The organism is Dermacoccus sp. PAMC28757, assembly GCF_014302635.1.
In the GTDB taxonomy this organism is placed as follows: domain Bacteria; phylum Actinomycetota; class Actinomycetes; order Actinomycetales; family Dermatophilaceae; genus Dermacoccus; species Dermacoccus abyssi.
Map to the genome: position 1 here is coordinate 2334627 of NZ_CP060292.1, position 228271 is coordinate 2562897.

The 228271-nt window shown below is 67.8% G+C and carries 211 protein-coding genes, 8 tRNA genes, 2 pseudogenes and 2 riboswitches (2 of these 223 only partly in view); of the genes and pseudogenes, 72 read left to right on the plus strand and 149 right to left on the minus strand.

Annotated features, from left to right (window positions below; translation table 11 throughout):
* Positions 1–1306, plus strand: the 3' end of a protein-coding gene (locus H7F30_RS11135; RefSeq protein ID WP_187035140.1) for an AAA family ATPase. Its footprint begins 1970 nt before the window's first position; only the last 1306 of its 3276 coding nucleotides appear in the window; its start codon lies beyond the left edge, outside the window; the stop codon is at positions 1304–1306.
* Between the two features lie 26 nt (positions 1307–1332).
* A complete protein-coding gene (locus H7F30_RS11140; RefSeq protein ID WP_047311611.1) occupies positions 1333–2550 on the plus strand; it encodes a pyridoxal phosphate-dependent aminotransferase in 1218 nt (405 codons plus the stop codon).
* Between the two features lie 100 nt (positions 2551–2650).
* Here H7F30_RS11140 and gcvP read toward each other — a convergent pair whose 3' ends face one another.
* The 10 genes from gcvP to H7F30_RS11190 all read right to left on the minus strand — a co-directional run bounded on the left by gcvP (position 2651) and on the right by H7F30_RS11190 (position 11576).
* Positions 2651–5518, minus strand: a complete 2868-nt coding sequence (gcvP, locus tag H7F30_RS11145; RefSeq protein ID WP_187035142.1) for an aminomethyl-transferring glycine dehydrogenase — start codon at positions 5516–5518, stop codon at positions 2651–2653.
* Between the two features lie 90 nt (positions 5519–5608).
* Positions 5609–5703, minus strand: a riboswitch (glycine riboswitch).
* 67 nt (positions 5704–5770) lie between these two features.
* Positions 5771–6352: a MerR family transcriptional regulator gene (locus H7F30_RS11150; protein ID WP_369798771.1), complete on the minus strand. Its 582-nt coding sequence runs from the start codon at positions 6350–6352 to the stop codon at positions 5771–5773.
* A 212-nt stretch (positions 6353–6564) separates the two neighbouring features.
* Positions 6565–7038 (minus strand): bifunctional nuclease family protein, encoded by a 474-nt coding sequence (locus H7F30_RS11155; protein WP_047311609.1) that lies wholly within the window; start codon positions 7036–7038, stop codon positions 6565–6567.
* A gap of 81 nt (positions 7039–7119) precedes the next feature.
* On the minus strand, positions 7120–7800 hold the full coding sequence (locus tag H7F30_RS11160) for a MerR family transcriptional regulator (RefSeq protein ID WP_047311608.1): 681 nt from the start codon (positions 7798–7800) through the stop codon (positions 7120–7122).
* Between the two features lie 14 nt (positions 7801–7814).
* Positions 7815–8288 carry an FHA domain-containing protein gene (locus tag H7F30_RS11165; protein ID WP_225910758.1) on the minus strand — a complete coding sequence of 158 codons (474 nt, stop codon included), beginning with the start codon at positions 8286–8288 and terminating at the stop codon, positions 7815–7817.
* A 132-nt stretch (positions 8289–8420) separates the two neighbouring features.
* Complete coding sequence (gene gcvH / locus H7F30_RS11170; RefSeq protein ID WP_047311607.1) at positions 8421–8810, minus strand: glycine cleavage system protein GcvH; 390 nt, start codon at positions 8808–8810, stop codon at positions 8421–8423.
* Positions 8811–8846: 36 nt separating this feature from the next.
* A complete protein-coding gene (locus H7F30_RS11175; protein WP_187035144.1) occupies positions 8847–9731 on the minus strand; it encodes a DUF881 domain-containing protein in 885 nt (294 codons plus the stop codon).
* On the minus strand, positions 9728–10060 hold the full coding sequence (locus H7F30_RS11180) for a small basic family protein (protein WP_047311606.1): 333 nt from the start codon (positions 10058–10060) through the stop codon (positions 9728–9730). The genes H7F30_RS11175 and H7F30_RS11180 overlap by 4 nt, the downstream gene beginning before the upstream one ends.
* Positions 10061–10089: 29 nt before the next feature.
* Positions 10090–10986 (minus strand): DUF881 domain-containing protein, encoded by an 897-nt coding sequence (locus H7F30_RS11185; RefSeq protein WP_187035146.1) that lies wholly within the window; start codon positions 10984–10986, stop codon positions 10090–10092.
* Positions 10986–11576 (minus strand): CDP-alcohol phosphatidyltransferase family protein, encoded by a 591-nt coding sequence (locus H7F30_RS11190; protein WP_118913174.1) that lies wholly within the window; start codon positions 11574–11576, stop codon positions 10986–10988. The genes H7F30_RS11185 and H7F30_RS11190 overlap by 1 nt, the downstream gene beginning before the upstream one ends.
* A 96-nt stretch (positions 11577–11672) precedes the next feature.
* Between H7F30_RS11190 and H7F30_RS11195 the strand changes: the two genes are divergently transcribed.
* The gene (locus H7F30_RS11195) at positions 11673–12494 is read left to right on the plus strand and encodes a G1 family glutamic endopeptidase (protein WP_222617800.1); all 822 of its coding nucleotides are present in this window, start codon (positions 11673–11675) and stop codon (positions 12492–12494) included.
* Positions 12495–12504: 10 nt separating this feature from the next.
* On the opposite strand, the gene H7F30_RS11200 is transcribed toward H7F30_RS11195, so the two are convergent.
* Positions 12505–13959 carry a sialate:H+ symport family MFS transporter gene (locus H7F30_RS11200; RefSeq protein WP_187035150.1) on the minus strand — a complete coding sequence of 485 codons (1455 nt, stop codon included), beginning with the start codon at positions 13957–13959 and terminating at the stop codon, positions 12505–12507.
* 117 nt (positions 13960–14076) lie between these two features.
* On the opposite strand from H7F30_RS11200, the gene H7F30_RS11205 reads away from it, so the two are divergent.
* Positions 14077–14586 (plus strand): DinB family protein, encoded by a 510-nt coding sequence (locus H7F30_RS11205; RefSeq protein ID WP_187035152.1) that lies wholly within the window; start codon positions 14077–14079, stop codon positions 14584–14586.
* Positions 14587–14846: 260 nt separating this feature from the next.
* A complete protein-coding gene (locus H7F30_RS14940) occupies positions 14847–15083 on the plus strand; it encodes a hypothetical protein (RefSeq protein ID WP_227484656.1) in 237 nt (78 codons plus the stop codon).
* Between the two features lie 302 nt (positions 15084–15385).
* Here H7F30_RS14940 and H7F30_RS11215 read toward each other — a convergent pair whose 3' ends face one another.
* From H7F30_RS11215 to H7F30_RS11230, 4 genes are read right to left on the minus strand one after another with little or no spacing between them, the layout of a single operon-like run.
* On the minus strand, positions 15386–15655 hold the full coding sequence (locus H7F30_RS11215; protein WP_187035154.1) for a hypothetical protein: 270 nt from the start codon (positions 15653–15655) through the stop codon (positions 15386–15388).
* A 27-nt stretch (positions 15656–15682) separates the two neighbouring features.
* A complete protein-coding gene (locus tag H7F30_RS11220; protein ID WP_187035156.1) occupies positions 15683–18169 on the minus strand; it encodes an AAA family ATPase in 2487 nt (828 codons plus the stop codon).
* Between the two features lie 40 nt (positions 18170–18209).
* Positions 18210–21512 (minus strand): DEAD/DEAH box helicase, encoded by a 3303-nt coding sequence (locus H7F30_RS11225; RefSeq protein WP_187035158.1) that lies wholly within the window; start codon positions 21510–21512, stop codon positions 18210–18212.
* Positions 21509–22288, minus strand: coding sequence for a hypothetical protein (locus H7F30_RS11230; RefSeq protein ID WP_187035160.1), 780 nt, complete (start codon positions 22286–22288; stop codon positions 21509–21511). The genes H7F30_RS11225 and H7F30_RS11230 overlap by 4 nt, the downstream gene beginning before the upstream one ends.
* Positions 22289–22830: 542 nt before the next feature.
* On the opposite strand from H7F30_RS11230, the gene H7F30_RS11235 reads away from it, so the two are divergent.
* Together H7F30_RS11235 and H7F30_RS14945 are read left to right on the plus strand one after the other, a co-directional pair.
* The gene (locus H7F30_RS11235; RefSeq protein ID WP_255464789.1) at positions 22831–23553 is read left to right on the plus strand and encodes a DNA-processing protein DprA; all 723 of its coding nucleotides are present in this window, start codon (positions 22831–22833) and stop codon (positions 23551–23553) included.
* A complete protein-coding gene (locus H7F30_RS14945; protein ID WP_255464790.1) occupies positions 23501–23863 on the plus strand; it encodes a DNA-processing protein DprA in 363 nt (120 codons plus the stop codon). The genes H7F30_RS11235 and H7F30_RS14945 overlap by 53 nt, the downstream gene beginning before the upstream one ends.
* On the opposite strand, the pseudogene H7F30_RS11240 reads toward H7F30_RS14945, so the two are convergent.
* Positions 23842–24621 (minus strand): annotated as a pseudogene (locus tag H7F30_RS11240) (conjugal transfer protein); the annotation flags it as partial. The gene H7F30_RS14945 and the pseudogene H7F30_RS11240 overlap by 22 nt on opposite strands.
* Before the next feature lie 55 nt (positions 24622–24676).
* On the opposite strand from H7F30_RS11240, the gene H7F30_RS15155 reads away from it, so the two are divergent.
* Both H7F30_RS15155 and H7F30_RS14955 read left to right on the plus strand, forming a co-directional pair.
* On the plus strand, positions 24677–25147 hold the full coding sequence (locus tag H7F30_RS15155) for a hypothetical protein (RefSeq protein ID WP_370562477.1): 471 nt from the start codon (positions 24677–24679) through the stop codon (positions 25145–25147).
* The gene (locus H7F30_RS14955) at positions 25144–25419 is read left to right on the plus strand and encodes a tyrosine-type recombinase/integrase (protein WP_255464791.1); all 276 of its coding nucleotides are present in this window, start codon (positions 25144–25146) and stop codon (positions 25417–25419) included. Before H7F30_RS15155 ends, H7F30_RS14955 begins: the two co-directional genes overlap by 4 nt.
* Before the next feature lie 208 nt (positions 25420–25627).
* On the opposite strand, the gene H7F30_RS11250 is transcribed toward H7F30_RS14955, so the two are convergent.
* From H7F30_RS11250 to H7F30_RS11320, 15 genes are all read right to left on the minus strand, one after another.
* A tRNA-Pro gene (locus tag H7F30_RS11250) sits at positions 25628–25701 on the minus strand.
* Between the two features lie 20 nt (positions 25702–25721).
* Positions 25722–25792, minus strand: a tRNA-Pro gene (locus H7F30_RS11255).
* Between the two features lie 107 nt (positions 25793–25899).
* A complete protein-coding gene (locus tag H7F30_RS11260) occupies positions 25900–26829 on the minus strand; it encodes a DUF2207 domain-containing protein (protein ID WP_187035162.1) in 930 nt (309 codons plus the stop codon).
* 285 nt (positions 26830–27114) lie between these two features.
* Positions 27115–27747 (minus strand): DUF2207 domain-containing protein, encoded by a 633-nt coding sequence (locus H7F30_RS11265; RefSeq protein ID WP_187035164.1) that lies wholly within the window; start codon positions 27745–27747, stop codon positions 27115–27117.
* Positions 27748–27836: 89 nt separating this feature from the next.
* The gene (gene der / locus H7F30_RS11270; protein ID WP_047311586.1) at positions 27837–29300 is read right to left on the minus strand and encodes a ribosome biogenesis GTPase Der; all 1464 of its coding nucleotides are present in this window, start codon (positions 29298–29300) and stop codon (positions 27837–27839) included.
* A gap of 127 nt (positions 29301–29427) precedes the next feature.
* Complete coding sequence (locus tag H7F30_RS11275) at positions 29428–29979, minus strand: 1-acyl-sn-glycerol-3-phosphate acyltransferase (protein ID WP_255464792.1); 552 nt, start codon at positions 29977–29979, stop codon at positions 29428–29430.
* A 136-nt stretch (positions 29980–30115) separates the two neighbouring features.
* Positions 30116–30811 (minus strand): (d)CMP kinase, encoded by a 696-nt coding sequence (gene cmk / locus H7F30_RS11280; protein WP_047311585.1) that lies wholly within the window; start codon positions 30809–30811, stop codon positions 30116–30118.
* A 9-nt stretch (positions 30812–30820) separates the two neighbouring features.
* Positions 30821–31948, minus strand: a complete 1128-nt coding sequence (locus H7F30_RS11285; protein WP_187035166.1) for a prephenate dehydrogenase — start codon at positions 31946–31948, stop codon at positions 30821–30823.
* A complete protein-coding gene (locus H7F30_RS11290; RefSeq protein ID WP_047311583.1) occupies positions 31945–32859 on the minus strand; it encodes a pseudouridine synthase in 915 nt (304 codons plus the stop codon). The genes H7F30_RS11285 and H7F30_RS11290 overlap by 4 nt, the downstream gene beginning before the upstream one ends.
* Complete coding sequence (gene scpB, locus H7F30_RS11295) at positions 32856–33476, minus strand: SMC-Scp complex subunit ScpB (protein ID WP_129663869.1); 621 nt, start codon at positions 33474–33476, stop codon at positions 32856–32858. Before scpB ends, H7F30_RS11290 begins: the two co-directional genes overlap by 4 nt.
* Position 33477: 1 nt before the next feature.
* Positions 33478–34389 carry a ScpA family protein gene (locus tag H7F30_RS11300; RefSeq protein ID WP_187035168.1) on the minus strand — a complete coding sequence of 304 codons (912 nt, stop codon included), beginning with the start codon at positions 34387–34389 and terminating at the stop codon, positions 33478–33480.
* An 11-nt stretch (positions 34390–34400) separates the two neighbouring features.
* Positions 34401–35264, minus strand: a complete 864-nt coding sequence (locus H7F30_RS11305; protein WP_222617801.1) for a ParA family protein — start codon at positions 35262–35264, stop codon at positions 34401–34403.
* A gap of 148 nt (positions 35265–35412) precedes the next feature.
* A complete protein-coding gene (gene xerD / locus H7F30_RS11310) occupies positions 35413–36342 on the minus strand; it encodes a site-specific tyrosine recombinase XerD (protein ID WP_129663667.1) in 930 nt (309 codons plus the stop codon).
* A gap of 17 nt (positions 36343–36359) precedes the next feature.
* Positions 36360–37706, minus strand: a complete 1347-nt coding sequence (hisS, locus tag H7F30_RS11315; protein ID WP_187035170.1) for a histidine--tRNA ligase — start codon at positions 37704–37706, stop codon at positions 36360–36362.
* Complete coding sequence (locus H7F30_RS11320; protein ID WP_187035172.1) at positions 37703–38410, minus strand: MBL fold metallo-hydrolase; 708 nt, start codon at positions 38408–38410, stop codon at positions 37703–37705. Before H7F30_RS11320 ends, hisS begins: the two co-directional genes overlap by 4 nt.
* A 164-nt stretch (positions 38411–38574) precedes the next feature.
* Between H7F30_RS11320 and H7F30_RS11325 the strand changes: the two genes are divergently transcribed.
* The 3 genes from H7F30_RS11325 to H7F30_RS11335 all read left to right on the plus strand — a co-directional run bounded on the left by H7F30_RS11325 (position 38575) and on the right by H7F30_RS11335 (position 41984).
* On the plus strand, positions 38575–39987 hold the full coding sequence (locus H7F30_RS11325; protein ID WP_255464794.1) for a DUF349 domain-containing protein: 1413 nt from the start codon (positions 38575–38577) through the stop codon (positions 39985–39987).
* A gap of 13 nt (positions 39988–40000) precedes the next feature.
* A complete protein-coding gene (locus H7F30_RS11330; protein WP_187035174.1) occupies positions 40001–41338 on the plus strand; it encodes a M18 family aminopeptidase in 1338 nt (445 codons plus the stop codon).
* Positions 41339–41702: 364 nt separating this feature from the next.
* Positions 41703–41984 (plus strand): GNAT family N-acetyltransferase, encoded by a 282-nt coding sequence (locus tag H7F30_RS11335; RefSeq protein ID WP_255464795.1) that lies wholly within the window; start codon positions 41703–41705, stop codon positions 41982–41984.
* 32 nt (positions 41985–42016) lie between these two features.
* Here the strand turns inward: H7F30_RS11335 and H7F30_RS11340 are convergent, their stop codons facing one another.
* The 9 genes from H7F30_RS11340 to H7F30_RS11380 all read right to left on the minus strand — a co-directional run bounded on the left by H7F30_RS11340 (position 42017) and on the right by H7F30_RS11380 (position 51620).
* Positions 42017–44365, minus strand: coding sequence for a bifunctional (p)ppGpp synthetase/guanosine-3',5'-bis(diphosphate) 3'-pyrophosphohydrolase (locus H7F30_RS11340; protein ID WP_187035177.1), 2349 nt, complete (start codon positions 44363–44365; stop codon positions 42017–42019).
* 26 nt (positions 44366–44391) lie between these two features.
* Positions 44392–44931 (minus strand): adenine phosphoribosyltransferase, encoded by a 540-nt coding sequence (locus tag H7F30_RS11345; RefSeq protein ID WP_187035179.1) that lies wholly within the window; start codon positions 44929–44931, stop codon positions 44392–44394.
* Positions 44931–46067 (minus strand): protein translocase subunit SecF, encoded by a 1137-nt coding sequence (gene secF / locus H7F30_RS11350; RefSeq protein ID WP_187035181.1) that lies wholly within the window; start codon positions 46065–46067, stop codon positions 44931–44933. The genes H7F30_RS11345 and secF overlap by 1 nt, the downstream gene beginning before the upstream one ends.
* Complete coding sequence (secD, locus tag H7F30_RS11355) at positions 46067–47896, minus strand: protein translocase subunit SecD (RefSeq protein ID WP_187035183.1); 1830 nt, start codon at positions 47894–47896, stop codon at positions 46067–46069. Before secD ends, secF begins: the two co-directional genes overlap by 1 nt.
* A complete protein-coding gene (gene yajC, locus H7F30_RS11360) occupies positions 47893–48249 on the minus strand; it encodes a preprotein translocase subunit YajC (protein ID WP_047311570.1) in 357 nt (118 codons plus the stop codon). The genes secD and yajC overlap by 4 nt, the downstream gene beginning before the upstream one ends.
* A gap of 75 nt (positions 48250–48324) precedes the next feature.
* The gene (gene ruvB / locus H7F30_RS11365) at positions 48325–49419 is read right to left on the minus strand and encodes a Holliday junction branch migration DNA helicase RuvB (RefSeq protein ID WP_225910755.1); all 1095 of its coding nucleotides are present in this window, start codon (positions 49417–49419) and stop codon (positions 48325–48327) included.
* Positions 49416–50021, minus strand: coding sequence for a Holliday junction branch migration protein RuvA (gene ruvA / locus H7F30_RS11370; protein ID WP_187035185.1), 606 nt, complete (start codon positions 50019–50021; stop codon positions 49416–49418). The genes ruvB and ruvA overlap by 4 nt, the downstream gene beginning before the upstream one ends.
* On the minus strand, positions 50018–50665 hold the full coding sequence (ruvC, locus tag H7F30_RS11375; protein WP_187035187.1) for a crossover junction endodeoxyribonuclease RuvC: 648 nt from the start codon (positions 50663–50665) through the stop codon (positions 50018–50020). The genes ruvA and ruvC overlap by 4 nt, the downstream gene beginning before the upstream one ends.
* 181 nt (positions 50666–50846) lie before the next feature.
* Positions 50847–51620: a YebC/PmpR family DNA-binding transcriptional regulator gene (locus H7F30_RS11380; protein WP_187035189.1), complete on the minus strand. Its 774-nt coding sequence runs from the start codon at positions 51618–51620 to the stop codon at positions 50847–50849.
* Positions 51621–51827: 207 nt separating this feature from the next.
* Here H7F30_RS11380 and H7F30_RS11385 point away from each other — a divergent pair, with 207 nt between their 5' ends.
* Positions 51828–53765 (plus strand): potassium transporter Kup, encoded by a 1938-nt coding sequence (locus H7F30_RS11385; protein WP_255464798.1) that lies wholly within the window; start codon positions 51828–51830, stop codon positions 53763–53765.
* Positions 53766–53982: 217 nt separating this feature from the next.
* Here H7F30_RS11385 and H7F30_RS11390 read toward each other — a convergent pair whose 3' ends face one another.
* From H7F30_RS11390 to H7F30_RS11420, 7 genes are all read right to left on the minus strand, one after another.
* On the minus strand, positions 53983–54561 hold the full coding sequence (locus H7F30_RS11390; protein WP_187035191.1) for a hypothetical protein: 579 nt from the start codon (positions 54559–54561) through the stop codon (positions 53983–53985).
* A 2-nt stretch (positions 54562–54563) separates the two neighbouring features.
* Complete coding sequence (locus tag H7F30_RS11395) at positions 54564–55715, minus strand: glycosyltransferase family 4 protein (protein ID WP_187035193.1); 1152 nt, start codon at positions 55713–55715, stop codon at positions 54564–54566.
* 4 nt (positions 55716–55719) lie between these two features.
* Positions 55720–56676, minus strand: a complete 957-nt coding sequence (locus H7F30_RS11400; protein WP_187035195.1) for a phosphatidylinositol mannoside acyltransferase — start codon at positions 56674–56676, stop codon at positions 55720–55722.
* A complete protein-coding gene (gene pgsA, locus H7F30_RS11405; RefSeq protein WP_187035197.1) occupies positions 56676–57299 on the minus strand; it encodes a phosphatidylinositol phosphate synthase in 624 nt (207 codons plus the stop codon). The genes H7F30_RS11400 and pgsA overlap by 1 nt, the downstream gene beginning before the upstream one ends.
* A 110-nt stretch (positions 57300–57409) precedes the next feature.
* Positions 57410–57979, minus strand: a complete 570-nt coding sequence (locus H7F30_RS11410) for an HIT domain-containing protein (RefSeq protein WP_047311560.1) — start codon at positions 57977–57979, stop codon at positions 57410–57412.
* 32 nt (positions 57980–58011) lie between these two features.
* A complete protein-coding gene (locus tag H7F30_RS11415; RefSeq protein WP_047311559.1) occupies positions 58012–58398 on the minus strand; it encodes a hypothetical protein in 387 nt (128 codons plus the stop codon).
* Complete coding sequence (locus tag H7F30_RS11420; RefSeq protein WP_187035199.1) at positions 58395–58874, minus strand: GNAT family N-acetyltransferase; 480 nt, start codon at positions 58872–58874, stop codon at positions 58395–58397. The genes H7F30_RS11415 and H7F30_RS11420 overlap by 4 nt, the downstream gene beginning before the upstream one ends.
* Before the next feature lie 113 nt (positions 58875–58987).
* Positions 58988–59103: riboswitch (SAM riboswitch) on the plus strand.
* A gap of 65 nt (positions 59104–59168) precedes the next feature.
* Between H7F30_RS11420 and H7F30_RS11425 the strand changes: the two genes are divergently transcribed.
* The gene (locus tag H7F30_RS11425) at positions 59169–60494 is read left to right on the plus strand and encodes a bifunctional o-acetylhomoserine/o-acetylserine sulfhydrylase (protein WP_187035201.1); all 1326 of its coding nucleotides are present in this window, start codon (positions 59169–59171) and stop codon (positions 60492–60494) included.
* Between the two features lie 70 nt (positions 60495–60564).
* On the opposite strand, the gene thrS is transcribed toward H7F30_RS11425, so the two are convergent.
* From thrS to argG, 3 genes are all read right to left on the minus strand, one after another.
* The gene (gene thrS, locus H7F30_RS11430) at positions 60565–62580 is read right to left on the minus strand and encodes a threonine--tRNA ligase (RefSeq protein ID WP_187035203.1); all 2016 of its coding nucleotides are present in this window, start codon (positions 62578–62580) and stop codon (positions 60565–60567) included.
* Between the two features lie 100 nt (positions 62581–62680).
* Positions 62681–63706: a serine/threonine-protein kinase gene (locus H7F30_RS11435; RefSeq protein WP_187035205.1), complete on the minus strand. Its 1026-nt coding sequence runs from the start codon at positions 63704–63706 to the stop codon at positions 62681–62683.
* A gap of 133 nt (positions 63707–63839) precedes the next feature.
* Positions 63840–65258 (minus strand): argininosuccinate synthase, encoded by a 1419-nt coding sequence (gene argG / locus H7F30_RS11440; RefSeq protein WP_187035207.1) that lies wholly within the window; start codon positions 65256–65258, stop codon positions 63840–63842.
* A 122-nt stretch (positions 65259–65380) separates the two neighbouring features.
* On the opposite strand from argG, the gene H7F30_RS11445 reads away from it, so the two are divergent.
* Entirely contained in the window at positions 65381–66001 is a 621-nt protein-coding gene (locus H7F30_RS11445) for a molybdenum cofactor guanylyltransferase (RefSeq protein ID WP_187035209.1), read from the plus strand.
* Positions 66002–66128: 127 nt separating this feature from the next.
* Positions 66129–66383 carry a DUF6457 domain-containing protein gene (locus tag H7F30_RS11450; RefSeq protein WP_118913272.1) on the plus strand — a complete coding sequence of 85 codons (255 nt, stop codon included), beginning with the start codon at positions 66129–66131 and terminating at the stop codon, positions 66381–66383.
* An 18-nt stretch (positions 66384–66401) separates the two neighbouring features.
* Here H7F30_RS11450 and moaA read toward each other — a convergent pair whose 3' ends face one another.
* Both moaA and H7F30_RS11460 read right to left on the minus strand, forming a co-directional pair.
* Complete coding sequence (gene moaA, locus H7F30_RS11455) at positions 66402–67400, minus strand: GTP 3',8-cyclase MoaA (protein ID WP_187035211.1); 999 nt, start codon at positions 67398–67400, stop codon at positions 66402–66404.
* Complete coding sequence (locus tag H7F30_RS11460; RefSeq protein ID WP_187035213.1) at positions 67397–67831, minus strand: molybdenum cofactor biosynthesis protein MoaE; 435 nt, start codon at positions 67829–67831, stop codon at positions 67397–67399. Before H7F30_RS11460 ends, moaA begins: the two co-directional genes overlap by 4 nt.
* A gap of 339 nt (positions 67832–68170) precedes the next feature.
* On the opposite strand from H7F30_RS11460, the gene H7F30_RS11465 reads away from it, so the two are divergent.
* From H7F30_RS11465 to H7F30_RS14805, 3 genes are read left to right on the plus strand one after another with little or no spacing between them, the layout of a single operon-like run.
* The gene (locus H7F30_RS11465) at positions 68171–68803 is read left to right on the plus strand and encodes a hypothetical protein (RefSeq protein WP_187035215.1); all 633 of its coding nucleotides are present in this window, start codon (positions 68171–68173) and stop codon (positions 68801–68803) included.
* Positions 68796–69401, plus strand: a complete 606-nt coding sequence (locus tag H7F30_RS11470) for a tyrosine-type recombinase/integrase (RefSeq protein WP_255464801.1) — start codon at positions 68796–68798, stop codon at positions 69399–69401. The genes H7F30_RS11465 and H7F30_RS11470 overlap by 8 nt, the downstream gene beginning before the upstream one ends.
* 2 nt (positions 69402–69403) lie before the next feature.
* Complete coding sequence (locus tag H7F30_RS14805) at positions 69404–69895, plus strand: DUF732 domain-containing protein (RefSeq protein WP_222617802.1); 492 nt, start codon at positions 69404–69406, stop codon at positions 69893–69895.
* 30 nt (positions 69896–69925) lie between these two features.
* Here H7F30_RS14805 and H7F30_RS11480 read toward each other — a convergent pair whose 3' ends face one another.
* The 14 genes from H7F30_RS11480 to H7F30_RS11545 form a co-directional block, all read right to left on the minus strand.
* On the minus strand, positions 69926–70339 hold the full coding sequence (locus H7F30_RS11480; protein WP_187035220.1) for a hypothetical protein: 414 nt from the start codon (positions 70337–70339) through the stop codon (positions 69926–69928).
* A 192-nt stretch (positions 70340–70531) separates the two neighbouring features.
* A complete protein-coding gene (locus H7F30_RS11485) occupies positions 70532–71383 on the minus strand; it encodes a trypsin-like peptidase domain-containing protein (RefSeq protein ID WP_187035222.1) in 852 nt (283 codons plus the stop codon).
* 58 nt (positions 71384–71441) lie between these two features.
* Positions 71442–71912, minus strand: a complete 471-nt coding sequence (locus H7F30_RS11490; protein WP_187035224.1) for a hypothetical protein — start codon at positions 71910–71912, stop codon at positions 71442–71444.
* Between the two features lie 120 nt (positions 71913–72032).
* Positions 72033–72106, minus strand: a tRNA-Val gene (locus tag H7F30_RS11495).
* Between the two features lie 61 nt (positions 72107–72167).
* Entirely contained in the window at positions 72168–72614 is a 447-nt protein-coding gene (locus H7F30_RS11500; RefSeq protein WP_052946974.1) for a TIGR02611 family protein, read from the minus strand.
* Positions 72615–72671: 57 nt separating this feature from the next.
* Entirely contained in the window at positions 72672–73514 is an 843-nt protein-coding gene (locus H7F30_RS11505) for an aminotransferase class IV (RefSeq protein WP_187035226.1), read from the minus strand.
* The gene (locus tag H7F30_RS11510; protein ID WP_187038026.1) at positions 73511–74641 is read right to left on the minus strand and encodes a chorismate-binding protein; all 1131 of its coding nucleotides are present in this window, start codon (positions 74639–74641) and stop codon (positions 73511–73513) included. The genes H7F30_RS11505 and H7F30_RS11510 overlap by 4 nt, the downstream gene beginning before the upstream one ends.
* Before the next feature lie 61 nt (positions 74642–74702).
* Positions 74703–74777, minus strand: a tRNA-Val gene (locus H7F30_RS11515).
* 11 nt (positions 74778–74788) lie between these two features.
* Positions 74789–74864 (minus strand) — tRNA-Gly (locus H7F30_RS11520).
* 101 nt (positions 74865–74965) lie between these two features.
* Positions 74966–75352: a DUF5709 domain-containing protein gene (locus H7F30_RS11525; protein ID WP_047311550.1), complete on the minus strand. Its 387-nt coding sequence runs from the start codon at positions 75350–75352 to the stop codon at positions 74966–74968.
* A gap of 100 nt (positions 75353–75452) precedes the next feature.
* Positions 75453–75527: transfer RNA gene (locus H7F30_RS11530), tRNA-Val, on the minus strand.
* Position 75528: 1 nt separating this feature from the next.
* Positions 75529–75599: transfer RNA gene (locus H7F30_RS11535), tRNA-Cys, on the minus strand.
* 38 nt (positions 75600–75637) lie between these two features.
* Positions 75638–75710, minus strand: a tRNA-Gly gene (locus H7F30_RS11540).
* A 155-nt stretch (positions 75711–75865) separates the two neighbouring features.
* Positions 75866–77020 (minus strand): YihY/virulence factor BrkB family protein, encoded by a 1155-nt coding sequence (locus tag H7F30_RS11545; RefSeq protein ID WP_118913221.1) that lies wholly within the window; start codon positions 77018–77020, stop codon positions 75866–75868.
* A 108-nt stretch (positions 77021–77128) separates the two neighbouring features.
* Between H7F30_RS11545 and glgX the strand changes: the two genes are divergently transcribed.
* Positions 77129–79246, plus strand: a complete 2118-nt coding sequence (gene glgX / locus H7F30_RS11550) for a glycogen debranching protein GlgX (RefSeq protein ID WP_187035228.1) — start codon at positions 77129–77131, stop codon at positions 79244–79246.
* A gap of 95 nt (positions 79247–79341) precedes the next feature.
* On the opposite strand, the gene H7F30_RS11555 is transcribed toward glgX, so the two are convergent.
* On the minus strand, positions 79342–80475 hold the full coding sequence (locus H7F30_RS11555) for a PPK2 family polyphosphate kinase (protein WP_187035230.1): 1134 nt from the start codon (positions 80473–80475) through the stop codon (positions 79342–79344).
* Positions 80476–80615: 140 nt separating this feature from the next.
* On the minus strand, positions 80616–81788 hold the full coding sequence (locus H7F30_RS11560) for an alpha/beta hydrolase (RefSeq protein ID WP_187035232.1): 1173 nt from the start codon (positions 81786–81788) through the stop codon (positions 80616–80618).
* Between the two features lie 37 nt (positions 81789–81825).
* On the opposite strand from H7F30_RS11560, the gene H7F30_RS11565 reads away from it, so the two are divergent.
* Positions 81826–82878: an ATP-dependent DNA ligase gene (locus tag H7F30_RS11565; RefSeq protein WP_047311733.1), complete on the plus strand. Its 1053-nt coding sequence runs from the start codon at positions 81826–81828 to the stop codon at positions 82876–82878.
* A gap of 12 nt (positions 82879–82890) precedes the next feature.
* On the opposite strand, the gene H7F30_RS11570 is transcribed toward H7F30_RS11565, so the two are convergent.
* Both H7F30_RS11570 and ligD read right to left on the minus strand, forming a co-directional pair.
* Positions 82891–83211 carry a hypothetical protein gene (locus H7F30_RS11570; RefSeq protein WP_047311547.1) on the minus strand — a complete coding sequence of 107 codons (321 nt, stop codon included), beginning with the start codon at positions 83209–83211 and terminating at the stop codon, positions 82891–82893.
* 184 nt (positions 83212–83395) lie between these two features.
* A complete protein-coding gene (gene ligD / locus H7F30_RS11575; RefSeq protein WP_187035234.1) occupies positions 83396–84448 on the minus strand; it encodes a non-homologous end-joining DNA ligase in 1053 nt (350 codons plus the stop codon).
* Positions 84449–84573: 125 nt separating this feature from the next.
* On the opposite strand from ligD, the gene msrB reads away from it, so the two are divergent.
* Positions 84574–84996, plus strand: coding sequence for a peptide-methionine (R)-S-oxide reductase MsrB (gene msrB / locus H7F30_RS11580; protein WP_222617803.1), 423 nt, complete (start codon positions 84574–84576; stop codon positions 84994–84996).
* Positions 84997–85067: 71 nt separating this feature from the next.
* Here msrB and H7F30_RS11585 read toward each other — a convergent pair whose 3' ends face one another.
* The 3 genes from H7F30_RS11585 to H7F30_RS11595 all read right to left on the minus strand — a co-directional run bounded on the left by H7F30_RS11585 (position 85068) and on the right by H7F30_RS11595 (position 88959).
* A complete protein-coding gene (locus H7F30_RS11585; protein WP_255464803.1) occupies positions 85068–86693 on the minus strand; it encodes an AMP-binding protein in 1626 nt (541 codons plus the stop codon).
* Positions 86694–86704: 11 nt separating this feature from the next.
* Complete coding sequence (locus H7F30_RS11590; protein ID WP_255464804.1) at positions 86705–88279, minus strand: acyl-CoA carboxylase subunit beta; 1575 nt, start codon at positions 88277–88279, stop codon at positions 86705–86707.
* 113 nt (positions 88280–88392) lie between these two features.
* Positions 88393–88959, minus strand: a complete 567-nt coding sequence (locus H7F30_RS11595) for a TetR/AcrR family transcriptional regulator (protein WP_187035236.1) — start codon at positions 88957–88959, stop codon at positions 88393–88395.
* A 74-nt stretch (positions 88960–89033) separates the two neighbouring features.
* Here H7F30_RS11595 and H7F30_RS11600 point away from each other — a divergent pair, with 74 nt between their 5' ends.
* The 3 genes from H7F30_RS11600 to betT all read left to right on the plus strand — a co-directional run bounded on the left by H7F30_RS11600 (position 89034) and on the right by betT (position 94459).
* The gene (locus H7F30_RS11600) at positions 89034–90527 is read left to right on the plus strand and encodes an aldehyde dehydrogenase family protein (protein WP_187035238.1); all 1494 of its coding nucleotides are present in this window, start codon (positions 89034–89036) and stop codon (positions 90525–90527) included.
* Positions 90528–90683: 156 nt separating this feature from the next.
* Positions 90684–92426, plus strand: coding sequence for a choline dehydrogenase (betA, locus tag H7F30_RS11605; RefSeq protein WP_187035240.1), 1743 nt, complete (start codon positions 90684–90686; stop codon positions 92424–92426).
* Positions 92423–94459 (plus strand): choline BCCT transporter BetT, encoded by a 2037-nt coding sequence (gene betT, locus H7F30_RS11610; RefSeq protein WP_187035242.1) that lies wholly within the window; start codon positions 92423–92425, stop codon positions 94457–94459. The genes betA and betT overlap by 4 nt, the downstream gene beginning before the upstream one ends.
* 83 nt (positions 94460–94542) lie before the next feature.
* Here the strand turns inward: betT and hemQ are convergent, their stop codons facing one another.
* The 4 genes from hemQ to H7F30_RS11630 all read right to left on the minus strand — a co-directional run bounded on the left by hemQ (position 94543) and on the right by H7F30_RS11630 (position 98910).
* Complete coding sequence (gene hemQ / locus H7F30_RS11615) at positions 94543–95184, minus strand: hydrogen peroxide-dependent heme synthase (protein ID WP_082128793.1); 642 nt, start codon at positions 95182–95184, stop codon at positions 94543–94545.
* Between the two features lie 155 nt (positions 95185–95339).
* Complete coding sequence (gene hemG / locus H7F30_RS11620) at positions 95340–96785, minus strand: protoporphyrinogen oxidase (protein ID WP_187035244.1); 1446 nt, start codon at positions 96783–96785, stop codon at positions 95340–95342.
* A gap of 118 nt (positions 96786–96903) precedes the next feature.
* Positions 96904–97437 carry a DinB family protein gene (locus H7F30_RS11625; protein ID WP_187035246.1) on the minus strand — a complete coding sequence of 178 codons (534 nt, stop codon included), beginning with the start codon at positions 97435–97437 and terminating at the stop codon, positions 96904–96906.
* Positions 97438–97491: 54 nt separating this feature from the next.
* Positions 97492–98910 (minus strand): PLP-dependent aminotransferase family protein, encoded by a 1419-nt coding sequence (locus H7F30_RS11630; protein WP_187035248.1) that lies wholly within the window; start codon positions 98908–98910, stop codon positions 97492–97494.
* 61 nt (positions 98911–98971) lie between these two features.
* Between H7F30_RS11630 and H7F30_RS11635 the strand changes: the two genes are divergently transcribed.
* Positions 98972–99733 carry a YitT family protein gene (locus H7F30_RS11635; RefSeq protein ID WP_370562503.1) on the plus strand — a complete coding sequence of 254 codons (762 nt, stop codon included), beginning with the start codon at positions 98972–98974 and terminating at the stop codon, positions 99731–99733.
* 25 nt (positions 99734–99758) lie between these two features.
* Here H7F30_RS11635 and mptB read toward each other — a convergent pair whose 3' ends face one another.
* Both mptB and hemE read right to left on the minus strand, forming a co-directional pair.
* The gene (gene mptB, locus H7F30_RS11640; protein WP_187035250.1) at positions 99759–101192 is read right to left on the minus strand and encodes a polyprenol phosphomannose-dependent alpha 1,6 mannosyltransferase MptB; all 1434 of its coding nucleotides are present in this window, start codon (positions 101190–101192) and stop codon (positions 99759–99761) included.
* 11 nt (positions 101193–101203) lie between these two features.
* Complete coding sequence (gene hemE / locus H7F30_RS11645; protein WP_370562505.1) at positions 101204–102334, minus strand: uroporphyrinogen decarboxylase; 1131 nt, start codon at positions 102332–102334, stop codon at positions 101204–101206.
* Here hemE and H7F30_RS11650 point away from each other — a divergent pair.
* A complete protein-coding gene (locus H7F30_RS11650) occupies positions 102333–102881 on the plus strand; it encodes a GNAT family N-acetyltransferase (RefSeq protein WP_047311537.1) in 549 nt (182 codons plus the stop codon). The genes hemE and H7F30_RS11650 overlap by 2 nt on opposite strands.
* A gap of 4 nt (positions 102882–102885) precedes the next feature.
* Here the strand turns inward: H7F30_RS11650 and H7F30_RS11655 are convergent, their stop codons facing one another.
* Positions 102886–103737 (minus strand): DMT family transporter, encoded by an 852-nt coding sequence (locus H7F30_RS11655; RefSeq protein WP_047311536.1) that lies wholly within the window; start codon positions 103735–103737, stop codon positions 102886–102888.
* A gap of 67 nt (positions 103738–103804) precedes the next feature.
* Between H7F30_RS11655 and H7F30_RS11660 the strand changes: the two genes are divergently transcribed.
* The 5 genes from H7F30_RS11660 (at position 103805) to H7F30_RS11680 (ending at position 110862) form a co-directional block, all read left to right on the plus strand.
* Positions 103805–104386 (plus strand): DUF3000 domain-containing protein, encoded by a 582-nt coding sequence (locus H7F30_RS11660; protein WP_047311535.1) that lies wholly within the window; start codon positions 103805–103807, stop codon positions 104384–104386.
* Positions 104386–105705, plus strand: a complete 1320-nt coding sequence (locus H7F30_RS11665) for a ribonuclease D (RefSeq protein WP_187035252.1) — start codon at positions 104386–104388, stop codon at positions 105703–105705. The genes H7F30_RS11660 and H7F30_RS11665 overlap by 1 nt, the downstream gene beginning before the upstream one ends.
* A 74-nt stretch (positions 105706–105779) precedes the next feature.
* Positions 105780–106997: a thiolase family protein gene (locus H7F30_RS11670; protein WP_047311533.1), complete on the plus strand. Its 1218-nt coding sequence runs from the start codon at positions 105780–105782 to the stop codon at positions 106995–106997.
* A complete protein-coding gene (locus H7F30_RS11675) occupies positions 106997–109111 on the plus strand; it encodes a 3-hydroxyacyl-CoA dehydrogenase NAD-binding domain-containing protein (protein WP_187035254.1) in 2115 nt (704 codons plus the stop codon). Before H7F30_RS11670 ends, H7F30_RS11675 begins: the two co-directional genes overlap by 1 nt.
* A 206-nt stretch (positions 109112–109317) precedes the next feature.
* Positions 109318–110862, plus strand: coding sequence for a UDP-N-acetylglucosamine 1-carboxyvinyltransferase (locus H7F30_RS11680; protein WP_187035257.1), 1545 nt, complete (start codon positions 109318–109320; stop codon positions 110860–110862).
* Positions 110863–110949: 87 nt separating this feature from the next.
* Here H7F30_RS11680 and H7F30_RS11685 read toward each other — a convergent pair whose 3' ends face one another.
* Complete coding sequence (locus H7F30_RS11685) at positions 110950–112482, minus strand: M1 family metallopeptidase (RefSeq protein WP_187035259.1); 1533 nt, start codon at positions 112480–112482, stop codon at positions 110950–110952.
* A 170-nt stretch (positions 112483–112652) separates the two neighbouring features.
* On the opposite strand from H7F30_RS11685, the gene H7F30_RS11690 reads away from it, so the two are divergent.
* Both H7F30_RS11690 and H7F30_RS11695 read left to right on the plus strand, forming a co-directional pair.
* Positions 112653–113447, plus strand: coding sequence for a glycerophosphodiester phosphodiesterase family protein (locus tag H7F30_RS11690; protein WP_187035261.1), 795 nt, complete (start codon positions 112653–112655; stop codon positions 113445–113447).
* 54 nt (positions 113448–113501) lie between these two features.
* Positions 113502–113891: a VOC family protein gene (locus tag H7F30_RS11695; protein ID WP_187035263.1), complete on the plus strand. Its 390-nt coding sequence runs from the start codon at positions 113502–113504 to the stop codon at positions 113889–113891.
* A 163-nt stretch (positions 113892–114054) separates the two neighbouring features.
* Here the strand turns inward: H7F30_RS11695 and H7F30_RS11700 are convergent, their stop codons facing one another.
* The 4 genes from H7F30_RS11700 to H7F30_RS11715 all read right to left on the minus strand — a co-directional run bounded on the left by H7F30_RS11700 (position 114055) and on the right by H7F30_RS11715 (position 118663).
* On the minus strand, positions 114055–115065 hold the full coding sequence (locus H7F30_RS11700) for an aminoglycoside phosphotransferase family protein (RefSeq protein WP_187035265.1): 1011 nt from the start codon (positions 115063–115065) through the stop codon (positions 114055–114057).
* The gene (gene dxs / locus H7F30_RS11705) at positions 115066–116949 is read right to left on the minus strand and encodes a 1-deoxy-D-xylulose-5-phosphate synthase (protein ID WP_187035267.1); all 1884 of its coding nucleotides are present in this window, start codon (positions 116947–116949) and stop codon (positions 115066–115068) included.
* A gap of 117 nt (positions 116950–117066) precedes the next feature.
* The gene (locus H7F30_RS11710) at positions 117067–117444 is read right to left on the minus strand and encodes a hypothetical protein (RefSeq protein WP_255464817.1); all 378 of its coding nucleotides are present in this window, start codon (positions 117442–117444) and stop codon (positions 117067–117069) included.
* Between the two features lie 34 nt (positions 117445–117478).
* Positions 117479–118663, minus strand: coding sequence for a benzoate/H(+) symporter BenE family transporter (locus H7F30_RS11715; RefSeq protein WP_187035269.1), 1185 nt, complete (start codon positions 118661–118663; stop codon positions 117479–117481).
* A gap of 155 nt (positions 118664–118818) precedes the next feature.
* On the opposite strand from H7F30_RS11715, the gene H7F30_RS11720 reads away from it, so the two are divergent.
* From H7F30_RS11720 to H7F30_RS11735, 4 genes are all read left to right on the plus strand, one after another.
* Positions 118819–119457, plus strand: a complete 639-nt coding sequence (locus H7F30_RS11720; protein ID WP_187035271.1) for a hypothetical protein — start codon at positions 118819–118821, stop codon at positions 119455–119457.
* Positions 119458–119555: 98 nt separating this feature from the next.
* Positions 119556–120263, plus strand: coding sequence for a B3/4 domain-containing protein (locus H7F30_RS11725; RefSeq protein ID WP_187035273.1), 708 nt, complete (start codon positions 119556–119558; stop codon positions 120261–120263).
* Between the two features lie 121 nt (positions 120264–120384).
* Positions 120385–121887: a long-chain fatty acid--CoA ligase gene (locus H7F30_RS11730; RefSeq protein ID WP_187035275.1), complete on the plus strand. Its 1503-nt coding sequence runs from the start codon at positions 120385–120387 to the stop codon at positions 121885–121887.
* Complete coding sequence (locus H7F30_RS11735; protein WP_129663770.1) at positions 121880–122836, plus strand: phosphotriesterase; 957 nt, start codon at positions 121880–121882, stop codon at positions 122834–122836. The genes H7F30_RS11730 and H7F30_RS11735 overlap by 8 nt, the downstream gene beginning before the upstream one ends.
* 26 nt (positions 122837–122862) lie before the next feature.
* Here the strand turns inward: H7F30_RS11735 and H7F30_RS11740 are convergent, their stop codons facing one another.
* From H7F30_RS11740 to H7F30_RS11765, 6 genes are all read right to left on the minus strand, one after another.
* Entirely contained in the window at positions 122863–123126 is a 264-nt protein-coding gene (locus H7F30_RS11740) for a hypothetical protein (RefSeq protein WP_187035277.1), read from the minus strand.
* 80 nt (positions 123127–123206) lie between these two features.
* Positions 123207–124733 carry a molybdopterin-dependent oxidoreductase gene (locus H7F30_RS11745; protein WP_187035279.1) on the minus strand — a complete coding sequence of 509 codons (1527 nt, stop codon included), beginning with the start codon at positions 124731–124733 and terminating at the stop codon, positions 123207–123209.
* Entirely contained in the window at positions 124730–125458 is a 729-nt protein-coding gene (locus H7F30_RS11750; protein ID WP_187035280.1) for an anti-sigma factor domain-containing protein, read from the minus strand. Before H7F30_RS11750 ends, H7F30_RS11745 begins: the two co-directional genes overlap by 4 nt.
* Positions 125455–126072, minus strand: a complete 618-nt coding sequence (gene sigK, locus H7F30_RS11755) for an ECF RNA polymerase sigma factor SigK (RefSeq protein ID WP_370562515.1) — start codon at positions 126070–126072, stop codon at positions 125455–125457. Before sigK ends, H7F30_RS11750 begins: the two co-directional genes overlap by 4 nt.
* Positions 126073–126268: 196 nt before the next feature.
* Entirely contained in the window at positions 126269–129079 is a 2811-nt protein-coding gene (gene acnA, locus H7F30_RS11760) for an aconitate hydratase AcnA (RefSeq protein ID WP_187035282.1), read from the minus strand.
* A gap of 220 nt (positions 129080–129299) precedes the next feature.
* Positions 129300–130583: a class I SAM-dependent RNA methyltransferase gene (locus H7F30_RS11765; RefSeq protein WP_187035284.1), complete on the minus strand. Its 1284-nt coding sequence runs from the start codon at positions 130581–130583 to the stop codon at positions 129300–129302.
* 71 nt (positions 130584–130654) lie between these two features.
* On the opposite strand from H7F30_RS11765, the gene H7F30_RS11770 reads away from it, so the two are divergent.
* Positions 130655–131344: a TrkA family potassium uptake protein gene (locus H7F30_RS11770; RefSeq protein ID WP_187035286.1), complete on the plus strand. Its 690-nt coding sequence runs from the start codon at positions 130655–130657 to the stop codon at positions 131342–131344.
* A gap of 10 nt (positions 131345–131354) precedes the next feature.
* The gene (locus H7F30_RS11775; RefSeq protein ID WP_047311519.1) at positions 131355–132056 is read left to right on the plus strand and encodes a TrkA family potassium uptake protein; all 702 of its coding nucleotides are present in this window, start codon (positions 131355–131357) and stop codon (positions 132054–132056) included.
* 28 nt (positions 132057–132084) lie between these two features.
* On the opposite strand, the gene H7F30_RS11780 is transcribed toward H7F30_RS11775, so the two are convergent.
* The 8 genes from H7F30_RS11780 to H7F30_RS11815 form a co-directional block, all read right to left on the minus strand.
* Entirely contained in the window at positions 132085–132810 is a 726-nt protein-coding gene (locus H7F30_RS11780) for a DUF3159 domain-containing protein (RefSeq protein ID WP_187035289.1), read from the minus strand.
* A complete protein-coding gene (locus H7F30_RS11785; protein ID WP_047311517.1) occupies positions 132807–133187 on the minus strand; it encodes a hypothetical protein in 381 nt (126 codons plus the stop codon). The genes H7F30_RS11780 and H7F30_RS11785 overlap by 4 nt, the downstream gene beginning before the upstream one ends.
* Complete coding sequence (locus tag H7F30_RS11790; RefSeq protein WP_047311516.1) at positions 133187–133999, minus strand: DUF3710 domain-containing protein; 813 nt, start codon at positions 133997–133999, stop codon at positions 133187–133189. The genes H7F30_RS11785 and H7F30_RS11790 overlap by 1 nt, the downstream gene beginning before the upstream one ends.
* Before the next feature lie 2 nt (positions 134000–134001).
* A complete protein-coding gene (dut, locus tag H7F30_RS11795; RefSeq protein ID WP_047311515.1) occupies positions 134002–134508 on the minus strand; it encodes a dUTP diphosphatase in 507 nt (168 codons plus the stop codon).
* A 3-nt stretch (positions 134509–134511) separates the two neighbouring features.
* A complete protein-coding gene (locus tag H7F30_RS11800; protein WP_047311514.1) occupies positions 134512–134808 on the minus strand; it encodes a DUF4193 domain-containing protein in 297 nt (98 codons plus the stop codon).
* 98 nt (positions 134809–134906) lie between these two features.
* Positions 134907–135776 (minus strand): inositol monophosphatase family protein, encoded by an 870-nt coding sequence (locus tag H7F30_RS11805; RefSeq protein ID WP_187035291.1) that lies wholly within the window; start codon positions 135774–135776, stop codon positions 134907–134909.
* A 40-nt stretch (positions 135777–135816) separates the two neighbouring features.
* The gene (locus H7F30_RS11810) at positions 135817–136926 is read right to left on the minus strand and encodes a ferrochelatase (protein ID WP_187035293.1); all 1110 of its coding nucleotides are present in this window, start codon (positions 136924–136926) and stop codon (positions 135817–135819) included.
* Positions 136923–137561 carry a trimeric intracellular cation channel family protein gene (locus H7F30_RS11815; RefSeq protein ID WP_047311511.1) on the minus strand — a complete coding sequence of 213 codons (639 nt, stop codon included), beginning with the start codon at positions 137559–137561 and terminating at the stop codon, positions 136923–136925. Before H7F30_RS11815 ends, H7F30_RS11810 begins: the two co-directional genes overlap by 4 nt.
* 100 nt (positions 137562–137661) lie before the next feature.
* Here H7F30_RS11815 and sepH point away from each other — a divergent pair, with 100 nt between their 5' ends.
* Positions 137662–139284 carry a septation protein SepH gene (gene sepH, locus H7F30_RS11820; RefSeq protein ID WP_187035295.1) on the plus strand — a complete coding sequence of 541 codons (1623 nt, stop codon included), beginning with the start codon at positions 137662–137664 and terminating at the stop codon, positions 139282–139284.
* Between the two features lie 150 nt (positions 139285–139434).
* On the opposite strand, the gene H7F30_RS11825 is transcribed toward sepH, so the two are convergent.
* The 10 genes and pseudogenes from H7F30_RS11825 to H7F30_RS11870 form a co-directional block, all read right to left on the minus strand.
* Positions 139435–141246: an MFS transporter gene (locus H7F30_RS11825; RefSeq protein WP_187035297.1), complete on the minus strand. Its 1812-nt coding sequence runs from the start codon at positions 141244–141246 to the stop codon at positions 139435–139437.
* A gap of 10 nt (positions 141247–141256) precedes the next feature.
* Complete coding sequence (locus tag H7F30_RS11830) at positions 141257–141961, minus strand: thymidine kinase (protein ID WP_118913259.1); 705 nt, start codon at positions 141959–141961, stop codon at positions 141257–141259.
* 11 nt (positions 141962–141972) lie between these two features.
* Entirely contained in the window at positions 141973–143091 is a 1119-nt protein-coding gene (locus tag H7F30_RS11835) for an alkaline phosphatase family protein (RefSeq protein ID WP_187035299.1), read from the minus strand.
* A 13-nt stretch (positions 143092–143104) separates the two neighbouring features.
* Positions 143105–143701 (minus strand): DUF5998 family protein, encoded by a 597-nt coding sequence (locus tag H7F30_RS11840; RefSeq protein ID WP_187035301.1) that lies wholly within the window; start codon positions 143699–143701, stop codon positions 143105–143107.
* A 44-nt stretch (positions 143702–143745) separates the two neighbouring features.
* Entirely contained in the window at positions 143746–146421 is a 2676-nt protein-coding gene (locus tag H7F30_RS11845; RefSeq protein ID WP_187035303.1) for a GNAT family N-acetyltransferase, read from the minus strand.
* 8 nt (positions 146422–146429) lie between these two features.
* Entirely contained in the window at positions 146430–147800 is a 1371-nt protein-coding gene (locus tag H7F30_RS11850) for a hypothetical protein (protein WP_187035305.1), read from the minus strand.
* A gap of 47 nt (positions 147801–147847) precedes the next feature.
* Positions 147848–148972: a glycerate kinase gene (locus H7F30_RS11855; protein WP_187035307.1), complete on the minus strand. Its 1125-nt coding sequence runs from the start codon at positions 148970–148972 to the stop codon at positions 147848–147850.
* Positions 148973–148988: 16 nt separating this feature from the next.
* Positions 148989–149837: a universal stress protein gene (locus H7F30_RS11860; RefSeq protein WP_187035309.1), complete on the minus strand. Its 849-nt coding sequence runs from the start codon at positions 149835–149837 to the stop codon at positions 148989–148991.
* Positions 149834–151522, minus strand: a complete 1689-nt coding sequence (locus H7F30_RS11865; protein ID WP_187035311.1) for an APC family permease — start codon at positions 151520–151522, stop codon at positions 149834–149836. Before H7F30_RS11865 ends, H7F30_RS11860 begins: the two co-directional genes overlap by 4 nt.
* A gap of 1 nt (position 151523) precedes the next feature.
* Positions 151524–152773: pseudogene (locus H7F30_RS11870) on the minus strand (saccharopine dehydrogenase family protein).
* Between the two features lie 370 nt (positions 152774–153143).
* Here H7F30_RS11870 and H7F30_RS11875 point away from each other — a divergent pair.
* Entirely contained in the window at positions 153144–156227 is a 3084-nt protein-coding gene (locus tag H7F30_RS11875) for a DUF3427 domain-containing protein (RefSeq protein ID WP_187035313.1), read from the plus strand.
* A 477-nt stretch (positions 156228–156704) separates the two neighbouring features.
* On the opposite strand, the gene H7F30_RS11880 is transcribed toward H7F30_RS11875, so the two are convergent.
* Positions 156705–156920, minus strand: coding sequence for a hypothetical protein (locus H7F30_RS11880; RefSeq protein WP_187035315.1), 216 nt, complete (start codon positions 156918–156920; stop codon positions 156705–156707).
* A 25-nt stretch (positions 156921–156945) separates the two neighbouring features.
* Between H7F30_RS11880 and H7F30_RS11885 the strand changes: the two genes are divergently transcribed.
* Positions 156946–157464 carry a hypothetical protein gene (locus H7F30_RS11885; protein ID WP_187035317.1) on the plus strand — a complete coding sequence of 173 codons (519 nt, stop codon included), beginning with the start codon at positions 156946–156948 and terminating at the stop codon, positions 157462–157464.
* A 78-nt stretch (positions 157465–157542) separates the two neighbouring features.
* On the opposite strand, the gene H7F30_RS11890 is transcribed toward H7F30_RS11885, so the two are convergent.
* On the minus strand, positions 157543–158127 hold the full coding sequence (locus H7F30_RS11890) for a hypothetical protein (RefSeq protein ID WP_187035319.1): 585 nt from the start codon (positions 158125–158127) through the stop codon (positions 157543–157545).
* 304 nt (positions 158128–158431) lie between these two features.
* Between H7F30_RS11890 and H7F30_RS11895 the strand changes: the two genes are divergently transcribed.
* Both H7F30_RS11895 and H7F30_RS11900 read left to right on the plus strand, forming a co-directional pair.
* Positions 158432–160987, plus strand: coding sequence for a DNA topoisomerase (ATP-hydrolyzing) subunit A (locus tag H7F30_RS11895; RefSeq protein ID WP_187035320.1), 2556 nt, complete (start codon positions 158432–158434; stop codon positions 160985–160987).
* Between the two features lie 213 nt (positions 160988–161200).
* Positions 161201–162070: a sucrase ferredoxin gene (locus tag H7F30_RS11900; RefSeq protein ID WP_187035322.1), complete on the plus strand. Its 870-nt coding sequence runs from the start codon at positions 161201–161203 to the stop codon at positions 162068–162070.
* 107 nt (positions 162071–162177) lie between these two features.
* Here the strand turns inward: H7F30_RS11900 and H7F30_RS11905 are convergent, their stop codons facing one another.
* Positions 162178–163422: an AI-2E family transporter gene (locus tag H7F30_RS11905; RefSeq protein WP_187035324.1), complete on the minus strand. Its 1245-nt coding sequence runs from the start codon at positions 163420–163422 to the stop codon at positions 162178–162180.
* Between the two features lie 69 nt (positions 163423–163491).
* On the opposite strand from H7F30_RS11905, the gene H7F30_RS11910 reads away from it, so the two are divergent.
* Positions 163492–164070, plus strand: a complete 579-nt coding sequence (locus tag H7F30_RS11910) for an HhH-GPD-type base excision DNA repair protein (protein WP_187035326.1) — start codon at positions 163492–163494, stop codon at positions 164068–164070.
* A 114-nt stretch (positions 164071–164184) separates the two neighbouring features.
* On the opposite strand, the gene H7F30_RS11915 is transcribed toward H7F30_RS11910, so the two are convergent.
* From H7F30_RS11915 to H7F30_RS11935, 5 genes are all read right to left on the minus strand, one after another.
* A complete protein-coding gene (locus H7F30_RS11915; protein ID WP_187035328.1) occupies positions 164185–164715 on the minus strand; it encodes a hypothetical protein in 531 nt (176 codons plus the stop codon).
* Positions 164716–164853: 138 nt separating this feature from the next.
* Positions 164854–165291, minus strand: a complete 438-nt coding sequence (locus tag H7F30_RS11920; protein ID WP_255464819.1) for a hypothetical protein — start codon at positions 165289–165291, stop codon at positions 164854–164856.
* Between the two features lie 40 nt (positions 165292–165331).
* Positions 165332–165961 carry a SatD family protein gene (locus tag H7F30_RS11925; RefSeq protein WP_222617804.1) on the minus strand — a complete coding sequence of 210 codons (630 nt, stop codon included), beginning with the start codon at positions 165959–165961 and terminating at the stop codon, positions 165332–165334.
* A 32-nt stretch (positions 165962–165993) separates the two neighbouring features.
* On the minus strand, positions 165994–167289 hold the full coding sequence (locus tag H7F30_RS11930) for an MFS transporter (RefSeq protein WP_187035330.1): 1296 nt from the start codon (positions 167287–167289) through the stop codon (positions 165994–165996).
* Positions 167286–169397, minus strand: a complete 2112-nt coding sequence (locus tag H7F30_RS11935; RefSeq protein ID WP_187035332.1) for a type IIA DNA topoisomerase subunit B — start codon at positions 169395–169397, stop codon at positions 167286–167288. Before H7F30_RS11935 ends, H7F30_RS11930 begins: the two co-directional genes overlap by 4 nt.
* Before the next feature lie 285 nt (positions 169398–169682).
* Here H7F30_RS11935 and H7F30_RS11940 point away from each other — a divergent pair, with 285 nt between their 5' ends.
* Entirely contained in the window at positions 169683–169883 is a 201-nt protein-coding gene (locus tag H7F30_RS11940; protein ID WP_082128775.1) for a hypothetical protein, read from the plus strand.
* A 129-nt stretch (positions 169884–170012) separates the two neighbouring features.
* Positions 170013–170501 (plus strand): DUF456 domain-containing protein, encoded by a 489-nt coding sequence (locus H7F30_RS11945; protein WP_187035334.1) that lies wholly within the window; start codon positions 170013–170015, stop codon positions 170499–170501.
* Between the two features lie 38 nt (positions 170502–170539).
* Here the strand turns inward: H7F30_RS11945 and H7F30_RS11950 are convergent, their stop codons facing one another.
* The 5 genes from H7F30_RS11950 to H7F30_RS11970 form a co-directional block, all read right to left on the minus strand.
* On the minus strand, positions 170540–171016 hold the full coding sequence (locus H7F30_RS11950; protein ID WP_187035336.1) for a DUF3040 domain-containing protein: 477 nt from the start codon (positions 171014–171016) through the stop codon (positions 170540–170542).
* A gap of 128 nt (positions 171017–171144) precedes the next feature.
* Positions 171145–172293 (minus strand): DNA polymerase IV, encoded by a 1149-nt coding sequence (dinB, locus tag H7F30_RS11955; protein WP_187035338.1) that lies wholly within the window; start codon positions 172291–172293, stop codon positions 171145–171147.
* Positions 172290–176156 carry a DNA polymerase III subunit alpha gene (locus H7F30_RS11960; RefSeq protein WP_187035340.1) on the minus strand — a complete coding sequence of 1289 codons (3867 nt, stop codon included), beginning with the start codon at positions 176154–176156 and terminating at the stop codon, positions 172290–172292. Before H7F30_RS11960 ends, dinB begins: the two co-directional genes overlap by 4 nt.
* 5 nt (positions 176157–176161) lie before the next feature.
* A complete protein-coding gene (locus tag H7F30_RS11965) occupies positions 176162–176611 on the minus strand; it encodes an SAV_6107 family HEPN domain-containing protein (RefSeq protein ID WP_052946958.1) in 450 nt (149 codons plus the stop codon).
* A 40-nt stretch (positions 176612–176651) separates the two neighbouring features.
* Positions 176652–176939 (minus strand): DUF6504 family protein, encoded by a 288-nt coding sequence (locus H7F30_RS11970; RefSeq protein WP_187035342.1) that lies wholly within the window; start codon positions 176937–176939, stop codon positions 176652–176654.
* A 239-nt stretch (positions 176940–177178) separates the two neighbouring features.
* Here H7F30_RS11970 and H7F30_RS11975 point away from each other — a divergent pair, with 239 nt between their 5' ends.
* Entirely contained in the window at positions 177179–178267 is a 1089-nt protein-coding gene (locus tag H7F30_RS11975) for a polyprenyl synthetase family protein (RefSeq protein WP_255464820.1), read from the plus strand.
* Positions 178268–178293: 26 nt separating this feature from the next.
* On the opposite strand, the gene H7F30_RS11980 is transcribed toward H7F30_RS11975, so the two are convergent.
* Positions 178294–178668 carry an Rv2175c family DNA-binding protein gene (locus tag H7F30_RS11980; protein ID WP_047311482.1) on the minus strand — a complete coding sequence of 125 codons (375 nt, stop codon included), beginning with the start codon at positions 178666–178668 and terminating at the stop codon, positions 178294–178296.
* A gap of 119 nt (positions 178669–178787) precedes the next feature.
* Between H7F30_RS11980 and H7F30_RS11985 the strand changes: the two genes are divergently transcribed.
* Together H7F30_RS11985 and pknB are read left to right on the plus strand one after the other, a co-directional pair.
* Complete coding sequence (locus H7F30_RS11985; protein ID WP_187035346.1) at positions 178788–179981, plus strand: LysM peptidoglycan-binding domain-containing protein; 1194 nt, start codon at positions 178788–178790, stop codon at positions 179979–179981.
* A 90-nt stretch (positions 179982–180071) separates the two neighbouring features.
* Positions 180072–182039, plus strand: a complete 1968-nt coding sequence (pknB, locus tag H7F30_RS11990; protein ID WP_187035347.1) for a Stk1 family PASTA domain-containing Ser/Thr kinase — start codon at positions 180072–180074, stop codon at positions 182037–182039.
* 77 nt (positions 182040–182116) lie between these two features.
* On the opposite strand, the gene H7F30_RS11995 is transcribed toward pknB, so the two are convergent.
* A complete protein-coding gene (locus H7F30_RS11995) occupies positions 182117–183490 on the minus strand; it encodes a class II 3-deoxy-7-phosphoheptulonate synthase (protein ID WP_255464821.1) in 1374 nt (457 codons plus the stop codon).
* A gap of 61 nt (positions 183491–183551) precedes the next feature.
* Positions 183552–184469: a 1-acyl-sn-glycerol-3-phosphate acyltransferase gene (locus tag H7F30_RS12000; RefSeq protein ID WP_187035349.1), complete on the minus strand. Its 918-nt coding sequence runs from the start codon at positions 184467–184469 to the stop codon at positions 183552–183554.
* 167 nt (positions 184470–184636) lie between these two features.
* On the opposite strand from H7F30_RS12000, the gene H7F30_RS12005 reads away from it, so the two are divergent.
* Entirely contained in the window at positions 184637–185200 is a 564-nt protein-coding gene (locus H7F30_RS12005; RefSeq protein WP_187035351.1) for a hypothetical protein, read from the plus strand.
* Between the two features lie 6 nt (positions 185201–185206).
* On the opposite strand, the gene H7F30_RS12010 is transcribed toward H7F30_RS12005, so the two are convergent.
* From H7F30_RS12010 to H7F30_RS12025, 4 genes are all read right to left on the minus strand, one after another.
* Positions 185207–185881 (minus strand): endonuclease/exonuclease/phosphatase family protein, encoded by a 675-nt coding sequence (locus tag H7F30_RS12010; RefSeq protein WP_052946954.1) that lies wholly within the window; start codon positions 185879–185881, stop codon positions 185207–185209.
* The gene (locus H7F30_RS12015) at positions 185878–186864 is read right to left on the minus strand and encodes an ROK family glucokinase (RefSeq protein WP_047311480.1); all 987 of its coding nucleotides are present in this window, start codon (positions 186862–186864) and stop codon (positions 185878–185880) included. The genes H7F30_RS12010 and H7F30_RS12015 overlap by 4 nt, the downstream gene beginning before the upstream one ends.
* On the minus strand, positions 186861–187826 hold the full coding sequence (locus H7F30_RS12020) for an ROK family glucokinase (protein WP_187035353.1): 966 nt from the start codon (positions 187824–187826) through the stop codon (positions 186861–186863). Before H7F30_RS12020 ends, H7F30_RS12015 begins: the two co-directional genes overlap by 4 nt.
* 91 nt (positions 187827–187917) lie before the next feature.
* A complete protein-coding gene (locus tag H7F30_RS12025; RefSeq protein WP_187035354.1) occupies positions 187918–188385 on the minus strand; it encodes an SRPBCC family protein in 468 nt (155 codons plus the stop codon).
* A 111-nt stretch (positions 188386–188496) separates the two neighbouring features.
* On the opposite strand from H7F30_RS12025, the gene H7F30_RS12030 reads away from it, so the two are divergent.
* Positions 188497–190287: a long-chain fatty acid--CoA ligase gene (locus H7F30_RS12030; RefSeq protein WP_187035356.1), complete on the plus strand. Its 1791-nt coding sequence runs from the start codon at positions 188497–188499 to the stop codon at positions 190285–190287.
* Between the two features lie 24 nt (positions 190288–190311).
* Here H7F30_RS12030 and H7F30_RS12035 read toward each other — a convergent pair whose 3' ends face one another.
* Complete coding sequence (locus tag H7F30_RS12035; protein ID WP_187035358.1) at positions 190312–191121, minus strand: hypothetical protein; 810 nt, start codon at positions 191119–191121, stop codon at positions 190312–190314.
* Between the two features lie 23 nt (positions 191122–191144).
* On the minus strand, positions 191145–191315 hold the full coding sequence (locus H7F30_RS12040) for a hypothetical protein (protein WP_165357813.1): 171 nt from the start codon (positions 191313–191315) through the stop codon (positions 191145–191147).
* 227 nt (positions 191316–191542) lie between these two features.
* Here H7F30_RS12040 and H7F30_RS12045 point away from each other — a divergent pair, with 227 nt between their 5' ends.
* Positions 191543–193270, plus strand: a complete 1728-nt coding sequence (locus tag H7F30_RS12045) for a DEDD exonuclease domain-containing protein (RefSeq protein ID WP_187035360.1) — start codon at positions 191543–191545, stop codon at positions 193268–193270.
* Positions 193271–193277: 7 nt separating this feature from the next.
* Here H7F30_RS12045 and H7F30_RS12050 read toward each other — a convergent pair whose 3' ends face one another.
* On the minus strand, positions 193278–193559 hold the full coding sequence (locus H7F30_RS12050) for an Lrp/AsnC family transcriptional regulator (protein WP_047311477.1): 282 nt from the start codon (positions 193557–193559) through the stop codon (positions 193278–193280).
* A 19-nt stretch (positions 193560–193578) separates the two neighbouring features.
* The gene (gene trpD, locus H7F30_RS12055) at positions 193579–194634 is read right to left on the minus strand and encodes an anthranilate phosphoribosyltransferase (RefSeq protein WP_187035362.1); all 1056 of its coding nucleotides are present in this window, start codon (positions 194632–194634) and stop codon (positions 193579–193581) included.
* 216 nt (positions 194635–194850) lie between these two features.
* Here trpD and H7F30_RS12060 point away from each other — a divergent pair, with 216 nt between their 5' ends.
* The 4 genes from H7F30_RS12060 to H7F30_RS12075 are packed head-to-tail and all read left to right on the plus strand — an operon-like array spanning position 194851 to position 199223.
* Entirely contained in the window at positions 194851–195504 is a 654-nt protein-coding gene (locus H7F30_RS12060; RefSeq protein WP_187035364.1) for a heme-copper oxidase subunit III, read from the plus strand.
* 52 nt (positions 195505–195556) lie between these two features.
* The gene (locus H7F30_RS12065; RefSeq protein ID WP_047311474.1) at positions 195557–196336 is read left to right on the plus strand and encodes a c-type cytochrome; all 780 of its coding nucleotides are present in this window, start codon (positions 195557–195559) and stop codon (positions 196334–196336) included.
* A gap of 50 nt (positions 196337–196386) precedes the next feature.
* A complete protein-coding gene (locus tag H7F30_RS12070) occupies positions 196387–197496 on the plus strand; it encodes a ubiquinol-cytochrome c reductase iron-sulfur subunit (RefSeq protein ID WP_187035366.1) in 1110 nt (369 codons plus the stop codon).
* Positions 197493–199223 (plus strand): cytochrome bc complex cytochrome b subunit, encoded by a 1731-nt coding sequence (locus H7F30_RS12075; protein WP_187035368.1) that lies wholly within the window; start codon positions 197493–197495, stop codon positions 199221–199223. Before H7F30_RS12070 ends, H7F30_RS12075 begins: the two co-directional genes overlap by 4 nt.
* 76 nt (positions 199224–199299) lie before the next feature.
* Here H7F30_RS12075 and H7F30_RS12080 read toward each other — a convergent pair whose 3' ends face one another.
* The 10 genes from H7F30_RS12080 to H7F30_RS12125 form a co-directional block, all read right to left on the minus strand.
* Positions 199300–199866, minus strand: a complete 567-nt coding sequence (locus H7F30_RS12080; protein WP_187035370.1) for a hypothetical protein — start codon at positions 199864–199866, stop codon at positions 199300–199302.
* A gap of 379 nt (positions 199867–200245) precedes the next feature.
* Positions 200246–200776 (minus strand): DUF6318 family protein, encoded by a 531-nt coding sequence (locus H7F30_RS12085; protein ID WP_187035371.1) that lies wholly within the window; start codon positions 200774–200776, stop codon positions 200246–200248.
* Between the two features lie 550 nt (positions 200777–201326).
* Positions 201327–201728 carry a cytochrome c oxidase subunit 4 gene (locus H7F30_RS12090; RefSeq protein WP_118913147.1) on the minus strand — a complete coding sequence of 134 codons (402 nt, stop codon included), beginning with the start codon at positions 201726–201728 and terminating at the stop codon, positions 201327–201329.
* The gene (gene ctaD, locus H7F30_RS12095) at positions 201725–203449 is read right to left on the minus strand and encodes a cytochrome c oxidase subunit I (RefSeq protein WP_187035373.1); all 1725 of its coding nucleotides are present in this window, start codon (positions 203447–203449) and stop codon (positions 201725–201727) included. Before ctaD ends, H7F30_RS12090 begins: the two co-directional genes overlap by 4 nt.
* The gene (coxB, locus tag H7F30_RS12100) at positions 203449–204378 is read right to left on the minus strand and encodes a cytochrome c oxidase subunit II (RefSeq protein WP_187035375.1); all 930 of its coding nucleotides are present in this window, start codon (positions 204376–204378) and stop codon (positions 203449–203451) included. Before coxB ends, ctaD begins: the two co-directional genes overlap by 1 nt.
* Before the next feature lie 76 nt (positions 204379–204454).
* Positions 204455–205147 carry a leucyl/phenylalanyl-tRNA--protein transferase gene (gene aat, locus H7F30_RS12105; protein WP_255464822.1) on the minus strand — a complete coding sequence of 231 codons (693 nt, stop codon included), beginning with the start codon at positions 205145–205147 and terminating at the stop codon, positions 204455–204457.
* Positions 205144–206130 carry a carbohydrate kinase family protein gene (locus tag H7F30_RS12110; RefSeq protein ID WP_241510897.1) on the minus strand — a complete coding sequence of 329 codons (987 nt, stop codon included), beginning with the start codon at positions 206128–206130 and terminating at the stop codon, positions 205144–205146. Before H7F30_RS12110 ends, aat begins: the two co-directional genes overlap by 4 nt.
* A gap of 329 nt (positions 206131–206459) precedes the next feature.
* Complete coding sequence (erpA, locus tag H7F30_RS12115; RefSeq protein ID WP_047311464.1) at positions 206460–206822, minus strand: iron-sulfur cluster insertion protein ErpA; 363 nt, start codon at positions 206820–206822, stop codon at positions 206460–206462.
* Between the two features lie 115 nt (positions 206823–206937).
* Positions 206938–207633: a M50 family metallopeptidase gene (locus tag H7F30_RS12120; protein WP_187035380.1), complete on the minus strand. Its 696-nt coding sequence runs from the start codon at positions 207631–207633 to the stop codon at positions 206938–206940.
* A gap of 14 nt (positions 207634–207647) precedes the next feature.
* Positions 207648–209015 carry a dipeptidase gene (locus tag H7F30_RS12125; protein WP_255464823.1) on the minus strand — a complete coding sequence of 456 codons (1368 nt, stop codon included), beginning with the start codon at positions 209013–209015 and terminating at the stop codon, positions 207648–207650.
* A 72-nt stretch (positions 209016–209087) separates the two neighbouring features.
* On the opposite strand from H7F30_RS12125, the gene H7F30_RS12130 reads away from it, so the two are divergent.
* Complete coding sequence (locus H7F30_RS12130; protein ID WP_187035384.1) at positions 209088–209693, plus strand: DUF3043 domain-containing protein; 606 nt, start codon at positions 209088–209090, stop codon at positions 209691–209693.
* A 48-nt stretch (positions 209694–209741) separates the two neighbouring features.
* Here the strand turns inward: H7F30_RS12130 and H7F30_RS14960 are convergent, their stop codons facing one another.
* Positions 209742–209876 (minus strand): hypothetical protein, encoded by a 135-nt coding sequence (locus H7F30_RS14960; RefSeq protein ID WP_255464824.1) that lies wholly within the window; start codon positions 209874–209876, stop codon positions 209742–209744.
* A 78-nt stretch (positions 209877–209954) separates the two neighbouring features.
* Between H7F30_RS14960 and H7F30_RS12135 the strand changes: the two genes are divergently transcribed.
* Positions 209955–210542 carry a DUF937 domain-containing protein gene (locus H7F30_RS12135; protein ID WP_187035386.1) on the plus strand — a complete coding sequence of 196 codons (588 nt, stop codon included), beginning with the start codon at positions 209955–209957 and terminating at the stop codon, positions 210540–210542.
* Positions 210543–210632: 90 nt separating this feature from the next.
* On the opposite strand, the gene gcvT is transcribed toward H7F30_RS12135, so the two are convergent.
* Entirely contained in the window at positions 210633–211736 is a 1104-nt protein-coding gene (gene gcvT / locus H7F30_RS12140; protein WP_187035389.1) for a glycine cleavage system aminomethyltransferase GcvT, read from the minus strand.
* Between the two features lie 117 nt (positions 211737–211853).
* Between gcvT and H7F30_RS12145 the strand changes: the two genes are divergently transcribed.
* From H7F30_RS12145 to H7F30_RS12155, 3 genes are all read left to right on the plus strand, one after another.
* The gene (locus H7F30_RS12145) at positions 211854–213338 is read left to right on the plus strand and encodes a leucyl aminopeptidase (protein WP_187035391.1); all 1485 of its coding nucleotides are present in this window, start codon (positions 211854–211856) and stop codon (positions 213336–213338) included.
* A gap of 201 nt (positions 213339–213539) precedes the next feature.
* A complete protein-coding gene (gene sucB, locus H7F30_RS12150; RefSeq protein WP_187035393.1) occupies positions 213540–215408 on the plus strand; it encodes a 2-oxoglutarate dehydrogenase, E2 component, dihydrolipoamide succinyltransferase in 1869 nt (622 codons plus the stop codon).
* A gap of 33 nt (positions 215409–215441) precedes the next feature.
* Positions 215442–216365, plus strand: coding sequence for a TIGR01777 family oxidoreductase (locus tag H7F30_RS12155; protein ID WP_187035395.1), 924 nt, complete (start codon positions 215442–215444; stop codon positions 216363–216365).
* Here H7F30_RS12155 and H7F30_RS12160 read toward each other — a convergent pair.
* Positions 216343–217875 carry a serine/threonine-protein kinase gene (locus tag H7F30_RS12160; RefSeq protein ID WP_187035397.1) on the minus strand — a complete coding sequence of 511 codons (1533 nt, stop codon included), beginning with the start codon at positions 217873–217875 and terminating at the stop codon, positions 216343–216345. The genes H7F30_RS12155 and H7F30_RS12160 overlap by 23 nt on opposite strands.
* Positions 217876–218015: 140 nt before the next feature.
* Here H7F30_RS12160 and lipB point away from each other — a divergent pair, with 140 nt between their 5' ends.
* The 3 genes from lipB to H7F30_RS12175 all read left to right on the plus strand — a co-directional run bounded on the left by lipB (position 218016) and on the right by H7F30_RS12175 (position 220553).
* A complete protein-coding gene (lipB, locus tag H7F30_RS12165; RefSeq protein ID WP_047311456.1) occupies positions 218016–218657 on the plus strand; it encodes a lipoyl(octanoyl) transferase LipB in 642 nt (213 codons plus the stop codon).
* A gap of 88 nt (positions 218658–218745) precedes the next feature.
* Positions 218746–219771 (plus strand): lipoyl synthase, encoded by a 1026-nt coding sequence (gene lipA / locus H7F30_RS12170; protein WP_047311455.1) that lies wholly within the window; start codon positions 218746–218748, stop codon positions 219769–219771.
* Between the two features lie 5 nt (positions 219772–219776).
* Positions 219777–220553, plus strand: a complete 777-nt coding sequence (locus tag H7F30_RS12175) for a DUF4191 domain-containing protein (protein WP_187035398.1) — start codon at positions 219777–219779, stop codon at positions 220551–220553.
* A gap of 78 nt (positions 220554–220631) precedes the next feature.
* On the opposite strand, the gene H7F30_RS12180 is transcribed toward H7F30_RS12175, so the two are convergent.
* Complete coding sequence (locus tag H7F30_RS12180; RefSeq protein WP_187035400.1) at positions 220632–221048, minus strand: RDD family protein; 417 nt, start codon at positions 221046–221048, stop codon at positions 220632–220634.
* A 251-nt stretch (positions 221049–221299) separates the two neighbouring features.
* Here H7F30_RS12180 and glnA point away from each other — a divergent pair, with 251 nt between their 5' ends.
* The gene (gene glnA, locus H7F30_RS12185) at positions 221300–222724 is read left to right on the plus strand and encodes a type I glutamate--ammonia ligase (RefSeq protein WP_047311452.1); all 1425 of its coding nucleotides are present in this window, start codon (positions 221300–221302) and stop codon (positions 222722–222724) included.
* Positions 222725–222738: 14 nt separating this feature from the next.
* Here the strand turns inward: glnA and xerC are convergent, their stop codons facing one another.
* The gene (gene xerC, locus H7F30_RS12190) at positions 222739–223857 is read right to left on the minus strand and encodes a tyrosine recombinase XerC (protein ID WP_187035402.1); all 1119 of its coding nucleotides are present in this window, start codon (positions 223855–223857) and stop codon (positions 222739–222741) included.
* A gap of 2 nt (positions 223858–223859) precedes the next feature.
* The gene (locus H7F30_RS12195; protein WP_187035404.1) at positions 223860–224231 is read right to left on the minus strand and encodes a helix-turn-helix transcriptional regulator; all 372 of its coding nucleotides are present in this window, start codon (positions 224229–224231) and stop codon (positions 223860–223862) included.
* A gap of 99 nt (positions 224232–224330) precedes the next feature.
* Between H7F30_RS12195 and H7F30_RS12200 the strand changes: the two genes are divergently transcribed.
* The 5 genes from H7F30_RS12200 to H7F30_RS12220 form a co-directional block, all read left to right on the plus strand.
* Positions 224331–224522, plus strand: coding sequence for an AlpA family transcriptional regulator (locus tag H7F30_RS12200; protein ID WP_187035406.1), 192 nt, complete (start codon positions 224331–224333; stop codon positions 224520–224522).
* Positions 224519–224851, plus strand: a complete 333-nt coding sequence (locus tag H7F30_RS12205) for a hypothetical protein (protein ID WP_187035408.1) — start codon at positions 224519–224521, stop codon at positions 224849–224851. Before H7F30_RS12200 ends, H7F30_RS12205 begins: the two co-directional genes overlap by 4 nt.
* Positions 224848–226005, plus strand: a complete 1158-nt coding sequence (locus H7F30_RS12210) for an AAA family ATPase (RefSeq protein WP_187035410.1) — start codon at positions 224848–224850, stop codon at positions 226003–226005. Before H7F30_RS12205 ends, H7F30_RS12210 begins: the two co-directional genes overlap by 4 nt.
* A gap of 397 nt (positions 226006–226402) precedes the next feature.
* Positions 226403–227857, plus strand: a complete 1455-nt coding sequence (locus H7F30_RS12215) for a terminase large subunit domain-containing protein (RefSeq protein WP_187035411.1) — start codon at positions 226403–226405, stop codon at positions 227855–227857.
* On the plus strand, positions 227854–228271 hold the 5' portion of the coding sequence (locus H7F30_RS12220; protein ID WP_187035414.1) for a phage portal protein. The gene runs 914 nt beyond the window's last position; only the first 418 of its 1332 coding nucleotides appear in the window; its start codon is at positions 227854–227856; its stop codon lies beyond the right edge, outside the window. The genes H7F30_RS12215 and H7F30_RS12220 overlap by 4 nt, the downstream gene beginning before the upstream one ends.

Genomic DNA, 228271 nt, shown 5'->3' on the forward strand with positions numbered 1-228271 from the left:
TGCCGCCGCCGTTGCACGCCGCGATGGCGCGAAAGAAGCACTGGCGGCTGCCCTCCAGCACCTCGCGGAAGCCGAGTCGTCCACACTGCAGTTCGTTTCGGACTACACCGACTCCAACAACTCCCCCGTGCTGCGCGGCACCACGCTGCCCGAAGGTGCCACCGACGGCACGAGCGTGGTTGCCACGGCCACGGGCGACGATGACGCTGCGCAGAACCTCGCGGACGAGGAGCACGAAGAGGCCGTGCGCACCCGCGTCCAGCAGCTCGCTCGGTCGGTCGACGACGCGCGTCGACAGCTGACTGCGATCGACCGCGCGCGTGACGCCTTCGCCCGCGCGGACGCGACCTTCCGTACCGCAGCGACGCAGAGCGAGAGCGCCCAAGTCGAGCTGTCCGACGAACTCGTCGCCAAGGGTTACGACGACGTCGAGGCGGCCTTCGCCGTCGCCCTCGACGAGGACGAGCTGACGAGTCTGCGCGCCACGTGGCAACACGCCATCGAGGTCCGCGCTGCCGCGGGCGCCACCTTGGCCGACGACACTGTGGCGTCTGCGGCGCACTCCCCCGCTCCCGATCCTGCGCGGCTGCGGCGGAGGGCCGACATCTACGCACGCCGCGCGAACGAATCCTCCACCGAGGCGTCCCGATGGGCGCGGGCCTACGAGATCCTCGACTCGATGCGTGACCGCATCGCCGACGCCGTGCGCGAGCACCTCCCTGTCGCCCAGGTGGCCCGGGAGATGAGCGACCTCGCGAGCACGTTCTCCGGCATCGGCGAGAACACGCACCGCATGAGGCTAACGAGCTACGTGCTCGCCGCCCATCTCGAGACCGTGACGGTGATGGCGAACGAGCGCCTGCACCACATGACCGACGGGCGCTACCAGCTGAAGTACACCGACGAGCGGGCCAAGGGCACCGCCCGCAGCGGACTCGGTCTGGTCGTCGTCGATGCCTGGACCGGCCGCAGCCGCGACACCGCCACGCTCTCCGGCGGCGAAGCCTTCATGGCCTCCCTCGCCCTCGCGCTCGGGCTCGGTGACGCCGTGCGTGCCGACTCCGGCGGCATGGAACTGCACACCCTCTTCGTCGACGAAGGCTTCGGCTCGCTCGACCAGGACACGCTCGAGCAGGTGATGGAGGTACTGGACGGGCTGCGCGAAGGTGGGCGTCTCGTCGGCGTCGTCAGCCACGTCACCGAACTGCGCGCCCGAATCCCCTCTCAGATCGAAGTTCGCAAGACCTCCGAGGGTTCCACGGTTCACCCGATCGTGTCCGGATTCGCCGTGTCAGGCGCGGTCTGAGCGCCGCCCTGTGAAACGCTGGGCGCATGCGTGCGATCCGTCAGTCCAAGAAGCTTCAGAACGTGCGTTACGACGTGCGCGGCCCGATCCTCGAAGAGGCACAGCGCCTCGAGGCCGAGGGCCACAAGATCCTCAAGCTGAACATCGGCAACACCGCCCCGTTCGGCTTCGAGGCACCTGAGGCAATCCTGGCCGACATGAAGCACCACCTGCACCACGCGCAGGGCTACAGCGACAGCCGCGGCATCTACTCGGCGCGCACCGCCGTCGCGCAGTACTACCAGAGCCGCGGCCTGCGCGAGACGCTCGTCGATGACGTCTTCATCGGCAACGGCGTCTCGGAGCTCATCAGCATGGTGCTGCAGGCCTTCGTCGACGACGGTAACGAGATCCTCGTTCCCGCCCCCGACTATCCCCTGTGGACGGGTGCCGTGACGCTCACCGGCGGCAAGGCCGTGCACTACCTGTGCGACGAGGAGAACGGGTGGAACCCGGACCTTGCGGACATCGAGAGCAAGATCACCGAGAACACGCACGCCATCGTCATCATCAACCCGAACAACCCCACGGGCGCCGTGTACTCCGAGGACGTCGTCAAGGGCCTCGTCGACATCGCACGCCGCCACAACCTCGTCGTCATGGCCGACGAGATCTACGAGAAGATCCTCTTCGAGGACGCGGTGCACCACCACGCCGCCACCTACGCAGGTGACGACGTGCTGTGCCTGACCTTCAGCGGCCTGTCCAAGGCCTACCGGGTGTGCGGTTACCGTGCCGGCTGGGTCATGATCTCCGGCCCAAAGCACCTCGCGGCCGATTTCCTCGAGGGGCTCACCCTCCTCGCCAACATGCGCATGTGCGCCAACGTCCCTGCCCAGCACGCCATCCAGACTGCCCTCGGCGGCTACCAGTCGATCCAGGAGCTCATCGGTCCGGAAGGTCGCTTCTACGAGCAGTCGATGCTGGCGTGGCGCATGCTCAACGACATCCCGGGTGTCAGCTGCGTCAAACCGATGGGCTCGCTCTACACGTTCCCGAAGCTCGACCCAGAGGTCTACCCCATCGAGAACGACCAGGACTTCGTCATCGACCTGTTGCGCGCGAAGAAGATCCTCGTGACGCACGGAACCGGGTTCAACTGGGTCAAGCCCGACCACTTCCGGCTCGTCACGCTGCCCGACGTCGACATGCTCGAAGAGGCCATCGGACGTATCGGGGACTTCCTCGAGGACTACCGCTCCTGATGCCCCGGTGCGGGTCGAACCTCCGCCCCTGAGCATGGAACGAAGCCCCATCGCCTTCTCGGCGATGGGGCTTCGTTCGTTCTCCGTCACACGGTGAGGATCAGTCCTCGAACGCCTCGGGCGGCGGGCACGAGCACACGAGGTTACGGTCGCCGTACGCACCGTCGATGCGACGAACCGGCGCCCAGTACTTCGCACGCGGGTCGGTGCTGCCCGGGTAGACCGCCTCGCGACGCTCGTAGGGGTGGTCCCATTCGCTCGTCAGCGACAGCGCGGTGTGCGGTGCGTGACGCAGGGCCGAGTCCTCGGCCGCGACCTTGCCGTCGATGACGTCCTGGATCTCGGCGCGGATGGCAAGCATCGCCTCGACGAAGCGGTCGAGTTCCTCGAGCGACTCTGACTCCGTCGGCTCGACCATGAGTGTGCCCGCGACGGGGAAGCTCATCGTCGGGGCGTGGAAGCCGTAGTCGATGAGGCGCTTCGCGACGTCGTCGACCGTGACGCCGGATTCCTTCGTCAGGGCGCGCAGGTCGAGAATGCACTCGTGCGCGACGAGACCGTCGGTGCCCGCGTAGAGCACCGGGTAGGCCTCACGCAGACGAGCGGCAACGTAGTTGGCGTTGACGACGGCGAACTGCGTCGCGCGTGTCAGACCCGCGCCACCCATGAGGCGCACGTACGCCCACGAGATCGGCAGGATGCTCGCCGAACCGAACGGCGCCGCCGAGATCGGACCGACGCCCGTCGCCGGGCCAGCCTCCGCGAACAGCGGGTGGTTCGGCAGGTGCGGAGCGAGGTGCTCACGCACTGCGACCGGGCCGACGCCGGGGCCACCGCCGCCGTGCGGGATGCAGAACGTCTTGTGCAGGTTGAGGTGCGACACGTCGCCGCCGAACTTGCCCGGCTGGGCGAGGCCGACCATCGCGTTCAGGTTGGCGCCGTCGACGTAGACCTGGCCGCCCGCCTCGTGCACGAGCGAGCAGATCTCGGTGATCGTGTCCTCGAAGACACCGTGCGTCGAGGGGTAGGTGACCATGATCGCGGCGAGGTTCTCGCCGTGCTCCTTGAGCTTGCCCTTGAAGTCCTCGAGGTCGACCTCACCGGAAGCCGCCGTCTTGACGACGACCACCTTCAGGCCGGCCATGACGGCGGACGCCGCGTTGGTGCCGTGCGCCGAGGCGGGGATGAGGCAGATGTTGCGGTGTCCCTCGCCGTTGGCCTGGTGGTAGGCGTGAATGGCGAGAAGGCCGGCGAGCTCACCCTGCGAGCCGGCGTTCGGCTGCAGCGAGATGTCGTCGTAGCCCGTGATGTCGCACAGCCACTGCTCGAGGTCGGTGATGAGCTCGCGGATGCCCTCGTTCTGGTTCGCCGGGGCGAACGGGTGGAGGTTCGCGAACTCGGGCCACGTGATGGATTCCATCTCCGTCGTGGCGTTGAGCTTCATCGTGCACGAGCCGAGCGGAATCATGCCGCGGTCGAGCGCGTAGTCGCGGTCGGCCAGACGGCGCAGGTAACGCAGCATGGCCGTCTCGCTGTGGTGGCTGTTGAAGACGGGGTGGGTGAGGTACTCGTCCTCACGCACGAGCGCCTCGGGCAGCGCCGAAGCCTCGCCTGCCTCGCGGGTGCGGAAGCCCCACGCGGCGCCGAGAGCGTCGATCTCGCCCTGCGTCGTCGTCTCGTCGAGGCTGATCAGGACGGTGTCCTCGTCAGCCTTCCAGACGTTGACGTCGTGCTCGAGCGCAGAGTCGACGAGCGCCTGCGCGCGTCCCTCGCTGCGGACGGCGAGCGTGTCGAAGAAGGTGTCGTGGACGACCTCCAGGCCGGCCTTCGGCAGCGCAGCGGCGACGAGACGCGCCTTGGCGTGAACGTCCTCGGCGATCTTCGCGAGCCCCTGCGGGCCGTGGTAGACCGCGTACATCGACGCCATGACGGCGAGCAGCACCTGGGCGGTGCAGATGTTCGACGTCGCCTTCTCACGGCGGATGTGCTGCTCACGCGTCTGCAACGCGAGGCGGTAGGCCTGGTGGCCGTCGGCGTCGAGCGAGACACCGACGAGGCGCCCCGGCATGTTGCGCTCGAGACCGGCGCGCACCGACATGTAACCGGCGTGCGGGCCGCCGAAGCCCATCGGAACACCGAAACGCTGCGAGGTACCCACTGCGACGTCCGCACCCCACGAGCCGGGCGACGCGATGAGCGTCAGGGCGAGCAGGTCAGCGGCAGCCGTGACGAGCGCACCGTGCTCGTGGGCGGCCTCGGTGAGCGCCTTCCAGTCGACGATCTGACCGTCGGCGCTCGGGTACTGCACGATGACACCGAAGACGGACTTGCCACCCGCAGCTTCGACGAGCGCGTCCGCGTCCTTGACGTCGCGCAGGTCGGCGACGACGACCTCGATGCCGAGCGGCGTGGCACGCGTCTGCGTCACGGCGATGCTCTGCGGCATGACCTGCTCGTCGACGACGAGCACGGCGTCCTTGGCCGACTTGCTCGCACGGCGCATGAGCGTCATGGCCTCGGCGACGGCGGTGGCCTCGTCGAGCAGCGACGAACCGGCCGTCCTGAGACCCGTGAGGTCGGTGACGACGGTCTGGAAGTTGAGCAGCGCCTCGAGGCGACCCTGGGAGATCTCCGGCTGGTAGGGCGTGTAGGCCGTGTACCAGGCCGGGTTCTCGAGAATGTTGCGGCGAATGACGCCCGGCGTGTGCGTGCCGTAGTAGCCGAGGCCGATCATCGACGTCAGGACGCGGTTGCGGGAAGCCTTCTCACGCAACTCGGCGAGCACCTCGGCCTCTGAACCGGCGGCCTCGAGGGCGAGCGGCTCCTTCTGGGCGATGGCTTGAGGAACGGCGCGGGCCACGAGGTCGGCGACGTCGCTCGCGCCGATCGTGGAGAGCATGTGCTCGAGGTCGGAGTCGCCCGGGCCGATGTGGCGGGCGACGAAGGGGGCGAACGAATCGCTTGTCATGGGTGACTCCCTGACGCGTGTCGGTGGGCGACGGCCGACGGTCTGGTCGGCTGCTCCCCCTCTGTCACGCACGATGGCGCTTCAGAGTTGCTTCACCCGATGGTCCACTTCGCCTGAGAGGTTGCGGGGAGGCTTGCCCCTTCGGCGCCCCGGCTCGCGGCCGGAGTCTCTCCCACCGGATTCGACAGCGAGCACAACAGTACCCGACACCGCCGTTGCGGTGTCGGGTACGAGAAGGCTGGTGGAAGCGGTTCAGCCGGCGCGCTTCGCGGCGCGGCGCTTGCGCAGTTCGTCGCCCGGGTGCACGGCGATCTCGGTGGCGTCGGGACGCTCACCGGGGAGTTCGGCAAGGGTGCCTTCGACCTCGGCCCAGACGCTTCCGAGTGCGATACCGAACACGCCCTGGCCGCCGCGCAGAAGGTCGATGACCTGGTCGTCGCTCGTGCACTCGTAGACCGACGCCCCGTCGGACATGAGCGTGATGCCCGCGAGCTCCTTGACGCCGTGGTCGCGCAGTGCTGCCACCGCGACGCGGATCTGCTGGAGCGAGACACCGGCGTCGAGCAGGCGCTTGATGACCTTGAGGACGAGGACGTCGCGGAAGGAGTACAGGCGCTGGTGGCCGGAACCGCTGACGTTGCGCACCGACGGTTCGAGCAGGCCGGTGCGGGCCCAGTAGTCGAGCTGGCGGTATGTCACACCGGCAGCGCGGCAGGCAGCCGGGCCGCGGTAGCCGAGCATCGCGTCGTCGATCTCGACCTCGCGCGTGACATCGGCGTCGATCGGCGCGGGAGCCTCGGAGTGAGACTCGGGCGCTTTGCCGGTGGAAACCACGGCGACCTCCTGGAAGAAACAAGGCGTGAGCACGTTGACCCGCGCCCTCTTGACTCCTCAAAGGTAGAGCCGATTCAGGGTCCGATCAATGACAGCGCGCACGACACGCCGAATAAATTTCCCGAAATTTCGCGGATCACGACTCGATCACAAACACTAAAGATCCACTTAACGCTTAGTTCTATCGAATCATTCGGGGGTCAACCAACACTTCACTCTTCGGGTTCTTCGAAGTCCTCTGCGCTGACGTGGTCAAGGAATTCGCGGAACTTCTCGACCTCTTCCTCCTGCTCGTCGGCGACCTGAACGCCCACTTCGTCCACGATGGCGTCCGCGACGAAGATGTCCACAGAAGCGCGCATCGCGAGAGCGACGGCGTCGCTGGCGCGGGAATCGACGCGCCCACCGTCGTCGAAGACGAGGCTTGCTTCGTAGACGTCGTCGCGTAGCGCCGTGATCTCGACACGTTCCAGCGAACGGCCCGCCGCGCCCGCAACGTCGAGGACGAGATCGTGCGTGAGGGGCCGCGGGGAATCAACACCTTCGGCGAACAACGCGATCATCGAGGCCTCGGGCGAGCCGATCCAGATGGGTACGTGCGTCACTCCACCTTCGATACGCAGAAGGAGGACGGGGCTGGTCGTCGGCAACTCGACTCGGATGCCGGAAACTTCGGCGCGCTTCACATGTCCACGCTACCGCGCAGCCGCGACCGGGAGCGACCTGCGGAACACGTCGGGTGCCACCGACCGGCGACACCTGCAACGTCAGTGACGCAGGCCGGCCTTCACGAGGGCCACGTGCAACGCGAGGCAGCGCTGAGCGATGACGGCGCGCTGAGACTCGTCACGCAGTGGAACCTGCTCGACAAGACCGATCTCGCGGTCTGCCGCCAGGCGGAAAGGACGCAGATGACGGCCCTGAACACCGAACTCGGCAAGAGCGGCCGCAGCCGTCGCCACGGCGAGAGCCTCACCGTCGAAATGCCCGTCCGCGCCGGGGCGCACGAGACCGAACGTTTCGAGCTCGGCGATGAGGGCGTCCGTGCCGCCGGCCCCACGAGCAAGTTCTTCGCGGGTGAGCGAGAGTGTCTCGTTCGCATCCGCGGCGAGCGTCTCGACATCAGGCACGTCGGGGTCGGCCGTCGGCGTCGGAACGCTGGGAACGGCGCTGACGAAGTCGGCGTCCTGCGGGGTGAGGCCACGGTCGTAGGCGTCGAGCGCCTCACGGATGACCTTAAGGGGCCAGAAGCGATCGCGCTGGGCCCGCAGGACGAAGCGCAGACGCTCGACGTCCTCGTCGCTGTAGCGGCGATACCCGGAGTCGGAGCGTTTCGGGGAGACCAGACCTTGGGCGTCGAGGAAACGAACCTTCGAGACCGACAGGTCGGGGAACTCCTCGCGCAGGGTCTTGAGAACCGCGCTGATCGTCAGGCCGTGCTGTGCCATGGAGCGGAAGCGCCTCAGCTCTGCTCGGGTGCGGAGTGTGCGGCGGCGTAGTACGTGAGTCGGTACTTGCCGATCATCACCTCGGCGCCGGTGACGAGCGGCAGATTGTCGACGAGCTTGCGGTCGACGTAGGTGCCGTTGAGCGATCCGATGTCCTGCACGCTGTAGCCGTTGCCGGAGCGAACGAAGATGGCGTGACGGCGCGAGACCGTGATGTCGTCGAGGAAGATGTCGCTCTTCGGGTGACGCCCAGCGCTGACCTCGTCTGCGTCGAGCAGGAATCGCGCACCGGAGTTGGGTCCGCTCAGCGCGATGAGCAGCGCGGTGTTCGGGCGCAGCGCCTCGACCATCGCCTGGTCGGCCGGCGAGAGCACACGGGGTGCCTCGTGCGACAGCTCACGCGGCTCCCAACCAGCTTCGCCGGGCACGCCGATCGTCGTGGCATCACCGGAATAGCCGTTGTACTCGTCAGCCATGGTGTACCCCATCCCCTGCGCCTTGCGGCGCCGTGTCGTGAGCGGCTCGTCCGCACGGGGCGAGCCGTTCGATGTGGTGGTCAGACTACCGTCACCCGACGGAACCGAGGAACCGCCGGGTGACGAGAAGACTTACAGGACGTGTCAGTCGAGCGAGCCGGTGTAGGCGTCGGCGTCCATGAGGCCGTCGATCGCAGAGGCATCGCTGGGGCGGATCTCGAACATCCAGCCGGAGCCGTACGGGTCGGAGTTGACCGTGCCGGGCTCGGCGTCGAGCGTGTCGTTGACGGCGACGACCTCACCGTCGAGCGGCGAGTACAGGTCGCTGACGGACTTCGTCGACTCGACCTCGCCGCAGGATTCGCCCGCCGTGACGGAGTCACCGACGGACGGGAGGCTGACGTACACGACGTCGCCGAGGGCGTCCTGGGCGTACGCCGTGATGCCGACGCGAACGACGCCCTCGCCCTTGTCTGCGACCCACTCGTGGTCTTCGGTGTAACGAAGGTCGGCCGGGTACTGCAACTCGCTCATGGTTCTCCTCGAGTCGGTCGGTGAGCAGGCGTCTGGTCAGTCTCTTCGGTGCAGCGAGGTGATCTGCATCGAGGTTTCCTCGGAGACCTTAACGCGAGCGCCTGCTTGTGTCAGCGTATCGGTCACACCGCCCGGAATGGCCATCGCGGTGCTCATGGTGTGCGGATCGCCGATGGCGCTGATCGTGAACTTCTCCGGCAGGCTTCGGCCTTCGACGCTCGGGCGGCCGTCCACGTCGGTGAACCAGGACGACGCGACGATGCGGTTGCCACCGACATCGATGGACTCGGCGCCGGCGTCGCGTAGCTCCTGGACGGCGTCGAGGATGTTGGCCGCTGTGACGTCGCCGCCGGCGGAATCGACCTCGATGATGATGCCGGGGCCCTTCACCTGCACCGTTCCGTTGAGGATGGCGAGTTGGTCGAGACGCTTCTGCGCGTCGGCCACGGCTGCCCGGTCTCCGCCGCGAGCGAGCTGTTCCTTGCTCGTCGTGAGGTCGTCGAGTTCCTTCTCCAGGCGCGCGGACTGGTCGTTGACGTTGCCCAGGAGCGCCACGAGGTCGGCCTGCGAGAGGTTGTCGAGGCCGGACTTCTCGTTCTGCTGCACCTGCGTCATGACAGCGAAGCCGAGGCCCAGGGCGAGCACCGCCGCCGTCAGACCGCCCGCGAGGGAACGCGGACCTCCGAAGGCGTAGCGTCGCCAGGGTTGGGCGGGAGCCTCGTGCCCGTCATCGGGCGTCGCGTCGGACTGCTCAGCCGAGGTCGCGATCGACCGGGAGGTCTCGGCGCCTTCCTCAGGAACGTGCTTCTCCCCCGGCAACGCCGCGTCCTCGGCCGGCTCCGACGACGCCTCAGCGGGGTCGATTTCGGTCGGTGCGTCGAGGTCTGGCGCCTCGGGCGTCTTCTTCTGCTTCTTGCTCATGCCTTGAACACGTGTCGGCGGATCGAAGCGACGTTGGTGAAGATGCGCAGGCCGAGCACGACCACGACGCCGGTGGACAGCTGGTTACCGACACCCAGTTGGTCGCCGAGGAACACGATGAACGCGGCGACGACGACGTTCGACAGGAACGAGACGACGAAAACCTTGTCGTCGAACAATCCGTCGAGGGCTGCACGGATACCGCCGAACAGCGCATCGAGCGCGGCGATGACGGCGATCGGCAGGTACGGCTGCATCCACAACGGAACGTCGGGGTGCAGCCACAGGCCGAGCACGAGGCCGATCACGAGGCCGATGGCGGGAATCACGTCAGCTCCTAACGAGGGGAAGGGCGAAGTCAGCGCACCGGCTGAGCGTGGGCGATACGGATGGTTCCTTGCGCAGGCACCGTGACGTTGCCACGGGAGGTGGAGATGGTGAAATCCGACTTCCGCAGCGACGTGAGGTAGTCCCCCGAGAACCCGCTCTCGAACTTGTTCTGCATGTCGCTCGGACCGATCGCGGTGACGGTGTACGGCGTCGCGAGCGGACGGTAGTTGACGAGGATGGCCGAGCCGGCGAAGCGCACCGCGCTGAGTGATGTGATGCGCTGACCGTTGACGCTGACGGCGGTCGCCCCCGAGGACCACAGACCGTTGATGACGTGCTGCAGATCGCTCGAGGTGAGAGCGTTCTCGTCCTCACCGGTGCGCGGATCGCTGTCGGCTGCGTCGGGCTCGGCGTCCTCGGGGTTCTCGATGACGACGGTGAGCCCGGGCCCGCTGACGGCGGCCGCTCCAGCGGTGCGCTCACCGGCCGTGAGGTCGGCGCTCAGGTTCGAGCGCTCCTGGCGGGTCAACGCTGACGAACGGTTCGAGTCCAGTTCCGTGCGTAGTGCCTCCACCTCGGCGGCGGAGTCGTCGTTCGCCTTCTGTTTCGCCTCGACCTGTTCCACGAGTTGCGCGTGACGATCGGCCTGCACCGAATCCGGCACTCGCAGGGCATGGGCCGCCGCGCCGAGAAGGAAGCCGAGGGCGATGACCGTCACGACGAGCAGCGGCGAACGGCCCGGACGACGAACCAGCCCCTCACCCGTTGCCTCGCGCTTGCGGGCCACGTCTTCGTAGAGGGGGTCGATCGGCCGCTTCATGGCGTCGAAGATGAGCGCCATGCTCGCGGCCGGGTCCTGGACGCGTACCTCGCGCGTCGTTCCCGGCGAGCGCGGCTTGCGTCGGATGAGTCGGTGCGGTGCCATCACACCGCCCGCGCGCGAACGACCTTCAGCATCTCGCGCACCTGGACGGCGTACAGCAGGCCGGCGAGCCAGTACAGGCACACACCCCACAGGACGAAGGCCCAGGCGGTAGGGCGCGCCAGGTCACCGGCAGCGCCCTCGATCTCGGCGAGCAGGAGAAGGGGGAAGGCGTACAGAAGGTTGAAGGTGGCCGCCTTGCCGATGAAGTGCACCGGCGGCAGCGGAAGGTTGTGCCGACGGACGGTGGGCGCCATCGTGAGGATGAAGACTTCGCGCAGAACCAGGGCGAGCACCACCCACATCGGCAGGATTCCACGCATCGCGAGGCAGACGATCGTCGCGACGATGTAAAGCCGGTCAGCCATCGGGTCGAGGATGGCTCCGAGACGCGACTGCATGTCGAACTTGCGGGCGATCTTGCCATCGAGGTAATCGGTGAACCCCGCCACCATGAGGACGACGAGGGCCGTCTTGTCCCACTCCGAAAGGATCAGCCAGACGAACGCCGGAACACCGACGAGCCGCAGGAAGGACAGCACGTTCGGCACCGTCCAGATGCGGCTCGAAAGCTCCGGTTCAGCGGTCGTCACAGGCCAAGACTAGGCGATGGCCCCGCGCGGCGCGCACAGACCGTCGAGCCCGCGGCCCCTAGCATGGAGCCGTACTGCACCGACCCCGAGGAGCTCATGTCCGCCGCACGCAACACCCTGTTCACCGCGCTCGCCTGCCTGAGCGTGTCCGCCGCCTCCCTGACGGCGCCGGCGTCCGCGCAATCACCCGCTGAGGCCTCTGCCCCCGCGAGCGCCGCGACGACGACCGCCACCGGCCTGCGTGCCGCGTCGAACGCCCTGTACGAGAACTGGGCCGGCTACCAGGTTGCGGCGAAGAACCCGACGCAGGCCCGGGGTTCGTGGACGGTACCGAAGGCGTCGTGGCCCGGACGTGACGGCTACTCGAACATGTGGGTGGGCCTCGGCGGCGGAAACCGTGCGCAGGGCCAGCTCATCCAGGCCGGAACGGAGCACGACTCGAAGTGTGTCGCCCTCCGGGCGGGCAAGTGCTCGAAGTGGAAGAACGACTACTACCTGTGGGTCGAGACGTTCCCTCAGCGCTCGCAGGAACGCATCACGAATCTCCCCGTCTCCCCCGGTGACCCTGTCCGGGTCGCGGTGCGCTGGTCGGCGCGGGACAGCCGTGCCTACTTCACGCTGTGCAACGAGCGCCTCCAGCGCTGTGTCGTGACCTCCCGCGCCACGAGCGCGCCGAAGGGCGTTGCCGAGTTCGTGCTCGAACGTCCGAGCCGCGCCGACGGACGCCCGCTCGCCCTCGCGAACACGGGCACCGTCTCGTTCCGTCAGCTCAGCGTCACCGACGCCTCGGGCACGCGGGTGCCGAAGAAGATGGCCCACACGCGCATCTTGATGTTCAACGGCAACCTGCTCGCATCGCCGGGCGCGTGGTCGGCGAGCGGCAACGGCTTCCCGGTGACGTTCAAGCGCGCGGCCTGACGCTGCCGGTTCAGCCCGCCTGGGGTTCGATCCGGCGGATGGTGTCGTCGCCGTCGTCCGCGCGGACCGCCGAGGGCTTGAGCAGCTGCTGGAGCCGCAGCGGGAACTTCATGGCGACGAGGAGGATGACGATTCCCGTGAACGAGGCGGAGAGCACGATGATCGCTCGACCGAGCGACATCGTCTCCGCGAGCGCGGCTCCGACGACGGGCGACACCGCTCCACCGAGTGCGCCGACGTTGTAGGTGAAGCCGAGCGCTGCGGCGCGCTTCTCGATGGAGAACCAGCTCACCATCCACTTGGGCACGAGGCCGCCGACGCCGGCGCCGAAGCACTGCTGGACGAACAGCAGCAACCCGATGAGGGGCGCGTGGTCCGAGGTCAGCGTGAAGATCGGCCACAGCAAGGGTAGGGAGATGAGCAGGCTGCCCCAGTAGGCGCGAGTCGTGCCGAAGCGGTCGCCGGTGAAACCGGCCAGTATCGCACCGAAAGCCGTACCGAATCCGCTCCAGAAGAGGATGTCGCTGACTTCTCCGGGCGAGAGACCGAGGTCGGTCTTGAGGTAGGTCGGCAGCAGGGCCGTGATGGGCCAGGCGAAGAAGAACACGGTGAAGACCACGACCGTCACGGCAACGGCGGTGGGCCAGCGCTGAGGCTCGAACTGCACGAGGAACCAGACGAACACTGCCGTGATGACGACGGACATCGGTGCGACGGTCCCTGCGCCGTGGACGTAACCACCGAAGATGGCGAGGAGAACCGCGAACGTCGCCAGGGTGAGGAGGACGTTGAGAATGCGGTGCGGGCCGCGGTAGAGCGTCGTGAACATGTCAGGCGTTGCATCCACCCGGCCGGAGTCCTTCGCCCGGCGGAAGTCCTCCGGTTCGGGCAGACCACGGCGCAGCCAGAGGGCGAGCACGATCGGCACGAGACCGATGGCGAACAGCGCTCGCCAGCCCCACGCGGGCACCACGAAGCGGTAGACCTGAGCGACCAGCACTCCACCGATGGAGAAGCCGCTGATGAGGAAGGCGCTCGCCTTGTTACGCAGGTGCTGCGGCCACGACTCGATGACGTAGGTGGCGCTCGCGGAATACTCCCCCGCCATGCCGAAGCCGATGAGAAGGCGTGCGGCGAACATCATGACGTAGCCGGTGGAGACTGCACACAACAGTGAACCGAGGGAGAACGTGACGATGGCGAGCACCATGGCGTCACGGCGTCCGAGGGTGTCGGCGATGGCGCCGAGCACGAGACCTCCGAACCAGCGGGAGACGAACGCCGCGCTGATGAGGGTGGCGGCCTGGACGCCGTTGAGGTCGAACTCGTCGGCCACCTCGGTGAGGACGAGCGTGATGATGACGAAGTCGAAACCGTCGAGCAGGTACCCGAGCCACGCGGCCCAGAAGGACTTCCACTGCGTCGGGCTGACCTCGCGATACCAGGGCACGGTGGCAGCGTTCATGTGTGCCTCCTCATCCGGTTGTGCTGCTCAACCTTCTCCGGCACCTTATAGAGATTCGATGCGTCGCAGGCTGAATTCGCTCTGGGCACGGTGCCGGCCGAGCGTTAGGGTCGAAGCATGAACGGCATCGAGGTACTCAAGGATCTGGCGGGACGAGCCGCGGAGGTGGCGGGTTCCCTGCGGGACGTTCCGGCCGAGCGACTCAACGCTCACCCGGGGCACGACAACTCGATCGCGTGGCTGTTGTGGCATGCAGCTCGAGAGATCGACGTGCAGGTCGCGCAGCTCTCGGGCGAACAACAGGAGTGGACGCGAGGGGGCTGGGCGGAGAAGCTCGGCGTGGACCGCGGTGCGGACGCGATGGGGTACGGCGACTCCCCCGACCAGACGCGAGCCCTCGTGGTGAACGACGCGAACGCCCTCGTCGATCACCTCGAGGCCGTGACGGCTGCGCACGTGGCCTACCTCGACACCCTGACGGACGCGGACCTCGACCATGTCGTCGACGAGAACTGGGAACCGCCGGTGACCCGCGGCGCCCGCCTGGTGAGCGTCAGCGAGGATGCGCTGCAGCACGTCGGCCAGGCGAGCTACCTTGCAGGCATGAAGGATTCCGCCTTCGAGTGAGTCGCGTTCCGACGCGACGCCCGGTCGTCAGCGCACGTATCGTCGAAACATGACCATCAGCAGCCAGGACATCGACGACTTCTTCGGTCGCTATGCGGCGGCGCTCACGAATTTCGACGCCGGGGCCTCGGCGGACCTGTGGGCGACACCCGGCACGATCGTGGACGACCGGGTTCTCCGGCGTCCTCGACTCACGGGACGCGATGGTGTCAGGGCTCGAGCAGTCCTAGCCGGTCTACAAGCAGCTCGGTCTCGCGTCGGTGGCGTACGAGATCGTCGATCAGCGCCACTTCAGTGACCGTCTCGTCCTCGTCGCCGTCCGCTGGACGTTCTTCGACGCGAACGGGGACGCCCTCACGGACAGCAGCCCCTCCTACCTCCTGCGTCGCGAGGATTCCGGTCTGCGGGCGACCGTGTGCATCCAGACCGACGACATGGAGAAGCTGCAGGCACTCGCCGAAAGCCGCGGGGTGGATCTCGCGTCCCGCAGCGAGTGACTCTCACCGCGTCCGGCGAAACGAGCACGGAAAAGCGAGAGGGATCGCACGATGCGATCCCTCCCGCTGGCCTGTCGGGCTGACAGGATTTGAACCTGCGACCCCTTGACCCCCAGGCGTCCAAACGACTCTGACGAGGCCAGATTCCGCGTGATTCCGGGCGTCAGATCATGCAGAGCACGTCACGAGATGCATGGTTGGCGTGATTCTGGTCCCCTTCTGGTCCCCCGCTCGGCAGGCGACGATTAGGACCGGATCTGGCGCGACACGACTCGGGAGCGGGTCTTTCTCGGCGCGGCGGCCTATACGTGCTTGCGAATCCACTCCCAAGTGTCCTTCGTCAGCCAGCCCTGACGATCCTGGCCTGAGATGTCGACGACGAACAGCCAGCCACTGTCGTCCATCGCCCCTCGTAGGTGGGTGTACACGGCGTCTGCCGACTTGTTGGATACCACAATCCATGTGGTTTTCATCAAGTTTGCCCAAGTGCCATAGGACTTGATGCGCTCAATTAGCGACTCATAATCCTGCCCCGGTGCGTTCAAGTCATAAGTGACCAGGTATGCGCTCATGCTTTCTCTCCTCTCGAATTTGACCACTCACGCCTGGGAGACTGCCCCTGGGGCCGCGTCAACGGTTTCAGGCAAGCCAGCGTCGCTGGCGGTCCCTGGCGTTCCCTGTCCCGTGTCGGGACTGGGCGTGAAACTTACTGGCTCGTTGGCGGCTTTGCGCTTCCCGAGATATGCGAGTGACCGAAGAGCGGTGTGAAGCTCTTCAATGTCTTCGATGGCCTCGCGTGGGTCATCATCGAGGTGGAACCGAGGTCGCCATGAGCGCATCTCAGCCCGAACGTCTTCGGCTTCCTCGGAGTTGTCGAGTTGTCCAGAGATCTCCTCGATGAGCAGCAGGACGTGCTCGCGCGTTGCAGTGGAGACATGCTCTCGCATGAATCGATCTCGCGCGCGGTTGATACGGCTGGAGACACGTTCCACGCTCTCGGCGCGAACCGCTGCTCGCTGCCTGACACCGAGAGCCGTGAACAGCTGACGGAAGTTCGCGGCCAGGAGCTGACGTTCCTCCTCCTGCACCGCGTCGCTCGCGAGTTCTGCCAGAACACTCCGGGCAAAACCGATCTTGTTCAGTTCGAAGCTCTCCTGCCCCGTGAGCTTGCGGATGGCTTGCTCCAGAGCGTCGATCGTTCCTTTGGCTCCCGCTTTAGTCGGTGCTTCATCGAACACCGTGCCAGCGCTGAGTCCGAACGTTGAAATATCAACGTCGGGCACGAATTCAGCGCAGTAGCGGCTCGCAGCTGAGATCGCGATGTTGAACGGGATCAGATCTTCAATGGCGACCCTGCCGTGCGGGTTGTCGGTCGTGACGCCATCGAGTTCCGCGTCGGAGAGTTGAAGCACAAGGTCGTCGGCAATTAGCGGCTTGCGCCGAGCACCACCCCTACGAATTGTTGCCCGAGCTTCGTTGCCTGCCTTATCGCCGTCTAGGAGCGCGATGACTGCCGGCTGTTCAATGTCACGCCCTCTGGCTAGATAGATCAGATACGGCACTTGACTGACACCACCGGCAGGGACGAGCGTGATGCGATTGAGATCGAGCCTTTCGCGGTCGGGAGCGTTCTGGCGACCCAGCCAGCTTGAGATCCCCGCGAGCAGAATCTGATCAGACGGACCTTCCAGCATCAGGTTGCAGGTGCCGATGAAGGCGGTCTCACCGACGAAGCTCCCGAACGCAGATCTGAGCGGCTCGTAGTGGTTCTGCGCAACGCTTGCGACGATGCGTGTCCCCTCGTCGTGTTCGCCCTTTTCGAGTACTCGAATTCGCTCGGCATGGTTCTTATCGATCAGGAACGGTGAGTGGGTGACATAGAGAACCTGTACTGGAGCGCGGGCCTCGTCTTCCGGGTCCGCGAAGTCTGCGAACACTCTTAGGAGGTCCTGTTGACCTGAACTAGATAGAAAGCGGTCGGGCTCGTCCATCAGCAAAATTTCCGGTCGCCCGTCGCTGGGAGCCTCGTGGGCGAGGTACTGCACGAAGTAACTCAGGAAGTACTTGAGGCCATCGCTTCTCTCATCGAATCCGTAGGAGCGTCCAGTCCGATCCCGGATCATGAAGACCAAGTCGTATTCAAAGAGTGCGACAAACAACTCGAACTGACTGTCTTGCGTCCACCAGTGCGGGAAGTTAAGCGCCTTCGACAGCTCACTGTTGATCGTATCGACGATGCTGTTCGCGTACCCGTTCTTGGTGCGGACTGCGTTCTGCAACTCCACGAATTGGGAGCGGTCGAGGCCAGCGACCTTGAGCAACAGATCAGCAGCGAGATGGTACTTCTTAAGTTCTTCTTTGTCGATTGAGGTCGAGGTCTTGAAGGAAGACGAGATCTCGTTTGCCTGGCTGACAACGGAGTCTTTCGAGTCGAACCAGTTGGAGTTGTTCGTGACGGCATCCCAGATGCTTCGAAGCACGCTGCGTCCGACAGCTGCCGTCGCTTTGCCTGTGGCCAAGAACTCCAGTGGAACGCTATCTGGCAGGGGCACATCGGCGTCTATATTGAACGGCGCTGGAAGTCCAGCTTCGCTCAAGAGTGTCGGCTTCTTGATATGACTGGGTTCCAGCCACTGATCCCCGCGATAGGCGTAGAGACGAAGCTGCGGGGTCGTATTCATTCGGAATATGGCAACGCGATCAGTTCCACTGAGTCCTGTCTCGCCGGTCGCTTCCTCGATCGCCTTGATATCAGCCTCACTGATGCCTCGGAACTCGGCCCCGAACTCTGGACGAACGAGTGTCTTGTCCACGGAGAAGAACGGCGAGTAACGGCAGAAGTCGCTTCTCTCGTATCCTTCGCCAGTAAGCGCAGCGCGCACGGCCGCGAGCACCTGGCTCTTGCCTGACTCATTGCCGCCGACGACAGTAGTGATCTGGTCCTCCAGGCGCAGCCGCACGAACGGGTAGTGGGCTCCAGAAGGTGTGCTATCCCAGGGGTCAGGGCTGTAGTTCGGATTCGAGAGGCGCACGTAGTCATAGTTCAGCGAGCGAAAGAATCTTGCGTAAATGGCGGTGAGCTTCATTGCGTGCGCCTTTCGGTGCGTCAGATGGGAGCGGCGATCGCTATGATCCCGATTGGGCTTCTCTTGCTTGTGCGGCGGCGGTCCTGGTTCCGGGACCACCGGCACTACCTGACAGCACCTGCCATAGGTCCCGCAGGTCGGCTCCTGCCAAATCTGACCCTCTTGGAACGTGCCGACCCCAGTCAGCGTCGGAAAGTTGCGAAAGGAACTCTCGGGCCTCTGAGGGACGAAGGGCGCCTGAGTCATGGCTCCGTGCAAACTCTGCCCCGAGCGAGTTCGCAGCCGTTCTCGGGACTGAACTCATCCGCATGACGACGCCCGCCTCAGTGTTGACACCGTGATACAGCATGGCACCTAAAAGATTGATGCTTCGCAAATCGCTCTCACTCACGTTCTCGAAATCTATTCCGCTAGTGGGCAGCTTTGACAAGGCGGAAATACCCCACGTACCGGCAGTCGCAAGGTTCCGGTAGATAGCCTTAGTTGCTTCCGTGAGCGCGGCCGTTGGGCTTGATGCATCACCAAAGTATCGTTCGGCGATGGACTTGATGGAGACGCCCGCCACCCAATCAGCGGCGATCTTTGCGGCCCTGTCGCCGATTCCCTCGCCGACACCACTCAGTTCATCGATACTCTCTCTGATCTGCGGTAGCTGAAGCATGACCCGCATGAGGTCAGGGAGAGCGCTAGAGGTGACATCGCCAAACAGGCTGCCCGGTTGCCAATCGCTCGCGTCGAGCGACTTGTCCATCCGACGCATCTCGCCCATCGCTGAACGGATCCCCTCGGGAGTAAACCCCGTGCTGTCGGCAAGCGTCGTCGTCTCGACGTTCTGTGCAAGCTCCTCGGCGTATGCCCGCGTCGCCTCCAGCAGCCTCAGTCCCTTTTGCCGTTCAGCGGGGCTCGCCTCGGCCAGGGATGAGTATCCGAACGTGTTGCGCAGCAGCAGCTCTGTCTCAGATAAGACTGCATCTAGTTTCTTCTTCTGAGCGAATAGGTGCGCGACGTAACTGCGGAAGTCTGCCCATTGGTCGTTGTAGAGCGATCGTTCTAGATTCAGCAATCGACCGGCATCTTCAAGTTCGTCCAGGAGAACCACGAGCCTGGAAACAAGCGCTCCTGCTTGTTCCGACAAGAACTGTGCCAGCGGCTCTCTATCGCCTTCCTTGCTAGAGATACCGACAACGCCGATGCTGTCCTGGTCTACGCGGCCTGCTCTGCCCGCGAGGTTCCAGAACTCGCGAGCAGTCATGGGGCGGTTGAACTGGCCGCTCGGCAAGTTCCGGCTTGCGAGGAGGATGGATGAGACCGGGAAGTTCAGGCCCTGGGAGAGTCCGGTTGTCGCCACGAGAATCCGCAGTTTCCCTTGCTCGGCGAGCCATTCCATCAGTGCGCGGGTTTCGTCGGAGAGCCCCGCGTGGTGTACTCCGACCCGCCGGGCGAGCATTCCGATGAGGGCGTAGTCCTCGCTGATTTCTGCTGCTAGGTAGCGCTGCACCAGAGCAATATCCGGATCGTCCGCTTCTGGAAGCTCTCCTGAGAGTTCCTCCGCGATTGTCCACACCGTCGGGATTGTCGGGCATATCACGATCGCAGTCCCTCGCTCAGATAGGGTTAGCGCCGATGCGCCAGCGATCTTACTGAGACTGTTCTTGATACTAGAGAATGTGCGATCAAGTTGTGGAGCTTCACCAATCTGGTAAAGGCCTGAGACGTTCATCGATGAGCCGCTAGTCAGCATGGGTTCGAAAGAGAGTCGCCAATCCCTACCCCGCCCAGAGGCCGGAGCTACTGCTGAGACAAGACCGATTAGCCGATCATTGGGCTGCCAAGGTGTTGTTGCAAGACTGATGCTCTTACCAGTGCGCGGCGCTAGCCATCGGGCAAGGTCGTCGCCATTCGGCACATAAGGCATAAGCAACAAGAAGTTCGCCTGGGTGCAGTCTCGTTTGACCGTGGCTAGCAACAGCTCGATGCGAATACCTCGGTCGGAATCTTCAATGTTGTGCGCCTCATCTAACACCAGCAATGCGAGTGGGCGATCGATCGCCGCATTGCGTATTGCCAGGTGGAGCTTCTCCGGAGTTGCCACCAACACGTCAAAGGGAGACTCGTTGAGCATTCCCGCTTCGATTTCATCGATCTCCACAGCGGAGGTGAGCTCCTCAACCCGAACACCGCTCGGCCCGAGGTCACGCCTTAGCCGTCGAGTGATCTGCGAGACGAGCGCCCGTGTCGGCGCCACATACGCGACCCAGCCCTTGTCCTGCTTGAACTGGCTAATCGCCTGAACAATCTTGAACTCGGCGAGGATGGTCTTGCCCGCGCTCGTCGGAAGATCGACGACGACGGCCGCGCTCGCCGGGTCCAGAAGCCCCTGCTCCTGAATCGCGATGCGCTGCGGAGGCAGCATCTCGAACATGGATCGGTGCCGGGTCGCGGTTTCGACGATGCTCCGAATTTCGGGACCGATTCGGGTGACAGACCACAGTGCCCCCGCCACCATGCGTTGAGCCATCGCACGTTGCCACTGGAGCACCACTACGAACGCTGGATCAGCAGACTGCTGCGCCGCGGAAATCGCTCGGTCGAAGTGGAAGTCAAGTTGCGTTGCGATGTCCGCTGGCTCCCCTTGCATGAGGTAGGTGGCGACCATCTCGGAGAGCCTGGCCCAGTGGTACAAGGCCACGAGGCGCCACCCAGCTGCCTGCATTTCTTCGGGCCGCGATTGTGCACTGAAGAGAAGCTCCTCGTTCTGCCGCTGCTCTGCACGCAGCCGCGCCACGGTTTCTGCGACGCCTTCCAGGTCGTGCCATCCGTCTTTGCGAAGAAGCCGAGTCCAAATCTGCCCGAGGTCACTTAGAACGCGTGTGTCCCATGAGCCATCGGATTGGAAGAGTTCCGGGTTGACTTCGCGCTCGCGCATCCAGGCCCGGTACTCCGCCCAACGGTCTGAACAGTATGCGAGCGCGCCGAGCTGGAGGACTTGATGTACCAGCGCCTCCAACGAGTCAAGCTTCAACGGAAGCGCCCGAAGAAGAGCGAACGCCTCGTGGGCCGCGGCCTCCGCCACCGCGTCGTCTGATGTGCCCGAGTGCAACGACACCTGCGCAAGGGCCTCGATACCTTCGCTGGCGACAATCTCATAGGCGAAGGCGACGTCCTGAATGAGAGCCTCGGTCGCGGCGTCGTGAGTGCCTTCGCGGTGAAGCTGGCGGCCAAGGTTCGAGTCGACGTACATGGAGGCAGCCGCGTCGTGGGCCGCATTCACCCGGTCCGCGCCGAGGGCTTCGATCGCCCAGTGTGACCTGAGTCGGCTGATTGCTTCGCGGGAGATAGTCATGCCGCGGTCTCCAATACGACCGAAGCATCAGCGACCTGAGCCATTAGTTCGGCGGTCAGGTAGATCGCGACGAGCGCCATGCTGGTTGGTTCTTTCACGGACTGGGCAAGACTGGAAGCTCTGGCACGAAGATCTGACTGGTTTGGTTCGCTCGCATGTATGAGAACGCCGTAAATGACGACATCCAGGCTGTCCGCTAGGTAGGTTGCAAGCGCCCGACGAAAACTATCCAGCCACGGTTTGCCCACAGAGTTCATCGTCAGGTATCGAATTGCCCACCTGCTACGGTCGTCGCCCGCGTTGAGTCCGGACAACTGACTATGAAGCCCGTGGCTCCGGCTCGTCAGCAAGCCAGGAGGCCAGGCCTGCTGATGACTGGTCTTCACTTCGGCAAAGACGAATCGCACTCGATCGCTCACGTGGAATCCAATAAGGTCCACGCCCCCTCCGCTGCTGTTGGGGTTTCGCGTCGATCGACTATCCGGCCAGGGGAACTCGCATCCGACTTCCGTGACCAGATGGTGTTCGGCGAGCGCCTCCCCTACTCGCCATTCATCGAAGGAGTCAGGAGAAGTGAGGATGCTCTCCAAACGCTCGTTCTCGAAGTCGGTCTTTGCCAGGTCGGCGAGTGCCTCGCGTGCTTCTTGGACGCCAGTGTCATCTCGCAAAATCGATTGCACGCCAGGCGCGATGTCGGCGACATCCGATTCTTCAAGGAGGTGACCGGTCGCGGAGACTGCGCCGTGGTCGACGGTGTACGCCAGCGATCCGACCACTGCACCACCTCTCCCGTGCTCCCCACGCGCGGAAGGGTAGACTCCGCTGGCGCCAGTCTACCTGGCCCCACCGACAGACAGTCTCCCTTGCACCCGCGAGTCCTCGACCTAAGCAGCAGGAGCAGGCTGACGGGGCCGATCCAGAGGAACTTGAGGGCATTCCATACGAACAGCAGGACCAGCAGGTAGAGCCAGCCGGGGCCGCCGTCGTTGATGATCGTGGTGCAGATCGCCGCGGCGTAGAAGTAGACCCCGGCGAGCAGCCGGTTGGTGGGCGCGTAGCGGAGTACGCCGTAGCCTCGTGCGCTGAGCGCCACAGACATACGAAGCATTGCGGGCCTCTTTTCTCGTCATAGCGCGACGGTGTTCCGTCGTGGAGGCGGCTATGAACCGAGTGCCCGCGAGGGCCGTCCCGAAGGACCCGCGTAGTTTGCTGAACCTGCCTCGATATGGAGTCTACGACCGTCCTGTGACAGAAGGAACCCCATCTGCTGGTGGGCGCGTACCTCGTCGGTGACCTTGGAGCGGAGGGGACACCGATCATGGCGACGCTGGCGGAGCAGGTGCAGGGTGAGCGGATGGCGCGGATCGCGTTGTCGATGATCGCCGAGCCGAACGACTCGACCACCGGGTACGTCCTCACCCGTCACGGCGGGATCGAGACGCTGCGGCTGATCAAGTCCGGAGACGAGGTGCCCGGCCTGGCACGCGCCGACGTAGTGATGTGGCGCGAACGGCTGGCTATGCGGATCACGCCCGGCCTGCCGGATCAGGCAGCGCAGGCCGAAGGGTTCGGCACGCTCATCCCTGCCGACAAGGAATGGCCCACCGGGCTGAACGACTTGGGCGAGCGTGCCCCCTACCTGCTGTGGACGCGCGGCGCGGTCTCGTTCTTGACGACGGCGCTGAGCGATCGGGCCACGATCACGGGCGCTCGCGCTGTGACCTCCTATGGCGAGCAGGTCGCGGGCGAGCTGGCGACGGGTCTTGCCGATGAGGAACGGGTCGTCATCTCCGGCGGCGCCTACGGGATCGAAGGTGCCGCGCACAAGAGCGTGCTGGCCGCGAGTGGTCAGACAATCGCGGTCCTGGCCGGGGGGCTGGATCGCCCGTACCCGGCCGGGCACCACGAGCTGTTGAACCAGATCGGGGGATGTCGGGCTGCTGGTCAGCGAGCTGCCACCCGGAACAGCACCGATCAGGCACAGGTTCTTGGCTCGCAACCGCCTGCCGGCGGCGCTCTCGGGTGCGACCGTGAGCCCTGAGGCCGGTCCCGGATCCGGGTCGATGACCACGGTCATCGCCGCCCGCGAACTCGGCCGAGGCGTCGGCGCGGTGCCCGGCCCGGTCACTAGTGTCGCGAGCGCCGGGCCGAACGAACTCATCAAGCAGGGTCTCGCGTCGCTCGTCTCTCAGCCCAGCGACGTGATCGCCTTGCTCGACGCCGACCCGAACCCAGGGGCCCGAGGCTGGGCTCAAGTTCGGGCACCGATACCCGTCACAGGGAACGCCCGAACGCTCTCTCTGACCGCCAGTCTCGCGGCGGCCGTCGTTCACAAGGTCGGAGCGGGGTGAGCCGCGGCGCTCTGCCGCGCGGGCTCGATCTTCGTGGGCTCGATGGTGGCGGCTTGCGCGCGGTTGAGGGCGGCGCGGGCGCGGATGACGTCGCTCTTCTGGCTGGTGCTCTCCGGCGACGGGCCGAGCGGGGTCCGGTCGTCGGTGATGCCGTAGCGGTCGCGGTAGGCGGCGACGGTGCGGGCAGGGCGCCACCATGCCGCCTTCGGCTTCTCCCCCCTCGGTGCCTTGCCGAGGTCGGCCGTCCACGGTTCCGCATCGGTGAGAGCGGACCGGAGCACGGCGTCGGCGCGGGCGGCGATCAGCTCGCGGCGCTCGTCCAGTGCTTGCCGCATGTCGTCTGCCATCTGCCCGCCGGCGTGCGGGATCAGTCCGGCGATCAGTCTCGGGGGTTTGCGGGTGCGGCCTGATCCGGCGGGCCGGGCGGTGGCGCGGGCGACGCGGGCGTGGAGGGCGGAGGCGATGTCGTCGGCGTTGTCCAGGCTCCGCGCGGCGACCAGACGCGGGAGCAGCGCGTCGAGGTCGTGGTGGTTGGCTTCGGCGTGGCACAGCTCGGCCGACAGCGCGCCCTAGGCGTCGGAGGCGAGCACGTCTTCGATCTGCTCGGGGGTGAGCCCGGAGGCTTGCAGGAGGGTGGCCCTGCGATCGTGCTGCGCGGCCTGGGCGATGGTGTCGTACTCGGCCGCGAGCTGGGCGATCGAGCCCCAGAGGTCTTGCTCGGCGGTGATCGTCTCGTGCGCGGGCAGCTCGGCGCCGATGATCGGGCTGGTCGTCCTGTTCGGCGTCGCGCTGATCCTGGGCGCCGCTGGATCGGTGGCCGCGTTCCTGACCGGCACACCGCAGCCGGCCGGCAATCCCGCCTCCGGGGTCGGAGTCCTGTTCCGCCCCGGAGACCCCGGGCCGGCGCTCGACGCGGACGGCCTGAACCCGGTCGTCTACTGGATCGTCGCCGGGCTGCTCCTCGCCGGCCTCGTCACCGACGGCCTATGGGCATGGCTACGGCTGCGCCGCCACACCCACCGGATCGAAGCCGAGGTGTCCGGTTTGCAGGTCGGGGACGTGGACTTCGGCAAGATCCTCGTCGTGATCCGCCTGCAAGTCTTCCCCGGCAAGGGCGGCCTGGTCACCAAGCCGACCAAGAGCCGCGAAGAACGCCGCGTGCCGATCCTGGAACCGCTCCGGTCCGTGCTGGAACGCCTTACCGACGACAAGCAGCCGGAGGGCTCATTGCTGGTCGGCCCGAAGGGCGGCTACCTCACTACCCGACCGTCCGCGACGCCATGAACTGGGACGGCATCGTCGCGAAGCTGGGCCTGCCCGACCTCACCCGGCACGGGCTCCGTCACACCGGGGCAACCTGGATAGCCGACGCAGGCATCCCTTTGCACGTCATCCAAGACATCGTCGAACACGCCTCAATGGAGACCACTCGCGGCTATCTCCACCCCGACGACCGCCACCTCGCCTCAGCAGCCGAGCAGGCCAACGCCTTCCCCTTCGCCGCCGGACAGCGCAAGCAGGCCCGGCGCAGCGTCCCCTCGGCCAGGGGCCTGTGATGTGCGCCCGCGTCCGCGCGAGCAGCCTCGCAGTCGTTCTGGTCCCCTTTTGGTCCCCTTCTCCACAGGGGAGCGGGTCGAGGCGGTCTCGCTGTCCACAGGCGCCCGCCCGGCGCGACATCGAGGGGACCAGAGGGGGACCACCGAGAACCACCCTCGGACGTGAAGAAGCCCCGGTGAGAAACCTACTCTCACCAGGGCTTTTACGTCGGGCTGACAGGATTTGAACCTGCGACCCCCTGACCCCCAGTCAGGTGCGCTACCAAGCTGCGCCACAGCCCGTGGCATGGATTTTCAGTTGTTCGGGCCGACTAGAGCGGGGTAAACCCCTTGACCCCCAGTCAAGTGCGCTACCAAACTGCGCCACAGCCCGTTGCGCCCGAGAGCGCAAGCCCCGAAGGGCGAAATGAACCTTACACCACGGTGGCGGGCGCCTCACAATCGGGTGACGCGCGCCCCACTCGCAGGGGTCAGCGAGGCTCAGAAGTCGAAGATGTCCCCCGCGATGTCGCCGATGGCGTCACCGACGGAACCGAATACGTCGCCGAGGCCGCCGGCCATGTCGCCGAGGTCGAACAGGCCCGCACCGTCGCCGAGCAGATCAGCCAGTCCGCCGATGGCCTCGATGCCGAGATACGCAATGTCGTCACCGAAGAACAGCCAGAAGAAGGGGTCGGATGCCAGGCCGCCCATGATGTTGCCGTAGCCCTCGAGTTGGGCCGCCTTGGCGACGTCGCCGATCACCGACGCCCAGCGCTCTGTCAGCCCGAAGATCATGGCGTACGGCAGGTAGCGGCTGAACAACCCTGCTGCCTCTTCGTACTTGATCTGACGGGCCTCCGCCGTCGCGATGTACTTGCGGAAACCGAGCGTCTGGATGCGAACAGCCGTGCCGTCGGCCGTGCGCGGCGAACGGCCCGCGAGGCCGAGGAAACCCTTGCTGCGCGGGTCACGCTCGTACCAGCCGCGCTCCACCGTCTCGCGGTACAGCGAGTCCGTGATGTGCCGCAGTGGCCCCCGCAGCTGGCGCTTCATCTGCTCCAACCCGACGTACTTCACGCCGGGCGGGAAAAGCGCGTTGAGGAAGTCGGCCTCCACCTGCGTGATGATGTCGTCGCGCGGGAACTCGTTCTGCACGAACAACCACGAGTCATCCTGCTTGTCGATGCGAAACCACCCGCGAAGGGACAGATCGATCATCATGGCCCCGATGTCACGCGGGTCCACCTTGCCGTCGACCACGGTGCCCGCGAGAGCCGCGCTGACGCCCTTGGGCGGCGCGAACTGCACGGCTGCCTCGCCGGCCCACTCCTTGCGCCCCTTGACGCGACGGACCTCCCCCGTGCCGTCAGCCGGAGTGAGACCGGGCGTGACGCCGACGTACTCGTAATCGTGGTTCCAACCGAACATCGATGACCTTTCGTTCGCGGGGCGCTCACAGCCTAGCCACCGCGCCGATCCTCTGGCAGACCGGCTCAGCGATCTCCGGAAAACTTCGCGCCGTAGTTTCGCGCCACGGCGAGCACATACAAGATCGTCAAGCGAGAAACCGCCCGATGACGCAGCAGCCATGCCGACGAGCATCGGGTTGCGGTGCATCTCGGCGAGCATCTGCCCAGCCGCGGACGTCGGACGTCCCGTCTGGGCGGTGTCGAGTTCCTTGGACCACGCACCGACGAGTTCGAACGCCACCGCCTAGGCGAGGTAGCCGCCCACGAAGCCCTCGCTCTGATCGTTCGCGAGCTGCTTGCTTTCGACCTTCGCGAGGTAGTGCTTGAACGACGCCGCCTCCCGCTTGAGACGCTCGCCGTCGGAGCTCAGCCATGACCCCCGGCGCCCCAGCATCCCGCGGAACGCCGGATTGCGGGTTGCGACGCCGTGGGCCACCATCTCGTCGCCCAGCACCGTCGCCACCTCCTCGACATGCCCCTGGAGGCGGTGCTTGAGCGGCGACGGAGACACGTACTGACGCGGCACGGCGTCACCGGGCGTCTGCGTCAGGCCGGGCCGGAAGAGGGCATCCATGAGCAGTTCCTCAGCGCGGCTCGCGGTGTCGCCGCGGGGCGGCAGTTGCGTCGCAGAGACGAGTGCCCAGTCTTTACCCTCCTGCTCGATGGCGAGCCAACCGCGCAGTGACAGGTCGATCAGCATGGCGCTCACCCCGCGCGTGCCGAGCTTGCCGTCGAGCAGCGCTCCGACGTAGGGGGCACGAAGCCCCCGTGGCGGGTCGAAACGCACCACCTGCGCCTCCCGATGGACATCCGGCACACCCGAGGCCGTCTGGTTGGCGTCCTGCGACGGCTGGTCCTTGTGCGAGCGGCTGAACATGGCGACCCCGTTTGAGTGTGTGCTGGCTCGCCATAGGCGACGGCCGCCGTCTCGAACAGAGACGGCGGCCGGTCGTGGCCACAGCTGGATCAGCGCTGCTTGCGCTTCTCGCGCACGCGCACCGAGATCTCGATGGGCGTGCCGTCGAAACCGAACTCCTCGCGCAGGCGACGCTCGATGAAGCGGCGGTAGCCGGCCTCGATGAAGCCGCTCGCGAAGATGACAAAGCGCGGCGGACGCGTCGAGGCCTGCGTCGCGAACAGGATGCGCGGCTGCTTACCACCACGCACCGGGTGCGGGTGGGCCGCCACGACCTCGCCGAGGAACGCGTTGAGACGGCCCGTCGGGATGCGCTGGTCCCACGAGTCGAGAGCTACCTCGAGCGCCGGGACGAGACGGTCCGTGTGACGCCCCGTGGCGGCGGAGATGTTGACGCGCGGCGCCCACGGCACCTGCACGAGCTCGCGCTCGATCTCCTTCTCCAGGTAGTAGCGGCGCTCCTCGTCGAGCAGATCCCACTTGTTGTACGCGACGACGAGGGCGCGGCCTGCGTCGATGACCTGCTGGACGACACGGACGTCCTGCTCGGCGATGCTCTGCTCCGCGTCGATGAGGACGACGGCGACCTCCGCCTTCTCCAACGCCGTCTGCGTGCGCAGGGACGCGTAGAAGTCGGCGCCGCGGGTCTGGTGAACGCGTCGGCGGATACCGGCGGTGTCGACGAAGCGCCACGTCTTGTCACCGAGTTCGATGTATTCGTCGACCGGGTCACGCGTCGTGCCCGCGACGTTGTCGACAACGACACGCTCGGAGCCGGCGAGCTTGTTGAGCAGCGACGACTTGCCGACGTTCGGGCGCCCGAGCAGCGCGACGCGACGGGGGCCGCCGCGCGGGTAGGCGCCGGCGACGGCCGACTTGTCCGGAAGCTCGTTGATGATGGCGTCGAGGGCGTCACCCGTGCCGCGCCCGTGAAGGGCCGAGACCGGGTAGGGCTCGCCGAGACCGAGCGACCACAGCATCGCGGCGTCCGCCTCGGTGCGGTTGTCGTCGACCTTGTTGGCCACGAGCACGACCGGCTTCTTCGAGCGGCGCAGCAGCTTGACGACGGCCTCGTCGGTGTCGGTGGCACCGACGGTGGCGTCGACGACGAACATCACGGCGTCGGCGAGTTCGACAGCCACCTCGGCCTGCTCGGCGACACGCAGGTGAATGCCCGTGGCGTCGACCTCCCATCCGCCGGTGTCGACGAGCGTGAAGCGGCGCCCGACCCACTCTGCGTCATAGGCCACACGGTCACGCGTCACACCCGGAACGTCCTCGACGACGGCCTCACGGCGGCCGAGGATGCGGTTGACGAGAGTCGACTTGCCGACGTTGGGGCGTCCGACGACGGCAACAACAGGGCGCAGGTCGGCCTCACTGAAGCCCTCGTCGTCACCGCCCTCGCCGCTGAGGAGGGCGCGGTCCTCGTCGCTGAGGTCGAAGTCCTCGAGCCCGACCCGGAGGGCCTGCTCGACGGACTCGTCGCCTGGGAAGTTCTGCTCGTCGCTCACGCGTCATACCTTCGAATGTCGGAAAGTTCTGCGCGGTTCGCTCGTCGATCGGAGTCTGATCCGTGTCGCGCCGCGCCATGACGCCGAACGGGCGTCAGACACCATTCTCGCGCACTTGGGCGAAAAGTCAGATTCGGGCAGCGCGCACGTGCTCCGCGAGGCGCATACGCAGCGCCTCGGTGGCCACGGCAACACGCTCGCGACCGGTGACGGCAGCGACCTCGGGCACGCCTGCGAGGTCGAACGGTTCGCCGAACGTCACCGACAGGCGTGAACGCACGCGCGGCAACGCACCCTTCGAGCGACCCGCCGTTCCCGACAAGGCAACCGGAACGACGACCGCCTTCGTTCCCAGCGCAAGGAACGCGGCTCCCTGCTGGGCGCTCGCCACCCCGCCACTGCCGCGCGTTCCTTCGGGGAACACGCCGACGACCCCGCCTGCGCGCAGGACCTCCCGTGCGCTGGTGAGCGCCTCACGGTCGGCGCTGCGCTGCGTGATCGGGATCTGCCCGACGCCGCGCAGGAGCCAACCGACCGGCCCGACGAAGTACGCACGCTTGACGAGGAAGTGCACCGGTCGCGGGGACGTGATGAACCCCAGCGGCCCGTCGATGAAGCCGACGTGGTTCGCGACGAGAATGACCGGCCCACGCGAAGGCACGTGCGCTTGACCCGTCACCCGTGCGCGGTACAGGAGCCGCAGCAGCCCGACGCCCAGACGTTGGCCTACTCGTACGCCTCGATCAGCATCCACGGGACGCGGCAGCCGAGAGGCCAGCCGCTCGTCCAGGTGTTGCGCAGCGCTGCGCAGACGCTCAGGCGGTTGCACGCTCGACGAGGGTCAGCACAGCTTCGACGGACTGCTGGAACGTCAGTTCGCTCGTGTCGAGGGTGACGACACCGTCAGCGGCGGTCATGAACTGGGAAACGGTCGAGTCTGCCTTGTCGCGGTCGACGATCTGGGCGCGCGTTGCGGCGATCATCGACTCGTCGGCACCACCGTGCACCTCCTTGGAGCGACGAGCCAGGCGGGCTTCCTCGCTCGCCACCATGAGGATTCGCACCTCCGCGTCCGGCGCGACGACCGTGGTGATGTCGCGGCCCTCGGCCACCACTCCCCCTTGGTCGGCGGCGATCTGCGCCATGAGCTCGCGCTGACGCTGCTGCAGCTTGGGGCGCACCGCGAGGTTCGTCGCGACCTTGGAGACCACCTCGGCGATGCGCGTGGTGCGGATGTCGGAATCGATGGGGTTTCCGCCCATGGAGATGCTGGGAGCCTTCGGATCGGTACCCATCTCGAGTGGCATCGCGGCGACGGCGTCGGCGACGGCCTCGGTGTCGTCGAGGTCGATGCCCGCGTCGAGGCAGTACCACGTGAGGGCCCGGTACATGGCGCCCGTGTCGAGATAACCGATGCCCAGGTGCGCTGCGACCTTCTTGCTCACGCTCGACTTGCCGGAGCCCGAGGGCCCATCGATGGCGACCCGGAAACCGCTGCTCGTACTCGTCATGCGGGGATTCTAGTGCGTCTCGAGCACATGAACCGACCAGCCCTTGGCCGCCAGGACCTCGCGCAGCACCTCGGCCCGGACCGGCAGCACGTCGATCTCCAGCAGACCTGCGGCGACCGAGGCGTCGTGCTCGAGGCGCAGGTCCTCGACGCTGACGCCGCTCTCCCCGACGACGACGAAGAGTCTCCCGAGAGCGCCCGGCTCGTCAGGGACGACGACGGCAACGGTCGCGTAGGTCGTCGGGGGCGTGCCGTGCTTGCCGGGAATGCGTGCCTGTCCGTCCTGGCCCGCCGCGATCGTGCCTGCGAGCACGGCACGGGGGCCCGGCCCGAGGCCGTCACCCGCCGTAGGCGAGTCTGGCTGCTCGACGGCACGCAATGCGTCGCGCACTGCGGTGAGTTCCTCGATGAAGCGGTCCACGACGGGGCGCACGGCGCGCGCGTTACCCGCGAGGATCTGCGTCCAAAGGAGCGGGTCGCTCGCGGCGATGCGTGTGACGTCACGGACGCCCTGGCCGCTCAGCCCGACAGCGGGTTCCGAGAGCTCGCGCAGTTGCGCCGCGACGAGGCTGGCGGCCAGCTGCGGCACGTGTGAGACGGCCGCGACGGCGGTGTCGTGGTCCTCGGGCGCCATCGTCACGACGCGCGCGCCGACGGACTCCGCGAGCGAGATGACATCACGCACCCGCTCCGCCTCGGCACCGTCGGGGCACACGACCCAGGTGCGGCCCTCGAAGAGGTCGCTGCGCGCGGCGACGGCGCCGCTTCGCTCACGTCCCGCCATCGGGTGCCCAGGAACGTAACGGGCAGCGGCGTCGGCGCCGGCGAGCTCTCGCACCGCGACGACGACGGCGTTCTTCACGCTCGCGACGTCGGTGACCGTGGCTTGCGGCCAGCGTTCGAGTTCGGCCGTAATGACATCGGCCGTGACGTCCGGTGGGGCCGCGACCACGACGACATCGGGCGCTGCATCGTCATCCGACGCGAGACGACCGCCGCCCATGTCGGCGGCCAGAGCCGCGGAAACCGGCGAGGTGTCGGTCAGCGTGACGTCGACACCCCGCACCCGCAGCGCGAGCGCGATCGACGTACCGAGCAGCCCGGCGCCGACGACGCGTACACGCTGCGGAACGCTCACAGCCCGGCGGTCTTGTACAGCGCCGCGACCTCGCGCTTGTTGAGCGGGCGCATCTTGCCCGGGCGAAGGTCGCCGACCTTGACGGGGCCGACCTGGGGGCGCGCGAGGGCGATGACCGGGTGGCCGACGGCCTCGAGCATGCGGCGCACGATGTGGTTGCGGCCCTCGTGGATGACGACCTCGACGAGCGCCATACCCGGCTGGCTGTCGACGACCTTGAACGAGTCGACCTTGACCGGCCCGTCCTCCAGTTCGATGCCTTCACGCAGGCGCTTGCCCAGGTCGCGCGGCACCGGACCCTGGATCGTGGCGAGGTAGACCTTCTCCACGCCGTAGCGCGGGTGCTGCAGACGATTGGCGAGATCGCCGTCGTTCGTCAGCAGGAGAAGGCCCTCGGTGTCCTGATCGAGGCGTCCGACGTGGAAGAGGCGCTCGGTGCGTCCTTCGAGGTACTCCCCCACGGACGGGCGACCCATGTCGTCCTCCATCGTGGAAACGACGCCGGTGGGCTTGTTGAACGCGATGTAGACGAGCGTGTCGTCGAGCTGGATGCGCGCACCGTCGACGTGGATGACCGAGGTCTCGGGGTCGACACGCGTGCCGAGCTCGCTCACGATCTGACCGTCGACCTCGACGCGCCCTTCGGCGATGAGGTTCTCGCAGTGACGGCGCGAGCCGACGCCGGCCTGCGCGAGCACCTTCTGCAGGCGCGTTCCCTCGTCGACGTGCACGTCGCGCTGCGCAGCCTTCTTGGGCTGACGCTCGCGCGGCGGAGCGACCGGCTGGCCGTCCTTCGTCGTGCCGATGCCGAGCACGTCGGCCTCGTAGCGGCTGACCTTGCCGCCGGAGCCGCGGTTGACGCGGGTGCTGCGCTTGTCGCGCGCACCGGGGCGGGGCTTCTTGTTGTTCATCCGTGTCCTTGTTCCACTAGTTCGTCGATGATCGCAGCGTCCGGCAGGTAGGGCGCCAGCGGCGGGAGCTCGTCGAGCGAGCCGATGCCGAGACGCTGCAGGAAGTACGGGGTGGTGCCGTAGAGCGTGGCGCCGCCCTCGGCGTCGGAGCCGACCTCGGTGATGAGGCCGCGCGTGACGAGCGTGCGCGTGACGCCGTCGACGTTGACACCGCGGATCGCGCCCACGCGCGAACGCGAGATCGGCTGGCGATACGCGATGACGGCGAGGGTCTCCAGGGCAGCCTGTGTGAGCTTCGCCTGCTGGTTGCCGAGAAGGAACTTCTCGACGGCGTCGGCGTAGACCGGGCGGGAGTACATCCGCCACGAGCCGTCGACCTCACGCAGGGTGAAGCCGCGCTGCTGGGCGCGGTACTCGACCTCCAGGCCTTCGAGGTTGGCGCGGATCTCGCTCTCGCCCACACCGAACGCGGACGCGAGATCGGGCACCGAGACGGGCTCGTCGACGACCATGAGAACGGCTTCCAACGTCGAGCGCAGACCGCCCGGAAGGTGGTGCACGACAAGGGGTTCGTCACCGTCGCGCGGTGCCGCCCGGTCGGGCTGCTCCTGCGGCATCTCAGTCATCTCCACCTCCGTTCACTCCTTCATTGTCCCAGGGCTCACCGTCGAACTCGTCCGAGACGACGATGCGCGCGTCGGGGGCCGCGCTCCAGCGCACGCTGAGCGGCTCGAGATGGGCCTCCTGCTCGAACGTCACGGCGGATTCCTTGAACAGTTCGAGCACCGCGAGGAAGCGCGCCACGACGACGAGCGTGTTGTCCGCGTCGGCGACGAGCTGCGCGAACGTCAGCTGCTCACTGCGTCGCAGTTTCGACGTGACGATCGTGGCCTGCTCGCGCACGCTCACCTGCACGGCGTGGAGGTGATCCACCGCCACAGTCGGAGGCACCTTCGGCGTTAGTGCCCGCGCCGCGACGACGGCGAGTTGCTCCGGCGTCGCCGTCATGACGAGTTCGGGCAGGAGCCCCGCGAAGCGCTCCTCGAGTCCGGCCTGGCGCGCGACGAGGCGGCCGTGGGTCTGCATCCGCTCGTCGAGGAACGTCGCCATGTCCTTGAACGCCCGGTACTGCAGCAGCCGGGCGAAGAGCAGATCGCGGGCCTCGATGAGTTCGAAGTCGTCCTCGTCGGCGGTGAGGCTCGGCACGAGCCGCGCGGCCTTGATCTCGAGCAGGGTCGCTGCGACGAGGAGGAACTCGCTCGCCTCGGACAGATCCCACTCGTCGCTCGCGGCGCGCGCACGACGAATGTGCGCGATGAACTCGTCGGTGACCTGCGAGAGCGAGATCTCCGTGACGTCGAGACGGTGCTTTGAGATGAGGCCGAGCAGGAGGTCGAACGGGCCGTCGAAGACCTCACCGAGGTGGACGTGGAACGGCGTCGTCGCGGCCCGCCTCGTGAGAACTCCGCCGGGTGTCTCCTGCGTCTCCTGCGCCTCAGGTGCCGACGCGGTCGGCGCCTCGTCGCTCACCGGCGTCTCGGTCAGGGTGCGCCGCCGCGCGAGATGAGCTCACGCGCCAGCTGACGGTAGGACTCGGCCGCACCGTGGTTCGAGGCGTACTGCGTGATCGGCTCCGCGGCGAGCGTGGCGTCGGGGAACTTCACGGTGCGCGAGATGACGGTGTGGAAGACCTGGTCACCGAAGTGGTCGACGACCGAGCGCACGACGTCGCGGCTGTGGAGCGTGCGTCCGTCGTACATCGTGGCCAGGATGCCGTCGATCTCGAGACGCGGGTTGAGTCGATCCTGAACCTTCTCGATCGTCTCGACGAGCAGGGCCACTCCGCGCATCGCGAAGAACTCGGCCTCGAGCGGAATGATGACGCCGTGCGAGGCGGTGAGCGCATTGACGGTGAGCAGTCCGAGCGACGGCTGGCAGTCGATGAGGATGACGTCGTACTCGTCCTCGACGGCGCGCAGCACGCGAGCGAGAACCATCTCGCGGGCCACCTCGCCGACGAGCTGCACCTCGGCGGCCGACAGGTCGATGTTGGCGGGCAGAACGTCGAGGCCCGCCATCCGGGTGTGCTGGATGACGTCGTGAATGTCGTGGTCCTTCTCGACGAGAAGGTTGTAGATCGTCACATCGAGATCGTGTGAGCGCACGCCGAGACCGACCGACAGCGCACCCTGCGGATCGAAGTCGACGAGCAGCACCTTGCGGCCGTACTCGGACAGCGCCGCGCCGAGGTTGATGGTCGACGTCGTCTTGCCGACGCCGCCCTTCTGGTTGCACATCGAGATGATGCGCGCCGGGCCGTGCGAGTCGAGCATCGGAGGCGTCGGAAAGCCGGGCAGGGGTCGACCGGTCGGTCCCCACTGCCCCGTCGCGTCGATTCCGGGCAAACGGTCAAGTTGACCTTGAGGATTCGCCGCCTTGGGCGTGCCGTCGGACGTCACTCGCAAGCCTCCAGTGATAGTTGAACGTTTGGCATCTCGCCAATCTCCTCAAGACTAGCGCGCGGCCTCGCGCCATGCCCAAACGAGCGGCGGATCAGCGGGCACGCGGGTGCGCCGCGGCGAACGTCTCGCGCAGCTGTTGCACCGAGACCATGGTGTAGATCTGCGTTGTCGTGACCGACGCATGCCCGAGCAGTTCCTGCACGACCCGAACGTCGGCGCCGCCCTCGAGCAGATGCGTGGCGAACGAGTGACGCAGGGTGTGCGGCGATATCTCCCCCGTGAGCCCGGCGGTCTCGGCGCTGCGACGAATGACATCGAACACGCTCTGGCGCGTGAGCCGCGAACCGCGCTGGTTGAGGAACACGGCCGGCGTTCCCTTGCCCTTCTGGGCGAAGCTTGGCCGCTCGCGGGTGAGGTACGCGGTGAGGGCATCAGCCGCGTACGAGCCGAGCGGGACGATGCGTTCCTTGCTGCCCTTTCCGAACAGGCGCACCGACTTCGTCGTGAGGTCCACGTCGTCGACGTCGAGGCCGACGAGTTCGCTGACGCGCGCGCCCACACCGTAGAGAACTTCAAGCAGGGCACGATCACGCAGACCGCCGGGGTGGCCCTCTCCCCCCGTGGCCTCAAGAAGCCGCTCGACGTCGCTGACGGGAATAGCCTTCGGCAGCTTGCGCGCCGGCGTGGGTGGTGCGACGTCGGCCGCCGCGTCGTCGCTGCCCGTCTCCAGCGACGTGAAGGTGTGGAAGCCGCGCACGGCCACGAGGGTGCGGGCAGCCGAACTCGCAGCCAGCGGCTTGTGCTCCGCATCCCCCTCACGCAGGTGACGAAGGAAGGCCTCGACGTGCTTCTCCTCGATGCCCTCGGGCGAGTTCACACCGTCGGCGGCGAGGAAGGCGAGGTAACGGGCGACGTCCCGGCGATACGCGGCCAGTGTGTTCGCCGAGACGCCCCGCTCGACCTGGAGGTGGTGCAGCCACGCCGTCGCGGCGTCACGCAGCGCGGCGGGCGCCTCGTTCATGTCGCCTCGTTCGTTCCTCAGCCGGGCAGACGCAGCGTCGGCTGCGCGTCCTCGGCCGGGAGCGTCCACGTGTGGCGATCGGCGTCGCTCTGGTCGCCGGAGCGCAGATCCTTCACCTGATCGGCGTTGGGAACGCCGTCGCTCTCGCCGCCGAGGAACCACACGAAGGGGATGCCGCGACGGTCGGCGAACTGGATCTGTTTGCCGAACTTGGCTGCCTTCGGCGAGACGAGCGTCGGGATGCCACGAGCGCGCAGTGCGGCCGCCACGCGCATGCTCTCGTCACGCGATGCCTCGTCCGTCACGGCGACGAGCACCGCGGTGGGCGTCGGGCGCGTGGCGGCGAGGCCCCGCTCACCGATGAGCTTCGCGAGCAGGCGTGAAACACCGATCGAGAGGCCCACACCCGGGTAGGTCTTCTTGCCGTCGCTGGCGAGCGCGTCGTAGCGGCCACCGGAGCAGATCGAGCCGTACGCCTCGTCACCGACGAGCTGCGTTTCGTAGACCGTGCCGGTGTAGTAGTCGAGACCGCGCGCGATCTTGAGTTCCGCGACGAGCAGACCGGGCGCGTGCTCGGCCGCGGTGTCGATGACGGCCTTGAGCTGCGCCAGCCCCTCGTCGAGAATCTCGTGCTCGACGCCGAGAGCGCGCACCTTCTCGACGAAGCTGGAGTCGCTCGTCGAGATCGCGGCGAGGGCGAGCACCTTGTCGGCGTTCTCGTCGCTGACGCCTTCGGCGACGAGCAGTTCCTTGACCTTCGCCGGTCCGATCTTGTCGAGCTTGTCGACGATGCGCAGCGTGCCGGTGATGTCGTCGATGCCGAGGCCGCGGTAGAAGCCCTCGGGGATCTTGCGGTTGTTCACCTGGATGCGGAAGTCACCGATGGGCAGGCGCTTGAACACGTCGGCGATGACGAGCGGGAGCTCGACCTCGTAGTGGAAGGGCAACTCCCCCGCGTCGACGATGTCGATGTCGGCCTGAACGAACTCGCGGTAGCGCCCCGCCTGCGGGCGCTCGCCGCGCCAGACCGGCTGGATCTGGTAGCGGCGGAACGGGAACGTCAGCTTGCCGGAGTTCTCGAGCACGTACCGGGCGAAGGGCACCGTGAGGTCGAAGTGCAGGCCGAGTCCGGCCTCCTTCGCGTCGCTCTCGTCGGCAGCCAGGCGGGAGACGGCGTAGATCTCCTTGTCCGCGTCACCGCCCTTGCCGACCAGACGCTCGACGGGCTCCACGGCCCGCGTGTTGATCGGCTCGAAGCCGTGGAGCTCGAAGACCTCAGCGATGACGTCGAGCACCATCTGCTCGGCGTAACGCTGTGCGGGAAGCCATTCGAGGAAGCCGGAGATCGGCGTGACCTTGCTCATGAGGTGAGTCCTTGGAGATACGGGTTGGTGGCGCGCTCACGCGCGATCGTGGTGGCCGGGCCGTGCCCGGGAAGAACGAGGGAGGAATCGGGCAGCGGAAGCACCTTGTCGCGCAGGCTGCGCTGCATGGCTTCGGCGCTGCCGCCGATGAGGTCGGTGCGCCCGATCGAGCCGGCGAACAGGACGTCACCGGTGACGACGGTGCTCGTCACCGACGCCGCCGTGGCGTCGTCGAGCCCCTGGGGAACGTCGTCGATCGTGAACATGACCGAACCCTCCGTGTGCCCGGGCGCATGGGTGACGCCGAACGTCAGGCCGGCGAGCTCCAGTGGGGCGCCCTCGTGGATCGAGACGACCTTCTCGGACTCCTGCCACGTGGCGGCCTTGCCGAACGACTGCTCGAGCATGCCGCGAAGCTGCGGGCCGAGCTGGGCGTACGGATCGACGAGGCGGTAGCGGTCGTCCTCGTGGATGTGCGCCGCGATCGTGCCGCCGCACACCGGCGTCACGGAGAAGGTGTGGTCGAGATGGCCGTGCGTGAGCAGTACCGCGGTCGGCTTGAGGTCGAGTTCGGCGAGCACGTGCTCGAGCTGGTCGGTGACGCCGATGCCCGGGTCGACGACCACACACTCGGAGCCGCGCTCACGCGCGACGACGTAGCAGTTCGTGCCCATCGCGGCAGCAGGGAAGGAAACGGTCAGCACCCGCCCAAGCCTACTGGCCGCGGCCAGTAGGCTTGGGCGCGTACCTCAGTGCCGTGAAGTGTGTTGCCCGTCCGGGCGTGACATTGGCCGCATCCCACCTAGACTGATCGGGTTGCTGCCGGGGTGACGCATGACCGATTCCCCGGCTACGTCGAGAAAAAGGCATGAACGTGTCCGAGGACTCCACCACTCCCACCCCGACGCCCGGTTCCATCAAGCCGAGCGCAATGCCGAAGCCCACCGCGGTTCCGGCCGCCGCCGAAGCGTCCGGGACGCCCGCTGCCGCTCCTGCAGCGCCCATCGCCCCCGTTGCCGAGTCCACGTCCAACGCGGCGTCGTTCGGCCGTGTCGGAGAGGACGGCACGGTCTACGTCAAGACCCCGGACGGTGAGAAGGCTGTCGGTTCCTACCCCGGCAAGAGTGAGGACGAGGCGCTCGCCTACTTCGCGCGCAAGTACGACGAACTGCACGCCAGCGCAGCCCTGCTCCTGCAGCGCGTCACGCAGACGGACGTTTCGGCCCACGACGCCACCGAGTCGCTGAAGAACCTGCGCAAGCAGGTCGGCGAGGCGAACGTCGTCGGTGACCTGCCGGCGCTCGACGGCATCGTCGAGGACATCTCGACGGCCCTGCGCGTCAAGGCGCAGGTCGAGGGCGAGCAGCGCGCCGCCGCGAAAGCCGAGGCGCTCAAGCAGCGTGAGGCTCTCGTCGCTGAGGCCGAGCAGATCGCCGCGCAGGACCCGGAGAAGGTGCAGTGGAAGAAGTCCACCACCCGCATGCGTGAGCTCCTCGACGAGTGGAAGACCCACCAGAAGGGCGGCGCGCGCCTCGACCGTGACGTCGAGTCGACGCTCTGGCAGCGCTTCTCCGCGGCCCGCAACGGCTTCGACAAGACGCGACGCGCGCACTTCAGCAAGCTCGACGAACAGCACGGTGCGGCGAAGAAGGAGAAGGAGCGCCTCGTCGCCGAAGCCGAGAAGCTCCAGAACTCCACCGACTGGGGTTCGACGGCGTCCGCGTTCAAGCGCCTCATGGGTGATTGGCGTGCCGCCGGCCGCGCGTCGCGCGCCGACGACGACGCGCTGTGGCAGCGTTTCAAGGCCGCGCAGGACGCGTTCTTCGCGGCCAAGGACGAGGTCGTCGCCGAGGAGAACAAGGAGTTCGAGGCGAACGCCAAGGTCAAGGAGGAGCTGCTGGCCGAAGGTCAGAAGATCCTGCCGGTCAAGGAACTCGGTGCCGCCAAGGCGCAGCTGCGCGCGCTCCAGGAGAAGTGGGACGCCGCGGGCAAGGTGCCGCGCAAGGACATGGACCGGCTCGAGAAGGGCATGCGCCGCATCGAGAACGCCGTGCGTGACGCCGAGCAGGCCCAGTGGAAGAAGTCCGACCCCGAGGTGAGCGCCCGCGCCAACTCGATGGTCGCGCAGTTGGAGTCGGCCATCGCCGATCTGCAGGCCGACGTCGACGCCGCCGAGGCGTCGGGCAACTCCAACAAGGCCAACAAGCTGCGTCAGGAGCTGAACGCGAAGCAGTCCTGGCTCGACCAGGTGCGTTCCACCGCCAGCGAGCTCGACGGCTGAGAGGTGTGATCTGATGTTCGGATCCGGTCGGTTCACGACGGATTCGGCCGCCGAAGGGCTGGTCGCTTACCTGAGCGCCAGCCCTTCGCCGTTCCACGCGGTCGAGTCCACGGTACGTCTGCTCGAGGAGGCGGGCTTCGTCCGTCTCGACGAGGTCGACGTGTGGCCCACGGCGCCAGGGCGCTACGTCACGACGCGGGGCGGTTCGCTCGTCGCGTGGTCGAGCGAGCAGGTTGGTGAAGGCGCCTTCACGAAGGCTTCGGCGGAGGCGGTGCCCGGCTTCCGCATCGTCGGTGCGCACACCGACTCCCCCAACCTGCGCATCAAGCCGCGCCCCGATCACGAGCGCGCCGGATGGCAGATGCTCGGTGTCGAGCCCTACGGCGGCCTGCTGCTCAACTCGTGGCTCGATCGCGACCTCGGCCTTTCGGGGCGCGTCTCCGTTCGCCAGGCCGACGGTTCGGTCGGCACGCGCCTGTTCCGGTGCGACGAGCCGCTGCTGCGCGTCTCCCAGCTCGCCATCCACCTCGACCGTTCCACGAACGACGGGCTGACGCTCAACAAGCAGGCCCACATGGAGCCGCACTGGGCGCTCTCGCAGGTGCCGACGTTCGCCGAGTGGCTCGCCGACCAGGTCGGCGTCGAGCCCCTCGACGTCCTCGCGTGGGACGCGATGACGCACGACACGCAGGCTCCGGCCCGCACGGGGCTGAACCACGAGTTCGTCGCCGGCGCCCGTATGGACAACCTGGCCACGAGCTTCGCAGCGACGACGGCGCTCCTCGACGCGGTGGAGAACCCGGCGGACGAGCCCGTCATCCCCCTCATCGTGCTGTTCGACCACGAGGAAATCGGCTCGATGTCGGAGCGGGGCGCGTTCTCGGCGTACCTGCCCACCGTTCTCGAGCGCATCGTCTCGGCCCTCGGCGGGTCACGCGACGCCCTGCACCGTTCCCTCGCGCGCACCGTCATCGCCTCGGGCGACATGGCGCACGCCACGCACCCCAATTACGCAGACCGTCACGAGCCGGCGCACCACATCGCGATGAACGGCGGCCCGGTGCTCAAGGTGAACACGAACCTGCGCTACGCGACGGACGCCGTCGGGGCAGCGCACTTCGCTGCCGCGTGCCGTCAGGCGGGCGTGCCCATGCAGGAGTTCGTCGTGCGCTCGGACCTGCCGTGCGGCTCGACGGTCGGCCCGATGACGGCGGCCCTCTCCGGTGCGACGACGGTCGACTTCGGCGCCCCCACGCTCTCGATGCACTCCATCCGTGAACTCGTCGGTGCGGCCGACCAGGCGATGTACGCGGCCGCGCTCGCGGCCTTCCTCGCCCCACGAGGTGCGTGAGACGCGGGCTGCTGCTCGACTGACGAGGAAAGTGCAGGTTGTGCGTGATATTTCACGCACAACCTGCACTTTGGTGCATCAGTCATCGAGCGGGCGTAATTCGGTTGCGTCGAATTGGCGCACCGGCGTCAACTGGGACGATGTTTGAGCACCTCGCACTTCGTCCGCTCCAGGTCAGCGACGCAGCCGACATGTCCGAGGTGCTGTCGGATCCTGAGCTCTATCGGTTCACGGGCGGTCATCCCCCAACGACGGGCGAACTGGAACGCCGCTACGCGGTTCCAACCCGAGGTGGCTCCCCGCCGGCCTCGAGATCTGGATCAACGAACTCGTCGTCGTCCGGACTGACAGCGGCGAGCGGCCAGTGGGCTTCGTTCAGGCCACCATCCCTGTCGACACCGGGCCCACAGAGATCGCCTGGGTGATCGGAGTCCCCTGGCAGGGAAACGGTTACGGCCACCGCGCAGCCTCGCTCCTCATGGAGCAGCTTCGAGAACGAGGCATCACCGACGTGATCGCTCACATCCATCCCGACCACACGGCGTCACAGCGGATCGCGCAGCGGCTTGCGATGGAGCCGACCGACATCACGATCGACCGCGAGACCCTGTGGAAGGGCACGACTCCCGAACCAACGCGAGGTTGACTGAAGCCCTCTGCGCGCCCAGGTCGAACGGGTCAGTTCTCCTGTGTCGCTACCCCGTTCTCGTCGGCACTGTCGCCCGGCGCCCCCGGCTGGTCCTTGGCCTTCGCTCCCGTGCCCGTCAGTCGGTAGACGTCGAAGACGCCGCTGACGCGCCGGACGGCACGCATGACGTGGTCGAGGTGGCTCGCATCGCCCATCTCGAACGTGAACTTGCTGACGGCCACGCGGTTGCTCGCCGTCGTGAGGGCCGCCGACAGGATGTTGACGTGCTGGTCGCTCAGGGCGCGTGTGATGTCCGAGAGCAGGCCGTTGCGGTCGAGCGCCTCCACCTGCAGCTGGACGAGGAAGACGCTCGCCTGTCCCGGCGCCCAGGCCACCTTGATGAGGCGCTCCGGTTGACGCTTGAGGTCGTCGATGTTCGTGCAGTCGCTGCGGTGCACCGACACGCCGCGACCCGTCGTCACGAAGCCGACGATGTCGTCGCCCGGCACCGGCATGCAGCAGCGCGCGAGCTTCACCCACACGTCGTCCGTGCCGACGACGGTGACGCCCGGGTCGGCCTTCATCCGCGGGCGGCCGGTGCGCGGCGTCGCCGCCTCCGCCATGTCCTCGGTGGTCGCCTCTTCCCCACCGAGCGCCGACACGAGCGAGCGCACGACCGCCTCCGTGGAGATGTGCCCGTCACCGATCGCGGCGTAGAGCGCGTCGATGTCGGCGTGGTTGAGGCGCGTGGCGACGTCCGTCAGGCTGTCGTGCGACATGAGCCGCTGCAGCGGCAGACCCTGCTTGCGCAGCGTCTTCGCGAGGGCGTCCTTGCCCTTCTCGATGGCCTCCTCGCGACGCTCCTTGCTGAACCACTGCTTGATCTTGCTCTTGGCTCGCGGCGACTTGACGAAGCCGAGCCAGTCGCGGCTCGGACCCGCGCTATCGGCCTTGGACGTGAGCACCTCGACGACGTCACCCGTGGCGAGTGTCGTCTCCAGCGTGGCGAGGCGTCCGTTGACCCGGGCACCGATGCAGTGGTGACCCACCTCGGTGTGCACGGCGTACGCGAAGTCGACGGGCGTCGAACCCGCCGGCAGCGCGATGATGCCGCCCTTGGGTGTGAAGACGTACAGCTCGCGGCTGCCGACCTCGAAGCGCAGCGACTCGAGGAACTCCCCCGGATCTTCCGTGTCGCGCTGCCACTCGAGCAGCTGCCGCAGCCAGGCCATGTCGTTCGTGCCGGCAGCCGGCGACGCAGCCGGGCCGGCGTTCTCGACGCCACGCTTCGCGTCGTCCTTGTACTTCCAGTGCGCCGCGACACCGTACTCGGCGCGACGGTGCATGTCGTACGTGCGGATCTGGATCTCCACCGGCTTGCCGCCGGGGCCCACGACCGTCGTGTGCAACGACTGGTACATGTTGAACTTCGGCATCGCGATGTAGTCCTTGAACCGCCCCTGAATGGGCGTCCATCGCGTGTGCAGGGTGCCGAGCACTGCGTAACAGTCACGTACCGACTCGACGAGCACGCGCACCGCGACGAGGTCGTAGATGTCCTCGAAGTCGCGCCCCCGCACGATCATCTTCTGGTACACGGAGTAGTAGTGCTTCGGGCGTCCGGTGACCTCACCCTTGATGCGCGCCGCGCGCAGATCGCTCGCGACCTGCTCCTTCACGGTGCGCAGGTAGGACTCGCGAGCCGGCGAACGATCGGCCACGAGACGCACGATCTCGTCGTAGATCTGCGGGTACAGCGTCGAGAACGACAGGTCCTCGAGCTCCCACTTGATCGTGTTCATCCCGAGGCGGTGAGCCAGCGGAGCGTAGATCTCGAGCGTCTCGGTGGCTTTGCGCTGGGCCGAGGCCTGCGAGACGTAACGCCACGTGCGCGCGTTGTGCAGACGGTCGGCGAGCTTGATGACGAGCACCCGGATGTCCTGCGCCATCGCGACGACCATCTTGCGCACCGTTTCGGCCTGCGCAGCGTCACCGTAGGTGACCTTGTCGAGCTTCGTCACGCCGTCGACGAGGCGGGCAATCTCGGGGCCGAAATCCTTCGTCAGCTGGTCGAGGGAGTAGTCCGTGTCCTCGACGGTGTCGTGCAGCAGCGCGGCGGCCAGCGTCGGCGGCGTCATGCCGAGTTCGGCAAGGATCGTCGCGACGGCGAGCGGGTGCGTGATGTACGGGTCGCCGCTCTTGCGCACCTGGTGACGGTGGCAGCGCTCCGCGACCTCGTAGGCCCGGACGATCAGCGCGGTGTCGGCCTTGGGGTGGGTCTCGCGAACGGTGCGAAGCAGCGGTTCGAGCACGCGGTTGTTGCTCGGGCGCGGACCGCCGAAGCGCACCAGCCTCTGGCGCACTCGCGACGACGAACTCGAACCGGACTGCTCAACCATGGGCCGATAGTAGTGGCAAACGCCACTCAGCCGACGACGAGGCCCGTGTGAACGGGCCAACGCTCCAGGCGTGCTCGGCCGTCGAGGAAGGCCAGTTCGACCAGGACGTCGAACCCGACGACGCTTCCGCCGACCTTTTCGACGAGCTCGCACGACGCCACAGCCGTGCCACCGGTGGCGAGGACGTCGTCGATGACGAGCACTCGCGCGCCCGGCTTCACGGCGTCGGTGTGCATCTCGATGGTCGCCGAGCCGTACTCGAGGTCGTACGACTGCGCGACGACCTCACCGGGCAGCTTGCCCTTCTTGCGAATCGGGACGAATCCGACGCCCATGCGCTGGGCCAGCGGTGCCCCGATGACGAACCCGCGCGCCTCGACGCCCGCGACGACGTCGACGCCGCCCTCGTGACGCTCCGCGAGGAGATCGAGCACCGAACCGAAGGCCTCGGCGTTGGCGAACAGCGGGGTGATGTCCTTGAACACCACGCCCGGCGTCGGGAAGTCGGCGACGTCCCGAGTGTGCCGGGCGACGAGGCCGGCCACCCGCTGCTGGTAGTCCGTCATCACTCGTCTCGCTGAGCAGCCGGGTGTGCGCCCCGACGACGCATCGTCGCCGAGGCGCCGCTCGTCGCACCGGAGGCAGCCCGGCTCGTGAGGACACCCGAGGAGTCGGCGCCGTGGCCGGCTTCCTCGTCACTGTCACCCGCGGCCCGCTTCTGGTAGGCCTTGGCGCGACGCGCCAGCTCCTGCACGCCCTTCTCACGACGACGCAGGTCGGTGAGCGCCGGCGTCGCGATGAAGATCGAGGAGAACGTACCGACGGCCACACCGATGAACAGGGCGACCGCGATGTCGAGCAGCGTGCTCGGGCCGATGAAGAAGACACCGACGACGAGGATCGCCGCGATCGGCAGGAGGGCCACGACCGAGGTGTTGATCGAACGCACGAGCATCTGGTTGACGGCGTAGTTCGCGGCTTGGTCGAAGCTGCGGCGTCCCGTCGCGAAGGCCTCGGACGCGTTCTCGCGCACCTTGTCGAAGACGACGACGGTGTCGTAGATCGAGTAACCGAGGATCGTGAGGAAGCCGATCATCGTCGCCGGCGTCACCTCGAGACCCGTAAGGGCGTAGATACCGACGGTGAAGAACAGGTCGTGGATGAGGGCGATGAGCGCAGCAGCCGCCATCTTCCACGTGCGGAAGTACAGCGCGAGCACGACCGACACGAAGGCGAGGAAGACGAACAGGGCGACGATGGCCTTGTTCGTCACGCTTTCACCCCAGGAAGGGCCGATGAACGAGGTCTCGGCGCTCGTGGCCGGAACGTCGAACTCCTTGGCCAGGGCGTTCTTGACGGCCTCCGTGGTGGCCGGGGTGCCGTCGCCGAGCTTCTCGGCCTGCACGCGGACCGTGCCCTCACCGAGCTTCGAAACACGCAGGTTCGATTCGGTCTTCGTCACCGACGTGACGGCGTCGGCAGCACGCGTGTCGTAGCTGGCCGTGTTCGAGATACCGGGAACGCGGATCTCGGAGCCACCGGTGAACTCGAGGCCGAAGTTGAGGCCACGACCGAACAGACCGGCTGCGGCGAGGACGAGCAGCACGGCGGTCAGGGCGTACCAGCGCTTGCGCTTGCCGATGAAGTCGAACTGACGACGACCCGTGTAGAGGTCGTTTCCGAACGTTGCGAAGCTGGCCATCAGGCGGTGCCCTCCTGAGCTGCGCGGCGACGGTCGGCCAGCGTCACGCGGCCGCGACCCGCGTACGTGGCGGTGCGCGCACCGAGACGCTCCGGGTCGAGACCCGAGGCCGGGTGGCCGTTACCGAAGAACTTCGTACGGGCGAGAAGTGCTACTACGGGGTGGGTGAACAGCATGACGACCAGGAGGTCGATGAGCGTCGTGAGGCCGAGCGTGAACGCGAAGGCCTTGACCGTGCTCTCCGACAGGACGTACAGCACGGCGGCCGCGAGGAAGTTCACCGCGTCCGAGATGATGATCGTGCGCTTGGCCCGGGCCCAACCGGTGTCGACCGCGGCTCGTAGTGGCCGTCCCGAGCGCACTTCATCTCTCACGCGTTCGAAGTACACGATGAACGAGTCGGCGGTGATACCGATCGCGACGATGAGGCCCGTGACACCCGCCATGGACAGACGGAAGTTGTTGACCGAACCCAGCAGCGTCACGGCGAGGTAGGTCATGGCCGCTGCGACGAGCAGGGACGCGACCGTCACGAGGCCGAGCGCACGGTACTGGAAGAGCGAGTACAGGACGACGAGGCCGAGACCGATGGCGCCGGCGATGATGCCCTTCGTCAGCTGGTCGGAGCCGAGCTCCGGGCTCAGCTGATCGGACGTGAGTTCCTTGAACGACATCGGCAGCGCACCGAACTTGAGGGAGTCAGCGAGCAGCTTGCCGCTCTCGGCTGTGAACCCACCCGTGATCTGGGCCTGGCCCGACGTGAGCGGCTCACGGACGTTCGGGGCCGAGATCGACTGACCGTCGACCGTGATGGCGAAGCGGTTGCGCGGCTCCTGAAGGAGCGCCACTCGGCGCGTCACGTTGGCGAAGGCCGTCTTGCCCTCACCGTTGAGCTTGAGGTCGACGGCGATCTCGCCCGTCTGGTTGCCCTGCTGGTTCGTGGCCATACCGCTGCTCGCGTCCGTGAGATCGGCGCCCTTGACCTCGACCGGTCCGAGCAGCAGCTTCTCGTTGCCCTCCTTCGAACAGACGACAACCGGCTTGTTCGCCGGGATGCTCGCCGCGACCTCCTGGTAGGAGGGCGTGCAGGCATAGACCTGGAGCAGCTGGTTGTACGTCATGTTCGACGAGGCGATGCCGGCCTTGACCCAGGCGGCGTCGACCTTCTGCTCGCCCCACGCGGTGTCGCTCGCGTTCTCCGGGCCGGCCTGCTTGTAGGCCGAGGGCAGAACGTCCTTCGACGAGCCGGAACTCGACGGTGCAGGCGACGACGATCCGCCCGAGGAGCTCGCCGACGGGGAGGCCGACGCCGAAGCCGAGGGCGTCGCCTGGTTCGCGCCGGAGCTCTTGATGACCTCGGGCAGGCGGTAGGGCGACTGTCCCTGCTTCGAGCCCTGGGCCGTCGCGACGACGGCGCGGAAGTCGAGCTGCGAGGAGCGCGACAGGGAGTCGAGCACCTGACGGCTCGGGTTGCCCGGAATCGACACGACGATGTTGCGCGCACCGAGCGTCGTCACCTCGGCCTCGGCGGTGCCGGACGCGTCGACGCGGTTACGGATGATGTCGACGGCCTGCTTGACCTGCGACTCGTTGACGGACGAACCGCCGGTGACGACAGGTTCGAGGACGACCTCACGGCCACCCTCGAGGTCGAGACCGAGCTTCGGCAGCCAGCTGTCCGTTGCCGCGATTCCGCCGATGAGAGCCAGGAACACGATGAGGAGGCCGGCGAGGCTCTTCTTCGGGCTGGACGGCGGAGTCTTCTTCGCCTTCGCGCGGTTCGGGCGGTTCGAGTCGATGTTGTGCGGCGCGCCGGTCGGCGTGCTCATCGTGCGTCGCCCTCGGCGCCTGCGGCGTCGTCGCCCCGGTTCTCGTCCTGGACCCGACCGGAGACCGGGTCGACATTGGCCGGCAGCAGCGCGCGGCGGTCGAAGCGGATCACCGTGCCGGGCGCCACCTCGACCTCACCCGTGGCGTCGTCGAGGCGACGCAGCGTGCCGTACATTCCACTCGTCGTGCAGACCTCGTCGCCCACGCTCAGCGCAGCCTGCGCCCTCTGGGTCGCCTGGGCTCGCTTGCGCTGGCTGAAGAACATCAGCGCAATGAGGAGGAAGGGCAGGAGCAGCAGGAGCATCGAGAAGCCGGAGCCTCCCGACTGCGATGCGGCAACCATGTTCGGCATGAAGGTCCTCACGTAGTTCTCGGGTCTGCCGGGGTCCGCATCCACGTCAGGTGCCGGACCACTGGCCGCACCACCCTACCCGGTGAAGCGCCCGTCCCCACCCTCGGCCGGGTCGAACAGCGCGCCGCCCAGGGAGGATTCCGGTGGGGTGAGCCCGAGGTGACTCCACGCGAGCGGCGCCGCAGCGCGCCCTCGCGGCGTGCGGATCATGTAGCCCTCGCGCACGAGGTACGGCTCAGCCACGGTCTCGACGGTGTCGGGCTCCTCACCGACGGCGACGGCGAGTGTCGACAGGCCCACAGGCCCACCACCGAACCGGCGGCACAGGGCCTCGAGCACGGCACGGTCGAGCCTGTCGAGACCGCTCGCGTCGACATCGAAGAGGTCGAGCGCGGCTCGGGCCGACCCCAGGTCGACGACCTGACGGCCGTGCACCTGCGCGTAGTCACGGACGCGGCGCAGGAGTCGGTTCGCGATGCGCGGGGTACCGCGCGAGCGACCGGCGATCTCCTCGATGCCCTCGCGTGTCGCGGGCACGCCGAGCAGGTCGGCGTTGCGCGCGAGGATGGCAGCAAGATCGCTCGCCTTGTAGTAGTCGAGGTGGCCGGTGAAGCCGAAGCGGTCACGCAGCGGCGCGGGCAGCAGCCCCGCACGCGTGGTGGCGCCGACGACGGTGAACGGCGGCAGTTCGAGCGGGATGGCCGTCGCGCCCGGCCCCTTGCCGACGATGACGTCGACGCGGAAGTCTTCCATCGCGAGGTAGAGCATCTCCTCCGCCGGGCGGGCCATGCGGTGGATCTCGTCGAGGAAGAGCACCTCGCCCTCGGTGAGAGAGCTGAGGATGGCCGCCAGGTCACCCGCGTGCTGGATGGCTGGTCCGCTCGTGATGCGAATAGGGGCCTCGAGCTCGCTCGCCACGATCATGGCGAGCGTCGTCTTGCCGAGCCCGGGAGGGCCTGAGAGGAGGACGTGGTCCGGCGGAGCACCGCGTCGGCGCGCCGCCTCGAGCACGAGACCGAGCTGATCACGCACCCGCTCCTGACCGGGGAAGTCGGCCAGCTTCTTCGGTCTCAGGGCCGCTTCGAGCTGCTGCTCGTCCTCAGAACCGTGCGGGTCGACGAGGCGCGGCGAGATGTCGGCGCTGTGGTCCTCGAAGTGCGCCGGACTCATCGGCCGAGCTCCCGTAGGGCCAGGCGCAACAGGACGGGCGTCGTGGCGCCGTCGGCCTCGGGCAGCTTGGCGACCTTGGCCACGGCGTCATCGGCCTGCTTGGCGCTCCAGCCGAGCCCCACGAGCGCCTCTGCCACCTGCGAGTCACCCGGCGTCGTCGCGGCAGGTACCTCGGGCGTGGCCTGTGTTTCGCCCGTACCGACGGGCACGACCTTGTCGCGCAGTTCGAGGACGATGCGCTCGGCGCCCTTCTTGCCGATGCCGGGCACCTTCGTCAAGGCGGTGACGTTGCCTGTCGCGATGGCCGACGACAGCTGCGCCGGGTCGTGAACGGCCAGCATCGCCAGCGCGAGGCGCGGCCCCACCCCGCTGACGGTCTGCACCTGCTCGAACAGGGCGCGTTCGTCGTCACCGCCGAAGCCGAAGAGGGTGAGCGAGTCCTCACGCACCACCAGCGACGTCGCCAGGCGCATCGACTCCCCCGGGCGCGCCGAGGCGGCCGTCGCAGGCGTGGTGTGGACGAGCAGCCCGACTCCCCCGACCTCGAGGACCACGGTGTCGAGCGTCGCTGCTGCGACGGCGCCGGTGAGGCTGGAGATCATGGACGGGCTCCTCGGGTGGTGGCGTCGCGGGTAGCGGACGAGCGCAGCGGCTCACGATACTGCTTGGCCGCCGAACGGGATCGACGCGCCGCAGCAGCTTCTGCGGCACGGTACTGGGCTGCCGCCGGGGCGAGTGGACGCTCGCCGTCGGTGTTGGCCCGACGGGCGGCACCCGCACCACGCCAGTGGTGACAGATGGCAAGAGCCAGAGCGTCGGCGGCGTCAGCAGGCTTGGGGGCGCTCTCGAGACCGAGGATGCGCGTCACCATGGCCGTCACCTGAGCCTTGTCGGCCCGCCCGTTGCCCGTGACAGCTGCCTTCACCTCGGACGGCGTGTGCAGACCGAGCGGCAACCCGCGCGACGCAGCAGCGAGCATCGGAACGGCGGAGGCCTGGGCGGTGCCCATGATGGTCGAGACGTCGTTTCGGGCGAACATGCGCTCGACGGCGACGGCGTCCGGCCTGGTGCGTTCGAAGACGGCCTCGAGTTCCACCTGCAACTCGTGAAGACGCTCGTGCAGTGGGGTGTCCGCACCGGTGCGGATCACGCCGACCGTGACGATCTGCAGGCGACCGCCGAGAGCGCCCTGAACCACTCCGACGCCGCAGCGCGTCAGACCGGGGTCAACGGCGAGCACACGCATGCGCAACGCTCCTTCCCCTGACGGGACCGCTCCGGCACCTGACCAACAAGCTGACAAGACGATGAGTCGACGAGTCGATGCGAACACCTGTTCGCACCCGATCACTCTACCGTCGCACACGCCGAAGGCGACCCGACCCGCCGAGGGTCGAGCCGCCTTCCGCTCGTGACGTGCTTGCCGATCAGTCCTCGGCGTCGAGTTCGGCGAGAACCTCGTCCGAGACCTGACCGTTGGCGAAGACGTTCTGCACGTCGTCGCTGTCCTCGAGTGCCTCGATGACACGGAACATCTTCTTCGCGCCGTCCTTGTCGAGGGGAACCTCCATCGACGGCATCCACGAGGCCTCGGCGGAGTCGTAGTCGATACCGGCCGACTGCAACGCCTCACGCACACCCACGAAGTCGCCCGCTTCGGAGACGATCTCGAAGGACTCACCGAGGTCGTTGACCTCCTCGGCACCGGCCTCGAGGACGATCTCGAGGACGCCGTCCTCCGTCGCGTCGTCCTTGTCTCCCTGGTCCTTGGGCACGATGACGACGCCCTTGCGGTTGAACAGGTAGGCGACCGAACCGGAGTCGGCCATCGAGCCGCCGTTCCTCTGCAGAGCGGTGCGAACCTCGGCGACGGCGCGGTTCTTGTTGTCCGTCAGGCACTCGATGAGCACGGCGACGCCGCCAGGGGCGTAACCCTCGTACATGAGGGCCTGGTACTCGGCTCCACCGGCCTCTGCGCCCGAACCGCGCTTGACGGCGCGGTCGATGTTGTCGTTGGGGACCGACGACTTCTTCGCCTTCTGGATGGCGTCGTACAGCGTCGGGTTACCGGCCGGGTCGCCGCCACCGGAACGGGCCGCAACCTCGATGTTCTTGATGAGCTTGGCGAACAGCTTGCCGCGCTTGGCGTCGATCGCAGCCTTCTTGTGCTTCGTCGTCGCCCATTTGGAGTGGCCGCTCATGTCTCCCTCTCGCTGGTCCGTCGTGCCGTTCCTCTGGGGTTCTGTCGCGGTGCTCCTTCGCCGAAGGCCCGCGGGGCGGCTCACGACGACACGCGCGTCCACCCGTCAGATCTTTCGGCAGTCTAACGGGGTGCGCTCCTCGCCTCACATCTGCTCAGGTGAACCACAGTTGCCGCGACACGCCACTGCAGGTTCATACTTTCGGACGTGACATCTTTGAACGGGTCCGCGTCGGTCACTGCGGAAACTGACGAGCGGGCCGGCGGGCACCGGAAGAAGGGTGCCGGCGCGCTCGTGCTCGGCGCGCTCGGTGTCGTCTTCGGCGACATCGGCACGAGCCCCCTGTACTCCGTGCAGAGCGTGTTCAACGTCAGCCACAACGCCGTCATCGCCAACGAGGCAGACATCTACGGAACGATCTCCTGGATGTTCTGGTCGCTCACCATCATCGTGACGATCAAGTACGTGCTCTTCGTGCTCCGCGCCGACAACGACGGCGAGGGCGGCATCATGGCGCTCGCGGCGCTCGTGCGCCAGGGAGTGCCCAAGGCCGGCAAGCGCTGGAGCGTCGTCATGCTTCTCGGCGTCATCGGAGCATCGCTGTTCTTCGGCGACAGCGTGATCACCCCCGCCATCTCCGTCATGTCGGCCGTCGAAGGCCTCGAAGTCGTGCGGCCCGGACTCAACCGGTACGTCGTACCGATCGGCGCCGTCATCATCACGATCCTGTTCCTCGTGCAGCGCAAGGGCACCGAGGTCGTCGGCAAGTTCTTCGGCCCCATCATGATCCTGTGGTTCGTCACCATCGCCGCCCTCGGCATCGGCCAGATCGTGCGCGACCCGCACATCCTCAAGGCGTTCCTGCCGAACTACGCCACGCTGTTCGTCGTCGAGCATCCCTTCATCGCGTTCATCGCCGCGGGCTCGATCGTCCTGTGCGTCACCGGCGCCGAGGCCCTCTACGCCGACATGGGTCACTTCGGGCGCGCCCCCATCACCCGAGCCTGGTTCCTCCTCGTGTTCCCCTCGCTCATCCTCAACTACATGGGCCAGGGCTCGCTCATCCTCACCAACCCGGACAAGATCGCGAACCCGTTCTTCCTCCTCGCCCCCGAATGGGCGAAGCTACCGCTCGTCATCCTCGCGACCATGGCCACCGTCATCGCCTCCCAGGCCGTCATCTCCGGCGCGTTCTCCGTGGCACGACAGGCCGAACGAACCGGTTACCTGCCCCGCATGACCGTGCGTCACACCGGCCAGGAGGAAGAGGGCCAGATCTACATCCCCGGGGTCAACTGGGTGCTCTTCATCGGCGTCATGCTTCTGCTCTTCGCCTTCCGCAGTTCCGAGAAACTCGCCGTCGCCTACGGCCTCGCCGTCACCGGCACATTCCTCATGACGACGACGCTGTTCCTCGTCTACGCCCACAGCACGCTCAAGTGGCGCACCTGGCGCATCGTCACCCTCGGCGTCGCGCTCTACCTCTTCGAAGGCATCTTCTTCCTCGCCAACGTCGCCAAACTGCTGCACGGCGGTTGGCTACCCGTCGTCATCGCACTCGGCATCGGCATGTCCATGCTCACCTGGCAGAAGGGGCGCGCCATCGTCGCCACCCGCCGCCAGAGCATCGAAGGTCCCCTCGCCACCTTCGTCGAAACAGCCCGCAGCGGCGACCTGCGCGAAGTGCCCGGCACCGCCGTGTTCCTCCACCCCGACAAGGACACGACGCCCCTCGCCCTGCGCGAGAACGCCAACTTCAACCACGTCATCCACGAGAACGTCTTCATCGTCAGCACCCTCAGCGCCAACGTCCCCCACGTCGCCCCCGAAGACACCGTCATCCTCGACCAACTCGGCAACGACTACGACCGCATCACCCACCTCACCCTCAAGTACGGCTTCCAGGACGACCAAGACGTCCCCGCCGCACTGCGCATCGCCAAGGAACAAGGCGTCGACATCGACCCCGACACCGCCTACTACTTCGTCTCCGAAACCAGCCTCATCGACACCGGCCGCCCCGGCATGAACAAACTGCGCAAACTGCTCTTCATCGCCATGACCCACAACGCCGCCGTCCCCGCCGACTACTTCCGCCTCCCCAAGGAGCGAACGGTGATGATGGGAGCGCAGATCCTTTTGTAGGGCGCTCGCGCCCTACAAAAGGATCTGCCTGTCTTTTCCCTTGCGCTGTCGCACCGAGCGCCGGTCCGAGCTTGCGAGGACCGACGCTCGGTGCGACAGCGCTTCGGGGGCGTCCGCTTCCAGCCGGGTTCGGTTCTTGAAGAGCGTTGTGGCTTGGGTGCTTGCCTGGCTTTTCAGGCGGCGATTTCTGGGTTGGGTTTTCGAGGAACGGGGGTGTTCAGCGCCAGGCTGATGTTGTCGTCAGACCCTCGACGTGGTCGTCGAACTCCACCGGGCGCGGCAAGTGGGTGCGGCCCGCCAAGTGCAACGCCCGCACCACCGGCTTCGCGCGCACCCGACGGACATCCGTCACCGCCTCGTTGTGGAACCGGTGCGCCAACTCCACCCGCTCACACGCGTCGCCCAATCGACGCCGCACCTGCGTGCCCGCCGCCGACGCCGGAGCCCAGTCCTCGACCACCGCGCCGAGGGCCGCCGTCAGCTCGCCCTCGATGAGCGCCCGTTCCTCGGGCACACCCACCTCCTGCACCTCTGCGGTGATCTGAGCGCCTTCCGACGCCTCCAGCGACGCACTCGCCGCCGACGCCAGGAGAAACGCACTCGCGGCGTCCAGGTCGGCGCCGTTCGCCAGTTCCAGGGCAACCTCCGCGCGCCGCACCAACTGGGCGTCGAGCGCCGCGAGCGACCCCTCGACCCGTGCGTGCAACCGGTCGAGCCGGGCAGCCGTGTAGCTCAGGTACCACGCGATGGCGAGCGCTCCCGCGAGCAGGAGCGCGACAACGGTCCATTCCTGCACGGCTACGACCTCCTCGCGATGCGCAACGTCCGCTCACTCACCTCGTGCGAGCTCGCCACCGTCTCGTACGCCGTAAGGATGTGGCGTGCGACGGTGCTCCAGTCGTAGATGCGGGCGCGCTCCGCACCTCGACGCGCCAGGTCTGCGCGGCGCTGGGGGTCGTCGAGCAACGCCGTCACACGGCGGGCGAGGTCGCCCTCGTCGCCCGTGCGGAACAGGACACCGCAGCGCCCACCGTCCAAGACGCGGGCGAACGCCTCGAGATCGCTCGCGACGACCGGCACTCCTGCGCTCAGCGCTTCGACGAGGATGATGCCGAAGCTCTCCCCGCCGGTGTTCGGCGCGACGTAGACGTCGACGGAACGGAACAGCGAGGCCTTCTCCGCGTCGGAGATCATGCCGAGGAACTCGATGCGCGAACGGACCTGCTCGGGAACGGCCTTGAGCACCTCGTCACGCTCCCCCGGCCCGGCGACGAGCAAGCGCACACCGGGGTGGCTGCGCGCGATCTGCGGCAGGGCGCGCACGAGCACGTCGAGCCCCTTGCGCGGCTCGTTCATCCGCCCGAGGAACGCGATCGTCGGGCGCTCGTCCGTGCCGCGCCACGCAGGGTTCTGGGGTGCCTGCGCAAATTGGTCGACGTACACACCGTTCGGGACGACGACCGCGTCACCACCGAGGTGACGCGCCACCGTCTCACGCGCTGCCTGCGACACCGCGATGCGGCCCGTGATCTTCTCCAGGCCAGGACGAAGCAGCGGGTGCGCGGCGTGCAGCGCGCGAGAACGCACGTTGGAGGTGTGGAACGTCGCCACGACGGGTCCGTCATACGCCCACAGGGCGAGCATCGACACGCTGGGGCTGACCGGCTCGTGCACGTGCAGGACGTCGAACTGACCGCGCTCCAACCAGCGGTTGACGCGGGCAGCCGTCAGTGGGCCGAAGGCGAGGCGCGCCACGGAGCCGTTGTAGCGAATCGGCACGGCACGCCCGGCGCTGACGAAGTAGTCGGGCATGTGCGTCTCGTCGTCCGCGGGCGCGAGGACGCTCACGTCGTGGCCGGCGCCGATGAGGTACTCGGCGAGGTCGCGCACGTGCAGCTGCACGCCGCCGGGCACGTCGAACGAGTACGGGCTGACGAGACCGACGCGCATCGTGTCAGTTCCCTCGCGGCGCGCGGTTGCCGAGGTCGTCGACGAAGACGCGCTGCATCATGTGCCAGTCCTCGGTGCGCTCGACGATCGCCGTCGACAACGCATCGACGCACTGCTGCGTGGCCGCGAGGACGTCGGCGCGCATGTCCGGCGACGAACCGGCATCGACAGGATCGTGGAAGCGGATCTCGATGCCTCGCATCGCACGACCCTTCGGAGGGTCGTAGGTGATCGTGACGGGGTACAGGCGAGCACCCGTGCGTCGGGCCAGAATCGCGGGCCCGGCGGCGACCCGCGCGTCGTGTCCGGCGAGCTTCACGGTGACGCCACGCTGCGTGAGGTCACGGTCCGACAGCAGCGGCGCAAAGGCGCCCGGCACCCGCAGCGCCGCCTCGACCTGACCCATGACGTCGACGCCCTGCGTCAACGGGATGATCGTCATGCCGAGGCCCTCACGGAACTCGAGGAACGCGCGGAAGAGCTCGTCGGGTTCGAGACGTTCGGCAACGGTCGTGACGTGCGCGAGCTCGGTGGCGGACCATGCGCCGGCGATATCCCAGTTACCGAGGTGGCCGAGGTAGAGGACGATCGACTCCCCCGTCGCAAGGTCCGCCCGCACCTGGTCGATGGCACCGGTGGTGCGCACGAGCGAGCGCAGATCGTCATGCGAGAGCGACTGGAGGCGGAACGCGTCGCACCAGTAACGGAAGTAGGAGCGCAGGCCCTCACGGGTGAGGTCGTCCAGGGCTGCGGCGTCGAGTTCCGGGCGGACCCGGGCGTAGTTCGAGCGCATCCGCTCGACGTCCTTGCCGCCGCGACGGTGAAGGACGTCCGCGATCTTCTCGAAGAGCGCGTACGCAGCCGGCTCGGGCAGGGCGCGCACGGCACGCCATCCGGCCTTGAAGGCGAGAACGGTGGCGGCGTCCTGCGCTCGCTTGCGGGAGGGAGCGGGCCGAGCCATCAGTTCGCGAGAGCCTTGCCGAGCGCCTGGCGACGCACCATGAGCATGCGCTGCAGCACGGTGATGAACGAGGCCACCGCGAGCAGGGCGAGCACGATCGTCAGGACGATGTACGGCAGGTCGAACAGGCCCGTGAGGCCGGTGGTGACGAGAACCGCGACGAGACGGTCGGCGCGTTCCGCGATGCCGACGTTCGCCTCCATACCGAGACCCTCGGCGCGAGCCTTGGCGTACGAGACGACGGAACCGAGCACGAGACAGGCGAGCGCGAGGCATGCCATGAGGAAGTCGTCGCCCTGGCCGGCGAAGTAGAGCACGAGGCCACCGAAGATGGCGGCGTCACCGACGCGGTCGAGCGTGGAGTCGAGGTAGGCGCCCCACACCGACGAGCGACCCGACAGGCGGGCCATGTTGCCGTCGAGCATGTCGGAGAAGACGAAGGCCGTGATGAACAGCGTGCCGACGAGGAACTCGCCGCGCGGGTAGAACCACAGCGCGCCGAACGAGACACCGAGCGTGCCGACGATCGTGACGACGTCAGGGCTGATGCCGAGGCGCAGGAGCAGCTGCGCCAGGGGGCGGAAGATCGCGGAGAAGAAGGCGCGCGCGTACTTGTTCAGCATGGTGACTCAACTGTAGCGGTTCGATACGTCGAGCCGAGGTGCGCGCCGCGCCGGACGAGTCACGTCTCACCCCGCGTTCACGAGCCGCGCGCCCCGCGAGGTCGAGGCCGTCAGTCGGTTGGCCAGGACGCCGCGATGCGCTGACGGCTGTCCTCGAGAAGCACCGGGAGAGCCTTCGTCTGGCCGACGATCGGCATGAAGTTCATGTCGCCACCCCAGCGGGGCACGATGTGCTGATGCAGGTGCGCAGCCACGCCGGCGCCCGCGACATCGCCCTGGTTCATGCCGAGGTTGAATCCGGCCGGGTTCGACGCCGCCTTGAGCGCGCGAATGCCCTGCTTCGTCAGCTTCGTGAACTCCTCGGTCTCCGCGTCCGTGAGGTCGATGTAGTGCGGCACGTGACGGTAGGGGCACACGAGCAGGTGGCCCGGGTTGTACGGGAAGAGGTTCATCACGACGAAGCAGTGCTCACCGCGGTGCACGATGAGGCCCTCGGCGTCGTCCTTGCCCGGCGCCGCGCAGAACGGACAGCCGTCGCCGGCGTCCCTCGAGGGGCGGTCGGCCTCGATGTAGGCCATGCGGTGAGGCGTCCACAGTCGGCCGAACCCGTCGGGCTCCCCCGCGAAGTCGTGCTCGGACTCGGCGTGCTCGGGAGTGAAGTCCTCGTTCTGCGTGACCATGCGCCCCATCCTAGGGAAACCCGCGCGCCGGGTCAGACCGGAGCGATCTCGGCGAGTTTCTCCACGAGCCGCTCGTCGCTCGCAGCGCCCGCGTGGGCCAGGCCGCCCACGCGCTCTGCCACTTTCTGTGCGACGGCTGCGGCATCGCCTTCACCCACGACGGCGACGGCGCTCGCGAGTCCGCCGAGGCCGCTTGCGGCGTCCTCGAGGTCGAGCCAGTCGTCGTCGGTGAGTTCCGCTGTCACACCCGCCCACACGACGCCCGCGGCCATGACGCCACGTTCGGCCAGCGATCCGACGCTCTCGCGCGGCAGCGAGCCGTCCTCACCGAGGTAGAGCACGACGGCGTTCGCCGCCGGCTTCGACGGGCAGGCGATGCAGCGCTCGCGCTGGTCGAGGGCCCAGATGATGTCGCTCATCGCTGCTCCTTCGTGGCCGCGAACGGTGCGTCGCGGTGCATGTGTCGCTCCTCCGGGGCACCGAATCCGAGACGCTCGTACAACGGGCGCGCCTTCGGACGCGTGTTGAGCAGCATCCGCTCGACGCCGCGTGCGTCCGCCCAGGCGTCCACGGTGCGCAGCATGCGTTCGGCAAGTCCCTTGCCACGCTCGTCGGGCACGACGAAGACGAACGCGACGTACAACCACGGCTTGGCGCCCCGCGCGAGCGTCGGCATCCGGTGGACGAGGGCGCACTGCACGATGCCGACGACGGTGCCGTCGGAACGGGTGGCGATCCACGTGGGTACCTCGTCGAAGGCCGAAAGGAAATCGTCCGCGTACTCGGTCACGAAACCGGCCCGATTCGGGTGCCCCTCCTCGAGGTCCGAGCGCAACCGAAGCGCTGCACAGGCGAAGGCGTCGTCACGCCTGGCCCGGGCGATGGTGATCGTCATGGCGCCAGTCAACCACGGCTTGACCCTTCGGCAAACGCCCCGCGCCGCACGGCAAACCACGATGTGAGACACGAGTCCCGCCTCTCGATACCGCCCGGGATATCCTCGGACCAGGTCACGAGCGCCAGCGTCAAACCCCGGTTTGCTGGCCGGCAACCCTCCCACCGCGGCGGGGTGCTCCGGGTGACGACCTGGCTCGGCGTAGGATACGCCCGGGCAAGCGCGGAAGCAGAGCTTCCGGCGCACCCCGCGTGCGAGGTTCGCGCACGGGTAGCGACCTTTCGAGGAGTTGTCATGAGCGCTCAGGACTGGGCTTTCGAGACCAAGCAGATCCACGCCGGCCAGGTGCCGGACGGGGACACCGGATCGCGCGCGCTGCCGATCTACCAGACGACCTCGTTCGTCTTCGACTCCGCCGAGACGGCGGCCAACCGCTTCGGCCTGTCCGACCTCGGCCCCATCTACACCCGGATCGGCAACCCGACGTCGCAGGCCGTCGAGGAGCGCATCGCGGCGCTCGAGGGTGGCGTCGGTGCGCTGCTGCTGGCCTCCGGCCAGGCCGCGACGACGTTCGCCATCCTCAACGTCGCGCAGGCAGGCGACCACGTCGTCGCGTCGGCCGCGCTCTACGGCGGTACGTACAACCTGCTCAAGTACACGCTGAAGCGTCTCGGTGTGGAGACCACCTTCGTCGAGGACATCGGTGACCTCGACGCGTGGAAGAACGCCATCCGACCGAACACCAAGCTGCTGTTCGGCGAGACGCTGAGCAACCCCGACCAGAAGGTCCTCGACGTCGCGGGTGTCGCTGGTGTCGCCCACGACGCCGGCCTGCCGCTGTTCGTCGACAACACCGTCGCGACGCCGTACCTGCTGCGCCCGATCGAGCACGGCGCGGACGTCGTCATCCACTCGGCGACGAAGTACCTCGGCGGCCACGGCACGTCGATCGCCGGCGTGCTCGTCGACGCCGGAACGTTCGACTACGCCAAGGAGCCGGCGAAGTTCCCGCAGTTCAACGAGCCGAGCGAGAGCTACCACGGCCTCGTCTTCGCCCGCGATCTCGGCGTCGGTTCGGCGCTCGGCGCGAACCTCGCATTCATTCTCAAGGCGCGCGTCGAACTGCTGCGCGACCTCGGCTCCGCCGTGTCGCCGTTCAACGCCTTCCTCATCGCCCAGGGCCTCGAGACGCTGTCGCTGCGCGTCGAGCGTCACGTGGAGAACGCGAAGAAGGTCGTCGCTTACCTGAGCGAGCACGCGCAGGTCGAAAAGGTCTTCTACGCCTCGAAGGACGACAGCCCGCACAAGGAGCTGGCCGACCGCTACCTGCCCACCGGTTCCGGTGCAGTGTTCTCCTTCGAGATCGCCGGCGGCATCGACGCGGGCAAGGCGTTCGTCGACGCCCTCGAGCTGCACTCGCACGTGGCCAACATCGGTGACGTCCGCTCGCTCGCCATCCACCCGGCGACGACGACGCACAGCCAGGGCAGTGACGACGACCGCCGCGGCGCCGGCGTCACGCCCGGCCTCGTGCGCCTGTCGGTCGGCGTCGAGAACGCGAACGACATCATCGCCGACCTCGACAAGGGCTTCGCAGCCGCGAAGGCTGCCTCCGCCTGATCGCCCGCACCGCGGAGACTACGACGAAGCCGCCACCCCAAATCGGGGCGGCGGCTTCGTCGTATGTGGATCAGGCCTCGGCAGGTGCCTCGGCCGCCGTGGGCGACGTGTTGTTGCGCGAGGCGATGTACGCGGCGATCTCGGCCACGGCCTCGTCGACCGGCACGCCGTTCTTCTGCGAGCCGTCGCGGTAACGGAAGCTCACGGCTCCGTTGTCGCGGTCCTCCTCGCCGGCGATGAGGATGAACGGCGCTTTCGACTTCGAGGCGTTGCGGATCTTCTTCGGGAAGCGGTCGTCGCTCGTGTCGATCTCGACGCGTACGCCGGCCCGACGCAGCTTCTCGCCCACCTCGCCGAGGTAGTCGTAGTACTCCTCCGCGACCGGAACCCCGAGCACCTGAACCGGTGCGAGCCACGCCGGGAACTGCCCCGCGTAGTGCTCGACGAGCACACCAAGGAAGCGCTCGATCGAACCGAACTTCGCCGAGTGGATCATGACCGGCTGCTGACGCGTGCCGTCCTGAGCCTGGAACTCGAGGCCGAAGCGCTCGGGCATGTTGAAGTCGTACTGGATCGTCGACATCTGCCACGTACGGCCGATGGCGTCACGTGCCTGCACGGAGATCTTCGGGCCGTAGAAGGCTGCGCCGCCCGGGTCGGGCACGAGCTCGAGGCCCGAGGCGTTCGCGACGTCGGCGAGCACCTGCGTCGCGACCTCCCACTGCTCGTGGGTGCCGATGAACTTGTCCTTCTTGTCGCCGGCCTCGTCACGCGTCGACAGCTCGAGGTAGAAGTCGTTCAGCCCGAAGTCACGCAGCAGCCCGAGGATGAAGTCGAGCAGGTGCTTGATCTCGCCCGGCGCCTGCTCCGGCGTCACGTAGGAGTGGGAGTCGTCCTGGGTGATCATGCGCACGCGCGTGAGGCCCGAGAGAACGCCGGACTTCTCGTCGCGGTAGACCGTGCCGAACTCGAAGAAGCGCAGCGGCAGCTCACGGTAGGAGCGACCGCGCGAACGGAAGATCTCGTTGTGCATCGGGCAGTTCATCGCCTTGAGGCGGTACTTCTGCCCGTCGAGGTCCAGCGGCGGGAACATGCCGTCGGCGTAGTAGGGCAGGTGACCCGAAGTGTAGAAGAGGTCTTCCTTCGACACGTGCGGCGTGCCGACGTAGCTGAAGCCCTCTTCGATGTGGCGACGGCGGACGTAGTCCTCCATCTCGCGCTTGATGATGCCGCCCTTGGGGTGGAACACGGGCAGGCCGGGGCCGATGTTCTCGGGGAAGCTGAACAGATCCATCTCCGCGCCGAGCTTGCGGTGGTCGCGCTTCTCGGCCTCAACGAGGCGCTCGAGGTAGGCCTTGAGCTCGTCCTTCGTGGGCCACGCGGTGCCGTAGACGCGCTGCAGCTGCGGGTTCTTCTCGCTGCCGCGCCAGTAGGCCGCAGCCGAACGCATCAGCTTGAACGCGTTGCCGAGCACCTTCGTCGACGGCACGTGCGGGCCGCGGCACAGATCGCCCCAGGCGACGCTGCCGTCACGACGCACGTTGTCGTAGATCGTCAGTTCGCCGCCGCCGACCTCGGCCTCGGCGCCCTCGGCAGCATCGGCCGCGTTGCCCTTGAGACCGATGAGCTCGCACTTGTACGGCTCGTCCTTGAGCTCCTCGAGGCCCTCGGCGTCGGTGATGACGCGACGACGGAAGGTCTGGCCCTCGTTGACGATCTTGAGCATCGCCTTCTCGAGCTTCTTAAGGTCGTCGGGGGTGAACGCCTCGGCGACGTCGAAGTCGTAGTAGAACCCGTCGGTGATGGGCGGACCGATGCCGAGCTTGGCGACGGGGTTGGCCTGCTGCACGGCCTGGGCGAGCACGTGTGCGGCAGAGTGACGCAGCACGGCGAGGCCCTCGGGCTCCTGTGCCGTGACGGGCTCGACGACGGCGCCGGCCGTCACCTCGCGGTGCAGATCCCACAGGTCGCCGTCGACCCGCATGACGAGGACGGCCTTATCGTCGCCGAACAGGTCCGTGCCCGTCGTCCCGGCCTCCACCTCGCGCTGGGCACCGGCGACGGTCAGGGTGATCTGTTCGGACACGGGAGGTCTCCTTGGAAGTCGGGATGGTGGCGCACCTGCGCCGACCCGATGCAAGGTTACCGGCTCCCCGAAGTGCCGGGCGAGCCGGTTTGCCGCGCGATCAGAGGCTGTTGACGATGACGGCGGCGAGGCCGCTCGCCACGAGGACCAGGACGACGAGGACCGCGACGAGGAACGTCGACATGCCACCGCCGCTCGGCGCGGGACGCGGCGCCGGTCTGGCGCTGGCGACACGTGCAGGGGACGCCTGATGCGCGCGCGGCGGGGCACTGGGTCGCGACGGCGCCGGTGCGGGGCGTCCGGAGCCGCCGGCCGCAGCACGACGGCGTTCCTTCTTGATAGCGGCGATCCATTCGCCCGCCGACGGCGGACGCTCGGCAGGGTCCTTGCGCAGCGCCCACCGAATAGCGGCGTCCACGCGCGGCGTCACCCCGTCGACGCGGCCGACGAGCGACGGGGCCTTCGCGTGGCGGTGGGCCTGGCGCAGCTCCTCCAGTTCCCGCCCCGCGAAGGGCGGTTCACCCGTGAGCGCGTAGTAGAGGACGCAGCCGAGGGCGTAGAGGTCCACCGCGGGCCCGTCCTCGGATGATGCGGTGAAGCGCTCGGGCGCCATGTAGGCCCACGACCCGAGAATCTGGGAGCCGGCCGCCACCTTGTGCCGGTCGACGACGGCGATGCCGAAGTCGGCGAGGTAGACGAATCCCTTGCGGTCGACGAGGAGGTTGGCGGGCTTCACATCGCGGTGGACGACGCCCGCGGCGTGCGCGTCGTCGAGGGCCGAGGCAGCCTGCTCGACGATCTCGATGGCCGTACCGAGCGATGCCGGCCCGAACTGCCGCACGACGCCCGAGAGGGAGTGCCCGTCGACGTAACGCATGTCGAGGTAGGCCTGGTCGTCGATCTCGCCGTAGTTGTGGATCGGCACGATGTGCGGCGAGTTCATACGCCCCACGAGGTCGGCCTCGCGGCGGAAGAGCTTGAGGTAGTCGGCCTCGTCGGCCTCCTGGTCGGCAATCACCTTGAGCGCGACGACACGGTCGTAGCGCGTGTCGCGGGCCCGCCAGACACGCCCCATGCCGCCCTGCCCGATGACGTCGAGCAGTTCGTACGGTCCTAGGTGTTGCACGCGGACACCTCCCCTTTCTCGCGGCGAGGCCAACCTTACGGTCTCGTCCTGCTTCGCCTCGCGTGTACGCGCCGAACGCCGGGTCACCCCCTACTTGCGGGTGACCCGGCGTTCGCTTCGACTCGTTCGCGGGTCAGTCGGTTCCGAACTCCATCGCCGCTTCGTCGAGGGCGATCGCCTCGGCGTCCGCGTTGGGGTTGGACGCGATCTGCTTCGCGCCGCCCGGCTCGAGCTGGCCGACGAGGTCGGTCTGCGCGCGGCCCAGGCCGCCCGAGGCGGCGTAGAACTCGAGCTTCTCGCGGGTGTCGGCGATGTCGAGGTTGCGCATCGTGAGCTGACCGATGCGGTCGACGGGACCGAACGCCGCGTTCTCGGTGCGCTCCATCGACAGCTTCTCCGGGTGGTAGCTGAAGTTCTCGCCGACGGTGTTGACGATGGAGTAGTCCTCACCGCGACGCAGGCGCAGCGTCACCTCACCGGTGACGGCGGTGGCGACCCAGCGCAGCAGACCCTCGCGGATCATGAGCGACTGCGGGTCGAACCAGCGGCCTTCGTAGAGCAGGCGGCCGAGGCGACGACCGTCGTTGTGGTACGCAGCGATGGTGTCCTCGTTGTGCACGGCGTTGAGCAGTCGCTCGAAGGCCGTGAAGATGAGCGCCATGCCGGGGGCTTCGTAGATACCGCGCGACTTGGCCTCGATGATGCGGTTCTCGATCTGGTCGCTCATGCCGAGGCCGTGACGACCACCGACGGCGTTGGCTTCCTGGAACAGCGCGACGACGTCGCCACCGAAGTCGTTGCCGTTGATGGCGACGGGCAGACCGCGTTCGAAGCGAACGGTGACGTCCTCGGTCTCGATCTCGACGGACGGATCCCAGTGGGCCACACCCATGATCGGCGAGACGATCTCCATCGACTCGTCGAGGTGCTCGAGGGTCTTGGCCTCGTGCGTGGCGCCGAGGATGTTGGCGTCCGTGGAGTAGGCCTTCTCGGCCGAGTCGCGGTAGGGCAGACCGTGCTCGGTGAGCCACTCGGACATCTCCTGACGGCCACCGAGCTCGGTGACGAAGTCGGCGTCCAGCCACGGCTTGTAGATGCGCAGCCCCGGGTTCGCGAGCAGACCGTAGCGGTAGAAACGCTCGATGTCGTTGCCCTTGAAGGTGGAGCCGTCACCCCAGATGGAGACGCCGTCCTCCTGCATGGCGCGCACGAGGAGCGTGCCCGTCACGGCGCGGCCCAGCGGCGTCGTGTTGAAGTAGGTGCGACCGCCCGAGCGGATGTGGAAGGCACCGCACGCGATGGCGGCAAGACCCTCCTCGACGAGGGCCTTCTTGCAGTCGACGAGACGCGAGAGCTCGGCACCGTACTGCCCGGCGCGGCCGGGGATGCCCTCGATGTCGTCCTCGTCGTACTGGCCGAGGTCGGCCGTGTAGGTGCAGGGAACGGCGCCCTTGTCGCGCATCCACGCCACAGCGACGGACGTGTCGAGGCCACCGGAGAACGCGATGCCGACGCGCTCGCCGGTCGGCAGTGAAGTCAGAACCTTGGACATGCCGCCGACTCTATCGGCCCAATGACTAGTTATGCAAAACGATCGCATACCTACTCATTCGCGCGTTCATGCGCGCGTTCCAGACTATCGGGGGCGCCGGCGCTTGCGGGCATGATGGGGGCATGGATGCCGCTGCGGGACAGGCCGGAAAGAGCTTCGACGCGGTCGTCCTCGTCGGCGGCCGCGGTTCGCGTCTCGGCGGCGTCGACAAGGCCGCTCTCGACCTCGGAGGGCACCCACTCGTCGACGCCTCGCTGAACGCTGCTCGGGGCGCGCGGACGCTCGTCGTCGTCGGTCGCACCTCGGCGCCACTCCCCTCACGCGCGGTCCTCACCCAGGAGGAACCGGCCGGATCGGGCCCCGCAGCCGGGTTCGCCCGAGGCCTGACATCGATTACCGACCCGGCCTCCTGGACACTGCTCCTTGGCTGCGACGTGCCGGGGGCTGGCGACGCGGTGCGTCGCCTGCTCAACGCCAGCGCCGCTGGGGCCGTCGCTGATGTTGACGGGTTCGTCCTCACCGACGCCGACGGGCGCGCGCAGTGGATGCTCGGGCTCTACCGGACAGCCTCGGTTCGGGTCGCCGTCGACGCTTCCGCCGCGACGAACCTGTCGATGCGTGCGCTGTTCGCCGGGCTCGATCTCGTCCTCGTACGTCCGGCAGGCCCGGAGTGGCACGACGTCGACACGTGGGCCGACCACGCCGCGTGGACCGAACGCCTCGACCCGCAGCGGCCGGCCTGACTCCCGTCCCGATGTCGCGGCGGTCGCTTGGGCCGACTTTCCTGCGCTTGGGCCGACTCGGCCTCGGCCCAACCGCATCGAAGTCTGCCCACCGGGATGACGACAGTGCGCTGACATCATGGTGACCATGAGCACCCACCCCGAGCAGTGGACCCGCTGGGTCGAGAAGGCCTGCACCGCGCTGGACCTCGACCCGGCAGATGTCGACATCGATCTCGTCCACGAGCTGTCGAAGAACGTCTCGCACGAGGTGACGCGGCCACTGGCGCCGGTCTCGAGCTACCTCCTCGGCATCGCCGTCGGGCGACGCCTCGAGCGGGGCGAGCCCGTGGACGCCGCGGCTCAGCGTGAAATCGCGGACCGCGTTCCGCTCACCGACTGACGTCGTGCGCTGATCGACTCAGCCGCCGATGGCACTCATCGGGCGTGGCGGCTGCAGGAAGCCTGGCTCGTTGATGCCGTGTCCGGGCAGCTTGCCTGCGAGGCACTCGTGGATCTTCGCGGTGATGTCGTCGTCGCTCGCGCCGGAGCGCAGGATGTCGCGCAGGTTCGTCTCCGTGCGCGAGAACAGGCACGAGCGCAGCTGGCCGTCGGAGGTGAGGCGCAGGCGGTCGCACGCCCCGCAGAACGGCATGGTGACGCTCGCGACGACGCCGACGCGGGCGGGTCCGCCGTCGACCTCGAACAGTTCGGCCGGTGCGGCACCGCGGCCAGCCACCTCCGTCAGCGTGTGGTGCGCGCGCAGGGCATCGAGGATCTCGGCGCCCGTGATCATTTCGGTGCGCGACCAGATGTGCCCGCCGTCGAGCGGCATCTGCTCGATGAAGCGCAGTTCGTAGCCTTCACGGATCGCCCACTCGAGCAGGTCGTTCGCTTCGTCGTCGTTCTCACCGCGCAGCAGCACGGTGTTGACCTTGATCGGCTCGAAACCGGTAGCGCGGGCGGCGTCGAGACCGGCCATGACGTCGTCGAAGCGGCCCCGACGGGTCATCGTCTTGAAGCGCTCCGGGTCGAGGGTGTCGAGGCTGACGTTGAGCCGCGCAAGTCCCGCCTCCCGAAGCGGTTCCGCGAGACGGGCAAGGCCGATGCCGTTCGTCGTCATCGAGATCTCGGGGTGCCCCTCCGGCCCCTCGAGTGCCGCGAGACCTTCGACGATGGCGACGATGTCGGGGCGCAGAAGCGGCTCTCCCCCGGTGAGCCGGATCTCGGCGATGCCGGCCTCCACCGCAACGCGCGCGATGGTGAGCATCTCCTCGAGGGTGAGCAGCGTCGGTTTCGGTGCGAGCGGCACACCATCCGCCGGCATGCAGTAGGTGCAGCGCAGGTTGCACTTGTCCGTGAGCGAGATGCGCAGGTCGCGGTGGACGCGTCCGAAGGAATCGACCAGCCCGTGGGTCATGTCAGGCCCGACCAGACGTCGTCGCCGGCGGTGTTGTGCTGGTGCTTCCAGATCGGCAGGGAGCGCTTCACCTCTTCGACGAGTTCGTTGCACAGCGCGAACGCCAGGGCCCGGTGCGGTGACGACACCGCTGCGACGATCGCGATGTCCCCGACGCCGAGGCGTCCGACCCGGTGCGTGACGGCGATGCGGGCGACACCGTCAGGGTCGAGCCGCGCGGCTACGTCGGACGCGATGTGCGCCATCGTCTCGCTGGCGGTGGGGTGGGCCGAGTAGTCGAGGTGCGTGACCTCACCGTCGATCTGCGGGTCGTGGTTGCGGACCGCTCCGACGAAGCTCGCGGTGGCTCCCTGACGGGCGTCCTCGACGGCGTCGAGGTGGGCCTGCAGATCGAGCGGCGCGTCGACGACGTCGGCGATGAGGACCGGCATCAGCGCCCGCCCCCGGAAGTGCTCGAACGGTGACAAGGCATTGCTTCAGGGTATCCCAGTCGGCTTGACGCCCGGTCTACTCCTTCTGGGTGAGCAATGGGTAACGAAAACGCGGAACCCAAGGGATTCCGCGTTATCTGTGGTGGATGTAAAGGGACTCGGAGCCTGCGGGCGGGGTACGCTGGGCGCACATTCAGCGCGGTAACCCAGTGTTGACGCGGAGTGACGCGGACTGAGCCGCTCCTACCATCCGACGCTTCACGTCAAAAGCCGGTACTTGCCGTGCAGAAATGCACAGGTGCACCCGGCGACGTGGACACTGCTCGAGGAGCCTCTCGCATGCCTACCCCAAAAGCCGCGCCGCGGAAGAACGGCGACACCCACTGGATCGTCCGCTACCGGGACGCCGCCGGCAACGCACGCCACCGCACCTTCCTCGAGAACGATGACGCGGGATGGTTCTGCGACCAGATCGAGCACCGCGGGCCCTCGTTGGATGAGAAGCAGCTTCGCGACGTCGAGCGTGAAGCCGAGCGCGCCGGCGAGCGGGCCAGCACTCCCGCCCTCGACAAGGTCGCCGCAGACTTCTTCCGCTGGAAGCGCGCGTACGTAAGGGCCGGTGAGACCGTTGATGCGTACGAGCGGCACTACGCGAACCACATCCAGCCGACGCTGGGCGCACATCCGATCGGCACGATCAACTCGTACGACGTCGACGACTGGGTCGAAGCGATGGTCGTAGGCACCATCAAGAACTCGCGCACCGGGAAGGGGCTGAGCCCGAAGACGATCGCGGCTCGTCACGCGCTGCTGCACTCGATCATGGAGTACGCGGCGTCCCGCGCCGGCGCATCATCGACGTCAACCCGTGCAAGGGCAAGACGGAGCCTCGAAGCGGGTGCGGCCGACGCCGAAGGGGTTGCGGCCGGCGCAGTGGCAGGCCTTGAACGCCAACCTGCTCGGGGTGGGTGAGACGGACGCCGCCGACCTCGCGGCGTTCCTCATCGGGTCGGGGTGGCGCGCCGGTGAGGCGATGGCGCTGCAGGTCGGATCCGTGGAGGACTACGGCTCGTCCTCGCCGATGTGGGTGAGCATGGATCGGGTGCTGCGTGTCGCCCGGGGCGGCTCGTACATCGTGGACGCCGAAGGCAAGGCGCAGAAGTCGATGCGCCGCATCAAGCTCGACCCCACGACGGCGGCTGTGGTGCGGCGCCGCTGCGAAGGCAAGCGGGTCGACGAGCTCGTGTTCACCCGCGATGGTCAGATGTGGGAGCACCATCGTTTCCGCCAGGCCCTCGATCGGGTGCGCGGACTGTCGGGTGTGCCCCGGTTGACGTCGCACTGGTTCCGGAACACTCATGTTGCGTGGCTCGCGATGAGCGGCGCTCCCCTACCGGAGTTGCAGACCCGCATCGGGCACGCGTCGATCACGACGACGATCGGCGTTTACGGCGGCATGATCGGTGACGTGCAGCCGGCGACGTTGGACGCGTTCGCGCGGATGCGTGACTCGGGCCCGGGTGTTGCCGGATCGTCACCTATGGCTGTCGTTGAAGGATCTACGGTGTGACCATGAAGCGCACCATAGCCCTCGCGGCTCTCCCCTTACTGGCCCTCGCTGCGTGCGGCGGTGGGTCCTCGGAGTCGGCGAAGACGGTTACGCAGACCGTCACATCGTCATCGTCTTCGACGTCGGAAACACCGTCTGAGTCATCGTCGAGCGCGGACTACGCGACGCCGCCCGCCGACGCTGCACCTACAGAGCCGACCGGGTTGAGCACCGACCTGTCCGCCGAGCAGCGCGACAACTTCATGTCGTTCCGCAACACGATGAACGTCGTCGTGCCGAAGTCATACGGCCTATCGGACACGGAACTTCTCGGCGTCGCCGCGTACGCGTGCTCTCAGCTGCAGACCGGCCAGCCCGAATCGCTGGTCATCATGGCGATCCCTGGGTTGATCCAACGCACCGCGCCCGGGCAGCCGACATGGGATCAAGAGGACGCACGGCAGGCGGTCGCGAAGTCGGAGGCCGTCTACTGCACCGATCAGCTCGCGTCCTGATTTCCCCAGCCACCGCGGCGTCGCCATCGTTCAGGCAACGCCGCGGTGCTGCCCAAGCACCTCAGCCACCACGGCACGCTCAGCAGGGTGAAGACGTTGTACACGCATCTGGATGAGGTGCGGCATGACCCAGCACGCGTCGGCCACCTCGTGCACGTCTATCGACCAGCGCAGGGCCTCTACGAGTATGTCCAGGGGCACGAGGCGGCGCGCGACCTCGTTCTCTACTGACGCTTCCTCGGCCGGGTCGTCGCCGTGCGGGAGGCCCCGCTCGATGTGCACGAGCTCGTGCATGAGAACGCATCGCCGTTCGACCTGCAATAAGCCCGTGGTGAGGGTGATCGTCGAGCCGTCTGTCAGCCCGAGGGGGCCGTCGTCGCCGAGGTCGCGGACGCGGAGCGTGAGGTCGTCACGCTCGCGAAGGAGGCGCCAAGGGTGAAGCATGCCGCCGACGTTAGATGCCAGCACCGACAACGTCGTGATGTCCGAAGGGGGCGTACCGTGGACATATGGAAAAGCAGGCGACTTCGGAGCGTGAGGTGCTCCGCGTGACGTACGACCCGGCGTCCGGCGTGTACCGGGTACTCTACGCCGACGGCCGCCAGCGCCAGCACATCAGCCTCATGGATGCACTCGTCACTGCGACGGATCAGGCGTCGATGACTGCTCCGCGACCCGTCTGACCTCGTCGCACACGTCTTTGATGGTGGTTCCGTTGAAGGCAATTCCCAGACCGTAGGGCATCGACACGTAGGGCGCGACATCGGGAGTCACCGCCGTGGCACCGTGCACTTTCTCTTGGCGAACATGTGTCCGCGCGACGATGCCCGCGATAATGGTCCGCGTATTCCCTAGGATGACATTCCCGCTGCGGTCGGGCGTCAGCGCACCCCGTGCGCCGACGATGACCATGCTCCCACTCGACCCGCCCACGACTGAGGCGTCGAGTGCGAAACCGCGCAACCCCGAGTAGAGGTCTTCGATCGGCGAGGCCGTGACGCCTCGCATCACCATGCCCAGATGCGTGCTGGTGTTCCGTGTGCCGTTAGGGAAACCGATGATCGTGACCTCCACGATCGCGTCGAGGTTGGGGTCGTCTTCGGCAGGGTTGTAAAGCATCTCTTCGGAGAGTACCCGGAGGCCACTCTTGCGCATGACGTTCGGTTCCAAGATGACGACCAGAACGTCGACATTCTGGTCAGGGTGCGGTACGACAAGGTTGGAAGTGAGGTCGACGTCAAAGCTTGCGCCAGAGGTTCGACCGCTGGTGCCGACCTGGGGTAGGCGTACGCGGAACTGTTGTCCTGGCCCGAGCTCGCGGACGTGCTTGTTCGTGACGAGGGCGTAGTAAACACGTTCACTGCTGTCCGCTCGTACTCCGAGCAGGAACCCCGAACCGTACGAAATATCGGTGCCCGTATGGGCGTCAACAACGCGAGGTTGCACAGCGGCCAGGATGAGCTGCTCCGAAGGGGTCTGTGCTCTCATGACTCTCCCTGCTCGTCCTGGTCACGCGCCTGTCGTCGACCTGCTGACTGCGCGCCGGTCATGGGGTGCGCAGCCGTGGGCAGGTCGACGACGTTGTCGTTGTTTGGTGCCACGCTCCCCGCGGCCCGCGTATTGGGGTTCCTTCTTGCGGCGTGCCATGACGCTGCTCCTGTCGTCCGTTGTGGGCCATGCGCCGGTTGGCGGTGGCGAATTGACAAACGACGGCGAGGACGGCTCGGTGCTGGTCGGCGTCGGGCGGGAGGTCCTCAGCGAAGGGCCGCAGGGGCACGGGAAGGCCGGCTGCTTCGTAGACCTGCGCCTCGGTGAAGTCGCTCAGGTTGATCAGAGCGCTCAGCGTCTTCCGCGTCGGTCGAGCCTTGTGGGTCCCAGCTGCCAGTCCATTGATCGTCGTGTAGTTGATCGGGTGCCCTCTACGGGCCGACAGCTTCGTCAGTTCCCGTCCACTGACCTGGTGCTTGTCGAGGACCGACTGAGCGATCTTCTGAAGCGTCAGGTCATCGTTCGTCATGCCGCAATCCTCCGGGCTGATGGGCTGAGACTAGGCCCGTCACGGGCTCCAAACGCCCCGTTGTGTGTAGAAAGTGTGTAGAAATTGAAAACGACGCGGCAAAAACCGCGTCGTTCCGGGTGGATGTAAAGGGACTCGAACCCCTGACCTCTCGCGTGTGAAGCGAACGCTCTAACCAACTGAGCTATACATCCGTGTGGTGCGCGGGAAACACTAGTCGAACTCCTGCCCGACACCAAACCGGCCACGGGCCGCTCAGCCCAGGCCGGGCACCTTCGCGAGGAGGTCCTTGGCGAAGTCCGGGAACCAACCCGGCACGCCGGACACGGCGAACATCGCCCAGAAGATGGCCAGGACGAGCGCGAACGTCAGCAGGCCCGCGATGGCCTTGGCCCACCAGCCCTTCTCCTCGAGCCAGTCCCACCAGGCCTCGACGGTGCCACGCACCCACTTGAGCAGGTTCTGGGCCCACTCGAACTCACTCGCCCAGATACCCAGCCCGATGAAGATGATGACCCAGCCGGGCCCCGGGAACGGCAGCAGGATGATGCCGATGAGGACGACGATGAGACCGAAGATGGCCACCGCCATCCGGTAGATCTGCGCGCTTCGCGGGTTGGCGCGGATGCGTCGTCGCCACTCCCAGCGATCGCGATCGCCTCCGTCGACGGGCGTCGCCCCGTGTGCCTGCTCCTCGTGCATGGCAAGGAAGCCTACGAGGCGCAGCGCCTTCGTGCACCTTGACGGGTGAACAGCGTGTCAGGCGAGGAGCTCGTCCTGACGCTCGGAGAACACCTCGGCAAGTCGTGCGGTGACGCGGCCCGGCGTGCCCTCCTCGCTCAACTGCCGTTCGTTGATGGCGTGAATCCCCTGCACGTTTCGCGTCGAGGACGTGAGGAACGCCTCATCGCATTCCGTGAGGACATCGAAGCTCAGCGGCTTCTCGACGATCTCGATGCCGGCCTCACGGCCCCAGCGGATGGCGAGGTCACGGGTGATGCCTGCGAGGGGGCCGTCCTCGAGCGGCGGCGTGACGACGCGCTCCCCCAGCGCAACGAAAATGTTGGAGCCCGTGCCCTCACACAGGTTCCCGAGGGTGTTCGCGAAGATCGCCTCGCTGCCACCGTTCTGCTTCGCGGCGGCCAGTGCGACGACGTTCTCGGCGTACGAGGTCGTCTTGAGTCCGGCGACCGCCGAGTTCTCGTTGCGCGTCCAACGCACGGTCGCAACCTTCGTCGTCGGCGCCGGGCGCGGTACGGCGGAAGCAGTGACGATGTGGGTCGGCGGGGCGTCGCCGCGGTCGGAACCGAGCGGCCCGACACCGCCCGTCACCGTGTAGCGCAGACGCCCGAAATCGATCTGGTCACCTTCGAGCACGGCGGCGATGCCGTCGTCGACCTTGGCTCGGTCGAGCTTGGGCAGCCCCAGGCCGGCGAGCGAGCGGTCCATGCGGTCGTGGTGCATCTCCAGCGCGAAGACACGGCCGTTCTCCACCTTGGCGGTCTCGAAGACGCCGTCCCCGACCGTCACGCCGTGATCGATCGGCGAGATGGCGGCACCGTCGTCGACGCGTCGACCTTCGACCCAGATTCGGACGCTCATGCATTCCTCCCAGTGTGTCGGCCATCAGCGATGCCCAACAGTCGACGTGCCTTAAGTTCGGTCTCGTGCCACTCGGTGCCGGGGTCGGAATCCCAGGTGATTCCCGCACCCGCACCGAACGACACTCCACCAGAGACTATCGGCCCGGAGGCCGATTCGTTTCGGTGTATTTCGCAACCGTTCTCGCGCCAAAACGTCCGGATTCCAACGGCGAGTTCAGCCTGCCCGGTTGTGCCGTCAACCCACCCGATCGCGCCGCAGTAGGGGCCGCGCGGGGCCGCCTCCAGCTCGGCGATGACGTCCAGCGCACTGCTCTTCGGAGCGCCCGAGACCGACCCTGGCGGGAAGGTGGCGTCGAAGACCTCGGGCCAGCGGACACCGTCGCGCATCTGCCCACGCACGGTCGACACGAGATGAACGAGCCCCGGGTGGTGCTGGGCCTCGAGCAGACCGTCGACGCTGACCGTTCCCGGCCGACAGACGCGCTGCAGATCGTTGCGCACGAGGTCGGTGATCATGATGTTCTCCGTGGCGTCCTTCGCGAGCATGCGCTCGAGCGTCGAGGCGGTGCCCTTGATCGGTGCCGACGTCAGCGCGCTCCCCTCACGCGCCAGGAAGAGCTCGGGCGAGGCGCTTGCGATGTCGACGTGCCCCTCGACGTCGATGCGGCACGCGTAGGGCGCCGGATTGTCGACGAGGAGGTCTGCGAAGAGGCGATCGAGATCGTCGCGTTCGGCACCGTCTGCGCCGTCCCGCTCGAGAACACGGCAGAGATTGACCTGGTAAACGCGACCCCGTGCGATATCGTCCCGGATCGCAGCGACGCCGCGTTCGTATGCCCCGCGGTCGAGGCTCGTGCTCCAGGCGCCTTGCGCCACCGTCGATGCCTGGTGATCGAGCCCATCGCTTCCCGGTCGCGCCTCGAGAGCCCCTGCCCACGCGCGATCTTCGTGGTGGACGACGTGACGCAACCGCGCCGCCGTGACCCGGCCCTCGAAGGTGACGACGAGCGCATGAAACGCCGGCTCGTCCAGCACGGCGAGGTCGTCGTGGACGGACTCCACACCCCACGCACTCACCGTGCGGAACAGGGCGCGTTCGCCGTGCGCCTGCTCGATACCGTCCATCACGCCGCAAGGCTAGAACATACGAAAACACCCCCGGCGCTCGGCCGGGGGTGATTCGAGGTGGTGGGCGATACTGGGTTTGAACCAGTGACCTCTTCCGTGTCAAGGAAGCGCGCTACCGCTGCGCCAATCGCCCGAGAACGGGATTGGAGCGGACAACCGGGCTCGAACCGGCGACCTCAACCTTGGCAAGGTTGCGCTCTACCAACTGAGCTATGTCCGCCTGTTTCCTCGACCTCGCGGTCTCGGCAACGACGAGAACGTTACCCGGTTCATCGATCGTTCACCAAATCGCGGATGTGCGCAGCGCTCAGGCGGCTTCGCTCACTCCTCGACGACGTGGATCGCCGACTCCTCGGCGCTCTCGTCACCGCCGGCGTAACCCTCGTCGGACGCGACGAGGTCCTTCTCCTCGTCCTCTCGTTCGCCCTCGTCCGGGGCGACGAGACGACCGGCCTCGCGTGCGTCCACCTCCTCCGAGACACCGTCGGGGTTGCCGTACGCGGAGTCGGGGTCGACGTCCGGCGTTTCCTCGGCCAGGCGCTCGTCGAGGGTCTCGGTGCCGCCGTGGTCGGCCCAGCGGGGCTGCTTCTCAGGGGCCGTGATGCCGGCGTCGAGGGCCTCTTCGTACTCGCGGCCGCTCATGTCGTCCGCCGCCGAAGCCTGGTCGGCGAATTCGCTCAGGGTGCCTTCGTCTTCGTGGTTAGTCATGGGGCCATCATGACAGGCGGCTCCGGCGGATCGACGTGGGAGCCGGACCGAAACGCGAACGATCCCCGCAGCGGAAGGGCTACGGGGATCGTCATCGAACTGGTGGGCGATACTGGGTTTGAACCAGTGACCTCTTCCGTGTCAAGGAAGCGCGCTACCGCTGCGCCAATCGCCCGAGGTGGAGACGGGATTTGAACCCGTGTAGACGGCTTTGCAGGCCGTTGCCTCGCCTCTCGGCCACTCCACCACGCGAGTAAAATCTCGCACGTGTCCAAGAAGACACAGAGCGGACAACCGGGCTCGAACCGGCGACCTCAACCTTGGCAAGGTTGCGCTCTACCAACTGAGCTATGTCCGCCTGAAGCTTCGCGCAGTGCGCGTCGCAACGAGGTGAAACTCTAACCCATCCCTGTTGCGGGCGCCAACTTGTCGCAGGCACAGGGGACTCGGCCCAGGGTAGGCACCGCCGTGGGCACGAGATCGACTCGTCCACCGCCCGCACTCACCGGCAGCTCAGGCCGAGCGACGCTCCGCGTCGTCCTGCGTTTCAGTGCCTGCGGCCTCGTCATGGGCACCGTCGGCCGCCGTGAGCCGCGCGGGGGTCCGCTCCCCCTCGGGACGCACGTGGCTCGCGCCGAGGGAGTCGAGGTCCTCCTGGTCATACGGGCGATCGCTCGTCTCGAGGACGCGGGAGCGCACCTTGGCCACCTGCTCCTCGATGAGGCCCTTCGTACGCGCACGCACGCCCTTCGGCGCCGAGGCAACCGGCCACAGCCGCGCGACGGCCGAGTTGAGGGCCGCGCCGATGAGCACCGAGATCGCGAGGAAGTACAACCAGATAAGCACGATGATCGTCGCGGCGAGGGGCCCGTAGATCGAGATGCCGCCCACCGAAGCCGACAGCCAGTTACGCAGGAAGACCGAGATGACGACCCACGCGACGAGCGTGAAGGCGGCTCCGGGCAGGTCGCGCACCCACGGCGTCCGGATCGGCGTGGCGATGTAGTAGAGCGTCGCGAATGCCACGATCGTCAGGCCGCCGACCACCGGCCAGTACAGCGACAGAAGGAACAGGAAGCCCGGCGGCAGGAGGCGTCCGAGCAGGTCCGGGCCGAGCACGATGAGCGGCAACACGACACCCATGACGAGTAGCGCGCAGAAATAGAGGGCGACCGAGAGCATGCGCGTCCGCACGATGCCTCGCTCCCCGCCCTGGCCGTACATGATCGAGACGGTGTCGATGATGACGTTCACCATGCGCGAACCGGACCACAGCGAGATGAGGAACCCGATCGAGACGACATCGGGGCGGCCACCGTCGAGGGCGTCCTGCAGGGTCGGCATGAGGACGTTCTGCAATGCCTCGCCCGACAGCACGCTCGCCATGGACGCCTCGATGGAGCCGGTGATCTCGTCGACCGTGCGCCCACCGAGTGCCTGACCGACGTAACCCATGACGCCGAGCAGCCCGTAGACGAGGGGCGGGAAAGACAACAGGGCGAAGAAGCCGGCCTCCGAGGCGAGACCCGTCACGCGGTAGCGCATGCACTGTCGCACCGTGACGAGCACGAGGCGGATGAGTGCGTAGAGGCCCGGCACACGGCGGGCCCAGGTGCGAGCGAACGTGCGGAATCGGGAGGGCTCCTCTACGACCGGTTGCTCACTCACGCCGCAAAATTAGCGACCGAACGGCCCGAATTCGTGCTGCCACGCCCGAGCGTCCACCCGAAAGTAGTCGAATCGAGGGTTGTCCCCTGCTCGTGGTTAGGTAAACCCATGGATATCTGGCCGGGCAAGCCCTACCCCCTCGGTGCCACGTTCGACGGCACCGGCGTCAACTTCGCGATCTTCTCCGAGGTCGCGGAGAAGATGTACCTCTGCCTCATCGACGAAGATCTCAATGAGCAGCGCATCGAACTGACGGAGGTCGACGGCCACGTCTGGCACGCCTACCTGCCCGGCGTTCAGCCCGGTCAGCGTTACGGCTACCGCGTCGAGGGCCCCTACTCCCCCGAGGACGGCCAGCGCTGCAACGTCAACAAGCTGCTGCTCGATCCCTACGCCAAGGCCATCGACGGCCAGATCGACGGCGACGAGTCGCTGTTCAGCTACTACTTCCTCTCACCGGAGAAGCGCAACGACGAGGACTCGCTCGGCCACACGATGTTGAGCGTCGTCATCAACCCGTACTTCGACTGGGGTCACGACCACCCGCCGCAGCACGAGTACCACGAGAGCGTCATCTACGAAGCCCACGTCAAGGGCCTGACGATGACGCACCCGGACGTGCCCGAGGAGATTCGTGGCACGTACGCCGCCATCGGTCACCCCGCGATCGTGGGCCATCTCGTCGACCTCGGCATCACGGCCATCGAGCTCATGCCCGTGCACCAGTTCGTGCAGGACACGACGCTGCAGGAGAAGGGCCTGACGAACTACTGGGGCTACAACACGATCGGCTTCCTGGCGCCGCACAACTCCTACTCGGCGTCGGGGTCGCGCGGCCAGCAGGTCACCGAGTTCAAGGCGATGGTCAAGGCCCTTCACGAGGCCGGCATCGAGGTCATCCTCGACGTCGTGTACAACCACACCGCCGAGGGCAACGAGAACGGCCCGACGCTCGGCTTCCGCGGTCTCGACAACGAGGCGTACTACCGCCTCGTCGACGACAACAAGGCGCACTACTTCGACACCACCGGCACGGGTAACTCGCTGCTCATGCGCAGCCCGCACGTGCTGCAGCTCATCATGGACTCGCTGCGCTACTGGGTGAACGAGATGCACGTCGACGGGTTCCGCTTCGACCTCGCCGCCACCCTTGCGCGTCAGTTCCACGAGGTCGACCGCCTGAGCGCGTTCTTCGACATCATCCAGCAGGACCCGGTCATCAGCCAGGTCAAGCTCATCGCCGAGCCGTGGGACGTCGGTGACGGCGGCTACCAGGTCGGCAACTTCCCGCCCCTGTGGACGGAGTGGAACGGCAAGTACCGCGACACCGTGCGCGACTACTGGCGCGGCGAACCGGGTTCACTCGGCGAGTTCGCCTCACGCCTCACGGGTTCGAGCGACCTGTACGCCCACTCGGGTCGCCGCCCGATCGCGTCGATCAACTTCGTCACGGCGCACGACGGCTTCACCATGCGCGACCTCGTGTCGTACAACGAGAAGCACAACGACGCCAACGGTGAGGACAACAACGACGGCGAGAGCCACAACCGGTCCTGGAACTGCGGCGTCGAAGGCGAGACAGACGACGAAGGCGTGCTCGCGCTGCGCGAGCGTCAGATCCGCAACCACCTCACGACGCTGCTCCTGTCACAGGGTGTGCCGATGGTGCTGCACGGGGACGAGCTCGGCCGCACCCAGGACGGCAACAACAACACCTACTGCCAGGACAACGAACTCTCCTGGATCGACTGGGATCTCGACGAGCGCCGCAGCTCACTGCTCGAGTTCACCAAGCAGCTCATCGCGCTGCGCCGTGAGCACCCCTCGTTCCAGCGTCGTCGCTTCTTCGCCGGTGAGGCGCAGCACGGCGGACGCAGCGAGTGGGGCGACATCGTGTGGTTCCGCGCGAGCGGCGAGGAAATGCAGGACGAGGATTGGACCTCCGGCGCCGGCACCCTCATGGTCTACCTCAACGGCGACGCCATCCACACGAACGACGCCAAGGGTCAGCCGGTCGTCGACGACCACTTCCTCATGTTCTTCAACCCCGGACACGAGGAAGCGGAGTTCACCATTCCCGACGTCGTGCGCGAGGCGGACTGGAGCTTCGCCATCACGAGCTCGCAGGACGACGAACAGGAGAACAGCGAGTGGAACGAGGGCGAGCAGGTGAAGCTGCCGGCGCGCACCGTCGCCGTGCTGCAGGCACCGCGTGAAGCCGAGTGAGCGTTCGCTCCTTGAGCTGAACGCGACGAAGGCCGTCACCGTCCACTTCGGACGGCGACGGCCTTCGTCGTTTCGGCGCTGACCGGTGTCCGCCCTCACAGCTGCGCGAGCGCGGCCTTCTGCTCCTCGACGTCGAACGTCGCTTCGGGCCACGTGAGGTCGAGCGAGCGCAGGTGCTCGAGGAGCAACTGCTGCACGGCCAGGCGCGCGTACCACTTGTTGTTCGCCGGAACGACGAACCAGGGCGCGATGTCCGTCGACGTGCGCTCGAGCACTGCCTGGTAGGCATCCTGGTACTCGGGCCAGTAGGCGCGTTCCTTGAGGTCGCCCGGGTTGAACTTGTAGAACTTCTCCGGGTTGTCGAGTCGCTCGGCCAGCCGCGCCTTCTGCTCGTCGGCGTCGATGTGGAGCATCACCTTGATGATCGTCGTGTTCTTGGCGACGGTCGACTCCTCGAAGGCGTTGATCTGTCCGTAGCGGCGCATCCAGACCGGGCGCGAGACCAGGTCGTGGACACGCACGATGAGCACGTCCTCGTACTGGCTGCGGTCGAAGACGCCGATGTAGCCGGGCTTCGGCAGAGCGTTGCGGATGCGCCAGAGGAACGGGTGAGCCTGCTCCTCCTTCGTCGGTGCCTTGAACGACGTGAGCTCAACGCCCTGCGGGTCGATGCTGCCGATGACGTGGCGCATGATGCCGCCCTTGCCCGAGGTGTCCATGCCCTGAACGACGAGGAGGACGCTCCGACCGTCGGGGTGACGCTCACTGGCGTAGAGACGCTCTTGCAGGTCGGCGAGTTCCTCGCCGGTCTTGCGCATGAGCTTCTCGGCCTTCTTCTGGTCGCCGTCGAACGCGGGGGTGCTGCTCGCGTCGAGGTCGGCCAGGGAGAAGCCGGGCGTCACCTTGAGCGCCGAGGTGAAGTCGCTCAGCTGCGCCTTGTGCTTCTTCTTCGACTTCTTCGTCGACTTGTCCTTGCCGACCTTCTTCGCGGCCTTGACTGCCTCGTCCTTCTTGGCCTTCTTCGCGGCTTCGGTGGCGGGCTTCGACGAGGCCTTCTTGGCGCTGCCCTTCTTCTTGGCAGGAGCCTTTTCGGCCTTCGCCTTGGCCTTCGCGGCCTTCTCCGATGCCTGATCGGCGACCTTCTTCTTGTCGCTCGAGGTCAGTTCGTCGTCACGCTTCTTCGACTTCGTGTCGGCGTCGGCGGACGCCTTGTCCTTGTTCTTGCCCATGCTTGTCATCATCACAGAACGCGACGTGTCGCGCTATGGTTCGGCGCTCAACCGGCGTCGTCCTCGTGCGGTGATTCGCCGACTCTCGTTCGCGCGCAGAAGGCCTCGGCGTCCGTTGAGGTGGGCAGAGCCCCGGCTCGTCAGGCGAGGTAGTCGCGAACGACGCTCTCCCAGCGCTCCGGGTCGGTGTTCCACTCGCGCACGTGTCGCGCGACCTCCCAACGTTCCCAGCGCACGAGATCCGGGCGCGCCGCAGCGACGGCCGCGCTCGGCCCGTACGGCACGAACTCGTCGTCGACGGAGTGGATGACGAGCATCGGCTTGACGAGTTCGTCGGCGCGCTCGACCCAGTTCGTCAGCTTGATGTCGACGGCCTCGCTCACCCCGATGGTGTGCCGGCTCGTGCGGCTTCCGAGGAGGAACCCGGACAGCGTCGCGAGGCTGGAGTGCACGCGATTGGCACGCGCGTGGTGGAGCATGACATCAGCCCAGTCGAGCACCGGACCGTCGAGCACGACCTTGTGCACGAACGGTGCGAATTCGGAGCGTGCGAGGAACTGCATCGTGATGGCGCCACCCATGGACCACCCGAGCAGATCGACGCTCGTGGCGCCGTGCGCGAGGGCGTACTGAACGGCGGTCTCGACGTCCTTCCACTCGGTGAGTCCGAGGCCGTAACGCCCGTCGAGGCTCGGCGGGCCCTCGAAGTCGTTGCGGTAGCTCGTGACAACGCAGGTGATACCGAGGTCGTGAAGCACCGGTACGGCACGCAGGGTTTCGCCGCGACGCGCGCCACGCCCGTGGACGAGAACGGCCCAGCGCTGACCGTCCCCGGCGTGTGTCACCCATGCGGGCGCGGGCCCGTACTCGGTTTCGAGGACGACGTCTTCGGTCTCGATGCCGTAGGCGTCCTGGGGTGACCCGTCGACGTACCAGCCGCTCCATCGGGCGCGCCCGGGTGCGAGGTCGCCGCGGGTGACCGAGTCGACGCGACGGATGATGTCGCCGTGCTCGGTCTCGCCGAGCACCTCGCCGATTCGGGCGTGACCGCGTTCGTTGTCCCAGAAGAGCCCATAGCGGCCCGGGGCGCGGGACTCGACGGTCGGGGCGAAGACCGCGGAGGTGACACGTCCGTCGCGTCCGTGTCTGACGGTGAGCACCGTTGCGTCATCCGGACGTTCGCGCTCCGGCGTGACGAGTTTGCGCGCGAAGAACGCGGCAACGGCCACGGACGCGAGCGAGGTCGTGGCAGCGAGGGAGCCACCGACGATCGCGCCGATGGCCAGGGAACGGCGAGCAGATGGACGTTGCACGTTCCCATCCTTTCACCGGCGCGCGAGAATGGTCGGCATGGATCTGCCTCTCGATCTCCCCGTCGCGCCGATGCTGGCCAAGGCGGCGACGCGCGTGCCCACCGACGCCGGCTACACGTACGAGCCCAAGTGGGACGGATTCCGTTGCATCGTGGCGCGGGACGGCGACGAGGTCGAGTTGCAGTCACGCGGCACGAAGTCGCTCACGCGCTACTTCCCCGAGGTGGTGGAGCACCTGCTCGGGGTTCTGCCGGAGCGGATCGTTCTCGACGCGGAGATCGTCGTGACGAGCGGCGAGCCGGGCGCGCAGCGCCTCAACTGGGACGCGCTCGGTCAGCGGATTCACCCTGCGGCCTCGCGCATCGAGAAGCTGTCCACCGAGACGCCCGCGCAGGTGATCGCTTTCGACCTGCTCGCACTGGGCGACGAGGATCTCACTGCCCTGCCCTACACCGAGCGCCGCGCACGGCTCGAGGCGGTGTTCGCCGACTTGCCGGACTCGGATTCGCTGTTCCTCACCCGCACGACCGACGACCCTGCCGAGGCGCAGCGTTGGTTCGAGGAGTTCGAGGGCGCCGGACTCGACGGCGTCGTGGCGAAGGCCGACGACGGTGCGTACGAGCAGAACAAGCGCACGATGATCAAGGTGAAGCACAAGCGCACTGCGGAGGCGGTGCTCGTGGGCTACCGCGTGCACAAGAGCGGGTCCGGCGTGGGGTCGCTGTTGCTCGGCCTCTACGCGGACGACGGCAAGCTCTACAACGTCGGAGGCATCAGCGCCTTCACCGCCAAGCGGCGCGAAGAACTCGTCGAGGAGTTGGAGCCGCTCGTCGTGCGCGACGAGGAGGGTGACGCGGTGACGGGTGAGACGGACCGTTCACGCTTCAGCGCGTCGAAGGACGTGTCGTTCGTCACGGTACGTCCGGAACGGGTCGTCGAGGTGGCGTTCGATCAGTTGGAGGGCCACCGCTTCCGTCACGCCGTGTCGTTCCTGCGCTGGCGCCCGGACCGTGAGCCGGAGTCGTGCACGATGGAGCAGGTCGACCGCGCACCCGCGTATGACCTGGGACGGGTGCTGCGCTCGTCCTGAGAGGCGACGCCGTCAGGCGCTGATGGCGACATCCTCGTCGACGACGGGCGCCGGCGCCTTCTTGCCGAAGCGCTGCTGCGCGGCCTGCTTGCTGATGCCGAGGCTCGAACCGATCTGCGACCACGAGTCACCCTTGGCGCGTCGCTCGGCGACGACCCACTTGATGGTGTCGCTCATGAGGTTGTTGAGCATCGCGAGGCCCTCGAGCTCGTCCTTGGTGAACAGGTGCGTCTGCACCCGGAAGCCCTCCATGATGCGGGCGGCGGCCTCTTCGACGGACTTCTCGGAGATGCCGCGAAGCTCCTGCGGCAACGGCTTGCTGATCTTCGGCATCCAATGATGGTAGGAGCCACGTCACGTAGATGTCAATTTGGCTTGACATGACGATCGGCTGATTCGCGCGGCTGGGCGGTGCCCGACGGGCCGCGCAACCGCGTTGGGCAGAGTTCCCTGCGGCTGGGCCGAGGCGATCACTACCCAACCGCAGGAAACCCTGCCCAACAGTCGTGGCGCCGCATCAGGCGTCGGTGGTGGGCGCCTTCTTCGCGCGGCTCGGCTGGACGCGCGGGGGCTCGCCGGGCATCTTCGGGTAGTCGGGCGGGAAGGGCATCTCGGGCAGGCCGCGCTCGACGTCGGCGTCCCACAGCGCAATGGCGGCGGCCACGTCCCCGACGTGATCGTTCATCGACGCGCCGTCGGCCGGCTCCCAGGCGTCACCACGGTCGGCAACGATGCCCGGGACGGTTCGGACGGTGAAGTCGCTCGGCTTCACGTCCCGCAGCTCAGACCAGGCCACCGGCATCGACACCGGTGCTCCCGTGAGCGGTCGCGGCGAGTAGGCCGCGGCGATCGTCCGATCGCGGTTGGCCTGGTTGAAGTCGACGAAGACCTTCTCGCCGCGCAGCTCCTTCCACCATTCCGTCGTCACGAGATCGGGTAGGCGCCGCTCCAACTCGCGCGCGATGCCGATGACGCCATGGCGCACGTCGAGGAACTCGTGCGTCGGCGCGATGCGCGCGTACACGTGCACGCCCCGGTTACCGGACGTCTTGACGAAGGGGGTGAACCCTAGCGACTCCATGAGCTCCTTGAGTGCGAACGCCGCCTCGACGGCATCCGTGAAATCACGGCCCGGCTGGGGGTCTAGGTCGATGCGCAACTCGTCCGGGTTGTCGTTGTTGTCCGCCTTCACCGGCCACGGGTGGAACGTCACCGTGTTCATCTGCGCGCACCATGCGAGCATCGCCGGTTCGTCGAGCACGAGTTGCTCGTGGGCCCGCGCGCTGGGGTAGGTGCACATCACCGAGCGCGCGTACGCAGGCGCACCCTTCGGCGGGTTCTTCGAGAAGAAGGGCTTCTCCCCCAGGCCCTTCGGGTAGCGCTCCAACGCGATGGGCCGGTCACCGCTCCATCGCAGGAACGGCTCCGCGACGGCGAGCAGGTACTCGACGACGTCGAGCTTGCTCACCCCGTCGTCGGGATAGACGAGACGATCGGGACTCGAGACCTTGACCTTGCGGACCTCGTCGTCCGGTCCGGGAATCTCGAGGACGACGGCTGCAGCGCTCATGTTCGCCACCCTAAGCCGATGATGAGCGGGCGCCGCGTCACCGATGCCGCGTTTCCCAGGCAACATCGGGAAGGTCTGGGCAGCGCCCGACGTTGAACTTTGCACCCCACCCGCGAAGGAGCGACATGAGCGACCTGCCCCGCACCATGAACGACGCCACCGACGAGCAGTGGCGCGAGAAGCTGACGCCCGAGGAGTACGCCGTCCTGCGCCAGGGAGGCACCGAGCGTCCGTTCGTGGGCGAGTACACCGACACCGAGACGGCGGGCACGTATCGCTGCCGTGCCTGTGGCGCAACGCTGTTCACCAGCAAGGAGAAGTTCCACAGCCACTGCGGATGGCCGTCCTTCTACGCGCCCGAGGACGCCGAGAACGTCACGCTCCTCGAGGACCGCAGCATGGGGATGGTGCGTACCGAAGTGCGGTGCGCGAACTGCGACAGCCACCTCGGCCACGTCTTCCGCGGCGAGGGCTACCCGACGCCGACCGACGAGCGCTTCTGCATCAACTCGATCAGCATGACGCTGGAGCCCGCCGACGAGAACTGAATAGCCGAACCCCGATCGGGCCCTTCCACTCGCACGGTGGAAGGGCCCGATCTGGGTGGGCGGGGAACGGGTCAGCCTTGCGCGCCCAGCTCGTTCTTGCGGATCTTGCCCGTCGCAGTCATGGGCATCGCCTCGATGACGCGGATCTCGGGAACCTTGTAGGCAGCCAGGCGCTCAGCAGCGAACTCGCGCAGCCGGTCGGCATCGACCGCCTGGGTGACCGTGACGAACGCGACCGGGCGCTCCCCCGTCTCGTCGTCGGGCTTTGCAACGACGGCGCACGCTACGACGGCAGGATGAGCCGCCACCGCCATCTCGACCTCGGCCGGGAACACGCTCATCCCCTTGACCTTGATCATCTCCTTGTCGCGTCCGAGATAGTGCACGAAGCCCTCGTCGTCGATACGTCCGTTGTCGCCGGTGTGGAGCCATCCGTCGACGAGCTGACGTCGGGTGGCTTCCTCGTTGCGCCAGTAGCCACTCGTGACCGACGGGCTGCGGACGATGATCTCGCCCGTCTCGCCCACGGGCACCGGTGTCTGCGTGCCGAATTCGACGACGGCGATGTCGGTTCCCGGCACGGGCAGGCCGCAGAAAACGGGCTCGGCACGCAGGTCCATGTCGTCTGCGTGCAGCCCGTAGGGGCTCGTGTCCATCGTGTGCGTCTCCGTCATGCCGTAGGCGGCCTCACGAAGCACACCGCCGTCCGGGACGGCAGCCGTCCATGAGGCACGCACCTCGGGAGTCATCTTGCGAACGAACGAGACGGCCTGCGGATCGGTGAGCGACGACAGATCGCGCGAGCCGATGTCGTCGCGCGCCATGAGTTCGAGGTAGTTCTCGACCGTGCCGACCATGACCTGGACGTGGTGCTCTTCAACGGCATCGAGCACGGCGTCGGCGTTCCACCGCGACAAGAGAACGCTCGTACCGCCGAGGACGACAGGGAGCAGGATGCCGAGATCCTCCCCGGCGATCCAGAAGATCGGCAGGTAGCACAGCGCCGTGAAGTCACCGTGGGCATCGAGGCCGTTCGCCTGTGCGGTGCTCGCCGCTGTGTAGACCATGTCCCCCTGCGAGTGACAGCAACCCTTCGGCAGACCCGTCGTGCCACCGGTGTAGTTGAGCGCCGCGAGGGCATTCCACTCCCCTGCGTCATCATCCACGCGCGGCCCATCGGTCATCCGGGACGAGCCGTCGTCGACCACCACGACCTCGCACTCGTGCTCCACCTGCGCCGCACCGTCACGCGCCGGCTTCTCGGTGACCGACGACGTCACGATGATCCGTGCCTCGCTGTCGCGCAGCTCGTGGGCCACCTCGTGGGCGCTGAACATCGGGTTCACCGGCACGTGCACCGCGCCGAGACGCAACACCGCGAGGAACGTGACGACGAATTCGTGTCGGTTGCCCAGGTGCACTGCAACTCGGTCACCCTTCGTCACGCCGTGCTCCCGAAGCCACCCGGCGACACGACGATGGGCGTCGTCGAGTTCGCGGTACGTCATCGTCGTCGGGCCGTCGACGAGGGCGACCCGATCCGGTCGCTCCCCCGCCCAGTGCTCAACGTGTGCGGGCAAGGTCACCCGACCGATCGGGTAGTCGACCTCGTCGCTCCACCCCGACCCGCGGTGGCGTGACTGCCGCGCCCTGACGTCGTCAAGGTAGGCCTCCAGTGTCATCGTGTTCTCCCCCATGTTGTGCTCCTTCACCAGGTGTCGATGTACGGCCGTGTCGAGCGCTCGCCCGGGAATCCGCCGATGAGCTGAAGAATGCGCTCACGGGTCTCGGCGGGGTGGATGATCTCGTCGATCTCGTCGAGGCGTGCCGCGTTGAGCGCCTTGCCCTGCTCGTACTGCTGCGCGACGAGTTCCTCGAACCGCTCCTCACGAGCCGCAGGGTCTTCGATGGCGCCCAGTTCCTTGGCGAAGCCGAGCCGCACCGCTCCTTCGAGTCCCATGGCGCCTATCTCCGCCGTCGGCCAGGCCAGCGTGGCCGACGTTCGTCGGAAGCCCCCGCACGCCATCGCCATCGCGCCGAGGCCGTAGCCCTTGCGGGTGATGACGACGATCGTCGGCACCGTGAGGCGCGCACCTGCGACGAACATCCGGCTCACGTGCCGTACCGTTCCCTCGCGCTCGGCGTCGGGGCCAACCATGAATCCCGGTGTGTCGCAGAGGGAGACAAGCGGGATGCCGTAGCCCTCGCACAACTGCATGAAGCGCGCGAACTTGTCGCCGGCCGCCGCGTCGATGGCCCCGCCGAGCACACCGCAGTCGTTGGCCATGACGCCACAGGTGCGTCCGCCGATCTGGACGAGCGCGGTGACAGCATTCGGCGCGAACTCGGGCCGCAATTCGAGGACGAAGCCGTCGTCGGCGAGCGTCTCGATGGCCGTGCGGATGTCGTAGACGAGCTTGCGGCGCTGGGGCACGAGCGTCGTCAGCACGTGTTGGTCGGGCGCCTCGCCCGTGCCAGGGAGTCCGGAGAGCAACCAGAGGTAGTCGCGCGCCGCTTCGACGGCCTGCGCGTCGTCGTCGACGACAAGGTCGACGACCCCGTTCGGTGCCTGGACGCTCATCGGGCCGACCTCGTCTGCCGCCACGCGGCCCAGTCCGCCACCCTCGATCATCGCGGGGCCCGCCATACCGATCGAGCTGTCGACCGTTGCGATGATGATGTCGCACGTGCCCGCCATGGCCGCGTTGCCGGCAAAGCAGCGGCCGGTGACGACGGCGACCGTCGGGACGAGGCCGTTGAGCGCACCGAGCGCCGCGAAGGTGCCGAGGTCGAGCCCCGTGGCACTGACGAGCATCGCATCGACGTCACCAGGACGCCCGCCGCCGCCCTCGGCGAAGAGCACGACCGGCAGTCGGCGCTCGCGCGCGACCTCGAGTGCGCGGTCGGTCTTCTTGTGGTTGAAGTAGCCCTGCGTTCCGGCGAGAACGGTGTAGTCGTACCCGAGCACGACGCAGGTCAGCTCACCGCCGTCGACCGGTACCCGCGCCACACCCGTCACCATGCCGTCGGCGGGCGTCGACGCCTTGAGGTCGTCGAGGTCGCGGCGTGAGCGTTGGGCGGCGATCGTCGCCGAGCCGTACTCGTGGAACGTTCCGGCGCCCACGAAATCTCGAATGTTCTCGCGCACCGAGCGGTGGCCGGTGGCGGCGCGCTTGGCCATGGCCCCGGGGCGGGCCCCATCGGCGATCCGGGCGCGGTGCTCGTCGAGTTCAGCGGCGAGCGGGTTTTCCTCGGGCACACCGTCCCCTTCCACGTGTGTCACGTCACACACGCTAAAGGCTGAGCCATCCCCTTCACGTCGATCGCGAACAGCCGATTTTGTAGACGTTCGGCGTCACATACGACGCGCAACGTCTACAGAATCAGACATCGTCGTCAGGCGAAGGCGGCGCACAGGGACGCCGCTCCGGCGCGCCCCTCGTCGATCGCTTTCTCGTACGGCTCGCGCAGCATGAGCGCCATCGTTCCTGCGTACGTCACCATGAGGGCAGACGCCAACGCTTCGGCTCGTTCGCCCGCAATGGGGGTGGCCGTCTCGAGCAGCCTGTCACGCAACAGCGCCGTCTCGAGGTCGAGGATCCCCCGCAGTTCCGGCGCCGGGTCGGGGAACGCCGCAGCCGTACCCGTGAAAGCGCACCAGCGCTCCGTCATCCGCTCGGATTGGTAGGTGCGCAACGCGTTCCACAGCGCGAGCACGCGCCCTGCGTCATCCGGGGCTGCGGCGATCTCGTCGTCCCAGACCTGCTTCCACACCTCGTACCGACGATGCAGAGCCGCCGCGATGAGGCCCTCCTTGTTCCCGAAGTGCGAGTAGAGGCTGGGCGGCGACGCCCCCGCGGCCTTGAGGATCGTGTCGACGGGCGTGGCGAAGGCACCCTCGACGAACAGCAGCGCGTCGGCAGCGTCGAGCAGGCGCTCGCGAACGGGTTTGCGGGGTTCCACGGCGCCAGAATATAACGTGCGTTATCGTTGGTCTAGAACGAGCGTTCATCACGACGATCAGTGAAGGAGTGACCGTGCCCAGCATTTACATCGATGGCGCGTGGGTCGAGGCCGCATCCGGCGAGACCCGTGAGATCACCTGCCCCGCCGACGGATCCCACGTCATCACGGTGAGCGAAGGCGCCGAGGCGGACGCGCAGAAGGCCATCGCGGCCGCCCGCCGCACGTTCGACGACGGCGCCTGGTCCGCGACGCCCGCCAAGGAGCGCGGCGCCATTCTCGACAAGCTCGCCGACTTGCTCGAGCGCGACAAGGACAAGGTCGCCCGCGTCGAGTCGCAGGACACCGGCAAGCGCTTCATCGAGTCCCAGTACGACATGGACGACATCATCGGCGTCTTCCGTCACTTCGCCGCTCTGGCCGACAAGGAGGCCGGCCGCGTCGTCGACACCGGCATGCCGAACGTCGCGAGCCGCGTCGTCACCGAACCGGTCGGCGTCTGCTCACTCATCACGCCGTGGAACTACCCCCTGCTGCAGACGGCCTGGAAGATCGCCCCGGCCATCGCTGCCGGCAACACCTTCGTCCTCAAGCCCGCCGAGCTGACGCCGCAGAGCTCGATGTGGCTCATGGACGCCCTCGCCGAGGCGGGCCTGCCCGCCGGCGTCGCGAACCTCGTCACCGGCCCCGGCGCCACGGTCGGATCCGAGATGACGACGAACGAGGACGTCGATCTCGTCAGCTTCACCGGCGGCCTCGTCACCGGCCGCGCGATCATGGCAGCGGCCGCACCGACCGTCAAGAAGATCGCCCTCGAACTCGGCGGCAAGAACCCCAACGTCCTGTTCGCCGACGCCGACATCCCGGCCGCCATCGACAACGCCCTGACGGCAGTCTTCCTCGACTCCGGCCAGGTCTGCTCGGCCGGCACGCGCCTCGTCGTCGAGGAGTCCATCCACGACGAGGTGGTCACCGAACTCGTGCGCCGCGCCGAACTCATCCGCCTCGGCGGCCCGTTCGACGACAACGCCGAGACCGGCCCGCTCATCAGCGAAGCCCACCTCGAGAAGGTCGACACCTACGTCAAGGAAGCCATCGAGGACGGCGCGAAGCTGCTCACCGGCGGCAAGCGCGGCGAGGGCGAGCTCGCGAAGGGCTCCTACTACCTGCCGACGATCCTCGACGGTTGCGACAGCTCGATGCGCTGCGTCCACGACGAGTCCTTCGGCCCCGTGCTCACCGTCGAGACGTTCTCCGGCGACGACGCCAAGGCCGCCGAGGACGCCGCCGTCGCCATCGCGAACGACACGATCTACGGCCTGGCCGGCGCAGTCTGGACGCAGAACGCCGGGCGTGCCGAGCGCATGGCGCGCCGCCTGCGTCACGGAACCGTGTGGATCAACGACTACCACCCCTACGTGCCGCAGGCCGAGTGGGGCGGCATGAAGCAGAGCGGTATCGGCCGGGAGCTCGGCGAGCACGGACTCGGCGAGTACCTCGAGACCAAGCACATCTGGCACAACATCGACCCCGCACCGGCCGACTGGTTCAGCGGCCGCGAGAGCTGACCTGCCGCGCCCGCCTCGGGCCGAGCAGCACACATATCGCTCCCGGTGAGGTTCGGCCCCGCGAACCAACCATCCGCTTTCAGGTCCTCGAACGAACTCTGTGGGGCAGGGTTCGTTCGAGGACGACCATGTGAGAACACAAGGAGATTCATCTCGATGAAGAAGCGTTACGACTACGTCATCGTCGGTGGCGGCTCGGCCGGCTCCGCGCTGGCCAACCGCCTCTCGGCCGACTCGAACACGAGCGTTCTCGTGCTCGAGGCCGGGCGCGCCGACTTCAAGATCGACCCGCTCATCCACATGCCCGCCGCGCTCATGTTCCCCAGCGGCAACCCGCTCTACGACTGGCGTTACGAGAGCGACCCGGAGCCCTTCATGGGTGGTCGACGCGTCGCGCACACCCGCGGCAAGGTGCTCGGTGGCTCCAGCTCGATCAACGGCATGATCTTCCAGCGCGGCAACCGAGGCGACTACGACAAGTGGGCCACGTTCGCCGGCATGGAGGACTGGGACTACGCCCACTGCCTGCCCTACTTCAAGCGCATGGAGACGACGCTCGCGGGCGCCGACGCCTGGCGCGGCGGTTCCGGTCCCCTCACGCTCGAGCGCGGCCCGGCTACCTCTCCCCTGTTCCAGGCCTTCTTCGAGGCCACCCAGCAGGCTGGCTACGCCCCGACGGATGACGTCAACGGCTACCGCCAGGAGGGCTTCGCACCCTTCGACCACACGACGAAGAACGGCTCGCGCATGAGCGCCTCCCGCTCCTACCTGTGGCCGGTCAAGAACCGCAAGAATCTCGACATCGCGACGCTCGCCTTCGTCACGAACTTGCGCTGGGACGGCAACCGCGTCACGGGCGTCGACTTCGTGCGCGGCGGTCGCCGCAAGCACTCCGTCGAAGCCGGCGAGGTCATCCTGTGTGGTGGCGCGTTCAACACGCCGCAGCTGCTGCAGCTCTCGGGCGTCGGCAACCCCGAGGTCCTCGCGGCCGCGGGCGTCGAGACCCGCGTCGACCTGCCGGGCGTCGGCGAGAACCTCCAGGACCACCTCGAGGTCTACCTCCAGCACGAGTCGGTGCAGCCGGTTTCCATCCAGCCCTGGCTCAAGAAGTGGAAGGCGCCCTACATCGGCGCGCAGTGGCTCTTCGCCAACACCGGTGTCGGCGCCTCGAACCACTTCGAGGCGGGCGGCTTCATCCGTACGAACGAAGAGGTTCAGTACCCGAACCTCATGTTCCACTTCCTGCCGGTCGCAGTGCGTTACGACGGCACGGGCGGCGGTCACGAGCACGGCTACCAGGTGCACATCGGCCCGATGAACTCCGACGTGCGCGGCCACGTACGCATCACGAGCAACGACCCGAAGAAGCACCCGAGCATCCTGTTCAACTACCTGTCGACCGAGCGCGACCGCCGCGAGTGGGTCGAGGTCGTGCGCGCCGCGCGCCACATCCTCAGCCAGCCCGCGTTCTCGCCGTTCGACGGTGGCGAGATCTCCCCCGGAAGCGCCGTCCAGACGGACGAGGAGATCATCGACTGGATCGCGAAGGACGCCGAGACGGCCCTGCACCCCTCGTGCTCGGCCAAGATGGGCACCGACGAGATGTCCGTCGTCGACCCGAACTCGATGCGCGTGCACGGCACCGAGGGCCTGCGGGTCGCCGACGCGTCGGTCTTCCCGAGCATCACGAACGGCAACATCTACGCGCCGGTCATGATGGTGGCCGAGCGTGCCGCCGACCTCATCGCTGGCAACACGATGCTCGCTCCGGAGAACCCGCCCACCTACCGTGCCAAGGCCGGTATGCCGCTCTACCCCGAGGGCGACCCGCGCAACGACGCCTGGGACGCCAAGAGCGAGATCCCGAGCGCTGCCGCCATCGTGGGAGAGCCGCGATGAGCTCGGTGACGCCCGCCCCCGACGCCGAGGTCGAAACACCCGGCGAAGCCCGGATCAAACCTGTCGTCCTGTGGACCACGGCCGTGTTCATCGCGGTCGTGGCCGGGTGGGCCCTCATCGATCCGAAGGGCGCCGAGAGCCAGCTCGGTACCGTCGTCGAGTGGATGGGTGGCTGGTTCGGCTGGTTCTACATCGCCCTGGCGACGATCGTCCTGTGCTTCGTCGTGTACCTGGCACTGCGCTTCGGTCGCATCCGTCTCGGGCACGACCACGACCGTCCCGAGTACTCGACGTTCGCCTGGGCGAGCATGCTGTTCGCCGCCGGCATCGGCACAGACCTCATGTTCTTCGCCGTCGCCGAACCCGCGTCGCAGTACCTCGCACCGCCGCAGGGCAAGGGCGAAACGCTCGACGCCGCGCGTGAGGGCACCGTGTGGACCCTGTTCCACTACGGCATCACCGGCTGGGGCATGTACACGCTCATGGGTATCGCCCTCGGCTACTTCGCCCACCGCAAGGGCCTGCCGCTCGCGGTGCGTTCGGCGCTCTACCCGCTGTTCGGCAAGCGCATCAACGGCGGCATCGGCAACGCGGTCGACATCGCAACGGTGCTCGGCACGATCTTCGGTGTGGCGACCAGCCTCGGCATCGGCGTCGTCATGCTCAACGTCGGTCTCGACCTGCTGTTCGGCATCGACCAGGGCGTGCCCGCGCAGATCGGTCTCGTCGTCGTCGCCGTCGTCACCGCGACGATCTCCGCGACGTCGGGCATCGACAAGGGCATCCGCATCCTCAGCCAGCTCAACGTCATCCTCGCGCTGTTCCTCGCGGGTTGGGTGCTCGTCTTCGGCGACACCCGCTTCCTCCTGCGCGCGGCGACGATGAACGTCGGTGACTTCGTCAACCTCTTCCCGGGCATGACGCTCGACACGATGGCGTACGACTACCCGGGCGAGTGGATGAACCTGTGGACCCTCTTCTTCTGGGCCTGGTGGATCGCCTGGGCAAGCTTCGTCGGCATGTTCCTGGCCCGCATCTCGAAGGGCCGCACGATCGGCCAGTTCGTCGTGGGCACGCTGACGATCCCGTTCCTCTACATCGTCATGTGGGTGACGATGTTCGGTAACACCGCGATCAAGCGGATCATGGACGGTGACAAGGCCTTCGGCGACGCCGCGATCAACACGCCGGAATCCGGTTTCTACCAGCTGCTCCAGCAGTTCCCGGCGGCAACGTTCATCATCGGTCTGGCCACGTTCGTCGGCCTGCTGTTCTACGTGACGTCCGCCGACTCCGGCGCCCTCGTCATGGCGAACCTCAGCTCCGACCTGCCGGACGCCGAGACCGACGCCAAGCCGTGGGTGCGTATCCTGTGGGCCGCCGCGACCGGCGTGCTGACCATCGCGATGCTCATCGTCGGCGGTATCACCGCGCTGCAGTACGCGACGATCGTCATGGGTCTGCCGTTCGCCTTCGTGATGATCCTCGTGATGATCGGTATCCACCGTGCGCTGACCGGCGAACAGCGGCACGCCAGCGCGATGCTGGAATCGCTGCGCTCGGGCACGATCGGTGCGCCGCCGACCGCGAACGGCTCGTGGAAGAACCGCCTCGCGCGTCAGTTCGGCAGTGTGTCTGCGAAGGCCACGGAGGAACGCATGGACGAGGTCGTCGTCCCGGCTCTCGAGGAGGTCGTCGCCGAACTGCGTGAGCGAGGCGTCAACGCCGAGCTCGAGCACCTGGCGCAGCCGACCAAGCAGCTGCGCCGTTCGGTGACCCTCACCGTGCACGCGGCCGACCCGCGCGCCGAGGACTTCCACTACACGAGCCAGATCCGCAGCATCAAGGTCGCGTCCTACGGCGCGCGCATGATCGAGGCGGACGACATCTCGTGCCAGCTCGAGGTCGTTGTCCCCGGCGGTGGCGCGTACGACGTGCTCACCTACTCCAAGGAAGAGATCGCGCACGACGTGCTCGACCACTACACGTGGTGGCTGAACACGAACGCCACGGTCGCCCAGGAAACCGAGTGACCATCGGCTTACGCACGAAGGCGGCGGGTACCGGATCTGATCCGGTACCCGCCGCCTTTGTCGTGCTGAACAGGCTCGGCGGGTCAGCGCATGCGCGCGACGAACTCGCTCATCGTGATCTGCGGGCCGGAGAAGAACGGCGTCTCCTCGCGCACGTGACGACGAGCCTCCGTGTACCGCATCTCGCGCATGAGGTCGAGGATGCGGTACATCTCGTCTGCCTCGAAGGCGAGGATCCACTCGTAGTCACCCATGCCGAACGAGGCGATCGTGTTGGCGCGCACGTCCGGGTACTCACGGGCGGCCATGCCGTGGTCGTGAAGCATCTTCTTGCGGTCCTCGTCGGGCAGCAGGTACCAGTCGTAGCTGCGCACGAACGGGTAGACGCAGATGTACTTGCGCGGCGTCTCCTCGGCCATGAACGCCGGAATGTGGCCGCGGTTGAACTCGGCCACGCGGTGCATCGCGACGTTCGACCAGTACGGCTCGAGGTGACGGCCGAGGTCGGTGGCGAGGAAGCCCGAGTAGGCCTTCTGCAGCTCGTCGATCGACTCGCCGTGCCACCAGATCATGAGGTCGGCCTCGGCGCGGAAGCCGGAGAGGTTGTACGTGCCGCGCACGGTCACGCCCTTGCCCGCGAGCGAGTCGAGGTACTCGTCTGCCTCACGCGCGATGGCCTCACGGTCGCCGTCGACCTTGTCGACGATGGTGAAGACCGACCACATCGCGTAGATGCGGGAAGCGTTGATGCGGTCGACCGTGACGTGCTTCGGCTCGGGGCGCGAACTCGTCTTCTCGGGGTTATGCGGGTTCTCCGGCTGCGGGGTGGTCACCGTGATTCTCCTTCGGGTGCGTGCTTGTTCGGAACAGGTTCAGGGGCTCAGGCGAGCGCGTCTTGAGCGGCGAGGTCGTCGAGGACGCGGTCGGCGGCGGCGCGCGCCGTGGCGACACAGGCGGGGATGCCGACGCCGTCGAGGGCCGCCCCGGCGACGTCGAGGGCGGGCAGCCGCGTGAGGTCGTCACGGATGCGTCGGACACGCTCGACGTGGCCGAGGGCGTACTGCGGCAGACCGTCCGACCAGCGCTGGACGTGGGCGTCGAGCGGGGCGGGAAGGTCGAGACCGGTCGCCTCGCGAAGGTCGGTCAGGCCGAGGGCAACGAGTTCGTCGTCGGCATGATCGAGGACGGCCTCGTCGCGATGGCGCCCCATCGACACGCGTACGTAGGCCACGTCCGGCGCGGCCTCGGCGAGCCACGGCCACTTGACGCTGGAGAAGGTCGAGGCCTTGATCGTGCGTCCGTCCACCGGAGGGACGAGGAAGCCCGTTCCCTCGGGAAGGCTCGCGTGGACGGAGGCCGGGAAGGCGTAGGTGACGATCGCCATCGTGGCGTACTCGATGCCGCCGAGCGCGTCCGAGGCTTCGGGCGCGATGGCCGCGAGCAGGTGGGCGGCTGCGGGCGCCGCCGTCGTGACGATGACGCCGTCGGCCTCGTGCGGTTCGGGCGAACCGTCCCGTTCGACTTCGAGGTGCCACGTGCCGCGATGGCCGAGCGAGCGGCGCAGCTCGGTGACGCGCGCACCGGTGACGACGTCCACGCCGCGATCGGCGAGACCGGCGCGAAGCGCTTCGGGCAGCGATCCCATGCCGTCAGTGGGCGCCCCGAACACCTGCCGTGTGTCGTTCGACGAGACCGCCGACGAAGCGGCCCGGGCGGCCCCGGTGAGGCGCCCGCCGTCGCGCAGGGCCTTGAAGAGCGGAGGCACACAGGCACGGGCCGAGAGCTCGCGGGCATTGCCTGCATAGACCCCGCCGAGCAGTGGCTCGACCATGCGGTCGACGACGGCGGCGCCGAGGGCCTGCTCGACAGCGTCACCGACGCTGATGTCGGCCAGGTCATCTGCGCTGTCACCGGCTTCGGAACGGGGCACCGAGATCTCGACCGGACGCTCGTCGGCGGCACGAGCCACCTCGTCGTCGGAGAGCAGCCCGCGCGCCGACTCGGGGTCTGACGGAATGCCCATGAGTGTGCCAGCAGGTAGCGCCTCGAGCGAGCCGCGGGACCACAGGAGGGCCGGGAAACGTTGGGGGTGAACGGCCTCGACGCCGAGCTCGGCGAGCAGGTCGACCACCTCGGGGCGGCGCCAGAGGGCCGACTCGGCACCGACATCGACGCGGTGCCCGGCGATCTCCTCCTGGCGCAATTTGCCGCCCACGCGCTCGTCGGCTTCGAAGACGGCGATCTTCCACGAGGGCGCCGTCGTCGCGAGATGCCACGCGGCGACGAGACCGCTCACTCCACCACCGACGATCGCGACCGACTTCATGCTCCCAGTTTCCCACTCTCAGCGCGGGTGGGGGTCGCCGGGGCGGCGCGTTGGGGGCAAGTCGTGACGTTGGTCCCGACTCGGGCGGCAGCGACCCACCAGGGAGCGACGGGTGCGGCTACTCCCCCGTACTTCCGTCGACGGCCTGACGCAGGAGGTCGGCGTGACCGTTGTGCCGCGCGTACTCCTCGATCATGTGCACGAGGATCCACCGGAGGCTCACTGTTCCTTCGTCCTCCCGAGGGTTGACGGCGAGAGCGTCCAGACCGGCGTCGTGGGCGAGGGCTTCGTCGACGATACGGTCACTGACCGCGGCGGCGTCGTCGAACCACGCCCACAGCTTTTCCTGGGAGTGATCGGCCGCGTGCTCCCACGCCCAGTCCACACCGGCTCCGTGGGAGTGCGCGAGCCAATCGGGGCGCTCGATGCCGCCCGCGAAGGTGAGGTTGAACCAACCTGCCTCCACCATCGTGAGGTGCAGCATCAGCCCGGCGAGCGTCATGTCCGTCGGGGGCAGGGCCCGACGCAACTGCTCGTCGTCGAGGCCGGAGCACTTCCACCGCAGCGTGTCGCGGTGGTGCTCGAGCATCCCGCGCAGCGTGGCGACCTCGTCGCCCTGCACCGGCGCCCAGCGCCTTTCGTCAGCCGACATCGCTGAACCACCTGTCATCTCGGGCGCTCCGCTCTCCTCGTCAACGACGTCACCCTACGTGCGGGAGGCGAGCGAGGCGTTGACCTCACCGAGAACGTCTGCGGCGCGCCGCAGATCGTCCTCAGCCAGCGTGAACGGAGTCCGAAGTCGCCCTTCGAGGCCACGTCCGTCGAGGGAGAACGCACTGCCCGGCGTGAGGGTGAGACCACGCAATGCCGCCCGTCGCACGATCTCGCTCGACTGCGCGCCCGGCAGCCTCCACCACAGCGACAGGCCGCCGTCGGGAAGGTCACAACTCCACCCCGGGCAGGCCCGGGCTATGGCGTCGCGCAGGAGAATTCGTCGACCGGCCAGCTCTGCGCGACGCTCGTCATCGAGGCCGGATTGATCACGCAGCAGGCCGGCGAGAACGATCTGTTCGAGCACCGGCGCTCCGAGATCGAGCGTCACGCGCGCCGACGCGATGGCACCGATGTAGCGGCGCGGCGCGCGCACCCACCCGAGGCGCAGACCGCCCCAGTACGTCTTGCTCGCCGACCCGACCGTGATGCACTCGGGAGCAAACGCCGCCATGGGGCGAACGCGCGGCTCCGCGTCGAGCCACAGGTCGGCCAGGGTTTCGTCGACGATGCCGACGATGCCGTGCTTCGCCCACAGGCGCGCGAGGTCATGGCGGTCTTCCTCCCCCATGAACCGGCCCGTCGGGTTGTGAAAGTCCGGGATGACGAGCATGGCCTTCGGCGCCCGGCGCGTGAAGGTTTCGGCCGTGGCCCGCACATCGAGACGACGCTCGTCGTCCGATTCGACGGCGGGCACGAACCGCGCGCCACGGCTTCGCAGCGACGCAAGCGAGTTCGGGTAGCCCGACGGCTCGACGGCCACGGCGTCACCAGGCGAAACAAACGCCAACGCCGTAGCGGCCACACCCGCGAGAGCGCCCGTCGTCACGAGGATCTGATGGGGCGTCGTCGGCACGCCCCGCGCGGTGTAGCGCTCAGCGAGGGCATCACGAAGGTCGGGCACGCCGTCGCGGAAGTACCCGCCTTCGTGGGTGTACGCCGCCAGGTGCCGCGAGGCCTCCGCGAACCGTTCGGCGAGGCCGCCCACTGCGGCCGGAGCTGTGTTGGTGAGGTTGATTCCTCCCTGCGCATCGAACCCGCCGAGCACGCCGCTCACGGGTTCGCCACCGCCCGAGACGGGGCCACCGGGGATGCGCACGCGCGTTCCGGAGCCGCGGCGGGCTTCGGCGAAGCCACGCTCGCGCAGCAGTGCGTACCCGTGAGTGACCGTCGTGCGCGACAGGCCGAGCGCCACGGCAGCATCTCGCTCGCTCGGCAGGCGGGTGTCGTGCGTCAACCGGCCGTCGGCCACGAGACGTTCGATGCGGTCGCTCAACCAGGCGTACGCCGAACCTCGCTCGGGTGGTGGGCCGACGAGGCGCGCGAGGGCATTCGCCCCGATCCTGCGTTCCATGGGGCCACTGTGTCCGAATTGGCTATTCAAGACAAGGCCACTTCTGCTGCACTCTGGTTTCATGAGCACCATGTCGACGACCCAACCTCAGCCCGACGCGCCCGCGCGTCCTTCGCGTGGATCGCGCAAGCTGGCCAATCTGACGCCGATGGGTCAACTGCGTGCCGGCAAGCTCGGTCGTCGGCTGCCGCAACTCTTCATCGGCCTGACGCTCTTCGGTGCCGCGATGGGTCTGTTCGTGCGAGCGAACGTCGGCCTCGAGCCCTGGGGCGTCTTCCACCAGGGCGCCAGCCTGCACACCGGCTGGTCGATGGGCACGGTCACGATCGTCGTGTCGTTCATCGTGCTGCTGCTGTGGATCCCCATGCGTCAGTGGCCCGGGCTCGGCACCGTGGCGAACGCGGTGTGGCTCGGTTTCGTGCTCGATGCGACGATGGCGCTCGTCTCCGAGCCGAACTCCATCGTGGCGCGCTCGGCGCTCTTCGCCGTCGGCCTGCTCGTCAACGCCATCGGCGGCGCGATGTACATCGGAAGCCAACTCGGCCCCGGGCCCCGCGACGGTCTCATGACGGGCCTGCACCGCATCACGGGCCTCAGCGTCCGCCTCGTGCGCACGAGCATCGAGGTTGTCGTCCTCACTTCGGGCTGGCTGCTCGGCGGTGGCGTGGGCGTCGGAACGGTGCTCTATGCGCTGCTGATCGGCCCGCTCGTGCAGTTCTTCCTCCCGTGGTTCACGGTCGAGTTGGACGGGCACCGAGCCGAGGGTGCCAAAGCGCCTGAGGGCCCGGGGAAAGAGAACGCCACATACCCCGAGGGTGACTGAGCTTTGCCGACGCAGCTGAACGGCGTCAGGCGTCGGCGACGGGTCGCGAGTCGCCGGCCCTGACGCCCCGCACGATCGTCAGTCCGAGGACGACGAGACCGGCCGCGAGGAGAGATCCGCCGGCCATCTCCGAATCGAGGGGCGCGAGGAACGCGAGCGCCGCTCCGAGGAAGATGGCCCTGCGGGTGCGACGACGCTCGAGCAGCAACAGCGCTGCGGCCGGCACCACGGCGAGTGCGTACCAGGACTGCACGACCGGTGCGAGGAGCACCACCGCAGCGAACACCCCGATGCACGTTGCGAGTCCCGACGTGGGGTCACCCGTGGGCCTCGTGAGGGCCAGGACGATGACCAAGGCGACGGCGAGCGCCATGCCGAGCGCACGCACGACGGGCACGGCGTACATCTCGAGGCCGCTGCCGGTCTGTGCGAGCAGCCATTCGAGCACGACGCCGACGGCGGTGGGCGCGGACGCCGGGGTGACGACGACGCCCGGCACGCTGAGCACCTTGACCCATCCGAGCCCGAGCCCGTAGGGAATGCCGCTTGCCGCGACGGTGGCGGCGGCGATGAGGCCGCCGGCAGCGAGCCTGAGGAATCGTTCGGGTGCCCGCACTGCCCCGGGCAAGGAGACGAGAACGACGGGAACGACCGCCACGACGGCCGTGAACTTCACCGCAGCGGCAAGACCGACGAGCACGACGCCGAGCACCCACCGGCGTTCGGCGGCGAACACGAGCGCCGCGGCCACGAGGCCCATGACGAGGGCGTCGTTGTGCAGCCCGCCGACGGCGTGGACGAGGACGAAAGGTGACGCGATCGCGAGCGCCGTCGCCCTCGCCGGGTCGATGCCGAGGTGGCGGGCGAGGCGCGGAACGGCCCACGCAGTGAGGCCGAGCCCGATCAGGGCGGGCACCCGCTGGAGCAACAGCAGGAGCGTGGGGTCGCCGAACACCTCGCGCGTCAGAGCACCCCAGATGATGGGGATCGGCCCGTACGGCGTGGGGGTGTAGCGCCAGATCGGGTCGACCATCGAGGTGAGTAGTTCGGGCATCTCGCCCGGGGAGATCGTGTACGGGTCACGCCCGGACGCCGCGACGGCGCCCTGGGCCATGTAGCTCCACCCGTCGTGGGAGAACAGCGGCGGCGCGATGAGCAGGGGCGCCATCCAGCGCATCGTCACGGCCCGTACGTGACGGACGCGTTCGTCGGCCGATCCTTCCGCCGGGGTCCGCACGAGGCTCACCCATGCGTGCGTGAGCAAGGCGACGCCGATCAGCGTGACGACGAGGGCGAGGAAGCGTCCTGGCGCGTTCGTGCCCAACCATTGCAGCGGGGCGACGAGGAAGCGCACCGGGCTCGGAGGCAGCTCGTTGAGGACGAGCCCCGCGAGGAGCAGGAGCACCGAGCCGCACACACCCCGGCTGACGAGGGTGCCGGGCAACGTCGGAGCACGCATGTGCCGGAGCGTCAGCGAGCGGAGATCTCGTGGACGCGGGAGACGACGCGCGTGATGACGTCGGGGTCGGTGCTCGGCAGGACGCCGTGGCCGAGGTTGAAGATGTGGCCCTTCGCGCGACGGCCCGCGGCGACGATCTCGTCGACCTTGGCCTCGAGGGGCTCCCAGGGAGCGAAGAGGAGCGCGGGGTCGAGGTTGCCCTGGAGAGCGTACTGACCGCCGGTGCGTTCGCGGGCGGCGTCGAGGTCGACGCGGAAGTCGACACCGACGACGTCGGCACCCGCCTCGCCCATGGCGGAGAGCAGTTCACCGGTACCGACACCGAAGTGGATCTTCGGCACGTCGAGCCCATCGACAGCGGCGAGCGCCTGACGTGAGTGCGGCTGGACGAAGCGCAGGTAGTCGGCAAGCGGGAGGTTGCCGACCCACGAGTCGAACAGCTGGACGGCGCTGGCGCCGGCTTCGGCCTGCACGCGCAGGAACGCACCGGAGATCTGGGCGAGACGAGCGCACAGGTCGTTCCAGAGCTCCAGGTCGCCGTACATGAGCGCCTTGGTGTTCTCGTGGTTCTTCGAGGGTCCGCCCTCGACGAGGTACGAGGCGAGCGTGAAGGGTGCACCCGCGAAACCGATGAGCGGCGTGCCGCCGAGTTCGGCGGTGAGCAGCTTGACCGATTCGGTGATGTCCGGGACGGCGTCGGGCGTCAGCTCGGGCAGGCGGTCGAGGTCGGCGCGCGTACGGATCGGCTGCGCGACGACCGGGCCCACGCCCGCGACGATGTCGAGGTCGACGCCGACAGCTGCGAGCGGCACGACGATGTCACTGAAGAAGATGGCGGCGTCGACGTCGTGCCGACGCACGGGCTGCATCGTGATCTCGGTGACGAGGTCGGGGCGGCGGCACGACTCGAGCATCCCGACTCCCTCGCGCACCTTGCGGTACTCGGGCAGCGAACGGCCGGCCTGGCGCATGAACCACACGGGCGTGTAGGGCACTTCTTCGCCGCGGGCAGCCTTGACGAGGACGGAGTTACGCGGGTCGACATTCGTTTCGCTCACGCTCGAAATCCTCTCATGCGCACCTGGCTTCGGCAGCGGCGAACCACCCGGAGGACCCCGGTCGATCTGACAGGGTGAAGCCATGGCCTCCCCCGCCGAAACCCTGCACACCGAACGCCTCGTCCTTCGCCGCTTCGTGCCCGATGACGACGCCGACCTCGAGTTCGCTCTCGAGCTCCATGCGAACCCCGATCTGGCCCGGTTCATCCCGTCGGCCGTTCTCACCACCCGCGAGGACGCGGCCGCGTGGTTGCGCCGGATCGACGGCAACACCGCCCCGGGACGCGGCTGGTGGTGCGTCGAGGCCGAGGGCGCGCCCGTCGCGGCCATCCTGCTCAAACCGATCCCTTTCTCCGCCGGGTACACGAACGCGGCGACGGAGGATGTCGAGATCGGGTGGCGCGCCACGAGCACAGCCACCGGTCACGGCTACGTCACGGAAGCGGCCCGCGCCGTTCTCGACGCGGCGCTGGCCGGTGGCCTCGACCGGGTTGTCGCCGTCACCGACCCGGCCAACGTCGCCTCACGACGGGTGACCGAGCGTCTCGGCATGACGCACCTCGGACGCACCGAGCGCTACTACGACGAGTCGCTCGAACTGTTCGTCGCGCGCAGCGACCGGTCGGCCTGAGCCGTCAGATCGACACGAGGCACACGCCCACGACGGTGAGTGCCACGCCCGCCAGCTGAACCCCGCGCAGTCGCTCGCCGAGGAAGCCGCGGGCGAGCAGGAGCGTCGCGACCGGGTAGAGCGAGCCCAGCACGGCGACGATCGAGACCTGCCCCTGGGCCGAGGCTGCGGCGAACAACAGGTTCGCGACGAGGTCGCCGATGCCGAGCAGCGGCAACGCAAGAAGGAGACGAGGCGTCAGAGGTTCGCGGGCCGCGTTCCGTGAACGCAGGACGAGGAACGTGGGGATGAGCAGCGACAGGCTGCCGCACCGCATGGCGAGCATGGAGCCGGACAGGTCGTGCCGCGCCCCTCCGTCCATGAAGTACAGGGACAGCCCGAACGCGACGGCGGCGATCGCGGCGAGCGTCACCGGCCTGCGGCCCACCTCACCCGATAGTTCGGGGCCACTCGCGAGCACCGCACCCACGAGGGCGACGACAAGGCCCACCCCGACGATCGTCGTCCACGCGTCGCCACGGAGGAGACCGAGCGTGACGGGCACGATGGCACCGAGGGCCGTGATGGGCGAGACGACGCCCATCGTCCCGGTCGACAGCGCCGCGTACAGGCACAGCAATCCCACCGCGCCACTGAGCCCCGCCGCGATGCCCCAGAGCGCCCACGCCGTGACGGGCGATTCCCCGTGCGAGCCCCACAAACTCACGGACAGGAAGAACACGAACGCCGCAGCGAGGCCACCGAGCTGAGACAGGGTGACGACCTTGACCGGATGCATCCGCTTCGTCAGAACGCCTCCGGCGAAGTCTGCGCTACCCCAGACGGCGGAGGAGAGAAGGGCCAGGAACGTCACCACATGCGCAGGGTAGGACGCGCGGCGTGCCTCCCGTGAATTCGCCCCTTTCCGGCCTAATCTTCTGGCCATGGGGATGCAGACATTGAAGCGCGACGACGCCGAGCACTTCGCCGACGTGGTCGATGCCGTCAAGGCCGCGCGGGTGCGTCCCGAACTCTCCCTCACCGAGGTGCCCCCGCCGCGCCGTATTGCTCCCCACGCCGTCGCTTTCTCCGCCGAGGTCGTCGACCCCCGTGACGACGACGCCGTTCTCGGCACCGGACGTTTCGTCCTTCTGCACGACCCCGCGGGCCCCGAGGCCTGGCACGGCACCTGGCGCGTCGTGACGTTCGCTCGCGCCGAACTCGAATCCGAGATGGCCACCGACCCGGCGCTCGGCGCTGTCGGCTGGTCCTGGCTCGTCGAGTCCCTCAAGGACGCCGGCGCCACGTACACCGCGGAAGCCGGCACCGTCACCCGCGTCGTCAACGAGAGCTTCGCCGGCCTCGCCGAGCGTCCCTCGAGCGTCGAGCTCGAAGTGCGTGCGTCGTGGACCCCGGACGGCAACGACATCGCCGCCCACCTGCAGGGTTGGGCCACGCTCATGTGCACGGTCGCCGGCCTGCCGCCGCTGCCCGAAGGGGTGTCCGCCCTGCCGGGGCGCTTCTGATGACGTCCGACTCCCCCGCCGGCGACAACGCGTCGCTCGAGGACGCGCAGCCGACCGACGACAAGCCGAGCTATCCCCTGCTCGCCGAACCGGCTGACGGCGTTCCCGAGATCGTGACGACGGCCGCGCGCCTCAAGGAGTGCTGCGCCGCCATCCGCGCCGGCTCCGGGCCCGTCGCCATCGACGCCGAACGCGCGTCGGGCTTCCGCTACGGAAACGACGCCTACCTCGTCCAGCTGCGGCGCAAGGGTTCGGGCACCTGGCTCATCGACCCGGTGCCGTGCAGCGATCTCAGCAGCCTGAATGCCGCCATCGGCAAGGCCGAGTGGGTTCTTCACGCCGCAACGCAGGATCTTGCCTGCCTCAAGGCCCTCGGTCTTTACCCGAAGGCGCTGTTCGACACCGAACTCGGCAGCCGCCTCGCCGGCCTCGCCCGCGTCGGGCTCGCCGCCGTCACCGAGCACTACGTCGGCGTCACGCTCGCCAAGGAGCACTCGGCCGTTGACTGGTCGACGCGTCCGCTGCCCCACGACTGGCTCGTCTACGCCGCCCTCGACGTCGAGCGCCTCGTCGAGGTGCGTGACGCCCTGGCCGCCGACCTCGAAGCCCAGGGCAAGGGCGAATGGGCCCGTCAGGAGTTCGAGGCGCTGCTCGACTTCGAGGGCCCGACGCCGAAGAAGGACCCGTGGCGACGCACGTCCGGTCTGCACGCGCTGCGCGATCCGCGCCAGGTCGCCCGGGTGCGTTCGCTGTGGCAGACGCGCGAGGACATCGCCCAGCGCCGCGACACGACGCCGGGTCGCGTGCTGCCCGACGCGCTCATCATCGATCTGGCCCGCCGCAACCCCAACGACGTCGCCGGTCTCGTCGGCCCGCCCGCCATCCGCCCGCGCGTCGGTGACGGTTCGGCCCGACGCCGCCGTCCGCGCCCCGCGCACCGGGGACTCGCGCGCTACGGCGAGCGGTGGCTCAACGCGCTCAAGAACGCCGACTCCCTGCCGCAGCGCGAGCTGCCGCCCCTGACGATGCGTACGAACGCTCCCCCGCCGATCCGGGCGTGGGCCGATCGCAACCCGGCTGCCGCCGGTCGTCTCGACGACGTCCGCTACGGCCTCCAGCAGTTCAGCGAGAAGCGCAACGTGCCCGTCGAGAACCTCCTGACGCCCGATCTCCTGCGCCGCACCATCTGGTCGCCGCCGGCCGATCAGAGCGAAGCCGGATGGCGTGAAGCGCTCGCCGCCGGGGGCGCACGCCCCTGGCAGTGCGACATCGTCGCGCCGCTTCTCGCCGAAGCCGCGCTCGATCACCCGACGAATTGATCGACCCGCGTACTCACGGGTAACCGAACGGGTTAGCCTGGCCTAGTCAGCTTTGTCTAGCTTCGGGAGGCAACGTGCCCCGCACGCTCCATGAGGTCGTCTTCGTCGACGGCGTTCGTACGCCGTTCGGCAAGGCCGGTGAGAAGGGCATGTACGCCCAGACCCGCGCCGACGACCTGGTCATCAAATGCATCCGTGAACTCATGCGTCGTCAGCCGAACCTCCCGCCCGAGAGCGTCGACGAGGTGGCCATCGCCGCCACGACGCAGATCGGTGACCAGGGCCTGACGATCGGCCGTATGGCCGCTCTCCTGTCGGGTCTGCCCAAGTCCGTTCCCGGTTACGCCATCGACCGCATGTGCGCCGGCGCCATGACGGCCGTAACGACGACCGCGTCCGGCATCGCGTTCGGCGCCTACGACATCGCCATCGCCGGCGGTGTCGAGCACATGGGCCACCACCCCATGGGTGAGGGCACCGACCCGAACCCGCGCATCGTCGCCGAGAAGCTCGTCGACCCGAGTGCCCTCGTCATGGGCAAGACGGCCGAGAACCTGCACGACCGTTTCCCGGCCATCACCAAGGAGCGCTGCGACGCGTTCGCCGTCGGCTCGCAGAACAAGCTCGCCAAGGCCTACGCCGAGGGCAAGATCCAGCAGGACCTCGTGCCCGTCGCCACGCGTCACGCCGAGAAGGGCTGGGGCCTGGCCACCACCGACGAGCCGCCGCGTCCGGGCACCACGGTCGAGGACCTCGCCGGTCTCAAGACGCCCTTCCGCGCCCACGGCAACGTGACCGCCGGTAACGCCGCCGGTCTCAACGACGGCGCCACGGCCTGCATCCTCGCCTCCGAGGAGAAGGCCAAGGAACTCGGCCTGCCCGTCGGCATGCGCCTCGTCGGCTACTCCTTCGTCGGCGTCGACCCCGAGGTCATGGGCATCGGCCCGGTCCCGGCCACGGAGAAGGCCCTCAAGCAGGCCGGTCTCACGATCGACGACATCGACCTGTTCGAGCTCAACGAGGCCTTCGCCGTCCAGGTGCTCGCCTTCCTCGACCACTTCGGCATCGACGCCGACGACGAGCGCGTCAACGCCTACGGCGGCGCCATCGCGACGGGTCACCCGCTCGCCAGCTCCGGCGTGCGCCTCATGACGCAGCTGTCGCGCCAGTTCGCCGAGAAGCCCGAGGCCCGCTACGGCCTCACGGCCATGTGCATCGGCATCGGCATGGGTGGCGCTGTCATCTGGGAGAACCCGAACCACCCCGACTACGGCAAGGAGAAGGTGGCCTGATGAACGACGCATCGAAGAACCAGGCTCACGACGAGGTCGTCACACACGCCCACGCGCAGGACATCCAGCTCCCGCGTCACGACGGCACAACGTCCGGCACCTTCGTCCTCATCACGCTCGACAACGCCTTCGACCACACGAAGCCGAACAGCTTCGGCCCGCTCGGCCTCGCCGAGCTCGAGGCTCAGCTGGACACGGCCGCCGAGCGTGCGGCCAAGGGCGAGATCGTCGGTCTCGGTGTCACCGGGAAGCCGTTCATCATGGCTGTCGGCGCCGACCTGACGGGCATCCCCGCGATCACGAGCCGCGAGCAGGCCGTCGAGATCGCCGAGCAGGGCCACCGCGTCTTCTCGAAGATCGCCGACCTCGACATCCCGACGTTCGCGTTCGTCAACGGCGCGTCCATGGGTGGCGGCGTCGAGATCGGGCTCTACTGCGACTACCGCACGATGTCCGCGGACGTTCCGGCTTACTCGTTGCCGGAGTGCTTCCTCGGTCTCGTGCCCGGCTGGGGCGGCACGTACCTGCTGCCGAACCTCATCGGTGTCGAGAACGCGCTGCAGCTCATCATCAGCAACCCGCTGTCGAACAACAAGATGGCCACGGGTGCTCAGGCGTTCAAGCTGGGCGTCGCCGACGAGCTCCTCGCGCCTGTCACGTTCCTCGAGGACTCGCTGCGCTTCGCGTCCGACGTCATCTCGGGCGAGAAGAAGGTCGAGCGCCCTGAGGTCGACAAGGACGAGTCGACGTGGAAGGCCGCGTGCGAGAAGGCCCGCGCCTTCACCATGCAGAAGACGGGCGGCGCTGCCCCCGCTCCGCTGCGTGCGATCGACCTCGTCGAGGCTGCCCGCACTAATACGCGCGAGCAGGGCTTCGAGGGCGAGAACGAGGCCCTCGGCGACCTCATCATGAGCGACGAACTGCGCGCCGGTCTGTACGCGTTCGACCTCGTCCAGAAGCGCGCCAAGCGCCCCGCCGGTGCGCCGGACAAGGCGCTCGCACGCAAGGTGACGAAGGTGGGCGTCGTCGGTGCCGGTCTCATGGCCAGCCAGCTCGCGCTGCTGTTCATCCGCCGCCTCGACGTGCCGGTCATCATGACCGACCTCGACCAGGCGCGCGTCGACAAGGGCGTGGAGTACGTGCACGCCGAGATCGACAAGCTCCTCGAGAAGAAGCGCGTCTCCCCCGACAAGGCGAACCGTCTCAAGGGTCTCGTCACGGGTTCGACGAGCAAGGACGGCTTCGCCGATGCCGACTTCGTCATCGAGGCCGTCTTCGAGGAGATGGGCGTCAAGAAGAAGGTGTGGTCCGAGGTCGAGGCCATCGTCACGCCCGAGTGCGTCCTCGCGACGAACACCTCGTCGCTGTCGGTGACGGAGATGGCGGAGGACCTCGCGCACCCCGAGCGCGTCGTGGGCTTCCACTTCTTCAACCCGGTCGCCGTCATGCCGCTGCTGGAGATCATCCGCGGCGACAAGACGGACGACGCGACGCTCGCCACCGCGTTCGCCACGGGCAAGCAGCTCAAGAAGACCTGCATCCTCGTGAAGAACTCGCCGTCGTTCGTCGTCAACCGCCTGCTGGGCCGCTTCATGGGCGAGGCGGGCAAGATGGCGGACGAGGGCACGCCGGTCGAGACCGTCGAGAAGGCGTTCGCCGGCATCACGCCGATGCCGCCGTTCATGCTCATGTCGCTCGTCGGCCCGGCAATCGCGCTGCACAACAGCGAGACGCTGCACGGTGCGTTCCCGGATCGCTTCTACGTCTCGCCGAACCTGGCGAAGGTCGTCGAGGCGAAGATTCCGGGCTTCTACGGCAAGGACGGCAAGCTCAACGAGGAGGTCTTCGCTCAGTTCGAGAAGACCGGCTCCACGGAGCTCACCGCCGAGCAGGTGCGTGACCGCGCCCTCGAGGCCCTCGCCGACGAGACGCGTCGCATGCTCGAAGAGGAGGTCGTCGCGGATCCGATGGACATCGACCTCGCGATGATCACCGGTGCGGGCTTCCCGTTCTGGAACGGTGGCGTGACGCCGCTGCTCGACCGCCTCGGCATCTCCGAGAAGGTCACCGGACAGCGTTTCCTGCCGAAGGGCGCTGCCAGCGTCGCCGGCTGATCCCGCTTCGCGCAACAGAACGCGCGGGGAGAGCACTGATGTTCTCCCCGCGCTTTCTGTGTGTCCTCGAGCGCGCGCGACTCGCCGTTCCAAGACGGACGGTTGATCGCGAGGAGTGAACGGGTATCGTCGAGAAATACGCCACGTGGTGAACGCCACGCGGTGGACGGTTCTTTATCTCATACATGAGATATAGCATGGAGAGCATGGTTCAACAGCAGCTTGTACGGATCGGTGGCACCATCCGTGAAGTCCGGCTCGAACGCGGTCTGACGCAGAGCGCCCTCGCGGCGCAGATCGGCACCTCGCAGAGCGCGGTCGCCCGCATAGAGCAGGGCGGCCAGAACCTCAGCATGGAAATGCTGACCAAGATCAGCAGAGCACTCGATTCGGAGATCATCACCGTGGCCAGTAGCAACCTCCCCCTGAACATGCGCATCGAGGGCGGCAAGCAGCTCTCCGGTTCGATCGACGTCCGCACGAGCAAGAACGCTGCGGTCGCCTGCCTGTGTGCCGCCATGCTCAACAAGGGACGCACCACGCTGCGCAACCTCGCTCGCATCGAAGAGGTCAACCGGATCACCGAGGTGCTCAACTCCATCGGTGTGAAGACGCGCTGGCTGCCGGACTCGAGCGACCTCGAGATCACGCCGCCGGAGAAGATCGACCTGTCGACGATCGACGAGGTCGCCGCGCGCCGCACCCGCACGATTCTCATGTTCCTCGGCCCGCTCATGCACGAGTTCGACACGTTCGAACTGCCGAACGCCGGCGGCTGTGACCTCGGTGCGCGCACCGTCGAGCCCCACCTGCACGCGCTGCGCGCGTTCGGCATGTCCGTCGAGGCGTCGAACGGCTACTACCACGTGTCCGTCGACAACTCGGTGCGCCCGACGAAGCCGATCGTCCTCATCGAGCGTGGCGACACCGTCACCGAGAACGCGCTGTTCGCCGCCGCTCGCTACGAGGGAAAGACGATCATCCGCAACGCCTCGAGCAACTACATGGTGCAGGACCTGTGCTTCTTCCTGCGCGAGCTCGGTGTCTCCATCGAGGGCGTCGGCACGACGACCCTCGAGATCCAGGGCGTCGGCGAGATCAACAAGGACATCGAGTACTTCCCGAGCGAAGACCCGATCGAGGCCATGTCGCTCGTCGCCGCGGCGATCGTGACGAAGTCGGAGATCACGATCAAGCGCGTGCCGATCGAGTTCATGGAGATCGAGCTCGCCATCCTCGAGGAGATGGGCTTCCGCTACGAGATCACCGAGGAGTACACGTCCGCCAACGGCGAGACGCGCCTCGTCGACCTCACGACGAAGCCGGGCCCGCTCAAGGCGCCGACGGACAAGATCCACCCGCTGCCCTTCCCCGGCCTCAACATCGACAACCTGCCGTTCTTCGCCGTCATCGCGGCGTGCGCCGAGGGCCAGACGCTCATCCACGACTGGGTGTACGAGAACCGCGCGATCTACCTCAACGAGTTGACGAAGATCGGCGCCACGGTGCACCTCATGGACCCGCACCGCGTCATGATCGAAGGTCCCGCCAAGTGGCGTGCCGCCGAGGTGATGTGCCCGCCGGCGCTGCGCCCGGGCGTCGTCATCCTGCTGGGCATGCTCGCGTGCCCCGGTACGTCGATCCTGCGCAACATCTACGTCATCAACCGTGGCTACGAGGAGCTCGACGAGCGCCTCAACGCGCTCGGCGCCGACATCACGAGCTTCCGCGACGACGAGTTCAGCAACTGAACCTGACGCGCTGAGTCGCCTCGACGACGAGCCCGCCTCGTCACCCTCTCGGTGACGGGGCGGGCTCGTCGTTCCCGTACTTTCTCGTCAGCCCACGACGCGCTGCCGCTCCTGAGCGATCATCTGCTTGTGGTCGGCGTCGAGCTGAGCCCGGCTCGCCGGCATCGCGACGCGTTGGGTTCTCGCGGTACTCGCACGCTTGGCGAAGGTAGCGGGGAAGCCGTTGGCCTTCGTCGCCGCCGGGCGCTGCGGCGTGTACAACCATGCCGTGAAGAACGAGTCGAGCTGCTGACCGCTGATGCGCTCGGCCAACGCGATGAAGTCGGCGATGCGCGCGTTGCCATCGGCCTTCTGACGCGTCCAGGTCTTGAGGATGTTCGACATCTTCGCCTCCCCGACACGGTTGCGCAGAGCGGCGAGTGTCATGGCGCCACGGTCGTAGACCGCAGCGTCGAATTCGTTTCCGGCCCCGGGATCACCGATCGTGGTCGACCAGAAGTCCTCGTCCGGAGGCGTGAGGTAGTAGCTCTCCAGGAGATCCTGACGCGAACCCTCTCCCTGCTTCTCGGACCACAGCCACGTGGCGTATGTGGCGAAGCCCTCATTGAGCCAGATGTCCTTCCAGTTGTGAACCGAAACCGAGTCACCGAACCACTGGTGGGCCTGCTCGTGCACGATGACGCCCTCGCTCGGGCCGTCGGCCCAGAACACGTTGGAGTACACGGGGCGCGTCTGGTTCTCGAGCGCGAACCCGAGGGGCGCGTTCGGAGCCACGCCACCCATCGTCTCGAACGGGTACGGGCCGAACTGCTTGGCCTCCCACGCGACGATCTCCGGAGTACGCGCCAGATCCGCAGCCGCATACCGCTGCTGGGGGCTCTTGACGGTGGTGACGGCGTTGAGCCACGGAATGCCCTGTGCCGTGCCCTTGGTGATGGTGAACTGACCTGTCACGAAGAAGGCGAGGTACGGCGCCATCGGCTGCGACACCTGCCAACGCCACGTCTGCCACGGCCCCGAGACCTTGTTCGACTGCAGCGTGCCGTTGCTCAGTGCCTCAACGCCCTTGGGGACGGTGATGGCGATGTCGTAGGTCGCCTTGTCACGCGGGTGGTCGTTCGAGGGGTACCACCACGCAGCCGATTCCGGCTCTCCGAGGGCCGCGGCGCCGTCCGGCGTCGTGACCCAGGGCGTGAAGCCCTTGACCCTCGTCGTGCTGGGGTTGCCGCCGTAGGTGACTTCGACGGCCATGCTCTCCCCCTTCTTGAGAGCACGCGAGGGAGTGACGACGAGTTCGTGCTCGCTCTGGGTGAACTTGGCAGGACGCCCGTTGACCGTGACGAGCTTGGCGCGCAGCGCGAGGTCGAGGTTGAAGCGGCCCAGGCTCTGCTTCGTCGTGGCGAAGACCCAGGTCTTGCCCTTCACCGTGTTCTTCGTCCGGTCGTACTCGACGTTGATCGAGTAGTGGTCGACGTCGTATCCGCCGTTGCCGTAGTTGGGGTAGTACGGATCGCCGATGCCCGCGGAGCCGGACGGCGCCACGGCGGCGGTGGCAACCCCCATCGGCGTGAGGACGACGGTGGAGATGGCGGCCGCGCGACGCCATGAGCAGTGCTTCATTCTGTGAGCCCTTTCGCGAAGGGCGGCGTCTGTCGTCACCCTGCGAGGTCCAGGCAACCACGTGGCACGACCTCCGCGAGAGATACTCGCGGGAAACTTGAGACAGCTCAAGACCAGCACCCGCGAAGGGCTGCAGGCGCGCCATCGCAGCGATGGCATAGCCTCTCGTCATGGCCCTGCACGCATTACCCGAAGCACTCGCCCACCGAGGTTTCTCGGGCGGCGACGATCACACCCTCGAGAACTCGATGTCCGCGTTCGACGCGGCCGTGAGGCTCGGGTATCGCTGGGTGGAGACCGACGTGCACGCCACCGCCGACGGGGTGCTGCTCGCGTTCCACGACGAGACGCTCGACCGGACGACGGACGCCCGCGGCGTCATCGCGCAGCTCCCGTGGTCTGTGGTCTCGGAGGCTCGCATCAACGGCGTCGAGCCGATCCCCCGCCTCGACGATCTGTTCACGCGTCACCCGCAGCTGTGCGTCAACATCGACGTCAAGGCTGCCGGGGCGATCGAGCCACTCATCGCGTGCATCGAGCAGCACGGAGCGCACGATCGGGTGCGGGTGGCGTCGTTCTCGGAGAAGCGCCGGCGGGCGGTGCTCTCGGGCCTCAGCCGACCGGTACGCAGTTCGCCCGGGCAGGAACTCATGACGGCGCTGTGGGTGAGCGCCCACGTTCCCGTCGTGGGGCGGATGCTGTTCAGGCGGCTCGCGAAGGGCATCGACGCCCTACAGATCCCCGAGCGCCACGGACGGGTGCGCGTGCTCGACCGGGCGCTGCTCAACGCCGCGCTCGCGGCCGGCGTCGAGGTGCACGTGTGGACCGTCAACGAGCGCTCCGACATGGAGCGGCTGCTCGACTTCGGCGTCGACGGCCTCGTCACCGACCGAGCCGACACCCTCAAGGACGTCCTCGTCGCGCGCGGTGAGTGGACGGTCGAAGGCGACGATCTCCCGGTGTAGTCCGGATACCTCGCTACGGTATCTTGACATCAAGATACTTTGAGAGGAGTCACAATGCGCTTGCACCATGTTCAGGTGTCGATGCCGAAGGGGCGCGAGCAGGAAGCTCGCACCTTCTACGGCGAGGTGCTTGGTCTTGTCGAGATCGACAAGCCGGGAGTACTGGCCCAACGAGGCGGATGTTGGTTCCGAGCGCTCGGCGATGACGGATCCACCACGGCCGAGATCCACCTCGGCGTCGAGGAGCCGTTCAATGCCGCCCGGAAGGCGCACCCGGCACTGGCCGTCGAGAGCGTCGATGCCCTGGAGCGGCTGGGCAACGGCATCATGTCGGCCGGCTACGAGATGTCGTGGGACGAGCGCGACACGCTCGACGGATTCACGCGCTTCCACTGCCGCGACCCGTTCGGTAACCGCATCGAGGTGCTCACGCCACGGGCTTGACCGCCAGGGTCCGTGGTCGAGCACCGGCGTCTGCCAGCAACGACAACAGGGGAAGGGACCTTCCCCTCTTGCGTGATGGGGCCCGCCTTCGGCACAAGAAGGGAAGATTTCGCACCGTCTCGTGCCTCCATGGCCTGGCCCGCGTATCCCTCCGGCCGGGGCATCAGGCCTGGCGCTGCCCGTCGAGGATCTCGTCGACCTCGCGGATAAGTGCGGCACCCGTGCGGCCCCACGAACGCAACTCGGCGTCGCTCGCTCGCGTCAGCGCCCGGCGCCAGCTGAGCACGCGGCTCATGCGACCCAGGAGCAGGGCGTCGTCGACGGCGCGGTGCAGGACGCTCGAACCGAGCGCATCGCCCCACCCGCTGGAGTACGCCCGCAGCAACCGCGCCCGCGCCTCGGCGGCAGCGGCGTCGTCGAGGCCCTCGGTCGTGGCGCGCAGCGGCTCGTACAACGACAGCAAGGGATGACCGACGTACGCGTGCATCCACTCCGTGATGCGGGCCTTCGTCAGACCCGCCGTGGTGCCGTCGGCGAGAACCGTGCCGGATCGCAGGTCGTCGTGCTGAACTGTGAGCGGCAGGCCGAGTTCTTCGAGGCGGCGCGCCGTGGACGACAGCGCCGACCAGTGGTTCGGCGACAACCCGAGCCGCCGCCACTGCTTGACGATGTCGCCGGGTGTCAGCTTGAGGACGCCGTCGCGCACCATGTCGTCGGCGACGGCAGCCGAGGCCCGCTGGATCCCGGCGTAGCGGCGCAGCACCCCCGACATGAGGCTGAGGCGTGACTCCTCGGTCTCCACCTCACGCAGGCTGCCACTCTCGGCGGGCATGAGGAACCAGCGACGCTCGCGGTCGGCGGCCCAGATCGACGGCACGGCGTCGGGCACGACGGTGGCCAGGTGCCCCATGAGCACCGACTCCGAGGTCGTCTCCGGAAGGCCCGCCACCATGCGCACGCGCCCGTGATCGGTGTCGGCCACGAGGCGCGTGAACCACGGCGTCAGTGTCGGCTGCTTCGGCGTCGTCGCGTCACGCGTGACACCGCGACGCTCGAGCACCTCGTCCATCCAGCGGCTCGCGTCCCACATCCAGTCCTTGCTCGCCCACACCTCGGTGGCGGGGCCGGGGACGAGTGCGCCGGGAAGTGGCGGAAGGTCGTCGTACCGTGCCACTCAGGCGACATCCTTGCCGTTTGCCAGGCGGGGGCGCAGGTCGGCGGTGATGGCGTCCGCCGTCAGGCCGATCTCGGTGAGCACCTCACCGCGCGAGGCGTGCAGGAGGAACTCCTTCGGGATGCCGTACGTGTCGACGCCCGCAGCGACGCCGGCCTCACGGAAGGCGCGCGCACACGCGGAACCGACACCGGCCTCGACGAGGTTGTCCTCCACGACGACGACGTGCTTCGCGCGAGCAGCCGACTCGACGAGCTCCGGGGCGACCGGGAAAACCCACCGCGGGTCGACAACCTGAACGGCGAGTCCGTCCGACTCCAGGGTCTGCGCCACGTCGAGCGCGACAGCGACCATCGAACCGACACCCACGACGAGCACGTCCGGGTTCTCGGCGTCCTTCATGACGTCGAGGCGCCCGATGCGACGCTCGGCGACGAGGGGCTCACCGACGTCACCCTTCGGGAAGCGGATGACGCTCGGCGCATCGTCGATCTCGACGGCGTCGCGCAATTGCTCGCGCACCTGGGCGCCGTCACGCGGCGCGGCGAGGTGCAGGCCGGGCACGATCGAGCAGATCGACATGTCCCACATGCCGTTGTGCGAGGCGCCGTCGGAACCGGTGACACCCGCGCGGTCGAGCACGAACGTCACACCCTGCTTGTGCAGCGCGGCGTCCATGAGGAGCTGGTCGAACGCGCGGTTGAGGAACGTGGCGTACACGGCGACGACCGGGTGCAGACCGCCGTAGGAGAGCCCGGAGGCCATCGTCACGGCGTGCTGCTCGGCGATGCCGACGTCGAAGACGCGCTCGGGGTACTTCTTCGCGAAGTCGTCGAGGCCGACGGGAATGAGCATGGCCGCGGTGATCGCGACGACGTCGTCACGCTCGCCGCCGAGCGCCACCATCTCGTCGCTGAACTCGTCGGTCCAGATGCGCCCGGAGACCTCGAACGGCAGCCCTGTCTCGGGGTTGAACTTGCCGATGCCGTGCCACTGGTCGGCTTCGTCGGAGTAGGCGGGCTTGTAGCCGCGCCCCTTCTGCGTGATGACGTGCACGAGCGTGGGGCGGCCGTAGTCGCGCGCCCGACGAAGGGCCGTCTCGACGGCCTGCTCGTCGTGGCCGTCGATGGGGCCGAGGTACTTGATGCCTAGGCTCTCGAAGACACCCGTGTCGGGATAAACCATGTCTTTGAGGCCACGTTTGACGCCGTGCAGCGCCTCGTACATCTTGTTGCCGACCTTGGGCGTGCTCTGCAGGCGGTTCTTGCCCCAGTCGAGCACCTGGTCGTAGGTGTGCATCGTGCGCATCATCGCGAGGTGCTGGGCCATGCCGCCGATGGTGGGTGCGTACGAGCGCTCGTTGTCGTTGAGCACGATGACGAGCGGCAGGCCCGCGTCGGCCGAGATGTTGTTGAGCGCTTCCCAGGCCATACCGCCGGTGAGTGCGCCGTCGCCGATGACGGCGACCGTGTGGCGGTCGGTCTCACCGCGCAGACGGCGCGCCTTGGCGATGCCCTCGGCCCATGACAGGGAGGTCGAGGCGTGCGAGTTCTCGACGACGTCGTGCTCGGACTCCTCACGGCTCGGATAGCCCGAGAGGCCTCCCGACTTCTTGAGCTTGCTGAAGTCGTGACGCCCGGTGAGCAGCTTGTGCACGTAGCTCTGGTGACCGGTGTCGAAGACGAACGTGTCATGCGGCGAGTCGAAGACGCGGTGCATGGCGATGGTCAGCTCGACGACGCCGAGGTTGGGGCCGAGGTGGCCACCCGTCTTGGAGACGGAATCGACGAGGAACTGCCGGATCTCGGCCGCGAGGTCATCGAGCTTGTCGACCGGGATGCCCTTGAGATCGTCCGGCCCCGAGATGGTTTCCAGCAGGGTCACGTCTGAATCAGCCTTTCGAGAGTGCAGTCTCTTGAGTCTAGGTCGTTCGCCTGCAAGGTTCCATGCGAGCACACCCCCATGACGTTCGGACGTTACCGAAGAGTCACCTCCTCCCCGTCACAACCGCGGCACGAACGTCTTGCCCCGCATCGCCTCGTGGACGAGACGCACGGCGTGCGCCGTGGCGCGCAGCCGCAGCCCCTCGACCGACAGGTGCTCCATCACCTGCGGAACGGCGCGCGGGGGCAGCTCGTCGGCCAGGTCGACCCGAATACGTCGGTACGACTCGCGCATCGCGTTCAGCTGCGCGTCGACGTGCCACGTGGCCACCCAGGCGAGCGCCACCGGATGCCGACGCCACGCGTCGTAGGCGCGGAAGTCGGCCGGGCACTGGTCGAGGAGCCACTGCGTGGCAGCCTGCTCCCACCCCGGCGCTCCTGGCGGCGGCACTCCCCTCGGCCACCCCGGAGGGCCGCCCTGCACGACATCGGACATGGCATCAGCGTACGCCATTTTTCGAACATACGTTCTACTGTTTCGGAGTGGCCCGACGCCGCGCCACCGCACCCACCCCGAGCACGAGCAGGCCGACGATCACACTCCAGAAGGCAGAGCCGACGCCACCCAGCGTCACGCCCGAACCCGCGACGACGAGCGTCACCGCGGCCGCCTCGCGCGTCGCGACGGGCTCGAGTGCCGACCCAGCAGCTGCGGCGAAGGTGCCGAACAGCGCCACCGCAGCAACCGCCGCGAGCAACCCCTGCGGCGCCACGAGGGCCACTGCGACAACGGCGGCCGACGCCGGCGCCAACGCGACGTAGACGACGCCGCACGCGACACCCGCGATCCAGCGACGATCGCGATCGGGATGCGCTTCGGGGCCTGACGCGAGCGCCGCGGAGATGGCGGCCAGGTTGATGGCGTGAGCGCAGGCGACCGAACCGGCAACGCCCGCCGCGCCCGTGTAGAGCAGCGGTTTGCGCAGGCCGAGGCGGTACCCGAACGACGCGAGCACTGCGACGCCCGGCAGGTTCTGGCTCGTCATCGTCACGAGGAAGAGCGGCAGCGCGATGGCGACCATCGCCGTCGCGTCGAGGTGGGGCGTGACGAACTCGAGGTGGGGCGCGAGCGTCGTCACCCCCGTTCGCGAGAAGGCTCCGTCGACGCCCATGACGATGAGCGCCGCGGCGAGCGCGGCCAGCACCGCCCACCGCCGCGCGAACGCCGTCGTGACGAGCCAGGCAAGCAGGACACAGCCGATCTGCCACGGAGCACGGGGCAGGTCGACGAACGGCTTCGCGCAGATCGTGAGGAGGATGCCCGCGAGCATGGCGCTGGCGAGAGCAGCGGGGATGCGTTCGACGAGCTTCTCGAGCCACGGCACCGCACCGCACAGGGCGAGCAGCACGCCACAGACGGCGAATGCTCCAACAGCTCCGGCGAACCCGCCGGCGGTAGCGCCGGTCGTCGCGAGGAGCGCCGCGCCCGGAGTCGACCACGCCATCGTCACGGGCATCCGCGTGCGCAGGCTGAACACGATGCAGCCGAGCCCCATCGTCAGGCACAGGACGAGCAGGCCACTCGCCGCCTGCGCCTGCGTCGCACCGACGGCCCGCAGGCCCGCGAGGACGACGGCGAACGAGCTCGTGAAGCCGACGACGGCGCACACGAGACCGGCCGTCACGGCCTGCAGATCGTCGCGCCCCATCGTCATCGGCTCAGGGTACGAGCGCTTCACGCCAACGGCTCACGCCTGTCCACGGATGCGGCGCCAACGGCGATTCTCGCCCGATTTCTCGAAGTCGCCACGCAGTAACTTACGCATTGGTAACTTGAGACGTGGACCACATAGTCAACCGAAGGAAGAATATGTTCTCCGCACGCCGCACCACGTCCGTCGCCGTTGCCGCAGCAGCTCTCGCGGGCGCGACGACCCTCACGGCCACCGGCGCTCAGGCTGCCGAATCGCAGCCGAAGGACACCGTCTGGAACCTCGGCTACGACGTCGCCGCCACGACGAACGTCAAGAAGATGAACCAGAGCTCGTCGACGACCGGTTTCAGCTTCTCCACCGTTCACGTCGAGAAGGGCACGCTGAGCTCCGACCTCATGCTCAAGGACCTCAAGACCCCGGTGAAGCTCGGCGGCCTCCAGATCGGTTACGCCACGATCGCGGTCGAGCCGGTCGGCAAGGCGACGGGCACGATCGACGCCACGACGCACAAGGTGACGCAGACGCAGAAGGCGTACCTGCACATCAAGGATCTCTCCCCCGCCGGTCACGGCCTCATCAACCTCGTGGGCAAGAACTGCAAGACGTCGGCGCCGGTCGAGATCCCGGTGAGCGGCACGATGAAGGGCGGCTTCGACCCCATCACCCTGAGCGGCAACTTCACCATTCCCAGCTTCACCGGCTGCGGAACAGGCGGAACGCTCAACAAGCTCGTGACGAAGCAGGTCAGCGGCCCGGGCAACACCATCACGTTGAAGCTCACGCCGCGCGCCTGACTCGCGCAGCTCCTGACGTGGGGCGGACCGTCATTGCCGACGGTTCGCCCCACGTCTGCGTCCGCGATCGTTGGCGCGGGGGCGTGCACAATGGCCGCATGGGTACCTATGACGCATGGCTCGAGCAGGCCTCCATCGACGACGCCGTCCGCGATCTTCGTCCGGACTACCGGGCAGTGCTCGTCGTCGCCGAGGGGTTGCGCGGGGGCGAGTCGAACGAGGCGAGCGAAACGCTGCTGTTCGCCGCTGAGGAACACGTGCGCCCGCTCCTGGAGCACACGAAGGTCGAGGAACTCCCCCACATCGCCGCATGGCGCGAGGCGTTCCGCGCCTTCGGTGCCAAGCCCCAACGCACCCGCAACTCCGCGGAGGCGCTCATGCGTCGCGCCGACGCCCTACCGCGCATCAACGCGCTGACAGACGCCTACAACGCCGTCTCCGTCCGCTTCCAGACGCCGCTCGGCGGCGAGAACCTGGCCGCTTACGACGGGCCCCTGCGCCTCGTACGCGCGACCGGGGACGAGGAGTTCGGCACGCTCGCCTCGGGCGCCGAGACGGTCGAACACCCCGAGCCCGGCGAGGTCGTCTGGCGCGACGACGCCGGCGTCACCTGCCGCCGGTGGAACTGGCGCCAGTGCTACCGCACGCGTCTGACGGAGGAGACGACCGACGCCGTCTTCATCTGCGATGTCCTCGACGTCGAACCGGGCGACGGCGAGCAGCGAGCCCAGGACGTTCTCGGCGCTCTCACCGAGGCCCTCGAGGCCGTCAGCCCCGGCGTGAAGCTCATCTCCCGCATTCTGTGATCCAGCGGGCTCGGCGGCGTCCGATCTCGGACGAGAAAGCGCCGCGACGCTCGCGCCCCACATGCCGCACCGCGATGGGTAGCGTGACTCGCATCACACGAAACCCGTAGCGAGGTGCTTCATGCCCAACGTCGCCGCGTCCATCTGGACACACGCTTCCCGCAACCCTGACCGTCCCGCCGTCCGAAGCCTCGAGAAGAGCTGGTCCTACGAGGAGCTTCGCTCCCACGTCGCTGAGTGGGCCGGCGCCTTGCGTGAGGCCGGCCTCGAGCGCGGCGATCGCGTTGTCCTCATCGCGCCGTCGGTGCCCGAGTTCGCTGCCGTCTACCACGGCGCCCAGGCTGCGGGCATCGTCGTCGTGACGCTCAACGTCATGTCGACGCCGGCCGAGATCCGTTATGTCCTCGACGATTCCGGCGCCCGACTCGTCATCGCGTGGCACGCAGCGACGACGGCCGCCGAGCGCGCGGGCGCCGAGGCAGGCGTCGACGTGTGGAGCCTGGAACCCCACGCCCCGGTCACCTGCGAGACGCCGCTGTCCGAGCCCGTGGAGCGCGACGCGTCCGAGACCGCTGTGCTCCTCTACACCTCGGGCACGACAGGTAAGCCCAAGGGCGTGCAGCTCACCGTTTCGAACCTGCTCGAGACGGCCGAGATCTTCATTCGCCAGCTCGAACTGGAGCCGACGGACGCGTTCGGCACCGGCCTGCCGCTGTTCCACGTCTTCGGTCAGTGCATCTGCATGAACACGATCCTCGTCGGCGGTGCGAGTCTCTCCCTGCTCAGCCCGTTCGAACCGCAGGCCATGGTCCGCATGATCCGCGACCACGAACTGACGATCGTCGCGGGCGTTCCGACGATGTGGAACTACCTCCTGCACGTCGCCGGCGACTTCGGCCCCGCTGACTTCGCCAATCTCCGCCTGGCTGCCTCCGGCGGCGCGAGCCTGCCGGTGGAGGTCATCCGCGCGTTCGAGACCCGCTTCGGCTGCACGATCCTCGAGGGGTACGGCCTCACGGAGACCACAGGCGCGGCGACGTACCACTCCCCCTTCATCGAGCAGCGCGTCGGCACGACGGGTATCGCTCTGCCAGGTGGCGCGGTCGAGGTGCGCGGCGCTGACGGGCAGCCCGTCGCCCTGGACGAGGTCGGCGAGGTCTTCATCACCGGCCCCATGGTGATGAAGGGGTACTGGAACCGCCCCGAGGCCACCGAGGCCGACCTCGTCGACGGGTGGTTCCGCACCGGAGACCTCGGCGCGCTCGACGCCGACGGGTATCTGCGCATCGTCGATCGCGCGAAGGACCTCATCATTCGTGGCGGCTACAACGTCTACCCCCGCGAAGTCGAGGAGGTGCTCTACGAGCACCCGGACGTCGTCGAGACCGCCGTCGTCGGCATCCCCGACGACACATACGGCGAGGAGGTCGGGGCCGTCGTCGTGCTGCGACCTGACGCGTCCCCCGACCCGGAGGCGTTGCGCGCGTGGCTCAAGGAACGGCTTTCCGCGTACAAGGTGCCGCACCTGTACCGGTTCGCGGACGAACTGCCCAAGGGCGCGACGGGAAAGATCCTCAAGCGCGCCATCGAGTGGACCCACGACGAGGAGAACAACGATGACTGACGTCCAGACCGTCAAGGGGGTCGTCGACTCCGGCGACCTCGGTGCGACGCTCGTCCACGAGCACGTCTTCGTGCTCGGCGAGGAGTACCGCGTCAACTACAGCGAGTGGGACGAGGACGCCCGCGTCGCCGATGCGTCCCGCCAGTTGCAGGAGCTCAAAGAGCTCGGCATCGACACGATCCTCGACCCGACCGTGCTCGGGCTCGGGCGCTACATCCCGCGCATCCAGAAGGTGGCCGAGGGAACCGACCTCAACATCGTCGTCGCGACGGGCGTCTACACCTACGACGACGTGCCGTTCCAGTTCCACTACACGGGCCCGGAGACCCTCTTCGGCGGTCCGGAGCCGATGACCGAACTGTTCCTCAAGGACCTGCGCGAGGGCATCGCCGACACGGGCGTGCGCGCTGCGTTCCTCAAGTGCGCCATCGAGGAGAAGGGCCTGACGCCCGGTGTCGAGCGCGTCATGCGGGCGGTCGGCGCGGCGAGTGCCGAGACGTCGGCTCCGGTCACCGTGCACACGCACGCGGGCAGCGAATCCGGACTCGTGGCGCAGCGTGTGCTCGCCGAGGAGGGCGTCGATCTCGGTCGTGTCGTCATCGGCCACAGCGGCGACTCGACCGACCTCGATTACCTGTGCAAGCTCGCCGACGCCGGAAGCTACCTCGGCATGGACCGTTTCGGCATCGACGTTCTCCTGCCGTTCGAGCAGCGCGTCGACACGATCGTCGAGCTGTGCCGTCGCGGTTACGCCGAGAAGGTCGTCATCGCCCACGACGCGTCGTGCCTCATCGACTGGTTCCCCGAGGGACTCATCCCTCAGGCCCAACCGAACTGGAACTTCCGGCACATCAGCGAGGACGTGCTCCCTGCGCTGCGCGAGCGCGGCGTGAGCGACGCGGACATCCACACGATCCTGGTGGACAATCCGCGTCGCTACTTCGAGTAAGTTGGCCGTCGTTCGGCGGGCGAAGGTCAGTTCGCCGAGGACGTCATGGAGTCGGAGTTCTTCACGTCCTTCTTCATGTCGTCACTCTTCATGGAGTCCTTGGACATGTCGGACTTCATGTCCTTCGACTTCATGTCGCTGGACTTCATGTCCTTCTTCATGTCGCTCTTCATCTCGGTGCTCGTCGGCATGTTCGACGACGAGTTGCCGGAGCCCTGGCCGTCGTTGTTGCAGGCGGCAACGCCGAACACGGCGCAGGCGGACAGGGTGATGGAGGCAAGGCGCTTCATGATGGTTCCTTCTCTCTCGCAAACGGTGTGCATGAGGCATTCGGCGCCCTCACCCGAATGGATGGGAGACGGGGCGTGGTCTACCTCACACCGACCGAGACGGTGTGCCATCCCGAGGCGCCGTCGGGCGTCACCTCGGCTTCCTGCGATGTCTGCACCTTGCCGTCGGCGTACCGGCAACGGGCCTTGATCGTGTGCTGCCCCTTGGGCGCGTCCCAGGACAGCCACCACTGCCGCCAGTAGTCGATACCGACATTCGGGCCGAGCTTGGCCGTCTGCCATTCGCCGTCGTCGATCTGCACCTCGACCCCGACGATGCCCTGGTGCTGGGCCCACGCGACACCGCCGATCGCCACGCGTCCGGCGTCGATGGTGCGGCCGGTGCGGGGTGTGTCGATGCGCGTCGAGGGCTTGATCGGACCCTTCTCGCTCCAGCCGCGGTCGGTCCAGTACGCGCGGTGCTCAGCGTAGGTGGTGACCGTCAGCTTCGTCACCCACTTCGTCGCCCCGACGTAGCCGTAGAGGCCCGGCGTCACGAGACGCGCGGGGAAACCGTGCTCGCGCGGCAGCGGCTCGCCGTTCATCCCGACGGCCAGGAGAGCCTGACGGTTCTTGTCCTGGAAGGCCTCGATCGGCGTCGAACAGGTCCACCCGTCATTGGAGACGGAAAGCACTTGGTCGGCGCCGCTGCGCGGACGCGCCTTGGCGAGCAGGTCGCGCACCGGGACACCGAGCCAGCGGGCGCCGCCCGCGTACTCGCCGCCCACCTCGTTGCTTACGCAGGTGAGGGTGACGTCGGCCTCGACGAGCGGCATGGCGAGGATGTCGTCGTAGGTGAACTCGAGTTCCTCCTCGACGTCGCCGTCGATGACGAGTCGCCACCCGCCCGCGTCGACGTTGGGCACGACGAGCGCGGTGTCGATGCGATAGAAGTTCGAATTCGGGGTGACGAGCGGCGTCACTCCCCTCACGGTGCGCTCCAGCCCGGCCGGCATGGCGGGCAGCGAGTGGCTCGGGCGCGGCAGGGCGCGCACCATCTGCGTCACCTGCGAGCCGATCTTCTGTCCCATGCCCGCGGCCACGGCTCCGAGCCCGGCAAGGGCTCCCGCGCTCAGCATCGTCCGGCGCGTCACGTCACCGGAGGCCACGCCAGGCGCGATGCTCGACGAACCGGACGCCGACGACATCACCGCCACGAAGCTTCCTACCCCGACGAAGGCCGTCGCGAGCGACGGGATGACGGCGAAGACTCCCCCGCCCGGCCGGGCCCACGCGGCAAGGCCGGCGAGCGCGACGAGGACACCGAGCAGCGCAACGCCGCGCACGAGCCGCGTCCGAGCGAGCAGCCCCGCGAGCGCCCCGAGCAGGCCGGAGACGAGCGCCACGGAGGCGAGCAGGACGGGCTTGTCAGCGGTGCCGAAGGTCGACACGGCGAAGTTCTTCAGCCACGTCGGAGCCGCATCGACAACGGCCGAACCGACCGCGAACGGCGGCGAATAGCTCGGCCCCGTGATCGCCGCGACGAGGTGCCCTGCCCCCGCGCCGGCGATCGTCGAAGCCAGGCCGACGAACGCTGCTTGCCCCTTGCCGAGGTGCGCGGCCGTCACAGCTGCACCGAACCCAGCACCTTCGAGGTCGGCTGGGCCGAACCGCCGGCCGGTTCCATCGACACGGCGACCTCGCGGGCGGCGCCGGCGTCACCGTGCAACGGCATGGCGATGAGCCCGTCCTTCTCCGGCTCGGGCAGCAGGCCACCGGAGACCAACTTCCCGGAGGAGTCCTTGACCCACATCTGGTACGCCATGCCGTCCGGGGCGCGCCCCATCGTCGTCGACGTGACGACGGCTTTGTCCATACCCATCGAACGGGTGACGGTGATCTTGTGCTCGCCCATGTCGATGACCGACTCACGGGCGTCGTCGGCGTGCATGACCTCCGCGACTGGTGCCGGCATGGAGCCGGCGTCGTCGCTCGCGATCCGTACCCCGGCCACCGCGATGACGATGGCTGCGGCGGCAGCACCGAGCCACAGAATTGCTCGCCGGGCCGCGTGCGGCGTCTCCGCACGCTCCGCGGCGACGGGCACGACGGGTGGCAGCGGACGGGTGCGAGCCACCTGAGCGAGGAGCTCGCTGCGCACGTGAGCAGGCGGTGTCAGCTCGGGAGCGGGCAGCGTTGCCGCGGCTTCCTGGAGGGAGCGCACCTCGTCGCGCGCCTCGGGGTGATCGCGCAGGTAGGCCTCAACGGCCTCACGCTCCTCGGGCGTCACGGCGTCCACCGCGTACGCACCGATGAGTCCGTAGGCGTCGCCCGGTCGAACGTCGCGCTTCATCGTTCACCTCCCATGGTGTCGCGCAGGCGGATGAGTCCGTCGCGGATGCGTGTCTTCGCCGTTCCGAGCGGCAGGTCGAGCAGGGCGGCCACCTCGGTGTGGGTGTGTCCGCCGAAGTAGGCCAGTTCGAGCGCCTCGCGCTGAACCGGGGTGAGGGTCGCCATCGCGCGCCGCACGCGCTCGGCCTCGAGGCTGCTCACGACGGCTTCGCTCGTCGAGTCGAACGCGACCTCGCGCTGTTCGACGGCGTAGCGCCCTTCCCGGGCGCTCGCCGTCTCGGCGTGACGCACCCGGTCGACGGCCCGCCGGTGCGCGATCGTCATCATCCAGGACATGGCGGACGCCTGCTTCGCGTCGTAGCGAGCCGAGTGGCGCCAGATGTCGAGGTAGGTCTCCTGGAGAACCTCCTCGGACTGCGCCGGGTCGCGCAGCACGCGCACGATGAGACCGAAGACGCGGGCACTCGTGTCGTCGTACAGCTGCGCGAACGCGGTGTCATCACCTCGCGCGCAACGTTGGACGAGTTCCTCAGCACGCGTCGGAGCACCTGACGGATCCGGCACAGGAGCGAGCGACGCGGCACGGGCCGCACGCGCGGATGACGTGAACCGCACTCACTCCCCCTGCTGACGTTGGTTGTTCCTCATGACCGGCGTTCGGAGCCCAGCTGCGATCGGATGGGTCGGACCGCGCACATTCTTCCGAAGCGCCGTCCCGGTCGGCCTTCACCCGAGAAAGTCGACGACGCCGTCGGCCCGGCTCCCTGAAGGGAACCGGGCCGACGGTGTTCAGCTACCTGCTGTTACCGCGTCACGCACTCTTGACGATGTTGCGCAGCACGTACTGCAGGATGCCGTCGTTGCGGTAGTAGTCGGCTTCGCCGGGGGTGTCGATGCGGACGACCGCGTCGAACTCCACCGTCTCGCCGCCGTCCTTCGTGGCGACAACCTTGACCGTCTTCGGCGTCGCGCCCTCGTTGAGGGCCTCGATGCCGGTGATCTCGAAGGTCTCCGTGCCGTCCAGACCCAGGTCGTCAGCCGTCTTACCGGCCGGGAACTGCATCGGCAGGATGCCCATGCCGATGAGGTTGGAACGGTGGATGCGCTCGAACGACTCGGCGATGACGGCCTTGACGCCCAGCAGACGCGTACCCTTCGCAGCCCAGTCACGCGACGAGCCCGAACCGTACTCCTTGCCGGCGAGCACGACGAGCGGCGTACCGGCCTCGGCGTAGTTCATCGCGGCGTCGTAGATCGTGTTCTGCTCACCGTTGTTCGTGAAGTCGCGCGTGAAGCCACCCTCGACGCCGTCGAGGAGCTGGTTCTTCAGGCGGATGTTCGCGAACGTACCGCGCACCATGACCTCGTGGTTACCGCGGCGCGAACCGTAGGAGTTGAAGTCCTTGCGGTCGACGCCGTGCTCGGCGAGGTACTTGCCCGCGGGGCTGTCGGCCTTGATGTTGCCGGCCGGGGAGATGTGGTCGGTGGTGACCGAGTCGCCCAGCTTGGCGAGCACGCGAGCGCCCTTGATGTCGGTGACCGGGGTCAGCTCCATCTTCATGCCCTCGAAGTACGGGGGCTTGCGAACGTACGTGGACTGGTCGTCCCAGTCGAACGTGCCACCGGCCGGGGTCTCGAGACCCTGCCAGCGCTCGTCACCGGCGAAAACGTCCTTGTACTGCTCGAGGAACATGTCGCGGTTGATCGAGGAGGCGATCGTCGAGTCGACGTCCTGCGCGCTCGGCCAGATGTCCTTGAGGAAGACGTCGTTGCCGTCCTTGTCCTGACCCAGGGCTTCGTTCTCGAAGTCGAAGTCCATCGTGCCGGCCAGCGCGTAGGCGATGACGAGCGGCGGGGAGGCCAGGTAGTTCATCTTCACGTCGGGGTTGATGCGGCCCTCGAAGTTGCGGTTACCCGACAGGACGGAGACGACGGCGAGGTCGTTCTCGTTGACGGCAGCGGAGATGTCGTCCGGCAGCGGGCCGGAGTTACCGATGCAGGTGGTGCAGCCGTAGCCGACGAGGTGGTAGCCGAGAGCCTCGAGCGCCGGCCACAGACCAGCCTTCTCGTAGTACTCCGTGACGACCTTCGAGCCCGGCGCCATCGACGTCTTGACCCACGGCTTGACCTTCAGGCCCTTGTCCGCGGCGTTCTTCGCGAGAAGACCGGCCGCGAGCATGACCGACGGGTTCGAGGTGTTGGTGCAGCTCGTGATCGAGGCGATGGCGACATCACCGTGGTCGATCTCGAAACTGCCACCGTCACGGTTGACCGTGGTCGGCTTGGAGGGGCGCTCGCTCTTGCCTGAGATCGGCGAGTTCGTCGGGGCCGAACGCGGGTCGGAGACCTGGTCGGCACTCGTGTTCACCGAGTCGGACGCCGGGAAGGTGCCCTCGAGCTCCTCGTCGACCGAGCTGTCCTCGATGCTGTTGCCGTTGACGACGTAGTTGTCGAGATCGGCGACGAACTGCTGCTTGGCCTCGGACAGCAGGATGCGGTCCTGCGGGCGCTTCGGGCCGGCGATCGACGGGACGACCGTCGACAGATCCAGCTCGAGCTCCTCGGAGAAGCGCAGCTCGACGCTCGGGTCGAGCCACATGCCCTGCTCCTTGGCGTACGCCTCGGCGAGGGCGACCTGCTCGTCGCTGCGGCCCGTGAGGCGCAGGTAGTCGAGCGTGACGTCGTCGATCGGGAAGATCGCACAGGTGGAGCCGAACTCGGGGCTCATGTTGCCGATCGTGGCGCGGTTCGCGAGCGGGATGGAGGCGACGCCCTCACCGTGGAACTCGACGAACTTGCCGACGACACCGTGCTCGCGCAGCATCTGCGTGATCGTGAGGACGACGTCCGTGGCGGTGACGCCCGAGGGGATCTCACCGGTGATCTTGAAGCCGACGACGCGCGGGATGAGCATCGAGACGGACTGGCCGAGCATCGCGGCCTCGGCCTCGATACCGCCGACGCCCCAACCGAGGACGCCGAGGCCGTTCTCCATCGTGGTGTGGCTGTCGGTACCGATGCAGGTGTCGGGGTAGGCCACGCCCTCGCGCTCCATGACGACGCGCGCCAGGTGCTCGATGTTGACCTGGTGGACGATGCCGGTGCCCGGGGGGACGACCTTGAAGTCGTCGAAGGCGCCCTGGCCCCAGCGCAGGAACTGGTAACGCTCGTTGTTGCGCTCGTACTCGAGCTCGACGTTCTTCTCGAACGCGTCGTTCGTGCCGAAGGCGTCGATCTGGACCGAGTGGTCGATGACGAGCTCCGCCGGCGAGAGCGGGTTGACCTTGTTCGTGTCGCCGCCGAGTTCACCGGCGGCCTCACGCATCGTGGCGAGGTCGACGACACAGGGAACACCGGTGAAGTCCTGCATGATCACGCGCGCGGGCGTGAACTGGATCTCGGTGTCCGGGTCGGCCTTCTCGTTCCAGCCACCGAGAGCGGAGATCTGCTCCTTGGTGACGTTCGCGCCGTCTTCGGTGCGCAGCAGGTTCTCGAGGAGAACCTTGAGGCTGTACGGCAGGGTCTCGTGGCCCTCGACCGTGTTGATGCGGTAGATCTCGTAGCTGTTCGAGCCAACCTCAAGGGTGCCCTTTGCTCCGAAGCTGTCCGTGCTCTGACTCACGCCGACTCCTTCGTCTGTTGCCTGGGAGCGCGCCCCTCGGGCCCGCGTCCCGCGTCATTTATCTTGACGTCAAGATAACTTAATCACACGCTGGGAACGCCCCTCAGCAAAGGCAAACCTAACTTTGCCACCTGCCCTCGCCGAGGCCGTTCTCCTGCCTTGATCGTAGGTCGCCGAGCCCGTCATGTCGCCCCAGTGGGCGAGCCCGATGTCGACGATCTCAGGATGCGTTCGCCTCACCGCGGGGTCGCAGCACCGCGATGCACTCGACGTGCTGCGTCATGGGGAACGCGTCGAAGCCGCGCAGAGCGTCGACGTCGTAGCCGCGTTCGGCGAAGTAGCCGAGGTCACGCGCGAGCGCGGCCGGGTCACACGCGACGTAGGTGACGACGCGGGGCGCGAGGTCGGCGATCGTCGCCACGACGTCGCGGCCCGCACCTGCACGGGGCGGGTCGAGGACGACGACGTCGGCGCCGGTTCCGAGGTTGGCCTTCGCCACGTCGGACGCAAGGAGGTCGACGTGGCGGGCTCCGCCCATGTTCGTGCGGGCGTACTCGATCGCCTCCGCATCCGCCTCGACGCCGAGCACCGAACCGCTCGGGCCCACGAGGTCGGCGAGGGCGCGCGTGAACAGGCCGACGCCGCAGTACAGGTCGACGGCCCGCTCCCCCTCCTGCGGGTCGGTGGCGTCGAGGACGACGTCGAGGAACGTGGAGGCAGCCGCCGGGTGCACCTGCCAGAACCCACGGGCGCTGACGTCGAACTCGGCGCTGCCGTGGGCGGTGTCGACGATCTCGCGTACCGCGGGGGTCTTCTCGCCCTTGGGCTGCGGCAGCTCGATACCGACGATGTCGCCGACGGAGGGGCGCACGAGGTCGAGGCCCGCGATCGAGGCGTCGAAGCGGTCACGCAGCGCCGCGGTAAAACCCTCGTCCGAGACGACGCAGTCGTCGATCTCGACGAGGCGGTGTGAGCGGTGTTCGCGCAGGCCCGCAACACCGCCGTCGACGGCGAGTTCGAGGCGGGTGCGCCAGCGCAGCCCGTCGGGGTGGCCGGGCAGTTCCTCGACGGTGAAGTCGGGGGCCACCTCGTCGAGGTCGATCTTGGCGATGCGCTGCAGCTGCTCACGCACCACCTGCGTCTTGAGCGCGCGCTGCGCGGGCAGTGCGACGTGCTGCCAGTCGCAGCCGCCACACATGCCGGGGCCGGAGAACGGGCACGGCGCGGGGACGCGATCGGGCGAGTCGTCGAGCACCTCGACGGCGTCGGCGCGCAGGAACTTCGACTCGCTCGTGCCCTCGGTGATGCGGGCGACGACGCGTTCGCCGGGCAGCGTGTGCCGGACGAAGACGACGCGGCCCTCATGGCGGGCGACGCAGTGCCCGCCGTGCGCGACGCCCTCGACGGCGAGTTCCAGCCGCTCGCCCTCCATCGGGCGGCCCTTGCGGACCTTGCGACGGTTCATTCCAGAGCGGCGACCGGGTGCAGAACGTGACGTTGCCATGTCGTTCACCCTCCCCCGGATGTCCCGGAACACGCAACGCAGCAGGGCCTCACCTTCGATAGGGTCGCCTCGTGCACTACGTCATCATGGGCTGCGGCCGCGTCGGCTCCTCCCTCGCACGCACGCTCGAGGACACCGGCCACAGCGTCGCCATCGTCGACCGCGACGAATCCGCCTTCCGCCGCCTGCCGAGCTCGTTCCTCGGACGCCGCATCGTCGGGGTCGGCTTCGACCGCGAGACGCTCATCGCCGCCGGCATCGAAGAGGCGTTCGCCTTCGCCGCCGTCTCCAGCGGTGACAACTCGAACATCCTCTCGGCCCGCGTGGCACGCGAGACGTACGGCGTCGAACGCGTCGTCGCCCGCATCTACGACCCGGGCCGCGCCGAGATCTACCAGCGCCTCGGCATCCCCACGGTCGCCACCGTTCGCTGGACCGCCGACCAGGTGTTGCGGCGCATCGTGCCGCAGGAGAGCACCGCGGTGCACCACGATCAGTCGGGCACCCTCGCCATCCTCGAGATCCCCGTCCACCCCGCGTGGATCGGGCACGCCTACGACGAACTCGAGCAGGTCACCGCCTCGCGCGTCGCGTACGTCTCGCGCCTGAGCACCGGCATCCTGCCCCGCGCTGGCCTCGTCCACCAGGAGGGCGACATCGTGCACTTCGTCGTCGAATCGGCCCGCCGGGAGCAGGTCGAGGCGTTGCTCTCGCAGGGCCCTCACACCGACCTCACGAACCCGCTCGCGCGCGAGCACTGAGAGGCACGTCATGCGCATCGTCGTCGTCGGGGCCGGAAGCGTCGGCCGATCCATCACCCGCGAACTGCTGAGCAACGAACACAGCCTGCTCGTCATCGACAAGTACGCCCGCGAGGAGCGCGTCAAGGCCATCCCGGACGCCACGTGGCTCCTCGCAGACGCGTGCGAGGTGGCCACGCTCGAGGAGGCACAGCTCGAGCACGCCGACGTCGTCGTCTGCGCCACGGGTGACGACAAGGTCAACCTCGTCGTCTCCCTGCTCGCGAAGACGGAGTTCGGCGTGCCGCGTACCGTGGCCCGCGTCAACAACCCGCGCAACGAGTGGATGTTCGACGAGGGCTGGGGCGTCGACGTCGCCGTCTCCACCCCGCGCCTCATGACGGCGCTCGTCGAGGAGGCCGTCAGCGTCGGCGACCTCGTGCGCCTCTTCGAGTTCCAGCAGGGCAAGGCCACGATGGTGGAGCTCACGCTCCCCCTCGACTCCCCCTACTGCGGCAGTAGCGTGGCCGATCTCGCCCTTCCGCCGGAGTGCGTGCTCGTCGGCATCATCCGCGACCAACTGCCGATGGCGCCGGTGCCCGAGGAGAGCCTCCAGGCACTCGACGAACTGCTCTTCCTCGCCACGCGTGACGCCGAGCGCACCCTCGCGGCGAAGCTCACGGGCCGCCGTCGCGACGAGGTGCAGACGGTCCTGAGCGACCGCAACTTCTGAGGTCGCTCCGAACTGCGGGCGAGGCGCGTCAGGCGCCGTGCTCGCGCGCCTCGGGCTCGAGACGTTCGTGGCCTTCGCGGTCGTCGTGCAGGAGCGCGTCGTGGGTGTCTAGCGGGGTCTCACCGCGCAGGAGCAACAGCGCCATGAGGGCGAGGGCGGCGAGGTACAGCGGCCAACCGAGCGCGATCTTCGCGACGCCGAGCATCGTCACCTGGTCGGCCAGGTACAGCGGCAGCATGACGGCCAGGCGCACGGCGAACAGGGCCGCGAACACCCACGTCAGGCGCGTGCAGACCTTCACCATGGCGCGGCTGCGCTGCCACGCCGTGGGGTCGTCCTTGAGGTTCGGGTCGCCGCCCGCCACGATGAAACCGACGAGCGGCCAGCGCACGACGATCGACGCAATGCTGATGGCGAGCATGACGCCCGCCTGGATGAGACCGGGCAGGAAGACGTCGGACGCATTGCCGGAACGCTTCGCGAGAAACGCAGCGAAGGCCGTGGCGAACGCCGCAGCGACGACGAACTTCACCGTCTGACGCTGCACGAGGCGCAGCACGAGCGCGACGGCGAGCACGACCGCCGCGGCAATGAGCGCTTGGTTGAGGTTCTTCGTCGCGGTCCACACCGCGACGAACGCGACCGTCGGCAATGCCGCCTCGAGCGATCCGCGCCACCCGCCGACCGCGACGGCGAGGCGCTCGCGGATGACGGCCTCGACCGTGTTCGCCGGGGGCTGGTGGTTCTCGGTCACTGGGATTCCTCGTTCTCGAGCAGGAGCTCGTAGGCGGGGTTGAAGATCGTGGGCCGGTTCTTCACGGTCGTCAGGAGCCCTTCGACGGCAAGCGCGGCGCCGACGTGAATACCGACGACCTCACGGCGACCGAGCATGACGAGCGACGCGGGCTGGACCGAGGTGTCGAACGGGTCGAGATCGACAACGAGGTCGGGCACACTCTCGGAGCGCGGCCTGACGGTGACCTCGCTGACGCGCCCTTCGATCCTCACCCGGCGTCGAGCAGGCGCGAGGGCGTAGCGGGAGGCCTCTCGTGCTCGCTGGGCCGCGGCCTCTTCCTCCCCCGACGGGCCGGGGAGGAAACGGGCGCGCAGCTTCGCGAGCATCTGCTCCATCAGCGCGTCTCGGTAATCTCCGGGCCACGCTCCAGCGGGCTGACGGCGGGATCGCTCTCACCGGCGGACTGCTCCTGCTCGCGCACCTGGGCGAGCAGCTCCGGCGGCAGGGTGAGTTCGAGCAGTTCGCGCGGCGCGCGTGCCTCACCGCCGCGTCGCACGACGACGGTGCGCACGAACTCCATGGCGCGCTCCGCGGCGTCGTCGTCGAGGGCCGCGTGGCCCGACAGCACGGCGCGCAGGAACCAGCGCGGGCCGTCGACGCCGATGAAGCGTGCCGGCGAGAAGGTGGTGCGGCCGTCGGGGCCCTGGCTGGGCATGCGCACGTGCAGCTCGGTGCCGAGGTCGCCGTCGACCTCGTCGGCCGTGCCGCCACCGGCGAGGATCGACTCGGCGATCTCGCGGCGGATGCCGTACCAGATGCCGCTCGTCTTGGGCGCGGCGAAAACCTGCAGCTGAACCGCAGAGGCACCGCCCTCACCGATGACGGCGGTCATGCCTGTGAGCACCTGCGTGCTCTCGTCGACGTCGAGGCGAAGCTCGACGTCCTCACCGGGCGCGAGCAGCAGCGCACCGAAGTCGATGCGATCGCCCTCGGGGGCGTCGTCGACGTCGAACGGGCCGTTGGAGAGGTCGACGTCCTCACGCGGGCGCAGGCGCGAACGGCGGCGGCGCTCCTCGGGGGTGAGCTCCTCGGACGTCACGTCCGCCGACTCGGTGGCCGTCTCGTCGGTGTCCTCGCTGAGGTCGACCTTCTCGTCGCCCTCGACCTGCGAGGCTGCGTCGTCCTTCTTACGTCGGAACATGGCCATGATCAGTCAGTCTCCTTCTCGGCGCGAGCCTGCGTGGCCGCGAATCCACCGGTCGAACCGTGCCCACCGGCGCCACGCGACGAGTCGTCGAGGTCGTCGACGACGACGAACGTCGCCTTCTCCACCCGCTGCACGACGAGTTGCGCGATGCGGTCTCCCCTGGAGACGGTGAACGACTCGCGGCTGTCGGTGTTGACGAGGTTGACCTGGATCTCGCCTCGGTAGCCGGCGTCGACGACACCGGGCGCGTTGACGATGGTGATGCCGTGGCGAGCGGCCAACCCCGATCGGGGGTGGACGAAGCCGGCGTATCCCTCAGGAATCGCGACGGCGATACCCGTGGGAACGAGCGCGCGGTGACCGGGCGCGAGCGTCAGGCCGACCCGTGCCCGCAGATCCGCACCGGCGTCACCCGCGTGGGCGTACGTCGGCACCTCCAGCCCCGGATCGAGGCGTCGGATGGGGACGGTGAGATGTCCGTCGTCGTCGCTGCTCGGTGCGTTGTCCATGCCTCAGGCGCAGTCGCGGCAGACCGGAAGGCCGCCGTCCTCTTCAGCGAGCTGGCTGCGGTGGTGAACGAGGAAGCACTTGCTGCAGGTGAACTCGTCCTCCTGGCGCGGCAGAACGCGCACAGAGAGCTCCTCACCCGACAGATCGGCGCCGGGAAGCTCGAAGCCTTCGGCGTGCTCGGTCTCGTCGACGTCGACGCTGCTCGAGGACTTGTCGACCCGACGGGACTTCAGTTCCTCGATCGAGTCTTCGCTGACGTCGTCTTCGTTCTTGCGCGGGGCATCGTAGTCAGTTGCCATCAGTACTCTTTCTTCGATGAGTGTGCGGCGTCGCGCTTGTGGCGCTCACCGCTGATCCCCCGCTGCAACGCGCGGATGACCCGATTTGTGCCCGCATACTAGCGCGCCTCGGGGAAAAGGCAATCCGTGAGGTCGGCAAAGATGCCGGGAGCCGTCGCGATCGCCATCGCCTTGCCCATCTCGCCGCCCGGTGCGCCCCCGATCGCAGCGCCTGCTTCGGTGGCGATGACCTGCCCTGCGGCCTGGTCCCACGCGTTGATTCCGGACTCGTAGTAACCGTCGAGCCGGCCCGACGCGACGAAGCACAGGTCGAGTGCCGCGGACCCGCCGCGTCGGATGTCACGCACCTTGGGCAGCAGCTGCGCGACGGCAGCGCCCTGCTCTTCACGCTTGGCCGCTTCGTACCCGAAACCGGTGCCGACGAGAGCGAGCTCGAGACGCTCGCAGTCGCTGACGACGAGGGGTTCGCGTCGTCCGTCGGCCGTGACGAGGTGGGCACCCTGGCCGTGGGCCGCGGCGTAGGTCTCCCCCAGCAACGGTGCGCTGACGGCGCCCGCAACGGGCAGCCAGGCGCCCTCACGCGTCGTGTCGCCGATGCAGACAGCCACGGACACCGCGAAGAACGGGTGACCGTAGAGGTAGTTGACGGTGCCGTCGATGGGGTCGACGACCCACGTCAGACCCGAGGTGCCCTCGCTCGCGCCGCCCTCCTCACCGAGGATCGCGTCGTCGGGACGCTCGGCGTCGATGCGCTCGCGCAGCAACTGCTCGCTGCGCTGGTCCATGACGGTGACGACGTCGACCTCGCTCGACTTCGTCGCTTCGACCCCGAGGGAACGCGGGCGTTCCGTCACGACGAGGCGCGCGGCGTCGTCAGCCATGGCCGTCGCGAGATCGCGCAGACGAGTGAGCTCCTCGGCGTCCAGCCACTCGGGCAGGGCGAGCGGTGCGTCGGTGTCGCGTTCCATCGGGTTCTCCTTCGCAAAGGTGCGCTTTGACGGTACGACCTCAGTCGCGACCGCACAGAGCGGGCTTGGCGGCGCGCAGGTTCGGGCAGCAGCCCGGGGCGCAGATCGACGGCATGGCCTCGCCCGGCCACGCGGGGCACTCGGGCGACTCGTCACGGGCCTCGGCCGCGCGCTCCTCGACGAGGTCGACGAGGCCGTGCACGAACTCGTCGTCCGTGCCCACGGTCGGCACGCGGCGCATGACGAGCCCGAGGCGTTCGGCGGTTTCGGCGGCCTCGGTATCGAGGTCGTAGACGACCTCCACGTGGTCGGAGACGAAGCCGATCGGCGCGACGACGACGTGCGTCACGCCGCGCTCGGCGAGATGCTCGAGGTGGTCGTTGATGTCGGGCTCGAGCCACGGCTGCGACGGCGGGCCGGAACGCGAGCAGTAGACGAGCGCGCCCTCGAGGTCACGCGAGAGCGTTGCGTTCGCCTCCGAGAGGATGGCGGCGCCCAGCTCGTCGTGCTGCTGCCAGTAGAGGTTGCCGTCACCGTCGCCGGGGCCGGAGGTGTCGTCCATGCCGAGCGGAATCGAGTGCGTGACGAAGACGACCTGCACCTGCTCGTCGGGCACCCCGGCGAACTCACGCAGGGCGTCGGTGACGAGGCGGACGTTTGCCCGTGCGAAGGACGGGTGGGTGGCGAACTGGCGGATCTTGTCGATCTCGAAGCCCGTGAGGCCCTCGTCCTCGAGGGTGTTGACCGCGGCCGCGAGGTCCTCGCGGTACTGACGGCACGAGCTGTAGGAGGCGTACGCGCTCGTCGTCACGGTGACGATGCGGCGCATGCCCTCGCCGTGGGCGTCGCGCAGGGTGTCGGTGAGGAAGGGCTCGCTGTTGCGGTTGCCCCACAGGATCGGCGTCGTGATCTCACGTCGGTCGAGTTCGGCGCGCAGCGCGGCGATGAGGGCCCGGTTCTGGTCGTTGATCGGGCTGCGCCCGCCGAGCTCCTCGTAGTGGTGGGCCACCTCGGCGAGACGCTCGTCGGGGATGCCGCGCCCGGCCGTCACGCGGCGCAGGAACGGCATGATCTCGTCGGGCTTCTCGGGTCCGCCGAACGACGCGAGCAGGACGGCGTCGTACGGTTCGAGCGGGTTGGCGTCGGTCATGACCGGTCTCCAGTTCGAAGGGGCTGAGGGGCATTGAGGTCGAGCACCACGGCGATCATGCGCAGGGCGAAGGCGACGAAGACGCAGCCCCAGAGCACGGGCACCGTGTAGTACGGCGTCTCGTGCGCGATGACGACGAGCGAACTGCCGAGCAGGGCCGGCACGACATAGAGCTCGCGGCGCAGCACCTCGGGCACCTGCCCGACGATGACGTCGCGCATGAGGCCGCCACCGATGGCGGTGAGGACGCCGACGAAGATCGCCGTCGTCGCACCGGCGCCGTAGGCGAGGGCCTTGATCGAGCCTGCGACGCAGAACAGCGCGAGGCCGGCGGCGTCGAGGAGGCGCACGAGTCGAGCGATACGGCTCATCTCGGGGTGGAGCGTGAACGCACACAGGCCCGCGAGGACGCAGACGCCCATGAGGCGCCAGTCGCTGACGCCGACGGGCGGCGTCTGACCGATGAGCAGATCGCGCAGCACACCGCCGCCGAGTCCGGCCATTCCGGAGAGGATGACGACGCCGAGGATGTCGAGCCTCTTGCGAACGGCGACGAGCCCACCGGAGAGCGCGAAGACGAACACGCCGATGAGGTCGAGGAGGAGCTGCAGAGAGCCGCTTTGCGTGAGCACCATGGCAGCGACACGTTACCGCGGGCGGCGCGCCGTCCCTGCATCAGGCGGGCGATAATGGCACAGTAGCGGCTACACAACTGGTAACGGATGGAGTTGCGTCGTGCAGGAATTGCGTTTGATCGGGGTCTCGGAGGACGGCAGCGGCCTCCTTCTCGCCGACGACGACGGGGGTCGCTTCACCCTTCCCATCACCGACGAACTGCGCACCACGATCCGACGTGACCGCCGCGAGCCGGCGTCCGCCGACGGCCAGGCGAAGGCCGAGAACCCGCTGCGTCCGCGCGACGTGCAGGGCCTCATCCGCGGCGGGGTGCCGCTCGAGGAGATCGCCGAGCGTGCCGGGTGGACGCTCGAGAAGGTGCAGCGCTACGAAGGCCCGATCCGCGCCGAGCGCGACTACGTCTCCGGTCTGGCGCAGGGTGTTCAGCTGTACGGGCGCGGTGAGACGACGACGCTGCGTGAGCGCGCCGACCGTCGTCTCGCCGAGCGCGGCGTCGAGGCCGAGCGCGTCGTGTGGGACAGCTGGAAGAACGACGACGCCCACTGGACCGTCACCGTGCGCTTCCCCGCCGGTGGTCGCCAGCGTGAGGCCACGTGGCTGTTCGACCCGGTGAACCGCGCACTGCGCACCGTCGACGACGAGGCCCGTTGGCTCGGTGGCGACGAGATCGCCGCCGCTGACGAGGAGGCTCCCGAGCGTCAGAAGGCCGTCGCACGCAAGAAGGCCGGCGGTTCCGCTCGTGCCGCACGCCCTGCGTCCGTCTACGACGTCGAGGCCGAGGGCGGTCTCGAAGATGCACAGGCTCCTCACCTCGGTGCGACGCTCGGCTCAAGCGACGACGCTGGAAAGCCCGCCGACCTCACCGCCTCGATGCGTGCGCGCCAGGCGAGCCGCAGCCGGTCGAAGGGTTCGGGTCGCTCGAACGCGTCGCGCCCGACGGCGCTGCCGAACGTCACGAGCGGCTCCCCCGACGTCACGCGCGTCGAGCGTCTCGACCTCGGCACGACGCCTCCCCCGGCGCCGAGCCACCCGCGTCCGGAGGAACTGCACGCTCGTTCCGACAGCGACGCCGACAACGCGAACACGAACGCGAACGCTGAGAAGAACGACGACACCTCGCGCCGTGCGACGGCCGGTGTGACGGCGCTGCCGACGCGCAAGACGGCCGATGCGCCGACCGCTGACGAGCCCGACGTCGATGTCCACGCTGCCGACGAATCCGACGATGTGGCGGCCGAGAAGTCGACGTCAACGGGTTCGCGTCGCCGCAAGAGCCGCCGTTCCCGCGCCAACCTCGAGCAGGCGTCCGTGCGCGCGGCGTTGCACGACGACGACGCCGAGCAGGACGAGTCGCTCTTCGGCGAGCTGCCCGGCTTCCACGACGGTGGCGACGTTCACCAGCTGCACGACGTCGAGGACGACGCGTTCGACGAGGCCAACCTCGACGAAGCCGACGACGTTGCCGAGGCCGACGTCGAGGACGCAGTCGACGACGGCGCTGAGACGAAGGCCGCAGGCTCCGCCGCCGATGACGAGGTCGTTCAGGAGGAGTCGCTCTTCGACGAGGTCGATGAACCCGCTGAGGCTTCGGCTCCCGCGAAGAAGAGCACGCAGAAGCGCACCTCGGTGCCCGAGCGTGCGAGCCAGTCGCGCAAGAGCAGCCGCCCGAGCGTTCCGAGCTGGGACGACATCATGTTCGGTGGCCGCGGCTCGAAGAAGTGACCTGTACGTCTGAGCCTCTGCGCCAGACCTGACGGACAGGAGAACGCCCGACCTCGCGCCACGTGCGCTGAGGTCGGGCGTTCGGCGTTCGAGTGGAGGTTTACCGAGCGGTGTCGGCGTGAAGGTTCGGCAGCTCGTCGTTGCGAGGCGTCAGCGGTCGCGGCGATCCCAGCCGTCGTCGCCATCCCACTGCGGCCGGTAGGACGACGATCGGCGCTCCTGCTCGGGCATGCGGCGCGTGCGATCGTCGCGCGGCTCCCCGGTGTTTCGGGAGTCCGACGTCGGCACCGGAAGCGTCCGGCGGTTCTCTTGCCACGCGTCGTACGTGTCATATCCGTCGCGGGATCTGCCGCCGAACTGGTCGGACCGGTCGTCGTCCTGGTTGTACCGATCATCGTCGCGATAGCGCTCGCCTCGCGGGCTTTCTGCCGGCTCGTCGCGGTGCCAGCGCCGCGTGCGCGGAGTTGTCGGCAGGTCGTCGGGGGCTCGGGTGAAGGCGTCGTCCGAGGTCTCCGTCACGGTGTCGGCGAAGGCGCCACCACGTCGGGCGCCACGACCGTCATCGTCCTTGCCGTAGCCGCGACGTCGCGGCCACGTCGGTCCGCGTCCGGCGTTCCACAGCATGACGAGCACGGCCCACCCGACGAGGAGCACGGCGGCGGAGTACAGGCCGATCGTCGCGTCGGTCGGCACGACGCAGGCGTAGATGCCACCGATGACCCACGCGAGCTGGAGCACCGTCTCGGAGCGCGCGAAGGCGCTCGTGCGCACGGCCTCGGCGAGGTGATCCTGGATGAGCGAGTCGACGGCGAGCTTGCCCAACTGTTGTCCGAGACCGGCCACGAGGCCGACGACGATGGCCGTCACGAGGGTGAAGTGCACCGCGCAGACCACCATGGCCACTGCGTCGGCCAACAGCGAGCCCACGACGACGGTGCGCGGCGCGAAGTTCTTGACGAGCGAACCGAGCACCGTACCGAGCGCATTACCCAGCGCGGCCGCGCCGACGACGAGCGCCAGTAGTGTCGTGGCGCGATCCTCCCAGCCAGGTAGCGGGTGGGTCTTCATGAGGAAGGCCATGAACATCGTGAGGAAGCCGCTGATCCAGCGCAGACCGACGTTGGCGCGCAGCGCGGAGACGATGACGCTCGGCAGGCGCACCTGGGCGCGTCCGGAGCGCAGTGAGTCGGTGCGTTCGGAATCGATGTCAGGCGGCAACAGAATGGCGAGCACCGTGCCGACGACGAAGAGCAGGAACGCGGCACGGAAGGCCCACGTCGCGCCGAACAGGGCCGCGGCTCCACCGGCGAGCGGACCGCCGATCGTCGCTCCCGCCACGCCGGCGAGGCTCATGCGGCTGTTGGCCTTGACGAGCGTCATGCCGTAGGGCAGCAGCCGTGGCGTGGCCGATGATCGGGTGACGAGGTAGGCCTTGCTCGAGACGAGGATGGCCAGGGCCGTCGGGAACTGCCAGGTGGAGCCCTTCTCGATGGCGTCGGCGAGCACCCAGCAGAGGAAGCCGCGCAGCGCGAGCGTGCCGCCCATGGCCCAGCGGCGCCCGTGCCGGTAGCGGTCGAGCAGCGGGCCGATGAGCGGCGCCACGATGGCGAACGGCAGCATCGTGAGCACGAGGAACAGCGCGACGTGATCCTTCGCCTCGCCGGGCTGCGCGGAGACGAACAGCGTGCCGGCGAGGCCGACCATGACGGCGGCGTCGCCGGCGTTGGAGAGGGCGTGCACCTCGATGAGGCGCCCGAGGCCACTCTCCTCCGCGCCCTGGGCGTTGCTCGCCCGGCGGGCGGCGCGCAGCGTCGTCTTCGTGGCACCCGCGCTCAGGCGGTAGGCGCCGCGTGCTGCACGCCCGCCCATGACTCCGGCACTGCGCAGGCGTTCGGCGCGTCCGCGGTGGGGCGCTGCCCCGACGCGCTCGCGCCGCTCCTCTCGCTCGTGCCGTTCGTTCATCGCGCTCGCCTCAGCCGGCCGCGCCGCGCGACTGATCGGTGAAGGTCGAGGGCGGCACGGGGCACACGTCGAGGTCGAACGGCATCTGCTCGGCGCCGATGGCGCGGGCGGCGTGCGACGTCATGCGGCGCATGAAGTGACGACGGCACAGCACCTCGTACTCCACCAGCGGCGTCTCCGTCTGGTCGCCGGTGTCACCGACGACGACCTGCTCGCCTTCGACCACCATCGTGCCGTCGACGACGCGGGCGTTGTGGGTGGCGCGCTTGCCGCACCAGCACAGGGCCTCGACCTGGAGCAGCTGGGTGCGGTCGGCGAGTTCGAACAGGCGCCGCGAGCCGGGGAACAGCTGCGTCTTGAAGTCCGCAGTGATGCCGAAGGCGAAGACGTCGACGTCGAGTTCGTCGACGACGCGCGCGAGTTGGTCGATCTGCTCGGGCAGGTAGAACTGCACCTCGTCGGCGATGACGTAGTCGAGGCCGCCGAGCGTCACGCCCGCGGAGACGGCGAGATCCCACAGGTCGACGTCGTCGCTCACCTCGATGGCCTCGTGACGCAGGCCGAGGCGCGAGGAGATGACGGCCTCACCGGCGCGGTCGTGCTGGGTCAGCACGATGCCGCGCTGCCCGCGGGCCGCGTGGTTGTGGTCCATCTGCAGCGCGAGGGTGGACTTACCGCAGTCCATCGTGCCGGTGAAGAAAACGAGCTCAGCCACGGGCAGTCACCTTAGCGCGGCGGGAGGTGGAGGAAGGGCACGTCGAGTTCCTGCGGCGTCATGGCGCCGTGCTGGCCGATGAGGGCGAGCACCTGATGGCTCATGACGCGCGAGTCGACGTAGCCACGGGCCGCGCGCATCGAGACGACGACGTCGCCGAAGCGTCCCGCCGTGCCGGCGTCGAGAGCGCCGACCCAGCCGAGGTCGCTCAGTTCCTCGCGGGTGAGCACGTGGCCGTCGCTGCCGACCTCCTTGCGCCAGGCGGCGAGGACGTCGTCACGCGCGCCGGGCTCGACGTAGAGGTGCAGCGCGCGCATCTCGCCGCCAACGGTGCGCACGCCGTCGCGCAGGTAGGGGGTTTTGGCGATGTCGACGCGGGCGTCGAGCGGCACGTCGACCATGCCGTGGTCGGCCGTCAGCGTGAGGGACGTGCCGACCGGACGCTGGGAGGCGAGGCGCTCGAAACCGCGGTCGAACGCTTCGAGTTCGGCGGCCCACTGCGGCGAATCGATGCCGTGCACGTGCCCGGCCTTGTCGATCTCACCCCAGTAGAGGTAGACGAGACGATGGCCACGCCGGACGGCGGCGAGCGCTGCGTCGATGCGGTCCTCGAGCGCCTCGGCGCCGTAGAACACCGCGCCGCGCAGGGCGGCATTCGTCAGGCCGGAGCCTTCGAAGTAGTCGGGTCCGATCATCGCCGGGCGCAGGTCGGCCTGGTCAGCCCGTTCGAAGACAGTGGCGTTCGGCTGCCAGACGCGCGGCTCGGGGCCGCGCTGCCACGTCAGTTCGTTGAAGAGCATGCCGGTGGCCGGGTCGACGACCTGGTAGCCCGCGAGGCCGTGAGCCCCCGGCGGCAGGCCGGTGCCGAACGTACCCATGGAGGTGGCGGTCGTCGTCGGGAAGCCTGCCGCGAGCGTCTGGACGTGGTCGAGGTGCTCGTGGAGGAACGGCGCGTGTGCGCTGCGCTTGCGCAGGAGCCGCGCGCCGAGACCGTCGGCCAGCACGACGATGCCTGCCTTGGCCTGCGGCAGCTTGCGCCCCTCCCCCTCGAACGCTGCGGGTGCGAGGGTCCGCGCAACAGACGGCAGAACGGACGCAAGGCCTTCGGTGTCGTACCGGGGTGCCTTCATGAATCCGTCCCGGTCAGCGTCGGCCGACGACGGCCGACAGGGCGTTGGCGAAGCTCATCGCCTGGTTGAGGCTGCCTTCGCCCTCGGCGTCGGCAGAGATACGCAGGCTGATGTCGTCGCCGGTGATCGTGCCGTCGTAGCCGTGGTCGGCGTCGCACTGCGGGTCGCCGCACGTGGCGGGCAGCAGATCGACGCGGCTGACGGTGCCCCACCCGACGGTGAGCGTCACCTCGCGCCCGAGCGTGCCCGGGCGGTAGGTCTCGGCGTCGGCGACGACGTGCGTCAGCGTCACGCCGCGCACGAACGACAGGGCCACGGCCTCCGACGTCGCGGTGACGGCCGAGTGCCCCGAGCCGTGCCCGTGGGTGCGCGGGTCGGCGTGGTCGTCGGCGTGCGCGATGACGAGCTTGTGCGGCGTGAGCGCGAGAACCGTGATGTGGCGGTGGAATTCGTCCTGGTCGAACGTCGTCTCGAGGTGCACGAGGTGGTGACGCACCTCGTCACCGGCGAGCGCCGTGGTGACGACGTCGCCGACGAGAGCCGGGAAGTAACCGGCCTTCTCGATGTCGCGGACGAGGTCGGCGGGCAGGGTGGCAGACATGCGTGCCATCATCCCACCTTCATCGCCCCCGGCGCGTGTCGGACGCCCGAACCTCACGTCATGGCCCGGCGCCCGGAATCCTGGCGCAGCGAGTGCGGCGCCAGCGTGATGCGGGCGCCCAGAACGTCGAGGCCGGTGGGGTTGGTGCTCACCGGGTTGAGTTCGAGGTGGGCGATCTCGGGGTTCTCGTCGGCGAGGATCGCGACGCGCGAGACGAGGTCTTCGATGGCGGCGCGATCGGCGGCGGTGCCGTGGCTGCCGTCGAGCAGCGGCCACGCCTTGATGGAGCTGACGAGGTCGGAGACGTCGCTCGTCGTGAGGGGCGGGATGCGGTAGCCGACGTCGTCGAGCAGGTCGGTGGGCGGGCCGCTGACGGAGAACGTGACGACGGGGCCGAAGAGCGGGTCCTCCGAGCTCGTCACGACGCAGCCGATGCCCGGCGTCGCCATCGACTGGACGACGAACTGGTCGGCCCCGAACTGGGTGAGGCGTTCCTCGAGCGCTTCGAAGGCCTCGACGACGGCGAGCGGTGAGCGCAGGTCGGCGCGCAGGGAGCTCGCCACCTGGTGGCGCACCTCCGGAGCGATCGACTTCACGACGACGGGGAAGCCGAGCTTCTCGGCTGCAGCGACGGCTTCCTTCGAGGTGCGCACCGGAATCGACTGCCACACGGAGATGCCGGCGAGACCGAGGAACTCGGCGACCTCGTCACCGGTGAGGTCGCGGCCCTCGGGCTGCTCGGTCATGACGCGGCGCACCATGGCGCGCACGCCCTTGCGGTCGATGCCCTCCGGCGCGAGGGGCTCACCGCGGTCGCGCTGGAGCCAGCCGGCGTAGTTCGTCACGGCGGCCAGGGCGCGGATCCCGTCCTCGGGCATGGGGTACGACGGCGTGACGACGCGCTCGCCGTCAGGGCTCGTGGCGGTGAGGGCCTCGGACGCGCCGTGGATGCCGAGGAAGGTGGTGATGCACGGCTTGTCGTAGCAGGCGCTCACCTCCGCGACGGCCCGCGCCACCTCGGTGCCGCCGGAGATGAGCGGCGGGATGAACGAGGCGATGACGGTGTCCACCGATTCGTCCTCGAAGGCTGCGACGAGGGCGTCACGGAAGCTCTCGACATCAGCATCGGGCGCGAGGGCGACAGGGCCCCGCGTCACCTCGAGCTTCCAGCTCAGTGCGGCGTCACCGCAGAGCGCGCCGAGGGCGTCGGAGTTCGTCACGACGGCGACGCGGCGACCCTTGGGCAGCGGCTGGTTGATGACGAGTTGGGCGACGTCGAACAGCTGGTGGACGTTGCCGACGCGGATGACGCCGCTCTGGCGCAGCATCTCGCGGAACGCGGCCGGGCTCGTGCGGGTCTCGCGGACGCGGTGGCCCGGGGGCACGCCGAACGCTGAGACCTCGGGCTTGACGACGATGACGGGCTTGCGCAGAGCGAGCTGACGGGCGATGCGTGTGAACTTGCGCGGGTTACCGACCGACTCGAGGTAGAGGCCGACGGCGTGGGTTTCGTCGTCGTCGATCCAGTACTGCATGAGGTCGTTGCCGGAGACGTCGATGCGGTTGCCGGCGGAGGCGAAGTCCGAAAGACCGAGGCCACGACGCCCGGCGCTGGCGAGAACCGCGATGCCGAGCGCGCCGCTCTGGGCGAAGAGGCCGAGGTGACCGGCGGGCGGCATCTCGTAGGCGATGGAGGCGTTGAGGCGCGTGTCGGCGCGCGTGTTGATGAGGCCGAAGCTGCTCGGGCCGACGACGCGCATGCCCTGGCTGCGCGCGAGGCTGAGCAGTTCGGCCTGACGCTCGGCGCCCTCGGCGGAGCCGGTCTCGGCGAACCCGGAGGAGACGACGAGCAGCGCCTTGACGCCGGCCGGGCCGCACTCGCGCACGACGTCGAGCACCTGCGCGGCAGGCACGGCGATGATCGCAAGATCGACGCGGACCTCGATGTCGCCGAGGCTGCGCACGGTGCGGTAGCCGTCGATCTCCTCGACGCTGGGGTGGACGACGTCGACGCGACCGGTGAACCCGCCCTCACGCAGGTTGGCGAGCACGCGCCCACCGACCGACGGGCCCTTGCTCGAGACGCCGATGACGGCGACGGACGACGGGTTGAGCAGGGCGCGCACCGACTGCGATTCGCTGCGCTGCTCGCGCGCGAGGCGCACGGCCTGCGACTTCTCGTTCGGTTCGATCTCGAACCGCACGGAGATGACGCCGTCGTCGAAGTTGCGCTTGACATCGTAACCGGCCTCGGTGAAGACCTGGATCATCTTGCGGTTCTGCGGCAGGACGTCGGCCACGAACTCGGCGACGCCGTTCTCGGCGCCGATGGCGGCGAGGTGTTCGAGCATGACGGAGCCGACGCCGCGGCCCTGGAAACTGTCGGCGATGTTGAAGGCGACCTCGGCCGAGGGAGCATCCGGCCCACCGAGGCGGTCGTAGCGGCCGATGCCGATGATGTCGTCACCCACGAGACCGACGAGGGCGACGCGCTCGACGTGGTCGACGTGGGTGAAGCGCGTGACGTCACGGTCACTCAGGCGCTTGATGGGGGCGAAGAAGCGCAGGTAGATGGACTCTTCGCTCTGGGCCGCGTGAAAGCGGTGAAGGCGTTCCGCGTCGTCAGGGCCGATGGGGCGCACGTGCGCCACGGAGCCGTCACGCAGGACGACATCGGCCTCCCATTCGCGCGGGTAATCGGCTGGCGCGGACTCCACCTCATCGCTCATGACTTCATTCAACCACCGTGGCCTGCGACGGACGTGTGAGTCCAGCGGCCTCCGCGATCGCTCGATCGCCACAGCTCGCCGTCGGTACGTGAGAGGGCGAGGAACTCCTGGCCGAGGGTGCGCACATCATCCATGCCACCGGTGGGCGCGTCGTCGCCACCGCTCGGTTCGCTCCAGCTGCGGCCGCCGTCGGAGGAGACGCGCAGCGGGTTGTCGTCGGAGGTGCGCGTTGTGGCGTCGGCGGCGGTGCGCGGGCCGCCGGAAGCCGCGACGATGTGTTCTCCGTCGGACGTGGCCAGCGAGATGCCGCCCTGGGTGGGCAGCGACAGGTTGCCGGTGCCGAGGAGTTGCCAGGTGCCGCCGCCGTCGGTGCTCGTGACGGTGGTGAAGCTCGTCGTCTTGGCGGAGACGGCTTCATCGCAGACGGCGACAAGACGGTTGGTGCCGTTGCCCGCGATGGCGCTGAACGGCTTTCCGCTGCAGGCCGATCCGGGGTTGAGGGGTGCGAGGCTGTCGCCGGCCAGACGCCAGGCACCGGGGGCGTCCCCGCTGCCGGGTTCGTTGCCGGCGAGGACGATGAGGCTGTCACCACCGACGACGAGGTCCGCGGCGTCGATCTGGCTCGTGGGCGTCGCGGCGGCGATCGTCTGGGCCAACCGCGGGGTGTCTCCGCCGCCGAGGCGGGAGATCTCCAGACGCCCCGAGCAGGTGCCCTGGATGCAGCCCGACGCCGTGAGCGCGAGGGTTTGTTTGTCGTGGACGACGACGTCGAGGACGGTGCTGCCGGGGTGGTCGACGTGGGTGAAGGTGCGTCCGCCGTCGCGCGTGACCCACAAGTCGCCGCCGTAGACGTAGCCCGTGCTCGGCGAGGTGAAGAGCACTTCGCTCAGGGCACCGGCGGGCTGGACGCGCGGCTGCGTGGCCCCGGTTGCCGCAGACGTGTCGGCGGAGCTGAACGTGTGCATCTGCGTCCACGTCTTGCCGTCGTCGGTGGAGCGCACGAGGGCGGAGCACGGCGTGCCGGAGCAGTCGCCTTCCCCGAGGCCGAAGAGGGTGTCGTCACCTGCGTTGGTCACCGACCAGAGGACGAACTTCTCATCGACCGCCGAGATGGTCTGCTCGCCTTCGACGTCCGCGGCGCCACCGGGCGCCGGGGGCTGAGCCCGTTGGGCATCGGCGACGGTCTCCCCCTGCGCGACGCCGGTGGGCGCGAAGGGGTCGCGCACGATGGTCCACGCGCCGATGAGGCAGAGCCCGATGGCGCCGAAGGCTGCCAATTGGGCGATCCACGAACGTTGCGGTGCGAGACGGCGCAGCAAGCCGGGCACGCGGCGCTCACGCGCGGGGGTGCGCGGGGCCTGCTCGCTCGGCGGTGTCACGGAGAAAGGGTATCGAGCCGGGCGCCGTCACCGACGCCGCCGCGCCTCTAGCGAATTCGCTCGACGGCCGACGCCGCTGCCTTTTCGAGGTCGGCTCCGGTGTTGGCGAGCGCCTCGTCGAGGTCCGTGTAGCCGGCGTGGATGGGCTCGACGGCGACGATTGTGTCGTCGATGAGGGCGCGCCCCTCCGGGCGGACCTCTCCCCCGAGCATGACGACGGGCACGCCGTGACGGCGGGCGATTTCGGCGACGCCCCAGGGCGTCTTGCCGAAGCGGGTCTGCCCGTCGATGCGGCCTTCGCCGGTGAGCACGAGGTCAGCGTCTCGCACGGCCTCCTCAAGCCCCACGGCCTCGGCGACGGCATCAAGACCCGGCCGGAGCGTCGCACCCGTGAGAGCGAGGAACGCAGCGCCGAGTCCCCCGGCAGCGCCCGCCCCGGGCAGGTCGCGGACCTCACGGCCCGTCGCCGTCTCGAGAACGTCGGCCCATCCTGCGAGCACCTTCTCGATGACGGGCACCCGCGCGGGCGTCACGCCCTTCTGCGGCCCGAAGACGGCGGTGGCGCCGTCGGGCCCGAGCAGCGGGTTCGTCACGTCACTGGCCAGGATCACCTCGACACCCGCAAGCCGCGGGTCGAGCTCCGACAGGTCGAGCGAGGCCACGTTGTTCATGCCCTCGGGCGTCGGAGTGACCGGCCTGCGGTTGGAGTCGAGCAATCGCCCACCGAGAGCGGAGATCATGCCCGCGCCACCGTCGTTCGTGGCCGATCCTCCGAGACCGATGACGAGCCGGCGCGCGTCCAGGTCGAGCGCGGCCGAGACGAGGTGCCCCACACCAGAACTGCAGGAGCGGTACGGGTCGCGCAGCTCCACCTCGATGTGATGCAGCCCGGCCCCCTGCGCGACGTCAACGACGGCGAGGCCTTCCGAAGCGACCCACCCGAGCTCAGCTGTGCGAGGACGTCCGAGCGCGTCCGTGATGTCCACGGCGATCAGCTGACCCCCCATCGCCGCCATGAGGGTTTCGGTCGTGCCTTCTCCCCCGTCGGCCACCGGCAATTCGACGACGTCCGCCGACGGAAGGACGCCGCGCACTCCCAGAGCCAGCGCTGCGGCGGCGTCCACCGCCGAGAGCGCTTCCTTGTAGGAGTCGGGGGCACAGACGACCTTCATGAGGCTGACCTCGTTCTCATTCGCCCCGCGGGGCGACGATCATCGGGATGGGCAGGTGGGCGAGCATCCGGCTCGCCACTGTACCGATGAAGGTCTGCTTGCCCTGCGCCAGGCGGGACGAACCGATGATGAGCGCGCTGTCGGGCTTCCACTCGATGTTCGCGATGGCCTCCTTGAGGTTCTTGCCCTGCCCGACCTGAGTCGTCACCTCGTCCACGTCGACCTCCTCGACGGCACGCTCGAGCGCCGCACGCACGCTTTCGACGCGTTCGTCGGGGACGTCGACGTCCGTACCGAGTTCGAGCAACGAGACGAGGCGCAGCGGAAGGCTGACGCGCTCGACGCCGCGGATGGCTTCCTCGAGAATCCGGCCGGCGCCGGCGCGGGGCCCGACCGCAGCGACGAGTTCGGTCAATTCAGCGGGAGCGTCCTTGCGGTAGCCGCGCGGAGCCATCGCGACCGGCACCGGCGAGGCGTGCAGGAGCGCGGTGACGATGGCGTTCGTCGACAGCGCCCGGGTGCCGGTTCCCGCGCCGATGACGATGAGGTCGGCGTCGATCTCCTTCGCGGCGTCGAGCACGCCCTCGGCCACGGAACCGCTGCGGCGAACGTGGAGGACGACGTTGTCCAGGTCCGTCAGCGCGTCGAGGTGCTTCTGCACGCCCTCACTGGCCTGGCGCACGACCTCCTGGGTGAAGCTGACATCGCCGAACGTGTGGGCGCCGAACGTCTCCTCGCGCACGACGTAGACGACGGCGAGCTCGGCCCGGAAGGTGCGGGCGAGCGTCGCGCCGAGGGCGAGGGCGTCCTTGGAGCGGGCGTCGCCGCCCCACGCGACGAGGTATCGGACGGTCGAGTCGCTCATCGCGTTTCACCTTCGCCTGTTGCCTGGGTCTGCCTTGTCGACACACCGCTGAGACCGCCGTCTGTGACGAGGTCGCCTTCCTGCGTGATGGTCACGTCGCCAGCGATGACGCCGTACTGGGTGCCCTCGGCACGCCAGCGCTGCAGGTCTTCGAACGAGCCGGTGCGCAGTGTCCGCCCCCGGAAGAACGTCGCGTCCCGCGACCACTGCAGGGCCATGAGCGCGAAGCCACACAGGAGCGAGACAACACCGACCACGGCCACGGCGCCGAAGCCCCAAATGGTCACGTTCTTGCCGTTGTCGTCGAGCAGATAGTCGGGTTCGGCGTACGACTTCACGGCGTAGGCGAACATGAGGAAGAGGAACGCCCCGCCGAGGCACGGGATGAGGCCGCGGTTGACGAAGTGGCGCGCCGACGTGTGCAGCGAGTGCCGGTAGAACCAGGCACAGGCGAAGCCGGTGATGCCGTAGTAGAAGGCGATCTGCAGCCCGATCGCGCCGATGAGTGCGCCGAGGATGTTCGTGCTGATGAGGGTCATGAGCAGGTAGAAACCTGCCGAGACGATGCCCATTCCGAGCGTCGACCACGTGGGCGTCTGGTAACGCGGGTGCACGGTGGAGAACTTGGCCGGCAGCGCGCGGAACACGCCCATCGAGAGGGCGGTGCGCGCCGTCGGGAGGATCGTCGTCTGTGTCGAGGCGGCCGACGAGGTGAGAATCGAAATGGCCAGGAGCGCCAGCCCGGCGTGGCCGACGAAGGTGTCGCCGAAGAGCGCCGGACCGATCGCGGTGAACACGTCGTCGGCGTTGGATTCGTTGCCGAGCCCGATGCCCGTGTCCCCCGTTCCGGCGAACGCGACGGTGGCGATGGAGACGAAGACGTAGATGACGAGAAGCAGCAGGGTCGAGATAACGGCGGCGCGGCCCGGCGTGCGACTGGGGTCGTCGGCCTCCTCGTTCGTCGAGACGGCCGAATCCCAGCCCCAGTAGATGAAGACGGCGAGCAGCACCGTCGAGGACAGCACCGACATCGAGAGTCCGCTGGGCCACAGCCACGACAGCGACGGCTTCACCGAGCCTGCCGGGGCGCTGCCGGCGTAGACCTTCCACAGCGCCACGCCCACGACCATGATGAGCGTGAGCACCTCGATCGTCAGCAGCGCGTACTGCAGGCGGACGGAGACTTCGATGCCGCGGAACGAGATCCACGTCATGACGCCGATCCACAGGAGGCCCGCGGCGGTGGACCAGAATGTGCTCGTGTCGAGGCTGTTGTGCAGGCCGAGTTCGTTCGCGAGGGTGAACGAGTAGGCTCCGGCGATCTGGGCGAGGTTCGCCATGACGATGATGTCGGCGATGACGATGCCCCAGCCGCCCATCCAGCCGGCCACGGGGCCGAAGGCGCGGGTCACCCAGGTGAAGGTGGTGCCGCAGTCGGGTTCGGCCTCGTTGAGCTCGCGGTAGGCCACCGCGATGAAGTACATGGGCAGGAAGGCCAGCAGCATGATGGCGGGCGCCTTGAAGCCAGCGCCGCCCGCGACGACGAAGCCGAGTGTCGCGGCGAGTGAGTAGGCCGGCGCCGTCGAGGCCACGCCGACGACAACGCTCCCGGTGAGGCTCAGGGCGCCCGCGCGAAGCCCCTTGCCCTCGGTGACGACGGTCGCGCCCGATCCTGCGTCGCTCATCTCACTGCTCCCGCATGCCCCAGGGGGCACCGAAACCCTCGGGCTTCGGCGCCTTGAGCAGGTCGAGGAACGGTACGGCGTCGAACGCTTCAGGGCCGAAGACGCCGGCGCCGGACCACGCACCGATGGCAAGGAGTTCGAGAGCGACGACGGGGTTGATCGCCGTCTGCCAGACGACGCACTGGGAGTCGTAGTCCTTCATCGTCTGCTCGTTGTCGACGACGTGGGAGAGGTACGTCGAGCGCGGCTCGCCGTCCGTGCCGGTTGCCGGTGACCCACAGGCCGGCACAGGTCTTGCCCTTCATGCGCGGCCCGATGATGGCGGGGTCGGGCAGAGCTGCTGCGACGACGTCGCGCGGCGAGATCTGCTGGCCCTTGACGGTGATGAGTTCCGTTGAGTCGAGGCCGAGGGTGTGGAGCACCTTGAGGATGCCGATGAACTCCTTGCCGAGGACGTACTTGAAGGTGACGCGCTTGGCGTCGACCTAGCGCGGCATGAGGAGCACTTCCTCGTGTTCGACGTTGACGCACTCCACCTCGCCGATGCCCTCGGGGAAGTCGAAGGTTTCGGGGCTCACGGAACGGCGGCGTGGTGAACCAGCCGCGGTCCTTGTCCCAGACGACGGGCGGGTTGAGGCATTCCTCGACGGTCGTCCACATGGAGAAAGACGGCGCGAAGATCTCGTTGCCGTCGTCGTCGGTGACGACGAGGTTGGCGCCGTCGCGGGTGCCGAGTTCGTCGATCTCGGAGAAGAGGTGGTCGGCGGCGTAGCGGGCGAAGACGTCCGAGAGGCCGGGCTCGACACCGATGCCGACGAGCGCGCGGCGTCCGGCCTTCTCCCACGCGTCGGCCTTGGCGAACTGCTCGTCGCCGAGCTTGACGCCGACGTTCGCGTACGGCTCGCTCTCGTGGGGCTTCGAGAGGGACATCGCCATGTCGAGGTAGTCGGCGCCCGCGGCGAAGGCTCCGTCGAAAATGGGGATGACGAAGACGGGGTCGACGGCGTTGAACACGTGCATGATGGCGTGCTCGCGGCAGAGCGCCTCGACGCCCTCGGCGCTCGAGGCGTCGATCTGAGCGGAGGTGACGCGGGCCTCGCCGTTACGACGCTCGGACGCAGCGCGGGCGCTCGCCTCGGCCCGCTCGGCGGAGTAGTCAGCGACGACGAGCGCCTCGAAGAAGTCACGTTCGACGAGGAGTTTCGCGGCGGCCGAGCCGACGCCGCCGGCGCCGATGAGCAGGATGCGCATAGTCGTGTGGTCCGTTCAGGAAGTCGGGCGGTTCGGGACGTGCTGACTGCGGTGTGATCTCAGGTCAGCCGCACCGGGCCGTCGACTCGTGCGTGTGCCCGGATCGCCCCTACGGATCCGCCGGCATCGCCGCGTTGCCCGCGCCTCCACCAGACATGCACGTGAGACGCAGATCACTATGGGCGCGAGCATAGGCCTCGCCAATGACAACCGCCATAGGTGCGTCAGCCAGTGGAAGGAGAGCCCTCGGGAAGCCCCAACCTCCGTATGGCGACGTTTGGGGTACGTGGTGACGTCTGACCGTCACCAGGTACCCCAACCGTCACCAAACTTCGCAGAGAAGACGAGGGCCGAGCCGTACCCTGAGCCCATGCGGCCCGGCCTTTACGAAAAGCTCATTACTGCTCGCCTCGCGGCCGAGTTGGAAGAACTGCAGGACCGCTTCACGGTGACGAAGGGCGTCGTCGACGAGGCCATCGCGCCGGAGGTTCTCGCTCGCCACCTGGCGAAGTCACTCGTCCGCCATCTCGCCAGCGACGAAGGCCCGAGCCGCGTCAACGAGATCCTGCGAGCACTCGAGGACGAGGACGACGAGCTGCTTCCCGAGGACGAACTCGCCGAACTCCTCGCGCTCTCCCCCACCGCCGGACTCGGCGCCGGGCGTCAGTACACGCGTCGCCCGAGTACCCGCCTGTCGGAGGCGGCGCTGCTGACTAACGCACAGGGCGAGCCGAGTATCGGCGGCGAGCTGCGCAACGAGCTCGCAACGGCCGATCGCGTCGACCTGCTGTGTGCCTTCGTCATGTGGCCGGGCATCCGCGTCATCGAAGATCAGTTGCGGGGGTTGAAGGACCACGGGGTGCCGATCCGCGTCATCACGAGCACGTACACGGGGTGCACGGATCGAGGGGCGCTCGATCGGTTGGTCACGGAGTACGGCGCCGAGGTGAAGGTGCACTACGAGACGAGCCGTACGCGCCTGCACGCGAAGGCCTGGATCTTTCACCGCGACAGCGGGTACGGCACGGGGTTCGTGGGCTCGTCGAACCTGTCGTCGTCGGCGCTGCTCGACGGCGTCGAGTGGAACGTGCGCATCAGCGACATCGCGACGCCGACGCTCATGCGCAAGTTCGAGGCGACGTTCGACAGCTATTGGGCGAACCCGGCGTTCGAGACGTATGAGCCGAGCCGCGATCACGAGCGGCTCGATAGCGCCTTGCTCACCGCGTCCGGCCGGCAGAAGAGCGAGGGCATCAGCCTCTCGGGTCTCGAGGTGACGGCGCGCCCACACCAGGCACGCATGCTGGAGGAGCTCGAGGCACACCGCACGGTTCACGGCCGTCACCGCAACCTCGTCATCGCGGCGACGGGTACCGGCAAGACGGTGGTGGCGGCGCTCGACTACAAGCGAATGTGTTCCGGCTCGAACCGCCCGAGGCTGCTGTTCGTCGCGCATCGCCGCGAGATCCTCGAGCAGGCGCGGCGCACGTACGCGGAGGTGCTGCGTGACCCGAACTTCGGCGAGCTGCTCGTCGACGGGCATCGTCCCGTGAACAACACGCACGTGTTCGCGAGTGTGCAGTCGCTCGCCACGACAGATCTGACGGCCGTCGACCCGACGGCGTACGACGTCATCGTCATCGACGAGTTCCACCACGCGTCGGCGCCGACGTACCGACGCATCCTCGACCACTTCGAGCCGCGAGAATTGCTCGGACTCACCGCGACGCCAGAGCGAGCGGACGGGCAGGACGTGGGCGAGGTGTTCTTCGATGGGCACGCGGCGACGGAACTGCGGTTGTGGGATGCGCTCGAGGAGGATCTCCTCACGCCGTTCCACTACTTCGTCGTGGGCGACACGGTGGATCTGACGTCGGTGAAGTGGCTCGGTTCGCGGGGCACCTACGATCGCGCCGAGCTCAGTGAGTTGCTGGCGACGAATGCCGAGCGAGCGGCGCACGTGCTGCGTTCGGTGGAGGCCAAGGTGGGCGACCTGCACGCAATGAAAGCGCTCGGGTTCTGTGTGTCGTTGGAGCACGCGCGGTTCATGGCGCAGTTCTTCACGGCGTCGGGAGTGCCGTCGATGCACGTGACGTCGGCGGCCGACAGCGCGGATCGGGGTGAAACGCAGCGTCGCCTGCGTGACGGTGAGATCAAGGCGATCTTCACGGTGGACATGTTCAACGAGGGTGTCGACATTCCGGCCGTCAACACGGTGTTGTTCCTGCGCCCGACGGAGAGCCCGACGGTCTTCGTTCAGCAGTTGGGGCGCGGTTTGCGCTTGGCGAACGACAAGCCGGTGCTGACGGCGTTGGACTTCGTCGGGCATCAGCGCAAGGAGTATCGCTGGGATCGCAAGCTGCGTGCGGTGGCGAAGACGATCAAGCGGACGGAGTTGACGACGGCGATCGACGGGGCCGGCATTCCGCTGCCGGCGGGCTCGCAGATCGTGTTCGATCGAGTGGCGCGCGACATCGTGGTGAAGAACATCAAGGCGGGGGTTTCGGGCGGTTGGCAGTCGCTGGTGCGTGAGGCCCGCGAGACACGGCCCGACTCGCTGCGAGCCTTCCTCGACGACAGCGGCCTGGAGCTGGCCGACCTCTACACGAACAACAAGAGCTGGACTCTTCTGCGTCGAGAAGCCGGCCTCCTGCCGCGAGAAGGGTCGGCATTGGAGCGCGATCTTCTGAAGCGGGTGCGGGCGTTCATGCACGTGGACGATGTGGAGCGCTCGCGGGCGTACCGAGAGGTGCTGAGAGACGGGTTCACGTGGGAGGAGGCGTCGAACGCGGCACGCCGGTACGCGCCCGTGCTGACGATGGCGTTGTTCCCCCGGGGCGGGTATGCGTCAGCCCGCGACGCCGTGGCTGCCCTGGGCCCCGAGGTGGAGTTCCGCCGCGAACTGACGACGGTGCTCGAGATGGCCCTGGACAACGCGACGTACCCCACGCGACCGATGGACGGTCGGCTCGGCACTCTGCCGTTGGCGTTGCATGCCCGCTACACCCGCGAGGAGTTGCTGACGGCGATCGGGTACGCGTCGTACGACGAGAAGCGCTTCCCGAGTGCCGCGGTGGCCGGGGTGTACTACCGGCCGGAGCAGGCGTTGGACGCCTTCCTCGTGACGACGAACAAGGTGGGCTCGGGCTTCTCTCCGACGACGATGTACCGCGACTACGCGATCAGTCACGACCTGTTCCACTGGGAGTCGCAGGGCGTGACGCGCGAGGACTCGGCGACCGGCCAGCGCTACGTTCAGCACGCAGAGCGGGGCTCTTCAATCGCCCTGTTCGTACGCGAGCACAAGGTTGACGTCTTCGGCGGAGGCGCCCCGTACGTCTACCTCGGCGACGCGACCTACGTCAGGCACGAGGGCGAACGCCCGATGGCGATCACGTGGAAGCTGACGCACCCCATGCCGGAGCAGGTGTTCCAGTGGGCCTCAGTGGTGTGACCTTCCAGCTCACAGAGCTGAGACAGCGTTGCAGACACCGCTGAGGAGCCGGTCGCGGCGTTCCGAGGGCCGGGGAACGCACGCCATGCAGCAGCCCATCCCCTGGCGCCGGGAACAATCGTGCGTTCGGTCCCGCAGTCTTCACACAGATCAGAAACCTGCCGAGAGATCTCGTGATTTGTCGGGGCCAGGTCACTTCGGCTGTCATTTTCCGAGACCCGCAATTCGGGCGTCATCATCACCAGAGCTGAGCAGACGCTCCCGCGCACACGGCACCCGACTCAGCCGACCGCAAGCCCGAACGACTGCCGCGGATCCGACATAGACTCCCTGAGATCGTGCCAGCGGAGGCGCGCTGCCGAAGGGGGACCGAATGAGAAAGACGTACCTTGTTCTAGCCGGTGCAACACTGCTGAGTGTTTCTGCGTGTAGCTCGGGCGGTGACGCACCCGACGCCGCCACGACACGTGGAGCAACTCAAACCACGAGCTCATCGACGAGATTGTCTTCGTCAAGCTCAACACCGACAACGTCATCGTCGAGTTCGACATCGTCCACGAAATCCAGCGCCAGCTCGAGTTCATCGATGGCCATGCCGGCTGGCGCGTGCTCAGCGAGTTCGATCAACAAGGCCCTTGCGCGGCAGGGGCTGACCGACGGCCTGGGTAATGTCGCCCAGTTCAGTTCGAACACGCCCCTCAACTGTGCCGACGGCTGGGTGGCTGAGAACCCCTATCAGGCGGGCGACGCTGCCGTGATTCTTCGATGGCGTGAAGGGCAATGGCGTCTCGTGACCTCGTCCAGCCTTTCCATGTGCAAGTCACAACTCGTGGCGGCCGGCGCCCCACAGCGTCTCGTGCAGCAGCTCAACTCACCGAGCTATCCCATCCTCAGCCCCACATGCGGAACTCCTGAGATGCAGTCGCCCTTCGCAGATAAGCAGAGCTCGGCAACAAGCTCAGAGGCAGCCACCACCAGCGAGGCGTGCAAGCTGACGTCGCCGAACGCGCCGACCTTGGCGCTAAGCACCTCCCTCAGCGGGCTGACATGTGCGGAAGCGAAGCGCGTCAGCGCCACCTATTGGGCGAAGCCAGTGACGATGAACAACGGCAACACCAACAACCAGAGGTTCGACGGATGGGAGTGCTACGCACCCACCGCCGTCTCCAGCCAGGAGCAGAACATCGCCTGGACGTGTCCAGGCAATGGAAAGTCGTTCACCGTGCACAACTCGTGAAACTGAGCCCAGCTTCGCGAGTACGGACCCAACCCTGAGTAGCAGGGTTGGGGCCGTACTGGCGTTCAGGCAATGCTCTTACTTCTGGTAGTAACCGGCCGCGTTTCCGAAACCGTTCTCAACCTTGAGGACGAGGTCTCCGGATTCATTGACGCCGTAGGCCTCTTTCCACTTCAAGGACTTGCCCGGAAGGACATCGACCATGGGCGAGTCAACACCGTTGCCAGAGTCGTAGACGCGATCCGCCTCGACATCTCCGGTCGTCGCAGACGTCATGAAATCCGACCCGGGCGAATACGGCTTGCCTGAACCGTTCTTGAGCACGATCTCGACGACCACAAACTTCTTGAAACTCCCGTCGACGGCCGCTGACTCAGACGGGGTGTATGGCTTGGGTTCAGAGACCGTAACGGCCACCTTGTCGTCCCACGTGAACGTCGACCCGAACTTCTTGGTGAGCGACGAGCTTTCGCTCGACTCTTCACTGGGCTCGGCCGAGGTATCGCCGGACGAAGCGCCGTCGCCTGCCGATTCAGAACTCGACTGCGAGCTGGACGAGTTCGCACTATTCTTGGGCGATTCGTCCGTGTTCGTAACTTCCTGACCACAGGCAGCCAGGGAAAGGGCGAGCAGGGTGACGCTCGCGATCTTTGCGATTTTCATGTCGTGAGAGTAAGTGCCACGCCACTCCAACAGCGTCGAATTCCACAACCTTCGCAAAGGTAAGTTGGTCCGACCTGGGCGGACGCCACTGGCGATTGACGCCTGAAGGAATGGTGCCCTCTGCCTGCTCGCCAGTCCCCAAGGGTCCGATGTCCTAATGATTGGGACAACGAGACACGTGGTGGCGAGGCTCCCGCTCGCACCCGCCGGGCCGCGTGTCGCGACACCCCCTCGTCAGCCCATGCGAGAGGATGACAGGTGCACTGTGCCCTCCCCTGGGCGTCCGCGACGTGAAGGATGATCGGTGGCCCGTTCGAAGAAGCCCGAGGTTCTCGACGACGACTTCGTCGAGAACATCATCGACATCGATGTCGAAGAGGAGATGCGCTCGGCGTTCCTCGAGTACTCCTACTCCGTCATCTACTCGCGCGCCCTGCCCGACGCGCGCGACGGCCTCAAGCCGGTGCAGCGCCGCATCCTGTTCTCCATGGACGAGCTCGGCCTCATGCCGACGAAGAACCACGTCAAGTCCTCCCGCGTCGTCGGCGAGGTCATGGGTAAGTACCACCCCCACGGCGACTCGGCCATCTACGACACCCTCGTGCGCATGGCGCAGGACTTCACGATGCGCCTGCCGCTCGTCGACGGCCACGGCAACTTCGGCTCCCTCGACCAGGGCCCCGCCGCCTCCCGTTACACCGAGGCCCGCCTCGCGCCGGCCGCGCTGACGCTCACCGAGAGCCTCGACGAGAACACCGTCGACTTCGTCCCCAACTACGACGACTCCCTGCAGCAGCCGTCCGTCCTGCCGGCCGCGTTCCCCAACCTGCTCGTCAATGGCGCCAGCGGCATCGCCGTCGGCATGGCCACCAACATGCCGCCGCACAACCTCGGCGAAGTCGTCCAGGCCGCCGTCCACCTCATCAAGAACCCCGACTGCAGCCTCGACGACCTCATGCGCTTCGTCCCCGGCCCCGACCTGCCCATGGGCGGGCGCATCGTCGGCCTCGAGGGCGTGCGCGACGCGTACCTTTCCGGCCGCGGCTCCTTCCGCACCCGCGCCACGTGCAGCATCGAGAACGTCACGCCCCGCAAGAAGGGCATCGTCGTCACCGAACTGCCCTACATGGTCGGCCCTGAAAAGGTCATCGACCGCATGCGCGATCTCGTGAGCAGCAAGAAGCTGCAGGGCATCTCCGACGTCAAAGACCTCTCGGACCGCCACCACGGCCTGCGCCTCGTCATCGAACTCAAGAACGGCTTCAACCCCGACGCCGTCCTCGACCAGCTCTACAAGCTCACGCCGATGGAGGAATCCTTCGGCATCAACAACGTCGCCCTCGTCGACGGCCAGCCGCGCACCCTCGGCCTCAAGGACCTCCTGCGCGTTTACACCGACTTCCGCATCGACGTCGTGCGTCGCCGCACCGCCTACCGCCTCGGCAAGAAGGAAGACCGCCTCCACCTCGTCGACGGTCTGCTCATCGCGATCCTCGACATCGACGAGGTCATCCAGATCATCCGCTCGTCCGACGACTCGGGCATCGCGCGCGAACGCCTCAAGAAGGTCTTCGACCTCTCCGAGGCGCAGGCCACCTACATCCTTGACCTGCAGCTGCGCCGCCTGACGAAGTTCTCCCGCCTCGAGCTGGAGAAGGAAGCCGAAGAGCTGCGCAAGGAGATCGAGAAGCTGCGCGCCATCCTCGCCGACGTCAAGCTCCTGCACAAGGTCGTCTGCGACGAACTGCTCGCCATCGCTAAGGAGCACGGCACGCCGCGCCGCACCGTGCTGCTCGAGGCCTCCGGCGAGACGAAGACCGCCAAGAGCGCCACCCCGCTCGAGATCGCCGACGACCCGTGCTGGGTGCTCCTCTCCTCCACCGGCCTCGTCGCGCGGACGACGAACGCCGACCCGCTTGCCACCGACGGCAACCGCCGCAAGCACGACGCCATCGTCGCCGCCGCGCGCACGAGCGCCCGCGGTGAGTTCGGCGTCGTCACCTCGACCGGACGTCTCTTCCGCGTCTCCGCGCTCGAACTGCCGCACCTCGTCGACACCCACGAAGCACCCGTGCTCGACGGCGGCGCACCGCTCGCCGCGTTCGTCGACCTCGCGCCCGGCGAGAAGGTCCTCACCGTGACGTCGCTGCGCACCGACTCCCCCGGCCTCGCGCTCGGCACGGCCGCCGGCGTCGTCAAGCGCGTCAACCCGGACTACGCGAACAAACCGATCATGGAAGTGATCACGCTCAAGGGTGACGACGTCGTCGTCGGCGCCGTCGAACTCCAGACCGGCACCGAGGAACTCGTCTTCGTCACCAACGAAGCGCAGCTGCTGCACTTCAACGCCGACGGCGTGCGCCCGCAAGGCCGCACCGGCGGCGGCGTCGCCGGCATCAAGCTCGGCAAGGGCGCCCACGTCATCCACTTCGGCGGCGTCTCGCGCGACGGCGTCGTCGTCACCGGCGCCGGCCACCCGAGTTCGCCCGACGGCGAGATCACCTCGCTCAAGGTCGCGCCGTTCGCCGAGTTCCCGGCCAAGGGCCGCGCGACGGCCGGCGTGCGCGCGCACCGCTTCCTGCGTGGTGAGAACCACCTGACGTTCGCGTGGGTGGGCTCCGCCCCGGCGCGCGCGGCTGACGCGACGGGCAAGGCCATCACCCTGCCTCCGGCCGACGGCAAGCGCGACGGCTCGGGCGACACCGCTCCCGGGCAGATCGCGGCCATCGGCACGACCGCGCCGTACACCGACGTTCCGGCCGACGCGTCGGCGAGCGAGGTGGCGGAGCAGACGCCTGTCAGCGCCGCTGAGGAGAGCGCCGAGGGCACGTTGAGCCTGTTCGACGGCGACGACGCCTGACCCGGCCGGGCCGCTCTGTGAGTGTTGGCCCGGTCTGTGACCGGCGCGGCTCACAGAGCGGGCCAGCGGTCACATCCTGATTCATGGTGCCGGACGGGGGTGCGCGTCCCCTACGCAGGTCGGTGCCACCTTCTCACTCGTCATGAGAAGGCTGTCTGTCCTCCTGCCACACCACGCGTAAGGGCCTATGCGCTTCCCGACTAGGCTTAAAGCGTGACTTCATCGCTGTGCTCTGCCGACTGGGACGACTCCGCCCTACCCGCCTGGGGCAGCGCGAAAGATGCCCGCGTCATCGTCGTCGTGGAAGTCGGCGGATCGTGGGGGCGTGACACTGTCGCCGACGCCGGGCTCAAGTCTCCGAAGGGCGCCACTCTGTACGTGGTGCGCTCCCCCGGTCGTCATGCCGAGACACCGTCACTGCAGCGCGTCATCGTGAGCGGTGGGTTCGACAACGAGCCGTGGCTTGTCACCGGAAAACTGAATGCCCCAGGGGTTTCCACGTTCCTTTCGGGCAATGTTGTCGAAGAATCGTGGTGGTCCGAGTTCGGCTTCGAGCGTTCCGACGAACCCGCGCTCCTCGTATGCACCAACGGTGTTCGAGACACGTGCTGCGCGGTTCGCGGACGACCCGTCGCCCAGTCGGCCTACGCGGCTGAGCCGACCCGCACGTGGGAGGTGTCGCACATCGGCGGTCACCGCTTCGCGCCGACGGCGATCCATCTGCCGAGTGGGCAGACGTTCGGCCGCCTCACGGGCGACGACGCCGCCACTCTGGCCCGCGCTGCCACAACTGACGCTCTCCCCGCCGAACTCTTCTCACGCGCCAAGCACCGCGGACGGGTGGATCTCTCCCCCGCCCAGCGCGTCGCCGAGACCTGGTGGCGCGAGCAGCACCCCGAGCTGCCGCTGACCCCACCCGTCGCAATCGGAGCAGCGACGAAGACCGACGGCGGCGAGAGCGTCGAGCTGCCCGACGGCACGACGCTGCTCGTCACCACGCACAAGGGCCCGGAGCTGCGCGATTCGTGCATCAAGAACCCCAAGCCGTCGCAGTACTACGAGGGCTCGCTCGACCACGCGTGACGGTTCGGCCGGTAACGCGAGGGCTATCCCGCATCCTTGCGCCCGCCAGACCCGAGTCTGGACGTGAGAGTCACGAAGAGGCTTGCGACGCTGCCTTCCAGCCCGCGTCAGTCTGCCTTGGTCGCCCCATGAGGGGCGACCGCGTCATCTGCGGCTGACGTCTCGGGAGGCTCCTCATCCCCTCCGGGCGGACGCTCGTCGTCCCCCTCGCCCTCCACCTCGCGGCGAGCGTCGCGCTCCGCCGCGCGGCGCGTCTCGTCGCTGATCTCGTAGCGACGCTTGTAGAGGTCGAGCAGCGCCATCGCCGTCGCGGCCATGGGCACACCGAGAATGCCGCCGGCGAGGCCGAACATCTGCGCGCCGAGCAGCGCCGACGCGAACGACACCGCCGGGTGGACGTCGACCGCCTTCGCGCTGATGTTCGGCTCGATCGTGATGTTCTCGATCTGCTGGTAGATGATCGCGAAGACGAGGATGACGAGGCCGTTGACCGGCTTGTCGCTCGTGAGGCCGACGAGCACGGGCAGCACGATCGAGATGTACGTGCCGATGTTCGGGATGAACTGCGCAATGAGGCCGGTCCACAGCCCGAGCGCCAGCCAGTACGGCATCCCGATGATCATCATGAACGTGCCGTGCACCGTCGCCGAGATCGTCGCAAGGATGCACCGCGCCGCGACGTAGCCGCCGACCTTCGTGACGAAGACTTCCCACACCGTCAGCACCACGCGCTGCTGCGACGGGCGGAACAGCCCCGCGATCCACGTGCGCAGGCGCGGCATTCCGGCCGAGATGTAGCAGGTGAAGAACACGAGAACGAAGGTGTTGAACGCCGTCGAGACGATGCTCGTCACGAGCCCGAGCACGCCACCCGCGAGCTGCGATCCGTACGACGCGACCCGCTCCGGCGTCAGGGAGACCTTCGACAGCATCGTGTTGATGTCGTAGTCGGTGCCGAACCGCTCGTTCGCGTAGCGCACGAGATCGGTGACGACGCCCGGCGCCGCCGTCACGAGCGCCTGGATCTCGGACACGAGCAGGCTGCCGAACGCGGCGAAGAAGCCGGCGATCGCCAGGCCCAGCGTCAGAACGACGACGCCCGTCGCCAGCGCACGCGGCATGTGCTTGGCCAGCCGACGGACGGCCGGCTCCATCGCGACGGCGAGGAAGAACGCCATGAGGATGGTGAAGATAGCCGAGCCGGCGGAGTTCGAGATGAACCCGAGCGCCGCGACGACAGCCAAGGCACCGAGCACCACCCAGGTGGCCCGCCACACCGACCGCGGGTCGAGGGCGATGGTGAGGCGGGGTGAGCCCTTGTCAGGACGCCCGTCGGAGCCGTTCGTTGGCATGGTCGTTGCCCTCCCCCTCGTCACGTTGACGCGATGAGTGTTTCACGCCACCGCGGCTAGGCTGACGCCATGGCCGAGCTTCACATCGCACAGGACGACTTCGCCGACGAGATCATTTCCGAGCACCCGTTCGGGCTGCTCGTCGGGATGCTCCTCGACCAGCAGATCGCCATGGAGGTTGCCTTCGCCGGCCCCGGCAAGATCTACGACCGCTTCGGCACGCTGGACCCAACCGAAATCGCCGCGATCGACCCCGACGAGTTCATCGCGCAGTGCACGACTCCCCCGGCTATCCACCGCTACGGCAAGTCGATGGCCGAGCGTGTCCAGAAGCTCGCCGCGGCCGTCCGCGACGAGTACGACGGCGACACGACGAAGATCTGGGCCACCGACGACGCGAACGAACTCCTGAAGCGCCTCAAGAACCTGCCCGGTTACGGCGACCAGAAGGCGCGCATCTTCGCATCCCTGCTCGGCAAGCAGCTGGGCGTCCAGCCCGACGGCTGGCGCGAGGCCATCGGCCCCTACGCCGAAGAGGGTTCCTTCCGCTCCGTCGCCGACGTCGTCGACCCCGACTCGTTGCTCAAGGTCCGCGAGACCAAGCGCGAGATCAAGGCCGCCAAGAAGGCCGCCGCGAAGAAGGACTGACCGCCCTACTGGCTACGTTGTGCGCCGCTGGCCGCGGCATGCCGCAGCCGAATCCGCAGAACGTTCCCGCCTGACGGGCCCGCCCGTATTCATCGGGCGAGGACAGCGCACACGTCACGCAGACGGCGTGCCTGCCTTACGCACCCCGACGGCGAACTGCACCGTCGTGCCTGCCGCCGGCGTCAGCGTCACCTTCAACCCGGGCGCGGCCGTCGTGACGGTGTCCAGAGTTCCGGGGTCACCGTCGCACTCGTACGTGCGCGAGAACGTCTGCTCGATCGTGGCGCCCTCGATCGCCTCCGTGTACGACGCCGTCGCCTCCAGCCCACCGCCCGTGCAGGCGACCACAACTTCCATGGGTCCGCCCGTCACGTGGGGGAAGTCGAGGCTCTTCACCCCGGACGCCGAGCCCTTGTCGATTGTGAGGAAGCCCTGCGGGTGGCCCAACACGTTCTCCCGCAGCCCCGACGCCCCGGCCGCCGGCTTCGCCTGAGCGTCGTCGCCGAGCACGACCAGCTTGGGCGTCGTGTACTCCGGGTGGTCCTGATCGCGCGCCCACTCGTCCATCGAGCAGCCGGAAAGCAGCGCGGCCAGGAGCGCGGTCGTCGCCGTTGCACTAACGCGAAATGAGCGGAGGGTCGCCATGAGATCTCGTTCTTCCTGGCGGCAGGCCGCACGGTGTCCGGCGGGCAGCCGAATCACTTCAACGTAACGGCGTCACACGATTCGAGGAAGAGTTGCCACCCGAGCAATTCGGTAACAAAAACAGGCGTGACGAATCCGTCAGCCGCGCAACCACACGGCCAACCCGGCGCATCCGCACGCCCAGAGCACGCTCACGAACGTGCCGATGATGAAGCGTTCCGCCACGGCCGACTTCTCACCGCTGCGCAGCTCCGGGTAGCGCCCGAGACCCTTCACGGCCAGGACGATGGCGATGGCCTCCGGCCAGTTCGCGACGAGTCCCGCAAAGATCGCCAACCGTTCGAGCGCCCCGATCCATGCGCCGCCCCGCAGGATGCTCCCGGCCTGCTCGACGCCCCCCGCCGCCTTGCCCGACACAGGTTCCGGTGTCTCGACGGTCGACTCAGGTGCCGCCGGTAATTGCTCGTGATCGCGCCGTCCGTCGACGAAGCGGAAGACCAGTTGCGTGACGAACCCGCCCGCCACGACAGCGAGCACGCCGAAGAGCGCGACCACCAACACCGCTCGACCGTCCATGACCTGAACGCTAACGCCCGACACCGACAACCGGGCGACCTCAGCCCAAAGCAGCCGTCAGTGCGCGCACAGCGAGCGCCTCCCCCGCGTCGGCTTCGACGATGGCCGCGGTGCTCACTCGCTGGCTGACGGCGGACGCCGTCACTCCGAGGCGAGCCGCGATCTCCTGACGCGACAGGCCCTCGGCGACGAGGTCGGCGACCTCCCACCCGGCCGCGGTGCGGCGTCGCCAGACGAAGGCCAGCAGGTCGAGGGCGGCGCGCACGTCGTCGGCAGCGGCGCCGGCATCGGCTCCCCCGACACGCGTCACGACGGCGAGATCCTGCGCACCTCCTCGGGATTCGTTGACGGCGGCCCGGGCCGCGACGAACGCTGGCCCGTTTGCGGCGCGAACGTCGTCGGGCACCGGGGTGTCGACGGCCCCGATACCGAGGCCGACCCGCCATCCGCCTTCGCGCACGAAGAGACGCACGGCGCGCACGGCGTCGGCTGGGTCGGCGATGAGCGCCTGAACTTCGTCACCCGCGGTGCGCGCGAAGCCACGCGACCGGCCGCCGAGCGTCAGTGATTCGAGGGCTGTGAGCATGGCCGGAACACGGTCGCCCCGAGAACTACTGCGGATCTGGTCTGCCGTGACGACGATCATCGCCCCACCGCTCGATTTAGTCATACGCCTAAAGTAGCAGCGATTAAGCCTCTGGCCTAACTCTTTGCGGCTTCAGTCGACAGCCTGTACCGACGGAACGATGGCACGAGCACGGCGATCGCCACCACGGAGACGAGCACGAGGACACCACCGATCCACGCTGCCCGACCGGCCCCGAACGCCTCGGCGCCCGCCCCGTGGACGACATCGGCGATGCGCGGCCCACCCGCAACGACGACGAGGAAGACGCCCTGCAGGCGACCGCGCACCGCGTCGGTGGCCGCCGTCTGCAGCATCGACGTGCGGAACGCCGCCGAGACCATGTCCGCCGCGCCACCCACGACGAGGGCGCCGAACGCGATCCAGAACAGGATGTCGAGCCGTCCGTTCGCGAGCGCCACCGCTCCACCGAAGACGACGACCGCCCCGCCCCACACGGCGACGGCGGCGAGCACCGCCACGCCGTGCCGCTGCACGCGCGATACCCACCCGGAGAACACGCCGCCGAGCACAGCACCGACCGGAATGGCCGCGAACAACCACGCGAACGCGAAGCCACCCTCGCTCGGTCCGCCGAACGACTCGTGTGCGATCTGCGGGAACTCCGCACGCGGCATACCGAAGATCATCGCGGCGAGATCGACGACGAAGCTCGCCATGAGCACCGGATGGCGTGAGAGATACCGCAGCCCGTCGACCACGGACGTGAAGCCGGCCACCGTCACCTCGCCCAGCGGACGCATCGCCGGCAGGTTGACGACGGCCCACATCGTGGCGAGAAGGCACAGGGTGTCGGCGGCGTACATCCACGAGAACCCGAGCACCGGGATGAGCGTTCCCGCGACGAGCGGCCCCGCGATGCCACCCGCCATCGCCACCGTCATGAGGAGGGAGTTGGCCGCCGGCAGGAGTTCGGGTGGCAAGAGTCGCGGCAGCGAACTCTGCAGCGCCGGCTGGTGGAGCGCGAAGAAGATCTGCTGCACCGCGAACAGGCTGAGCAGCAGCCACACGTTGATGCCGCCGACGGCGGCCTGCCCCCAGAACAGCGCGCTCGTCACGATGAGCCCGGTCGTCGTGAACACCAGGATGCGACGACGGTCGTGCGCGTCGGCGAGCGAGCCTCCGTACAGGCCGAAGACGATGAGCGGCACGAGGCCGAACAGGCCCGTCAGGCCGACATAACTCGAGTCACGCGTCTGCGCGTAGATCTGCGCGGGCACCGACACGATCGTCAGCTGCGCACCGATGACCGTGACGATGTCGGCCAGCCACAACCGCCGGAAGGCGGGAACCTTGAGCGGGCGCGTGTCCGCGAGAACGCTGCGCGCACGCGCGAGCCTGCTCGCGGTCATGCGTCGATGCGCTCCAGGTCGAGCTGGTGAGCCGACGAGATGATGAAGTCCTTGCGGGGCGCCACGTCGCTGCCCATGAGCAGGTCGAACACCTGCTCCGCCGCCTCGGCGTCGGCGAGCGTGACGCGACGCAGCGTGCGGTGACGCGGATCCATCGTCGTCTCCGCGAGCTGGTCGGCGTCCATCTCGCCGAGACCCTTGTAACGCTGCGGCTGCTTGAACGTGCGGCCCTTCTTCTCCCACGCGCTGACGACCGAACGCATCTCGGCCTCGGAGTAGGTGTAGATGACCTCGCCCTTGGCCCGGCCGCTCGCGTTGAGTTCGAGACGGTGCAGCGGCGGCATGGCCGCGTACACCCGACCGGCCGCGACGAGCGGGCGCATGTAGCGGAAGAACAGGGTGAGCAGCAGCGTGCGGATGTGGGCGCCGTCGACGTCGGCGTCCGTCATGAGGATGATCTTGCCGTAGCGCACCATGTCGAGATCGAAGCTGCGCCCCGAGCCGCCACCGATGACCTGGATGATCGAGGCGCACTCGGCGTTCTTCAGCATGTCGCCGACCGACGCCTTCTGGACGTTGAGGATCTTGCCGCGGATCGGCAGCAGCGCCTGGTACTCCGAGTTGCGCGCCGCCATGCCGGTGCCGAGCGCCGAGTCACCCTCGACGATGAACAGCTCCGACTTCTCGCCGTCGGTGGAGCGGCAGTCCTTGAGCTTGCCCGGCAGGCTCGAACTCTCCAGCGCCGTCTTACGCCGCTGCGTCTCCTTGTGCTGACGCGCACTGATGCGCGACTTCATCTCGGCGACGACCTTCTCCAGCAGGAGCGCCGACTGCGCCTTCTCGTCGCGCTTCGTCGACGTCAGGTGCGCCGTGAGCTCCTTCTCGACGACCTTCGCGACGATGGCGCGCACGGCGTTCGTGCCGAGCACCTCCTTCGTCTGGCCCTCGAACTGCGGCTCCGCCAGACGCACCGTGACGACGGCCGTGAGGCCGGCGAGAACGTCGTCCTTCTCGACCTTGTCGTTACCGACCTTGAGCTTGCGCGCGTTGACCTCGAGCTGCTTCTTGAAGACCTTCATGAGGGCCTGCTCGAAGCCGGTGTTGTGCGTGCCGCCCTTCGGCGTCGCGATGATGTTGACGAAGGAACGCACCTTCGTCTCGTACCCCGTGCCCCAGCGCAGCGCGATGTCCACGCCGCACTCACGCTCGACGTCCTGGCTCGTCATGTGCCCGCTCTTCTCGTCGAGGACGGGCACCGTCTCGGTGAAGTGACCGCTGCCCTGCAAGCGCCACACGTCGGTGACGGCCGCGTCGGCGGCGAGGTAGTCGGTGAACTCGCTGATGCCGCCGTCGTGGAAGAAGACCTCCTCGTGGGGGCCGTCGGCACCCGGCGTCTCTGGCAGGCCGCGCTCGTCACGGATGACGAGGGTTAGGCCCGGCACGAGGAAGCTCGTCTGACGAGCACGCCCGATGAGCTGCTCGTAGTCGAACTGGGCGCTCTTGAGGAAGATGCTCGTGTCGGCCCAGTAGCGCACGCGCGAACCGGTGACGCCGCGCTTGGCCTTGCCGACGACCTTGAGTTCGCTGCCCGACTCGAACGGGCTGAACGGGTTGAGCGGGCTCTTGCCGTCGGCGTCGTCGAAGACGCCGGGCTCGCCGCGGCGGAAACTCATGCCGAACGTCTTGCTCGCACGGTCGACCTCGACGTCGAGACGAGCGCTCAGCGCGTTGACGACCGACGCGCCGACACCATGCAGACCACCCGACGCGGTGTACGAACCGCCGCCGAACTTACCGCCGGCGTGCAGCTTCGTGAAGACGACCTCGACACCCGAAAGGCCCGTGCGCGGCTCGATGTCCACGGGGATACCGCGGCCGTTGTCGCGCACCTCGACGGAGCCGTCGGGCATGAGGATGACCTCGATGCGGTCGCAGTAGCCGCCGAGCGCCTCGTCGACCGAGTTGTCGATGATCTCCCACAGGCAGTGCATGAGACCGCGCCCGTCGGTGGAACCGATGTACATGCCCGGGCGCTTGCGTACGGCCTCGAGCCCCTCGAGCACCTGGAGGTGACGAGCGGTGTAGGTCTGGTTCTCTCCTTGCGACACCTGGGAATCTCCTTGAAGTTCGCGGGGGACGCCGCAGACGGCGCACCCGTCACCGTACCCGAAAATCCGCGGGTTTCCGGGCCGCCACGCGGTGATCCGACGCTCACTCACTGCGCACCTGCGGCGTCGACCGAATCACAACGATGTGGCTCAGGAGTCGGAATTGGGCTTCTCGGGAATGTCCGCCCGTGACAGACTGTTGTCGATTCCGAGAAACGATGCTTCGGGCATCGTTCGTAGGACGCCGCTGGTGCCCTTTCAGGGCATCCCGACGAGAGGATCGATATGACCACGACGATGGAACACACGATGACGGCCGCTGACCGCTGCGATCGCTGCGGAGCCCAGGCCTTCATCAAGGCGGTCATGTCGGGTGGACTCGAACTGCGCTTCTGCGGCCACCACGGCCGCGAGCACCTCGACAAGCTCAAGGAGGTCGCCGTCGAGGTCATCGACGAGACGCCCCGCCTGAGCGAAGAGGTCTGAGCAGCACACTCCCGCTGACGCCGAACGGCCCCGGTCACCCGCCAAGGGTGCCGGGGCCGTTCGCGTGCCTGCACGCGGCGGGCGTTCTTACTGGTTCGGCTCCCGGCTCTGCTGAGGGATGATGGGCCCATGGAACTGACGACGACGATCATCGCCGCACTCGTCATGGCGGTCGGCATCGCCGGTCTGATCGTGCCCGCGCTGCCCGGCCTTCTGCTCGTGCTGGGCGGGGTGCTCATCTGGGCGCTCGGCAACTCCGGCCCCACCGCGTGGACGGTGTTCGGCATCGCGTGCGTCCTCGCTGCGATCGGCTACGTCGTCCAGTACGTCGTGCCTGGCCGCCACCTGGGCCGGGCCGGCATCCCGAAGCGCGGTAGCCTCGTCGGCGTGATCTTCGGCGTCATCGGCTTCTTCGTCATTCCGGTGATCGGCCTGCTCGTCGGCTTCGTGCTCGGCGTTTTCGTGGCCGAGATGGCCCGTCAGCGCCGCACGGACGAGGCGTGGCGCTCGACGAAGGTGGCCGTCAAGGCTGCCCTCATGTCGGTGGGAATCGAACTGCTCGCGGCGCTGATCATTGCCGTCGGATGGGCCTGCGTGGCCATTCCGATGGCTCTGTGACTGGCCTGTGACGAGGCGTCCCTACCAGCCAGGCGTCCCTACCAGCCCTGGCTCTCGCGGCGACGACGATCCCAGCGCTCTTCGAGACGTTGCATGAAGCCGCTGTTGCTCGCGCCGCGAGCGGGCTTCGCCTTGGCCTTCCCGGAGCCCGGGAATCCACCCTGGACGCTCGGGAAGCTGCGTCCGGCACCGCCCGAGCCGCCGGCGCGCTGCGCTGACGAGGAACCGACGACGTGCAGGTCAGGACGCTGGTCGGAATCCGTACCGACCGCGTAGGTGACGCCGAAGACCATGCCGAGGAAACCGATGGCGCCCAGCCAGGTCTGACGGGTGGTGACGGCCAGAACGACGAGCGCGAGACCCGCCGCGAGGGCAAGCACACCGAGCAGGACACGACGGCGACGTCGTGCGCGGTTCGGGTCGGAAACCATGGTCGACGCGAACTTCGGGTCCTCGGCGGAAAGCTGCGCCTCCAACTCTTCGAGAGCGCGCCGTTCCTGTTCTGACAACGGCATGGGAGCCTCCGGTTCGACACTCGCGGCGCATGGTGCGCCACGCATGGTGTGCTGGCATTGTCTCGTTCATTTGTAGCACTTCGGGACGTTACGCGTGGCCACCCGCGAGGGGGCGAAGAACCGACCGCTCATCCCACGAGACTCGCTGGCCTCACGATGCCCGCGCCGAACCGCGCGCTGGCGCGGTCGACGGCGCGATCGGCCTCCTGCCAACCGAACTCGCGCTCCCCCAGCTTTCCCTGCCGAGAGGTCAGACGTCGATCGGTGAGCCCCTGCACCCGCACCCCGATGAGGCGGATGCGGGCCCGCTGCAGCCCGAGGGCGTCGAAGAGCTGGGCGGCCACGGCGTAGACCTCCCGGCTGACGTCGGTGTGCTCGCTCAACGTGCGCGACCGCGTGATCGTCGTGAAATCGGAGAAGCGCACCTTGAGCACCACCGTGCGTCCGGCCACCTCGGCCGAACGCATACGCGCCGCGACGCGGTCGCTCAGCTTGAGCAGGTGCCGCTTGATGAGCACAGGATCGTCGAGATCCTCACCGAACGTCTCGTCCGAACCGATGCTGCGCTCCGGCTCGTGCGGCACGACCCGACGTTCGTCGTGGCCCCACGCGAGGCGGTGCAACGTCATACCGCTCGCCTGCCCGAGGGAACGCACGAGCGTGCGCTGCGGCAGGTGCGCGATGTCGCCGACGGTGCGCAACCCCAACGTGTGCAGCTTCTCCTGCGTCGAGGCACCCACGCCCCACAGCGCCTCCACCGGCAGCGGGTGGAGGAAGTCGAGCACCTCATCCTGACGCACGAGACGCAGCCCGTCCGGCTTAGCACTCGTCGAGGCCAACTTCGCGACGAACTTCATCGGCGCCACCCCGACCGAACACGTGATGCCCTGCTCGTCGGCGACGGCGTCACGCAACTCGTGCCCGAGCGCCGCCGCAGACTCCGGCCCGTTGCAGACGCCGCCGACGTCGAGGAACGCCTCGTCGAGCGAGATCGGTTCCACGAGCGGCGTGACCTGCGAGAACAGGTGCATGATCGAGCCCGAGATCTGCGTGTAGAGGTCGTAGTCGGGCGCGAGGACGACGGCGTCGGGGCACAGCCTGCGCGCACGCCCCATCGGCATACCCGAACTCACCCCGCTGCGCCTGGCCTCGTAGGTGGCCGAGAGCACCACGCCCCGCCCGGCGCCGCCGACGATGACGGGCTGACCGAGCAGATCGGGGCGCTCGATGAGGGACGCCGACGCGTAGAAGGCGTCCATGTCGATGTGCAGGATCATCTGCCCCACCCTCCTGAACTTCCGGGGCTCGCGTGCCACAGCGACCGCGGAGCCTCACCCTGACCGGGAAGGTGCGCGCGACCTCCCGAGACCGTCTCGCCGGCCGGTTTGATGTCGGCGTACGGCGACTGTTTGAACCCTGAGGAGTGCACGAGCATCCGACGTCCGCGAGCGCCGCCGACACCTTCTGCGTCCGGTGGGGCGACGCCGACAAGGCTGCTCACGCCGTCAGCACCCGCCTCGCTCCACGCCTGCCACACCACCGTGAGATCCCACGCGCCGGTGGCCCGGATGGAGACACCGTGTGGTCCGGTACGCCGCACGACACCGCGCACGAGGAGCATCCACGAGTGGAAGACGGTGTCGGCGTACGGCCCCTGGACGTCTTCGAAGAACGTGGCGTCGGCGGGGCCGGTGCCGTCGTCGAGCGTGAGGAAGATGACGCGGCGCCCCGAACGCACCGGCGGGGTCTGCGTGGCCACCTTGATCCCCGCGCACCACACCTCCTGCCCACCCCGCAGGTTCACGAGATCGGACGCAGCGCTGAGGCCCAGGTGACGCAGCATCGGCGCATAGAACTCCATGACGTGACCGCTGACGTCGAGACCGAGGATGTCGAGCTCGGCACGCACCTTCTCCGCCGGCGTGAACTCGGGCAGGCCCGAACCCTCACCGTCGACGGCTCCGTCGACGAGGTCGAGGACGAGTTGAGCACCCACCGGATCCTTCGCCCCGGGGCGGCGCCCCTGCGCCTGCGCCCTGGCGGCTTCCACCGGGTCGAACGTGAAGAGCCCAGCCTCCCCTGGCGCTTCGCCGGCACCTGGGCTCGACGCACTCCTCTCGTCTACGTTGCTCGACGACGGCTTGGTCACGAGCACCTTCTGCCCGCGCGGACGCCCCCGCGATGTACCGCGCAGGTGCCAGCGCTCGAGATCTTCCAGTTCGAGCAGGAGGTCGCGTCGGGTGAGAGCGCCTCGCCCTGTGCGAGCACCGAAGCCGTACAGGCTGTCGAAGGCGCCGACGAGAACGAGACGTTCGACGCTCGTTCGCGTCAGGCCGGCCCGGTTCCACACGTCGCTCAAGCTCGAGTAGGGCTGCGCCGCAACGAGGGTCTCGATCTCCCGCTCGCTCATGCCCTTGACGTCGGCGAACCCGATGCGCAAACCGAGCTTTTCGGAAGCCTCCGCGCTCGGGTCCGGTTCGTCGGAGCCCGGGCCGTCGGGGAGACCGACCGAAGCACCAGCATCGTTGTCACTGCCCTCCTCGGCGCTGCCGCTCACCCGCTCCACCCGGTACTCGCCCCGCGAGGCGTTGATGTCAACACCGAGCACGGGCACACCGAACGTGCGAGCGTCGGCGAGGATGAGCCGCTTGGGGTACATGCCCGGGTCGTGCGTGAGCACACCCGCGACGAACGCCGCGAGGTGATGGGTCTTCAACCACGCCGACTGGTAGGTGGGCAGCGCGAACGCTGCCGCGTGAGCCTTGCAGAAACCGAAGGACGCGAAAGCCGCGAGCACCGCCCAGATGCGTTCCCGCTCGCCGCGCGTGTACCCGCGGGCCTTGGCCGCAGCACGCCACCACTCCCCGATCTTCTCCTGCCCTGTGGGCGAGCCCATCGCCCGACGCACCTCGTCGGCCTGGGCGAGCGTCACCCCCGTCGTCTCGGCGACGATGCGCAACACCTGCTCGTGGAAGACCACGACGCCGACCGTCTCCTCCAGCGCCGGCCGCAGGCTCTCGTGGAGGTACTCCGGCTCACCCCAACCCTGACGCACCCGCAGGAACGGGTTGATCATGTCGCTCTTGACCGGGCCGGGGCGGAACAGCGAGATGTCGATGATGAGGTCTTCGAAGGCCTCGGGAGCGAACTTGCCGATGAGTTCACGCTGCCCGGGCGACTCGATCTGGAAGCACCCCAGCGTGCGCGTCGAGCGGATGAGGTCGAACGTCGCCTCGTCGTCGAACGGGACGCACGTCTCGTCGTCGAGGTCGACGACGACGCCTTCGACCCTCTTGATCTCGGCCACGGCGTGCGCCATCGCCGACTGCATTCGGATACCGAGCACGTCGAGCTTGAGCAGTCCGAGGGTCTCGACGTCGTCCTTGTCGAACTGGCTCATCGGGAAACCGAGCCAGCTCGCCTCCATCGGCGTGCGATGGCCGAGTTGCGCGTTCGACAACACGACGCCGCACGGGTGCAGCGCGACGTGCCGCGGCAGACCGTCGAGTCGCTCGACGAGGTCGAACAGTCGCTCCAACTCGCTCGAGGCGAGACCGCGAGCCCGCAGCTCCGGCAACTCCTCGATGGCCTGGCGCGCATTGCGCGCGGCGATGTGCGGAAAGGCCTTCGCGATGACGTCGACGTCGGCCGGCGGCATACCGAGCGCAGCGCCGGCGTCACGGATGGCGTGACGCACCCGGTAGGTCTCCGCCATCGACACACACGTGACCCGCTCGCCGCCGAAGCGCTCCATGATGCGTTCGTACATCTCGGTGCGCCGCGCCGATTCCACGTCGATGTCGATGTCGGGCAGTGACGCCCGAAGCGGCGTGCAAAAGCGTTCCATGAGCAGGCGGTGCCGGATCGGGTCGACCCCGCTGATGCCCAGCAGGTAGTTGATGAGGCTGCCCGCGCCCGAACCGCGAGCAGCGACGCGCACACCGGCGTCACGGATGAGATCGCACACGATGGCCACCGTGAGGAAGTAGGTCGGGTAGCCGAGGTGGCGCACGACCTCGAGTTCGTCGTCGAGTCGCTCTTCGACGGCGGCGTACTCGGTTGCCGAGAGGTGGCCGTAGCGAGCGGGCAGCGCGGCGCGGCAGCGCTCGGCCAGAGCGCGCTGGGGGTCGACGCCGTCCAGGTCGAGCACCTCCGGTTCCGGAAGATGAACTGCACCGATGCCGATGTCGTGGAACGGATGCTGCACGCAGAGCTCGGCCAACCGTGACGTCGCGCCGACGAGGTCGAGGGCCGCGCTCTCGTCGCCCGCAGCCTGCGCGAGTTCACGTGCGATCTCGAGCATCTCGCTCTCGGGGAGCAGATGCCCTCGCGTGCTCGTGCGGTCGAGGTGCCGCAGGTCGAGCGCCACCATGCGCCGCGCCGCGTCGAGCAGATCGGCGGTGACGGCCTCGTCGGCGTCCGCGTGCCTCACCCAGCCGGTGAGCACCGCGGGCACACCGCACACGCGCGCCAACGCCCACAGGTCGAGCGCGTGCCGTCTGCTGGCCGGCGTGCCCGGCGCCCCGTCGTGACAGGCCACCTCGACTGCGAGCGCCCCGTGCGGCAGCGCAGCACGCCACTGCTTGAGCAGCTGCTCCGCCGCGGCAGGACGTTCGGCGAGCAGCGCCTGCCCGACGTCGGAGGCCGGGCCGAGCAGTACGGTGAGCGCCGGGGCGCTGTTGCCCCTGCCCACCTCCTCGACGGTGACGAACCGCGCGATCCGTTCACGCGACGTGCGCGCGGCACTGCGCTCCCCGACGAGGTGAGCGTCCGTGACGAGACGGCACAGCTGCCCCCAACCGACGCCCTTGGCGAGCCCGCTCGCGGCGCCGCGAGCCAGAACGGTGACGCGAGGCCCCCGGTCGTCGACGGCTGCCCCGCCCTTCGCCGGGGTGCGCCGCGGGCGGGACGAGTTGGCCGGCGTCGGTGGCTCGAGCGCCAGGTCGACGCCGACGACGGGTTCGATGTCGTGATCACGGCAGGCCTCGACGAACTTCACCACGCCGTAGAGACCGTCACGGTCGGTGAGCGCCAGACGCTCGTAGCCCAACTCGTGTGCGCGCTCGACGAGATGCTTCGGCGGTGTGGTGCCGTAGCGCAGCGAGAAGGACGACGCGACGTGCAGGTGGGTGAACTGCACCGACCTCACCCCACCGCGACGGGGGTGAGCCGCAGCGCCGAAGCGTCGGCGGCAGGCAGACCGACATGGACGAGCACGGTGTCGAGGAAAAGCTGGGCCTGCCGGACGAGGTCGTCGGCCTCCCGCACACTCACCCCGGCACCGCCACCCTGGGCGACGGCGCTGCGCTTACCGCACTCAGTGAAGAAGCTCGCCCACTCCCCGAACTCCGGGCGCTGGCGAGCCAGCGCCTCCCACGCACTGCGCGGGCGTGAACCGAGCGAACGCGGCGCCACCTGAGCCAGAAGGGCGGCAGCCGCCCGCAGCGCAGCCAGTTGGGCCCTCGCGTAGCGCTCGGACGTCGTCGTGGCCGAGCAGGCCTCGATCAGGGCAGCGCGCGAACGGCCCAGAAGGTCGAACAGATCACCGGTGAGTGCTTCCGCGGGCGCACCCGGACCCATTGCCGTCGTCGTCATGACATCTCCCTCTCGCTGCACACTTCGTCGAACCTGCACGTCAGTCACTGAGCCGCTCGAGCGACCACCCGGAGCGCGCGTGCGCCAGGTCGAACACCCCGAGGCTCGGGCTCGCCCCCGCACTCGCCTCGACCCGCCACACCCGACGTTCGGCGTCGTACACGCCCTGCTCCCCCATCGGCAGGCGCCACCACGGCGTTGCCTCACGCCAGCTCTCGAGCACCCCCGCGACCCGATACCGGCGCCCGCGCCAGACGAAGGCCTCGGGCGCGCTCGCCTCCCCCGTGTCCACTGTGGTCACCTCGACGTTCTCGGCGTATCCGCGCATCCCGCCACCTCACTTCACTCGGGCGACGACTGCGTCGTCACCGCCGGATGTTTCGCTGTGGCTGTGACGGTGAGCGACGACGCAACGAACGTCGGAACAACGGCACAGCACAAGCCCGTTTTTTCGAACTCATGTTCGATATGGTGACACTAGAACGCCCCGGCGACAACCCCCAGATTCCGCGGAATCGGAGCGACCGCGTAGGCTCGGTGGAAGTCGCTTGCCGGAAGGATCGAGACGTGCCCAACTCCGCGGACGCATCGCAGTTGCTCGAACGCATCCAGCGCACCGTCGACGCCGAAGTCGCCCACCAGCGCGAGGTTCTCGCCCCCCTCGGCGACGAAACCGATCTCATGGTCGACGCCATCGCTTCCCTGCTCTCCGGCGGCAAGCGCGTGCGTGCGTCGTTCCTCTACTGGGGCTACCGCGCCGCCGGCGGCGCCGACAGTGACGCCCTCGTGCGCGCCAGCGCGTCGATGGAGCTCTTCCAGGCCGCCGCGCTGCTGCACGACGACGTCATGGACGCGAGCGACACCCGCCGCGGCATGCCGGCTGCACACCGGGCCATGGCGAGCGCCCACCGCGAGCGCGGCCTCACCGGCGACGCCGACCGCTTCGGCGAGGCCGGCGCCATCCTCGCGGGCGACCTGTGCCTCACCTGGGCCGACGAGATGTACGCGACGAGCGGTCTACCCGCCGACGAGGTTCTTCGCGGACGCCGGGTCTTCGACCTCATGCGCACCCAGCTCATGGGCGGGCAGTTCCTCGACGTCCTCGAGGCCGTGCAGAACTGGGAAGGGCTCGCCACCGACGAGCGCATCACCCGCGCTCTGCGCGTCATCCGGTACAAGAGCGCGAAGTACACGATGGAGCACCCCCTGCTCATCGGTGCCACCTGCGCCGGCGGCGACGACGCCACTCTCGAAGCCCTCTCGCGCTACGGTCTCGCCCTCGGCGAGGCCTACCAACTGCGCGACGACCTGCTCGGCGTCTTCGGCGACCCGGCACAGACGGGCAAGCCGGCCGGCGACGACCTGCGCGAAGGCAAGCGCACCGTCATCGTCGCTCACCTGCTCGACGACCTCTGCGCCGACGACCGCGCGTTCTTCGACACCCGATTCGGCCACGACGACCTCGACACCGACGAGATCGAGCGCTTCCGCGCGCTCGCGGTGAGCACCGGCGCCGTCGACGCCGTGGAGCAGCGCATCACTCAGGGGGCCGACGAAGCGCGCACCGCGCTCGAGTCGCTCCGCGAGTCGATGCCGACCGAGGCGTTCGCCGCCCTGCACGACTTCATCGGGACGACCACCGCTCGCTCCAGCTGAGCCGCCGCGCCGTCAGGGCAGCAACGTCAGAACGCCTCTTCCATGGCACGCTTGCGCACCTCGGCCTTGCGGCCCGCACGCAGCATGTCGATGGGAGCGCCGTCGATCGGCAACGTCTCGTCGGGCGTACACAGCCAGCGAATCGCTTCCTCGTCGCTGAACCCCGCGTCGGAGAGCACCGTCACCGTGCCCATGAGAGGTGTGACGACCGCACCGTCCTGAACGAAGGACGCCGGCACCGCAACGACATTGCGCTCCCCCACGCGCGCGGCGATGATCTCGCGATCGGCGATCATCTGACGCACCTGGCGCAGCGACATGCCCAGCTCCTCGGCGAGGTCGGGCACGGTGAGCCAGTCACCGACAAGTGCTTCGAGTTCCGTGTGCGTTGCGTCATCCACGACCCCAAGATTGCCAGACGGGAACGCACTACCGCATGTCGGCACCGCACCGGGGCGAGCTTCACCCCTTCGGGCGCGCCTTCGCAGGACGAGCCACGTCACCACCTAGCGTGTGAGCCATGCCTCTCACCTACGACGTCCCCGTCGCACTGCACGCGGCGCCGCCTGCGCACGTTCAGCCGGGCCGAGCTCACGCGCAGTTCGTCAAGGGAGCCGCGAAGAGCAGCCCTGCTGCGAAGAAGAAGCCGACCCGCAAGGTCAAGAACGTCACGATCCGCCCCGGGGACTCGGTTTACGCCATCGCGCGAACCCACTCCTCGAGCGTCGCGGCCATCGTCAAGGCGAACCCGAAGATCGAGTTCCGTCGTCTCGTGCCGGGCACCGTCCTCAAGGTGCCGGTCCCCGCCTCGGCCCCGAAGGCGACGAAGCCCGTCAAGAAGCAGCCCGTCAAGAAGCAGCCCGTCAAGAAGCCGTCGAAGGCCACGAGCGCGAAGCCGGTCAAGAAGCCCGCAGCAAAGCCAGCGAAGGCGCCGGCGAAGAAGCCCACGAAGAAGGCCGTTCGTCGCACGAAGAGCGTCACCGTGCGCCCCGGCGACTCGCTCTACACGCTGGCCCAGCGTCATCACGCGAGCCTGGCAAGCGTCATCAAGGCGAATCCGGGGCTCGACGCGCGTCGTCTCCACGTCGGGTCTCAGGTCAAGATCCCCGTTGCCGGTGTCACCTCCGCCGCGAAGCCGGCAAAGAAGCCCACCACGAAGCCTGCTCGCAAGCCCACCTCGAAGGCACCTGCCGGTGGCTACGCACCCAAGCCGACGCACGTCGTCAAGTACGCCGGCACCTCTGCGGCACGGCGCTACCCGGCCGCCGCTGTCGCCTCGGGTGATCGTCACCGTCAGCAACTCGCGCAGGCGAACCTGCCGAACCAGGCCCAGATCCGTTCGATGATCGTCGCCACCGCCAAGCGCTACGGGGTCGACCCGACGCTCGCCCTCGCCATCGGCTGGCAGGAATCGGGGCACCGCCAGAGCGCCGTCTCCGTCTGCGACGCGCTCGGCACGATGCAGGTCATGCCGGCCACCGGCCGTTGGGCGGGCAACCTCGCGGGCCGCAAGCTCAACCTCATGGACCCACAGGACAACATCACGGCAGGTGTCGTCACTCTGCGCTTCCTCACCCAGCACGCCAACAACCGCGACGAGGTGATCGGCTCCTACTACCAGGGCCTCGGCGCTGTCCGGAAACACGGCTTCTACCCCGACACACGCCAGTACGTCAGCAGCGTCAAGGCGCACATGAAGCGCTTCGGCGGCTGACGCAGCCGGGCGCCAGGCACGCTCCGTGTCCTCACCTGATGACCCGCAGCGTTCAGCGTTCTTCCTGCCCCGCCACCTAGACTCGCCACCGTGACCACCTCGCACGCCGACCCCCTCATCGGCCGCACCGTCGAAGGGCGCTATCGCGTCCTCGAGCATCTTGCGGACGGTGGCATGGGCAGTGTGTACGTCGCTCGAGACCTCCGCCTCGATCGGGAGGTCGCCCTCAAGGTCTTGCGGGCCGACCTTGCGCGTGACCCCGTCTTCGTCGAGCGCTTCCAGCGTGAAGCCCGCGCTGCGGCGCGACTTGCCCACCCCCACGTCGTCGCAGTGCACGACCAGGGGCAGGACGCCGATGTCGTCTATCTCGCCATGGAACTCGTGCGCGGTCGCACGTTGCGCGACGTCATTCGCGACGGCGACAGGAGCGTGGGTGAGCAGCTCACGCTCTTCGAGCAGCTGCTCGACGGGCTCGCCGCCGCCCACCGGGCCGGCTTCGTGCATCGCGACATCAAGCCGGAGAACGTTCTCATCGACGCTGCCGACCGGGTCAAGGTCGCCGACTTCGGCCTGGCCCGCGCGGTCACCGGAAGCGGTGTGAGCGTGGACAGCGAAGTCCTCATCGGCACGGCGTCGTACCTGTCGCCCGAACAGGTCGAGCCGTCGAGCTTCAGCCCCTCCGGCACCCGTTCCGACGTCTACTCCGCGGGACTCGTGCTCTTCGAGATGCTCACGGGTCACCGCGCCTTCGACGGCGACCTTCCCGTCCAGGTGGCCTACCAGCACGTACACGGCACGATGGCGAAGCCCTCCGAGATCCTGCCGGAGCTCACTGCCGCCTTCGACCCACTCCTCGCCCGGGCCTGTTCCAAGGAGCCTCAGGAGCGTCCCGCCGACGCCGAGGAGTTCAAGACCGAAGTCACCAGGCTTCGCGCCGAACTCCCCGACGACGTTCTCGTCGTCCCGGTGCCGCCGGCCCCGCCGTCGTCACTGACGACGAACGCCGACACCCAGCACACCCGCGTCTCCGCGGCCGCCGACGGTACGACCGCGCCGGTCGCCCGAGCCTCCTCTGCAGCCGAGGCTCCCGACTCCCCGCTCGTCACCCGCCAGTACGGCCCCCAGTCGACGACGGCCCTCCCGAGCCGCGCCACCGTCGTCGAGAACGAGCGCCCGCGCCGTTGGTGGCCCTGGGTGCTCGCCGTCGCCGCACTCGTCGTCGCCGTCGTGGCGGCCATCGCGTTCACCGTCGGCCCTCTCGGCCCGCGCACCGTTCCCAAGGTTCAGGGTCAAGCTCAAGGTCAGGCCGTTTCGACCCTGCGGAACGCAGGCTTCGACGTCAAGGTCCGCACCACCGAGTCCGACACTGTGCCCACGGGGCGGGCTGTGCGCACGACACCGGAAAGCGGAGCGTCGCGCCGTCCGACGAGCGATGTGACGCTCTGGGTCAGCACCGGCCCCCGCATGGTCGACGTCCCAGATACCGCGAACGCCACGCAGGACGACGCGCGCAAGACCTTGGAGAGCAAGGGGTTCAAGGTCGCTCGCGTCGAGAAGCAACACTCCGACATCGAGAAGGACAAGGTCGTCGGCACCGACCCCGCAGGTGGCAGCCGCGTGCGTCACGACACCCCGATCACCCTCATCGTGAGCGACGGACCGGCCGAGGTCGACGTCCCCGATGTCTCCGGATCGTCCGAGGACGATGCGAAGCGTCAGTTGGAGGCGCTCGGCTTCTCCGTGACGACAACGGAGGACTACGACCCGGACATCGAGTCGGGCAAGGTCATCTCCACCGACCCGAGCAGCGGCACGACCGCGCGGGCAGGAAGCACCGTCACGCTCACCGTGTCCAAGGGACCCGAGATGGTTGATGTCCCGGATGTCGTCGGCATGAGCGCAGCCGATGCCCGTCGCACACTCGAGGACGCCGGATTCGACGTCGACGGCGGCTCGTGGCTCGACGATCTCCTCGACGGCACCGTCTCCAGCCAGTCGCCCGAGGGCGGCTCCGGCAAGCAGGCGCCCAAGGGCTCCACTGTCACGCTGAACTTCTGAGGCGTATCCACGACAAACGTCGAACGGCGCTCGCCCCTCGTCGGGGCGAGCGCCGTTCGGCGTGAAGCGGTCGTTGCTCAGGCGTTGCGTGCACCCAGCATCTCAGCCACCAGGTAGGCGAGCTCAAGGCTCTGCTGGTGGTTGAGGCGCGGGTCGCAGGCCGACTCGTAACGGCTCTCGAGGTCTTCGTCACGCACCTCGACGCTGCCGCCAAGGCACTCCGTGACGTCGTTGCCCGTGAGCTCGACGTGCAGGCCGCCCGGCACCGTGCCGGCCGCTTCGTGCACCTCGAAGAAGCCACGGACCTCGTCGACGACGTCGTCGAGACGACGCGTCTTGTAGCCGCTGGAGGATTCGAACGTGTTGCCGTGCATCGGGTCGGTGATCCACAACGGCGTGGCGCCCTCGGCCTTGAGACGCTCGACGATGGGCGGCAGAGCCTCGCGGATCGTGCCCGCACCCATGCGCGTGATGAACGTCAGACGGCCCGGCTCACGCTCGGGGTCGATCTTGTCGATGATGCGCAGCAGGTCGTCCGGGTCGGCCTTGGGACCCACCTTCATGCCGACCGGGTTCCAGATACGGCTGATGAAGTCGATGTGGGCGCCGTCGATCTCGCGGGTGCGCTCACCGACCCACAGCATGTGACCCGACGTGGCGTACGGGCGGCCCGAACGGGAGTCGGTGCGCGTCAGCGGACGCTCGTAGTCGAGCAGCAGCGCCTCGTGACTGGAGAAGAAGTCGACCGCCTTGAGGGCGTCGAAGTCGGCACCACAGGCCGCCATGAAGCGCATCGCCCGGTCGATGTCCTTGGCCGTCTTCTCGTAGCGCGAGTTAGCGGCATTGGCGATGAAGCCCTTGTTCCACTCGTGCACATTGCGCAGGTCGGCGAAACCGCCCTGCGTGAAGGCTCGCACGAGGTTCAGCGTGGCCGCGCTCGTGTTGTACGCCTGGAGCAGGCGGTCCGGGTTCGGACGACGAGCCTCCTCGGTGAAGGCGAAGTCGTTGACCATGTCACCGCGGTAGGCCGGGAGCGTCACGTCGCCACGGGTCTCGGTGTCCTTCGAGCGCGGCTTCGCGAACTGGCCGGCGATGCGGCCCAGCTTCACGACCGGCGTGCTCGCGCCGTACGTGAGGACGGCCGCCATCTGGAGGATCGTCTTGATGCGGTCGCGGATGTTGTCGGCCGTGGCCGAGGCGAACATCTCCGCACAGTCGCCACCTTGCAGGACGAAGGCCTCGCCGCGGGCTGCGGCGGCCAGACGGGTGCGCAGATCGTCACACTCGCCCGCGAAGACGAGCGGCGGATAGCTGGCCAGGGTCTCCGAAACACGTTCGAGCGAGCCGTCGTTGGGCCACGTGGGCTGCTGCTTCGCCGGAAGCTCCGGCCAGTCGAGGCCCACGGGACGGGTCGTAGTCGAAATGGTCTGGGTTTCGGGGGCGGTACTCACCCTCCAAAGCCTATGACCCCTGTCCAATCCTGCGCATCTCAGCCCTTTTGCTGAGACGGAGTCAGGAGCGCTCGCTCGCTTCCTCACCCGGCGCCTCGGCCACCGGCTGAATCGTCTCCGTGGTCACGTCGCCGGAGGAGTCGGGGGTTTCTGCTGACGCGGCTGCGTCCGCGTTCTTGCCCTTGTCGGCGTCGCTGCTCTTGCGCGGCAGGCGTGAGGCAGCGTCCTCGATGACGGAGGTGGCGCTGCCCTGGATCTCCTTGGCCACGTGAACCGCGCCCTCACCGATGGTGCGAGCCTTCTCGGCAACGGACTTCTTGCGCGATGCGGCGTACTCGTCGACGTACTCCTGGCCCGACAGGAGCATGAGCTCGTACATGATCTCGTCGGTGATCGAGCGTAGGACGAAACGGTCGGCGCTCATACCCTCGAAGCGCGAGAAGTCGAGCGGAACACCGAAGCGCACGTGCGGCTGCGCGTAACGACCGAACTTCTCACCGGGAGGGGCCACCGTGTCGGTGTCCATGAGTGCCACCGGGATGACCGGCGCGCCACTTTCCAGCGCCAACCGGGCCACGCCCGTCTTGCCCTTGTAGAGGCGGCCGTCCGGCGAACGCGTGCCCTCGGGGAAGATGCCGAACAGATCGCCCTCAGCGAGGATCCGCTTGCCCGTCGCGAGTGCCCCCGCGGCCGCCGAACCGCTCGTGCGGTCGATCGGCACCTGGCCCGTGCCCGAGAAGAAGCTCTTCTGCATGCGGCCCCTGACGCCGGGCGTGGTGAAGTACTCGGACTTGGCGACGAACGTCACGCGACGGTCGAGCACGAGCGGCAGAAAGAGCCAGTCGGAGTACGACAGGTGGTTGATGGCGAGGATCGCAGGCCCCGAATCCGGGACGTGCTCGAGCCCTTCGACGGTCGGGCGGAACACCGTCCGCAGCGCCGGGCCGACGAGAACTCGCTTGAGGAGCCAGTAGAGCACGGGAGAACTTCCTGTTGGGCGTGAGAATCCGATGTCACTCTAGTCGGTGTGACCTATGACGCGTAGCCCGTCCGGGCCGCGGCGTTGCCCCTCTCGTGCCAGGATGTGGGCATGCACCTCGACGATCTCCGTGGCAGCGCTGTGCCCGCGCGCCGCAACCGCGTTCGATGACGAACCGGCAGCCCGACGAGGCCCGCGACTGGGACGCGGAGTTCGAGGCCATCGCCAAGAGCCTGCGGCCGCAGTCGGATTCCTCTGGCGACGAACCTCATGAGATGCCCCCGGCGAGTCGCCACCGGTTCGACCACGGCTTTGCCGAGCCACCCAAGGACAACTCGCGCGGCGACAGCGCGTCGTCGTCGGCCACGGACGACGACTCCCCCGTTCCGGGTTTCCGTGACCAATGGCGGATGCGTGACGACGCGCCCTCGCTGCCGAACCTGAACACGAATCAACCTCTTGAGGACCCTCCCGAACTCGAGGACGACGACGACTTCGTCCCACCCGAGCCGACGCCCCTCGACAGCGACGACCCGGCAACGATCGTCATGTTGGGCTGCCTCGTGCTGGGCCCGTTGTGGCTGCTCTACCTGCTCTTCTTCGACCGCAACGCCGCAACGCTGTGGTGGAGCCTCGCCGCACTCATCACCGCAGCCGGCTTCGTCATGGCCGTGGCCCGACAGCCGAAGTCACGCGACGAGGACGATGACGACGACGGGGCGCGCGTCTGAGGCTCGTCAGGCGACGACGGCGTCGACGACGAGCGGGCGATGGTCGGTCGCGACCTTCATCTGCTCCTCGACCGCGGACATGTCGACGGCCGTCAGCGTCAGCTGCGGCGAGGCGTAGATGAAGTCGATGCGCTTGTGCGGGTCGGCCGCGTTGAACGTGTTGATGCGCGGGCCCGCGTCGAGCAGACCGTGATGCTTGAACTCGCGCCCGGCGGGGCCGTTCTCGAGCTCGTTGAAGTCGCCGGCGATCGCCCACGGCAACGTGTGGTCGAGGGTCTCGTCGCCGAGCAGTTCACGCGCGTGTCCACCGCGCAACGCTCCGTAGAGCGACAGGTGCGTGCTGATCGCGACCCACGGCTTCTCACCGGGCAACGCCACCTCCGCCCATGCGTAACCGCGCGGCTCCTGCGGACGCGGCACGGAGTACAGGCCGTGACCGCTGCGACGCACCTCGACGCGCGGCGACGTGATGAGCGCGGTGCTCATGCGATGACGCTTGCCGCCGCCCCAGACCATGCCGAGGCTCTCGGCGAAGGCCGCGACCTTGTGGTTCGAGAACGGATGGCGCGGCATCTCCTGCAGGCACAGCACGTCAGGTCGCGCGTGCTCGATGACTTCGCGCAGCGCGGCCCGGTCGTCCTTGAGGCCCCGCACGTTGTAGCTCATGAGTCGTACCGTCATGCCACGTTTCCTTTCACGGCGCTGCGGGCGAGGTCTGCGGCGCCGACGAGGCCGGCCTCGTTGCCGAGTTGCGCCTGGGCGATGCGGGCCTCCGGGCGGTAACCGCGCCCGGGCAGTTGTTTGCGGAAGGCCTCACGCGCCGGGCCGAGCAGCATGTCACCGGCGGCGGAGACTCCACCGCCGATGACGAAGGCGCTCGGATCGAACGCGCTGGCGAGGTTGGCGAGGCCAGTGCCGAGCCACGTGCCGATCTCGGCGAGAAGCTCCGCGGCGGTGGCGTCACCGGCCGAGGCGGCCTCGGTGATCATCGGACCGGTCAGCTTCGTCAGGTCGCCGCCGAGGGTGTCCGCGATGTCGTGAGCCATGGGCGATTCGGCGGCGAGCAGCGAGCGAGCTTCGCGCACGAGCGCGTTGCCGCTCGCATACTGCTCCCAGCAGCCGCGGTTTCCGCACTCGCAGCGCAGGCCGCCGGGCACGACCTGCATGTGGCCGAACTCCCCCGCGATGCCGTACCGACCGCGCTGGATCTCCCCGTCGAACAGCACGGCGCCGCCAATTCCGGTACCGAGGTTGACCATGACGACGTGGCTCTCACCGCGCACGGCACCGAAGCGCCACTCGGCCCAGCACGCCGTGTTGGCGTCGTTGTCGACGAAGACGGGGTGCGTGCACCGCGCGCGCAGGTTCTCGCGCAGCGGCTCGTTGCGCCACGACAGATGCGGGGCGAAAACGACCGTCGAGCGATCCGCTCCGACGAAACCGGCCGCGCCGATGCCGACGGCGGATACATCGCCGAGCGAGTCGCGCTCCGCGACGGCGTCGAGCTCGTCGACGACGCTGACGAGCAAGTCCTCGACGACCGCCGCCTTCGTCGAGCGGTGTGGGGTGTCGCGACGGGCGCGGGCGATGACGTTGCCCTCCTCGTCGACGAGACCGCCGGCCACCTTCGTGCCGCCGATGTCGATACCGATCGCGAGACTCACGCGCGTCCTTCCCTTGCCAGTGCTGCGGCGCCGATGACGCCTGCGTCGTTTCCGAGCGTTGCGACGCAGAAACGAGCCGCGGGGCGGTGCCCGCCGCCGGTCAGCTCCTCGGCGAACGCGACGCGTGCGGGCTCGAGGACGAGGTCGCCCGCCTCGGCGAGGCCTCCCCCGATGACGAAGAGCTGCGGGTCGAGAATCGCCGCGAGCGACGCGGCGCCCTCGCCCAGCCAGCGTCCGATCTCGGCGAGCAGAGCCACCGCCGCCTCGTCACCTTCCTGGGCGGCCTGCGTCACGTGAACGCCCTTGAGGTTCTCCGGCTTGCCGTCGCACAACTCACGCAGACGCTTTCCCTGCGGAGTTCCCTCGTCGACGAGGGCCCGCGCGTCGCGAACGAGCGCGCTGCCGCTGGCGTACATCTCGAAGCAACCTCGGTTGCCACAGCCGCAGAGGTGTCCGTGCGGGACGACGCGCATGTGGCCGATCTCGGCGCCGACGCCGTGGCTGCCGCGGAAGACCTCGCCGCCGAGCACGATGCCTCCGCCGACACCAGTGCCGAGCGTGATCATCACCATGTCGTCGACGTTCTTGCCGCCGCCGTAGCGGAACTCCCCGTACCCGGCGGCGTTGGCGTCGTTCTCGATGACGACGTCGTGACCGGTGGCCTCCTGGAGCTGGGCGCGCAGCGGCTCGTGGCGCCACGCGATGTTCGGTGCGAAAAGGACCGTCGCCCCCTCACGATCGATGTAACCGGCGCACGCAACCCCCACCTTGGGCGTCTCGTCACCATAGGCTCGCGCCTTCTCGGCAAGCTCCCGGATGAGGTCGACCGTGCCGGTGATGATGGCCTCGGCGTCCTGCGCGGGCGTGTCACGGCGTGCCTGCTCGACGAGTCGGCCCTCGGCGTCGACGAGACCGCCGGCGATCTTCGTTCCGCCAATGTCGATACCGATGCTCACGCTCACGTTGTGCCCTTCATCCCGCGGAGCCACTCGGGCGACCGCACGTGCCACCAATCCTGAACGGCTCCACGACGGTGGCCAAATCGCCTCGCCGTCACTCGGGGTGCGCCCTTTCCGTGTTTCGGCGCTCGACCTCACGCGCCAAGTCGTCCAGCGCCACCGAAACGACCGTTGCCTCAGCCTTGCGGCGTAGTGCTGTGATGATCGGAATGCCGGGATCCACGTTCAACGTGTACGTGACGGTGCACCCCTGAGCCGCCGGCACGATGCGGTACGAACCCTCCAGGCTCCGTAGCTGCTTCGCCGCGACGAGTGTCCACGCGACCTCCGCTTCCGGGCCCCGCCTCGTCACGCGGTAGCTCAGCCGGAGGACGTCCTTGAGCAGCCCGGCGTCCATCCTCAGCTCTGCATCGCTCGGCATTCCCGCCGCGTCGACGGCGAACACCTCGGCCCGTGTGATCTGCGATGTCCACCTCGGGTAGGCCTCGATGTCGACGACGGTGGCCAGCACCGTCTCCGGATCTGCTGACATCACCCGAGTCGCGTTCGTGTGCTCACCCATGTCGCGACAGTAGGGCATGCGCGCGGAACGTTTCGAGCAAGCCGCTAGGCTGGGCGCGGCATTCGGACGTCAGTCCACCCCGCCACCCCACGCCTCAGACGAAAGGTCGCCATGCAGGAGAGCTGCGAACCTCTGCTCGTTCCCGTCCGCGAGGAAGCGAGTCTTCCGCAGTTGCTCACGACGAACGCGACGCAGCGAGGCGACAAGGTCGGCTACGCCGTGCGCGAGGGGGCCACGTGGCGTGAGATCACCCACCGCGAGTTCCTCGCCGAGGTGGAGCAGTTGGCCAAGGGCTTCATGGCGTCGGGCGTGCGACCGGGCGACCGCGTCGCCCTCATGAGCCACACCCGCTACGAGTGGACACTCGTCGACCTCGCACTGCTCACTGCCGGCGCCGTCGTCGTGCCGGTGTACGAGACGTCGTCGGCCGACCAGATCTCCTGGATCCTTCGCGACTCCGGCTCGATCGCCGCCATCGTCGAGGACGTCGACATGGCCCGCAGCATCGCCACGGTCCGCGACGAGTGCCCGGCCCTGCGTGACGTCTGGCAAATCGACGGCGGACACCTCGACGAGTTGCGTCAGGGTGCCGGCGATGTCAGTGATGCCGAGATGCGCGCACGACGCGACAGCCTCGACGCCGAGAGCATGGCGACGATCATCTACACCTCCGGCACGACCGGCCGCCCGAAGGGCTGCGTGCTGACGCACGGCAACTTCGTTGCGCTGTCGCAGAACGCCCTGGCCCGGATGGACGCGCTCGTCAACGGCGAGGACAACAACGGCACGATGCTGTTCCTGCCGCTCGCGCACGTCTTCGCGCGCCTCATCCAGTACGTGGCGATCGCCTCCGGAACCCGTTTGGGGCACACGTCGATGACCACCCTCGTCGACGACCTCGGAACCTACCGCCCCTCGTACCTGCTCGCGGTGCCGCGGGTGTTCGAGAAGGTGTTCGCCGCGTCGCGTCAGCGCGCTGTCTCTGACGGCAAGGGTCGCGTGTTCGACACCGCCGCCGACGTCGCGACGAAGTACAGCCAGGCCACGAACGCGGGACGGCGCCCCTCGTTGCTCCTTCGGGCCAAGCACGCGGTCTTCGATCGTCTTGTCTACGCGAAGCTGCGCGCGGCGTTCGGCGGCGAGCTCCGGTACTCGATCTCCGGTGGCGCGCCTTTGGACGCCTCCGTCGCCCACTTCTACAACGGGATCGGCCTTCCCGTTCTTGAGGGCTACGGCCTGACGGAGACGACAGCACCGGCGTCGGTCAACCCGCCGGAGCGACTCAAGATCGGCACCGTCGGCCCGGCCTGCCCTGGCGTCTGCCTGCGGATCGCCGAGGACGGCGAGGTGCTCGTCAAGGGCATCAACGTCTTCCGCGAGTACCTGGGCAACCCCGACGCCACCGCAGAGGCGAAGGTCGACGGGTGGTTCCGCACGGGCGATCTCGGCTCGCTCGACGAGGAGGGTTACCTCACGATCACCGGCCGCAAGAAGGACCTCATCGTGACCGCCGGCGGCAAGAACGTCAGCCCGTCGCGCCTCGAGGACGCCCTGCGCTCCGATCCCCTCGTGGCCGAAGCCGTCGTCGTCGGTGACGGCCGCCCGTTCATCGCGGCGCTGCTCACCCTCGACGAGGAGGCGCTGCCGGCGTGGGCGAACGAGCACGGCGTCGCCGACCTCGACCCCGAGCAGGCACGCACGCGCCCCGAGGTGCTCGAAGCGCTGCAGGCTGCGGTCGACAAGGCAAACCAACTCGTGTCGCGCGCGGAGTCGATCCGCAAGTTCACGGTGCTGCCGGAACACCTCACGGAGGCTTCAGGGCACCTCACACCGTCGCTCAAGGTGAAGCGTCACGTCGTGCTCAAGGACTTCGCCGAGCAGGTCGACGAGCTCTACGCCTGAGCGCGCCTCGGTGGTTCGCCGCCCTCAGCCACCGGAGTTCAGTGCGCGTTCCAACCACGCGACGAACGACTCGGCGCCTTCGGGGACGATCTGTCGGGCCGAGGAGCCTGCGTGCTCCTCGTCCGCGCGCGACTGCACGAGACGCTTGAGCACCGCCGCACCTGCGACGTGGGCCAGGTAGGTGACGTAAGCCGCGGACCACTCGTACCCCAGGCGGGCATCACGCTGGAACTGCTGCGCCGACGGTGGACCGGTGAAGTGTCCCTGCCGCGCGTTGTGGGCTGCCGCAAGATTCGGCCAACGCGCGGGGAGCCTCGGCGCCTGGTCGGGGGTTGCGGTCCACTCCGCAGCGCCCTCCTTGAGCCAGAGCGCTGTGCGGTCGGAACCGAAGTGTCGCAACCGCACGTGCGCCAGTTCGTGTGCAATGACGACCTGTCGCCCGATGTCGGTCAGCGATCTCGCCGCGCTGGGCGAGACGAGCACGCGCCCGTCGCTCGTCGTCACGGCTGCCGTCGAGCCGTCGAGCCCGTCAGCAGCCGCAGCGAAGGTGGCGTCGTCGACGACCGCGACCCTCACGCTCCCCTGGGCCTTACCCCAGATCGTGGCCACGTCGCCTGCCGCACTCTTCACACGATCCGCCCACTCCGATGCGTTCCCCTCGGTCACCAACAGGTCGATCGAGCTGAGCGGCGTCTCGAGGCGCATCGTCTGCCGCGACGAATCGCCCCCTGACCCCGACGGCGGCTCCGCGTCGCGAGCATCACCGTCGCCACCAGAGCATGCCGCGGCGAGGACGACGGGCAGCAACCCGAGAACACGGCGGCGGGACGGCATGCGCCAACCCTAGAGGGCGCGTCTCAGACGGCCACCTGAAGACCGAACGGCGCGCGCTCGAGACGCGCCTCCGCCGCGTCGTGGGCGGACACGAGGCCGGAGGCGCACAGGGTGTCGAGCACCCGGTGGTCCTCGGCCTCCCACTCGGGTTCGCCGAGGGCCGGTTCGGGCAGCCCGAGGAAGGTCGTGACCACGCATGAGTCGCAAGCGCGACCCCGCACCGGGCAGGAGTTGCACGAGATGAGCATGATGCCCCCTTCGGTTGGTTCTCGCGGCCGTTCGCCCATGCGATCGGCTTGTGACGACGACGGTAGGTGCGGGTACCGACAACCCCGCCATTCAGCGGAATTCATCCGATGGCCGGCGCCATTGAGCCTCGAGGAGCAAGGGGTTGTCGGTGCCGGCATCTACCGTGCGGAGCATGGAGATCACGACAGCGCAGACGGGCGTGCAGACGTCGCTCAGTGACCTCGGCACGCCCCTCGTCGACGTGACGTTCGTCGTGGTCGATCTCGAGACGACGGGCGGGCGCCCCGAGGCCGAGGGCATAACCGAGATCGGCGCCGTGAAGGTGCGCGGCGGCGAGATCCTGGGAGAGTTCGCCACGCTGGTCGACCCCGGCCATGAGATCCCCGTCCAGATCCAGCGCCTCACCGGCATCACGACGAGCATGGTGTACGACGCCCCACGCATCGCGGGGGTTCTGCCGGCCTTCCTCGAGTTCCTCGGACATGACAGCGTTCTCGTGGCCCACAACGCCGGATTCGACGTCGGTTTCCTCAAAGCCGCGTGCGCCGGCCACGCCATCGACTGGCCCGCCCCCGACGTCGTCGACACGGTGAAGCTCGCTCGCGCCCTCGTCCCACGCGACGAGGTGCGCAACCACCGCCTCGGAACCCTGGCCGCGCACTTCGGTGCTCACACGACGCCCAATCACCGCGCTCTCGCCGACGCGCGAGCCACGGTCGACGTGCTGCACGCTCTCCTCGCCCGTGCCGGCTCACTCGGCGTGACGTCCCGCGAGGATCTCCTCGTCTTCGGCGCCAAGGTGCCCGCTGCGCGTCGCCGTCGCGCGACGATGGCCGACGGCCTACCCGAGGCGCCGGGCGTCTATGTCTTCAAGGACGAGCAGGGCGTTCCGCTCTACGTCGGCACGTCGGGAAACATTAAACGTCGAGTCAAGAGTTACTTCACGGCGTCCGAGAAGCGGCGCGGAATGGGCCTCATGGTCGACCTCGCGCACACCGTCACGCCCATCCCCTGCGCCACCGCGCTCGAAGCTCATGTGCGCGAGATCCGATTGATCGCAGAGTTCCGCCCTCGCTTCAATCGGCGCTCCGCCCGGCCCGAGAAGGCCGCATGGCTCAAGGTCACCGACGAGCGCTTCCCCCGCTTGTCCGTCGTCCGTTCCCGACGCGACGACGAGGCCCTCTACGTGGGCCCGTTCCGATCGAAGACCGCGGCCGGCGCCGCGCGTGACGCCATCCACGACGTGCGCCGGATCCGCCAGTGCACTCAACCGATTTCGAGCAAGGGCGCGCCCCCGTGCGTTCTCGCCGAGATCGACCGATGCGATGCCCCCTGCCTCGGCGAACTCACACCGGAGGCCTACGCGCCGATCGTGACGGCGCTGCGCCAGGAGCTCGAGTCCGGCACCTCGACGCTCGTCTCCGATCTCGAAGGACGTCTCGCTCGCCTGGCCACGGACGAGCGCTTCGAAGAGGCCCGCGCCACGCGCGACGCCCTCGTGGAGATGCTGCGCGGCACCGATCGTCACCAGCGGCGCGCCCCGCTCGTCGAGAACCCCCACTTCGTCGCTGCGCGGCCACGCGCCGGCGGAGGCTGGGAGTTCGCCGTCGTCCGATACGGGCGACTAGCCGGGTCGGCACACGCGAATCGCGGCGAAGATCCGCGCCCGGTCATCGAGTCACTCGCCCTCTTCGCCGAAGCGGTGTCGCCCACCGACGAGACACTCCCAGAGGAGAGCGACGTGGTGCTGCGCTGGCTCGAGCGCCCCGGAACCCGCGTGGTCGACTCGAATCTTCCGTGGGTCAGCCCCGTGGGCGGTGCCGGCGGCGCCTTGTCACGGCTCGATCCCCTCGTCGAGCGCGCTCGCGAACTCGCGTGGGAGGACGAGCGCGCTTCGTGACGGGTTCTCAGCCGTCGAGGCCGAGGTCGAAACCGGCCTCGAGGTCGTGCTTGGAGTAGGTGCGGAACGCGAGGTGCGTGTCCGTGCCCGTCACGCCGGTGACCTTGTTGATGCGATCGGAGATGACAGGCGCGAGGTCCTCGTAGGAGGGAACGCGCACCATGGCGATGAGGTCGACGCCGCCTGTCACGGAGTACACCTCGTCGACGCCGTCGAGATCGGCCAGCTCCGCGGCCACCTCGGGGATGCGGGAGACCTCGGCTTCGATGAGAACAATTGCGGTGATCACGGGTACACCGTAGCGATCGTCAGCGTGACGCCGAGCGGGAACGCTCGACCCAACCGTCGAGAACTCCGGCGGCAGCACCGGAGTCGATGGCCTCTGCGCCCCGGGCGATGCCGGCTCGCACGGCCTCGGCCAGATCACCGCGTCCACCGAAGCGCTCACCGTTCGCCTGCTGCTCCGTCAGGGCCAATGCGAGCCCCGCGTTGAGCAGGACGGCGTCCCGCACCGGACCGTGATCGCCGGCCAGCAGACGGCGCACGACCTCAGCGTTCTCGTCCGCCTGGCCACCTCGCAAGGCTTCCAGCGGTGCCGTTTCGAGACCGACGTCCTGCGGGCCGAGCACGTGCTCCTCCACCGCGCCGTCGAACACCCACCACACCGTCGACGTCGTGGCAAGGGTGAGTTCGTCGAGCCCGTCATCACCGCGGAAAACGGCCGCATCCGTGCCGCGCTCGGCGAACACGCCCGCCATGACCGGGGCCATCGCCTTGTTCGTGCACCCGACCGCGGCCACCGCAGGGCGCACAGGGTTGGTCAGCGGACCGAGGAAGTTGAAGGCCGTCGGAACGGCGAGTTCCCGGCGCGTCGTCGCCGCGTGACGCATGGCGGGGTGGAAAAGCTGCGCGAAGAGGAAGGTCATGGGGGCCTCGAGCGCTTCGGCCTGCAGACGCTCGGGCTCCGTCGTGAGATCGACGCCGAGAGCCTCCAGGACGTCCGCAGTGCCCGTCGAACTGGAACTCGCCCGGTTGCCGTGCTTGGCCACTCGCACCCCGGCGCCGGCACAGACGAGCGACGCCATCGTCGAGATGTTCACCGTGTGTGCCATGTCGCCACCGGTGCCGACGATGTCGAGCGTCGGGCCCGGCACCTCGAGAGCGCGCGCGTGTTCGACCATGACGTCCGCGAGGCCCTGAAGCTCCTGCACGGTCTCGCCCTTGGAATGAAGAGCCACGAGGAACGCAGCCATCCGGACGGGCGAGACCTCCCCGGACATGATCGCGTCCATGGCCCCACGAGCCTGCTCATAGCTGAGGTCCTCACCTCGCACGAGGTGTGAGACGAGTTGCGGCCACTGCATTGCGATACCTCGCTGGTGTCGGACGACGGGTTCTCCCCAACTCTAGGCCCGCCGCCGACTCACCCTGTGCCGCCTCCCGATGCGCGGAACGACGCGCATCACACCCACAGCTCGAACCCGTGCGAAACCCAGTGCTCTCACAGCGGAAGTAACAAAAGTGTGTCTCTTCGGGGGGCCGCGTGCGCGATCGGGGAATGGGCAGGACATAATGTCCGGGTGGCGACCGCAACTACAGCTCAGACGAGCGAACACGGCATCCCCGCCGGGCACGGACCGGCGACCCGACCCAACCTGACTGCCGTTGGCACGATGGTGTGGCTCGGAAGCGAACTCATGTTCTTTGCCGGCTTGTTCGCGATGTACTTCACGATCCGCGCCGTGGCAGGTGACCTGTGGCATGACCGCACGCATCACCTCAATGTCACGTTCGCGGCCATCAACACGACGGTCCTCGTGATCTCGTCCGTGTGGTGTCAGCTCGGCGTGTTCAAGGCCGAGCACGGCATCCCGCACCGCACGGGCAAGCTTCTCGAGGTCGGCAAGTGGGGCATGCGCGAGTGGTACTCCCTCACCTACCTGTTCGGCGCGATCTTCGTGTCCGGCCAGGTGCTGGAGTACTCCGAGCTCCACGAGGCGGGCATCTCGCTCGACAGTGACGCCTACGGTTCGATGTTCTACATCACCACCGGCTTCCACGGCATCCACGTGACCCTGGGTCTCCTGGCCTTCCTGCTGATCATCGGCCGTACCTTCACGTCGAAGAACTACAGCCACCACCAGGCCACCGGCGCCATCGTCACGTCCTACTACTGGCACTTCGTCGATGTCGTCTGGATCGCACTGTTCGCCACCATCTACCTCCTGAAGTAATGCGCCACGAACCGCGCCGCATCATTTCCCCGACCGTCGACAGGATGTTCTCGTGAGCACTCTCGCCGCCCGCCGCCGACACCCGGCTGCCCTGTTCGTCGTGCTGCTTCTCGCCCTCGTGGTGACCGGTGGCCTCTACGCCGCGTTCGCGCCCAAGACCGCCAAGGCTGCCGGCGCCAGCGCCGAGGACGTCAAGGCCGGTAAGCAGCTGTTCCTCTCGAACTGCTCCACCTGCCACGGCACCAACGCCACCGGCACCACCTCCGGCCCGTCGCTCGTCGGCGTCGGCGCCGCGTCGGTCGACTTCCAGGTCGGCACCGGCCGTATGCCGCTCGCGGCTCCGAACACGCAGGCCCAGCGCAACAACGTCCAGTTCTCGGACGAGCAGATCGCGCAGATGGCTGCCTACGTCCAGAGCCTGGGCCCCGGCCCGAGCGTTCCGGAGAAGGAGTACACGACCCCGGGCGGCAACGCTGCCAAGGGTGGCGAGCTCTTCCGCGTCAACTGCGCCATGTGCCACAACGCCTCCGGCCAGGGCGGCGCCCTGACGCGAGGCAAGTACGCCCCGACCCTGATGTCGGTCAGCGGCAAGCACATCTACGAGGCCATGGTCACGGGCCCCCAGTCGATGCCGGTGTTCAACGACACCAACCTGTCGCCGCAGGACAAGAAGGACATCATCACCTACCTCAAGCACGTCGAGAACGACCCTGCTGAGGGCGGTCACAACCTCGGTGCTCTCGGCCCGGTGACGGAGGGCATGTTCGCCTGGACGTTCGGTATCGGCCTGTGCATCGGTGTGGCCGTGTGGCTCGGACGTAAGGCGGCCTGATGAAGTTTCCCCGTTTCGGATCTGACTCGTCAGACAGGAATCGCAAGAACATGAATGAATCCGGCGCTTCGGCGCACCCGGGCGAGGGCTCGTCGGACTACGCTCCGGTCAGCCTGAACGACGGGCACATCGAGGGCACGGGCGCACTTCCCGACCGCTTCGAGAACCCTGGCCTCCCGCCGCACGTCCACCGTCTCGGTGACGAGGACCCGTCTGCTGCCAAGCGGTCCGAGCGTCAGGTCGCAACCCTGTTCATCATGTCGATGCTCGCCACGGTGCTGTTCGTCGTGGCCTACTTCGCGATCGACAAGAACTCGGTCATGACGATCCCGTTCGTCGGCCCGACCAAGGCGCTTCACTTCGTTCTCGGCTTCACGCTGGCGCTGTCGCTGCTCGGTATCGGCCTCGGTGCCGTCCACTGGGCGAAGACGATCATGCCGGACGAAGAGGTCATCGAAGAGCGTCACGAGCTGAAGTCGGACGACGAGGCCTGGGAAGCCGCCGCCAACATCATGACCGGTGGCGCCGAGGCTGCTCAGCTCAAGCGTCGCCCGCTCCTGAAGTGGACGCTCGGTGGCGCGCTCGGCCTGTTCGCCGTGCCGGTCGCCCTCCCCCTCCTCGGTGGCCTGGGCCCGATGCCGAAGCTCGACCTCGTCAAGACGATGTGGGACACGAAGATCAACGGCCGCGGCCGTCGTCTCATGCGTGACCCGGAAGGCACCGCCATCCGCGCTTCCGACGTGACGCTGGGCTCGGTCTTCCACGTCCTGCCCGAGGGTGTCAACGACACCGAGCACCCCCTCAACGAGAAGACGAAGGCCTCCGTGATCCTCGTCCGTCTCGACGAGGCCAAGATCAAGTCGGAGCGTCAGCGTCAGTGGGGTGTCGACGGCATCGTCGCCTACTCCAAGATCTGCACGCACGTGGGTTGCCCGGTGGGCCTCTACGAGCAGCAGACGCACCACCTGCTCTGCCCCTGCCACCAGTCCACGTTCGACATGACGGACGACTGCAAGGTCATCTTCGGCCCGGCCAAGCGCCCGCTGCCGCAGCTGAAGATCTCCGTCGACGACGAGGGCTACCTCGTGGCTGACCAGGGCTTCAAGCGCCCGGTCGGACCGAGCTTCTGGGAAGACAACGGGAAGGAACTCAAGTCGTGAGCACCGCTGCTTCCGCGCGCGACTCGCACGCTCCGACGACGCAGCGTCAGGACCCCAAGGGCGGCCTGGCGGGTGTGTCGAACTGGATCGACGAGCGCAGCGGCGCCGCCAAGGGCGTGCGCTTCCTCATGAAGAAGGTCTTCCCGGATCACTGGAGCTTCATGCTCGGTGAGGTCGCGCTGTACTCCTTCATCATCCTGCTCATCACCGGTACGTTCCTCACGTTCTGGTTCGTGCCGTCGATGGGCCACACCACCTACAACGGCTCGTACGTGCCGCTGCAGGGCATCCAGATGTCCGAGGCGTTCGCCTCGACCCTCGACATCTCGTTCGACATCCGCGGTGGTCTGCTGATCCGTCAGCTCCACCACTGGGCGGCTCTGCTGTTCGTCGTGTCGATCATGATGCACATGTTCCGCGTGTTCTTCACGGGTGCTTTCCGCAAGCCGCGTGAGATCAACTGGGTCATCGGAACCCTGCTGTTCATGCTGGCCTGCATCGAGGGCTTCATGGGCTACTCCCTCCCGGACGACCTCCTGTCCGGTACGGGTATCCGAGCGATGCAGGGCTTCATCCTCTCCACGCCGATCGTCGGTACGTACATCTCGTACGGTCTGTTCGGCGGCGGTTTCCCCGGCGAGATGATCATCCCCCGCTTCTACTCGCTGCACATCCTGCTCATCCCGGCCATCATGGTGGCGCTGCTCGCAGCTCACCTCATCCTGCTCGTCGTGCACAAGCACACGCAGTACCCCGGCCCGGGTCGCACGGACAAGAACGTCGTGGGCTTCCCGCTCATGCCGGTGTACATGGCCAAGGCCGGCGGCTTCTTCTTCATCGTCTTCGGCATCACGGCTCTCATCTCGAGCCTCGTCGGCATCAACGCCATCTGGGCGTACGGTCCGTACGAGCCGACGCAGGTGACCGCCGGTTCGCAGCCTGACTGGTACATGGGCTTCGCCGACGGTGCGCTGCGACTGCTGCCCGGCTTCCTCGAGTTCGTCGCTCTCGGCCACACCTGGAGCATGAACATCTTCCCGGGCTCGATCGCCCTGCTGCCGATCTTCTTCGGCATGATCGCGATCTACCCGTGGATCGAGAACTGGGTCACCGGCGACAAGCGCGAGCACCACGTGCTCGACCGTCCGCGCAACGCTCCGACGCGTACCGCCATCGGTATGGGCTTCGCGGTGTTCTACGCGGTGCTCATGTTCGCGGCCGGTAACGACATCATGGCGATCAAGCTGCACATGTCGATCAACGACATCACGTACTTGTTCCGCTTCCTCGTGATCTTCGGCCCGATCATCGCCTTCTGGGTGACGAAGCGCATCTGCCTCAGCCTGCAGCGTCACGACCGTGACCTCGTGCTGCACGGCCGTGAGTCGGGTCGCATCGTGCGCACCCCCGAGGGTCGCTTCTTCGAGGCGCACGAGGAGGTCGACGAGTTCACCCGCTGGCGTCTGGTCGGCTACGAGGCTCAGGCCCCGAGCAACATCGACACCTCCGGCCTTGAGGGTAAGGAGCTGAAGAAGGCGAAGCGTCGCAACCGCTGGACCAACTTCTACTTCCGTGACCGCATCGCCCCCGTCACGCCTGCCGAGCTCGAAGCGGCTCACCACCACGGTGACCACGAGGAGCTTGAGGCTGCGGTCCTCGAGGACGCGAAGTCTGACCAGTTCGTCGGCGAACTGCACGGTGGCTCCGAGGAGACGGGTCAGCGCTGAGTCACTTCGCTGCACCAGACGAAGGAGGGCCCAATCGGCAACAGCCGATTGGGCCCTCCTTCGTCTGCGATAAGTCTCAGTGATGCAGACGGGACTGAAGAATCGCGACGGTGAGTTGTTCTGGGGTTCCCGCCACCGTCGTCGAACCGGGAATGGGTTGCCACGCTCCCCCGCCAATCCTGAACTCGCCGGTCAGTGTCACATCGATGCGCGTGTTGACCACGCCTTTGCGAACGTAGGTGTGCGTCACCCCGCCTGAGGGGTAGATACCGCCGGCATCGGGGGTGGGTCCGTGATTCGTTCCGTCGCCGTAGTGGTAGGTGTAGAGAGCGCTGGCAGGACGGATGGTCACCGTGTGACCGAGGACCGTCGTCGTGACGCTCTCCCCCGGTGCGAGCCCCTCGGCTCCGAAGGCGGCATGGAAGTAGGTCGGCAGACCAGTCAGAGTCGTGTTGCCGACGGGCTGGATGTCCACGCCCGGCTTCGTGAAGATCTGTGTGGTCCAGGCTTGAGCAGCAGCCTCTTCCGGCGTGTAGGTCGGAACAGCTACCTGGGTGACTGTCTCGCCCTGAGGTGAAGCCGCAGGCACTGTCGGCGACGCGAAGTCGACGCCCGTCTCGATGCCGTTCAGGCCCGGGTTCACGCACGAATACTTCGACACGCCGTCAGCCGTAGCGCACGGAGTCTCGGCGATCATAGATGTCCCAACGGCGTCCGTCCCACCGGCGAAAACCGTGGCAGCTCCTCCACGGTGCGCCGCGGCCGGAAGCGCCGATGGCCTCCTCACCGGGGCCGCTTGATGATTCCCGCTAGGCACAACGGATACATGCACGCTCTTCATTGGCTGGCTATTCTGCACAGTCGACGGTCGCGACTGGTGGTTGCCTGGAGCACGGACGACTACCGTTGCCGTCCCCCCTCCGTGGCACGATGAGAACCCCGCGCATGGAGCACCGCTAGCGAGTGCGGGACCCGTCACAACAAGCTGCAACGAAGCGCACACGAGCCCCCGCCCCGTAAGGCTAAGGACGTTCGTCCGCACCTGAAGCCCCCAGCTTCCACTCTGCTCCGTTCCAGTCGGCTCGCGCGGCGACCGCGAGATTGACTGGGGGCAGCACCTTGCGTGCACCGTTCGCTTCGATCCGCGTAGATCCGTCATCCTCTTGCACGAACGTGACGATGACCGAATCCGGCGTTGAATCCTTTCGAACCTGGAAATTTGAATACCGTGCATTCTTGGACTCAATGCGGGCGCCCTCAGCGACCAGCTTCTTTCCTGCCTTCTCTTGAAGTCGGCAGGACTCACAGTCCGACGCTCCGAATCGAGGAAGAACGCCTTCCTGAGGAGCCCTGTCCAAAGCGTTGAGGGTCTGCCAATAGAACTTGACAAAGGCCTTGGCGCCCTCGTGGGTGTGGGCCTTGGCGGCTTCGGGCATCGCGAACCGGTCAGCGGGGGCGCTCAAGCTCGTCGAAACCGCACTCGACTTGGTGCCCTTGGATGTCGAGGTCGAGCCGTTGCCGGAGGCAATACGCGACATGTCGGAGGGCGCCACGTCGCCGCTGGACGCCGCGGGTGCCGATTCTCCACTGCAGCCGGCGAGGACTAACGCGGCACAGCACGCTGTCGCCCAGCGTCCGACGACACGTCGGCGAGCAGCATCCTGGCGTATAGGCGTCCGCCCTGCGTCACCATCGCGCTGTGCGCCGAATGCTCTAGCACCTTGGGGCAGCATGACTCTGCCGACCGCATCGGACGTGAAACGAGCGGACATGAGAACCTCCACCAAATCGATCTGACTCGTCGAGTCTCTCCCGGGGAGACGGATGGGTGGCCGAAACGAACGGTAAGTTTTTAGTCAGATTTCGAGGAGTCCCACCGTGTCGGCGTAGTTCTTCGCCCATTGCGTCAGCGGCTGCCCGACTGCCCGCCGATGCTGACCCGACACCACTCCGACTGCGCCCGTCCTTGAGCAGCGCGAGGTCTCGGCGACCGATAGCCAGCCGGTGGCGAGAGTCCCAACACCACCTGCGGAGTCCCGACTCACGCATGCCGAAGGGCCGCACAGTTCAGAACTGTGCGGCCCTTCGTTTGCGAGGAAGCGATCAGATCGCGTGCTCTCCGCTGAAGTACTCGAACACCCAACCGACGACGGCCAGGGCGACCAGCGGAGCGGCGACGAAGACGATCCACCAACCGACGGCCAGGCCGAGGGCGAGGAGTGAAATCGACGCGGCCAGCCACAGCGGCCACCACGAGTACGGCGAGAAGAAGCCGACCTCACCGGAGACCTCGTTGATCTCGCCCTCGGGCTTGTCGCTCGGGTCGAGGTCCATCTTGCGGTCGGTCATCGCGAAGTAACCCGCGATCATGAGGCCGAACCCGGCGCTGAGGGCCAGACCCACGGCGCCGACCGGCTCGGACCACTCCGTGAAGTGACCGTAGATGAAGATCAGCGGAACGTAGAAGAGTCCGAGGTAGAGGAAGAGCTTGGCCGAAGTCTTCATGCGTTGGTGCCCTTTCGGTCGAGCTGGTTGACCGTCTCAGGCGAAGGCAGCACCGAGAAGACACCGACCTCGGGGTGGTGCAGGTCGAACGCCGGACGCTCGGAACGGATACGCGGGATGCTGTTGAAGTTGTGACGCGGCGGCGGGCACGAGGTGGCCCACTCGAGCGACGCGCCGAAGCCCCACGGGTCGTCCTCGCTGACGATCGGCGCCTTCTTCCACGTGATGTACACGTTGTAGAGGAAGGGGATCATCGACGCGCCGAGCAGGAACGAACCGACGGTCGAGACCTGGTTCATGAACTGGAAGCCGTCTTCCGGCAGGTAGTCCGCGTAACGACGCGGCATGCCCTCGACACCCAGGACGTGCTGGATGAGGAACGTCATGTGGAAGCCGACGAAGAGCATCCAGAACTGGATCTTGCCGAGGGTCTCGTTGAGCATGCGACCCGTGAACTTCGGCCACCAGAAGAAGTAGCCGGCGAACATCGCGAACACCACGGTGCCGAAGATGACGTAGTGGAAGTGCGCGACCACGAAGTAGGAGTCGGACAGGTGGAAGTCCAGCGCCGGGCTGGCGAGGATGACACCCGTGAGACCACCGAAGAGGAAGGTCACGAGGAAGCCGAGGGCCCACAGCATCGGGTTTTCGAAGGTGAGCGAACCGCCCCACATCGTGCCGATCCAGTTGAAGAACTTCACGCCGGTCGGAACGGCGATGAGCATCGTCATGACCGCGAAGAACGGCAGGAGCACCTGGCCGGTGGCGTACATGTGGTGAGCCCACACCGAGACCGAGAGCGCCGCGATGGCGATCGTCGCGAAGACGAGCGTCTTGTAACCGAAGATCGGCTTGCGCGAGAAGACCGGCAGGATCTCCGAGATGATGCCGAAGAACGGCAGCGCGATGATGTAGACCTCGGGGTGACCGAAGAACCAGAACATGTGCTGCCACAGCATGGCACCGGCGGTCTCCGAGTCGAAGACGTGCGCACCCATCGTGCGGTCGAGGCCGAGGCCGAACAGAGCGGCGGCGAGAACCGGGAAGACGAGGAGCACGAGGATCGAGGTGATGAGCACCGTCCACGTGAAGATCGACATGCGGAACATCGTCATACCCGGCGCACGCATGCACACGATGGTGGTGACGAAGTTGACCGCACCCATGATCGAGGCGAAACCGGTCAGCGCGAGGCCGTAAACCCAGAGGTTTCCACCGAGGCCGGGGCTGAACGTCGAGTTCGACAGCGGCGCATAGGCGAACCAACCGAACGAGGCCGCACCCTGCGGCGTCAGGAAGCCGCCGACTGTGATGAGGCTGCCGAAGAGGTACAGCCAGTACGCGAACATGTTGAGTCGCGGGAAGGCGACGTCGGGAGCACCGATCTGCAGCGGCATGAGCGCGTTGGCGAAGCCGGAGAACAACGGCGTCGCGAACATGAGCAGCATGATCGTGCCGTGCATGGTGAACATCTGGTTGAACTGCTCGGGGTTGTCCACGACCTGGAGGCCGGGCTCCCACAGCTCAGCGCGGATGACCAGCGCCATGGCGCCGCCCATGAGGAAGAAGATGAACGAGGTGATGAAGTAGAGGTTGCCGATGACCTTGTGGTCGGTCGTCGTGATCCACTTCACAACCGTGCGGCCTGCGTGGAAGTCCTCAGGGCGCCGACCATCGGGGCGCTCCGCGGTTCCAGCCGCTGGGGTGGCGACGGATGCCATTACTTGCCCTCCTTGACGATGTCGGACGAGTCCAGACCGTCCGGCAGGAACTGCTGGTCCTTCGGGTTGACGCTGGCGCGGTTGAGGGAGTTGGACAGGAAGCCCGTCTTACCCTGCTTGCGAAGGTCGTCCATGTGCTTGTCGTACTCCTCCTGGGAGACGACCTTGACGTTGAAGAGCATCTGCGAGTGGTACGCACCGCAGAGCTCGGCACACTTGCCCTTGAAGGTGCCCTCCTCCGTCGTGTCGACGGCGAAGCGGTTCACGCGGCTCGGGATCATGTCGAGCTTCTGCATGAACTGCGGCACCCAGAACGTGTGGATGACGTCTCGCGTGGTGAGCACGAACTCGACGCGCTTGTTCACGGGCAGGTACAGCGTGGGCAGACCCTTCTCGGCGCCCGGCTTGCCGGCCTTCATGTCCGCCATGACGCCGGTCTCGTAGACCTTCTCGTCGGCGTAGTTGAAGTCCCAGCTCCACTGCTTGCCGACGACGTTGATCGTGACGTCCGGCTTCGGCGAGGTGTCGAGGAGCTTGTTCTCGAGGCCGACGGTCTTGCCGAAGAGCACGGCGACCATGACGATCGGCACGACCGTGTAGAGAATCTCCAGCGGCACGTTGTACTGCATCTGCGCCGGGAAACCGGTGTCGCTCTTGCGACGGCGGTAGCGCACGATGCACCAGAAGATCAGGCCCCAGACGAGGACACCGACAGCCAAGGTCCAGTACCAAGTACCGAGCCAGAAGTCGATGACCTCGTTGGCGTTCTTCGTGACGCCGTGCGGCAGGTAACCGCGCTCGACGCGCGGCGAACACGCCGACAGGAGCAGCGCAGCTCCACCGAGACCAACAGCAGCAATCCGACGACGCCGCGCTGGGCTCGTCTTTTCAAGGGGCCGACGCACAGCGTCCACCTTCCGCAGATCCAAACCAGGCACGGTAAGACCTTATCCCAGGCACAGGTGGCACTGAGGGTGGGGGTCGGTACCGGGCGTTAACGATTCACTAACGGCCGCGACCCGAGCCGCCGAACGCCGCGATCGGCGGGGCGTGGACGAGCTGGGGCAGCCGAGCTCGGTAGGCGTCACGTGTGATTTCCGTGACCCCGAGACTGCCGAGGTGCGGCGTGCGCCACTGGACGTCGATGAGCCTCGGCGCGTCGTCACGCTCGTAGACGGCGTGCGCGAGCGCGCCGAGAGCGACCTTCGAGGCGTCGGTCGCGCGGTGGAACATCGACTCCCCTGCGAACAGCCCTCCGATGGCCAGACCGTAGAGGCCCCCGACGAGGCAACCGTCGTCCCAGACCTCGACGGAGTGCGCGACCCCGAGTTCGTGCAGGCGTGTGTACGCGGCCGCGATCTCGGACGTGATCCAAGCGCCGTCGCGGGAAGGATCGGCGCACCCTGCGATGACGCCCGCGAAGTTGCGGTCGAAGCTCACCTCGAAGGCGCGTGCCGAACGACGCAGTGACCGGGAGGCGTGAAAGGCGTCGCGTTCCAGGACGCCCCGCTCCTGCGGGGACCACCACCCCATCGGTGGGGCACCGCCCTCCCCCAGCCCCATGGGAAAGACACCGTGCGCGTAGGCCGCAACGATCGTGCCCGGGGCGAGGTCGGCGCCCAGCGCGACGAGGTCGTCGTCGAGGTCGAAACGGGCGAGCGAGAAATCCCACTCGCTCGTGAAGTCGAGTGGGTTCAAGGACGACGGCAGCTCAGGTGCGCCTGGACGTCGGCCACGGCATCGTCGCCGTACGCCGCGCGCAGACGCTCGAGGAAGGTCTCCTGGCGCAGGACGTACTCCTGGGTGCCGACGGTCTCGATGACGTGCGCGGCCAGGACCGAGCCGACCTGGGCGCATCGGGCGAGGTCGAGCTCCCACGACAGCCCGGCAAGGAATCCGGCACGGAAGGCGTCGCCGACGCCCGTCGGGTCGACGGCCCCCGAGATGGCGGCGACGTCGACGTGAATCGGCTCCTCACCCTTGCGCAGGATGGTGGCGCCGTCCTTGCCCTTCGTCACGACGCGTACACCGACGCGCTCGAGGATCTCCTCGCCGCTCCAACCGGTCTTCTGCTCGGTCAGGTGCGACTCGTACTCGTTGGTGAACAGGTAGTCGGCGCCGTCGATGATCTCGCGGATGAAGGGGCCATCGGCGAAGGCGAGCTGCTGCGAGGGATCGGCGACGAACGGGAGGCCGCGGCGTCGGCATTCCTCGGTGTTGCGGCGCATGCCTTCGGGGTCGTGGGCGCCGATGAGAACGAGGTCAAAGCCGTCGTGGCGTTCGGAGATGGGGCCGATCTCGACTTCGCGCCCTTCGGACATCGCGCCGGGGTAGAACGAGGCCATCTGGGCCATGTCTCGGTCGGTCGTGCACACGAAGCGTGCGGTGTGGTGCGTCTCCGACGTGCGCACCTCGGAGATGTCGACGCCGTGGCGCTCGAGCCAGGAGCCGTAGTCCGCGAAGTCAGCGCCGACGCAGCCGATGAGGACGGGGCGGAGGCCCAGGTTGCCCAGGCCGAAGGCGATGTTGCCGGCCACTCCCCCGCGCCGGATCTGCAGGTCGTTCACGAGGAACGACACCGAGATCTTGTCGAGTTGCTCGACGACGAGCGAGTCGGCGAAGCGCCCGTCGAACGTCATGAGGTGGTCGGTTGCGATGGAACCCGTCACTGCGATCTTCACGTGGGCCAACCTATCGCGGGTGCGCGGACGGGCGCCCACGTCGTCGAAACTCGCCGACACTGACGCGCACTGAGACGCCCCCGGGCCGACCGAACGCGCGTTTGTCGCACGAGCGACCGCCCTCGGACGAATTCAGTACGGCCCTCGTCACGAAAAGGACCACGCTGGAAGCGGACGCCACGACGCGCGAAAAGCCCACCCCGGTGGGAGTGAGCTTGCGAACTCACAAGGGGTGGGCTTTTCGCGCGTCGTGCCCGAAGCTGTGTCGCACCCAGGCTGAACTTCGAGCTTGCGAGGGGTTCAGACCGGAAGACGCAGCGAGGGAAGGATCAGCTGAAGCTGTCGCCGCAGGCGCAGGAGCTGCCGGCGTTGGGGTTGTCGATGGTGAAGCCCTGCTTCTCGATGGTGTCGGAGAAGTCGATGGAGGCGCCTTCGAGGTAGGGCGCGCTCATGCGGTCGACGACGACCTCGACACCGTCGAAGTCGCGCACGAGATCACCGTCGAGGGTGCGCTCGTCGAAGTAGAGCTGGTAGATCAGGCCGGAGCACCCGCCGGGCTGGACGCCGACGCGCAGACGCAGGTCGTCGCGTCCTTCCTGCTCGAGCAGGCTCTTCACCTTGGAGGCCGCGACGTCGCTCAGGTTGACGCCGTGCGTAGCGGTTTCGGTCTGGGTGTTCGTCTCCACAGTCATCGTGGATCGATCCTCTCTCACGTCCTCGGTCCTGGTGGTCTCCAGGCCGTGTGTAGGGCAACAGCGGCACGCGCGTGCGTGTTCCCGGTGTACCACTGTACGCCCGCCGGGGTGGTCATCCGGAAGCCGCGGGCCATTGGAGGCCGAGCACCCAGGCGCCTGCGACTGCGGCAGCCAGTGCTACGGCGACGAAGGCCGTCTTCCACCAAGCTGCGGGCAGATGGGTGGCTCGGGCGAGCGCGGAGGCGTCGTTGGCTCCGACACGGGAGGCGAAAAGTTCGAGTGCCCCACGCAGACCGGCGGCGAGCAGGAAGGCGGACACGAGCGCGCACGCCGCGAGCGCCTGCTCGGGTTCGGCCCAGCGGCGCAGGGCGACGAGACCTGCCAGCACGGCGAGCATGACGGCGACGCCGAAGACATTGCGCAGCAGGAACAGCGTCCCTCCGAGCACGACGAGGAGCACGAGCACCCAGGCCTCGACGTGGTCGTGTCGGGCGGCCCACACCCCGCTGAGCCCGACGAGGGAGGGCGCCGGGTAGCCCGCGAGGAGGGTGAGGACGACACCGGGGCCGCCGGAACGTCCGACACTCACCGTTTCTCCCGAGGAGTCACGGTTGAGTCGGATCGAACGAAGCCGTCGCCCGGCGAGCAGCGCGACAAGCGCGTGCCCCGCCTCGTGGACGGCTGTGACCCCATGGCGACCCCACCGATACGTCGACGGCACGAGCGCAAGGGCGACCCCGACGACGAGGGCCACCCACAGGAGAGCCTCACCCTCGTCCACCGCGGAGGGGGCGAGGGTGAGGCTCACGCTCGAGTGGAGGTTCACTCAGATCCGAGGCGTCGGGCGATCCGCTGCAGGAGCACGGTCTCGGCGAGGCAGACCTTCTCGAACTCGCCGAGGTGGAGCGACTCGTTGGCGCCGTGTGCGCGCGTGTCCGGGTCCTCCACGCCCGTGACGAGGAGTGCCGCGTCGGGCATCATCTCGGCGAAGAGGGACACGAAGGGAATGGAACCGCCGATGCCGACGTCCACCGGCTCGTTCTGCCAGGCGTCCGCGAAGGCCGCACGCGCCTCCTCGTAGACCGGACCGTTCGCGTCGGCGGAGAAGCCCGCACCCAATTCGTCGAGTTCGACGTTGACCTCGGCGCCCCACGGCGCCGCGTCTTCGAGGTGCTTCTTCAGCGCGTCGAAGGCCGCCTGCGGATCCTGGCTCGGCGCGACGCGCAGGGAGAGCTTGGCGCGCGCACTCGCGGTGAGGGTGTTGCTCGCCACGTCAACGCCCGGGGCATCGATGCCGATGACCGTGATGCTCGGCTTGAGCCACAGGCGAGACGTGAGCGGACCCGTGCCGATGAGTTGCGTGCCGGGCAGCATGCCGGCGTCCGAGCGCAGCTGGTCGGCGTCGTACTCGATCTCGGTGTCCTCGGACGCATCGAGACCGGGTACCGCGACGTTGCCCTCTGCGTCATGCAACTCGGCCATGAGGCGGCACATCGTCGTCAGGGCGTCGGGCGCAGCTCCGCCGAACATCCCCGAGTGAACCGAGTGCTTCAACGTGCGGACGGTGACGACCGCACGCACCGTGCCGCGCAGCGTTGTCGTGAGGGCAGGCGTACCGACGGCCCAGTTCGCGGAGTCGGCGAGGACGAGCGCGTCGGAGCGCAACTCGTCGGCGTACTTCTCCAGCAGGGCGGGCAGGGAGTCGGAGGCGATCTCCTCCTCCCCCTCGATGAACAGGGTGACGTCGCAGGGAAGGTCGTCTCCCCACGCGCGGACTGCGGCCAGGTGCGCCATGACACCGGCCTTGTCGTCCGCCGCGCCGCGGCCGTAGAGACGACCGGCGCGTTCGGTCGGCTCGAACGGCGGCGTGTCCCAATCTGCGTCCGCGCCCGGCGGCTGCACGTCGTGGTGGGCGTACATGAGAACCCTCGGGGCTCCGGCCGGGCCGCTCTTGTGGGCGATGACGGCGGGGCGTCCACCCTCGGCCACCACCTTCACGTCCATGCCCTCCGCAGCGAACAGCTCGGCGACGGCCTCGGCCGAACGAGCAACCTGCGTCTGGTCGAAGGAGCCGAGCGAAACACTCGGGATGCGGGTCAGATCCTTGAGGTCCTCGACGACCTTCGGCATGAGGGAACGGACGCGTTCGCGCAGCTGCTCGAGGTCGACGACGGTGTCATTCGTGTTCACACCGGCCACGGTATCGTCCGCGGCGAGCGAGTCGTCCGATCCCGCGCGCCGAGGGTGACCTACCATGATCGGGTGTTCGGACGAGACAAGACCACGACCCAGGGCGCTACACGCGTCGAAGCCTCCACGACGGCGGAAACCCCCGTTTCCCCGGTGAAGGAGCGTCCGGGCGCCAAGAACCGCCCGACGCCCAAGCGCAAGGATCAAGAGGCAGCGCGTCGCCGCCCCCTCGTGGAGACCGACCGCAAGGCCGCCAAAGCGGCGAACAAGCAGCGCGCCCGCGAGGCGCGCCTCGCCCAGCGCGCCGCAGCCGAGCGGGGCGACGACAGCGCCCTTCCCGCCCGCGACCGCGGCCCGGAGAAGCGCTACATCCGCGACCGCGTCGACTCACGCCTCAACATCGGTGAGATCGCACTTCCGCTCATGCTCGTCGCGGTCATCGTCATGTTCGTGCCCAACCCGTCGATCCAGTCTCTTGGGCTCATCATCGTGTGGGCCGTGCTGCTCATCGCCCTCTTCGACGCGATCTTCATGTGGCGCAGCACGAAGAAGCGCCTCATCCAGAAGTTCGGCGCAGCACCGCGCGGCGGCGCCGGCTACGCCATCATGCGCGCCATGCAGATCCGCCGCGGCCGCTTCCCCCGGCCCGCCGTCAAGCGCGGCGAGAAGATCGACTGACGCCTCAGTCGTTCAGCGGCATCGGCCCGTAGACGGCCTCCTCACCATTCATGAGCGTGACCTCCTCGACACGTCGAGGAGGTCTTGCCATGTCTGCGACAGCCAGGCCTCGGCGTCCTCCTGGGAGGAGAAGGGTCCGCCGGCACGGGCGGACGTCTCACTGGTCCAGTTCCACTCGTCCATGCCTGTGAGCCTACGAGCCGTGCCGCGTCGACGGCGGCACTAGGGTGACGGAGAAACCGATCTTCGAAGGAGACGCACATGTCCGCTACGTCCGAGATCCTGTCCGAGCTTCCGATCGATCAGCTCGCCGAGCAGGTGGGCGCGAGCCCTGGGGAGACCGAGGCCGCCGTGCGCAGCGTCGTGCCTGCCCTCCTCGGCGGCATGGAGGCCAACATCCAGCACCCCGGCGGGCAGAGCGCCCTGCTCGACGCGCTCGGCGGCCACGTCGACTCCTCCCCCACGCTCGACGAGGTGAATACGGACGACGGCGCCAAGATCGCCCAGCACGTCTTCGGCGACCAGCAGGACGCCGTCGTCAACCAGCTCGGCGGTCTGCCGGGCACGAGCAACGACCTCGTGCGACGACTCATACCGATCATCGCGCCGATCGTCATCTCCTACCTCGCCAAGCGGGTTCTCGGTGGAGGCGCGGGCACCAACGCCTCGGCCGGCGCCGGTTCCAGCGCCGACATCCTGACGCAGATCCTCTCGGGCGTTCTCGGTGGCTCCGTGCCGGGTGCCCAGTCGGCCGGACAGGGGAGCCAGCAGGCTCAACCCCAGCAGCAAGCGGGCCCGAACTGGGGCGACATCCTCGGCAACGTCCTCGGTGGCGGCACACGTATCTGACGCCGAACCCGATCACAGCGAAGCGGCCGCTCCCTTGGCGAGGGGAGCGGCCGCTTCGTCGTGAGTGCGCCGAACGGCGTCGGCGCGGGGTCAGTTGGAGCGCGTCTGGACCTCGACGAACGGCGGCTTCGTCACGACGGCCTCGAGGAGACGACCGCGCACGTCGACGGCCACGGTGTCACCCTCGGCGACGTCCGGGAGCATCAGCGCGAGCGCGACGCCCTGGCCGAGCGTGGGCGAGAACGTGCCCGAGGTGACCTCACCGAGTTCCTCGCCCTCGGTGCTGCGCACGACGCAGTGGGCACGCGGGATGCCGCGACCGGTCAGCTTGAGGCCGCGCGAAATGCGACGCGGACCCTCGGCCTTCTCCTTCGCGAGCGCGTCCTTACCCCAGAAGGAGTCCTTCTTCCATCCGACGGCCCAGCCAGCGCGAGCCTGGACGGGTGTGATCTCAAGCGACAGGTCCTGACCGTGCAGCGGGTAGCCCATCTCGGTGCGCAGCGTGTCGCGAGCGCCGAGCCCGCAGGGCAGGCCCTCGTAGGGAGCGGCTGCTTCGAGGAGTGCGTCCCACAGGGCGAGGGCGTCCTCCCAGCGGCTGACGAGTTCGTAGCCGCGCTCACCCGTGTAGCCGGTGCGGCAGACGGTGAGCGGGCGGCCCTCCCACTCGGCCTCGTCGAAGCTCATGTAGTCGTGGTCGACCGGCAGGCCCAGCGCCGAGACGACCTCGTCCGACTTGGGTCCCTGAACGGCGAGGACCGCGAACTCCTCGTGCGCGTCGCGCACGTTGATGCCCTCCGGGGCGGCCTCGGCGAGACGACGCACGACCTCGGCGGTGTTGGCGGCGTTGGGGATGAGGAACAGGTCGTCCTCGGCCTTGACGTAGACGATGAGGTCGTCGACGACGCCGCCGGACTCGTCGCAGCACATCGTGTACTGAGCCTTGCCGGGTTCGATCTTGCGCAGGTCGTTGGACAGGCATACGTTGACGAAGTCGAGGGCCCCCTCGCCCTGGACCGTCGCCTTCCCGAGGTGGCTGACGTCGAAGATGCCGACACGCTCGCGCACGACCGTGTGCTCGCGCACGACGCCGCCGCCGGGGTACTCGATTGGCATGGCCCACCCACCGAAGTCGGCCATCTTGGCCCCCAGGGCGCGGTGACGCTCGTCGAGCGGGGACAGTTTCGCTTCACTCATACAGCCGAACCTATCGCCCCGGACGATCGTCCGGGGCGGATGGGGCCGCTAGGGTCGACGAGGAGCAGTTTCGTGACCCCTCGCGGGTCGATCATTCGCAAGAGAAAGGCACTTCACGTGACCACCGTGAACCTCAGCGACAAGGCCACCGCCGCGTCCAAGGCCGACGTCCTCGTCGTCCTCACCGCGAAGTCGAAGGACGGAGCCCGTGTCGTCGACCCGCAGGGCGTCTCCGCCGAGACCGTGAAGGCCGTCAACGCCGCCCTCGGCACCCTCAAGGCCAAAGCGAGCGCCGACGAGGTCGTGCGCCTCGCCGGTATCGCCGGCACCGGGGGCGTCGTGCTCGCCGTCGGTTCCGGCCAGGAGCGCGATGATGCCCTCACCGACGTCGGCGCGCAGCGTGACGCCGCCGGCAGCGCTGCCCGCGCGCTCGCGGACGTCGAGAGCGCCGTCTTCGCCTTCCCCGCGAGCCACGCCGAGGCCGTCGGCGCCGTCACCGAGGGCGTCCTCCTGGGCGCTTATGTGTACGGCGAGTACAAGAAGGAGCCGACGAAGCCCGTCGACGATGTGAAGATCCTCGTCGCCGACGCCAAGGAGAAGGGCCTGACGCAGGCCGTCGCCGACGCGACGATCCGCGCCAATGCGCAGAACTGGGCCCGTGACCTCGTCAACATGCCGCCGCTCGACCTCTACCCCGGTTCGTTCGCCGAGATCGTGCGCAAGCGCCTCGCGAGCTCGAAGGTCAAGGTCGCCGTCATGGACGAGAAGGCCCTCGCCAAGGCCGAGTGCGGCGGCCTGATCGGCGTCGGGCGCGGATCGGCGCGCCCGCCGCGTCTGGTCACCCTCACGTACAAGCCGAGCAACGCCAAGCGCCACATCTCGATCGTCGGCAAGGGCATCACGTTCGACTCCGGCGGCCTGTGCATCAAGCCCGCCAACGGCATGGTGACGATGAAGTGCGACATGGCCGGCGCCGCCGCCGTCGCTGCCTTCGTCGAAGCTGCCGCCGAACTCGAACTGCCGGTCGCCATCACCGGCTACCTGTGCCTCGCGGAGAACATGACCGGCGCCGACGCCCAGCGCCCCGGTGACGTCATCCGCATGCACGACGGCACCACGGTGGAGATCGACAACACCGACGCCGAAGGTCGCCTCGTCATGGCCGACGGCCTCTGCTACGCCAGCGCCGAGGAGCCCGATCTCATCATCGACATCGCCACCCTCACGGGCGCTGCGGTGCTCGCTCTCGGCAACCGCACGGCCGCGGTCGTCGGCAACAACGACGAGGTCCGGGACGACGTCATCTCCGCCTCCGACCGCGTGGGCGAGCACATGTGGCCGATGCCGCTGCTCGACCACCTGCGCCCGAGCATCAACTCCGAGGTCGCCGACCTCAAGCACACCGGCGAGCGCATGGGCGGGCTCATCACGGCCGCCATGTTCCTCAAGGAGTTCGTCGGCGAGAAGAACGGTGAGCAGATCGACTGGGTGCACCTCGACATCGCCGCTCCGGCGTTCAACGAGGGCGGCGCCTACGGCTTCACCCCCAAGGGCGGCACCGGCTTTGCCGTGCGCACTCTGCTCGAGGTCGCCGCGTCCTGACGCGGCCCTCCCCGCGCGAACCCGGGCCGTTCCGAGGAAGCCCAACTTCCTACTGACGGGTACTGGCCCGGGTTTCCGCAACCTCGCTCGACAGTGACAAGATGGGGTCTGATCGGGAGCCCGTTTCGCGACCCGCCCCCGGAGTCGACAACTTCATCCGCGACCCCAAACGTGCAATTTGGATTGAGGAGACCTCCACCCATGTCTGACCGCGTGACCATGCCGGCCCTCGGCGAGTCGGTGACCGAAGGCACCGTGACCCGTTGGCTGAAGAACGTCGGTGACACCGTTGCCGTTGACGAGCCGCTGCTCGAGGTCTCCACGGACAAGGTCGACACCGAGATTCCGTCCCCGGTTGCCGGCACGCTGCAGGAGATCCTCGTCGAAGAGGACGAGACGGTGCCGGTCGGCGCTGACCTCGCCGTCGTCGGCGACGGTGAGGCCTCCGGCGGTTCCGACTCCTCCGACGACTCGGCCGAGGCCGAGGACAAGGGCGAGGAGAAGACCGAGGAAGCTGCTGAGGAGACCTCCTCCGAGAAGGAGTCCAAGTCCTCCGACGACGAGCAGAAGTCCGAAGAGCCCAAGCAGGAAGCTGCCTCCTCCGGCGGCGGCGAGGTCTCCGGTGGCGAGAAGGTGACGATGCCGGCGCTCGGCGAGTCCGTCACCGAGGGCACCATCACGCGCTGGCTCAAGGCCGAGGGCGACGACGTCGCCGTCGACGAGCCGCTGCTCGAGGTCTCCACGGACAAGGTCGACACCGAGGTTCCCTCCCCCGTGGCGGGCAAGCTGACGAAGATCCTGGTTTCCGAGGACGAGACGGTGCCGGTCGGCGCCGACCTCGCCGTCATCGGGGGCGAGGCGGGCGGTTCGTCGTCCGGTTCGTCCGACGACTCGGCCGAGTCCGAGGAGAAGGCCGAGCAGCCGCAGGAGTCCGTCGACTCCGAGAAGCAGGACGAGGCCGTCGAGGCTGCCGAGAACAAGTCCGAGACCTCCGAGCCCGAGAAGGCTCCCGAGGCCAAGGACGAGCCGAAGGAAGAGCCGAAGCAGGAGGCTCCCGCCAAGGAGTCTTCCTCCAGCGACCAGGGTGACAAGCAGCAGGAGGCCTCGACGAAGGTCGACAACTCCGGCACGTACGTCACGCCGCTCGTGCGCAAGATCGCGGCCGAGAACAACATCGACCTGTCGTCCATCAAGGGCACCGGTGTCGGCGGTCGTATCCGTAAGCAGGACGTCCTCGACGCCGCCAAGGCCGCTTCGGCGCCCAAGGAAGAGGCACCGGCCCCCGCACAGGAGTCGGCTGCCGCTGCTCCCGCAGCTGCGGCCACGCCGCAGGCCGCTCCCCAGGCGTCCGCCGAGGCCCAGGCCAAGCGCGGCACGACCGAGAAGATGTCGCGTCTGCGCAAGGTCATCGCCCAGCGCATGGTCGAGTCGCTCGCCACGTCGGCGCAGCTCACGGCCGTCGTCGAGGTCGACATGACCAAGGTCGCCGCCACGCGTGCGCGCAACAAGGAGAACTTCAAGTCCCGCGAGGGCGTCAACCTCTCCTACCTGCCGTTCATCACGACGGCGGTCGTCGAGGCACTCAAGGCGTTCCCGCAGGTCAACTCCTCGGTCGACGGCGAGAACATCGTCTACCACAACGCCGAGCACATCGGCATTGCGGTTGACACGCCGCGCGGCCTGCTCGTGCCGGTGGTCAAGGACGCCGGTGACCTGTCGATCGCCGGCATCGCGAAGAAGATCGCCGACCTTGCCGCGCGTACGCGTGACAACAAGGTGACGCCGGACGAGCTGGGTGGTGGCACGTTCACCATCTCCAACATCGGCTCGAACGGTTCGCTCCTCGACACGCCGATCATCAACCAGCCGCAGGTCGCCATCCTCGGCACCGGCGCGATGACGAAGCGCCCGGTTGTCGTCACGGACGAGTTCGGCAACGACTCCATCGCGGTCCGCCAGATGATGTACCTCGTCCTCACCTACGACCACCGCGTGGTCGACGGCGCGGACGCCGGTCGCTTCCTCTCGGCCGTCAAGGCCCGTCTGGAAGAGGGCGCCTTCGAGGTGTGACCCTCAGGCGGTCCGACGGCTTAACCTGAAGCCATGACCAGGCAGCGCATCGCCATCACCGGTTCCTCCGGATTGATCGGCGGTGCGCTGTCTGCATTTCTGCGCGAACGCGGGGACACTGTCGTGCGACTCGTGCGCAGGCACCCCGTGCCGCCGTACGAGGTCGCGCTGCCCGCCCCCGGTGAACCGGTGGACGAGTTGGCCGCCGCCTTGAACGATGTCGATGTCGTCGTCAATCTCGCGGGTGCCGGCATCGGGGACCATCGGTGGACGGCTTCGTACAAGAAAGCCCTACGGGACTCTCGCATCGACACGACGACGACGCTCGTCGAGGCGCTGGCCCACTGCACGCCGAAGCGCCTCGTCTCCGGCTCGGCGATGGGTTTCTACGGCGACCGCGGCGAGGAAATCCTCGACGAGACCTCGTCAGCCGGGTCGGACTTCCTGGCCGACCTCGTCGTCGACTGGGAAGGGTGTGCCGAGCGGGCCACGAGCGACGGCCACAGCGTTGCGTTCGCCCGCACGACGCTCGTCGTCTCCGCACAGGGCGGGGCCTTCGCCCAGATGGCCCTTCCGGCCAAGTTCGGCGTGCTCGGCCCGTTGGGCTCCGGTCGTCAGTGGTGGAGCTGGATCAGCCTGCGTGACGAAGTGCGCGCGCTGGCCCACCTCATCGACCACCCGGACATCACGGGACCGGTCAACCTCGCGGCGCCACTCGCGTGCCGCCAGGCCGGTGTCGCCAAGGCGCTGGGGCGCTCGATGCGCCGCCCAGCCGTGGCGCCGGCGCCGGAGTTCGCACTGCGCGCAGTTCTGGGCGAGATGTCGACCCAGCTCACCGCCTCGACGAGAGTGCGCCCGGCCGTCCTGCAGGCGTCCGGCTTCACATGGATGGATTCCAACCTCGATCAGGTCCTCGACCGCCTCGCGGCCGATCTCAGCGACCACTCCACTCACTGATCCGCCACTGCCCGGCATCGCTCACGAGGCGCAGCTCCACCTGAGTGGATTGACTCGCCCTGCGCGACCGGTCGTTGCCATGGGTCACCGTGTAGCCCGAGCGCGTGACTGTTGCGGTGGCTCCGGCCGTACCGGCAGCGCCTGTCTTGGGGGTGTAGCTCGCGACGCGGTAGGAGACCCCCGAATAGACGATGCCGTCACGCTGCGCTTGGCGTAGGGCCGCGCTGTCGCTCGTCAGCGCGGGCGACTTCGGCGCCAGGCATCGCTCGAGCCGGCGCTGATCGACGCTGTTCCAGGCCTCGGCGCGACATGCGAGCAGTGCCTCCACCTCGCCGCGGGTCGGTGGGTGCGAGGTGGCACTCGACGAGTCCTTCGAGGCGGTGCTCGCCTTGCCGGAGGCCGAGGGGCGCGCCGTCGACGTCGTCGCTCTCGGCTCGGAGGTTGTGCCCCGCGCGGCGTACGGCGAGTGTTCCGCCGCGGCACCTCGTGCCGGATCCTCCACCGAGTCGGGAGCATCATCCGTGGGCCACAGGGCGGCTCCGGCCACCAGCGTCACACCCAACGTCAGTGCACCGACGAGAAGCGACCTCCCCCGCTGTGGACCCTCCCCGTGACGGCGGCCCCGGCCTGCCGCTCTGCGCGTCTGTGGCCCTTCCGCGAGCTGTCGCTTCTGCGCTTCCTCCCGCAGACGACGTGTGATCGATTCGGCCGGCGCATCCGCCCCGGCCACTCGAGGCAGCGACCGATCGACGGGCACAGCCACCGGGTCGGCAGCCTCGAGAAGTTTGCGAGCCATGTCGTCGGAGTAAGGGCGAGCCGACGGAGTGAGCGCCAGACCGGCCGCGATAAGGCGCTCCAGAGGCTCCGGGACGTCGGGCACGAGTTCGCTCAGCGGCGGTCGAAGCGACGCGGGCGCGGGCGCCTCGCCGACGAGCGCGAACCACGCCACCGCAGCCAGGGAGAACACGTCGCTCGACGCCGCAGGAGCATGGCCTTCAAGAACCTCGGGGGCGACGAAACCTGCGCTGCCCCATTCGGCCTCGCCGGGCAGAGCCGCCACGCGTGACGCACCGAGATCGCTCAACAACGGTCGCCCGACATCGTCGAACAAGACGTTGCGCGGGGTGACGTCGCCATGGACGCACCCTCCGTCGTGAATGCGGGAGAGCGCTCCTGCAATGGGCGCGAGTGCCGTCACGCACTCCCCCGCCGTGAGTCCGCCGCGACCGACGACGACGTCGTGCAAGCTCCCGCCCGGCAGGTACGGCATGAGCAGAACGCTGCGCCCGTCGTCGTCGCGGAGGAAGTCGACAACCGGCACGACGTGGTCCCCGGCATGACGACGCATGCTGCGCCACTCGGCGCGTCCGGAGGCCTCACCGGCCTCGCGGAACACCTTCGCCGCGAGGCTCGCACCACCGGGTGCGATGACGCGCCAGACATCTGCACTGCCGCCCGCTCCGATGAACTCCTCCACCGTGTAACCCTCGAGCCGTGGTTCATGTGTCATGACGGCCTCCCTGCTCCGTTGCGATCTGACGCCCGATCGGGTCGCCGTTTTCAGCCTGCCAAGATCGCGGCGAGCGGCGCAGAAGTTATCCACAGCCCCCTCCGAGCGCCCCGACATGAGCCCGGGCGTAGGCTCCCCTCATGCGCGTCATCCACCTCGGCTTCGATCCTGATTTCGTCGATTACGAGGCCGGTTGGAGCAAACAACGGGAGATTCACGCCGAGGTCGTGGCGGGTGGCGAGGACACGGTTCTCCTGCTCGAACACACCCCCGTCTACACCGCCGGCAAGCGCACCGAGGCTCACGAGCGTCCCTTCGACGGCACGCCCGTCGTCGACGTCGACCGCGGCGGCAAGATCACGTGGCACGGCCCGGGTCAGCTCGTCGGGTACCCGATCTTCGCGCTGCCCATCCCCATCGACGTCGTGGCGCACGTGCGCCGCATCGAGCAGCTCATGATCGGTGTGTGCGCTGACCTCGGGGTCGAGGCCACCACCGTCGAGGGCCGCACAGGTACCTGGGTGCTCGCCGACGACAAGGGTCCCGACCGCAAGATCGGCGCCATCGGCGTGCGCGTCTCGAAGCGCGCCACGATGCACGGTTTCTCCCTCAATGCGAACTGCGATCTCGGCTGGACGCAGACCATCGTCCCGTGCGGGATCTCCGACGCGGGCGTGACCACCCTGAGCAAGGAACTCGGCCGCGATGTGCCTGTGCGTGAGGTGCTTCCCCTCGTCGAGGCGCGGCTGCCTGATCTTCTGTCGCCCCGGCGTCGTTCATGACGACTCTCGAAGTCGCTCGGGAAGTTCCGGCAGGCGTAGGCTGTTGTGCTGGAAAGGCCATGCCAAACCACCGCAAGGAGTCAGTGTCTTGACCGTCGCGCCCGAAGGCCGTCGTCTTTTGCGCGTCGAGGCGCGCAACGCCGAGACCCCCATCGAACGCAAGCCGAGTTGGATCCGTACCACCGCCAAGATGGGCCCGGAGTACAACTCGCTCCAGAAGCTCGTCAAGGGCGAGGGCCTGCACACCGTGTGCCAGGAAGCCGGCTGTCCGAACATCTTCGAGTGTTGGGAAGACCGCGAGGCCACGTTCCTCATCGGTGGTGACACCTGCACGCGTCGTTGCGACTTCTGCGATATCGCCACCGGCAAGCCCGGTCCCCTCGACCTCGACGAGCCGCGCCGTGTCGCGGAGTCGGTGCGCGAGATGGGCCTGCGCTACGCCACCGTCACCGGTGTGGCCCGCGACGACCTCAAGGACGGCGCTGCGCAGCTCTACGGCGACACCGTGCGTCTCATCCACGAACTCAACCCCAACACGGGCGTCGAGATCCTCCCTCCCGACTTCGGCGCCGTGCCGGAGCTCGTCGGCAAGGTCTTCGATGCACGCCCCGAGGTGTTCGCACACAACCTCGAGACGGTGCCGCGCATCTTCCGCCGCATCCGCCCGGCCTTCACCTACGAGAAGTCGCTGAAGGTGCTGACGATGGCGCGCGAGCAGGAACTCGTGACGAAGTCGAACCTCATCCTCGGCATGGGTGAGGAGGAGCACGAGATCGACCAGGCCCTGCAGGATCTGCACGAGGCCGGCTGCGACATCATCACGATCACGCAGTACCTGCGTCCTTCGAAGCTGCACCACCCGATCGACCGGTGGGTCAAGCCCGAGGAGTTCGTCCACTGGAGTGACCGCGCGGAGGAGATCGGTTTCTCCGGCGTCATGGCCGGCCCGCTCGTGCGTTCGTCGTACCGCGCCGGACGCCTCTACGCACAGGTCATGGCCAAGCGCGGCCAGGCCCTGCCGGAGAACCTCCAGCACCTCGCCGAAGCGGCATCGTCCCCGGCCCGCCAGGAGGCGGCGTCGTTGGTCGAGCGCACGCGCTCCGACGTATCCTGATCGGCATGGCAACATCCTCCGGCTCGAACGAGCCCAAGAAGTCACGCTTCCGGCGCGGTCGCGGTGAGGCGGGAGCGAGCAAGGCTCCCGGTCGCTCGTCGCAGTTCAAGCAGGTCTTCGAGACGACGCGCGCGAACGACCCGGCGCTGATCCCGTGGATGGTGGGGGCTTTCGCCCTCGTCTTCCTCGTGTTCCTCGCGATCGGTTTCGGTTTCGGCCACCCGATCTACTTCGGCATCCTCGGGCTGCTGTTCGGTCTGCTCGCGGCGATGGTGGTGCTGGCGCGCCGTGCGAACACGGCGATCTACAAGTCGATCTCGGGTCAGCCGGGTGCGAGCGCGGCGGCGATGTCGTCGCTTCGTCGCGGTTGGTTCGTCGAGCAGGAGCCGGTCGGCGCCGACATGGGTCGCAGCCGTCAGGTCAAGGATCTCTCGAGCGCCGCGATGGTGTACCGCGCCGTCGGCAAGCCGGGCGTCGTGCTCGTGGCCGAGGGCCCCAAGGGCGGCGCAACCCGCCTCCTCGCTCAGGAGAGCAAGCGCACGAGCCGCGTGCTCGGTCCCGAGGTTCCGGTGCACACGATCCGCGTCGGCACGGACGACGAGGCCGTCCCCGTCGAGCGTCTGACGAAGGACATGCAGAAGCTCCCCAAGGTGCTCACCGACGACGAGTCCGGCCAGGTGACGAAGCGTCTGCGTGCCCTCGGCGGACTCAAACCGGGGGTGCCCGCCGGCGTCGACCCGAACAAGGCGCGCGTCAACCGTGCGGCCATGCGCGGACGCTGACCGCTCGATTCGAACGCGACGAAGGCTCTTTCCCCCGCTTGGGGAAGGAGCCTTCGTCGTTCAGCAGGCGGCGACGCGTCAGCGAGTGCGCAGGATGAGCGTTCCCGCGATCTTGTCGTGCAGTCCTCGTCCGTAGCCGTCGGTGACGACGGCAGGTACGACGAGGCACAGCAGGACGGTGCGCACGGCGCCGGAGACCAGACCGGGAGGCGTTGCATCCGGACGCTGGACGACGAGCCCGAAGATGCGGTGACCGATCGTCATGCCGATGGTGCTCACGAGCAGGAAGTTCTCGATCGCGAAGACGAGGAGCGGCTTGAACCCCTCGGCGCCGGAGCCGCCCCAGCGGTAGTCGAGGAATGCCGCCGCGATCAGGGAGCACAGGAACCAGTCGATGAGCAGTGCGCCGATGCGGGGAAGGAAGCGTCCCAGTGAACCCGGCCCCTCGACGGGGCGCCCTGCGGCGGGGTCGGTGTGGGCCTCGGGGCTCGTCATCGTCTCTCCTTTTCCGGACATGATCGTCTCGCACTGTGAGGCACGATCTGTGTTGCTCCAACCCTAGGGCCGTGCCTACCGATAGGTTTAATCCGTGTGTCCGGGACGCGTCCCGGACACTTCGACAGATCGGCACGTGTGTAACACCGCTGAAACATTGAAGCCACGAGAGGGAAACTCCCCCCGACTACTGTCGTGGTGAACACGCGGTGCGACGCCGACCGGTCTCGCCCATCCGATCAGGAGGATCAATGTTCCAGACCGCTGACGAGGCCTTGAAATTCATCAAGGACGAGGATGTCAAGTTCATCGACATCCGATTCTGCGACCTCCCCGGGGTCATGCAGCACTTCAACATCCCGGCCGAGAGCTTCGACGCCGACGCGATCGAAGAGGGCCAGATGTTCGACGGCTCGTCCATCCGCGGTTTCCAGGCGATCCACGAGTCGGACATGAAGCTCGTGCCGGACCTCAAGACGGCGTTCGTCGACCCGTACCGCAAGGAAAAGACGCTCATCATCAACTTCTCGATCGTGGATCCGTTCACGGGCGAGCAGTACTCGCGTGACCCGCGCAACATCGCGGCCAAGGCCGAGGCCTACCTCAAGTCGACGGGCATCGCCGACACGGCGTTCTTCGGCGCGGAGGCGGAGTTCTACGTCTTCGACGACATCCGTTTCGAGACGAAGCAGAACGCCAGCTACTACTACATCGACTCCATCGAGGCCGCCTGGAACACGGGCCGCGAGGAGGAGGGTGGCAACCTCGGGTACAAGACCCGTTACAAGGGTGGCTACTTCCCCGTTCCCCCGGTCGACCACTACGCCGACCTGCGTGACGAGATGTGCCTGCGTCTGGCCGAGGTGGGCCTCGAGGTCGAGCGCAGCCACCACGAGGTCGGCACCGCCGGCCAGATGGAGATCAACTACAAGTTCAACGAGCTTCTGCAGTCGGGCGACGACGTCATGAAGTTCAAGTACGTCATCAAGAACACGGCGTTCGCGAACGGCAAGTCGGCGACGTTCATGCCGAAGCCGCTGTTCGGTGACAACGGTTCGGGTATGCACACGCACCAGTCGCTGTGGAAGGACGGCGAGCCGCTGTTCTACGACGAGCGCGGCTACGGCGGCCTGTCGGACATCGCCCGCTGGTACATCGGTGGTCTGCTCAAGCACGCTCCGTCGCTGCTGGCGTTCACGAACCCGTCGATGAACTCCTACCACCGCCTCGTGCCGGGTTACGAGGCTCCCGTGAACCTCGTGTACTCCGCGCGTAACCGTTCGGCGTGTGTGCGTATCCCGATCACGGGTACGTCGCCGAAGGCGAAGCGTGTCGAGTTCCGCGTGCCGGACCCTTCGGCGAACCCGTACCTGTGCTTCGCGGCGCAGCTCATGGCGGGCCTGGACGGCATCAAGAACCGCATCGAGCCGCCGGAGCCGGTGGACAAGGACCTCTACGAGCTTCCGCCCGAGGAGCACGACGCCATCGAGCAGGTTCCGGCGTCGCTGCCGGCCGTTCTCGACGCGCTCGAGGCCGACCACGAGTACCTGCTCGAGGGCGACGTGTTCACGGAGGACCTCATCCAGACGTGGATCGAGTACAAGCGCCTCAACGAGGTCGACCCGATCCGGTTCCGTCCGCACCCGCACGAGTTCGAGATGTACTACGACATCTGAGCAATCACGCGGGTTTACGACCCTTCGGGACTCAGTAGGGACTCAGACCGTCCGTTCGTCATGGCAGCAGCCACGGCAGAACGGGCGGTCTCGTCCTTGTCCGGCCACAGGTGCCCATACGTGTTGAGCGTCGTCGTCGCGTTCTTGTGGCGCATCCGCGCCTGAACGACCTTCACGTCGAGGCCCGCCGAGATCAACAGACTCGCAAAGTAGTGCCGCAGGTCGTGGAATCTGAACCCGTCCGGCAGCCCGTCCACGCTCCCCCGTGCCGCGCGCATCGCCCGTTCGACGGCCCACGGCGACGACTGGCGTCCGTACTCGCTCATCACGACGTGCTCACCATCCTGCGGAATAATCCGCACGAGCTCGAACGGCACAGGAACGGGCGTGCGCGAGAAGTCCGTCTTCAACGGCTCGGCCGGGTACTGCACCGCCGGCGCGATGACGCCCGCCTCGAAGTCCACGTCATCGACGCGCAACCCCACGCACTCAGCGAGACGCAGACCGGCGAACGCCGCGAGCAACACAGCCGGACGCAGGTGCTCGGGGAACGCATCATGCAGCGCCCATACCTGCGCCGTGGTGGCGACGTACGGGCGCTGTTGTCCCTGCGATGGTGCCGTTCGACGTGAGCACGGCGAACGTGGGATCAGGCCGTCGTGAACGGCGTCTCCCATGATCTGCGCAAAGCGCCTGTAGACGGCGTAGACGTAGCTCTGAGCGCGCCCGTCGTTCTGCATCGCGGCGACCCAGGCGTTCACGTCGGAGGGCTTCACCGACCTGACCGGCTTGTCCTCGAACGTCGCGCGGATGATCTGAACGTGCGTCTCAGCCTGGCGGTACGTGGACGCCTTACGCGACGAGTACCCGGCGAGCCAGGTGTCGCACCACTGCCCAACGGTCAGCTTCTCCCGCTGCGGGTCGACCCACGTCCCCGCCGCAACCTCAGCCGCCTTCGCGTGTAGCCACGCCCTCGCGTCACGCTTCGTGTCGAACGCCTTCGACCACTGTTTGCCGCCCCGCTCAGGCCGGTAGCGCGCACGGTACCGCTTGCCCTTGCCGTAGCGGTCGGTGCGGACCTTCACGCCGTCACGCTCGACGACCCATCGGTCGTCGATGTGAGAGGAAATCACGACTACCCCGCCCGCCTCGACGGGTGAAACCGCTTCGAGACGTCCTCGGCGATAGCACCGTCGACTCTTTCGACGCCGCAGTCGCGCAACAAGTCGTCGAGCGAGATGGCGTAGATCTCCGCGAGCGCGAATGCCTCGTCGAGCTTCACCGCCCGCTCGCCCGCCTCGACTTTCGCTAGGGTCGTCTGCCGCCAGGAGCGAAAACCGTAGCTGAACATTATCTTAGCGACCATGCCTTGCGATACGCCGATCGCTTCTCTACGGCGTCGAACGTTCCGCGCGAAGGTCGCAGGCATCGAGGCCACGATGTCGCGGAAGGCGGCAGAACTCGGCGGGGTCTGCGCGCCAGGAGTACGGCACTCACATTCACTCACGGAGCCAGCGTAACCGATCATCGGTTGACAAGCCCAACGTCATCGGTATCATCCTCTTATCGGTTAACCGACCATCGGTTACCGCTAGAGAGGAAACCCATGGAACCAACGATCCTGACCACAGCCGAAGCCGCCGAGGTGCTTCGCGTTCCCGTAGGTACCCTCCGCTACTGGCGGCACCAGGGCACCGGGCCGAAGTCGTTCAAGCTCGGCGCGAAGCGCGTCGCTTACATGCGCGACGACGTCGAGGCATGGCTGCGGGCGCAGTACGAGGCCGGGGACTGCGAGTGACGAGGTTCTCGCTCGAGCAGTTGCTCGACATGGCGGAGGCCGAGGGCCGCGTGAAGTACGCGGAAGGGTTCCGCGCCGGTCTCGCCGCAGCAGACGAGGCGAACGCTCGCAAGCACGAAGAAGATGCAGCCGCCGCCGTGGAGCGGGAACTCCACGAGCGCGCGGTCTACATCACGGCCGGACTCACCGGCCACACAGACCCGTCGTGGCGCGGACTGGACCCCGTGACAGCCACGACGGACGAACTCACCAAGGCAGCAGCAGCCAGGCGAGCAGCGGGTAACAACCGCTTCCGTGCCAGCCTAGACCACCAGGAGAGCGCAGCGTGAACGAAACCCACGACGGCCCCGTGCCGTCACCCTGGGGCGACGAGACCGTGCTCGAAACGCGCGGACGAGCGGCAGGCGTGTACTTCACCGCCGACGAACTACTCGACACCAAGTTCCCCGAACCCCGATGGGCTGTCCCCGGCCTGATCTGCGAAGGGTTGAACCTCCTCGTCGGCAGCCCCAAGCTCGGCAAGTCCTGGCTATGCCTCGGCCTCGGTGTTGCGATCGCAAGCGGAAACAAGGCACTCGACAAGATCGACGTCGAACAAGGCTCAGTCCTCTACGCCGCACTCGAGGACACCCCCCGAAGGCTCAAGAACCGACTGGAGACCGTGCTCGACGGTGACGCAGCGCCGAAGGGGCTGAGCATCACGACCGTTCTTCCACGCGGGCAAGAAATGGTCGACGTCGTATCCGAATGGCTCGACGCCCACGACGACGCACGCCTCGTCATCATCGACGTTCTTCGCAAGGTCACGCCCCGCTCAGACGGCCGCAACAGCTACGAAGCGGACTACGAAGCGATGGGCGCACTCAAGCGCCTAGCGGACAAGCACCGTGTCGCTGTCGTCGCCGTGCACCACACGCGCAAGATGACCGACGAAGGCGATGTGTTCAACGAGGTCTCAGGTAGCACCGGCCTCACGGGCGCAGCAGACGCGATCCTCATTGCCAAGCGCAGCCGCAACGATGGTGCGGCAGCACTCCACGTCACGGGCCGCGACATTCTCGAGAACGAGTACGCGATCACCTTTGACAGCAACCGTTGCGCCTGGGGACTCGACGGCATGGAACTGGCGGACGCAGCGAACAAAGCCAAGGTGCTCAAGGCGAGCGACGGGGTTGGCGACAGGTCGGCGGCGATCATCCGACTGCTCGAGAAGCATCCGGAAGGTCTCGGCCCGACCGAGGTGGGCAAGCAGCTCGACCTCACCAAAGAGACGGCAGGCTCCTACCTCACTCGCCTCGCTGACGCTGGCCGGATCCAGAAAGTAGGCAGGGGTAAGTATCGGAGTGCCTACTCTGCCGACACTGCCTACATCGAGCACGAGAACACCGTGATACCCGTCAACTTCGGAAGCAAAGTAGGCACTGTAGGCACTGTAGGCAGCGCCTCACAGCGTGCCGACAACGATGGCGGTGACGGCGCATGACCATGACCAGCTGCTTGGAGTGCGGAGAACCCTCGAACGGCCCCCGCTGCGACGAGCACCGACGACCCGCCGCCTCTCGACCCTCACGAGCAGCAGGCTACGACTCAGCATGGGATCGACTCAGCCGACGAGCACGCAAGCTCCAGCCGTTCTGCAGCGACTGCGGTGCGACCGACGACCTCACCTGTGACCACAGCCCGGAGGCATGGCGACGCAAGGAACGCGGCCTCTCCATCCGCCTGTGCGACGTCGACGTCGTATGTCGAGCGTGCAACTCCCGACGCGGACGAGCACGAACCAGGGGGGAAGGGGTGAACAAAAGTCAAGAGGAGCCTTCCGCTAAGTCACAATGTGAGACACTATTTGAGAACGATTCTCGTCTAGGGGGTGTTGAGGCGTGAGGGCAGGGCCGAAGGGCAACATTGAGGTCGCGCCTCTGGACTTCTCCGGCTGGACTACGGCCCGCGCTGAGCGTCGTATCCGGTTCGTCGACGAGTACGTCGTTACTCCCAAGGGTGTCGGTGCCCTCGAGCCGATGCGGTTCCGTCCGTGGCAGCGTGAGATCGTCTCTGGCGCGTTCGCTGACGGTATCCGTACGGCGCTCGTCTCGTTGCCTCGTGCGAACGGTAAGACGGCCCTCGCGGCTGCTCTGGCTGTGGCCGAGTTGTTCGTCGGCCCGCCGTCTGCCGAGGTGCTTGTCGTGGCGTCTGATCAGCGGCAGGCGAACATCGCGCTGCGCATGGCGAAGCGCATGATCGAGCTCTCCCCCGAGCTGGCCGAGCGCGCACAGATCTTCTCCGACAAGATCGTCGTCCCGCACAACGATGCGACGATGATTGCTCTCCCGGCTGACCCTGGCGCGCTTCACGGCTGGGATCCGTCCCTGTTGATCGTCGACGAGCTGCACGTCGTGTCTGAGGCGGTGTGGGAGGCCGTGACGTCGGTGCAGGGTAAGCGGCCCGAGTCGTTGACGCTGGCTATCAGTACGCCGTCGACGTCGCCCGATTGTGTGATGTGGCGGCTCATCGAGCATGGCCGTCGTGGCGATGACCCTGCGTTCTTCCTGCGTGAGTTCCAAGCGCCTGACGGGTGCGCCACCGACGACGAAGCGGCGTGGGCTGAGGCTAACCCGGCGCTGGATGACTTCCTGAGCCGTGATGGCCTCGCGTCGGCTCGTCGCACGTTGCGTGAGCCGGTGTTCCGTCAGTTGCGTCTCGGCCAGTGGGTGAGCGGTTCGGAGTCGTGGCTGCCGTTCGGTACCTGGGACGCCCTGGCGGACACGGAACGGCGCGTGGAGAAGAAGGCTCGCGTGGTCCTCGCGTTCGACGGCAGCGCGTCGGGTGACTCTACGGCTCTCATCGGCTGCACGGTCGGAGAGGACCCGCACCTGTTCGTCGAGGGGCTGTGGGAGAACCCCGGCGACCCGCGCTGGCGTGTTCCGCGTTCGGACGTGAGCAACGCCGTAGACGTCGCGTTCCAGAAGTACGACGTTCTCGAGCTGGCCGCTGACCCTTGGGGTTGGAATTCGGAGATCGAGGCGTGGGCAGCGCGTCACGGTGAGAAGCGGGTGCTGATGTGGAACACGGCAGCCGCGAACCGCATGGCCCCCGCGACGGACCGCCTCTACACGGCGACGCAGGAGCAGACCGTCACTCACGACGGCAACAAGGATCTGGCCGCGCACGTCGCGCACTGTGTGGCGAAGCGAACGCCGATGGGTGACCTCGTGAGCAAGGACAAGAAGGGCAGTCCCCGCAAGATCGACGCGGCTGTCGGCGCGATCATCGCGTTCGACCGGGCGTCATTCCACACCAACAAGCCGACCAAACGAAGGGCAGTGAGTTTCCGATGAACACCACCATGATCAAGACCTTGAGCGAGAAGCTGGACACGACCGTCCCGAAGCTCACCGAGCTCGACTCCTACTGGAACGGGCAGCAGCCCGCCGCTTTCCTGTCCACCGAGTCGCGTGAGGCGCTGGGCGACCGTCTGCGGCGCGTGTCTGTGAACTTCCCCCGCCTCGCCGTGACGGCCCTGGCGGAACGTCTGGACCTCACCGGTTTCCGTGCGGGCGGTCTGGACGCTGAACCCGACACGGACCTGTGGAACGTGTGGCGGCGCTGCGGGATGGAGGAAGCATCGGCGCAGGCTCACGTCGACGCTCTCGCCTACGGCCGTTCGTTCGTCATCGTGTGGGCCGACTCGGCGGGCGCTCCGGTTGTGACGGTCGAGAGTCCGTTGCAGGTGGCTGTGACGCGCGACCCGG

Bases quoted from the DNA above. Each gene is read 5' to 3' on its own strand.
- H7F30_RS11400 (WP_187035195.1), bottom strand. From the start codon at position 56,676: ATGGCTCGGCCCGCTCCCTCCCGCAAGCGAGCGCAGGACGCCGCCACC.
- H7F30_RS11710 (WP_255464817.1), bottom strand. From the start codon at position 117,444: ATGTCCGATGTCGTGCAGGGCGGCCCTCCGGGGTGGCCGAGGGGAGTG.
- H7F30_RS11460 (WP_187035213.1), bottom strand. From the start codon at position 67,831: ATGCCGGTCCTCATCGCCGACGTCGTCGACGCGCCGCTCGATCTGCAG.
- H7F30_RS11205 (WP_187035152.1), top strand. From the start codon at position 14,077: ATGAACGGCATCGAGGTACTCAAGGATCTGGCGGGACGAGCCGCGGAG.
- H7F30_RS12155 (WP_187035395.1), top strand. From the start codon at position 215,442: ATGACCAGGCAGCGCATCGCCATCACCGGTTCCTCCGGATTGATCGGC.
- hemG (WP_187035244.1), bottom strand. From the start codon at position 96,785: ATGAAGTCGGTCGCGATCGTCGGTGGTGGAGTGAGCGGTCTCGTCGCC.
- msrB (WP_222617803.1), top strand. From the start codon at position 84,574: ATGAGCGACCTGCCCCGCACCATGAACGACGCCACCGACGAGCAGTGG.
- H7F30_RS11525 (WP_047311550.1), bottom strand. From the start codon at position 75,352: ATGACTAACCACGAAGACGAAGGCACCCTGAGCGAATTCGCCGACCAG.
- H7F30_RS11585 (WP_255464803.1), bottom strand. From the start codon at position 86,693: ATGGGGGAGAACACGATGACACTGGAGGCCTACCTTGACGACGTCAGG.
- H7F30_RS11380 (WP_187035189.1), bottom strand. From the start codon at position 51,620: ATGAGCGGCCACTCCAAATGGGCGACGACGAAGCACAAGAAGGCTGCG.
- H7F30_RS11750 (WP_187035280.1), bottom strand. From the start codon at position 125,458: ATGAAGCGCGACGTTCGACCGGGCGACGCCTACGGACTCATCGGTGCG.
- erpA (WP_047311464.1), bottom strand. From the start codon at position 206,822: ATGACTGTGGAGACGAACACCCAGACCGAAACCGCTACGCACGGCGTC.
- H7F30_RS11775 (WP_047311519.1), top strand. From the start codon at position 131,355: ATGCGCATCGTCGTCGTCGGGGCCGGAAGCGTCGGCCGATCCATCACC.
- H7F30_RS11985 (WP_187035346.1), top strand. From the start codon at position 178,788: ATGCCTCTCACCTACGACGTCCCCGTCGCACTGCACGCGGCGCCGCCT.
- betT (WP_187035242.1), top strand. From the start codon at position 92,423: ATGAGCTCGGTGACGCCCGCCCCCGACGCCGAGGTCGAAACACCCGGC.
- H7F30_RS11340 (WP_187035177.1), bottom strand. From the start codon at position 44,365: ATGGTTGAGCAGTCCGGTTCGAGTTCGTCGTCGCGAGTGCGCCAGAGG.
- H7F30_RS11970 (WP_187035342.1), bottom strand. From the start codon at position 176,939: ATGCGCGGATACGCCGAGAACGTCGAGGTGACCACAGTGGACACGGGG.
- H7F30_RS12180 (WP_187035400.1), bottom strand. From the start codon at position 221,048: ATGACGAGCCCCGAGGCCCACACCGACCCCGCCGCAGGGCGCCCCGTC.
- ruvC (WP_187035187.1), bottom strand. From the start codon at position 50,665: ATGCGTGTGCTCGCCGTTGACCCCGGTCTGACGCGCTGCGGCGTCGGA.
- H7F30_RS11765 (WP_187035284.1), bottom strand. From the start codon at position 130,583: ATGGCAACGTCACGTTCTGCACCCGGTCGCCGCTCTGGAATGAACCGT.
- H7F30_RS11875 (WP_187035313.1), top strand. From the start codon at position 153,144: ATGCGGCCCGGCCTTTACGAAAAGCTCATTACTGCTCGCCTCGCGGCC.
- ctaD (WP_187035373.1), bottom strand. From the start codon at position 203,449: ATGGCATCCGTCGCCACCCCAGCGGCTGGAACCGCGGAGCGCCCCGAT.
- H7F30_RS11920 (WP_255464819.1), bottom strand. From the start codon at position 165,291: ATGGACGGTCGAGCGGTGTTGGTGGTCGCGCTCTTCGGCGTGCTCGCT.
- H7F30_RS12030 (WP_187035356.1), top strand. From the start codon at position 188,497: ATGCAGGAGAGCTGCGAACCTCTGCTCGTTCCCGTCCGCGAGGAAGCG.
- betA (WP_187035240.1), top strand. From the start codon at position 90,684: ATGAAGAAGCGTTACGACTACGTCATCGTCGGTGGCGGCTCGGCCGGC.
- H7F30_RS11225 (WP_187035158.1), bottom strand. From the start codon at position 21,512: ATGACTATCTCCCGCGAAGCAATCAGCCGACTCAGGTCACACTGGGCG.
- H7F30_RS12025 (WP_187035354.1), bottom strand. From the start codon at position 188,385: ATGGGTGAGCACACGAACGCGACTCGGGTGATGTCAGCAGATCCGGAG.
- H7F30_RS11465 (WP_187035215.1), top strand. From the start codon at position 68,171: ATGCCTACCCCAAAAGCCGCGCCGCGGAAGAACGGCGACACCCACTGG.
- H7F30_RS11410 (WP_047311560.1), bottom strand. From the start codon at position 57,979: ATGGTCACGCAGAACGAGGACTTCACTCCCGAGCACGCCGAGTCCGAG.
- H7F30_RS11215 (WP_187035154.1), bottom strand. From the start codon at position 15,655: ATGAGCGCATACCTGGTCACTTATGACTTGAACGCACCGGGGCAGGAT.
- hemE (WP_370562505.1), bottom strand. From the start codon at position 102,334: ATGGCTTCACCCTGTCAGATCGACCGGGGTCCTCCGGGTGGTTCGCCG.
- ruvB (WP_225910755.1), bottom strand. From the start codon at position 49,419: ATGAGTCCGGCGCACTTCGAGGACCACAGCGCCGACATCTCGCCGCGC.
- H7F30_RS11800 (WP_047311514.1), bottom strand. From the start codon at position 134,808: ATGGCAACTGACTACGATGCCCCGCGCAAGAACGAAGACGACGTCAGC.
- H7F30_RS11730 (WP_187035275.1), top strand. From the start codon at position 120,385: ATGCCCAACGTCGCCGCGTCCATCTGGACACACGCTTCCCGCAACCCT.
- H7F30_RS11175 (WP_187035144.1), bottom strand. From the start codon at position 9,731: ATGAGCAAGAAGCAGAAGAAGACGCCCGAGGCGCCAGACCTCGACGCA.
- H7F30_RS11915 (WP_187035328.1), bottom strand. From the start codon at position 164,715: ATGGCGACCCTCCGCTCATTTCGCGTTAGTGCAACGGCGACGACCGCG.
- H7F30_RS12160 (WP_187035397.1), bottom strand. From the start codon at position 217,875: ATGACACATGAACCACGGCTCGAGGGTTACACGGTGGAGGAGTTCATC.
- H7F30_RS11415 (WP_047311559.1), bottom strand. From the start codon at position 58,398: ATGAGCGACATCATCTGGGCCCTCGACCAGCGCGAGCGCTGCATCGCC.
- H7F30_RS12045 (WP_187035360.1), top strand. From the start codon at position 191,543: ATGGAGATCACGACAGCGCAGACGGGCGTGCAGACGTCGCTCAGTGAC.
- H7F30_RS11905 (WP_187035324.1), bottom strand. From the start codon at position 163,422: ATGCCAACGAACGGCTCCGACGGGCGTCCTGACAAGGGCTCACCCCGC.
- H7F30_RS12010 (WP_052946954.1), bottom strand. From the start codon at position 185,881: ATGACGGTACGACTCATGAGCTACAACGTGCGGGGCCTCAAGGACGAC.
- moaA (WP_187035211.1), bottom strand. From the start codon at position 67,400: ATGACCCACGGGCTGGTCGATTCCTTCGGACGCGTCCACCGCGACCTG.
- H7F30_RS14955 (WP_255464791.1), top strand. From the start codon at position 25,144: ATGAACTGGGACGGCATCGTCGCGAAGCTGGGCCTGCCCGACCTCACC.
- lipB (WP_047311456.1), top strand. From the start codon at position 218,016: ATGCGCGTCATCCACCTCGGCTTCGATCCTGATTTCGTCGATTACGAG.
- H7F30_RS11625 (WP_187035246.1), bottom strand. From the start codon at position 97,437: ATGTCGGCTGACGAAAGGCGCTGGGCGCCGGTGCAGGGCGACGAGGTC.
- H7F30_RS11835 (WP_187035299.1), bottom strand. From the start codon at position 143,091: ATGAAGGCACCCCGGTACGACACCGAAGGCCTTGCGTCCGTTCTGCCG.
- H7F30_RS11265 (WP_187035164.1), bottom strand. From the start codon at position 27,747: ATGTTCAGCCGCTCGCACAAGGACCAGCCGTCGCAGGACGCCAACCAG.
- H7F30_RS11735 (WP_129663770.1), top strand. From the start codon at position 121,880: ATGACTGACGTCCAGACCGTCAAGGGGGTCGTCGACTCCGGCGACCTC.
- H7F30_RS11725 (WP_187035273.1), top strand. From the start codon at position 119,556: ATGGGTACCTATGACGCATGGCTCGAGCAGGCCTCCATCGACGACGCC.
- H7F30_RS11695 (WP_187035263.1), top strand. From the start codon at position 113,502: ATGCGCTTGCACCATGTTCAGGTGTCGATGCCGAAGGGGCGCGAGCAG.
- secF (WP_187035181.1), bottom strand. From the start codon at position 46,067: ATGGCCAGCTTCGCAACGTTCGGAAACGACCTCTACACGGGTCGTCGT.
- cmk (WP_047311585.1), bottom strand. From the start codon at position 30,811: ATGACGAGTACGAGCAGCGGTTTCCGGGTCGCCATCGATGGGCCCTCG.
- mptB (WP_187035250.1), bottom strand. From the start codon at position 101,192: ATGCGTGCTCCGACGTTGCCCGGCACCCTCGTCAGCCGGGGTGTGTGC.
- H7F30_RS11160 (WP_047311608.1), bottom strand. From the start codon at position 7,800: ATGGCACAGCACGGCCTGACGATCAGCGCGGTTCTCAAGACCCTGCGC.
- H7F30_RS11445 (WP_187035209.1), top strand. From the start codon at position 65,381: ATGGATGCCGCTGCGGGACAGGCCGGAAAGAGCTTCGACGCGGTCGTC.
- argG (WP_187035207.1), bottom strand. From the start codon at position 65,258: ATGTCCAAGGTTCTGACTTCACTGCCGACCGGCGAGCGCGTCGGCATC.
- H7F30_RS11505 (WP_187035226.1), bottom strand. From the start codon at position 73,514: ATGAGCGTCCGAATCTGGGTCGAAGGTCGACGCGTCGACGACGGTGCC.
- H7F30_RS11395 (WP_187035193.1), bottom strand. From the start codon at position 55,715: ATGCGCGTCGGTCTCGTCAGCCCGTACTCGTTCGACGTGCCCGGCGGC.
- hemQ (WP_082128793.1), bottom strand. From the start codon at position 95,184: ATGTGGTCGGTCTTCACCATCGTCGACAAGGTCGACGGCGACCGTGAG.
- H7F30_RS11690 (WP_187035261.1), top strand. From the start codon at position 112,653: ATGGCCCTGCACGCATTACCCGAAGCACTCGCCCACCGAGGTTTCTCG.
- H7F30_RS11165 (WP_225910758.1), bottom strand. From the start codon at position 8,288: ATGGGGTACACCATGGCTGACGAGTACAACGGCTATTCCGGTGATGCC.
- H7F30_RS11510 (WP_187038026.1), bottom strand. From the start codon at position 74,641: ATGGACGGTATCGAGCAGGCGCACGGCGAACGCGCCCTGTTCCGCACG.
- H7F30_RS11685 (WP_187035259.1), bottom strand. From the start codon at position 112,482: ATGAAGCACTGCTCATGGCGTCGCGCGGCCGCCATCTCCACCGTCGTC.
- H7F30_RS11450 (WP_118913272.1), top strand. From the start codon at position 66,129: ATGAGCACCCACCCCGAGCAGTGGACCCGCTGGGTCGAGAAGGCCTGC.
- H7F30_RS11740 (WP_187035277.1), bottom strand. From the start codon at position 123,126: ATGAAGCGCCTTGCCTCCATCACCCTGTCCGCCTGCGCCGTGTTCGGC.
- H7F30_RS12005 (WP_187035351.1), top strand. From the start codon at position 184,637: ATGACGAACCGGCAGCCCGACGAGGCCCGCGACTGGGACGCGGAGTTC.
- H7F30_RS11940 (WP_082128775.1), top strand. From the start codon at position 169,683: ATGACCACGACGATGGAACACACGATGACGGCCGCTGACCGCTGCGAT.
- hisS (WP_187035170.1), bottom strand. From the start codon at position 37,706: ATGAGCAAGGTCACGCCGATCTCCGGCTTCCTCGAATGGCTTCCCGCA.
- H7F30_RS11925 (WP_222617804.1), bottom strand. From the start codon at position 165,961: ATGACTAAATCGAGCGGTGGGGCGATGATCGTCGTCACGGCAGACCAG.
- H7F30_RS11345 (WP_187035179.1), bottom strand. From the start codon at position 44,931: ATGACGGACTACCAGCAGCGGGTGGCCGGCCTCGTCGCCCGGCACACT.
- H7F30_RS11635 (WP_370562503.1), top strand. From the start codon at position 98,972: ATGAGCACCATGTCGACGACCCAACCTCAGCCCGACGCGCCCGCGCGT.
- scpB (WP_129663869.1), bottom strand. From the start codon at position 33,476: ATGCCGCAGGAGCAGCCCGACCGGGCGGCACCGCGCGACGGTGACGAA.
- H7F30_RS11330 (WP_187035174.1), top strand. From the start codon at position 40,001: ATGTTCGGATCCGGTCGGTTCACGACGGATTCGGCCGCCGAAGGGCTG.
- H7F30_RS11860 (WP_187035309.1), bottom strand. From the start codon at position 149,837: ATGAGCGACTCGACCGTCCGATACCTCGTCGCGTGGGGCGGCGACGCC.
- H7F30_RS11220 (WP_187035156.1), bottom strand. From the start codon at position 18,169: ATGAAGCTCACCGCCATTTACGCAAGATTCTTTCGCTCGCTGAACTAT.
- H7F30_RS11825 (WP_187035297.1), bottom strand. From the start codon at position 141,246: ATGAACGAACGGCACGAGCGAGAGGAGCGGCGCGAGCGCGTCGGGGCA.
- gcvT (WP_187035389.1), bottom strand. From the start codon at position 211,736: ATGAGTGAAGCGAAACTGTCCCCGCTCGACGAGCGTCACCGCGCCCTG.
- H7F30_RS11950 (WP_187035336.1), bottom strand. From the start codon at position 171,016: ATGCCGTTGTCAGAACAGGAACGGCGCGCTCTCGAAGAGTTGGAGGCG.
- H7F30_RS11805 (WP_187035291.1), bottom strand. From the start codon at position 135,776: ATGGAACGCGACACCGACGCACCGCTCGCCCTGCCCGAGTGGCTGGAC.
- secD (WP_187035183.1), bottom strand. From the start codon at position 47,896: ATGAGCACGCCGACCGGCGCGCCGCACAACATCGACTCGAACCGCCCG.
- H7F30_RS11965 (WP_052946958.1), bottom strand. From the start codon at position 176,611: ATGACGACGACGGCAATGGGTCCGGGTGCGCCCGCGGAAGCACTCACC.
- H7F30_RS11720 (WP_187035271.1), top strand. From the start codon at position 118,819: ATGTTCTCCGCACGCCGCACCACGTCCGTCGCCGTTGCCGCAGCAGCT.
- H7F30_RS11565 (WP_047311733.1), top strand. From the start codon at position 81,826: ATGGATCTGCCTCTCGATCTCCCCGTCGCGCCGATGCTGGCCAAGGCG.
- H7F30_RS11845 (WP_187035303.1), bottom strand. From the start codon at position 146,421: ATGAGCGATGAGGTGGAGTCCGCGCCAGCCGATTACCCGCGCGAATGG.
- H7F30_RS11200 (WP_187035150.1), bottom strand. From the start codon at position 13,959: ATGAACGCTGCCACCGTGCCCTGGTATCGCGAGGTCAGCCCGACGCAG.
- H7F30_RS11500 (WP_052946974.1), bottom strand. From the start codon at position 72,614: ATGCACGAGGAGCAGGCACACGGGGCGACGCCCGTCGACGGAGGCGAT.
- pgsA (WP_187035197.1), bottom strand. From the start codon at position 57,299: ATGCTGAACAAGTACGCGCGCGCCTTCTTCTCCGCGATCTTCCGCCCC.
- H7F30_RS11490 (WP_187035224.1), bottom strand. From the start codon at position 71,912: ATGACGAACGATGACCTGACGCTTCAGAAGATCGCTCAGTCGGTCCTC.
- H7F30_RS11840 (WP_187035301.1), bottom strand. From the start codon at position 143,701: ATGGCACGCATGTCTGCCACCCTGCCCGCCGACCTCGTCCGCGACATC.
- H7F30_RS11790 (WP_047311516.1), bottom strand. From the start codon at position 133,999: ATGGCCATGTTCCGACGTAAGAAGGACGACGCAGCCTCGCAGGTCGAG.
- H7F30_RS11555 (WP_187035230.1), bottom strand. From the start codon at position 80,475: ATGGGCAAGAACAAGGACAAGGCGTCCGCCGACGCCGACACGAAGTCG.
- H7F30_RS11325 (WP_255464794.1), top strand. From the start codon at position 38,575: ATGAACGTGTCCGAGGACTCCACCACTCCCACCCCGACGCCCGGTTCC.
- H7F30_RS11865 (WP_187035311.1), bottom strand. From the start codon at position 151,522: ATGAGCGACGCAGGATCGGGCGCGACCGTCGTCACCGAGGGCAAGGGG.
- H7F30_RS11890 (WP_187035319.1), bottom strand. From the start codon at position 158,127: ATGAAAATCGCAAAGATCGCGAGCGTCACCCTGCTCGCCCTTTCCCTG.
- H7F30_RS11650 (WP_047311537.1), top strand. From the start codon at position 102,333: ATGGCCTCCCCCGCCGAAACCCTGCACACCGAACGCCTCGTCCTTCGC.
- dut (WP_047311515.1), bottom strand. From the start codon at position 134,508: ATGGACAACGCACCGAGCAGCGACGACGACGGACATCTCACCGTCCCC.
- H7F30_RS11195 (WP_222617800.1), top strand. From the start codon at position 11,673: ATGTCCGCCGCACGCAACACCCTGTTCACCGCGCTCGCCTGCCTGAGC.
- H7F30_RS11815 (WP_047311511.1), bottom strand. From the start codon at position 137,561: ATGGTGCTCACGCAAAGCGGCTCTCTGCAGCTCCTCCTCGACCTCATC.
- H7F30_RS11665 (WP_187035252.1), top strand. From the start codon at position 104,386: ATGACGTCCGACTCCCCCGCCGGCGACAACGCGTCGCTCGAGGACGCG.
- H7F30_RS12175 (WP_187035398.1), top strand. From the start codon at position 219,777: ATGGCAACATCCTCCGGCTCGAACGAGCCCAAGAAGTCACGCTTCCGG.
- glgX (WP_187035228.1), top strand. From the start codon at position 77,129: ATGGATATCTGGCCGGGCAAGCCCTACCCCCTCGGTGCCACGTTCGAC.
- H7F30_RS11715 (WP_187035269.1), bottom strand. From the start codon at position 118,663: ATGACGATGGGGCGCGACGATCTGCAGGCCGTGACGGCCGGTCTCGTG.
- H7F30_RS11260 (WP_187035162.1), bottom strand. From the start codon at position 26,829: ATGTTCGGTTGGAACCACGATTACGAGTACGTCGGCGTCACGCCCGGT.
- H7F30_RS11680 (WP_187035257.1), top strand. From the start codon at position 109,318: ATGGTTCAACAGCAGCTTGTACGGATCGGTGGCACCATCCGTGAAGTC.
- H7F30_RS12035 (WP_187035358.1), bottom strand. From the start codon at position 191,121: ATGCCGTCCCGCCGCCGTGTTCTCGGGTTGCTGCCCGTCGTCCTCGCC.
- yajC (WP_047311570.1), bottom strand. From the start codon at position 48,249: ATGCCGAACATGGTTGCCGCATCGCAGTCGGGAGGCTCCGGCTTCTCG.
- glnA (WP_047311452.1), top strand. From the start codon at position 221,300: ATGTTCCAGACCGCTGACGAGGCCTTGAAATTCATCAAGGACGAGGAT.
- H7F30_RS12090 (WP_118913147.1), bottom strand. From the start codon at position 201,728: ATGAAGACTTCGGCCAAGCTCTTCCTCTACCTCGGACTCTTCTACGTT.
- H7F30_RS12135 (WP_187035386.1), top strand. From the start codon at position 209,955: ATGTCCGCTACGTCCGAGATCCTGTCCGAGCTTCCGATCGATCAGCTC.
- H7F30_RS11930 (WP_187035330.1), bottom strand. From the start codon at position 167,289: ATGACCGCGAGCAGGCTCGCGCGTGCGCGCAGCGTTCTCGCGGACACG.
- H7F30_RS11570 (WP_047311547.1), bottom strand. From the start codon at position 83,211: ATGCCGAAGATCAGCAAGCCGTTGCCGCAGGAGCTTCGCGGCATCTCC.
- H7F30_RS12200 (WP_187035406.1), top strand. From the start codon at position 224,331: ATGGAACCAACGATCCTGACCACAGCCGAAGCCGCCGAGGTGCTTCGC.
- H7F30_RS11485 (WP_187035222.1), bottom strand. From the start codon at position 71,383: ATGAGAGCACAGACCCCTTCGGAGCAGCTCATCCTGGCCGCTGTGCAA.
- H7F30_RS11675 (WP_187035254.1), top strand. From the start codon at position 106,997: ATGAACGACGCATCGAAGAACCAGGCTCACGACGAGGTCGTCACACAC.
- H7F30_RS11185 (WP_187035146.1), bottom strand. From the start codon at position 10,986: ATGGCACCGCACCGACTCATCCGACGCAAGCCGCGCTCGCCGGGAACG.
- xerD (WP_129663667.1), bottom strand. From the start codon at position 36,342: ATGAACGAGGCGCCCGCCGCGCTGCGTGACGCCGCGACGGCGTGGCTG.
- H7F30_RS11910 (WP_187035326.1), top strand. From the start codon at position 163,492: ATGGCCGAGCTTCACATCGCACAGGACGACTTCGCCGACGAGATCATT.
- H7F30_RS11480 (WP_187035220.1), bottom strand. From the start codon at position 70,339: ATGCTTCACCCTTGGCGCCTCCTTCGCGAGCGTGACGACCTCACGCTC.
- gcvP (WP_187035142.1), bottom strand. From the start codon at position 5,518: ATGACAAGCGATTCGTTCGCCCCCTTCGTCGCCCGCCACATCGGCCCG.
- H7F30_RS14805 (WP_222617802.1), top strand. From the start codon at position 69,404: ATGAAGCGCACCATAGCCCTCGCGGCTCTCCCCTTACTGGCCCTCGCT.
- ruvA (WP_187035185.1), bottom strand. From the start codon at position 50,021: ATGATCTCCAGCCTCACCGGCGCCGTCGCAGCAGCGACGCTCGACACC.
- H7F30_RS11420 (WP_187035199.1), bottom strand. From the start codon at position 58,874: ATGACGATCACCATCGCCCGGGCCAGGCGTGACGACGCCTTCGCCTGT.
- H7F30_RS11425 (WP_187035201.1), top strand. From the start codon at position 59,169: ATGAGCGCTCAGGACTGGGCTTTCGAGACCAAGCAGATCCACGCCGGC.
- H7F30_RS11945 (WP_187035334.1), top strand. From the start codon at position 170,013: ATGGAACTGACGACGACGATCATCGCCGCACTCGTCATGGCGGTCGGC.
- ligD (WP_187035234.1), bottom strand. From the start codon at position 84,448: ATGAGCGCTGCAGCCGTCGTCCTCGAGATTCCCGGACCGGACGACGAG.
- dinB (WP_187035338.1), bottom strand. From the start codon at position 172,293: ATGATCCTGCACATCGACATGGACGCCTTCTACGCGTCGGCGTCCCTC.
- gcvH (WP_047311607.1), bottom strand. From the start codon at position 8,810: ATGAGCGAGTTGCAGTACCCGGCCGACCTTCGTTACACCGAAGACCAC.
- H7F30_RS11810 (WP_187035293.1), bottom strand. From the start codon at position 136,926: ATGACCGACGCCAACCCGCTCGAACCGTACGACGCCGTCCTGCTCGCG.
- H7F30_RS12070 (WP_187035366.1), top strand. From the start codon at position 196,387: ATGAATGAATCCGGCGCTTCGGCGCACCCGGGCGAGGGCTCGTCGGAC.
- H7F30_RS11660 (WP_047311535.1), top strand. From the start codon at position 103,805: ATGGGGATGCAGACATTGAAGCGCGACGACGCCGAGCACTTCGCCGAC.
- H7F30_RS11855 (WP_187035307.1), bottom strand. From the start codon at position 148,972: ATGAAGGTCGTCTGTGCCCCCGACTCCTACAAGGAAGCGCTCTCGGCG.
- H7F30_RS11785 (WP_047311517.1), bottom strand. From the start codon at position 133,187: ATGGAGCAGATGCTCGCGAAGCTGCGCGCCCGTTTCCTCCCCGGCCCG.
- H7F30_RS11140 (WP_047311611.1), top strand. From the start codon at position 1,333: ATGCGTGCGATCCGTCAGTCCAAGAAGCTTCAGAACGTGCGTTACGAC.
- H7F30_RS11235 (WP_255464789.1), top strand. From the start codon at position 22,831: ATGGCGACGCTGGCGGAGCAGGTGCAGGGTGAGCGGATGGCGCGGATC.
- sucB (WP_187035393.1), top strand. From the start codon at position 213,540: ATGTCTGACCGCGTGACCATGCCGGCCCTCGGCGAGTCGGTGACCGAA.
- H7F30_RS14960 (WP_255464824.1), bottom strand. From the start codon at position 209,876: ATGGACGAGTGGAACTGGACCAGTGAGACGTCCGCCCGTGCCGGCGGA.
- H7F30_RS11290 (WP_047311583.1), bottom strand. From the start codon at position 32,859: ATGAACAACAAGAAGCCCCGCCCCGGTGCGCGCGACAAGCGCAGCACC.
- H7F30_RS11630 (WP_187035248.1), bottom strand. From the start codon at position 98,910: ATGGAACGCAGGATCGGGGCGAATGCCCTCGCGCGCCTCGTCGGCCCA.
- trpD (WP_187035362.1), bottom strand. From the start codon at position 194,634: ATGCAGTGGCCGCAACTCGTCTCACACCTCGTGCGAGGTGAGGACCTC.